The 230686-nt window shown below is 41.1% G+C and carries 205 protein-coding genes, 6 tRNA genes, 8 rRNA genes and 1 pseudogene (2 of these 220 only partly in view); 100 read left to right on the top strand and 120 right to left on the bottom strand.

Annotated elements, in window-relative coordinates; genetic code table 11:
• The 3 genes from glmS to A6B40_RS06985 form a co-directional block, all read right to left on the bottom strand.
• Window positions 1-984: the 5' portion of a glutamine--fructose-6-phosphate transaminase (isomerizing) gene (gene glmS / locus A6B40_RS06995; protein WP_112110359.1), read on the bottom strand. The gene continues 852 nt to the left of window position 1, outside the view; only the first 984 of its 1836 coding nucleotides appear in the window; the start codon lies at window positions 982-984; its stop codon lies beyond the left edge, outside the window.
• Between the two features lie 56 nt (window positions 985-1040).
• Window positions 1041-1802 carry a DeoR/GlpR family DNA-binding transcription regulator gene (locus tag A6B40_RS06990; RefSeq protein WP_176671947.1) on the bottom strand — a complete coding sequence of 254 codons (762 nt, stop codon included), beginning with the start codon at window positions 1800-1802 and terminating at the stop codon, window positions 1041-1043.
• Between the two features lie 157 nt (window positions 1803-1959).
• Window positions 1960-2160 (bottom strand): glycine zipper 2TM domain-containing protein, encoded by a 201-nt coding sequence (locus tag A6B40_RS06985; protein ID WP_025216410.1) that lies wholly within the window; start codon window positions 2158-2160, stop codon window positions 1960-1962.
• Between the two features lie 221 nt (window positions 2161-2381).
• Between A6B40_RS06985 and A6B40_RS06980 the strand changes: the two genes are divergently transcribed.
• The 3 genes from A6B40_RS06980 to fbpC all read left to right on the top strand — a co-directional run bounded on the left by A6B40_RS06980 (window position 2382) and on the right by fbpC (window position 6646).
• A complete protein-coding gene (locus tag A6B40_RS06980) occupies window positions 2382-3416 on the top strand; it encodes an ABC transporter substrate-binding protein (RefSeq protein ID WP_112110358.1) in 1035 nt (344 codons plus the stop codon).
• Between the two features lie 50 nt (window positions 3417-3466).
• Window positions 3467-5503, top strand: a complete 2037-nt coding sequence (locus A6B40_RS06975; RefSeq protein ID WP_112110357.1) for an ABC transporter permease — start codon at window positions 3467-3469, stop codon at window positions 5501-5503.
• Between the two features lie 96 nt (window positions 5504-5599).
• On the top strand, window positions 5600-6646 hold the full coding sequence (fbpC, locus tag A6B40_RS06970; RefSeq protein ID WP_176671946.1) for a ferric ABC transporter ATP-binding protein: 1047 nt from the start codon (window positions 5600-5602) through the stop codon (window positions 6644-6646).
• A gap of 74 nt (window positions 6647-6720) precedes the next feature.
• On the opposite strand, the gene glpQ is transcribed toward fbpC, so the two are convergent.
• Together glpQ and glpT are read right to left on the bottom strand one after the other, a co-directional pair.
• The gene (glpQ, locus tag A6B40_RS06965; RefSeq protein ID WP_025216406.1) at window positions 6721-7794 is read right to left on the bottom strand and encodes a glycerophosphodiester phosphodiesterase; all 1074 of its coding nucleotides are present in this window, start codon (window positions 7792-7794) and stop codon (window positions 6721-6723) included.
• A 69-nt stretch (window positions 7795-7863) separates the two neighbouring features.
• Entirely contained in the window at window positions 7864-9309 is a 1446-nt protein-coding gene (gene glpT / locus A6B40_RS06960; protein ID WP_025216405.1) for a glycerol-3-phosphate transporter, read from the bottom strand.
• A gap of 365 nt (window positions 9310-9674) precedes the next feature.
• On the opposite strand from glpT, the gene A6B40_RS06955 reads away from it, so the two are divergent.
• Window positions 9675-11273, top strand: a complete 1599-nt coding sequence (locus A6B40_RS06955) for a glycerol-3-phosphate dehydrogenase/oxidase (RefSeq protein ID WP_176671945.1) — start codon at window positions 9675-9677, stop codon at window positions 11271-11273.
• 182 nt (window positions 11274-11455) lie between these two features.
• On the opposite strand, the gene A6B40_RS06950 is transcribed toward A6B40_RS06955, so the two are convergent.
• The 6 genes from A6B40_RS06950 to A6B40_RS06925 all read right to left on the bottom strand — a co-directional run bounded on the left by A6B40_RS06950 (window position 11456) and on the right by A6B40_RS06925 (window position 16822).
• Window positions 11456-11734 (bottom strand): hypothetical protein, encoded by a 279-nt coding sequence (locus A6B40_RS06950; RefSeq protein WP_025216403.1) that lies wholly within the window; start codon window positions 11732-11734, stop codon window positions 11456-11458.
• A gap of 5 nt (window positions 11735-11739) precedes the next feature.
• On the bottom strand, window positions 11740-12147 hold the full coding sequence (locus A6B40_RS06945; RefSeq protein WP_025216402.1) for a phage holin family protein: 408 nt from the start codon (window positions 12145-12147) through the stop codon (window positions 11740-11742).
• Window positions 12148-12234: 87 nt separating this feature from the next.
• Window positions 12235-12546 carry an ElaB/YgaM/YqjD family protein gene (locus A6B40_RS06940; RefSeq protein WP_025216401.1) on the bottom strand — a complete coding sequence of 104 codons (312 nt, stop codon included), beginning with the start codon at window positions 12544-12546 and terminating at the stop codon, window positions 12235-12237.
• Between the two features lie 205 nt (window positions 12547-12751).
• Complete coding sequence (locus A6B40_RS06935; protein ID WP_176671944.1) at window positions 12752-14212, bottom strand: FGGY-family carbohydrate kinase; 1461 nt, start codon at window positions 14210-14212, stop codon at window positions 12752-12754.
• 82 nt (window positions 14213-14294) lie between these two features.
• Entirely contained in the window at window positions 14295-15323 is a 1029-nt protein-coding gene (locus A6B40_RS06930; protein WP_176671943.1) for an ABC transporter permease, read from the bottom strand.
• Between the two features lie 8 nt (window positions 15324-15331).
• Window positions 15332-16822, bottom strand: coding sequence for a sugar ABC transporter ATP-binding protein (locus A6B40_RS06925; RefSeq protein WP_025216398.1), 1491 nt, complete (start codon window positions 16820-16822; stop codon window positions 15332-15334).
• A 204-nt stretch (window positions 16823-17026) separates the two neighbouring features.
• Between A6B40_RS06925 and A6B40_RS06920 the strand changes: the two genes are divergently transcribed.
• Window positions 17027-17965 carry a sugar ABC transporter substrate-binding protein gene (locus A6B40_RS06920; RefSeq protein WP_025216397.1) on the top strand — a complete coding sequence of 313 codons (939 nt, stop codon included), beginning with the start codon at window positions 17027-17029 and terminating at the stop codon, window positions 17963-17965.
• Between the two features lie 234 nt (window positions 17966-18199).
• Here the strand turns inward: A6B40_RS06920 and A6B40_RS06915 are convergent, their stop codons facing one another.
• From A6B40_RS06915 to frdA, 25 genes are all read right to left on the bottom strand, one after another.
• Window positions 18200-19183 carry a TRAP transporter substrate-binding protein gene (locus A6B40_RS06915; protein ID WP_176671942.1) on the bottom strand — a complete coding sequence of 328 codons (984 nt, stop codon included), beginning with the start codon at window positions 19181-19183 and terminating at the stop codon, window positions 18200-18202.
• A gap of 174 nt (window positions 19184-19357) precedes the next feature.
• The gene (locus A6B40_RS06910) at window positions 19358-20344 is read right to left on the bottom strand and encodes a TRAP transporter substrate-binding protein (protein ID WP_138317731.1); all 987 of its coding nucleotides are present in this window, start codon (window positions 20342-20344) and stop codon (window positions 19358-19360) included.
• A gap of 90 nt (window positions 20345-20434) precedes the next feature.
• A complete protein-coding gene (locus A6B40_RS06905) occupies window positions 20435-21712 on the bottom strand; it encodes a TRAP transporter large permease subunit (protein ID WP_176671941.1) in 1278 nt (425 codons plus the stop codon).
• Entirely contained in the window at window positions 21709-22191 is a 483-nt protein-coding gene (locus tag A6B40_RS06900; RefSeq protein WP_025235017.1) for a TRAP transporter small permease, read from the bottom strand. Before A6B40_RS06900 ends, A6B40_RS06905 begins: the two co-directional genes overlap by 4 nt.
• A gap of 8 nt (window positions 22192-22199) precedes the next feature.
• Window positions 22200-22661: a NanQ anomerase/TabA/YiaL family protein gene (locus A6B40_RS06895; protein ID WP_176671940.1), complete on the bottom strand. Its 462-nt coding sequence runs from the start codon at window positions 22659-22661 to the stop codon at window positions 22200-22202.
• Between the two features lie 83 nt (window positions 22662-22744).
• Entirely contained in the window at window positions 22745-23743 is a 999-nt protein-coding gene (gene yiaK, locus A6B40_RS06890) for a 3-dehydro-L-gulonate 2-dehydrogenase (RefSeq protein ID WP_025247044.1), read from the bottom strand.
• A 235-nt stretch (window positions 23744-23978) separates the two neighbouring features.
• The gene (locus A6B40_RS06885) at window positions 23979-25844 is read right to left on the bottom strand and encodes an SLC13 family permease (protein ID WP_025247043.1); all 1866 of its coding nucleotides are present in this window, start codon (window positions 25842-25844) and stop codon (window positions 23979-23981) included.
• Window positions 25845-26028: 184 nt separating this feature from the next.
• The gene (locus A6B40_RS06880; RefSeq protein WP_418887709.1) at window positions 26029-26541 is read right to left on the bottom strand and encodes an MltR family transcriptional regulator; all 513 of its coding nucleotides are present in this window, start codon (window positions 26539-26541) and stop codon (window positions 26029-26031) included.
• Window positions 26542-26555: 14 nt separating this feature from the next.
• The gene (locus tag A6B40_RS06875; protein WP_176671939.1) at window positions 26556-27695 is read right to left on the bottom strand and encodes a mannitol-1-phosphate 5-dehydrogenase; all 1140 of its coding nucleotides are present in this window, start codon (window positions 27693-27695) and stop codon (window positions 26556-26558) included.
• Window positions 27696-27752: 57 nt separating this feature from the next.
• The gene (locus tag A6B40_RS06870; RefSeq protein ID WP_176671938.1) at window positions 27753-29630 is read right to left on the bottom strand and encodes a PTS mannitol transporter subunit IICBA; all 1878 of its coding nucleotides are present in this window, start codon (window positions 29628-29630) and stop codon (window positions 27753-27755) included.
• Between the two features lie 303 nt (window positions 29631-29933).
• The gene (locus A6B40_RS06865; RefSeq protein ID WP_025216386.1) at window positions 29934-30869 is read right to left on the bottom strand and encodes a KpsF/GutQ family sugar-phosphate isomerase; all 936 of its coding nucleotides are present in this window, start codon (window positions 30867-30869) and stop codon (window positions 29934-29936) included.
• Between the two features lie 115 nt (window positions 30870-30984).
• The gene (locus A6B40_RS06860) at window positions 30985-31290 is read right to left on the bottom strand and encodes a heavy-metal-associated domain-containing protein (protein WP_176671937.1); all 306 of its coding nucleotides are present in this window, start codon (window positions 31288-31290) and stop codon (window positions 30985-30987) included.
• Between the two features lies 1 nt (window position 31291).
• A complete protein-coding gene (locus tag A6B40_RS06855; RefSeq protein ID WP_025247039.1) occupies window positions 31292-31660 on the bottom strand; it encodes a mercuric transporter MerT family protein in 369 nt (122 codons plus the stop codon).
• A complete protein-coding gene (locus A6B40_RS06850) occupies window positions 31635-32741 on the bottom strand; it encodes a transglutaminase-like domain-containing protein (RefSeq protein ID WP_176671936.1) in 1107 nt (368 codons plus the stop codon). Before A6B40_RS06850 ends, A6B40_RS06855 begins: the two co-directional genes overlap by 26 nt.
• Window positions 32742-32927: 186 nt before the next feature.
• Window positions 32928-33003: transfer RNA gene (locus tag A6B40_RS06845), tRNA-Trp, on the bottom strand.
• A gap of 53 nt (window positions 33004-33056) precedes the next feature.
• Window positions 33057-33133, bottom strand: a tRNA-Asp gene (locus tag A6B40_RS06840).
• A 12-nt stretch (window positions 33134-33145) separates the two neighbouring features.
• Window positions 33146-33261, bottom strand: a 5S ribosomal RNA gene (rrf, locus tag A6B40_RS06835).
• 60 nt (window positions 33262-33321) lie between these two features.
• Window positions 33322-33437: ribosomal RNA gene (rrf, locus tag A6B40_RS06830) — 5S ribosomal RNA — on the bottom strand.
• Between the two features lie 115 nt (window positions 33438-33552).
• Window positions 33553-36453: ribosomal RNA gene (locus A6B40_RS06825) — 23S ribosomal RNA — on the bottom strand.
• Window positions 36454-36647: 194 nt separating this feature from the next.
• Window positions 36648-36723 (bottom strand) — tRNA-Glu (locus tag A6B40_RS06820).
• Window positions 36724-36906: 183 nt separating this feature from the next.
• Window positions 36907-38446: ribosomal RNA gene (locus A6B40_RS06815) — 16S ribosomal RNA — on the bottom strand.
• Together the 16S, 23S and 5S rRNA genes with 3 tRNA genes alongside form the textbook arrangement of a ribosomal RNA operon.
• A gap of 434 nt (window positions 38447-38880) precedes the next feature.
• Window positions 38881-39228 carry a fumarate reductase subunit FrdD gene (frdD, locus tag A6B40_RS06810; protein ID WP_025236929.1) on the bottom strand — a complete coding sequence of 116 codons (348 nt, stop codon included), beginning with the start codon at window positions 39226-39228 and terminating at the stop codon, window positions 38881-38883.
• A gap of 13 nt (window positions 39229-39241) precedes the next feature.
• Window positions 39242-39634: a fumarate reductase subunit FrdC gene (frdC, locus tag A6B40_RS06805; protein ID WP_025216381.1), complete on the bottom strand. Its 393-nt coding sequence runs from the start codon at window positions 39632-39634 to the stop codon at window positions 39242-39244.
• A gap of 9 nt (window positions 39635-39643) precedes the next feature.
• Window positions 39644-40375, bottom strand: coding sequence for a succinate dehydrogenase/fumarate reductase iron-sulfur subunit (locus A6B40_RS06800; protein WP_025216380.1), 732 nt, complete (start codon window positions 40373-40375; stop codon window positions 39644-39646).
• 18 nt (window positions 40376-40393) lie between these two features.
• Window positions 40394-42193, bottom strand: coding sequence for a fumarate reductase (quinol) flavoprotein subunit (gene frdA / locus A6B40_RS06795; RefSeq protein ID WP_025216379.1), 1800 nt, complete (start codon window positions 42191-42193; stop codon window positions 40394-40396).
• A gap of 332 nt (window positions 42194-42525) precedes the next feature.
• On the opposite strand from frdA, the gene epmA reads away from it, so the two are divergent.
• Window positions 42526-43509, top strand: a complete 984-nt coding sequence (epmA, locus tag A6B40_RS06790) for an elongation factor P--(R)-beta-lysine ligase (RefSeq protein WP_176671935.1) — start codon at window positions 42526-42528, stop codon at window positions 43507-43509.
• A gap of 82 nt (window positions 43510-43591) precedes the next feature.
• Entirely contained in the window at window positions 43592-44497 is a 906-nt protein-coding gene (gene rarD, locus A6B40_RS06785; RefSeq protein ID WP_176671934.1) for an EamA family transporter RarD, read from the top strand.
• Here the strand turns inward: rarD and A6B40_RS06780 are convergent.
• Entirely contained in the window at window positions 44494-45669 is a 1176-nt protein-coding gene (locus tag A6B40_RS06780; RefSeq protein WP_176671933.1) for an MFS transporter, read from the bottom strand. The genes rarD and A6B40_RS06780 overlap by 4 nt on opposite strands.
• Window positions 45670-45850: 181 nt before the next feature.
• Between A6B40_RS06780 and A6B40_RS06775 the strand changes: the two genes are divergently transcribed.
• Window positions 45851-47866, top strand: coding sequence for a BCCT family transporter (locus A6B40_RS06775; protein ID WP_176671932.1), 2016 nt, complete (start codon window positions 45851-45853; stop codon window positions 47864-47866).
• Window positions 47867-47942: 76 nt separating this feature from the next.
• Here A6B40_RS06775 and A6B40_RS06770 read toward each other — a convergent pair whose 3' ends face one another.
• Both A6B40_RS06770 and murJ read right to left on the bottom strand, forming a co-directional pair.
• Complete coding sequence (locus A6B40_RS06770; protein ID WP_176671931.1) at window positions 47943-48404, bottom strand: methyltransferase family protein; 462 nt, start codon at window positions 48402-48404, stop codon at window positions 47943-47945.
• Complete coding sequence (murJ, locus tag A6B40_RS06765) at window positions 48405-49982, bottom strand: murein biosynthesis integral membrane protein MurJ (protein WP_176671930.1); 1578 nt, start codon at window positions 49980-49982, stop codon at window positions 48405-48407. It abuts the gene before it with no gap.
• Between the two features lie 263 nt (window positions 49983-50245).
• Between murJ and rpsT the strand changes: the two genes are divergently transcribed.
• Window positions 50246-50509, top strand: a complete 264-nt coding sequence (gene rpsT, locus A6B40_RS06760; protein WP_025247032.1) for a 30S ribosomal protein S20 — start codon at window positions 50246-50248, stop codon at window positions 50507-50509.
• Window positions 50510-50618: 109 nt separating this feature from the next.
• Here rpsT and mscL read toward each other — a convergent pair whose 3' ends face one another.
• From mscL to A6B40_RS06740, 4 genes are all read right to left on the bottom strand, one after another.
• A complete protein-coding gene (gene mscL, locus A6B40_RS06755) occupies window positions 50619-51017 on the bottom strand; it encodes a large-conductance mechanosensitive channel protein MscL (protein WP_025216372.1) in 399 nt (132 codons plus the stop codon).
• Between the two features lie 121 nt (window positions 51018-51138).
• Complete coding sequence (gene hemG, locus A6B40_RS06750) at window positions 51139-51663, bottom strand: menaquinone-dependent protoporphyrinogen IX dehydrogenase (RefSeq protein WP_176671929.1); 525 nt, start codon at window positions 51661-51663, stop codon at window positions 51139-51141.
• Complete coding sequence (locus tag A6B40_RS06745; RefSeq protein ID WP_176671928.1) at window positions 51663-53141, bottom strand: TrkH family potassium uptake protein; 1479 nt, start codon at window positions 53139-53141, stop codon at window positions 51663-51665. Before A6B40_RS06745 ends, hemG begins: the two co-directional genes overlap by 1 nt.
• A gap of 3 nt (window positions 53142-53144) precedes the next feature.
• Window positions 53145-53756 (bottom strand): YigZ family protein, encoded by a 612-nt coding sequence (locus tag A6B40_RS06740; protein ID WP_176671927.1) that lies wholly within the window; start codon window positions 53754-53756, stop codon window positions 53145-53147.
• Between the two features lie 111 nt (window positions 53757-53867).
• On the opposite strand from A6B40_RS06740, the gene fmt reads away from it, so the two are divergent.
• Genes fmt through A6B40_RS06725 form a run of 3 tightly spaced genes read left to right on the top strand, consistent with a single transcriptional unit; the run spans window position 53868 to window position 56913 of the window.
• A complete protein-coding gene (gene fmt / locus A6B40_RS06735; protein ID WP_176671926.1) occupies window positions 53868-54818 on the top strand; it encodes a methionyl-tRNA formyltransferase in 951 nt (316 codons plus the stop codon).
• Window positions 54819-54836: 18 nt separating this feature from the next.
• The gene (modF, locus tag A6B40_RS06730; protein ID WP_176671925.1) at window positions 54837-56312 is read left to right on the top strand and encodes a molybdate ABC transporter ATP-binding protein ModF; all 1476 of its coding nucleotides are present in this window, start codon (window positions 54837-54839) and stop codon (window positions 56310-56312) included.
• A gap of 1 nt (window position 56313) precedes the next feature.
• Window positions 56314-56913, top strand: a complete 600-nt coding sequence (locus A6B40_RS06725) for an acyl carrier protein phosphodiesterase (protein ID WP_176671924.1) — start codon at window positions 56314-56316, stop codon at window positions 56911-56913.
• 83 nt (window positions 56914-56996) lie between these two features.
• On the opposite strand, the gene lipA is transcribed toward A6B40_RS06725, so the two are convergent.
• The 15 genes from lipA to A6B40_RS06650 form a co-directional block, all read right to left on the bottom strand.
• On the bottom strand, window positions 56997-58004 hold the full coding sequence (gene lipA / locus A6B40_RS06720; RefSeq protein ID WP_176671923.1) for a lipoyl synthase: 1008 nt from the start codon (window positions 58002-58004) through the stop codon (window positions 56997-56999).
• A 14-nt stretch (window positions 58005-58018) separates the two neighbouring features.
• Window positions 58019-58672 carry a lipoyl(octanoyl) transferase LipB gene (lipB, locus tag A6B40_RS06715; protein WP_025343188.1) on the bottom strand — a complete coding sequence of 218 codons (654 nt, stop codon included), beginning with the start codon at window positions 58670-58672 and terminating at the stop codon, window positions 58019-58021.
• A gap of 43 nt (window positions 58673-58715) precedes the next feature.
• Window positions 58716-59015: a DUF493 family protein YbeD gene (gene ybeD / locus A6B40_RS06710; protein ID WP_176671922.1), complete on the bottom strand. Its 300-nt coding sequence runs from the start codon at window positions 59013-59015 to the stop codon at window positions 58716-58718.
• 111 nt (window positions 59016-59126) lie between these two features.
• Entirely contained in the window at window positions 59127-60305 is a 1179-nt protein-coding gene (locus tag A6B40_RS06705; protein ID WP_025343189.1) for a serine hydrolase, read from the bottom strand.
• A gap of 24 nt (window positions 60306-60329) precedes the next feature.
• The gene (locus tag A6B40_RS06700; protein ID WP_025216361.1) at window positions 60330-60908 is read right to left on the bottom strand and encodes a septal ring lytic transglycosylase RlpA family protein; all 579 of its coding nucleotides are present in this window, start codon (window positions 60906-60908) and stop codon (window positions 60330-60332) included.
• A gap of 106 nt (window positions 60909-61014) precedes the next feature.
• Entirely contained in the window at window positions 61015-62142 is a 1128-nt protein-coding gene (rodA, locus tag A6B40_RS06695; RefSeq protein ID WP_025216360.1) for a rod shape-determining protein RodA, read from the bottom strand.
• A complete protein-coding gene (mrdA, locus tag A6B40_RS06690; protein WP_176671921.1) occupies window positions 62135-64084 on the bottom strand; it encodes a penicillin-binding protein 2 in 1950 nt (649 codons plus the stop codon). Before mrdA ends, rodA begins: the two co-directional genes overlap by 8 nt.
• Window positions 64085-64095: 11 nt before the next feature.
• A complete protein-coding gene (gene rlmH, locus A6B40_RS06685) occupies window positions 64096-64563 on the bottom strand; it encodes a 23S rRNA (pseudouridine(1915)-N(3))-methyltransferase RlmH (protein ID WP_176671920.1) in 468 nt (155 codons plus the stop codon).
• Window positions 64564-64655: 92 nt separating this feature from the next.
• On the bottom strand, window positions 64656-64970 hold the full coding sequence (gene rsfS, locus A6B40_RS06680; RefSeq protein WP_025247021.1) for a ribosome silencing factor: 315 nt from the start codon (window positions 64968-64970) through the stop codon (window positions 64656-64658).
• Between the two features lie 131 nt (window positions 64971-65101).
• Entirely contained in the window at window positions 65102-65986 is an 885-nt protein-coding gene (locus A6B40_RS06675) for a DMT family transporter (protein ID WP_112110330.1), read from the bottom strand.
• Window positions 65987-66046: 60 nt separating this feature from the next.
• A complete protein-coding gene (gene uxuA, locus A6B40_RS06670; protein WP_176671919.1) occupies window positions 66047-67231 on the bottom strand; it encodes a mannonate dehydratase in 1185 nt (394 codons plus the stop codon).
• An 18-nt stretch (window positions 67232-67249) separates the two neighbouring features.
• Window positions 67250-67999 carry an FCD domain-containing protein gene (locus A6B40_RS06665; RefSeq protein ID WP_112110328.1) on the bottom strand — a complete coding sequence of 250 codons (750 nt, stop codon included), beginning with the start codon at window positions 67997-67999 and terminating at the stop codon, window positions 67250-67252.
• Window positions 68000-68025: 26 nt separating this feature from the next.
• A complete protein-coding gene (locus A6B40_RS06660) occupies window positions 68026-70404 on the bottom strand; it encodes a glycoside hydrolase family 31 protein (RefSeq protein ID WP_176671918.1) in 2379 nt (792 codons plus the stop codon).
• A gap of 16 nt (window positions 70405-70420) precedes the next feature.
• Window positions 70421-71722, bottom strand: coding sequence for a TRAP transporter large permease (locus tag A6B40_RS06655; RefSeq protein ID WP_176671917.1), 1302 nt, complete (start codon window positions 71720-71722; stop codon window positions 70421-70423).
• A gap of 17 nt (window positions 71723-71739) precedes the next feature.
• Window positions 71740-72231 carry a TRAP transporter small permease gene (locus A6B40_RS06650; RefSeq protein ID WP_025216351.1) on the bottom strand — a complete coding sequence of 164 codons (492 nt, stop codon included), beginning with the start codon at window positions 72229-72231 and terminating at the stop codon, window positions 71740-71742.
• A gap of 235 nt (window positions 72232-72466) precedes the next feature.
• Here A6B40_RS06650 and A6B40_RS06645 point away from each other — a divergent pair, with 235 nt between their 5' ends.
• The 7 genes from A6B40_RS06645 (at window position 72467) to A6B40_RS06615 (ending at window position 79946) form a co-directional block, all read left to right on the top strand.
• Window positions 72467-73465 (top strand): TRAP transporter substrate-binding protein, encoded by a 999-nt coding sequence (locus tag A6B40_RS06645; protein WP_176671916.1) that lies wholly within the window; start codon window positions 72467-72469, stop codon window positions 73463-73465.
• Between the two features lie 81 nt (window positions 73466-73546).
• On the top strand, window positions 73547-74392 hold the full coding sequence (locus tag A6B40_RS06640; RefSeq protein WP_176671915.1) for an SDR family oxidoreductase: 846 nt from the start codon (window positions 73547-73549) through the stop codon (window positions 74390-74392).
• 15 nt (window positions 74393-74407) lie between these two features.
• Entirely contained in the window at window positions 74408-75811 is a 1404-nt protein-coding gene (gene uxaC / locus A6B40_RS06635; RefSeq protein ID WP_176671914.1) for a glucuronate isomerase, read from the top strand.
• Window positions 75812-75820: 9 nt separating this feature from the next.
• Window positions 75821-76768, top strand: coding sequence for a sugar kinase (locus A6B40_RS06630; protein WP_176671913.1), 948 nt, complete (start codon window positions 75821-75823; stop codon window positions 76766-76768).
• 76 nt (window positions 76769-76844) lie between these two features.
• Window positions 76845-77492 (top strand): bifunctional 4-hydroxy-2-oxoglutarate aldolase/2-dehydro-3-deoxy-phosphogluconate aldolase, encoded by a 648-nt coding sequence (locus A6B40_RS06625; protein ID WP_176671912.1) that lies wholly within the window; start codon window positions 76845-76847, stop codon window positions 77490-77492.
• 115 nt (window positions 77493-77607) lie between these two features.
• Window positions 77608-78426: a Slam-dependent surface lipoprotein gene (locus tag A6B40_RS06620; protein WP_176671911.1), complete on the top strand. Its 819-nt coding sequence runs from the start codon at window positions 77608-77610 to the stop codon at window positions 78424-78426.
• A gap of 68 nt (window positions 78427-78494) precedes the next feature.
• The gene (locus A6B40_RS06615; protein ID WP_176671910.1) at window positions 78495-79946 is read left to right on the top strand and encodes a porin family protein; all 1452 of its coding nucleotides are present in this window, start codon (window positions 78495-78497) and stop codon (window positions 79944-79946) included.
• 38 nt (window positions 79947-79984) lie between these two features.
• Here A6B40_RS06615 and mutS read toward each other — a convergent pair whose 3' ends face one another.
• Window positions 79985-82594 carry a DNA mismatch repair protein MutS gene (gene mutS / locus A6B40_RS06610; RefSeq protein ID WP_176671909.1) on the bottom strand — a complete coding sequence of 870 codons (2610 nt, stop codon included), beginning with the start codon at window positions 82592-82594 and terminating at the stop codon, window positions 79985-79987.
• Between the two features lie 149 nt (window positions 82595-82743).
• On the opposite strand from mutS, the gene A6B40_RS06605 reads away from it, so the two are divergent.
• The 6 genes from A6B40_RS06605 (at window position 82744) to A6B40_RS06580 (ending at window position 87176) form a co-directional block, all read left to right on the top strand.
• Complete coding sequence (locus A6B40_RS06605) at window positions 82744-83310, top strand: DUF5358 domain-containing protein (RefSeq protein ID WP_176671908.1); 567 nt, start codon at window positions 82744-82746, stop codon at window positions 83308-83310.
• 155 nt (window positions 83311-83465) lie between these two features.
• Window positions 83466-84065 carry a ComEA family DNA-binding protein gene (locus tag A6B40_RS06600; RefSeq protein WP_176671907.1) on the top strand — a complete coding sequence of 200 codons (600 nt, stop codon included), beginning with the start codon at window positions 83466-83468 and terminating at the stop codon, window positions 84063-84065.
• Between the two features lie 148 nt (window positions 84066-84213).
• Complete coding sequence (locus tag A6B40_RS06595; protein ID WP_176671906.1) at window positions 84214-84843, top strand: FKBP-type peptidyl-prolyl cis-trans isomerase; 630 nt, start codon at window positions 84214-84216, stop codon at window positions 84841-84843.
• Between the two features lie 66 nt (window positions 84844-84909).
• Entirely contained in the window at window positions 84910-85428 is a 519-nt protein-coding gene (locus A6B40_RS06590; protein WP_176671905.1) for a protein disulfide oxidoreductase, read from the top strand.
• A gap of 114 nt (window positions 85429-85542) precedes the next feature.
• Window positions 85543-86673, top strand: a complete 1131-nt coding sequence (locus tag A6B40_RS06585) for an ImmA/IrrE family metallo-endopeptidase (RefSeq protein WP_176671904.1) — start codon at window positions 85543-85545, stop codon at window positions 86671-86673.
• Window positions 86673-87176 carry a DUF4411 family protein gene (locus A6B40_RS06580; protein WP_176671903.1) on the top strand — a complete coding sequence of 168 codons (504 nt, stop codon included), beginning with the start codon at window positions 86673-86675 and terminating at the stop codon, window positions 87174-87176. Before A6B40_RS06585 ends, A6B40_RS06580 begins: the two co-directional genes overlap by 1 nt.
• A gap of 18 nt (window positions 87177-87194) precedes the next feature.
• On the opposite strand, the gene A6B40_RS06575 is transcribed toward A6B40_RS06580, so the two are convergent.
• Window positions 87195-88259 (bottom strand): MFS transporter, encoded by a 1065-nt coding sequence (locus tag A6B40_RS06575; RefSeq protein ID WP_176671902.1) that lies wholly within the window; start codon window positions 88257-88259, stop codon window positions 87195-87197.
• Window positions 88260-88440: 181 nt separating this feature from the next.
• On the opposite strand from A6B40_RS06575, the gene mnmE reads away from it, so the two are divergent.
• The 3 genes from mnmE to tilS all read left to right on the top strand — a co-directional run bounded on the left by mnmE (window position 88441) and on the right by tilS (window position 92585).
• Entirely contained in the window at window positions 88441-89799 is a 1359-nt protein-coding gene (gene mnmE, locus A6B40_RS06570; RefSeq protein WP_138316765.1) for a tRNA uridine-5-carboxymethylaminomethyl(34) synthesis GTPase MnmE, read from the top strand.
• Window positions 89800-89909: 110 nt separating this feature from the next.
• Window positions 89910-91322 carry a DHA2 family efflux MFS transporter permease subunit gene (locus A6B40_RS06565; RefSeq protein ID WP_038643644.1) on the top strand — a complete coding sequence of 471 codons (1413 nt, stop codon included), beginning with the start codon at window positions 89910-89912 and terminating at the stop codon, window positions 91320-91322.
• The gene (tilS, locus tag A6B40_RS06560; protein WP_176671901.1) at window positions 91323-92585 is read left to right on the top strand and encodes a tRNA lysidine(34) synthetase TilS; all 1263 of its coding nucleotides are present in this window, start codon (window positions 91323-91325) and stop codon (window positions 92583-92585) included.
• Here the strand turns inward: tilS and xerD are convergent.
• From xerD to murI, 8 genes are all read right to left on the bottom strand, one after another.
• A complete protein-coding gene (gene xerD, locus A6B40_RS06555) occupies window positions 92582-93475 on the bottom strand; it encodes a site-specific tyrosine recombinase XerD (RefSeq protein ID WP_025216335.1) in 894 nt (297 codons plus the stop codon). The genes tilS and xerD overlap by 4 nt on opposite strands.
• Before the next feature lie 109 nt (window positions 93476-93584).
• Window positions 93585-93661: transfer RNA gene (locus A6B40_RS06550), tRNA-Asp, on the bottom strand.
• Between the two features lie 12 nt (window positions 93662-93673).
• Window positions 93674-93789, bottom strand: a 5S ribosomal RNA gene (gene rrf / locus A6B40_RS06545).
• A gap of 60 nt (window positions 93790-93849) precedes the next feature.
• Window positions 93850-93965 (bottom strand): 5S ribosomal RNA (gene rrf / locus A6B40_RS06540).
• A 115-nt stretch (window positions 93966-94080) separates the two neighbouring features.
• Window positions 94081-96981 (bottom strand): 23S ribosomal RNA (locus tag A6B40_RS06535).
• A gap of 194 nt (window positions 96982-97175) precedes the next feature.
• Window positions 97176-97251: transfer RNA gene (locus A6B40_RS06530), tRNA-Glu, on the bottom strand.
• 183 nt (window positions 97252-97434) lie between these two features.
• Window positions 97435-98974 (bottom strand): 16S ribosomal RNA (locus A6B40_RS06525).
• Window positions 98975-99304: 330 nt separating this feature from the next.
• Window positions 99305-100096: a glutamate racemase gene (gene murI, locus A6B40_RS06520; protein ID WP_176671900.1), complete on the bottom strand. Its 792-nt coding sequence runs from the start codon at window positions 100094-100096 to the stop codon at window positions 99305-99307.
• Between the two features lie 127 nt (window positions 100097-100223).
• Between murI and A6B40_RS06515 the strand changes: the two genes are divergently transcribed.
• On the top strand, window positions 100224-101093 hold the full coding sequence (locus A6B40_RS06515; protein WP_176671899.1) for an NAD(P)-dependent oxidoreductase: 870 nt from the start codon (window positions 100224-100226) through the stop codon (window positions 101091-101093).
• A 38-nt stretch (window positions 101094-101131) separates the two neighbouring features.
• Here the strand turns inward: A6B40_RS06515 and A6B40_RS06510 are convergent, their stop codons facing one another.
• The 4 genes from A6B40_RS06510 to asnC all read right to left on the bottom strand — a co-directional run bounded on the left by A6B40_RS06510 (window position 101132) and on the right by asnC (window position 103564).
• Window positions 101132-101617, bottom strand: a complete 486-nt coding sequence (locus A6B40_RS06510) for a chorismate--pyruvate lyase family protein (RefSeq protein ID WP_176671898.1) — start codon at window positions 101615-101617, stop codon at window positions 101132-101134.
• A 60-nt stretch (window positions 101618-101677) separates the two neighbouring features.
• Window positions 101678-102439, bottom strand: coding sequence for a uridine phosphorylase (gene udp / locus A6B40_RS06505; protein WP_138317702.1), 762 nt, complete (start codon window positions 102437-102439; stop codon window positions 101678-101680).
• 119 nt (window positions 102440-102558) lie between these two features.
• Window positions 102559-103023: a glycosyltransferase gene (locus A6B40_RS06500; protein ID WP_176671897.1), complete on the bottom strand. Its 465-nt coding sequence runs from the start codon at window positions 103021-103023 to the stop codon at window positions 102559-102561.
• Window positions 103024-103090: 67 nt separating this feature from the next.
• Window positions 103091-103564 (bottom strand): transcriptional regulator AsnC, encoded by a 474-nt coding sequence (gene asnC, locus A6B40_RS06495; protein WP_025216330.1) that lies wholly within the window; start codon window positions 103562-103564, stop codon window positions 103091-103093.
• Window positions 103565-103729: 165 nt separating this feature from the next.
• On the opposite strand from asnC, the gene asnA reads away from it, so the two are divergent.
• Window positions 103730-104722, top strand: coding sequence for an aspartate--ammonia ligase (gene asnA / locus A6B40_RS06490; protein ID WP_176671896.1), 993 nt, complete (start codon window positions 103730-103732; stop codon window positions 104720-104722).
• A gap of 19 nt (window positions 104723-104741) precedes the next feature.
• Window positions 104742-105689, top strand: a complete 948-nt coding sequence (locus A6B40_RS06485) for a GIY-YIG nuclease family protein (RefSeq protein WP_176671895.1) — start codon at window positions 104742-104744, stop codon at window positions 105687-105689.
• A gap of 84 nt (window positions 105690-105773) precedes the next feature.
• Here the strand turns inward: A6B40_RS06485 and A6B40_RS06480 are convergent, their stop codons facing one another.
• The 11 genes from A6B40_RS06480 to mnmG all read right to left on the bottom strand — a co-directional run bounded on the left by A6B40_RS06480 (window position 105774) and on the right by mnmG (window position 115770).
• A complete protein-coding gene (locus A6B40_RS06480) occupies window positions 105774-106193 on the bottom strand; it encodes a F0F1 ATP synthase subunit epsilon (protein ID WP_025216327.1) in 420 nt (139 codons plus the stop codon).
• A gap of 27 nt (window positions 106194-106220) precedes the next feature.
• Window positions 106221-107594: a F0F1 ATP synthase subunit beta gene (atpD, locus tag A6B40_RS06475; RefSeq protein WP_025216326.1), complete on the bottom strand. Its 1374-nt coding sequence runs from the start codon at window positions 107592-107594 to the stop codon at window positions 106221-106223.
• A gap of 20 nt (window positions 107595-107614) precedes the next feature.
• Window positions 107615-108481 (bottom strand): F0F1 ATP synthase subunit gamma, encoded by an 867-nt coding sequence (atpG, locus tag A6B40_RS06470; protein ID WP_176671894.1) that lies wholly within the window; start codon window positions 108479-108481, stop codon window positions 107615-107617.
• A 25-nt stretch (window positions 108482-108506) separates the two neighbouring features.
• Complete coding sequence (gene atpA / locus A6B40_RS06465) at window positions 108507-110048, bottom strand: F0F1 ATP synthase subunit alpha (RefSeq protein WP_025246998.1); 1542 nt, start codon at window positions 110046-110048, stop codon at window positions 108507-108509.
• 12 nt (window positions 110049-110060) lie between these two features.
• The gene (gene atpH, locus A6B40_RS06460; protein ID WP_176671893.1) at window positions 110061-110594 is read right to left on the bottom strand and encodes a F0F1 ATP synthase subunit delta; all 534 of its coding nucleotides are present in this window, start codon (window positions 110592-110594) and stop codon (window positions 110061-110063) included.
• A gap of 13 nt (window positions 110595-110607) precedes the next feature.
• Window positions 110608-111078: a F0F1 ATP synthase subunit B gene (atpF, locus tag A6B40_RS06455; protein WP_025216322.1), complete on the bottom strand. Its 471-nt coding sequence runs from the start codon at window positions 111076-111078 to the stop codon at window positions 110608-110610.
• Between the two features lie 60 nt (window positions 111079-111138).
• Entirely contained in the window at window positions 111139-111393 is a 255-nt protein-coding gene (gene atpE / locus A6B40_RS06450; protein ID WP_005599073.1) for a F0F1 ATP synthase subunit C, read from the bottom strand.
• A gap of 119 nt (window positions 111394-111512) precedes the next feature.
• Window positions 111513-112301 carry a F0F1 ATP synthase subunit A gene (atpB, locus tag A6B40_RS06445; protein WP_025216321.1) on the bottom strand — a complete coding sequence of 263 codons (789 nt, stop codon included), beginning with the start codon at window positions 112299-112301 and terminating at the stop codon, window positions 111513-111515.
• A gap of 23 nt (window positions 112302-112324) precedes the next feature.
• Entirely contained in the window at window positions 112325-112708 is a 384-nt protein-coding gene (locus tag A6B40_RS06440; RefSeq protein WP_176671892.1) for an ATP synthase subunit I, read from the bottom strand.
• Between the two features lie 504 nt (window positions 112709-113212).
• On the bottom strand, window positions 113213-113827 hold the full coding sequence (rsmG, locus tag A6B40_RS06435) for a 16S rRNA (guanine(527)-N(7))-methyltransferase RsmG (protein WP_025216319.1): 615 nt from the start codon (window positions 113825-113827) through the stop codon (window positions 113213-113215).
• Between the two features lie 50 nt (window positions 113828-113877).
• Window positions 113878-115770 carry a tRNA uridine-5-carboxymethylaminomethyl(34) synthesis enzyme MnmG gene (gene mnmG / locus A6B40_RS06430; protein ID WP_025342005.1) on the bottom strand — a complete coding sequence of 631 codons (1893 nt, stop codon included), beginning with the start codon at window positions 115768-115770 and terminating at the stop codon, window positions 113878-113880.
• A 451-nt stretch (window positions 115771-116221) separates the two neighbouring features.
• Here mnmG and A6B40_RS06425 point away from each other — a divergent pair, with 451 nt between their 5' ends.
• From A6B40_RS06425 to uriH, 7 genes are all read left to right on the top strand, one after another.
• Window positions 116222-116683, top strand: a complete 462-nt coding sequence (locus A6B40_RS06425; protein WP_025342006.1) for a YchJ family protein — start codon at window positions 116222-116224, stop codon at window positions 116681-116683.
• Window positions 116684-116767: 84 nt separating this feature from the next.
• Window positions 116768-117397: a tellurite resistance TerB family protein gene (locus A6B40_RS06420; protein ID WP_176671891.1), complete on the top strand. Its 630-nt coding sequence runs from the start codon at window positions 116768-116770 to the stop codon at window positions 117395-117397.
• A gap of 220 nt (window positions 117398-117617) precedes the next feature.
• Window positions 117618-119270 (top strand): phospho-sugar mutase, encoded by a 1653-nt coding sequence (locus tag A6B40_RS06415; protein WP_176671890.1) that lies wholly within the window; start codon window positions 117618-117620, stop codon window positions 119268-119270.
• Between the two features lie 149 nt (window positions 119271-119419).
• On the top strand, window positions 119420-120523 hold the full coding sequence (locus A6B40_RS06410; RefSeq protein ID WP_176671889.1) for a carbohydrate kinase: 1104 nt from the start codon (window positions 119420-119422) through the stop codon (window positions 120521-120523).
• Window positions 120516-121427, top strand: a complete 912-nt coding sequence (locus A6B40_RS06405; protein WP_176671888.1) for a pseudouridine-5'-phosphate glycosidase — start codon at window positions 120516-120518, stop codon at window positions 121425-121427. The genes A6B40_RS06410 and A6B40_RS06405 overlap by 8 nt, the downstream gene beginning before the upstream one ends.
• A gap of 61 nt (window positions 121428-121488) precedes the next feature.
• A complete protein-coding gene (locus A6B40_RS06400) occupies window positions 121489-122754 on the top strand; it encodes a NupC/NupG family nucleoside CNT transporter (RefSeq protein WP_176671887.1) in 1266 nt (421 codons plus the stop codon).
• 31 nt (window positions 122755-122785) lie between these two features.
• The gene (gene uriH / locus A6B40_RS06395; RefSeq protein ID WP_176671886.1) at window positions 122786-123718 is read left to right on the top strand and encodes a uridine-preferring nucleoside hydrolase UriH; all 933 of its coding nucleotides are present in this window, start codon (window positions 122786-122788) and stop codon (window positions 123716-123718) included.
• A 16-nt stretch (window positions 123719-123734) separates the two neighbouring features.
• Here the strand turns inward: uriH and recG are convergent, their stop codons facing one another.
• Entirely contained in the window at window positions 123735-125828 is a 2094-nt protein-coding gene (recG, locus tag A6B40_RS06390; protein ID WP_176671885.1) for an ATP-dependent DNA helicase RecG, read from the bottom strand.
• A gap of 181 nt (window positions 125829-126009) precedes the next feature.
• On the opposite strand from recG, the gene htpG reads away from it, so the two are divergent.
• The gene (htpG, locus tag A6B40_RS06385; protein ID WP_176671884.1) at window positions 126010-127890 is read left to right on the top strand and encodes a molecular chaperone HtpG; all 1881 of its coding nucleotides are present in this window, start codon (window positions 126010-126012) and stop codon (window positions 127888-127890) included.
• Window positions 127891-127939: 49 nt separating this feature from the next.
• Here the strand turns inward: htpG and A6B40_RS06380 are convergent, their stop codons facing one another.
• Window positions 127940-128245, bottom strand: a complete 306-nt coding sequence (locus A6B40_RS06380) for a hypothetical protein (RefSeq protein ID WP_176671883.1) — start codon at window positions 128243-128245, stop codon at window positions 127940-127942.
• Window positions 128246-128368: 123 nt separating this feature from the next.
• A complete protein-coding gene (locus A6B40_RS06375; RefSeq protein ID WP_176671882.1) occupies window positions 128369-129070 on the bottom strand; it encodes a VIT1/CCC1 transporter family protein in 702 nt (233 codons plus the stop codon).
• 176 nt (window positions 129071-129246) lie between these two features.
• On the opposite strand from A6B40_RS06375, the gene proS reads away from it, so the two are divergent.
• The 5 genes from proS (at window position 129247) to araC (ending at window position 135616) form a co-directional block, all read left to right on the top strand.
• Window positions 129247-130962 (top strand): proline--tRNA ligase, encoded by a 1716-nt coding sequence (gene proS, locus A6B40_RS06370; RefSeq protein ID WP_176671881.1) that lies wholly within the window; start codon window positions 129247-129249, stop codon window positions 130960-130962.
• Between the two features lie 246 nt (window positions 130963-131208).
• Window positions 131209-132222, top strand: a complete 1014-nt coding sequence (locus tag A6B40_RS06365) for an arabinose ABC transporter substrate-binding protein (protein ID WP_176671880.1) — start codon at window positions 131209-131211, stop codon at window positions 132220-132222.
• A 34-nt stretch (window positions 132223-132256) separates the two neighbouring features.
• Window positions 132257-133747, top strand: a complete 1491-nt coding sequence (gene araG, locus A6B40_RS06360; RefSeq protein WP_025342016.1) for an L-arabinose ABC transporter ATP-binding protein AraG — start codon at window positions 132257-132259, stop codon at window positions 133745-133747.
• Window positions 133748-133773: 26 nt separating this feature from the next.
• A complete protein-coding gene (gene araH / locus A6B40_RS06355; RefSeq protein WP_025342017.1) occupies window positions 133774-134745 on the top strand; it encodes an L-arabinose ABC transporter permease AraH in 972 nt (323 codons plus the stop codon).
• A gap of 16 nt (window positions 134746-134761) precedes the next feature.
• Window positions 134762-135616, top strand: coding sequence for an arabinose operon transcriptional regulator AraC (gene araC, locus A6B40_RS06350; protein WP_176671879.1), 855 nt, complete (start codon window positions 134762-134764; stop codon window positions 135614-135616).
• A gap of 10 nt (window positions 135617-135626) precedes the next feature.
• On the opposite strand, the gene rhaS is transcribed toward araC, so the two are convergent.
• The gene (gene rhaS, locus A6B40_RS06345; protein ID WP_176671878.1) at window positions 135627-136430 is read right to left on the bottom strand and encodes an HTH-type transcriptional activator RhaS; all 804 of its coding nucleotides are present in this window, start codon (window positions 136428-136430) and stop codon (window positions 135627-135629) included.
• 233 nt (window positions 136431-136663) lie between these two features.
• Between rhaS and rhaB the strand changes: the two genes are divergently transcribed.
• From rhaB to araA, 7 genes are all read left to right on the top strand, one after another.
• Window positions 136664-138112 (top strand): rhamnulokinase, encoded by a 1449-nt coding sequence (rhaB, locus tag A6B40_RS06340; RefSeq protein WP_176671877.1) that lies wholly within the window; start codon window positions 136664-136666, stop codon window positions 138110-138112.
• A 13-nt stretch (window positions 138113-138125) separates the two neighbouring features.
• The gene (locus A6B40_RS06335) at window positions 138126-139382 is read left to right on the top strand and encodes an L-rhamnose isomerase (RefSeq protein WP_176671876.1); all 1257 of its coding nucleotides are present in this window, start codon (window positions 138126-138128) and stop codon (window positions 139380-139382) included.
• A gap of 10 nt (window positions 139383-139392) precedes the next feature.
• Window positions 139393-140214 carry a rhamnulose-1-phosphate aldolase gene (rhaD, locus tag A6B40_RS06330; RefSeq protein WP_025342020.1) on the top strand — a complete coding sequence of 274 codons (822 nt, stop codon included), beginning with the start codon at window positions 139393-139395 and terminating at the stop codon, window positions 140212-140214.
• A gap of 67 nt (window positions 140215-140281) precedes the next feature.
• Window positions 140282-141316 carry an L-rhamnose/proton symporter RhaT gene (gene rhaT / locus A6B40_RS06325; protein ID WP_176671875.1) on the top strand — a complete coding sequence of 345 codons (1035 nt, stop codon included), beginning with the start codon at window positions 140282-140284 and terminating at the stop codon, window positions 141314-141316.
• A 15-nt stretch (window positions 141317-141331) separates the two neighbouring features.
• Entirely contained in the window at window positions 141332-141646 is a 315-nt protein-coding gene (gene rhaM, locus A6B40_RS06320; protein WP_025218286.1) for an L-rhamnose mutarotase, read from the top strand.
• 213 nt (window positions 141647-141859) lie between these two features.
• Complete coding sequence (locus A6B40_RS06315) at window positions 141860-143458, top strand: xylulokinase (protein ID WP_176671874.1); 1599 nt, start codon at window positions 141860-141862, stop codon at window positions 143456-143458.
• Window positions 143459-143468: 10 nt separating this feature from the next.
• The gene (gene araA / locus A6B40_RS06310) at window positions 143469-144965 is read left to right on the top strand and encodes an L-arabinose isomerase (RefSeq protein WP_176671873.1); all 1497 of its coding nucleotides are present in this window, start codon (window positions 143469-143471) and stop codon (window positions 144963-144965) included.
• A 68-nt stretch (window positions 144966-145033) separates the two neighbouring features.
• Here araA and A6B40_RS06305 read toward each other — a convergent pair whose 3' ends face one another.
• From A6B40_RS06305 to A6B40_RS06280, 6 genes are all read right to left on the bottom strand, one after another.
• Window positions 145034-145198 carry a DUF1232 domain-containing protein gene (locus tag A6B40_RS06305; RefSeq protein WP_081732168.1) on the bottom strand — a complete coding sequence of 55 codons (165 nt, stop codon included), beginning with the start codon at window positions 145196-145198 and terminating at the stop codon, window positions 145034-145036.
• Window positions 145199-145207: 9 nt separating this feature from the next.
• Window positions 145208-145651 carry an FMN-binding protein MioC gene (mioC, locus tag A6B40_RS06300; RefSeq protein WP_176671872.1) on the bottom strand — a complete coding sequence of 148 codons (444 nt, stop codon included), beginning with the start codon at window positions 145649-145651 and terminating at the stop codon, window positions 145208-145210.
• A 138-nt stretch (window positions 145652-145789) separates the two neighbouring features.
• Window positions 145790-146668 carry an N-acetylneuraminate lyase gene (nanA, locus tag A6B40_RS06295; RefSeq protein WP_176671871.1) on the bottom strand — a complete coding sequence of 293 codons (879 nt, stop codon included), beginning with the start codon at window positions 146666-146668 and terminating at the stop codon, window positions 145790-145792.
• Window positions 146669-146692: 24 nt separating this feature from the next.
• Complete coding sequence (locus A6B40_RS06290; RefSeq protein ID WP_176671870.1) at window positions 146693-147595, bottom strand: N-acetylmannosamine kinase; 903 nt, start codon at window positions 147593-147595, stop codon at window positions 146693-146695.
• Between the two features lie 9 nt (window positions 147596-147604).
• Window positions 147605-148294, bottom strand: coding sequence for an N-acetylmannosamine-6-phosphate 2-epimerase (locus tag A6B40_RS06285; RefSeq protein WP_176671869.1), 690 nt, complete (start codon window positions 148292-148294; stop codon window positions 147605-147607).
• 206 nt (window positions 148295-148500) lie between these two features.
• Window positions 148501-148595: transfer RNA gene (locus A6B40_RS06280), tRNA-Sec, on the bottom strand.
• 66 nt (window positions 148596-148661) lie between these two features.
• Between A6B40_RS06280 and selA the strand changes: the two genes are divergently transcribed.
• The 3 genes and pseudogenes from selA to selB all read left to right on the top strand — a co-directional run bounded on the left by selA (window position 148662) and on the right by selB (window position 152621).
• Window positions 148662-150044 carry an L-seryl-tRNA(Sec) selenium transferase gene (selA, locus tag A6B40_RS06275; protein ID WP_176671868.1) on the top strand — a complete coding sequence of 461 codons (1383 nt, stop codon included), beginning with the start codon at window positions 148662-148664 and terminating at the stop codon, window positions 150042-150044.
• 4 nt (window positions 150045-150048) lie between these two features.
• Window positions 150049-150680 (top strand): annotated as a pseudogene (gene pdxH / locus A6B40_RS06270) (pyridoxamine 5'-phosphate oxidase).
• Window positions 150681-150773: 93 nt separating this feature from the next.
• Window positions 150774-152621: a selenocysteine-specific translation elongation factor gene (gene selB, locus A6B40_RS06265; protein WP_176671867.1), complete on the top strand. Its 1848-nt coding sequence runs from the start codon at window positions 150774-150776 to the stop codon at window positions 152619-152621.
• Window positions 152622-152726: 105 nt separating this feature from the next.
• Here the strand turns inward: selB and A6B40_RS06260 are convergent, their stop codons facing one another.
• Window positions 152727-155276 carry a TonB-dependent receptor plug domain-containing protein gene (locus A6B40_RS06260; protein ID WP_236966861.1) on the bottom strand — a complete coding sequence of 850 codons (2550 nt, stop codon included), beginning with the start codon at window positions 155274-155276 and terminating at the stop codon, window positions 152727-152729.
• A gap of 350 nt (window positions 155277-155626) precedes the next feature.
• Between A6B40_RS06260 and A6B40_RS06255 the strand changes: the two genes are divergently transcribed.
• The 5 genes from A6B40_RS06255 (at window position 155627) to trkA (ending at window position 162641) form a co-directional block, all read left to right on the top strand.
• Window positions 155627-156589 (top strand): TAXI family TRAP transporter solute-binding subunit, encoded by a 963-nt coding sequence (locus A6B40_RS06255; RefSeq protein ID WP_176671865.1) that lies wholly within the window; start codon window positions 155627-155629, stop codon window positions 156587-156589.
• A gap of 205 nt (window positions 156590-156794) precedes the next feature.
• A complete protein-coding gene (locus A6B40_RS06250) occupies window positions 156795-159431 on the top strand; it encodes a TRAP transporter permease (RefSeq protein WP_176671864.1) in 2637 nt (878 codons plus the stop codon).
• Window positions 159432-159468: 37 nt separating this feature from the next.
• Window positions 159469-159894: a universal stress protein gene (locus A6B40_RS06245; protein ID WP_176671863.1), complete on the top strand. Its 426-nt coding sequence runs from the start codon at window positions 159469-159471 to the stop codon at window positions 159892-159894.
• 35 nt (window positions 159895-159929) lie between these two features.
• Window positions 159930-161264, top strand: coding sequence for a 16S rRNA (cytosine(967)-C(5))-methyltransferase RsmB (gene rsmB / locus A6B40_RS06240; protein WP_418887708.1), 1335 nt, complete (start codon window positions 159930-159932; stop codon window positions 161262-161264).
• Window positions 161265-162641, top strand: a complete 1377-nt coding sequence (gene trkA, locus A6B40_RS06235) for a Trk system potassium transporter TrkA (protein ID WP_025248392.1) — start codon at window positions 161265-161267, stop codon at window positions 162639-162641.
• A gap of 77 nt (window positions 162642-162718) precedes the next feature.
• Here the strand turns inward: trkA and A6B40_RS06230 are convergent, their stop codons facing one another.
• The 9 genes from A6B40_RS06230 to A6B40_RS06190 form a co-directional block, all read right to left on the bottom strand.
• A complete protein-coding gene (locus tag A6B40_RS06230) occupies window positions 162719-163369 on the bottom strand; it encodes a YagU family protein (RefSeq protein ID WP_025248391.1) in 651 nt (216 codons plus the stop codon).
• A 236-nt stretch (window positions 163370-163605) separates the two neighbouring features.
• Complete coding sequence (gene aldA, locus A6B40_RS06225; RefSeq protein ID WP_176671861.1) at window positions 163606-165051, bottom strand: aldehyde dehydrogenase; 1446 nt, start codon at window positions 165049-165051, stop codon at window positions 163606-163608.
• Window positions 165052-165355: 304 nt separating this feature from the next.
• Window positions 165356-166507: a lactaldehyde reductase gene (fucO, locus tag A6B40_RS06220; protein WP_176671860.1), complete on the bottom strand. Its 1152-nt coding sequence runs from the start codon at window positions 166505-166507 to the stop codon at window positions 165356-165358.
• A 113-nt stretch (window positions 166508-166620) separates the two neighbouring features.
• Window positions 166621-167910: an L-fucose:H+ symporter permease gene (gene fucP, locus A6B40_RS06215; protein ID WP_176671859.1), complete on the bottom strand. Its 1290-nt coding sequence runs from the start codon at window positions 167908-167910 to the stop codon at window positions 166621-166623.
• 32 nt (window positions 167911-167942) lie between these two features.
• Window positions 167943-168593 (bottom strand): L-fuculose-phosphate aldolase, encoded by a 651-nt coding sequence (locus A6B40_RS06210; RefSeq protein ID WP_025218266.1) that lies wholly within the window; start codon window positions 168591-168593, stop codon window positions 167943-167945.
• Window positions 168594-168651: 58 nt separating this feature from the next.
• Entirely contained in the window at window positions 168652-169083 is a 432-nt protein-coding gene (fucU, locus tag A6B40_RS06205; RefSeq protein ID WP_112110272.1) for an L-fucose mutarotase, read from the bottom strand.
• A gap of 60 nt (window positions 169084-169143) precedes the next feature.
• A complete protein-coding gene (gene fucK, locus A6B40_RS06200; protein ID WP_176671858.1) occupies window positions 169144-170577 on the bottom strand; it encodes an L-fuculokinase in 1434 nt (477 codons plus the stop codon).
• A 117-nt stretch (window positions 170578-170694) separates the two neighbouring features.
• Window positions 170695-172461: an L-fucose isomerase gene (gene fucI, locus A6B40_RS06195; protein WP_176671857.1), complete on the bottom strand. Its 1767-nt coding sequence runs from the start codon at window positions 172459-172461 to the stop codon at window positions 170695-170697.
• A 206-nt stretch (window positions 172462-172667) separates the two neighbouring features.
• Window positions 172668-173414 (bottom strand): DeoR/GlpR family DNA-binding transcription regulator, encoded by a 747-nt coding sequence (locus tag A6B40_RS06190; RefSeq protein ID WP_176671856.1) that lies wholly within the window; start codon window positions 173412-173414, stop codon window positions 172668-172670.
• A 276-nt stretch (window positions 173415-173690) separates the two neighbouring features.
• Between A6B40_RS06190 and A6B40_RS06185 the strand changes: the two genes are divergently transcribed.
• The 4 genes from A6B40_RS06185 to ansB all read left to right on the top strand — a co-directional run bounded on the left by A6B40_RS06185 (window position 173691) and on the right by ansB (window position 183764).
• Window positions 173691-175727 (top strand): TonB-dependent receptor domain-containing protein, encoded by a 2037-nt coding sequence (locus A6B40_RS06185; protein ID WP_176671855.1) that lies wholly within the window; start codon window positions 173691-173693, stop codon window positions 175725-175727.
• A 201-nt stretch (window positions 175728-175928) separates the two neighbouring features.
• Window positions 175929-179825, top strand: a complete 3897-nt coding sequence (gene purL, locus A6B40_RS06180; RefSeq protein WP_176671854.1) for a phosphoribosylformylglycinamidine synthase — start codon at window positions 175929-175931, stop codon at window positions 179823-179825.
• Between the two features lie 69 nt (window positions 179826-179894).
• Window positions 179895-182378, top strand: a complete 2484-nt coding sequence (locus tag A6B40_RS06175; protein WP_176671853.1) for a DEAD/DEAH box helicase — start codon at window positions 179895-179897, stop codon at window positions 182376-182378.
• 336 nt (window positions 182379-182714) lie between these two features.
• The gene (gene ansB, locus A6B40_RS06170) at window positions 182715-183764 is read left to right on the top strand and encodes an L-asparaginase 2 (protein WP_176671852.1); all 1050 of its coding nucleotides are present in this window, start codon (window positions 182715-182717) and stop codon (window positions 183762-183764) included.
• Between the two features lie 94 nt (window positions 183765-183858).
• Here ansB and A6B40_RS06165 read toward each other — a convergent pair whose 3' ends face one another.
• The gene (locus A6B40_RS06165; RefSeq protein ID WP_176671851.1) at window positions 183859-184443 is read right to left on the bottom strand and encodes a protein-methionine-sulfoxide reductase heme-binding subunit MsrQ; all 585 of its coding nucleotides are present in this window, start codon (window positions 184441-184443) and stop codon (window positions 183859-183861) included.
• Entirely contained in the window at window positions 184443-185396 is a 954-nt protein-coding gene (gene msrP, locus A6B40_RS06160; protein WP_176671850.1) for a protein-methionine-sulfoxide reductase catalytic subunit MsrP, read from the bottom strand. Before msrP ends, A6B40_RS06165 begins: the two co-directional genes overlap by 1 nt.
• A gap of 153 nt (window positions 185397-185549) precedes the next feature.
• Here msrP and A6B40_RS06155 point away from each other — a divergent pair, with 153 nt between their 5' ends.
• The 4 genes from A6B40_RS06155 to A6B40_RS06140 all read left to right on the top strand — a co-directional run bounded on the left by A6B40_RS06155 (window position 185550) and on the right by A6B40_RS06140 (window position 187825).
• The gene (locus tag A6B40_RS06155) at window positions 185550-186071 is read left to right on the top strand and encodes a sigma-70 family RNA polymerase sigma factor (protein WP_236966884.1); all 522 of its coding nucleotides are present in this window, start codon (window positions 185550-185552) and stop codon (window positions 186069-186071) included.
• Window positions 186068-186253 carry a zf-HC2 domain-containing protein gene (locus A6B40_RS10190; RefSeq protein ID WP_176671848.1) on the top strand — a complete coding sequence of 62 codons (186 nt, stop codon included), beginning with the start codon at window positions 186068-186070 and terminating at the stop codon, window positions 186251-186253. Before A6B40_RS06155 ends, A6B40_RS10190 begins: the two co-directional genes overlap by 4 nt.
• 140 nt (window positions 186254-186393) lie before the next feature.
• The gene (locus tag A6B40_RS06145) at window positions 186394-186678 is read left to right on the top strand and encodes a hypothetical protein (protein ID WP_025342049.1); all 285 of its coding nucleotides are present in this window, start codon (window positions 186394-186396) and stop codon (window positions 186676-186678) included.
• A 103-nt stretch (window positions 186679-186781) separates the two neighbouring features.
• The gene (locus A6B40_RS06140) at window positions 186782-187825 is read left to right on the top strand and encodes a Gfo/Idh/MocA family oxidoreductase (RefSeq protein WP_176671847.1); all 1044 of its coding nucleotides are present in this window, start codon (window positions 186782-186784) and stop codon (window positions 187823-187825) included.
• A 68-nt stretch (window positions 187826-187893) separates the two neighbouring features.
• Here A6B40_RS06140 and prmA read toward each other — a convergent pair whose 3' ends face one another.
• The 8 genes from prmA to A6B40_RS06100 all read right to left on the bottom strand — a co-directional run bounded on the left by prmA (window position 187894) and on the right by A6B40_RS06100 (window position 195357).
• The gene (gene prmA / locus A6B40_RS06135; protein WP_176671846.1) at window positions 187894-188775 is read right to left on the bottom strand and encodes a 50S ribosomal protein L11 methyltransferase; all 882 of its coding nucleotides are present in this window, start codon (window positions 188773-188775) and stop codon (window positions 187894-187896) included.
• 81 nt (window positions 188776-188856) lie between these two features.
• On the bottom strand, window positions 188857-189312 hold the full coding sequence (gene tnpA / locus A6B40_RS06130; protein ID WP_176671845.1) for an IS200/IS605 family transposase: 456 nt from the start codon (window positions 189310-189312) through the stop codon (window positions 188857-188859).
• 114 nt (window positions 189313-189426) lie between these two features.
• Complete coding sequence (tldD, locus tag A6B40_RS06125; protein ID WP_176671844.1) at window positions 189427-190872, bottom strand: metalloprotease TldD; 1446 nt, start codon at window positions 190870-190872, stop codon at window positions 189427-189429.
• Between the two features lie 71 nt (window positions 190873-190943).
• Complete coding sequence (locus A6B40_RS06120) at window positions 190944-191573, bottom strand: glutathione S-transferase family protein (RefSeq protein WP_176671843.1); 630 nt, start codon at window positions 191571-191573, stop codon at window positions 190944-190946.
• Window positions 191574-191585: 12 nt separating this feature from the next.
• The gene (gene lysA / locus A6B40_RS06115) at window positions 191586-192836 is read right to left on the bottom strand and encodes a diaminopimelate decarboxylase (protein ID WP_176671842.1); all 1251 of its coding nucleotides are present in this window, start codon (window positions 192834-192836) and stop codon (window positions 191586-191588) included.
• Between the two features lie 104 nt (window positions 192837-192940).
• Entirely contained in the window at window positions 192941-193051 is a 111-nt protein-coding gene (gene lptM / locus A6B40_RS06110) for an LPS translocon maturation chaperone LptM (RefSeq protein WP_025218246.1), read from the bottom strand.
• A 118-nt stretch (window positions 193052-193169) separates the two neighbouring features.
• Window positions 193170-194564 (bottom strand): class II fumarate hydratase, encoded by a 1395-nt coding sequence (gene fumC / locus A6B40_RS06105; protein ID WP_025218245.1) that lies wholly within the window; start codon window positions 194562-194564, stop codon window positions 193170-193172.
• Window positions 194565-194703: 139 nt separating this feature from the next.
• Window positions 194704-195357 carry a TfoX/Sxy family DNA transformation protein gene (locus A6B40_RS06100; protein ID WP_025248369.1) on the bottom strand — a complete coding sequence of 218 codons (654 nt, stop codon included), beginning with the start codon at window positions 195355-195357 and terminating at the stop codon, window positions 194704-194706.
• A gap of 385 nt (window positions 195358-195742) precedes the next feature.
• Here A6B40_RS06100 and rpsJ point away from each other — a divergent pair, with 385 nt between their 5' ends.
• Genes rpsJ through rpsQ form a run of 11 tightly spaced genes read left to right on the top strand, consistent with a single transcriptional unit; the run spans window position 195743 to window position 200709 of the window.
• Window positions 195743-196054, top strand: coding sequence for a 30S ribosomal protein S10 (gene rpsJ, locus A6B40_RS06095; protein WP_001181005.1), 312 nt, complete (start codon window positions 195743-195745; stop codon window positions 196052-196054).
• A 25-nt stretch (window positions 196055-196079) separates the two neighbouring features.
• Window positions 196080-196706, top strand: a complete 627-nt coding sequence (gene rplC / locus A6B40_RS06090; protein ID WP_025218243.1) for a 50S ribosomal protein L3 — start codon at window positions 196080-196082, stop codon at window positions 196704-196706.
• 15 nt (window positions 196707-196721) lie between these two features.
• Window positions 196722-197324 carry a 50S ribosomal protein L4 gene (gene rplD, locus A6B40_RS06085; protein WP_025218242.1) on the top strand — a complete coding sequence of 201 codons (603 nt, stop codon included), beginning with the start codon at window positions 196722-196724 and terminating at the stop codon, window positions 197322-197324.
• On the top strand, window positions 197321-197626 hold the full coding sequence (gene rplW / locus A6B40_RS06080; RefSeq protein WP_025218241.1) for a 50S ribosomal protein L23: 306 nt from the start codon (window positions 197321-197323) through the stop codon (window positions 197624-197626). The genes rplD and rplW overlap by 4 nt, the downstream gene beginning before the upstream one ends.
• Before the next feature lie 18 nt (window positions 197627-197644).
• On the top strand, window positions 197645-198466 hold the full coding sequence (gene rplB / locus A6B40_RS06075; protein WP_025218240.1) for a 50S ribosomal protein L2: 822 nt from the start codon (window positions 197645-197647) through the stop codon (window positions 198464-198466).
• Between the two features lie 30 nt (window positions 198467-198496).
• A complete protein-coding gene (gene rpsS / locus A6B40_RS06070) occupies window positions 198497-198772 on the top strand; it encodes a 30S ribosomal protein S19 (RefSeq protein ID WP_005539416.1) in 276 nt (91 codons plus the stop codon).
• Between the two features lie 10 nt (window positions 198773-198782).
• On the top strand, window positions 198783-199115 hold the full coding sequence (gene rplV, locus A6B40_RS06065; RefSeq protein WP_025218239.1) for a 50S ribosomal protein L22: 333 nt from the start codon (window positions 198783-198785) through the stop codon (window positions 199113-199115).
• A gap of 18 nt (window positions 199116-199133) precedes the next feature.
• Window positions 199134-199838 (top strand): 30S ribosomal protein S3, encoded by a 705-nt coding sequence (rpsC, locus tag A6B40_RS06060; protein WP_025218238.1) that lies wholly within the window; start codon window positions 199134-199136, stop codon window positions 199836-199838.
• Between the two features lie 12 nt (window positions 199839-199850).
• Window positions 199851-200261, top strand: coding sequence for a 50S ribosomal protein L16 (rplP, locus tag A6B40_RS06055; RefSeq protein WP_025218237.1), 411 nt, complete (start codon window positions 199851-199853; stop codon window positions 200259-200261).
• Window positions 200261-200452, top strand: a complete 192-nt coding sequence (gene rpmC / locus A6B40_RS06050; RefSeq protein ID WP_005711179.1) for a 50S ribosomal protein L29 — start codon at window positions 200261-200263, stop codon at window positions 200450-200452. The genes rplP and rpmC overlap by 1 nt, the downstream gene beginning before the upstream one ends.
• Window positions 200452-200709 carry a 30S ribosomal protein S17 gene (gene rpsQ / locus A6B40_RS06045; protein WP_025218236.1) on the top strand — a complete coding sequence of 86 codons (258 nt, stop codon included), beginning with the start codon at window positions 200452-200454 and terminating at the stop codon, window positions 200707-200709. Before rpmC ends, rpsQ begins: the two co-directional genes overlap by 1 nt.
• Before the next feature lie 66 nt (window positions 200710-200775).
• Here rpsQ and A6B40_RS06040 read toward each other — a convergent pair whose 3' ends face one another.
• Both A6B40_RS06040 and A6B40_RS06035 read right to left on the bottom strand, forming a co-directional pair.
• Window positions 200776-202332 carry a diflavin oxidoreductase gene (locus A6B40_RS06040; protein WP_176671841.1) on the bottom strand — a complete coding sequence of 519 codons (1557 nt, stop codon included), beginning with the start codon at window positions 202330-202332 and terminating at the stop codon, window positions 200776-200778.
• An 80-nt stretch (window positions 202333-202412) separates the two neighbouring features.
• The gene (locus A6B40_RS06035; protein WP_025248367.1) at window positions 202413-202844 is read right to left on the bottom strand and encodes a PAS domain-containing protein; all 432 of its coding nucleotides are present in this window, start codon (window positions 202842-202844) and stop codon (window positions 202413-202415) included.
• A gap of 304 nt (window positions 202845-203148) precedes the next feature.
• On the opposite strand from A6B40_RS06035, the gene A6B40_RS06030 reads away from it, so the two are divergent.
• The 10 genes from A6B40_RS06030 to A6B40_RS05985 all read left to right on the top strand — a co-directional run bounded on the left by A6B40_RS06030 (window position 203149) and on the right by A6B40_RS05985 (window position 212692).
• Window positions 203149-204339 (top strand): ATP-grasp domain-containing protein, encoded by a 1191-nt coding sequence (locus A6B40_RS06030; protein WP_176671840.1) that lies wholly within the window; start codon window positions 203149-203151, stop codon window positions 204337-204339.
• Window positions 204340-204348: 9 nt separating this feature from the next.
• Entirely contained in the window at window positions 204349-205101 is a 753-nt protein-coding gene (locus tag A6B40_RS06025) for an esterase family protein (RefSeq protein WP_176671839.1), read from the top strand.
• Between the two features lie 84 nt (window positions 205102-205185).
• Entirely contained in the window at window positions 205186-205860 is a 675-nt protein-coding gene (locus A6B40_RS06020; protein WP_236966860.1) for a glutathione S-transferase, read from the top strand.
• 75 nt (window positions 205861-205935) lie between these two features.
• Window positions 205936-206595, top strand: a complete 660-nt coding sequence (locus A6B40_RS06015; RefSeq protein WP_176671838.1) for an amino acid ABC transporter permease — start codon at window positions 205936-205938, stop codon at window positions 206593-206595.
• Entirely contained in the window at window positions 206585-207253 is a 669-nt protein-coding gene (locus A6B40_RS06010) for an amino acid ABC transporter permease (RefSeq protein WP_025342061.1), read from the top strand. The genes A6B40_RS06015 and A6B40_RS06010 overlap by 11 nt, the downstream gene beginning before the upstream one ends.
• 1 nt (window position 207254) lies before the next feature.
• Complete coding sequence (locus A6B40_RS06005) at window positions 207255-207986, top strand: amino acid ABC transporter ATP-binding protein (protein WP_176671837.1); 732 nt, start codon at window positions 207255-207257, stop codon at window positions 207984-207986.
• 63 nt (window positions 207987-208049) lie between these two features.
• Window positions 208050-208847, top strand: coding sequence for a cysteine ABC transporter substrate-binding protein (locus tag A6B40_RS06000; protein WP_038644383.1), 798 nt, complete (start codon window positions 208050-208052; stop codon window positions 208845-208847).
• 100 nt (window positions 208848-208947) lie between these two features.
• Entirely contained in the window at window positions 208948-210042 is a 1095-nt protein-coding gene (locus A6B40_RS05995; protein WP_112110246.1) for a CdaR family transcriptional regulator, read from the top strand.
• Window positions 210043-210163: 121 nt separating this feature from the next.
• Complete coding sequence (locus A6B40_RS05990) at window positions 210164-211543, top strand: GntP family permease (RefSeq protein WP_176671836.1); 1380 nt, start codon at window positions 210164-210166, stop codon at window positions 211541-211543.
• A 9-nt stretch (window positions 211544-211552) separates the two neighbouring features.
• Window positions 211553-212692, top strand: coding sequence for a glycerate kinase (locus tag A6B40_RS05985; RefSeq protein WP_176672330.1), 1140 nt, complete (start codon window positions 211553-211555; stop codon window positions 212690-212692).
• A gap of 59 nt (window positions 212693-212751) precedes the next feature.
• On the opposite strand, the gene A6B40_RS05980 is transcribed toward A6B40_RS05985, so the two are convergent.
• The 4 genes from A6B40_RS05980 to A6B40_RS05965 form a co-directional block, all read right to left on the bottom strand.
• Window positions 212752-213432 (bottom strand): 3-keto-L-gulonate-6-phosphate decarboxylase UlaD, encoded by a 681-nt coding sequence (locus A6B40_RS05980; RefSeq protein WP_176671835.1) that lies wholly within the window; start codon window positions 213430-213432, stop codon window positions 212752-212754.
• A gap of 85 nt (window positions 213433-213517) precedes the next feature.
• Window positions 213518-213985, bottom strand: a complete 468-nt coding sequence (locus tag A6B40_RS05975; protein WP_025218222.1) for a PTS sugar transporter subunit IIA — start codon at window positions 213983-213985, stop codon at window positions 213518-213520.
• Between the two features lie 18 nt (window positions 213986-214003).
• A complete protein-coding gene (locus A6B40_RS05970; RefSeq protein ID WP_176671834.1) occupies window positions 214004-215668 on the bottom strand; it encodes a bifunctional metallophosphatase/5'-nucleotidase in 1665 nt (554 codons plus the stop codon).
• A gap of 82 nt (window positions 215669-215750) precedes the next feature.
• Window positions 215751-217547 (bottom strand): PTS ascorbate-specific subunit IIBC, encoded by a 1797-nt coding sequence (locus tag A6B40_RS05965; protein ID WP_138317253.1) that lies wholly within the window; start codon window positions 217545-217547, stop codon window positions 215751-215753.
• Between the two features lie 365 nt (window positions 217548-217912).
• On the opposite strand from A6B40_RS05965, the gene ulaG reads away from it, so the two are divergent.
• The 12 genes from ulaG (at window position 217913) to A6B40_RS05905 (ending at window position 229868) form a co-directional block, all read left to right on the top strand.
• On the top strand, window positions 217913-219004 hold the full coding sequence (gene ulaG, locus A6B40_RS05960) for an L-ascorbate 6-phosphate lactonase (RefSeq protein ID WP_025218219.1): 1092 nt from the start codon (window positions 217913-217915) through the stop codon (window positions 219002-219004).
• Window positions 219005-219093: 89 nt separating this feature from the next.
• Complete coding sequence (ulaR, locus tag A6B40_RS05955; RefSeq protein WP_025218218.1) at window positions 219094-219837, top strand: HTH-type transcriptional regulator UlaR; 744 nt, start codon at window positions 219094-219096, stop codon at window positions 219835-219837.
• Between the two features lie 49 nt (window positions 219838-219886).
• On the top strand, window positions 219887-220747 hold the full coding sequence (locus A6B40_RS05950) for an L-ribulose-5-phosphate 3-epimerase (protein WP_176671833.1): 861 nt from the start codon (window positions 219887-219889) through the stop codon (window positions 220745-220747).
• Window positions 220744-221463 (top strand): L-ribulose-5-phosphate 4-epimerase, encoded by a 720-nt coding sequence (gene araD, locus A6B40_RS05945; RefSeq protein WP_112110237.1) that lies wholly within the window; start codon window positions 220744-220746, stop codon window positions 221461-221463. The genes A6B40_RS05950 and araD overlap by 4 nt, the downstream gene beginning before the upstream one ends.
• Before the next feature lie 247 nt (window positions 221464-221710).
• Window positions 221711-223528: a heme anaerobic degradation radical SAM methyltransferase ChuW/HutW gene (gene hutW, locus A6B40_RS05940; protein ID WP_176672329.1), complete on the top strand. Its 1818-nt coding sequence runs from the start codon at window positions 221711-221713 to the stop codon at window positions 223526-223528.
• Window positions 223528-224145 carry an NAD(P)-binding oxidoreductase gene (locus A6B40_RS05935; RefSeq protein WP_176671832.1) on the top strand — a complete coding sequence of 206 codons (618 nt, stop codon included), beginning with the start codon at window positions 223528-223530 and terminating at the stop codon, window positions 224143-224145. The genes hutW and A6B40_RS05935 overlap by 1 nt, the downstream gene beginning before the upstream one ends.
• A gap of 174 nt (window positions 224146-224319) precedes the next feature.
• Window positions 224320-225228: a glycine--tRNA ligase subunit alpha gene (gene glyQ, locus A6B40_RS05930; RefSeq protein ID WP_025218213.1), complete on the top strand. Its 909-nt coding sequence runs from the start codon at window positions 224320-224322 to the stop codon at window positions 225226-225228.
• 60 nt (window positions 225229-225288) lie between these two features.
• Window positions 225289-225549, top strand: a complete 261-nt coding sequence (locus tag A6B40_RS05925; RefSeq protein WP_176671831.1) for a hypothetical protein — start codon at window positions 225289-225291, stop codon at window positions 225547-225549.
• Between the two features lie 32 nt (window positions 225550-225581).
• Window positions 225582-225941 (top strand): endonuclease domain-containing protein, encoded by a 360-nt coding sequence (locus A6B40_RS05920; protein ID WP_176671830.1) that lies wholly within the window; start codon window positions 225582-225584, stop codon window positions 225939-225941.
• 449 nt (window positions 225942-226390) lie between these two features.
• Window positions 226391-227239 (top strand): coiled-coil domain-containing protein, encoded by an 849-nt coding sequence (locus A6B40_RS05915; RefSeq protein WP_025248349.1) that lies wholly within the window; start codon window positions 226391-226393, stop codon window positions 227237-227239.
• A 17-nt stretch (window positions 227240-227256) separates the two neighbouring features.
• Window positions 227257-229323, top strand: coding sequence for a glycine--tRNA ligase subunit beta (gene glyS, locus A6B40_RS05910; protein WP_176671829.1), 2067 nt, complete (start codon window positions 227257-227259; stop codon window positions 229321-229323).
• A 62-nt stretch (window positions 229324-229385) separates the two neighbouring features.
• Window positions 229386-229868 (top strand): hypothetical protein, encoded by a 483-nt coding sequence (locus A6B40_RS05905; protein WP_025248347.1) that lies wholly within the window; start codon window positions 229386-229388, stop codon window positions 229866-229868.
• 55 nt (window positions 229869-229923) lie between these two features.
• On the opposite strand, the gene A6B40_RS05900 is transcribed toward A6B40_RS05905, so the two are convergent.
• A protein-coding gene (locus A6B40_RS05900; RefSeq protein WP_025248346.1) for an L-cysteine desulfidase family protein crosses the window boundary here: on the bottom strand, window positions 229924-230686 show its 3' portion. Its footprint extends 539 nt past the window's final position; 763 of the gene's 1302 nt are visible here — the last part of the coding sequence; its start codon lies beyond the right edge, outside the window — the gene reads right to left on this strand; it ends in the stop codon at window positions 229924-229926.

Here is a 230686-nt window from a genome sequence, read left to right as displayed (position 1 = left end):
GATTTCCACATCGCAGCTTACGCCTGCAAGTGATTCAAACCAGTAACGAGCCACCATACCTGCGTTGTAAGAAGTACCACAAGCCACAATTTGAACGTGCTCTACTTTAGATAAAATGTCCGCCGCATTTGGAGAAATCGCTGAAACATCCACTTTACCGTCTTTGATACGGCCATCTAAGGTGTTCATAATCGCAACCGGCTGCTCGAAAATCTCTTTTTGCATATAGTGGCGATATTGCCCTTTATCCGCCGCATCCGCTTCAAAGTTACCTTCGTGGATTTCACGCTCTACTTTATTGCCTTGACGATCATAGATTTCTACCGTACGGCGAGTAATTTCCGCTACATCACCTTCTTCTAAGTAAGCAAAACGGCGAGTTACGCTTAATAGAGCAAGAGGGTCTGATGCTAAGAAGTTTTCTCCCACACCGTAACCAATCACTAATGGGCTACCTGAACGAGCCACAATTAAATGTTCCGGTTCTTCTTCGTTCAACACCACCGTACCGTACGCACCACGCAGTTGAACCACAGTTTTTTGCACAGCTTCTAATAATGACGAAGCTGAACGCAATTCCCATTCCACTAAGTGAGCAATAACTTCAGTATCGGTTTGCGATTGGAAAACGTAGCCACGCTCTTGTAAAACGACTTTTAACTCTTCGTAGTTTTCGATAATGCCGTTATGCACTACCGCAATTTTGCCACTACGATGTGGGTGAGCGTTGGTTTCTGACGGCTCACCGTGTGTTGCCCAACGAGTGTGTGCAATACCTGTACCGCCAATTAATGGTTTAACTTCTAATGCTTCATCTAACGCTTTCACTTTACCCACACGGCGAACGATCTGCATTTTTTTCTCGTCAGCATTTAACACAGCTACACCAGCTGAATCGTAGCCACGATATTCTAAGCGGTGTAAACCATCAACTAAGATTTCAGCCACATCACGTTGTGCTACTGCACCTACAATTCCACACATAAATTTGCTTCCTATTTTTTTAAGTTAAAAATTCGATTATTTCGCTTTTGTTACTGCTATTTTGCAATAAGGACTTCGACACCCATTTTCTCAATTTGTTCTTTCGTTTCAAAACTTAATTGATTATCGGTAATAATTTTGGTGATTTTTCCCCACTCCAGTTCAATATTTGGCATTTTTCGCCCAATTTTTTGTGATTCAATCAACACTATCACTTCTCGGCTCACTTCCGCCATTACTTGACTTAAACCAACTAATTCATTGAAAGTCGTTGTGCCACGAGCCAAATCTAAACCGTCTGCACCAATAAATAGCTGGTCAAAATCATAAGATCTTAACACTTGCTCAGCCACTTTTCCTTGAAAAGACTCCGAACGGCTATCCCAAGTGCCACCTGTCATCAATACGGTTGGTTCACACTCAAGAGAGGTTAATTCAGCCGCTAAATTCAGCGAGTTGGTCATCACCACTAAACCCGTTTGGTTTAATACCTTAACCAACGCTCCAGTCGTACTGCCGCTATCAATAATGATACGGTTATGATCTCGAATACAATCTCGAGCGGCTTGAGCAATCATTTTCTTTTGAATCGAAAATTGCTCAATAAATTCTTCCTCCATCATTTCTGATGGGATTTTCACTGCACCGCCATATTTTCGCAATAAAAAACCACTTTCTTCTAAAGCGGTTAAGTCTTTACGAATCGTTACCTCTGAGGTTTCAAATAGTGTAGCGAGCTCATCTACACTCACTTCCTGTTGCGATTGCACCATCTGTACAATTAAATGACGGCGTTGTTGAGTGTTACGTTTTGACATTACAACCTCAAAATAAATTTCGTTTCAAAACTTTCTGCATTATAAAGAAAGAAAATAATAAAGAAAAGCAAGAAATGTATAATTTACACAAATTATACAAAACAAAACCGCCTGCAATCTTGATTACAAGCGGTTCCTTTTATTCAATTTTTTGTAATTACTTAATTTGGCTACCAATTACACCACCAAGTGCCGCGCCACCTAAGGTTGCACCGGTTGAATTACCAATTGCGTGTCCTGCAACGCCACCAACAGCTGCACCAATCGCCGTATTACGTTGCGATTTGGTCATATTGTTACAGCCTGATACTGCAACCGCTAAAACTGCTACACCAACAACTTTTAAAATAGATTTCATATTAATCCCTCATTATTAATCAGTTTCAAATCGGTCAATCTCCTTGACCTAATCTATAAGATTTCTTCTTTTTGAAAAGGTTCAATAAGAAGATTGTAATTGCAAAATTTTAAGCAAATTCGACCGCTTGTTTAGCTGAACTGTGAAGCAGCTCACAGAATTATGCCCTGTTTTTTGCTATATTTCGCCTAATATTCTCCCTAACTATTAAGGAAATCACAATGAAATTAAAAAAATTGGCTTTGACAGCATCTACTTTATTGCTCGGTTCATTATTTACTCAATCAGTATTGGCGGAAGGTCGTTTAACGGTTTATTGTAGTGCTACTAACGAGCTTTGCGAGCAAGAAATTCAAGCGTTCGGTAAGAAATATGATGTAAAAGTTTCGTTTGTGCGTAATGGTTCGGGCAGCACATTAGCGAAAATTGAAGCGGAAAAAAATAACCCTCAGGCGGATGTTTGGTACGGCGGTACGCTTGATCCGCATTCACAAGCGGCAGAAATGGGCTTGTTAGAACCTTATCAATCGCCAAACCTTACCCAAATTATCGAAAAATTCCGTGATCCTGCAAAATTAAAAGGCAACTATTCTTCTGCGGTGTATATGGGGATTTTAGGCTACGGGGTGAACTTAGATCGCTTGAAAAAACTCGGTATCGAGAAAGTGCCGACCACTTGGGAAGAGTTACTTGACCCACGCTTAGCAGGCGAAATTCAAATTGCAGACCCGCAAAGCTCAGGTACTGCTTATACGGCGATTGCGACTTTCGTGCAACTTTGGGGTGAAGAAAAAGCCTTTGAATACTTCCGTAAATTACACAAAAATATCTCACAATACACCAAGTCAGGCATTACGCCGGCTCGTAACACCGCTCGAGGCGAAACTACTATCGGTATCGGCTTCTTACACGACTATGCTATTGAGAAGAAAAACGGAGCAAATATTGAGATGACTGCTCCCACTGATGGTACAGGCTATGAGCTTGGTGGTGTGAGTATCTTAAAAGGGGCGAGAAATCTTGAAAATGCGAAATTGTTCGTGGATTGGTCGCTTTCTAAAGAAGCTCAAGAACTCTCTTGGCAAAAAGGGAATGCGTTCCAAGTTTTAACGAATACGACAGCAGAAGCCTCGCCTTATGCTCTTAATCCAAAAGATTTAAACTTAATTGACTACAATTTTAAGAAATATGGTTCAAGCGAAGAGCGTAAACGCTTGATTGACAAATGGGTTAATGAAGTTAAATTAGCGAAATAATCCTATCTTTTAGAGGGGGCTTTCCCCCTCTTTTCTATCTGTGAGGTATTATGCAGAGTTTTTCTTTTTCCCGACCGCTTGTATGGGTGGTTATCGGTTTACTCGGTTTTCTCTTATTGCCCGCTAAAGCATTAGATTATGGCTTGTTTGATTCAACAAAAGACGAGCTTTTTAATGCGATGGGTTGGTCAAATTTAAATATCACTTGGGCATGGTTCTTATCGCTTTTTGCATTTTTATTGCCAAATCCGACCGCTTGTAAACGCAGAGCTAAGCTAGAATTAGTCGGCTTAGGTTTATTATTTGCTTTTATTTTCTTATCGGCAATTGTACTCAAAATCAGCTTAGGCTATGCGGTATTGCCTCTGATTATTGCCATTACAGGGCTAGCCACCAATAATCTTGCCATTCTTAAAGTAATGCAGGGCGATCGCTTTATTATCGGCTCATTGATTAGCATTATTTTGCTGATTTTCTTCTTTATTGTTTACCCAACCATTGCGATTTTCGTTTCAATGTTCTACAACGGCGACGAGTTTGTGCCAAGCCAAGTGCTAACCATTTTACAACAGCCTTATGTGGCACGAGTGGTGGGGAACTCGTTATCGGTTGCGGGAACGGTGGGCGTACTTTCCACCCTGTTTGGTTTGGCTTTTGCACTTTATACCACTCGTATTGCTAAACGCTCTGCGTTCATCGGGCGAATTTTCTCGATTTTACCCATTGTTACCCCTCCCTTTGTGGTGGGTTTAGGCGTAACGCTAATGCTTGGGCGTTCGGGCTATGTAACCGAATTTTTAGTGGAACACTTTGGTTTTGCCAGTAACTGGCTCTATGGTTATACCGGGATTGTGATTGCTCACACCCTCGCACTTACACCAATGTCTTTTATGATTTTGGAAGGAGCGTTGAAATCCATTCATCCGTCTGTGGAAGAAGCCGCTTACACCTTGCGTTCTAATCGCTATCAAGCCTTCTTTAACATTATTTTCCCGTTACTCAAACCTGCTCTGGCGAACTCATTCTTAGTGGTGGCAATTCAATCCCTTGCCGATTTCAGTACCCCATTAGTTTTAGGTGGCAGTTTTGATGTGATCGCTACTCAAATCTACTTCTATATTGCCGGCTCGCAACTTGATTATGCCTCAGCAAGTACACTTGGGGCAATCTTGCTCGTATTCTCGCTTGCGATTTTCGTGATCCAATATCTCTGGATCGGCAATCGCTCTTATGTAACGGTATCAGGAAAATCTTATCGTGGCGATGTGCAAGATTTACCAAGCGGTATGAAATGGCTCATTATTTGCACATTGTTGTTCTGGGGAACGTTCAACTTGGTGCTTTACGGCAGCATTTTCTACGGCAGTTTTACTGTGAACTGGGGCGTGGATTACACCTTAACGCTTGATAACTACATCAAGCTGTTCGGGCAAGGCTTTAGCGATGGCGGTTTCCCATCACTCATTCAAACCGTGATTTTTGCCGCTGCTGCCGCTCCAATTACGGCTCTGTTTGGTTTGTTGATTGCTTATGTTACGGTTCGCCGTGATTTCAAAGGCAAAAAAACGTTGGAATTTTTAACTTTACTTTGCTTTGCCGTGCCGGGAACGGTAGCCGGGGTGTCTTACATTCTCGCCTTCAACGATTCACCGATTTATTTAACGGGTACAGGTATGATTATTATCCTCTCAATGGTAATGCGAAATATGCCTGTGGGTATGCGTGCCGCCATTGCCGGTTTAGGGCAATTGGACAAATCGTTAGATGAAGCCTCTCTTTCACTAAAAGCCGGCTCATTTAAAACAATGTTGTTTGTGGTGTTACCACTCCTCAAGCCAGCCTTGCTTTCCGCTTTAGTAACTAGCTTCGTGCGGGCAATGACTACCGTGAGTGCAATTGTATTCTTAGTTACTGCTGATACGCGTGTTGCAACCTCTTATATTCTCAACCGAGTAGAGGATGGCGAATACGGTATTGCGATTGCTTACGGCTCCATTTTGATTGTCGTGATGATGGCGATTATTCTAATTTTCGATTGGATCGTCGGCGATACACGTATTGCTCGCTCTAAGGCAAAGAAAATGTAAAAAGACATCTACTCTCCCCTTTATGGGGGAGAGACAGAAAAATACTTCGTTCAGAAGTATTTTTCAGAGAGAGGGATATAATTAAAAGGACAAAATATGAATAACGATTTCTTAGTATTAAAAAATGTAACTAAATCTTTCGGCAAAGCAACTGTTATCAATAATCTCAACCTCAGTATTCCAAAAGGCAAAATGATTACCCTGCTTGGACCTTCAGGCTGTGGAAAAACCACCGTTTTGCGGTTAGTCGCAGGTTTAGAAAGCCCGACTTCTGGGCAGATTTTTATTGATGGCGAAGATGTTACCCAAAGCTCAATCCAAAACCGTGATATCTGTATTGTATTCCAATCCTATGCACTCTTTCCGCATATGTCGATTGGCGATAATGTCGGCTATGGCTTAAAAATGCAAGGGGTGCCGAAGGAAGAACGCCTACAACGTGTGAAAGAAGCATTAGAATTAGTGGATTTAGCAGGCTTTGAAGACCGATTTGTCGATCAAATTTCAGGCGGACAACAGCAACGGGTCGCTCTAGCTCGTGCCTTAATTCTTAAACCAAAGGTTCTGCTATTTGATGAACCATTAAGTAACTTAGATGCTAACCTTCGCCGTTCAATGCGAGAAAAAATCCGTGAATTACAGCAACGCCTGAATATTACTTCACTTTATGTTACTCACGACCAATCGGAAGCCTTTGCGGTGTCTGACCAAGTAATTGTGATGGATAAAGGCATTATCAAACAGCAAGATACGGCAAAAAATCTCTATTTACAGCCAAACTCGCTATTCCTTGCCAACTTTATGGGCGAATCGACAATTCTGCCGGCGAAGAAATTGGATGACCAAATCCAAATTGGCAATTTCAGTTTTATTCTTGCTAATTCAGCTCGCTTCAATGTACCGAACGGCGACTGCTTGGTTGGCATCCGCCCAGAAGCAATCCGCTTGCAGGCTGATGGTGAAGAAAATCAACGTTGCCAAATCAAACACGCGGTTTATATGGGTGCTCATTGGGAAATTGCAGTGGAGTGGCAAGGCAAAGAGCTGATGGTAAACCTCAACCCTGATCAATATAATGAAAACCAAGAGGAATATTATATTCACTTAAGCCAAAATGGTATCTTTTTGCTTAATAATGAGTAGCCAATAAAAATACAAGCGGTCTGATTTGCAAAAAAATTTACCAATCAGACCGCTTGCTATTCAAACAGCGTTAATTATTTCTGTTTTTTCAAGAACTCAACGGCAGTATCAGGGAAGTCGGTAAATACGCCCGTTGCTCCTGCTTTATTCAATAGTGCATCATACATCTGATCTACGTTTTCAAAAAATGGAGCTAGCGCATCTTTACGCACAGTGTAAGGGTGAACTTCTAACTTATGTTTAGCTAACTCTTTTACAAGCGGAGTATATTTAATATCTCCTACTTTTGAGTTTTTATCGTCAACTAACATATACCAGCCCGGACCTACGCCATCTGCATATTTCGCAACTTCCGCCATTGCACCATCTTTGAACATCCAATCGTAGTCGTAATTAACCCACTTACCGTCTTTATCTTTCTCTTCGGTTTCGTGCCAGTCGGTGTAAGCAACTAACTGCACTAATTTCACATCCATACCAAGCTGAGGAAGTAATTCAGTTTTAATGCGTTTTAACTCATTGAAATCAAAAGTTTGTAGATAAACTGGCGATGATTTTTTATCGTAGCCATATTTTTTCAGCACTTTTAAGGTTTCTAATGCAATGTCTTTACCTTCTTTATGGTGTAACCAAGGGGCTTTAATTTCTGGATAAATGCCGATTTTTTTACCTGTTGATTTTTCTAAGCCTTGAATAAACTCAATTTCTTCTTCAAACGTATGAATTTTAAAGTTAGACTGCCAGAGAGGGAAACGTTTTGGGTAAACTTGAACCTGTTTGCCATCTTCCATTTTGAAGTTTTCAGTCATTTCAAGTGTGCGAATTTCTTCTAAGGTGAAATCTGCTACATAGTAACGTCCATCTTCACGCTTACGTTCCGGGAATTTTTTCGCTACATCGGTTAAGCCATCTAAGAAGTGGTCGTGGATCACAATAATGTGGTTATCTTTCGTCATTGCAAGATCTTGCTCTAAATAGTCTGCTTGTTGCCCGAATGCAAGTGCCTTAGACTCTAAAGTATGCTCAGGTAAATAACCACTTGCACCACGATGAGCAATAACTAACTTATCCGATTGTTGTGCATAAGCACTCAATGTCGCTGCTGATAATGCTAACGCTGCAATTAATGTTTTTAATTTAAATTTCATAGAATTACCTCATTGTTGTAAAAATAAAGGAAGAACAATATGCTCTTCCTTTTGTGAATGAATTAACGATTATTTACCATAGTGATCGCCTAATTTAGCTTTATGTTTACCTTCTTCAATCATCACGATAAACATCAGTAACACAGCTAACACGCCACCTGCGATCATCACATAGAAGCCACCGTCCCAGCCAAATTCATGAGCTGCCCAACCAACTACCGCAGACGCAGACACTGTACCACCTAAGTAACCGAATAAACCGGTAAAACCTGCTGATGTACCAGCTGCTTTTTTCGGTGCTAATTCAAGGGCATGTAAACCGATGAGCATTACCGGTCCGTAAATTAAGAAACCGATAGTAGTCATTAAGATGAAGTCCATTAACTGATATGGATTTTCATACCACGCTTTACCAGCATATTGAGCTAGCTCTGCCTCAGGTGTGGCTGGGTTCAACCATAATGCAACAACCGCAGCTGTCGTTAAAATCATAAACACGAAACCGGTTAAGCCACGTTTACCTTTGAAGATTTTGTCGGATACCCAACCACAGAGTAATGTTCCTGGGATTGCCGCCAGTTCATAGATAATATACGCAGACGCTGTACCTTTGATGTTGAAGTGTTTCACTTCCCCCAAATACACCGGTGACCATTTCAATACACCATAACGGATTAAGTAAACGAATACGTTAGCAATTGCGATGTACCACAATAGTTTATTTTTCAACACATAAGTGAACAAAATTTCTTTGGTAGTTAACTCAGTTTCAGATTTTTTCTCATCGTAATCATCTGGGTAGTCATTACGCCATTTTTCAACCGGTGGTAAACCGCAAGATTGTGGGGTATCTTTCATCATAAAATAGATTGGAATCGCCGCAATCATTGCTGCAATACCCGGATAGTATAAGGCTTGTTGCCAAATATCTTTCGCTGTTGCTTCCACGCCGTAGGTATTGTAGAAAATTGCACCGGCAAGAATTACCATCAAGCCCGGTACCATACCACCTACGTTGTGAGCACAGTTCCAAATAGACACGATAGTACCGCGTTCAGATTTAGACCACCAGTGCACCATTGTACGTCCACACGGTGGCCAACCCATACCTTGGAACCAACCGTTTAAGAAGATCATCACGAACATCACCGCAATGCCTGAAGTTGCCCACGGCATTAAGCCCATCATAGTCATACATAAACCGGAAAGTAATAAACCAAATGGTAAGAATACTTTCGGATTTGAACGGTCAGACATCCACGCCATCACAAATTTTGATAAACCGTACGCTAAGCCTGCACCGGTACCGATAATACCAAGTTCCGCTTTGTTATAAAGACCAGCTTCAATCAAGCCTTTTTGTGCCAAGTCGAAGTTTGCACGCACAAAATAGTACGCCGCATAACCAAAGAAGATCCCTGCAAACACTTGCCAACGCAAGAATTTGTATCTTGCATCAACTTTGTCCGCCGGCAATTCCGCAATATGCGGAGCGGGTTTAAATGGACCAAACATTTTTATTCTCCAATATAATTATTAAGTAATACCTATTCTTAGGTCGGTCAATAATATCTGAAAATAACAAATGACAAAGTTATTTTTTGCAAAAGTGTGATTTATTTCACAAAATTTTCACTTTAAATCATTTTAAATTTTCGAAAATACGCATTTTATTCTTGTGTATCTAATCTAACTACTTATAAAAAAGCTGTTTTACACGACTAAAAAAGCAGTAAACTACGATTTAAATTCAATAATTTTGTGATATAGATCTGATTTTTAAACAAATCTATTTGAACTCATTTTATTTTCGTTTATGCTAATAAAGTTTAAATTAAGTTCAAATTCGAGCAATCAGCATCGAACAAAAGGAGCAAAAAATGCAAAGAAATCAACAACTCGCTCAAGTGCAACAAACACAAAAATGGGATTTTATCATTATTGGTGGTGGTGCTAGTGGTTTAGGGATTGCAATAGATACTGCCTCTCGTGGTTATAAAACCTTATTACTAGAAAGCCACGACTTCGCTAAAGGGACATCAAGCCGCAGTACTAAATTAGTGCATGGTGGTGTTCGCTATTTAGCAAACGGTGATGTGGCATTAGTGAGAGAAGCATTGCGTGAACGTGGTCGCTTAGCTAAAAATGCGGCTCACCTCTTTAAAAACCAAAGTTTCATTATTCCAAACTACACCCTTAAAGATTGTTTAATGTACCGCGTTGGTTTAGGAATGTACGATATGCTCTCAGGCAATCTCAGTTTAGGTAAAACCCAAAATATTGATAAAGCTGAAGCCAAAAGACGCTTACCAACGTTAAACGATTTAGGCTTACGTGCCGGTACTGTTTATCAAGATGGACAATTTGATGATGCTCGTTTAGCCGTAAATATGGCACAAACAGTAGTAGAACAAGGCGGTACAGTGCTGAACTACGCTAAAGTAACGTCATTACACAAAACGCCACAGGGGAAAATTGATGGTGTCACGTTCTACGATGAGCTAAATCAGCAAGAACATACGGTATTCGGTACAGCAGTAATTAATGCAACCGGCGTATTTATGAATGATATTTTAAGCATGGATCACGGTAGCCCGAAAAAATTCGTTGTGCCAAGTCAAGGGATTCACTTAGTGCTAGATAAATCATTCTTACCAAGTAATGATGCTTTGATGATCCCTAAAACCTCAGACGGACGTGTTCTATTTGCTGTGCCTTGGCACGAAGTTTTAGTAGTAGGCACAACAGATACGCTAATCGAACATCCATCTTATGAACCAATTCCATTAGAACAAGAGGTAAACTTTATTTTAACTACTGCGGGGCAGTATCTGACAAGAAAACCAACTCGTGATAATGTAAAAGCAGTATTTGCAGGACAACGCCCACTTGCTGCACCTGAAAAAGAAGGTCAAAGCACGAAAGAGGTTTCTCGTAGCCATAAAGTCTTAACCGACCCAACCAGCGGCTTAGTTACTATCACAGGTGGCAAATGGACAACCTATCGCCAAATGGCAGAAGATACGGTTGAAGAGGCATTAAAAGTTCACCCACAATTAGGTAATAAACCTTGCCGAACAGTAGATTTATCTATTCACGGAAACATTCCAGCAGAGCTAGTAAATCTGCAAGACCATCTCTATGTTTACGGTTCAGACATTCCAGAATTGCGTGGATTAATGACTGCTTACCCTGAATATGCAGAAAAAATCCACCCAAGATTGGATTACACCGTAGCTGAAGTAATTTGGGCAGTTCGTAACGAGATGGCACAAACAGTGGAAGATGTGTTAGCTCGCCGTGTTCGCTTACTCTTTACCGATGCGAGAGCAGCTATTGACAGTGCTGCCAAAGTAGCTGCTATTATGGCGAAAGAAATGGGTAAAGATGAAATGTGGCAACAACAGCAAGTAGCTCAATTCCTTGATGTTGCTAAACATTATTTATTGGTTGATTACCAACCACAATTAATTGCTTAATCTTTGGGTATAAATTAAAAGCCACCTTTAAAAGGTGGCTTTTTAATATATATAAGCGGTCAAAAATGATAAAAATCTTACAAAAACATTTTCGTTTAAATATTGATTTAACAATGATATGAAATGCAAACATCAATTAGTAAATTTTTCAATAATTTCGACCGCTTATTGCTGGAGGATGATTATCTTCTATTTTGCTTCTGCTTTAATAAAAATAATGCAACTAATCCTAACGCCGAATAACCAACCCCTTTGGTTTTCAGAAATTTTTTCAACATAAACTCTAATACCGCTGTAGTCGCAACTGGCGATGAAATAAGCGATAAACCTGTATTTCTTGCTTGTTTAAACGGCTGAACAATATCATTTTTAGTTTTCTTAGTTTCCGCTTTAAAACGCATTCTCAGAGCATTGCCTTTCATTATTAACAATTCTTTCTCGGTTAGTTTTAAATCTTCCATTTTAATTACTCCCCATTATTATCCTTAAAATTATCTTTAAAAGTTAAGGCACTTTTAAATGCGGCGATATCTAGTTTTAGCTCATCTAACGTACTTTGCATAAAACTGGTTTGCTTTTTCAATGAGGCTATAATTCCCCAAACAAAGAGCAATACCAATACTAAACTTATGCCTGAAATAGTAAAAAACGCCACTACTTTATATTCAGGTAACAAATAATTGTCTAAAGCAAATAATAAACTAACAAATGAAAATAATAAAAATATAAAAACTAATAGCGCCAAAACCAAAACAGAAACTAATTGATTTTTTTGCTCATTAATTTCTAACCTTGCCATTTCACCACGAACTTGAATTATCTCTAATAAAGTAACAAGGCTATTCCTAAATCCAGATTTAATATTATCTAACATATTACATTCCTTGTATTAAACAATAAGCCACACCAAATAGGCGTGGCTTAATTATTTAATTAAAATATTTTAATTAAAGAAAAATTATTATCTTCTAGCAACTAAAACACCTAATAACAACCCAACCACACCAGCTACGGTAATTGCTTTATATGGATTATCATGTACTAAGGTATCTGTTTGTTTTGCAACATTTTTAGCGCTATCAATAGTATCATCTTTTAATGTAGCGAAACGATATTTAACATCATCAAACTGTTCAGATAATTTATGTTTTAATTTTTTATATTCTTCTGTAGATGAATCTGATGTTTCATTAAATAATTCTTCTGCATTTTTTAAGATTTCACGAATTTCATTCGTTAATTCTTCACGTTTTGCATCTAAACTCTTAGCCATAATTACTCTCCTTATCTTAGTTAATATGACATTTAAAACATAATTCATTTATGTTTCACTATTTAAAATACAGACCCTATACACTAATGTCAATCTTTATTTTTCAACTTTATTTAATTTAATTTTGAAATTAAATAAACAACAAGCGGTTATAATTTGCAAATTTTTTACCAAATATGGCCGCTTGTAAAAATACTTAATGCTTTTAAAGCATTGCTTTGAGGGCTTCTGTCAACTTTTGATAACGCTGATATTTTGCCTGATAAGCGGCATAATTTTCTGCATTCGGCTCAAACACCTGCATTTCAGCATTTAGAGCGTGTACTTGGCTGATCTCTAAACCCACACCTTGCATCGCCATCATTGCTGCTCCCAAACAGCCGGTTTCTTCCACTTGTGGCACTTCTAATCGCATTCCGGTTAAATCCGCCAACATTTGCATCCACACTTTTGACTTCACCGGGCCGCCGGTCACACGCAACACATTGGTTTTCGGGAAGCGGATAAACATACGATTTAGGTGCGTCATCAAGCTAAACAATACACCCTCGTAAATCGCTTGCAGCAAGTGCATTTGCGTGTGGTAAGACTGCATTCCGTAGAAGCTCGCTTGCATTCCTAAGCCTGCGTTTGAGCCGTAAAGGAACGGCACAAACAGCACCGAACTTTGAGCCGACGGCAATGCAGCGATACCTTCGTTGATCTCTTGATAGCTCAAATTGCTCCACTGTTTTACGAACCATTCCAAGTTGCCTGCCGAAGTCGGGCTGGCTTCGTGCACAATAAATTTCCCCGCTTCCGCATAACGTCCGTAAACAAACGGCAGCTCTTGGTTTGGGTCAAGATAATCAGTAATACCGCTCACCACCGACCAAGTTCCTAGCACCACGTTGAGCTTGCTTTCATCGTCTAGGTTCACACAGCGAGCGGTAGAAACCACATCAAACAAACCGCCAACCACTGGTGTGCCCACCGCCAAGCCTGACAGCTTCGCCGCCTCTTCCGTGACAAAACCAGCCACTTTATTCGGCTCAATTACCGGCGGTAATTTTTCCAACACATCAGGCATTCCAAGCAAATCGGCTAATTGCTGATCGTATTCGCCAGTCGCCATATTGTAGAGATTGCTCTCGGAAATATTGCTCTCTTCGCAATGCAGCTCGCCGGTTAAGCAAAAACGCAGATAGTCGTGCGACATCAGCACCGAGCCGATTTGTTCATAACGCTGCGGTTCATTTTGCTGTACCCATTTCAGAATGGAAACCGGATGCCCAGTCCAAAGCGTTTGGCGGGTAATCGGGTAGAGTTTTTGCGGAATGCCGTCTGCCTGCCACTGCTTAACAATCTCCAATGAACGCTGGTCGGAAGATAAAATCGCCCTCCCCAACGGCTGATTGTTTTTATCTAATAAAAACGCCCCCTTACCTTGGGCGGAAATGCCTACGCCCTTGATATCTGACGGGCTCACTCCACTTTTCTCAATGGTCGCACGCACCACTGCCGCGCACACCTGCCAGAGCTGCTGCATATCACGCTCCGCATAGCCTGCGGTTTCACTGATAACCGATACGTTTTCACGATGAAGTGCTTGAATATTGCCTTGTTGGTCAAAAAGAGCGGCTTTAATAAAGGTGCCGCCGCAGTCAATACCGAGGGTGTAGTTCATTTAATTCCTCCTTACTCTAAATTTAATCAGCGATATATTTACTCTAAACAACAGCTTACATCAATAATTACATTTTTTTGAATTATTCTTTAAAGAAAATACGTTTTAATCGCCCTATAGATACTTTACCTCGTCTAACTTGATCTAAAAATACAGCTAGAATAATAACAACACCAATAATTAAGCGCTGTAGATAAGAGGTTACATCTAATAAGGTCAAACCATTTTGCAATACCCCCATAATTAAGGCTCCTACTGAAGTTCCTATAACTGAACCAAAGCCACCAATTAAACTAGTACCTCCAATAACAGTCGCTGCAATAGCATCCAATTCGTAACCTGTACCTGCAATAGGCTGCGCTGCATTCAGGCGACCAACTAAAATAACTGCACCTACTGCAGCCAATGAACCATTAATTACGTATGTTTTAACTTCTAATTTATCAACATTTACACCAGATAAACGAACAGCCTCCCGATTTCCCCCTAAAGCATAAATTTGGCGACCAAAAATCGTCTGAGTTAACACATAAAAACTTACTAACACAACCAAAATAGCAATAATTACGGGAACAGGTATAGAAAATGAATCTGAAACTAGTATTCTTCCATTACCCAAAAAACGTAAAGCATCCGGAAAATTATAAATTGTTTTTCCATCTGATAAAGTTAATGCTAATCCTCTAGCAATCCCCATCATTCCAAGTGTTGCAATAAATGAAGTAACTTTACCATATACAATAATAATCCCATTTACATATCCACATAATGCACCGACTAAAACACAGCCTAATATAGAAAGTAAAACTACAACTAAGACAGCAAAATCTGAAGCATCCTCACCTAACCATCTAATACCAGCATGAGTAAATAGGCCTAGGCATACAGCACTTAGTGCAACTATAGAACCTACCGAAAGATCTATCCCCCCAGTCAAAATAACATAAGTCATACCGACAGCAATGATACATATAACAGATACCTGTAAGAGAATATTTATAATATTATTAGCTGATAAAAACGCATCTGAAGCAAATGACATTCCAATAATCATTACGATTAATGCAATACCAATGCCTAATTTTGAAAGAATTAATTTTAAGTTATCCATTTTATACCTCACACACCAATCATTGCTTTCATTAAGTTCTCCTCGGTAATTTTAGAACGTTCTTTAACTTCTTCTACAATTTCACCATTTCTCATCACAATAATCCTATCTGACATTGTAATTAATTCAGGTAAGTCCGATGAAACCATAACAATCGTCCCACCATTATCTGTAAACTCCCTCATCAGATCATAAATTTCAGATTTTGCTCCAACATCTATTCCCCTTGTAGGCTCATCGAAAAATAAAATATCTACTCCACTTTCCAGCCAACGAGCAATTACAACTTTTTGTTGATTTCCTCCAGAGAGAGTTCGCGTATATTGTTCACTATTACTAGAGACAATCTTTAAACGCTCACGTTGATATTCTGCTACACTTTTTTCTTTTCCTTGATCTAATCTAAATCCTGTCCAAAAAAGATTTAATATTGGTAATGTAATATTTTTCCGAATACTTTGATCTAACACTAGCCCTTGTAATTTACGATCCTCTGTAATAAATCCAATTTTGTGTTTTACCGCTTGCTCTGGAGAGCTAATACTAACTTCTTCTCCATCTATAAAAATATTTCCGCTAGAATCATCTGCTCCATAGATTGCTCTTAAAAGCTCTGTTCTACCTGCACCAACTAAACCTGCAAACCCCAATATTTCTCCTTTATAAACCTTAAATGAAGAAGCCTTAATCTTTTTATTAGTAATATTTTCAACTCGTAATTTTTCCTGTGTAAATTCTATATTTCTCTGATAATGGCCTAAATTAATTTCACGGCCAACCATCAACCTTACAATTTCTTCTATTGAAGTTTCTTTGTACGACATAGTTCCAGTAATATTTCCGTCTCTTAATACCGTAACTTTATCCGAAATATATTGGAATTCTTCTAAGCGATGAGAGATATAAATCATTGCTACGCCTTTCTCTTTCAATTGATGAATAATTTTAAAAAGCGTTTCTGTATTTTTACGAGATATAGATGATGTAGGCTCATCAAAAATTAATACTTTATATTCGCTAAAAATAGCTTTTGCAATTTCAACCATTTGTTGTTGTGCAATAGAAAGATCGGAAACCAAATCATCAGGCTTTATATCCAACTCTAATTCACTAATAATTTTTAGTGTTTTCTCTCTCATTATTTTCCAATCCATACGATTACCTAATCTCGCATGTTCTTTTCCTAGGAAAATATTTTCTAACACAGTCAGTTGAGGTACTAACATTAATTCTTGGTGAATAAAACCAATCCCATATTTCTGACCATCTTTAACATTACGGGGAGAGTAAATTTTACCATGAAAAAACATTTGACCATTATCTGGGTCATAAATACCAGCAATAATCTTACATAAAGTAGATTTTCCTGCTCCATTTTCTCCAATTAAACAATGTACCTCGCCTGGATATATATCAAGATCAATTTTGTCTAAAACTGTTACTCCATAGAAACTTTTACTAATGTTTCTAAGAGATAGAACAGGTAAAATATCTGACATAATAATTATCTCCTCTTATCAAAGATCGTATTGAGAATAATATAAAAATCATAACAAAACTGTGATCAATATCACATAACTCCAATAGAGATAAAAAAGCCATTTATAGACTTTCAAATTTTGAGAACTAAATCACAGTTTTTAAATAAATTTTATTTTAGGATTACATATGATTTCTAACTATAAACTTGCTGGAGATTAATTATGAAATCTAAACTATTCAAAGCAACACTTCTAACAAGTGCATTAGCTCTTTCTACTTCTCTTTTTGCAGCAGAAAAACCTCAAATTGCATTATTGATGAAAACATTGAGTAATGAATACTTCATCTCTATGCAACAAGGTGCTGAAGAAGCAGCTAAAAAAATGAATGTAGATTTAACAATCCAAGTAGCAGAAAAAGAAGATTCAACAGAGCAACTTGTTGGATTAGTTGAAAATATGATTGCTAAAAAAGTAGATGCAATTATCGTCACACCAAATGATTCTATTGCCTTTATACCTGCTTTCCAAAAGGCAGAAAAAGCAGGAATCCCAATTATTGATTTAGATGTAAGACTTGATGCTGAAGCTGCCAAAAAAGCTGGCTTAAAATTTAACTATGTTGGTGTAGATAATTTTAACGGCGGTTATTTAGAAGCTAAAAACTTAGCAGAAGCTATGGGAAAAAAAGGAAATGTTGCTATACTTGAAGGTATTCCTGGCGTAGATAATGGCGAGCAGCGTAAAGCCGGTGCATTAAAAGCATTCTCTGAATATCCAGATATAAAAATTGTTGCTTCACAATCCGCCAACTGGGAGACAGAACAGGCTTTAAATGTAACAACTAATATATTAACTGCCAACCCTAGTATTCAAGGTATTTTTGCAGCAAATGATAATATGGCAATTGGTGCAGTTACTGCTATTGAAAATGCAGGATTAGCAGGTAAAGTACTCATAACAGGTTATGATGGTATTCCTCTTGCTATCGAATATGTTAAACAGGGAAAAATGCAGAATACAATTGATCAATTACCTAAAAAACAAGTCGCAGTTGCAATTGAACATGCAATTAAACAAATTAATAAACAAGATATTCCTGAAGTTTATTACATTGACCCAGTAGTCATTGATCAAGCTGAAGCGAAGAAAAATTATTAATTCATCAGTATTATACGATATAGTTGTTTAATAACTAGCCGTATCAACCGATAGGCTAGTTATTATAATAAAAATGGATCTCACACCCTAATTATTTGATAGTTAAACGATAAACGCTATTCTAGCAAGTAAATAGTGTTTGTTCATCATTACCAACTCTACAATTTAAGGGATAAATTCTGCTATAACTACACTGTAGGAACGAGTCCTCAATTCATAGAAGAAAACATTTTATTACTTCGCTAATTCATCAATCGCTTTAACAAGGCCGTCGCCGTTTTTCTCGATAAATGCTTTTCTGGTTTCAGCAGAAACGGCATTTTTGAACGGTGTGGTGTCGAGGTTATCAACAAATTCAATGCCGGCTTTTTTCAGAGAATCAATGATTTTTTGCTCATTCTCTAAGTTAAGCTGACGTTGGTATTGTCCTGCTTCTTGGGCAGTTTCGATCAACACTTTTTGTTGTTCAGGCGATAACGCATCAAATTTCGCTTTGTTCATTACCACAATTAACGGGGTGTAGCCGTGGTTGGTAAAGCTGAAATATTTCTGCACTTCGTAAAGTTTTGCCGACCAAAAAATGCCGATTGGGTGTTCCTGTGCATCAACCGCTTTGGTTTCAAGGGCGGTATAAAGCTCAGATAACGGCATTGGCACCGGGTTTGCCCCTAAGATTGAGAAGGCTTGAATGTACATTGGGTTTTGGTTAGTACGGATTTTTAAGCCTTTGATATCATCAGGTTTGGTGATCGGATGTTTGGAGTTCGAAAATGCTCGGAAACCCACTTCCCAGAACGCTAAGCCTTTTAAACCTTGGGCTTCAAGGGATTTCAGCAAGCCTTGACCGATTTCGCCGTCTAAGGCTTTGTAGGCGTGCTCACGATCTTTAAAAATGAACGGAATATCGATTACATTCAGCTTTGGTTCTAAACCGGTAAAGTTAGAAGAGCTAGACATTGCAATATCAATGGTGCCGCCACGCACACCGCTGATCGCCGTTTGGGCGTTGCCGAGTGTGCTGTCTGGAAACAGGCTTAATTTAATGGATTTATTCGATTTTTCTTGTAATAAATCATTAAATTTTTTCGCCGCAATATGTTGGGTGTCGGAACGAGGAGCTTCATAAGCAAAGCGGAACCTTTGGTCAGCTTGAACATAACTACTGAACAAAGTCATCGAAGTGACAACTGCTAAAAGAGGTTTTAGGGTCAATTTCATAGCATTCTCCTATAAGAGACAAGCGGTGTGATTTTGTAAATTTTTTGCAAAACTTGACCGCTTGTACCTCACACGAGCCGTGTGAGGTTACTTTATCCGAGCCACGCTGTGGCTCTACTAGCCCCAAAGGGGCTGGGATAGTTAAACCTAGCACGACTCGTGCTAGGCTGACTTTTATTTCGCTAACGCATCAACTTGTTTTAATAGTTCATCGCCGTGTTTTTCGATGAATGATTTACGCACGTCAGCTTCGATTGCGGCTTTGAACGGCGCATTGTCCACTTGTTCGATCACTTCTACGCCTGCTTTGCGTAATTTCTCGATGATCTCTTTTTCGTTTTTCACGTTAAGATCACGTTGGAATTGACCAGCTTCTTTCGCTGCTTCTAATAATGCAGTTTGAAGCTCTGGGCTTAGGCTGTCGAATTTCGCTTTGTTCATTACCACGATTAATGGCGTGTAGCCGTGGTTGGTTAAGCTTAGGTGTTTTTGTACTTCAAACAATTTTGCCGACCAGAAAATGCCGATTGGGTGTTCTTGGGCATCAACTGCACGGGTTTCTAACGCGGTGTAAAGCTCAGATAATGGCATTGGCACCGGGTTGCCGCCTAATAAGTTGAAGGCTTGAATATACATTGGGTTTTGGTTGGTACGTACTTTTAAGCCTTTGATGTCTTCCGGCTTGTTCACGGCGTGTTTTGAGTTAGAGAACGCACGGAAACCAACGTCCCAGAATGCTAAGCCTTTTAAGCCTTGAGCTTCTAAATCTTTTAATAAGCCTTGACCGATTTCACCGTCTAACACTTTATAAACGTGCTCACGATCTTTGAAGATGAACGGAATGTCAATCACGTTTAATTTTGGCTCTAAACCAGTGAAGTTTGGTGAACCTGACATTTCGATATCAATCGTACCGCCACGCACGCCGCTGATCATCGTTTGTGCGTTACCTAAGGTGCTGTCCGGGAAAAGTTTTAATTTGATTTCGCCTTTGGTTTTTTCTTTAAGGAGATCATCAAATTTTTTCGCCGCGATGTGTTGGCTGTCTGAGCGTGGTGCTTCGTAACCAAAACGTAATGAGACTTCCGCCATTGCTGATGAGCTCATTACCGCAACACCTGCTACTAACGCTGCCAAAGTTTTTAAGTTGAAAAGTTTCATAGAGTTCTCCTGTGATAAAAAAATTGTGGTTTACAAGCTGTGACATTTTGCAAATTTTTTACCAAATCCCACCGCTTGTGGGTTAAATTTTTACTGCATCCAGCTCAAGGGCACAAGTACCAATGATGGGAAGAAAACAAAGAGTAACAACAATGCGATCATCATCATTAAGTAAGGGAAAACACCTTTTGCTGCTTGGTCAAATGGTAATTTTGACACACCGGTAATCACGTTTAACACGTTGCCCACCGGTGGGGTAATTAAGCCGATTGAGGTGTTTAAGATGAATAACACACCAAAGTACACCGGGTCGATACCTGCTTCTTCCACTAACGGCATCAATACCGGGGTTAGAATTAATACGGTTGGGGTTAAATCCATCACCATACCGATAATAAATACCGCAAGCATAATCACCAATAATAGGGTTGTTGGGTTTTCAATTAACGGCTCTAGTAATTCGGTGAGCATTGTCGGTAACTCTGCCACCGTGATTAACCAGCCGGTTACGTTTGCCGCTGCTACCAAGAACATTACCACTGCGGTTGTTTTTGCTGCCGCTAATACCACTTTGTATAAGTCTTTGAGTTTCATTTCACGGTAAACGAACAGTGAAACAATCAACGCATAGAACGTCGCAACCGCACCTGCCTCAGTTGGGGTGAACATCCCTGAGCGGAAACCGCCGATGATGATAACAGGTAACAATAACGCCCAAATACTGTTTTTAAACGAGATACATAACTCTTCTTTGGTTGCTTTTGAGAAGGTCATTAAATCCAAACGTTTTGCTTGCCACCACCAGAGAGCCGCCAAGCAGATACCCATCATAATGCCCGGGAAGATACCGGCTAAGAACAATTTGGTAATCGACACACCACTCGCTACACCAAACACGATAAACGGAATGCTTGGCGGAATAATCGGGGCGATAATCCCTGCCGTGCCGATTAAGCCCGCAGATTTATCAATCGGATAACCGGTGGTTTTCATCATCGGTAACAACATTGCCGCCACCGCTGCCGTGTCCGCCACCGCAGAACCCGAGAGGCTTGCCATAATCATTGCGGCTAAAATTGCCACGAAGCCCAATCCACCCCGTTTGTGGCCGACTAACTTCATCGGTAAGTCGATAATGCGTTTAGACAAACCACCTTCGTTCATAATTTCACCGGCAAGGATGAAGAACGGGATCGCCATTAGTGAGAAGCTGTCTGCACCACTGACGATTTGTTGAGCAAGGATTTGAGCATCAAACAGATCTAAGTGCAGCATTAAAGCCACGCCGCAGACTAAAAGTGCAAATGCAACCGGAATGCCTAATAAAATCGAGCCAAGTAATACGGAAAGAAAAATTACAACAGTCATTTACTTTCTCCTTTCGCAATTACGCCAATGGTTGCAACAATGCGTACAACAATTAAGATACCGATTAATACACCTGCAACCGTGCTTGCAAGGAAAGTAATTCCTTGCGGTAAGCCCGAAATTGGGGCAAAGTTATTCAAGTTAAGATTAAATTGAATCCAACTACCATCTACAATTAAGTAGCAGCAGAACAACATCGCTAAATCAGTAAACACACTTAAAATATTTCTACCAACCGGCGATAATTTGTCTGTCAGCATTGTTACTCTAACGTGCTGGTTTTCACTAAACGCCAATACTGCACCTAAGAAAGCAAGCCATACAAACATATAACGTGAAACTTCTTCTGTAACGTTAATACTGCTATTAAAGCCGTAACGTAATACGACATTGAGGAAAACCAAGATAGACATAGCGGATAAAATAATTACCACCAATGCCTCTAATGCTTTTCCAACTAATTGAGCAAAGGCTTTCATAAACTACCTCAAATTTCACTCATTTTAATTTTTACCACCACTTTGCGGATTTTTGCTTCTCCTGCAAAAATAGCTGTTCGGTGTGTATCCTCAGGGAAGAACACTGCAAAATTACCTGCCTCACAGCGGAATTCATTTTCATTTTGCACCGATGAATAAAATTGAATATCACGCACAGGGTTATATTCCGCTGCAACTGGATTGTTGCCAGAATCAATAGCTGCCGCCATTAACTCTACCCCTTTATGCAAATACTGCACGTCTAAATAATTTTGGTGCACTTCCGGCTGATAAGCAGATTTCTCTTTAGTGTCTAAATCCAACACCTGAACATAAATATCACGTCCTTTAAGTTCATAAACGCCGGCTTCCATCGCATCAAAATCGGTATTTTTTAAATAATCCAAGGCGAACTGAATCGCTTTTGGGTACTGCTTCGGGTTGTAATTTGAAATATGACCGAAAAACATTTATTGCTCCGTTTTGCAAAAAACCAGAAAATATCACCGCTTGTAGGGGCGAAACATTTTTCGCCCCTACGAAATGACAGAAATTATAACGCCTGCAATTTCGCCCAAACTGTGTCATCCACCGGAATACCATTGGCTTTGTTATCTGCCAGAATTTGGGTAAATTCGTGTCCCGGTAAGCGAACAGCTACATCCGGGTCAGCACGCTCTGCGGTTTTCACATATTCCATAATGCGGTTGAGTTTTTCGTCTTTGGTTTTTCCGTCAATTAAGCGATCCACTTCAATAGCGATATAGACTTGTGAAACGCAGTATTCGTCATCTTTATCTTCTGTTACTGCAGCGGTTGATTCACCGTTCGATAATAATGTGGCGATCATATCTAACACGATAGATAAGCCTGAACCTTTCCAGAAGCCCATTGGCATTAAGCGGCGGTTTTTCTCAACGGTTGCCGGATCACGAGTTGGGTTGCCTTCATCGTCAAAACCTGCATCTACGAAAGTTTGGCGACCTGCTAAGCGGTGAACTTCTAACATTCCGTAAGAGTACATTGAGCAAGACATATCCACCATTGTGATTGGATTTGTCGGCACTGCGATGATTAACGGGTTCGTTCCGATACGGCACTCTTTTGCACCCCAAGGTGGCATTACCGCTAAGGCGTTCGTCCAGCAGATACCGATGTAACCTTTTTCTGCCGCTTGCCAGCCGTAAGAACCGCCACGCATCCAGTGGTTTGCGTTACGAAGAGCCACCACGCCGATACCGTTTTCAGAGGCAAGCTCCATGGCTCTGTCCATCATTTTTTTCGCGGTTAAGTTACCGATGGCTTGATGAGCGTCCCACTGCTCGATTGCACCTAATGACAATACTTTGGTCGGCACAGCTTCTGGCACGATGTCTCCGTTTTCTAATTGTTGAATAAAACGTGGGAAGCGGTTTACACCATGTGAATACGCACCGGCTTGGGTGGTGTCTGCGAAAACAGTTGCACACTCTTCGGCAATTTCTTCACGCACATTGCGAGAAAGTAAAACACGTTTGAATTGAGCTTTTAAATCGTCATAAGACACTCGAATAGTCATTTTGGATACCTCTAAAAGTTAGAATTTCAAATAGTAAAATTACGTTTCATAAGGTACTCTTAAGGAAGTTTAAAGTCAATCAAAGCAAAAATATAAAAATCATTTAAAATCAATTGGTTATAAATATTTTTGTAAATTTGAGAGGTAGATCACACTTTTAAGAAGGTAAACAAGCGGTCATTTTTTTGTAAATTTTTACTAAAAAATAACCGCTTGTAATTAAAAGAAATTAGAGAGGGAAAAGCAGAGGAATCACAAATACCGAAACCAGCATCACCAGCACCGTAAACGGTACACCGACTTTGACGAAATCCACAAATTTATAACCAGCCGGGGCAAGCACCATTGTGTTTACCGGTGAGGAAACCGGTGTCATAAAGGCAGCAGAAGCGGAAACCGCTACAATCATTGCAAACGGAGCAGCTGAGTAGCCTAATTGGTTAGCGATAGCAATCGCAATCGGCATCACCAAAATTGCCGTTGCGGTGTTGGAAATAAAGGCACTTAGAATTGCCGTAAAAACAAATAATACGATCAAGACAAAATGCACGTCTAAACCCTGCATCACATCAAGTAAAAGGCGGACGGTTAAATCTACCCCACCTGTTTTTTGTAAGGCGATAGAAAACGGCATCATACCCACAATTAAAATAATGCTTGGCATATGAATGGAATCATAGGCACTTTTTACATCAACACAGCGGAATTTACCTAGCATCAAACAAGCAATTAGTGCCGCCATCACATTCGGTACAATGCCTGTAATCATCAGTACCACCATTGTGAATACAGAAAAAAGAGCGTGCGGTGCTTGGCTTAGAGCCGGCGGTGCATTTTTGCTTTCTGTTGGGGCTCTTAGCAAGAAGAAATCACGGTGATCACCATCCATTCGGTGAATTTGCTGCCAAACCCCCATTACTAATAACAAATCCCCAAATCTCAACGGCGTATCAAGCAATTCATCTTGTATGATTTCACCACCCCGTTTTAAACCGACAATACTTAAATGATATCTTGAGCGAAACTTTAACTCTCGAATGGTTTTGCCGATACATTCAGCCTCAGGCATTACTGAAATTTCCGCCATACCTACCGAGCGATAATGGGTTGAGAAAAACTCGCCTTTTAGTTCAATCGGGCGAAGCTTAAGCTCCTCGCAGCGTTGTTGATAGGTTTCATCGTCTAAGGCGGTATCGAGTAACAAAATATCTTTGGGCTGAAACACTTCATTTACAGAAGCATTTATCGTGATGGTTCTGAAATGTTTATTACGTTGAATGGCGACAATGTTCAAGCCGTGCACAATGCGTAAATCTAGTTGCCCAATGGTTTTGCCGACACAGATAGAATCAGGCTCAACTAATAGCATTTTGGCTCTGCCACGTAGTTGGTATTCTTCAATTAAGTGAGACATCGAAAAATGTTTAGCTGAGTTTAGCTCCTCACGCTGTTCACCATTATCTAACCAACGGCGGGCAACCAGCATATAGCCGATGCCTAGCACTAAAATGATTAAGCCAATCGGCGTAAAGCTAAAGAAACTAAAGCCTTCAAAGCCCGATTTTACTAATTCGGAATGAGCAACAAGATTGGGAGGCGTGGCAATTAGGGTCATCATACCGCTGATCAAACCTGCAACACTCAACGGCATCATTAAACGACGGGGGGAAATTCCCATTCCGGCACAAATTGCTAATACCACAGGAATAAAAATCGCCACAATGCCGGTAGAACTCATAAAAGATCCAAGCCCTGCGATGGAAAGCATTAATAGCACCAATACCTTTGTTTCACTTGCTCCCGAAACACGCATCAGCCAATCACTTACTTGGTTTGCCACCCCTGTTCGTACTAAACCTTCTCCCACAATAAAAAGGAGAGCAATCAGCACCACGTTTGGATCACTTAACCCTGCCAGTACCTCTTTTACCGATAAAATGCCCGTTAGGCTAAAAAAGAGCATTACGATTAAGGCGACAACATCCATCCGTAATTTGTTTTGGATAAATTGCCAAATGGCAAATACCAGTAACGCCATTACCCAAAAGAGCGGTTGCTGTAAAAAATCAGGCACGAAAGCAAGAAGCGATTGCATAGTCATATCCTCCAAAATAGTTAGAGATAGATTACACCGCTTTAGGGAAATAAAAAAGTCGAGAAGATCAAAAAGAGAGGGAATTTAAATAGAAATACATTGGGTGTATCTATTATTTATATTTGTAAAATTTTAGCAAAATCTAACCGCTTGTAAATGGACACATACCATACGCCCTTACCGATTATAACGGGCTTTCCACATTTAGCTGTTCATCAATTTCGGTAACCGCCAAAATCAAACTGGAACGCACAATCTTTTCTAACCGCATTTGCTGCATTTGGAACAGCATTGAATCTTTATTGCCTTTTGTTGCTTTTACATTCAGCAATTCGTTAATCGGCAAAAAATCGACGTGGTTTAAATCTTTGGCAAATTGCATCACCGCAGGGTGGGAGAAAGGGAAATCTTCTTCCTCTTCGCTTAAATGGGACTTCACTTCAAGAAAAAGTGAAATATCTTCAAACACTTTGGGAGAAATCACACCTAATCCAAGTAAAACTTTTAAGCGAACAGAAAGATCAGCCAGCGGACCTTGATGTTCAAACAAGGAATCCACTACTGATTTTAATGCAAAATCCGTTTTGCGAAATACACGCTCAATCAACTGTTCCACCGCTTTGGAAAACAGTTGATTTGAGGTGGCGAGAAAGCCTCTTAACGTGGCTTCCTCACTCAGTTTATCTATATAGTCCACGGTGTTTACCAGGCTTACTGATATAACTCAACAACTTTCGCAATCACCGCTTGGTCGGTTAAACCTGTGTATTTCTCAACTGCTGCGGCTACACCGTGATTTGCAATAAATTGGCTTAATTCGACCGCTTGTGGGTCTTCTTCATTACGATATTGCAACGCCATTACCACGCCATTCACTAAATTGCTGTGTGGTAAACCATATTCTAATGTGCCTGAAAGTGGCTTAATTAAACGATCATTCGGGCTGAGCTTACGGATTGGCTCACGACCTACACGGTTCACATCATCGTTTAAGTATGGGTTGGCGAAACGTTTGAGGATTTTTTCAATGTAGGCTGCGTGGGCTGCCTCATCAAAACCATAACGTTTAATTAATACCGCACCGCTCTCTTCCATTGTGGCTTTAACTTGGGCTTTGATTTCATCAATTGCGATTGCTTCTTTGATCCATTGCACACCAGATTGTTTGCCTAAATAAGCACAAATTAAATGCCCTGTGTTAAGCGTAAATAATTTACGCTCCACAAATGCCATTAGGTTATCGGTTAATTCCATTCCTTTAATATCTGGAATTGAGCCTTTAAATTGAGTTTTATCCACAATCCATTCACTAAATTCTTCAACCGTTACTTCAAGCGGATCGTTTTCGTTTAGCTCTGCCGGTGGCACAATTCTATCTACCGCAGAATCCACAAAACCGACTGATTTTTCCACTTCTGCTTGTTGCTCAGCAGTTAAGTTTTCAAAAATTTTGCCTTTAAAGAACGTTGTACCACGCACCATATTTTCACAGGCAATAATGTTTAATGGTTGAGTATTACCGCTTTCTACACGAGCGACTAATGCTTTTGCAAAAAGTGGAGCAATAAAGCCTAATACGTTTGGACCAACGGCAGTGGTAATTAAATCAACTGTTTTAACTTGTTCGATAACTGCCGCTTCATCTTTAGAATTGATCGCCGCAATATTTTTAACCATTTCAACACGGCTGGCATCGCCTACAATTTTCACGCCATATTGTTTGTTTTGGTTGATTTGGTCAATTTGAGTTTGGTTAATATCAGCAAAAGTAACGAACACGCCGCTATCTGCTAATAATTTACCGATAAAGCCACGTCCGATATTGCCTGCACCGAAATGGAGTGCGTTCATAATTTGTTCTCCGAAAAATTAATATAAAGACAAAGGGGCGAAAGTCGCCCCATAATATTATTTAGCCAATAACGCTAATACTTCATCTACATTTTGAGTTTGCGTTAAAGTTTGCATTGCTTGTTCATCATCTAAAGCGTTGGTAATCGCACTTAAAATCTGAATGTGGTCGTTGCCTTTCGCTGCAATACCTATTACTAATTTTGCAACACCGTCTTCTTCATCGGTGAAACGAACACCGTTCGGGTATTGGCAAACCACGATACCGGTTTTGAGTACGCTATCTTTCGCATCCGCTGTACCGTGTGGAACGGCTAAACCTTCACCTAAGTAAGTTGAAACCAGTTGTTCACGAGCGAACATTGCATCAACATAACTTGGTTGCACAAAGCCTGCTTTCATTAATTGTTCACCAGCAAAGCGGATAGCTTCTTCTTTGCTGTTTGCCGTTAAACCTAAGAACACTTGCGATGCTTGAAGTTTTAAGCCTTCTTCTTGTGCTCCTTCAACCACAACCGGATTTGCAAAATTTTGTGAATTTTGAACCACTTGCGGAGCAACTTCATCGCCTAATTTCGCTACTAAGCTGTCATAGAACGCACTGTCTAAGAAATTGGTTAAAGATAAGTGTTGAGCTGAAGCCACTCGTTTTTGTGCACGAGCAGTTAAGTCTTTATGGGTAATAACTAATTGTGCATCTTGCGGTAAGTCATTAATCGCTAAGTTTTGCACTTCGATGTTTAAGCCTGCCGCCTGTACTTTTTTACGCAGCATACTTGCACCCATAGCACTTGAGCCCATACCAGCATCACACGCTACATAGATTTTACGGATATTGCCGTTTACCACAGCTACCGCAACACCTTTGCTCTCCGCTTTCATTGATTGCATTTGAGATTGAGCATCTTCTAATGACACTTCACCTTTTTGAGTTTTAAGTAATACTGAAGCAATCGCAAAAGTTACCGCACAAGAAACCACAACAGAAGCAATTACCGCAAAATGTGCACCCGGTGCAGTCATCGCAAGGATTGCGAAAATAGAACCTGGAGAAGCCGGTGCGATTAAGCCGCCGCCTAATAATGAGTTAGTTAAAACGCCTGTTGCACCACCTGCGATCACAGCTAAGATTAAACGTGGGCTCATTAACACATACGGGAAGTAAATTTCGTGGATACCACCTAAGAAGTGAATAATTGACGCACTACCGGCAGTTTGTTTTGCTGTACCACGACCAAAGAACATATAAGCAAGTAAGACACCAAAACCCGGACCCGGATTCGCTTCGATTAAGAACAGGATAGATTTCCCCACTTCTTGTGCTTGTGCTGTACCAAGTGGGGTGAATACACCGTGGTTGATCGCATTGTTTAAGAATAGGATTTTTGCCGGTTCAACAATGATTGAGGTTAATGGTAATAAACCTGCTTCAACCAATGCACCTACGCCTGCACCTAACGCAGCCGAGATTTGAGTTACCACTCCACCGATGAACGCAAATGAAAGCATCGCTAAAATCATACCGATAATACCAACCGAGAAGTTGTTTACCAACATCTCAAAACCGCTTTTCACTTTGCCATCAATAGCTTTATCGAAAGTTTTGATTGCCCAGCCGCCTAATGGACCAACAATCATTGCACCTAAGAACATTGGAATATCAGTACCGACGATGATACCCATTGTAGTAATTGCCCCCACAACTGCACCACGCTCGCCGCCGACTAATTTACCGCCACTATAGCCGATTAACAGTGGCAGCAAATATTGAATCATCGGACCAACGAGTTTCGCAAAAGTCTCGTTTGGCAACCAACCGGTTGGAATAAATAACGCCGTGATGAAACCCCAAGCAATAAATGCACCGATGTTTGGCATCACCATATTAGAGAGAAAGCGTCCAAAGCCTTGAACTTTCACTTTTAAATTAGACATAAGAACCTCGAAAAGGAGAGAAAATCAGGATTGAATAAATCGTGTGCAAAATAGCACTATTTTAAAAAGTTACAAAAATATTTCTCTCAAAAATGTGAACTAGATCACATTATTTCTTTTAGGTATAATTTTAAAATGTGATCTTGATCACATTTTTAATTTTGACACAAAAAAACCAAACAAAATTTGTTTGGTTTTAATCATAAGTACACACTACCTACATCTAATAATATATTTCTTTCGTAAAATTTTTATAAAAAATAACCGCTTGTAAATAGGCTTACACAGTACATCCCTACAAAATTAGCTCGAGAACTCTATCAAGCCGGTAACCTTACCGTTGTCATCAACTGCAATAAGCGAGTGAATTCTAAGCTCCTTCATTAAATCTTCCGCTTTAACTAAGAATACGGAATCATTAATAGTTTTTGGATTGCGGGTCATAATTTCTCCTGCGGTTTTGCTTAGGCTTTCCGCACCGTATTTAGCTAAAGTTCGGCGGATATCGCCATCGGTAATAATCCCTTCCAATTTTCCCTCGAGCATGATGACTGCAACGCCCATTCTGCCTTCATTCATCACAGATAAGCATTCCGTAAATGGGGTATCAAGATGAGCAATCGGCAGGTTTCGCACCATCACATCTCGCACTCGATTGAGTAAGCGGCGACCAAGGCTACCGCCTGGATGGAAGCGGGCAAAATCCTCAGGGCGGAAATCACGGGCTTTCATCAATGCAATCGCCAACGCATCACCTAATGCCATTGTAACCAACGTCGAACTGGTTGGAGCAAGATTGTTCAAGCAAGCTTCACGCTCTACGCCGATATTTAAAATTACATCCGCATTTCGCCCAAGCGTGGAATAGGGGTTACCCGTCATCGCAATAATTTTGTTACCAAAATTTTTCAGACTTGGAATCAGCTTATTCACATCATCTGTTTCACCGCTATTGGAAATTAAAATGACCATATCAATCGGCTTGAGCATTCCTAAATCGCCATGGAAAGCTTCGGTCGGATGCAAGAAAAAGCTTGGCGTACCGGTTGAGGCGAAAGTTGCCACCATCTTTTTCCCCACCAATCCTGATTTTCCTATACCTCCTACAACTACTCGCCCTTGACAAGCCAGCATCATTTCCACTACTTCATTAAATTCTTCAGAGAGGCGATGATTTAGCGTGATAATTTGCTGAGCATAAAGGTTTAACGTCTCTTTTGCACTGTCTAAATGATTCATTTTTTCCTCACAAGCGGTCGAAATCCGCTGATTTTTTGCAATTAGGCGAATTTTAGCAATTTCTCAAAATTTAAGCTAATCTGAAAAACAAAAAGTCGGGAACCCCGACTTTCAATTACATCACTTTTGCAGAATATTTAAGATTTCCAACCGCTTGTATCAGCTTTTGGTTATCCACATCGGCTTTTGCCACCACGGTGGCTTTGCGTTCTTTCATTGAAGCTTTGGTGGAAATCACGCCCTCCACCGCTCGCAGTTCTTTATTTACCAAGTAAACGCAAAGTTGGCAGTGCATTTCAGGAATGTGGAGTACAACCGTTTTTTCTGCTTGCTGCGTGTCCGGTTGGGCAGTTTTTTCTTGTGCGTAAGTTGGATTCATCAACCCAAAAGCCAACAACAGGCTAGCGATATATTTTTTCATTTTATTCTCCGCCCCACATTTCCAAAATGTACGGCAAAACGTAGGGGTAAGTTAAAAAGAACATTACTACCACAAACACAATCCAATACAAAATCACCAAGGTTTTGCGGGAAAAATATTTGGTACAGATAATTTTTTTAGAAAAATTCAACAACCAAAAACCGTAACCGAACGCCGCAAGCGATAGGATTAGCATCGGAATTTGCAAAAATTCGAGTTGGCTTAATTCCATCAGCCAAGGCGAGGAAACGCCGAACAGCAAATAAACCAATGGTGCGATGCAACACAAGGTTGAACTGACCGCAGTTACCACTGCGGTCACACACATCGTGATGAATTTGTTGTTATAGTTCTTTAGAGATGAGCTCATAACCAAATTCTTTCGCATCAAAGGAGTTTAGCGGATCGCCGCCCACTTCTGCATACGGATAGCCGAAGTTGTTGAGCGGAGTAAGTTCCGGTTGTGGATATAAATCGAAATCACGACCGTGGTTGAAGCCTACCCAGTTCATTTCCCAGTTGCCGAATAAGTATTTCGACACCGCTTGAACGTCTGGATCTGCCACCTCTTTTTTCTCCGCTAAACGCATTTTGGCGACATCGGCAGAATCTACCGGTACCCAACCGAAACCGGCTAAATAGAATTCCGCACGGCAGTGTTGTCCGCTGTTTTCGTTAGCGATGCCGTCTTTTGAGCTACCAAATGCGGTTTGGGAATATTGGCTCATTTTATCCGCCTTACCTAAGCGAATGCCGAATACTTCACGAGCCGGAATATCAGAGGCTCGAGCCAGAGCCACAAAGACCGAGTTGATGTCAGTACATTTACCTTTGAGCACTTTGGTGGTGAGGATTTTCTCCACATCGCCATCGCCGCAACCGAGTACCGAGTTATCACGCTCCATATTCTCCACTATCCAGTTGTGGATAAGTTCCGCTTTTTTCAGTGGATTTTTCTCGTTACCCACAATTTTGTCGGCGTACTCTTTCACAATGCCGTCTGTTTTAATGTGAGCGGTTGGTTTTAAGTATTCCAACACATCAACAGAATAGATGATTTTTTCCGGCATTTGGTAATCTTTTAATGCCCCTCGAGCCATCGGCTCACGATCTCGGGTTTCGATCACCAATTTCACTTTCATATCTCGTTTTGGAGCGTCTTTATCCCAAGTCGCAAACAGAGTTTTCGCTCCATAAGCGTTGTTCTCGGTGATGTAGGCGGTTTTGTAACTTCCCTCAAATTCAATGGATTTCACCGTTTGATAAGGCGTATCAGACGGCAACGGAATCCATAAATTTGTTGTTCCGCTTGAGCCTTGCGGCACCACTAAATCATAAGATTGGGTAAATTCGTAATTGTGAGTGTTGGTGTGGAAATTGTTGTGTTGAACAGGGGCAGCAAAAGCGGTCGCACAGCTTGACGCCACCAAAGAGGCAATAAGTTTATTCATTGAAATGATCCTTATTAGAGTGAAAAAACAGTTAAAACTTAACATATTAAGTATTCTAACTACGGATTAAGGTTGCATATTAGCTAAATAGGTAAAGAAAAGCAATGGAAGATTAAATACTATGGATGAGAATTCTGATTATATAAGGAAAAAAAGCCGATTAATTCTAATCGGCTTTCTAAATGATGGCAGGGGCGGAGAGGCTCGAACTCCCAACACCCGGTTTTGGAGACCGGTGCTCTACCAATTGAACTACGCCCCTATTGATAATGTATTACTTACGAAAACAGCGAGTATAAACTCGCTCTAAATAATTGGCGGAACGGACGGGACTCGAACCCGCGACCCCCTGCGTGACAGGCAGGTATTCTAACCAGCTGAACTACCGCTCCGCTAAATTCTTAGATTGATAATGCCCTACTCTCACATGGCGAATCACCACACTACCATCGGCGTTACTGCGTTTTACTTCTGAGTTCGGTATGGAGTCAGGTAGAACCACAGCACTATGGTTATCAATCAAATTCGGTTATTTCCTTAATTCTCTTTATCTCTTCATTAAGAAAACTAAGGAAATAAAACCCGATGATGCTCTACTCTCACATGGCGAATCACCACACTACCATCGACGTTACTGCGTTTTACTTCTGAGTTCGGTATGGAATCAGGTAGAACCACAGCACTATGGTCATCGGGATAATTGGGTCAAAATTCAAAAACAAGCTGATTATTCTGAGTGTATTTTTTTCTTTATGCGTTTAGTTTCTCCACTTGTGTTTTCTTCTTTCTCATAAAAACACTTGAGCGTTGTATAGTTAAGCCTCTCGGGCAATTAGTACGTGTTAGCTCAACGTCTCGCAACGCTTACACACCACGCCTATCTACGTCGTAGTCTCCAACAACCCTTACAGTCTTATAGACTGGGAGAACTCATCTCTTGGCAAGTTTCGTGCTTAGATGCTTTCAGCACTTATCTCTTCCGCACATAGCTACTCGGCAATGCGTCTGGCGACACAACCGAAACACCAGCGGTGCGTCCACTCCGGTCCTCTCGTACTAGGAGCAGCCCCAACCAATTCTCCAACGCCCACGGCAGATAGGGACCGAACTGTCTCACGACGTTCTAAACCCAGCTCGCGTACCACTTTAAATGGCGAACAGCCATACCCTTGGGACCTACTTCAGCCCCAGGATGTGATGAGCCGACATCGAGGTGCCAAACACCGCCGTCGATATGAACTCTTGGGCGGTATCAGCCTGTTATCCCCGGAGTACCTTTTATCCGTTGAGCGATGGCCCTTCCATTCAGAACCACCGGATCACTATGACCTGCTTTCGCACCTGCTCGACTTGTCTGTCTCGCAGTTAAGCTTGCTTCTACCATTGCACTAACCTGACGATGTCCGACCGTCATTAGCAAACCTTCGTGCTCCTCCGTTACTCTTTGGGAGGAGACCGCCCCAGTCAAACTACCCACCAGACACTGTCCGAGTACTCGTTCCGAGTACTTCGTTAGAACATCAAACGTTAAAGGGTGGTATTTCAAGGACGCCTCCAACAACACTGGCGTGTCATCTTCAAAGGCTCCCACCTATCCTACACATCAAAATTCAATGTTCAGTGTCAAGCTATAGTAAAGGTTCACGGGGTCTTTCCGTCTAGCCGCGGGTACACCGCATCTTCACGGCGATTTCAATTTCACTGAGTCTCGGGTGGAGACAGCCTGGCCATCATTATGCCATTCGTGCAGGTCGGAACTTACCCGACAAGGAATTTCGCTACCTTAGGACCGTTATAGTTACGGCCGCCGTTTACTGGGGCTTCGATCAGGAGCTTCTCTTGCGATAACACCATCAATTAACCTTCCAGCACCGGGCAGGCATCACACCCTATACGTCCACTTTCGTGTTTGCAGAGTGCTGTGTTTTTAATAAACAGTTGCAGCCAGCTGGTATCTTCGACCGGTTCAACCTTCGTGAGCAAGTCACTACAATCTACGCCGGCGCACCTTCTCCCGAAGTTACGGTGCTATTTTGCCTAGTTCCTTCACCCGAGTTCTCTCAAGCGCCTGAGTATTCTCTACCTGACCACCTGTGTCGGTTTATAGTACGGTTTAGTGTAATCTGAAGCTTAGTGGCTTTTCCTGGAAGCGTGGTATCGGTTACTTCAGCTCCGTAGAGCCTCGTCATCATCTCTCGGTGTTAATAAGTGTCCGGATTTGCCTAAACACTCCACCTACCAACTTAAACAGGGATATCCAACACCCTGATAACCTAACCTTCTCCGTCCCCACATCGCAATTACACCAAGTACGGGAATATTAACCCGTTTCCCATCGACTACGCTTTTCAGCCTCGCCTTAGGGGCCGACTCACCCTGCCCCGATTAACGTTGGACAGGAACCCTTGGTCTTCCGGCGAACGAGTTTTTCACTCGTTTTATCGTTACTTATGTCAGCATTCGCACTTCTGATACGTCCAGCAAGCCTCTCGACTCACCTTCATCCGCTTACAGAACGCTCCCCTACCCAACAGTGTTACCACTGATGCCGCAGCTTCGGTGACTAGTTTTAGCCCCGTTACATCTTCCGCGCAGGCCGACTCGACTAGTGAGCTATTACGCTTTCTTTAAATGATGGCTGCTTCTAAGCCAACATCCTAGCTGTCTAAGCCTTCCCACTTCGTTTCCCACTTAACTAGTACTTTGGGACCTTAGCTGGCGGTCTGGGTTGTTTCCCTCTCCACGATGGACGTTAGCACCCACCGTGTGTCTCCTATGCATTACTCTTCGGTATTCGCAGTTTGCATCGGGTTGGTAATCCGGGATGGACCCCTAGCCGAAACAGTGCTCTACCCCCGAAGGTATTCACATAAGGCTCTACCTAAATAGATTTCGGGGAGAACCAGCTATCTCCCGGTTTGATTGGCCTTTCACCCCCAGCCACAAGTCATCCGCTAATTTTTCAACATTAGTCGGTTCGGTCCTCCAATTAGTGTTACCCAATCTTCAACCTGCCCATGGCTAGATCACCGGGTTTCGGGTCTATACCTTGCAACTACACGCCCAGTTAAGACTCGGTTTCCCTACGGCTCCCCTATTCGGTTAACCTTGCTACAAAATATAAGTCGCTGACCCATTATACAAAAGGTACGCAGTCACAGAATAAATCTGCTCCCACTGCTTGTACGCACAAGGTTTCAGGTTCTATTTCACTCCCCTCGCCGGGGTTCTTTTCGCCTTTCCTTCACAGTACTGGTTCACTATCGGTCAATCAGGAGTATTTAGCCTTGGAGGATGGTCCCCCCATCTTCAAACAGGATATCACGTGTCCCGCCCTACTTGTTGTTAGCCTAGTACCACGGAAATATTTTCGAGTACGGGATTATCACCCTCTACGATTGAGCTTCCCAGCTCATTCCTCTAATAAATCCGCTATCACTAACTGGCTCTTTCGCGTTCGCTCGCCGCTACTAACGAAATCTCGGTTGATTTCTTTTCCTCGGGGTACTTAGATGTTTCAGTTCTCCCGGTTTGCCTCATTTACCTATGGATTCAGTAAATGATAGTAGGTTCTTCACCTACTGGGTTTCCCCATTCGGACATCTTGGATTAAACGCCTCTTATCGACTCATCCAAGCTTTTCGCAGATTAGCACGTCCTTCATCGCCTCTGATTGCCAAGGCATCCACCTTGTGCGCTTAGTCACTTAACTATACAACCTCAAATATTTTCATTTAAACAAGTCAAACGAATTGATTTGAAGCGATATTATTCAACTAAACACTTAGCTGCCTTTGTTCAGCTAAGATTTTTTAACTACTCAGACTTTCTTTCGAAAATCTCTCAGTTTTTCAGCTTGTTTCCAAATTTTTAAAGAACATTAAGACAATAAAAATCATCTTTAAATGGCGTCCCCACGGGGATTCGAACCCCGGTTACCGCCGTGAAAGGGCGATGTCCTAGGCCTCTAGACGATGGGGACAACATTTAAAGATGCTTTCCGCTTTGCCATTTTAGGTCGAATATTCTAACGATTTTTGCAAAACCTTTCAAGATTCTAACCGTTTGAATGCCTAAATCTCATTCATCTCTTGTCCTACTGCTTTATCAAACAATCTGTGTGAACACTTGCTGTCATTTCAAGCTCTCGCTTCTTGATTTTTGGTAAGGAGGTGATCCAACCGCAGGTTCCCCTACGGTTACCTTGTTACGACTTCACCCCAGTCATGAATCATACCGTGGTAAACGCCCCCCCGAAGGTTAAGCTATCTACTTCTGGTACAACCCACTCCCATGGTGTGACGGGCGGTGTGTACAAGGCCCGGGAACGTATTCACCGCAACATTCTGATTTGCGATTACTAGCGATTCCGACTTCATGGAGTCGAGTTGCAGACTCCAATCCGGACTTAGACGTACTTTGTGAGATTCGCTCACCATCGCTGGGTCGCTGCCCTCTGTATACGCCATTGTAGCACGTGTGTAGCCCTACTCGTAAGGGCCATGATGACTTGACGTCATCCCCACCTTCCTCCGGTTTATCACCGGCAGTCTCCTTTGAGTTCCCGACCTAATCGCTGGCAACAAAGGATAAGGGTTGCGCTCGTTGCGGGACTTAACCCAACATTTCACAACACGAGCTGACGACAGCCATGCAGCACCTGTCTCAGAGTTCCCGAAGGCACTCTCGTATCTCTACAAGATTCTCTGGATGTCAAGAGTAGGTAAGGTTCTTCGCGTTGCATCGAATTAAACCACATGCTCCACCGCTTGTGCGGGCCCCCGTCAATTCATTTGAGTTTTAACCTTGCGGCCGTACTCCCCAGGCGGTCGATTTATCACGTTAGCTACGGGCACCAAGCTTAAAGCCCAATCCCCAAATCGACAGCGTTTACGGCGTGGACTACCAGGGTATCTAATCCTGTTTGCTCCCCACGCTTTCGCACATGAGCGTCAGTACATTCCCAAGGGGCTGCCTTCGCCTTCGGTATTCCTCCACATCTCTACGCATTTCACCGCTACACGTGGAATTCTACCCCTCCCTAAAGTACTCTAGACTCCCAGTCTGAAATGCAATTCCCAGGTTAAGCCCGGGGCTTTCACATCTCACTTAAAAGTCCGCCTGCGTGCCCTTTACGCCCAGTTATTCCGATTAACGCTTGCACCCCCCGTATTACCGCGGCTGCTGGCACGGAGTTAGCCGGTGCTTCTTCTGTAGTTAACGTCAATCAAACTTGCTATTAACAAGTCTGCCTTCCTCGCTACCGAAAGAACTTTACAACCCGAAGGCCTTCTTCATTCACGCGGCATGGCTGCATCAGGGTTCCCCCCATTGTGCAATATTCCCCACTGCTGCCTCCCGTAGGAGTCTGGACCGTGTCTCAGTTCCAGTGTGGCTGGTCATCCTCTCAGACCAGCTAGAGATCGTCGCCTTGGTGAGCCTTTACCTCACCAACTAGCTAATCCCACTTGGGCTCATCTTATGGCAGGTGGCCCGAAAGTCCCACCCTTTAGTCCAAAGACATTACGCGGTATTAGCTACCGTTTCCAGTAGTTATCCCCCTCCATAAGCCAGATTCCCAAGCATTACTCACCCGTCCGCCACTCGTCAGCAAAGAAGCAAGCTTCTCCCTGTTACCGTTCGACTTGCATGTGTTAAGCCTGCCGCCAGCGTTCAATCTGAGCCATGATCAAACTCTTCAATTCAAAAAGTTTAATCGCTCAATACTGCTGACATAAAATCACACTTTAATAAGAAAACTTAAAAAAGTTAAATGAATTTCTAGTTAGCACCTATTAAGACTTCAAGTTTTAAAATATATTTTTAAAATCAAGTCAATCAACAAGTGCCCACACAGATTGTCTGATAAATTGTTAAAGAGCAAAATAAAACGACGCACCGGAATCAAACTTAATCTCTTCACAACAATGCGTCGTTGTGTGCCGTGCATTATAGAGAAAAATAAAATCCTTGCAAGTGCTTTTTGCAAAAAATTTTAAAAAAGATCTTTTTTGAAGATATTTAATACAAAGCGATCATTTTATCAGCAGAATTCATAATGTTTGCAAATTTCTTTGTAAATTCGACCGCTTGTAAAAAGATAAAAAAGACCATCTTTATGTAAGATGGTCTTTCAAAATTAGATCTGCACTACAGCGATGATCACTAGGATTGTATATAAGATAGATAATCCATAGAAAATCACATTACCCGCTGGTGTGTGTACTTTTAGATCGTGCAAGCCGTGATGGATACGGTGCATACCTGCCCACATTGGGAAAATGGCTAATGCCATAATAGTTAGTTTTCCGATGCAAGTATGGGCAAAAGCAATGATATTATCAGGTGAAACTAATCCAAATGGTAGTAGTAAGCCGATAATAAAAATGACTACAGGGAAAAATAATGCACTAATCATACCGCCAGCACTAAAGAGTAACCAGACAGGTGGTTCATTTGAACGTTTTGGGTTTTGATCAAGACTCATTTTATTCCCCTTCTTAAATATAAACTAAGATTAATGCAATTAAGCTGATTACAGCTGTTACAGCCCAAAGGATATTTCTTCCGACAGAAACTGGCAAATGTTTGCCTTTTACCATTACTGACATCACTTCAGGTGTCATTACATAAAGTGTTGCTGCGTGATAAAACATTGCTGCAAGTGAAATGATATTTAGTACCACTACAAACGGATTTTGCAAGAAACCCACAAAGTCGGTAGCAAATGTACCTTTGCTTAATGCAACTGCACCATAAAATAGTACGATACAGAACCACACGGTTGGAAGACAGGTAGCTTCACGCACCATATACATTTTGTAGAAATCGAGTTTTTTCCACCAGCTCGCTTTCATTCCTCGAACATAAGGTCTACGTTTTGTCGCTGACATTTCTTCCTCCTATCTCGGTTTGATCATTGAGATAACATAATCTTTTGCACTTTCTAGCTTGCCTTGGTTCACGGCTGAAGCTGGACCAACATGTTTCGGACAAACTTCTGAGCAGTAGCCTACAAAAGTACAACTCCACACCCCATTTTTACTACTGAGCAATTTCATTCGCTCTTCACGTCCATTATCACGGTTATCCAGGTTATAGCGATGAGCTAATGTAATTGCCGCAGGACCGATAAACTCAGGGTTTAAACCAAATTGCGGACAAGCTGCATAACATAAACCACAGTTAATACACATTGAGAATTGACGATACTTCTCTAACTGTGCCGGTGTTTGTTTAGTGCGCTGACCTTCCGGTGCTTTGTTATCAATCACATAAGGTTTAATTGCCTCAATGCTATCAATAAAGTGGCTTAAATCCACTACTAAATCACGCTCAATCGGGAAGTTAGCAAGCGGTTCAATTCGCATAAAACCACTGTAATCACGTAAGAAAGTTTTACACGCCAGCTTTGGTTTACCGTTTACCATCATCCCACAAGATCCGCAGATCGCCATACGGCAAGACCAGCGATATGAAAGCTCAGGCTCAAGCTCGTCTTTAATGTAACCCAGTGCATCTAATAGTGAAGTTTGGCTATCATAAGGCACTTCATATCTATCTAAATGTGGCTCGCTATCTGATTCCGGATTGTAGCGTAGCACTTCGATGGTCATTTTATCTAAATTTGCCATTTTCTCGCTCCTTCTCTATTATTGTGCTTGAGCTTCTGCTGCTTTTTTCGCTTTTTCTTGTGCTTCCGCTTCTGCACCGTACACACGTTTAGCTGGTTGTGATTTAGTAATCTTCACATCGCTATATTTAATGGTTGGTGTACCATCTGCGTTATAGAAAGCCTGAGTATGTTTCAAGTAGTTTACATCATCACGTTCAACATAGTCTAAACGTTGGTGTGCACCACGAGATTCTTTACGTTCCACCGCAGAGCAAGCAATAGATTGAGCAACATCTAAGATAAATCCTAACTCAATTTTGTAGAGTAGATCGGTGTTGAACACGCTTGATTTATCTTTCACACTGATGTTTTTATAACGCTCTTTTAACTCTTGGATTTTATTCACTGCTCCTTCCATACTTTCTTGTGTACGGTAGATACCACAGCCTTCTTCCATTGCATCACCCATTTGGTTACGAATATCAGACCAAGATTCATTACCTTCTTGGTTTGCTAAAGCGTGTAAGCGAGCCACTACATCTTGAGCTTGTGCATTAATTTGTGGTTGATTGCGAGAAGTAACCTCTAACGCACGACGAGCAGCATTTTCACCCGCTACTTTACCAAATACCACTAACTCTGCGAGGGAGTTAGACCCTAAACGATTTGCACCGTGTAAGCCTGATGATGCACATTCGCCCACTGCAAATAAGCCTTTAATTGACGTTTCTGCATTCATATCCACTTCAATACCACCCATTGTGTAGTGAACAACAGGGCGAACCGGAATTGGAGCTTTAGCAGGATCTACACCTTCGTATGCTTTTGCTAATTCGCAAATAAACGGTAAACGTTCAAGCAAGTATTTTTCACCCAAATGACGTAAATCTAAGTGAACTACATCAACACCTTTTGCGGTTTTTAAAGTATTGCCTTTACGCCACTCTTGCCAGAACGCTTGAGAAACTTTATCACGCGGACCTAATTCCATATATTTGTTTTCTGGTTTGCCAATTGGCGTTTCAGGTCCTAAGCCATAGTCTTGTAAGTAACGGTAGCCATCTTTATTAACTAAGATACCACCTTCGCCACGACAGCCCTCTGTCATTAAGATACCTGTATTCGGTAAGCCTGTTGGGTGATATTGAACGAATTCCATATCACGCAGAGCCACACCATGACGATATGCCATAGATAAACCGTCGCCGGTTACAATACCGCCGTTCGTGTTAAAACGATAAGTACGGCAGCCGCCACCTGTTGCAATGACCACTGCATTTGCATTGATTTGAACCAGTGTACCTTCCATCATATTCATCGCCACACAACCACGAGCTTCGCCGTTGTCGGTTAAGATATCTAACACGAAATGTTCATCAAAGCGGACAATGTTTGGATATTTAATCGAAGTTTGGAATAAAGTGTGTAAGATATGGAAGCCTGTTTTATCGGCTGCAAACCAAGTACGCTCAATTTTCATACCACCGAAACGACGAACGTTTACTTCGCCATCTTCACGACGGCTCCAAGGGCAGCCCCAACGCTCTAACTGTGTCATTTCAATTGGAGAATGCTCAACAAAATATTCCACAATATCTTGTTCACATAACCAGTCGCCACCACCCACAGTGTCATTAAAGTGATTGTCATAGGAATCAGTATCTTTAATTACCGCAGCCGATCCACCTTCTGCCGCCACCGTATGGCTACGCATTGGATAAACTTTTGAAATTAAAGCAATTTTCAGATTTGGATTTGCTTCAGCAGCCGCGATAGCAGCACGCAAGCCACCACCGCCAGCACCGATAATCGCCACATCAAAATTAACACTTTGCATAATGCACTCCGAAAGTTAAATAAACTTATTCATTAAAAGTGGCTCTATTGTGCCACTATTTAATCAATCAGATAAGCCGTTTTTACAATTTATTAACATAAAAAGTGTGATTTTGTGATCTACCTCAAAAAAGGTAACTAAGCATAATAAAGGTATTGAGAATGGCTCTTAATTATAGGGAATAAAAAAGAAAAATTTTTAATGCTTAAAATGAGAATTTTTAATTTGTTAAATAAAAGTTAAATTCCCCACTTTATTTTTCTTATTCAGAAACTAGGGCAATATCTTTTTTTACGCTAAAATAAGCACCTATTTTCAAGCGGTCATTTTTTATGAATAATTTACAACTCGACAATATTGATTGGCAGCCTACTGCTACTATTCCTCACCTTATCCAACGTGCAAAAATTGTTGCTGAATTGCGTAAGTTCTTTACCGAACGTGGCATTTTAGAAGTAGAAACCCCTATTCTAAGTGAGTTTTCAGTAACTGATGTACATCTTTCTACATTCAGTACACAATTTTTATCGCCATTTAGCAGTGAGGCAAAAACGCTACATTTGATGACAAGCCCTGAATACCATATGAAACGTTTACTTGCTGCAGGTAGTGGGCCGATTTTCCAAATTTGCAAAGTGTTCCGTAATGAAGAAGCAGGCAAACGCCATAACCCTGAATTTACAATGCTTGAATGGTATCGCCCGCATTTTGATATGTACCGTTTAATAAATGAAGTCGATGATTTACTACAACAGATTTTAGATTGCGAACCTGCGGAATCTTTTAGTTATCAGTTTGTATTCCAAACTCACGTTGGGTTAGATCCGCTTTCTGCCACCAAAGCACAATTAATCGAAAAAGCGAGAAAGCACGGTTTGCAATGTGAAGATGATGAAAATCGTGAAACCTTACTACAATTTTTATTCAGTGAGGTGGTAGAACCGAATATCGGGCAAAATTGCCCAACAGCGGTTTATCACTTCCCTTCTGCCCAAGCTGCATTAGCACAAATCAGTTCGGAAGATCATCGTGTTGCTGAGCGTTTTGAGTTTTACTACAAAGGCTTGGAACTTTGCAACGGTTTCCACGAGTTAGACGATGCAAACGAGCAAATCCATCGCTTTGAGCAAGATAATTTACAGCGAGAAAAAATGGGACTTGAACCACAACAGCTTGATGTACGTTTTCTGGCCGCACTCAAAGCAGGTTTTCCGAACTGTTCGGGTGTCGCACTTGGAGTGGATAGACTGTTAATGCTTGCGATGAATGCAGAGAAAATTGAAGAGGTCATTTCGTTCAGCATCGAAAAAGCTTAATTTTTGTGGCATTTTGTTATTTGCAATTTGCAAAAAAATCAACAAATATGACCGCTTGTACACTCTCTTTTAGGAAAGCAAAATGAAAATTTCAGGCAAATTACAAGGTTGGCACTATGCTCTGCTGTGTTATTTAACGTGGGGGACGTTTCCAATCTATTGGTATCCGATTAATCAATCGGGAATGCCTGCCGAGCAAATTTTAGCTCAACGGGTAGTATGGTCTGCCGTGTTTGCCATTATTCTATTGCTGATTTTCCAACAGGGGCGAGCAGTAATCAATGCCTTCAAACAGCCCAAAGTGTTGGGAATCTTCTTCCTTTCTTCTTTTATGATTGGCTTGAACTGGCTGGCTTATTTGTGGGCGATTACTAACGAGCATATTTTAGATGCCAGTCTCGGCTATTTCATTAATCCAATCTTGAATGTATTTGTTGGCTATTTGGTTCTAAAAGAACAATTAAATAAGGCTCAATTACTTTCTGTTGGTTTTGCGATTGCTGGCATTTTATGGTTAGCGATTCCTGCTGGGCAAGTGCCTTGGGTGGCACTTATTTTAGCTTCCAGTTTCTGTATTTATGGGCTGATCCGCAAACTCGCTCCAATGGAGCCATTATCTGGCTTAGCTCTTGAGACCTTGCTAATGACGCCTTTTGCTATCGCTTACCTTTGCTTTTGTTATAACCAAAACAGCTTAGTATTCAGCGAGCTCAATAGTTTACAAATGACGATACTACTCTGCTCAGGGGCAGCAACTACCATTCCATTACTCTGGTTTGCAATGGGGGCAAGACGCATTTCGATGTCTTTACTCGGTATGTTACAGTACATCTCACCTTCATTACAATTTTTATGCGGCGTGCTGATCTTTAATGAAAAACTCTCTGCCGAACGTTCGGTCGGCTACATTTTGGTGTGGATTGGCGTCATTATTTTCTTATTGAGTATGAAAAAAGCCAGAACAAAAGCCAACACTAAAAAGCATTAAATATTTCGTTTCGGCAAGCCTAATGCAGCAAAGCCGAGCAATGGTAAATAGGCACAGACGTTAAAAATAGTATCTAAGCCGTATTCGTCAGCAAAAAAGCCTAATACGGCAGCACTTAAGCCGCCAATACCAAACATTAAGCCAAACATTGTACCTGAAATCAGCCCAACTCTACCCGGCACCGCCTCTTGAGCGTAAACCACCATTGCCGAAAACGCTGATGACATAATAAAGCCGGCAAAAATTGCACATACAATCGTCCAAAACAGATCGGCGTTAGGCATTAATAACGCAAAAGGAGCCATTCCTAAGAAAGAGAACCCAATCACCGCATTTCGCCCGATTTTATCGCCAATCGGTCCGCCAGCAAAAGTGCCTACTGCAACCGCCCCTAAAAATGCAAACAAATAGAGCTGCGCAGTTGCCATATTCAACTGAAATTTTTCCATTAAATAGAAGGTAAAATAGTTGCTGAGGCTGGCGATATAAATAAATTTCGCCAACATTAATAAAGCGATAATTAATAATGCTCTGGCTAATAATTTGCCGTGCAAACGTTGCTGAATATGGTTTGATGAGACAAATAATGGTTTGGCTTCATACTTCACCCAACGGCTCACTTTATATAAAATCCATAAAGCTAATAATACAAATACAACAACCCAAATCACCGCATTTTGCCCTTGAGGCACAATAAATAACGCAACTAAGAGCGGCCCTAACGCCGAACCGCTATTTCCTCCTACTTGAAAAAGCGACTGAGCTGTACCAAATTTGCCGCCTGATGCCATTCTAGCCACTCGAGAGGCTTCAGGATGGAAAGTAGCTGAACCAATTCCCATCAAAGCTGCCGCTATTAGCAATACCCCAAAGTTAGGGGCAAAGGCAAGTAAAATCACGGAGAAAAGTGTAATCAGCATACCAATGGGTAATAGATTTGGTTTTGGATATTTATCGGTATAAAGCCCAATACCCGGCTGAATAATGGATGCAGTAATTTGGTAAATTAACGAAATCATACCGATTTGAGCAAAACTCAGTTGGTAATTTTGTTTAAGCATTGGGTAAATTGAGACCATTACCGCCTGAATTAAATCATTCAGCAAATGAGAAAGGGAGATCAACAGTAAAATGGGTAAAACCATTTTTTGAGCGTTATGTTGTGTGTGCATTGTCTTCTTGTTTTTATAAATAGAAAATATTCTACTGACAAATAATGAATGTGCAAGCGGTCGTTTTTGATGAATTTTTTGCAAAAGTTGTGCTTTATTACAAATCCTACCTAATTTGTCATTTTTATAACTTTTTGCTATATTCACTCTTCTGAATAATAAATAATAGAGGTAAATACCATTGGATTTCATCAAAAAATTACAAGCAGGGAGTACCTTTAGAGCACCAATCTTTATCCCAAGTTTACTTTTTGTAAGCTTTGTTGCAGTGTTCTGTATTACCTTCCCACAAAAAGCACAAACATCACTTGATGCCATCAAAAATATTCTCTTTGAAAACTTTAGCTGGTTCTACATTTTTGCTGGTTCTATCTTTTTTCTATTCCTCATTTTTCTTTCATTCAGCCGTTTGGGCGATATTAAATTAGGCGCAGATACCGATGAGCCTGAATTTGGTTTCGGTTCTTGGATTGCCATGCTATTTGCGGCAGGGATGGGTATTGGTTTGATGTACTTTGGCGTTGCCGAACCTGTATTACATTATCTACAGCCTCTCCAAGAAAACATGACTGAATCAGAGCGAATGAAAGAAGCAATGATGACCACCTTCTACCATTGGGGGATTCACGCTTGGGCTATCTATGGTGTTATCGCTTTAGCACTTGCCTACTTCGGTTTTAGATATAAATTATCTCTCACTGTTCGCTCTGGTTTTTACCCTTTACTAAAACATCGTATTTCAGGCTTTTGGGGACACACTATTGATGTTATTGCCCTCTGTAGTACGATTTTTGGTTTAACCACAACCCTTGGCTTTGGGGTAATGCAAGTTAGTGCTGGTTTTAATAGCCTAGGTTTAATTGAAGACACAGGATTTGTAGTGCTTACCATTATGGTGATTGTTGCAATGTCATTAGCAATATTTTCCGCTATTACTGGTGTAGGTAAGGGAGTTAAAATCTTAAGTGAAATTAACCTGACACTTGCAGGTTTACTACTGATTTTTGTTATTGTAAGTGGTCCGACACTATTGCTTTTCTCAGGGCTTACTGAGAATGTAGGTTATTACTTTAGCTCACTACTTGAAATCAGTTTCCGAACATTTGCCTACGAACCAGAACATCAAGGTTGGCTAAGTGGCTGGACAGTTCTATATTGGGCTTGGTGGGCTTCTTGGGCGCCATTTGTGGGTTTATTTATTGCGAAAATTTCAAAAGGAAGAACAATCCGTGAATTTATTTTAGGGGTGTTATTCGTACCATCACTATTTAACATTTTATGGATGACGAGCTTTGGTGGCTCGGCAATTTGGTTAGACCAACAAACTGCTGGTGCATTAGCTGAAGTGAGCGGTAACACCGAGCAGTTACTATTTACCTTCTTCGACCACTTACCATTTGGTACTATTGCCTCCTTTGTTGCGGTTGTTGTTATCTCTATATTCTTTATTACCTCGGCAGATTCAGGTATCTTTGTACTTAACAGTATCGCCTCACAAGGTGAGGAAAAAGCACCAAAATGGCAAACCATACTTTGGGGAGTCGTATTAGCGGTATTGGCGCTCTCATTGCTATACTCAGGCGGATTATCGTCATTACAAACAATGACATTAATTATCGCATTACCATTTACATTCATTATGGTTATTCTTTGTTTTGGCTTATGGAAAGGTTTAATGGTAGATCACCAATACTTCAACAAGAAATTCTCACAAGGTAGCCAAAACTGGGCAGGCAAAGATTGGAAATTGCGTTTGGAAAAAATTGTTAATCCAACCAATAAACAAGATGTTCGTCACTTCTTTATTAAAGTAGCAAGACCAGCTTTCCTTGAGTTAATTGATGAATTTGAAAGCTACGGCTTAACCGCAAAAATGAATTTTACCAACGAAACCAACCCTAAATTAGAGTTTGAGGTGGTAAAAGAGAATTTACGCAATTTCATCTACGGTATTGAAAGCGTGCCACGCCAATTATCTGATTTAGTGGTCGGCGATGACAACTTACCAAATATTGAAGAAAATATGGTTTACGAGCCGATCACCTACTTCCTAGATGGGCGAGAGGGCTATGATGTGCAGTATATGACAAAAGAAGAATTAATTGCCGACGTGCTGCAACAGTATGAACGCTTTATTAATTTAGCGATGGATAACTCACACAACTTAATGACGGCTGATGTGAATAATTTAGACTAAGTCTTAAACGATTAAACAAGCGGTTAGATTTTCGGAAAATTTTGCAAATTTCCATAAAAATCTAACCGCTTGTATTTTAAAGCCAACGTCTGACTTGGTTTATATAATCTAAATAGTGCTGTCCAAATTTCTGGGTCAAAATTTGCTCTTCCAGTTTAATTTGAAAATGGGTAATTAGCCAAATAAAGAGTAGCGGAACGCACCACGCAAATATCGAGCCAAGCCACAATGCCCACGCAATTAAAACAAACAGCAATGAAAGATACATTGGGTTTCGACTTTTGCGATAAACTCCCCACGTCACAATTTGCGCCGTCTGTTGCGGCTGAAAAGGGTTTGAGGTTGTTTTCGCTCTCCTCATTGTAATGGTAGCCGATATCGCAATCATAAATCCTGCTACTGCAACTAACATTCCTAATATAAATATCATGGGGTGTTGATAATCAGGTAAATGCGCAAATGAAACTCGCCTAATCCACCACATCAACACCGCACAAAACAAGCACCAAAGCGGTGGCGGTATTTTTAATTTCAACATTTATTCAGCAGCTCTAAAATCTTTTTTGCGAATGCCAAGGGCAATAATGGCCGCAAAATAACTACCACCAGCCAATATCATCAGCCACACCAACCAATAGATTTTTTGCAACATCGTCATTGACACCCAAGCTTCAATTGCCGGTGTGAAATAAGCCAATAATGCCCCCATAACACAAGCGGCAATCAACAGTTTTAACACAAAAATAATGGTGGTTCGGCTCACTTTATAATAACCACTTTTTGACAAGTGGAAGTAAAGCAAACTCACATTTACTAATGCCGAACAAGCCGATGCCAATGCCAAGCCGATATAGCCCAAAAACGGTGCAAATGCCAAGCCGAAAAAGATATTGCTGATGGCGGCGATAATCCCTACTTTCACCGGCATTTTCGTGTTTTGGTTAGCGTAAAAACCGTTTGCCAGTACACTGATCAGCATATAGCTGTTTAACCCCAAGCACATTACATAAAGCGGATAAGAGGTCGCCAGTACATCTTCAAAGCCAAATTTGCCTCGCATAAACATTGTCATAATAATCGGCTGAGCAAGCACCGCCATTCCGATCATTGCTGGAATACCGAGCAATAATACCATTCTCACGCCCCAATCCATTGTGTTTTGAAAGTTTTCGCCACGCTGTAATTCAGTCAGATCTTTATTTTTGGCAATACGGGAAAGGCTTGGCAGCACGACTGTTGAAATCGCAATACCGAATAAACCAAGCGGAAACTCGATAAGGCGGTCGGCGTAGTACATCCAGCTAATCGAGCCGGTAATTAAAAATGAGGCGATTACTTGGTTGAGCAACAAGTTTAGTTGAGTAACTGATACGCCGAATAAAGCTGGAATCATTAATTTACGGACTTTAGTTACACCCTCATCTTTCCAAGCCCATTTTGGTTTAACTAGCAATCCTTCCTTTTTCATAAACGGAATTTGGAATAAGAATTGCAGCAATCCGCCTAAAAATACCCCCCACGCAAGGGCAACATCGGGCGAATCAAAATAATCTTTGCCGAGTAACGCCACACCAATAATAGCGACATTCAGTAACACTGGCGAAAACGCCATTACCCCGAACTTCCCGATAGTATTAAGCACCGCTCCAGACAATGCCACAAAGGTAATAAACCACAAATAAGGGAAGGTAATTTTCAGTAAAAAGGAGGCTTGAGTGAATTTTTCTGCATTCGGGCCATCATAAAGCCAATCTAAAAACCAGCCTGTACCAAATAAAGCCGCCACTACAGGCGAGGCAATCATTGCCACCAAGGTAACAATCGTCACCAAACCGCCCAATGTGCCTGACACCTTGGCGATAAATTCTCGGGTTTTGTGCGGATCGTTATCCGCATTATATTCCGCCAGCACCGGCACAAAGGCTTTAGAAAACGCCCCTTCGGCGAACAATCGGCGGAGGAAATTGGGAATGCGGTTGGCGAATAAGAAAATATCGGCACTCACGCCGGTTCCCAAAATAGTGGCGACCACAATGTCACGAATTAAGCCTAATATGCGTGAAATTAAGGTCATAAAGCTTACGATCATTCCTGATCTTAAAAGTTTTTTGCTCATAATAAAGAGTATGATTCTGGTAAAATTATTGAAAAATCCGACCGCTTGCAGCCCGATCCTAAAAATCGATCATAATTTTAGCAGTTTGTTATAGGAAAATCAGAAAAAAACTGTTAAAATCTCGCCCTATCGTTTTCTATCAGAAAAACGGTGTTATTTTCAAGCACGTGTCTCGTTGAAAATGAATTAAAAACTATCGATAGGCAATATAAACCCAAACGGTTTATATCTAATTTTTACACAGATATTTTAGGAGTTTGACCTTGGCTAATATCAAGTCAGCAAAAAAACGTGCGGTTCAATCTGAAAAACGCCGCCAACACAACGCAAGCCAACGCTCAATGATGCGTACTTTCATCAAAAAAGTATATGCAGCAGTAGCAACTGGCGATAAAGCAGCAGCAACAGCCGCTTTCGTTGAAATGCAAAAAGTTGTAGACCGTATGGCGTCTAAAAACTTAATCCACGCTAACAAAGCAGCTAATCACAAATCTAAATTAGCAGCACAAATCAAAAAATTAGCGTAATATCGAATAGATATGAAAAACCGACTAGTAATAGTCGGTTTTTTCGTTTTATAAAGCTAAAGGCTATTTTAGTTCTCTCTAAAATAGCCTTTTAAATTTTGATCAGGTATTATTTTTTCAATAAATCACGGATTTCGGTTAATAATTTTTCTTCTGTTGTTGGCTCAGCCGGCACTTCTGGCTCTTCAACAGGGGCTTTTTTCAATGAGTTAATCACTTTCACCATGCCGAATACGGCAAGTGCGATAATTAAGAAATCAAATACGTTTTGGATAAATGCACCGTATTTTAACATTACGGCTTCTGCACCTTCTTTAGCCGGGGCAATTTCAATAGCTAGATCTTTGAAATCTACACCGCCGATTAACCAACCGATTGGTGGCATTACAACATCGCTCACTAATGACGATACGATTTTACCGAATGCACCGCCGATGATCACACCAACAGCCATATCAACAACGTTACCTTTTACCGCAAATTCACGGAACTCTTTTAAAATACTCATAAGGGCTTTCCTTTACTAAAATGATTAAAAAACGATCTCATTTAAGATCTTCGGCGGCGATTATACGCAAATTTCTAAAAAGATACAGATAATTTACGCTTTTTATTGAGATAGGCTTTGCTTATGAATTATTCAATAATTTACCGAACTGCGCTACACGTTGCCAGTCGGTATATTCATACTCTTTGCTAGTGTCGGTTTCGCCTTTGGTGATCTTCATAATAAAGCGAATCATCACACGGTCGAATAAATTGTAGCGTGGATAGAACAATGCCCCGGCGAACACTTCCACCAACGTGGGTTGCCATTTGATTTTGGCGAGGAACTTGCGAATGTAGGTGTTGGTTTCCGGTGTGTTGCGGTTCGCTTTGCGAGCGGTCAGATTTACACCATAAAATGCCGTTTTCTTGCGGTTTAGGGTGGCGTGATACTGCTCCACAAATTGATACACCAGCGGATTAAAATGCCCGTAGCGAATGGAGGCTCCAATGACAATTTGATCGGCATTTGCAATTTTTTCAGCAAAATCGACTGCTTTATCTTTCAGAGAAATCAGCTCAACTTCGTGTGTGATGGAATCTACCAATCGTTTGGCAATCTTTTTTGTTTGACCATCGGTCGTAAAATAGAGAATTAAGGTTTTCATTAGTCTTTCCAAAATACGGGGCTTAAAATAACCAATAAGGTAAATACTTCCAAACGCCCACATACCATCGCAAAAGTAAGTACCAATTTTGCACTATCCGGCACTTGGGTAAAGTTGCTACTCACATTACCTAATGCGGGTCCTAAATTGTTGAGTGTGGCAATAACAGCATTTAAAGCATCAAAAGTTTCCATTCCGCAGGCAATCGAACCAAGCCAGCAAATCACAAATACAAAGAAATAGGCGGAGAAAAATGCCCAGATGCCATCAACAACTCGTTCTGATAACGCGTATTTACCTAATTTGATCGGTTGAATCACGTTCGGGTGAATGTAGCGGTGGATTTCTCGCTTACTTTGTAAATAGAGCAGTAACACACGGATTACTTTCAAACCACCACCTGTTGAACCAGCACAACCGCCAATAAACGAGGCAAGCACCAATAAAGTTGGTAAAAAAGAAGACCATTGGCTGAAATCATTGGTGGTAAAGCCTGCGGTAGTCGAAATTGAAACCGATTGGAACAACGCTTGGCTAATAGTTACCGAAGTATTATCGAAATAGCTGTACGCCATTAGCACTATCGTACAAACCAAAAACAGTCCAAATTGCACTATTAAGAAAAAGCGAAATTCATAATCACCCCAGTAAAGACGACCTAAAATATCCCCTCTTTTTCTGGATTGCTTATCACGTAAGCGGTCAATTACGGCAAAATGCAAAGCAAAATTACAAGCAGAAAGCAGTAAGAAAAAGACTGTAATATAGTTAATCATCGGGCTATTGAAATAACCAATACTGGCATCGTGAGTGGAAAATCCGCCAATCGAAACAGTAGAAAAGCTATGTGAAATCGCATCAAAAGCACTCATTCCTGCTAGCCAAAAGGCAAAAGCGCATAATAAGGTTAAACTTAAATAAATTAACCATAATGCTTTGGCTGTTTCGGCAATACGAGGTCGCATTTTTTGCTCTTTGAGCGGACCAGGCATTTCGGCACGGTAAAGTTGCATTCCACCAATACCAAGTAACGGGATAATTGCTACCGCTAATACGATGATCCCCATTCCACCAAGCCATTGTAAGAATTGGCGGTAGAATAAAATCGCTTTCGGCAGACTATCTAACCCTGTAATCACCGTTGCCCCAGTGGTAGTTAAGCCGGAAAAAGATTCAAAAATCGATTCCGCCACATTGAGATCGGGGTTTTCTAAAATAATAAAAGGCACCGCTCCCAGTAGCCCTAGTACCACCCAGAACAGAACCACAATTAAAAAACCTTCTCGGGAGCGTAGCTCATTTTTATTATGGCGACACAACCACCAAAGCAATGTGCCGACTAAAAAATTCAAGGCAAAGGCTTCTAAAAAGGCTCGCCCATCGCCATAAATCAGGGCAACTGTTGCCGGCACAAGCATTGTGAACGAAAAGCACATCACTAAAATGCCGACAATACGAATAATGGAAAAAAATTGCATAAATTAGATATCTTCTTTAATTAAAGTCAGTTTGCCCGAAAAACGCTGAGTAAGCTCATCAGAAAATGGCTCAAAGTCTATCGGGTTAAAAGCAAGCAATAAATCCACTTTCTCCCCAAAATGCTGCTCTATAATATCAATATCTCGCCCACTAATCAGATGTGAAATAGTATTAAACTGCTCATATTCACACTGCAAGCGGTAGTTTTTTCGCAAAACTTTACGAATTCGTTCCAGCTGCAATAATGCCTGCTGAACACCGTTGCCGTAGGCTTTCACCAATCCGCCCGTACCCAGCTGAATGCCGCCGTAATATCGCACCACAACGGCAGTAATTTCGCCCAAGCCTGATCCCAATAAATAATTGAGCATAGGCTTACCTGCCGTGCCTGAAGGTTCGCCATCATCAGAAAAGCCGTATTGTTGGGAATCATTCGGCGTGCCGGCAACCGTTGCCCAACACCAATGGCGAGCGTGTGGATGCTGCATTTTCAGCTCTTGCCAAAATGCCTTTGCCTGCTCCATTCCTTCTGTATGGCAGAGATAGGTAATAAAACGGCTTTTTTTGATCTCTTCTTCAAAAATTGTATCCGCTTTGGGGATAAAAAATTCCATTGTTTGCATCTCTTAATTTTAACCTTGTAATAATACCACATTAAAGCCACTTTTTATTTGTGCTGTTTAGTGGTTTAATAACCCTTTCATTGATAACTGAACAAATACACTATGTCAAAACTCAATATTATCTTTGCCGGCACGCCTGATTTTGCCGCTCAACATTTACAAGTTTTATTAAATTCCGAACATAACGTGATTGCCGTTTACACCCAACCGGATAAACCGGCTGGACGAGGCAAAAAATTACAAGCAAGCCCGGTAAAACAGCTTGCTGAAGCTCATAACATTCCTGTTTTTCAACCGAAATCGCTCCGCAATGAGGACGCTCAAGCAGAACTTAAAACCTTAAATGCGGATGTAATGGTGGTAGTGGCTTACGGTTTAATATTGCCTGAAGTGGTATTAAATGCCCCTAAATATGGTTGCTTAAATGTTCACGGCTCACTCTTGCCACGTTGGCGTGGAGCAGCTCCAATTCAGCGTTCTATCTGGGCGGGGGATACTGAAACAGGTGTAACCATTATGCAAATGGACATTGGCTTAGACACTGGCGATATGCTACATAAAGTAACAACACCGATTGAGCCTAATGAAACCTCCGCCTCGCTTTACGCCAAACTTGCCGAGCTTGCTCCTCCTGCGTTACTTGAGGTATTAAATGGCTTAGAAAATCAGACATTCAAAGCGGAAAAGCAAGACGAAAGCCAATCTAACTATGCGGAGAAACTTTCTAAAGAAGAAGCAAAATTGGATTGGAATTTATCTGCTATACAGCTAGAGCGTAATATCCGAGCCTTCAACCCGTGGCCTATTAGTTTTTTAACGTTAGAGGTGGAAGGAATTGAACAAAGCATTAAAGTTTACCAAGCAACTGTCTTACCTCATCAAAACAAGCCTACTGGCACAATCTTAAGTGTAGATAAAACAGGCATTCAAATTGCAACTCAAGAGGGTGTGTTGAATATCACTCAACTTCAACCCGCAGGCAAAAAACCGATGTTGGTGCAAGATTTCCTCAATGGTAGAGCGGATTGGTTTAAAGTAGGCGAACAACTTTAATTTCAGAGAAAAATAAATATGCACTCACAACATTTAACCATTAAAGATGCTCAATTTTCGCTTGCTAAACATCAAAAGCTAACCATTGATGAACTCACTATTCAACCAAATACCTTTTGGGTAATTGTAGGTGGCAACGGCTCGGGCAAAACGGCTTTTTCTCTTGCATTGCAAGGCAAACTCTCGCTCTATTCGGGCGACTATGAAAACCGCTTTCAGAATATTCAGCTACTCTCTTTCGAGCAGCAGCAAAAAATCATCGAGCAAATATTCAATGATCGCAATAACGACAACGTTTCGCCCGATGATTTCGGCTTAACCGCCCGCCAAGTGATTTTAAACGGCAGCAGCAAAACCGCATTGTGCGAGGAATATGCGGAAAAATTGCACATTTCCCACCTGCTTGAACGCCCTTTTATCCAACTTTCCACCGGTGAAAGCCGCAAAGTGCTATTCTGCCAAATGCTGGTAAGCGAACCGGATTTACTGATTTTAGACGAACCGTTCGAGGGGTTAGATCAGCAGTCGGTGCAATATTGGATGCTGTTAGTTTCAGAGCTTCAACAAAAAATGGCGTTGGTGCTGATCGTCAATCGCTTCAACGATATGCCTGACGCCGCCGATCATATCGCTTTGTTGGATAATTTATCGCTGATTTTGCAGGGAAACCGTGCGGAGATCGAGCAACAAGCGGTCTATTCTCAACTAAAATTTGCAGAAGAGAACGTGAATGTGCCGCTGCCAACCAGTGCGGCTCCGCTGACCGTTTTGCCGGAAAATACCAATCCGTTTGAGTTGGAAAATGTGAATATTCAGTATGGCGAGAAGAAGATTTTGGACAATCTCACTTGGACGGTTGAGCCTCACCAACATTGGTGGATTAAAGGGCCGAATGGGGCAGGAAAATCGACCCTGCTTTCGATTATCACCGGCGATCACCCGCAAGCCTACGCCAACAAAGTCCGCCTGTTCGGTCGTCAACGTGGCACAGGCGAAACCATTTGGGAAATTAAGAAAAACATCGGCTACGTCAGCAGTCAGTTGCATATGGATTATCGAGTAAACTGCTCCGCCCTTGAGGTGATTTTATCCGGCTTTTTCGACAGCATCGGCGTGTATCAACAAGTGCCGAACGCCTTGCAGCTCAAGGCGATGGAATGGCTCGAACGCCTCAACCTTGCTCAATTCGCCAAAAAACCATTCCGTTCGCTCTCGTGGGGGCAACAACGCCTACTGTTGATCACCCGAGCGATGGTGAAACACCCACCAATTCTGATTTTGGACGAACCACTACAAGGCTTAGACGGCATTAACCGCAAGTTGGTGAAGCAATTTATCGAACAACTCGTCACCAACAGCCAAACCCAGCTTTTGTTTGTCTCCCACCAAGACAGCGATGCTCCGAACTGTATTACACATTTGTTTGAGTTTGTGCCGAAAGGGGAAACAAATGAATTTGGGTATGAATATAAACAAACTGAGCTAGGGTCATAAAATGAATTTCCTTGCTCACTCATTGATTTCACTCGAAATCGATGCAAAAACTAACCAACAAACCTTATATGGCAATTTTGCCGGTGATTTTTATAAAGGTTCAATTTATAACCTTGACTTAGCTGATGATTTAAAAGGTGGTGTCGTATTGCACCGCCTAATTGATAATATTTGTGACAGACCGGAGAGTTTAACCGCTGAGTTACTAAGAGATAACTTCCGTCTATATAAAGGCATTGTGTCAGATATTATGATTGATCACTTCTTGGCTAAAAATTTTCAATCATTATTTGGTAAAGATTTGGATATAGTTCAAAGCAAAATCTTTCAGCAAATCAATCAATATAGAGCCATTTTTCCTGAAAACTTTATTCCAATGCTGAATTGGTTGGAGGCTCATAATGCGTTAAAAAACTATGCTGATTTGGATTTCTTGGGAAGGGTATTCCTAGGAATGTCATCACGAGTTAAGAAAGGCGAAATTTTGAGAAATGCCGCAGGCGAAATTCGGCAAAATTATACTCGTTTAGAAGAAAGGGCAATTCAGGAGTTTTTTACGGTAAAAGAAAAGGCTTCTCGAGAGTTTTGTGAAGCAAGTTAATTCGCTCTTCAAGCGGTAATATTTTCCTAAGAATTTGCAAATTGCAAAAAACAAAGGGCGAATAATATTCGCCCTTATCGATTTTATTTCACCAATTCGCCTTTTGCTTGTAAGTCTGCGTGGTAGGAAGAACGGACGAATGGGCCACAGGCTGCGTGTTCAAAGCCCATTTTTTCGGCTTCCTCACGGAACATATCGAACTCTGCCGGTGGGACGTAGCGTTCCACTTTTAAGTGGTGGCGGCTCGGTTGTAAGTATTGCCCGATGGTGAGCATCGTCACGCCGTGGTCACGCAGGTCTTGCATCACTTCCAAAATCTCTTCGTTGGTTTCACCTAAACCAACCATTAAGCCAGATTTGGTTGGAATATCCGGGAACTCTTGTTTGAAGATTTTCAGCAGCTCCAGCGACCATTTGTAATCCGCCCCCGGACGAACCTCACGGTATAAACGTGGCACGTTCTCTAAGTTGTGGTTAAACACATCAGGTGGATTTTGTTTGAGAATTTCGACCGCTTGTTCCACACGACCACGGAAATCCGGCACTAAAATTTCCACTTTGCAATGTGGGTTTAACACTTTGATTTCACGCACGGTAGCGGAGAAGTGAGCCGCACCACGATCTGGTAAGTCATCACGATCCACCGAGGTAATCACCACATATTTGAGTTTCATATCTTGTACGGTTTCCGCCACTTTGCGTGGTTCGTCTGGGTCGAGCGGTAGCGGTTTGCCGTGTGCCACATCGCAGAATGGGCAACGTCGGGTGCAGATTGCCCCCATAATCATAAAGGTTGCCGTGCCGTGGTTGAAACATTCGTGTAAGTTCGGGCAAGAGGCCTCTTCGCACACCGAATGTAAGCCGTGGCGACGCATTCCGTTTTTGATGCTATCAATTTTTGCCGAGTTTGCCGGCAGTTTGATTTTCATCCACTCCGGCTTTTTGAGTAATTCTTGGTCAGGGTCGATATTTCGCACCTGAATCACAGAAGTTTTGGCGGCATCACGATATTTCACCCCTTTTTCCATTTTGAAAGGGCTCATTTTTTTCACTGTCGCCGTTGCCGTGGTTTGATCTGTCGTGCTAGACATTTCTGTTTTGTATCCTAATTGTTAATAATTTGATCGCTATTATAGCCTAAAATCTGGGTGAAATGAGCCACTAATTTTGGCGACACCTCTTCGCAACGGAGATCATTGCGATGGATTAACTCGCTTAACTGGCACATTTCAAGCCCTGCATAACCGCACGGATTGATATAGCTGAATGGCGTTAAGTCCATATTAATATTTAACGCTAAACCGTGGAATGAACAGCCTTTTCGAATCCGCAAACCGAGGGAGCAGATTTTTCGCCCTTCCACATACACCCCTGGGGCATCCGCTTTTGGGTAGCCCTCAATGCCGTAATCCGCCAAAGTGTTCACCACGCATTGCTCCAAGGCGGTGACCAATTCACGCACCGACACTTCTTTGCCTTGAGCTTTGAGGCGTTTGATGTCGAGCAACACATACATAATCTGCTGCCCCTCGCCGTGGTAGGTAATTTGCCCGCCACGGTCGCTTTGCACCACAGGGATATGATTCGGATTGAGCAGATGCTCAGGTTTGCCGGCAGAGCCTTGCGTAAACACAGACGGATGTTGCACCAGCCAAATTTCATCGGAGGTATTTTCATCACGGCGGTCGGTGAAATCTTGCATTTTGTGCCAAATTTCTTCGTAAGGTTGCGTGCCGAGTTGGCGGATAATCAGCTGCATTTTGATTTTTCCAAAACAAAGGGCGATGATTCGCCCCACATTATTACAGTACCATTCTTACACCGTTAATTTTGGCGAGTTCCGTATAGAGGGTTTCCACCTGTTCGATATTTTCCGCCAGAATGTCGATTGAAACGGAATTATAAGTGCCTTTTGAGCTTTTTTGTTCACGAGGGTTGTAGTCGCCTTTGGCGTATTTTTGCGTCATGACCACCACATCATCGACTAAATCCGCACGATTTGCCCCCACTACTTTGAAAGTGAAGCTGCACGGAAATTCGAGTAAATCTTTGAGTTTTGCTTGTGGTAAGTCTTGTAAGTTAATTGCTTTTGATTGAGACATTTTTGATCCTTATTTTTAAACGGTAAGCGGTGAAATTTCGCAAATTTTTTGCAAAATCACACCGCTTGATCTGCTTCACCTTAAATGGGGATAAAATACTAAATTACAAGATTAGTCAAAAAGGCTCTTCACTGTTAAAGCAATCCAATCCCACGCTTTACCGAAAATACCGGCTTCCGGTACATCTTGTAGTGCTTGTAAGTTAGTGCTCGCAACATCCTTACCATCTAATTGGTAAATCATTTTACCTACTACCTGCCCTTTTACTAAAGGGGCTTCGAGGTTTTTCTTCTCTAACTCATAACGAGCTTTTAAGTCTGCCGCTCTACCTTTTGGAATGGTTACAAAGCTATCTTGCACCGAACCTAACTGTACTTTGTTCACTTCACCATAATAAACCGCTTGCTCTGCCACAGATTGTGCCGCTGGAAGTGATTTGATGGTTTCAAAGTTCGCAAAACCCCATTGGAGTAATTTCTTACTTTCAACTTCACGCCCTTTGTAAGTTGGTACGCCCATTACAACCGAAATCAAACGAGTATTTGGATTAACCGCTGAAGCCACTAAGTTATAACCGGCTTTATCAGTATGACCTGTTTTCAAACCATCAACTTGAATGGTTTTATCCCACAATAAGCCGTTGCGGTTTGGTTGTGGTTTTTTGATGTTATATTGGAATTCTTTTTCTGCGTGAATTTTATATTCTTCAGGGTGGTCGCGAATAATATGAGCTCCGATAATTGCCATATCACGAGCTGAAGAATATTGCTCTGGGTGGTCTAAACCGTGCACCGTCGTAAAATGTGTGTTTTTTAACCCAAATTGCTGCACATATTTATTCATTTCATTAATGAAGGCTGCCTCAGAGCCAGAAACGTGTTCTGCAAGAGCTACAGACGCATCGTTACCTGACACGATAATCAAGCCTTTCATCAAATCTGCAACAGAAACTTTAGTATTCAAATCTAAGAACATTAATGAAGAACCCGGAAACTTTTGTGCCCAAGAGTTTTCCGTTACTGTAACCATATCACTATTGCTAATTTTTCCTTCTTTTAATGCTTCGCCCACTACATAGCTCGTCATCATTTTCGTTAATGATGCAGGATATTGGCGTTGATCAGGGTTTAAGCTCACTAATACCTCTCCGGAGTTATAATCCATCAAAATATAAGTTTGTGCATTAATCTGTGGGGCTTGTAGATTAAAGTTGGTATTTAAATCAGCGTAGGCAATGCTTGATACCGCAAGGCCGATAACACTGACGGTTTTCACTAATGTTTTTTTCATAAATTTGTCTAAATTCCTCTTAAATTAATGCAGAGCATAAAGATCTTTTGTTAAATTCACACTTTTATTTACTACTGCAATTTTTACCTTGGCTGTACCTGAATGATGCATGCCAATGTGCTTAGCCGCCGCTGATGATAAATCAAGCACTCTAGCGTGAGCATAAGGCCCTCTATCATTTACTCGCACAATCACAGAACGTCCATTGCGTATATTAGTTACTTCAATCAAAGTGCCAAAAGGCAAAGTTCTATGTGCCGCTGTCAATTTTGAGTTGCTAAAGGTTTCACCATTTGCCGTGCGGCGACCATTAAATTTATTCGCATAATAGCTCGCTACACCTGTTTGAAAATGTTTGCGAATAACCTGTTTATGTAGATGCTTTGGCGACTTTTTGTTAATCACTGTTGTCTCTTTTTTCACAGCTTTAGCTGTTACTTTTTTAACAAAATTTGCCTTCTTTTTTGTTGCTTTAGAAGCTGTTTGCTTCTTTGTTGAGATACTCGACTTAGCTTTTATATTCTTTGTCGCAGCCAAAGAATTTAATGAACTAAATGTCAGAAATCCAGCTAACAACAGGGTTACAATTTTACCTAATCTCATATAAGTTTTTTCCTCTATGTGGATGTCGCTATTGTTTGTAACGATGATAGTTTCACTGCTTTTTGATACCACAAAAAAGCAAAAGTTCAGGGCATTTATACCCTATTTATTTCAGCTTGTCGTAAGGATTATTACTCCCTGTACGTTTACGATGCACATAAGTAGACATCATTAAGCCAAATGCAGCCATAAGAGTAACATAAGATGTTCCTCCATAGCTAAAGAGCGGTAATGGTACACCGACTACGGGTAAAATACCACTTACCATCCCAATATTTACAAAAACGTAAACAAAGAATAATAGAGCTGTACCACCCGATAATATACGCCCAAAGGCGGAATCTGATTTAGTGCCAATCATTAAGCCTCTGGCAATAATAAATAAATAGATAGCCAGCAAAATCAAGATTCCTATCATACCATGTTCTTCACTTAAAACGGCAAAAATAAAATCAGTGTGCGGTTCAGGTAAAAATTCCAGTTGTGATTGCGTGCCCTCCATCCAGCCTTTACCATTAATGCCACCAGAGCCTATCGCAATTTTAGATTGGATAATATGGTAGCCCGCACCCAATGGGTCTTTATCTGGATCGATTAAGGTCATTACCCGCGTTTTTTGATAATCGTGCATCAAGAAAAACCACATTATGGGAATAAAGCCTGCCAGAAACACTACACCTGCACTAATCAATTTCCAGCTTAGTCCAGCTAAAAACAGCACAAAAAGCCCTGCCGAACAGACTAAAATAGATGTGCCCAAATCGGGCTGAATCGCTACCAATAACGTAGGTACAATAATAATTGCCAGTGCGATAAACGTATCTCTAAAACTGGGTGGAAGCGGCCGCTTACCTAAATAAGTTGCTACCATCAACGGCACGGCGAGTTTGGCAATTTCAGAAGGTTGAAAGCGAACAAACCCTAAATTTAACCAGCGTTGTGCTCCTTTACTCGTTTCTCCCACTAAGTCCACCAAGATCAGTAATATCAAGCAAAAAACATACAAATAAGGTGATACTTTTTGGTAAAAACGAGGAGGAAACATTGCCATTACTAGCATCAAACCTAAGCCGAGCGAAACTTGTATCACTCGGTTTGTAAACATTCTCTCACTTCCGCCACTAGCACTGTAAAGCACTAATAAGCCGTAGCCGGTAATCGCTAACAAACCGATTAACAAAAGGAGATCAAGCGAAAATAGCTTCCAGAAAAGTTTTTTAAATCCACTATTCATCATTGTCCTCTGTTACAAGCGGTTGATTTTTCTCAGAGTTTTGCAAATTAGGTTGCTCACTAACGCCTTTTCTTAATACATAATCCATAATTTGGCGAGCCACTGGTGCTGCAGCACTACTGCCTCCGCCCGCATTTTCTAGAATCAACGCAACAACCATTGTCGGGTTTTCATAAGGAGCATAACCAATATACCACGCGTGATCGTGTAGCTCTTTTTTAATAGCATTCTTATCGTAATTTTTACCGTTCAAGTTAAACACCTGGGCTGTTCCCGTTTTACCCGCTGAATGATAAAACGCACTCGCAAATACTTTACGAGCTGTACCATTTGAGGCATGGTTTACGTTATACATTCCAAGTTTTGCTAAATTCCAATAAGAATCCGGCACGCCTTTAATATCTTCATAAAGTAACGGATCTTGATACGGCATGACTGAATTACTGCTTTGTACTTCAAGCATTAAATGCGGTGTATTCACTCGCCCGTTATTAATCAATACCGCTGTTGCTTTTGCAAGCTGTAGTGGGGTTGAAATCCAGTAACCTTGACCGATTCCAACAGGAATGGTATCACCTTGTACCCACGGTTTTTTATAGCGTTTTTGTTTCCATTCTCGAGTTGGCATTACGCCTGCCGACTCTTCAAAAATATCGATCCCTGTTTTTACCCCAAAGCCGAATTTCTTCATCCATTCCGACATTTTATCAATTCCCATTTTGTAGGCTAACTGATAGAAAAAGGTATCAGACGATTCAGTAATCGCTTTATTCACATTGGTTGCACCGTGCCCACTGCGTTTCCAGTCTCGATAACGTTGCGTTGTGCCGGGTAAAATCCAATAGCCAGGATCAGAAATTGTAGTATTTGGAGTAATCATCCCCTCCTCTAGTCCTGCTACCGCCATAAATGGCTTAATAGTAGAAGCTGGAGGATAAGTCCCTTGAGTTACACGGCTATAGAGCGGTCTATTTGGATCATCAAGCAACGCTTTATAATCCTTACCTGAAATTCCGCCTACAAATAAATTATTATCATAACTTGGGTTAGATACCATTGCCAAAATGCTACTATCACGAGGATCAAGCACCACAACCGCACCTTTATAATTAGCAATCAGCGACATCACATATTGCTGCAATTCCACATCAATACTTAAACGAATGCTACTGCCGGCAACCCCGGGTTGATCACGCAGCTTACGGATAACCTTGCCACGGTTATTAATTTCTACTTCCTCAAAACCTGTTATACCGTGTAATTGATCTTCGTAGAATTTCTCGATACCCAGTTTTCCCATATCGTGCGAACCAGCATAATTACCGAATTTCCCTTCTTCTTGCAGCTTTTTCTTATCGCTTTCGTTAATTTTCGCTACATAACCGATAATATGGGTTAATAACTCCCCGTAAGGATAATTACGCTTGTAATATGCCTGCACATCTAAACTTGGAAAGCGGTACTGATTGACTGCAAAACGTGCCATCTGCGTTTCATTCAAATTGCCTTTCAGCATAATCGGCGTATAACGAGAGGTGCGTTTTTTCTCTTTATTGTAGTTCTCGATATCTTCGTCTGTCAGCCCAACCACTTCTCTGAGTTCTTCTAAGGTCTGCTCAATATTCTCCGTTTTTTCCGGCACAATAAACAGCCCGAAATAGGTCAAGTTTTCCGCTAATACTTTTCCATTACGGTCATAAATTAGCCCACGGGCAGGTGGCACTGGCAATAATTTAATACGGTTACCATTTGAACGTGTTTGGTAGTCATCATAATTAACCACTTGTAAATGGTACAGATTAGCTAACAACACGCCAGTTAAGGCAAGTACTCCCAAAAACGCAACTAAGGCACGGCGGGCATACAGATTACTTTCTGCCTGCCCGTCTCGTACCTTTTCTCGCTGATTTGATGAAGTGAATTTTGCTAATTTACCAAACATATATCTAACAACTATTCTCGATGATAAGGGTGATTAATGGTTACCGACCACGCCCGATACAAACTTTCTGCCACCACCACACGCACAAGCGGGTGTGGCAATGTTAAAGGCGATAACGACCAACTCTGCTCAGCCGCTGCTTTACATTCAGGAGATAATCCTTCTGGACCACCAATTAACAAAGCAACATCTCGCCCATCATTTTTCCAGCCTTCTAGTTGAGTGGCTAACTGCTCGGTTGTCCAGGGCTTACCCGGAATATCTAACGTAACAATTTTTGCCTTTCCTGCTGCTGCCAACATCGCCTTGCCTTCAAGCTCTAAAATGCGTTTGGTATCGGCATTCTTGCCCCTTTTCCCGGCAGGAATTTCAATTAGCTCGAACGGCGTATCTTTCGGGAAGCGGCGTTGATACTCTTCAAACCCCGTTGTTACCCAGGCTGGCATTTTTGTGCCTACTGCAATTAATTGAATTTTCATTTCTTCTGATACTCACAAGCGGTTAAATTTTTCGAGAAATTTGCAAAAAACTAGCCTAAAATAACCGCTTGCAATGTGATTTAAAATAAGAATTACGCCCAAAGTTTCTCTAATTGATACATCTCACGACTTTCTTCTTGCAACAAGTGAACGATCGCTTGCCCGAAATCCACTACAATCCAATCTGCCACTGCTTTACCTTCATCGCCAAACACTTCAAAGCCAGCTTGTTTCGCTTCACTAATTAAACGATCTGCCGTTGAAGCCACGTGACGGCTCGATGTTCCTGTTGCTAAAATCATTGTATCGGTAATGCTTGATTTACCTTTCACATCAATGGCTAAAATGTCTTTTGCCTTTAAATCATCTAAGGTTTTCGTTAAAAATTCGACTAAATTTTGTTCCACTTTATTTCTCTCTCATATCATAAAAACGAAGAATTTTAACATAGATTGGGGAGATGTAAGATAACAAGCGGTCATTTTTGCAAGATTTTTTGCAAAAACAACCGCTTGTATATTTTATTAAAGAGAGAGGTTCATCTAGTAAACGATTTTCTTCTTGTCCAAATAGCAGGTAAGCGATAAATAATCAACGCCCCTAAAATTAAGCTACAACCTAGCCATTTTATCGCACTCAGTTGTTCACCTAAAATCACAATACTGAGTAACAATGTCCATACAGGCTCAAGTAACATAATGAGCGATGAGGTAGCAATCTGGCAATGTTTTTGCCCGATGGTTTGTAATAAAAAACGCAAATTGGTTGAAATAAGCACACTGGCAAAAAACCATATCCAGACACTATTTGGAATAGGGAAAGTCCAAGTTTCCATTATCAAAGAATAAATGCTGCAAATAATACCTACCATTGCCAGTTGAATAGTCGTTAAAGGTAATAATTTAACTTGTTTAGCATATTGGTTATTCAAAACAAAATATAACGCACCTGATAATGAAGAAAGCAGAAAAATAGAACTACCTAACGAAAAATGGAAAATCCCTTTGTCCATAGAAAGGCAATAAAGCCCGCTCAAAGCAATCGGTAATGCAATCCAAAATATCTTTGCCGGTTGGTGTTTAAAAATAAGCCAAGATAAGAGCGGTGAAATTAGCATTGCAAGACTAACTAAAAATGCCCCTTCACCAAAAACAGTGCTAAATGCCAGCCCTAATACCCAACAAATAATATAAATGCCATAAGTTCCTCCGGTAATCGCAGAAGACTTAAATTGCGTTTTATCTATTGTTTTAAGTTGCTGATAAGAAAACGGAAGCATAATCGCAGCCGCTAAAAGGAAACGAACTCCCATAAAGCCAATAGGAGGGAAACCGGATAGCGCATTTTTAGAGAAAAACCAACCTGAAGCAGCAATGAACGTAACAACAAAAAGAATGATTTCTCCAAAGTGTTTTTTAAACATATTTGTCTACAAGTAAAAAACGGTTCTCTTATTACAAGAGAACCGTTAGCTTAAAACAGCTTAGTCATTGAAATAAACTCTCTTCAATGCTAATTCTAACCCACGAATTTCCGCCAAACCTCTCAAGCGACCAATCGCCGAGTAACCAGGATTCGTCTTTTTCTTGAGGTCATCTAACATTTGATGCCCGTGGTCAGGACGCATTGGAATTAAGCGATGATCGCCATTGGCTTTACGGCGATGTTCTTCTGCTAAAATTGCTTTAACAACCCCGAACATATCCACATCACCAGCTAAGTGATCCGCTTCGTGAAAACTTTGTGGATTGTCTTCACGCTGTGTGGCACGCAAATGAGCAAAATAAATGCGATCAGCAAATGTCTCTGCCATTTTAACTAAATCATTCTCTGCCAAAACACCATAAGAGCCAGTACAGAAAGTGAAACCGTTGGCTGCAAGCGGTTGAGTTTCCACAAACCATTGCATATCTTCAATGGTTGAAACAATTCGTGGTAAACCTAAAATCGGGCGAGGTGGATCGTCCGGATGAATTGCCATGCGAATACCCACTTCCTGAGCCACAGGCACAATTTCATTTAAGAAATAAGCTAAGTGAGTACGGAATTTCTCGGCTGAAATGCCTTTGTAGCGATCAAGCTGAGCTTGAAACTCTTCTAGAGTATAACCTTCTTCCGACCCTGGCAAACCGGCAATGATATTTTTAGTGAGTTTCGCAATATCCGCTTCACTCATTTTATTAAAATAGGCTTTCGCTTCTTCTCGTTCTGCCGCTGAATAAGTTTCTTCTGCCCCCGGACGTTTTAAAATATAGAGTTCAAATGCAGCAAAGGCGACTTGGTCGAAACGTAATGCTTTAGAACCATCCGGCATTTCATATTCAAGATCGGTTCGAGTCCAATCTAAAACAGGCATAAAGTTATAACAAACTGTGTCAATTCCACATTCTGCTAAATTACGTAATGTTTGCTTGTAGTTATCAATCCATTGTTGGAAATTGCCTGTTTGGGTTTTGATTTCTTCGTGAACCGGCACACTCTCAACAACAGACCAAACCAGCCCTTTTTCTTCTAATTGAGCTTTACGTTTATTAATTTCCTCAATAGACCACACCTGTCCATTTGGAATATGGTGCAATGCAGTCACAATTCCTGTTGCCCCTGCCTGTCTTATATCATCTAAAGATACTGGATCATTTGGTCCATACCAACGCCACGCTTGTTGCATAGTAAACTCCTGGTTATATTAAAAATTAACAGCTAATGGGCTAACGTTAAACAAGTATCCATCAAAGTTTGGATCATCTAAATCCGATAACTCAAATAGTTTTTGTTTTACATTTTCTAAATGTTGCCACATCATCTTCCTTGCCATAACAGGATCTTTTCTCTGTATGGCTGCAATAATGTTTTCGTGATCTTTCAACCATAAATGGCGGTAACTTTGATCAGGAATATGTGCATGTAATCCTTTCCACATTGGGCTATTCGTTCTATATTCCCAAAGATCTTTCTGCATACGGATAATCACCTCATTTTGCGTAATTTCTGCAATCATTTTGTGAAAATCTTCATCTGCAACGTAGTCTTCATCGCCGTGCTCTAGATTTTTACGTTCACGTTCTAAAATGTCTTTGAGTTGTAAAACATCTGCTCTAGTCGCTTGAATTGCTGCAAATTCAGCAATACTGCTTTCCAATAATTGTCTTGCTTGTAACAATTCAAACGGTCCAACATCGGGTAAATCATCCGTTTCTTCAACATTTACCTTGGGTAAATTAATCACATAAACACCCGAACCTTTACGAACTTCCACTAAATTTTCAAGCTCAAGCATAATAAGCGCCTCACGAATCACTGTGCGACTTACATTAAAGTAGTTTGATAAATCACGTTCCGCCGGTAACTTGTCTCCTACTTTATAAGCTCCGCTTAATAATTCTGCTTTTAACTCTTGGCCAATTTTCTTATAAGAACGTAAATCTTCAGGTGCCATAATGTTTCTTCTAATAATGCCTCTAATTAAATTTCTGAAATAGATAACTTATAGCCATTTTCAACAGGTTTGCCATTAACAATCAATTGGCGTGTTTCCATATGAGGTAAAGTAAAGACAAGTTCTTTATATTGCGGCTCATACTGACCTGTTTTAGTTAAATTGACTTTAATTGCTGTATTTGAACAATCTAACTCAATGTCTAAAGTTAGGTGTTTACCGTTGAGATAGTCAAAACTTGCTCCATCATCATCAAAAATAGAGGAGGTTGCTTTACCTTGATCAATAAACGGCATAATTAACAATTCACGGTAATCATCTGTTAATGTATTAGAGCGTCCTTTTGAGCCAAGAGGAATAATCGAACCTGCTCTTAGGAATAACGGGATACGCTCTAAAGGTGCATCAACCGTGATAGTCTCACCGCCATAATACCATTGATGTGTATAAAAATCATACCAACCTACATAGTTACGAGGTAAGTAAACCTCTCGTTGACGCTGTCCTTCTTCTACCACAGATGCTACTAATAAGTCCCTGCCGAATAAGTAATCATCATTTTCGGCAAAGGTATTTACATCCTGTTCGTGATCTAAGAATGTCGGGCGTAACATTGGTTCTGATTGTGTATGTGCTTGCCATAATAAATTATAGATGTATGGCATTAAACGATAACGAAGCTGAATGGTGTCACGAATAATATTGGTGACTTCAGGATACATCCAAGGCTCATTAACTGTTTTATCATCATTCCAAGAATGTATGGTAAAACGTGGGTGCATTACGCCATTTTGAACCCAACGCACAAACAATTCTGGTTCAGGTTTATTTCCAGAGAAACCACCAACATCATGCCCTACATTATAGAGACCAGACAGGCTCATTCCTAAACCCATTTTGATGTTATATTTCAATGTATGCCAGCTAGTACGATTATCGCCCGACCACGTTTGCACATAACGGTTCATACCAGCTGAACCGGAACGAGAAATCAGATAAGGTCGAATATTTGGGGTAAACTCTTTTTGAGCCTCAAAGGACGATTTCATCATTAATAATGGCTGTAATGGACGAAGTAATTTAATTGGCAAACCTTTTCCAAAGAAATGACATTTCGCATAATCATCCCAAACTTCATACTCATTATTATCGTTCCAAGTTGAACCAATGCCCATTTCCATTAATTGGGTTTTCACATTAGATTTCCACCAATCTACCGTTGCGGGATTAGTGAAATCTAAGTGAGAACCTTCGTCGTCCCAAAACATTGAACGTTCTGGATTATCAGATTCTGAGTCCTTAATAAATAACCCTTTTTCAGCCACTTCATCATAGCGTGGGTGATCTTGCAATAAACAAGGCTTAATATTCGCTGCCAAATTCATTCCAGCATCTAAGAAGTATTTACTCATTAATTTAGGTTGAGGAACTTTGTCATAATTCCAGTTAAATACATAACGTTTACCATTAATAGAAGTATAGCCTGATGATAATTGGAATGAATCACACGGGATATTATGCTCACGGCATAAATCTACAAACTTTTTCAGTTGTTCTTGAGCATCTGGGGCATCAGTATAGCTCATCGTTGAACCGCTATAGCCTAAACTCCAACGTGGTCCGAAAATCGTACCGCCTGTCAATTTGGTATATTTTTTGGTTACATCAACAATTTTCGGGCCCAAGATCATATAGTAATCAAGATCACCATCTTCGGCTTTGTAATTGCGATAATAAGCATGGTAGTTATCGATTTCGCTACCTAATACAAACCAACAAGGAGCTAAGTTGTCGTAATAAATACCGTAGCTTGCTTCTTCAGCATGAGTAATATAAAACGGAATATGTTTATAAAGTGGATCCATATGCTCCGCGTTATAGCCCATAGCATCAATATTACGCATCTCAAAACGACGACCGTGTCGGTTTAAATTCCCTGTTTTTTCTCCCAAACCATAATATTGCTCATTCACGCTACGATTTAGATAGTGGGTAACATTAGTATTAGAAATACCAAATAAGTAAGCACCGGTTTTACGATCTGATGCAAAGGTTTCCCATTCCCCATCAACTTTACGCAGCCATTCCAAATAAAGTGGCTGATGTACAATGACTTTTAAACAAGCGGTCGAAATTTCTAAAGAATTTGCAGATTCATTCACCTCATAATCAGGTAATGAAAAACCTTCTACAGACCACTTATCTCTACCTTTCCATTCCACATCATCTGCATTAGGGCTAATAGCCCAAGTTGCAGGCACTTTAAATTTATTGTTTTTTGTAAAAGCAATACGAAAAATATCTTGCTCTAATACAAAAATATGTAATCCAATACCACGCTCACATTCAATATCAATGCGATTATTTTCGTGCTTGCTAAACCGCCAAGTTTTTAATGTTTTCATATTTAATATTCCTCGATTAATAACCTAGCAATAATTGTGGTAATGCTAAACTTATTGATGGTACATAAGTAACAAGTAATAACGCTAAAATTAACGCAGCATAGAACGGTAATAGTAGCTTAATAACTTGATTAATTTTTACACCACCAACAGAACAACCAATAAATAAGGCACTACCAACTGGTGGTGTACAAATACCAATTGATAAGTTAAATGCCATTAAGATACCGAAATGAACAGGATCCATACCTAAATCGGTAACAATAGGGAAAAAAATTGGAGTAAAGATAAGTAATGCTGGAGTCATATCCATAAACACACCAACAATTAATAAAATAATATTGATGATTAATAGAATCACAATAGGATTATCTGATACAGCAAGTAAACCATCACTAATCATATAAGGAATATCAGCATTCGCCATTACCCAAGACATTCCCATTGACGTTCCAATTAAGAGAAGAACAATTGCAGTAGTTACTACAGATTCTAAAATCACTTTCGGTAATTCCTTAATTGATACCTCACGATAAATCAATACAGCAAGAATAAGGGTATAAACAACTGCAAAAGCTGATGCTTCAGTTGCTGTGAAAATACCACCTATAATTCCGCCCATAATAACAACAATTAAACCAAGACTTGGTAAAGCGTCTAATGTTTTTTTAATGACTTCAGATTTAGTTGGTTTAGGTGAAACAGGATAATTTCGTTTTTTAGCAATATAGCCGATAATTAACATAATAGATAAACCCATTATGATTCCCGGAATATAACCAGCTAAAAATAGTGCGCCAATTGATGTACCACCTGTGATAAGTGAATAAACGATGAAAGTATTACTTGGTGGGATAAGTAGCCCTGTTGGACAAGAGGCGATATTAACGGCTGCAGAAAATGCTGGATCATATCCCTCTTTTCTTTGCAATGGAGACATAATTCCCCCCATTGCAGCTCCAGAAGCAACTGCGGAACCAGAGATTGAACCGAACATCATATTTGCCAGTACGTTTACGTGAGCTAGAGAACCAGGTAAGCGACCACCAATGACTTTCGCAAATTCAATTAAACGTAAGGCTATACCACCTCTATTCATAATATTACCTGCAAGGATAAAAAATGGGATTGCAAGCAATGAAAAACTATCTAAACCAGAAGCCATTTTCTGTGTAATTACAGTAATTGCCGCATCAAAAGGTACAGACATCATTACAGTAATTAGAGATGCTAAGCCGATAGAGAATGAAATTGGTACACCAATAAAAAGGAAGAGAAAGAATGTAGAACAAAGTACAAGAACAACTGACCATTCCATAATATGTTCTCCTTATATTAATTTAATGAGGATACTGGTTTAGCTAACGTAAATAAATCACGAATCACATAAACCAACATAAAGAAACCACTTAATGGAATGGCACTATAAACCAACCCCATTTCTATACCTAATACAGGGGAAATTTGCCCCGCATTTATTGTAGAGCCCACTAATTTAATGCCTCCATAACACATAACTAGCACTATGAAACACAAGCTAATTAAGTTCACCACAAAATTTAGGCGTCTTAATTTATCTGGCGAAGATTCTAATCTTGTTGCTAATAAATCAATAGCTAAATGTTTTTTCTGACCAAACGCATAAGCAGCTCCAATTAAACCAACCCAGATAAATGAAAAACGAGCCAGCTCATCGGTATAAACACTCGGATCCTGCAATACAAATCGTGAGAATACTTGCCAGACAACACAAATAACAAGAAGAATACTGATGATGACACATAAGGCAGATAATGCTTTATCAATCTTAGATACAAAGTTATCCATACAACCCTCTTTAAAAAAAGTAATGACCCAACGAATAAATTGGTGAACCAATTCTGCTTAATTTGATTATTTTTTGCAATAAAAAATTATTATTTTTGTGATCTGGATCACCAATTTAAAAATTTTGGTTTGATATGTAAAAAATAGCTTTGTATGATAGATTAACAATTCAACAAATGGATACATTAACGAATTGTAGATTTTGAAATTTTAACTTTATCTAGGAGAACTCAATATGTTCACTAAAAAAACACTTCTTTCAACTTCATTAGCAACCGTTTTATCATTAGGTTTAGCATTTTCTGCGTCAGCAAAAACAACATTAAAACTAAATCACAATAATGATAAAACTCACCCGGTTCATATTTCTATGCAAAAAATGGCAGATGAAGTCAAAGAATTAACGAATGGAGAAGTTGTAATTCGTGTCTATCCAAATAGCCAGCTAGGAACACAACGTGAGTCTATCGAATTACTGCAAGCAGGCTCACTAGATATGGCTAAATCAAATGCAAGTGAAATGGAATCCTTTGAGCCATCTTACGGTGCATTTAATATTCCTTACTTATTTCATAACGTAGATCACTACTACACTGCATTAAAAGATTCTGAAGTAGGTCAAAAAATCTTAGAAGCTTCTCAAGGTAAAGGATTTTTAGGGCTAACTTACTATGATGGTGGTGCTCGTAGCTTCTATGCAAATAAAGAAATCAGAACACCGGCTGATTTAAAAGGCTTAAAAGTTCGTGTTCAACCAAGTCCAAGTGCTGTAAAAATGATGGAACTTCTTGGAGGCTCAGCAACGCCTTTAGCATACGGTGAACTTTATACAGCCTTACAACAAAAAGTGGTTGATGCAGCGGAAAATAACGAAACTGCATTAACCTTAGCTCGTCACGGTGAAGTATCAAAAATCTTCAGCCAAGATGAACATACAATGATCCCAGATGTGCTATTAATCAGCGAAAAAACGTGGGCTAAATTAACGCCTGAACAACAAAAAGCAATCAAAACAGCTGCTAATAACTCAATGATGTCGCATAAAGATTTATGGGCGAAAATGATTGAAGAAGAGAAGAAAAAAGCACAAGAACAAATGGGAGTTAAATTCATCACAGTTGAAAAACAACCATTTATTGATGCGACTAAACCAATGAAAGACGAAGCAAAAGCAAATCCGGCAATTGGTAGCTTAGTAGAAAAAATTGATGCTTTAGCACCAACAGCTAAATAATTTAAAACACACATAAATCTATTGCTACCCAAGGTAGCGATAGATTTTTATAAGAATATAATAAATAGAGAGGATAAATTAATGAATATTGCACAAAATCACAATTTAAAAGATAAAGTCATTGTTGTTACAGGTGCCGGTGGTGTTTTATGTGCCTTCTTAGCCAAAGAGTTAGCTAAAACTAAAGCAAAAATCGCTTTGCTTGATTTAAATTTAGAAGCCGCACAAAAAATAGCAGATGAAATCAATACTGAAGGTGGTATAGCAAAAGCTTATCAAACAAACGTTCTAGAATTAGAGAATATTAAAGCAGTACGTGACCAAGTTACTACTGACTTAGGAACTTGCGATATTTTAATTAACGGTGCTGGCGGTAATAATCCTAGAGCAACTACCGATAACGAATTCCATACTTTTGACTTAAATGAAAGCACTAAAACCTTTTTTGACCTAGATAAATCAGGTGTTGAATTTGTATTCAATTTAAATTACTTAGGTACATTGTTACCAACTCAAGTATTTGCCAAAGATATGATTGGTAAAGAGGGAGCAAATATCGTCAATATTTCCAGTATGAATGCTTTCACTCCATTAACCAAAATTCCTGCTTATTCAGGAGCAAAAGCAGCAATTAGCAACTTTACCCAATGGCTGGCAGTTTATTTCTCTAAAGTGGGAATCCGTTGCAATGCAATTGCACCGGGCTTCTTAGTCAGTAATCAAAATCGAGGATTACTTTTTGATAGTGAAGGTAACCCAACTGCACGAGCCAATAAAATTCTAACCAACACCCCAATGGGACGTTTTGGTGAACCAGAAGAGTTATTAGGAGCATTACTATTTTTAGTTGATAGCCAATACTCAAGTTTCGTCAATGGCGTCATTGTCCCTGTAGATGGTGGCTTCTCAGCTTATAGTGGTGTATAACCAAGAGAGGTTTCTATGAAACAATTTTTGTGTGAAGATTTTTTACTTTCAACTTCAACAGCCCAAAAACTCTATCACGATTACGCAAAAGATCAGCCAATTTTTGACTATCATTGCCACCTAAATCCACAAGAGATCGCAGAAAATCGTCAATTCAATGATTTAGCTGAAATTTGGTTAGAAGGTGATCACTATAAATGGCGGGCAATGCGTTCAGCAGGCGTTGAAGAGCGTTTAATCACTGGTGATGCAGATAAATACAGTAAATACTTAGCATTTTCGGAAACTGTACCAAAATGTATTGGTAACCCAATTTACCATTGGACACATTTAGAATTACGCCGTCCATTTGGCATTACGAACACGCTTTTTTCGCCTGAAACAGCAGAAAAAATTTGGCATCAAGGCAAAGAATTACTGCAACTGCCTGAATTTTCAGCTCGTGGCATTATGCAGCAGATGAATGTGAAATTAGTAGGTACAACTGATGATCCTATTGATTCACTAGAACATCACAAAGCGATTGCCCAAGACAACACGTTTGATATTGAAGTCGTGCCAAGTTTCCGACCAGACCGAGCATTCAAAATCGAACTGCCATTATTCAATGATTATCTTGAACAGCTAGGTAAAGTGGCTGATATTGAGATCAATACCTTTGATAAATTAAAACAAGCCTTACTAAAACGCATTGAGCATTTTGATCAACAGGGTTGTAAATCAGCTGATCACGGTATTGAAATCGTCCGTTTTGCACCTATTCCTGATGAAAAAACACTCGATCAAATTTTGCAAAAAAGATTACAAAATCAACCGCTTGCAGAAGGGGAAATTGCTCAATTTAGTACCACTTTATTAGTTTGGTTAGGTACAGAATATCATAAACGAAATTGGGTAATGCAAATGCACATTGGGGCAATCCGTAACAATAATACAAGAATGTTCAAATTATTGGGTGCAGATTCAGGCTTTGATTCGATTGGCGATCGTCCATTTGCTGAAGCACTTTCTTGCTTATTGGACAATATGGATCAAACCGACCAACTACCAAAAACCATTTTGTACTGCTTAAACCCTCGTGATAACGAAATGTTAGGCAGTATGATCGGCAATTTCCAAACAGGTGGCATTGCAGGCAAAATCCAATTCGGTTCAGGCTGGTGGTTTAATGACCAAAAAGATGGAATGGAACGCCAATTACAGCAGCTTTCACAATTAGGTTTACTCAGCCAATTTGTTGGAATGCTAACCGATTCCCGCAGCTTCCTATCCTATACTCGCCACGAGTATTTCCGCCGCATTCTTTGCGAGCTGATCGGTAGCTGGGTGGAGAAAGGCGAAGCTCCGAACGATCTGAATCAACTTGGCAATATGGTAAAAGATATTTGCTATGGTAATGCTAAGCGTTATTTCAAATAGGAGATAACAATGAAAAAACTCTCCATCATCGGCGAATGTATGATTGAGTTAAATGGCGAGCCGTTTGGGAATATGTATCAAACTTATGGCGGTGATTCGCTGAATACCGCCACTTATCTGGCTCGAGTTACATCGCCCGAGCAGATTGAAGTTCGTTATATCTCCGCTCTTGGCACAGATAAACTCAGTCAAGGTATGTTGGAAGCGTGGCAAGCAGATAATATCAATACGGAGTTTGTGTTGCGTAATGAGTACCGCCAGCCGGGGCTTTATCTCATTCAGTTGGATAAACAGGGCGAGCGGACATTCCTTTATTGGCGAAATCAGTCTGCTGCTCGTTATCTGTTGCAACACGCTGATTATCCAAAATCTCTAAATGCAATGGCTGAAACGGATATGGTTTACTTCAGCGGTATTTCACTGGCGATTCTATCTGAAAACGACCGTGTTCAACTTATTGAACAACTTCGTGAGCTGAAAAAGCAAGGCGTGAAAATCGCTTTTGACAGCAACTATCGCCCAAAACTGTGGGAAAGCACCGAAACGGCTCAACAACATTATGCTAACTTACTCGCCTTAGTCGATTTAGCTCTAGTTACCTTTGATGATGAACATCTGCTTTGGGGTGATGAGAACGAACAAGCAACTCTTGCCCGTCTTGCTCAATATGGCATTGAAACCATAGTGGTTAAACAAGGCTCTCAAGGGGCAACGGTTCAACATAACGGTGAGCAGATTTTTGTACCAACCGTTCCTGTTGAAAATGTGGTTGATACCACCTCCGCAGGGGATTCTTTCAATGCGGGTTTCCTCAACGGTTATCTGTTAGGCAAAGATTTAACCACCTGCTGCCAACAAGGCAACACCGTTGCAGGCATTGTGATTCAACATAAAGGGGCAATTATTAATAAATCTGCTACCGCTCATTTGAAATCACAGTTTGAACAATCAATGTAAATAATAGGAAAGCGGTTAAATTTGCAAAATTTTTTACAAAAATGACCGCTTGCAACACAACATAGTGAGGTTAGAAATGCGTTATACCACCGAACAAATCGTAGAGAAATTAACAGAACTTAAAGTTGTCCCCGTCATCGCACTCGACAACGCAGCAAATATTTTACCACTGGCAAAAACCTTATCCGAAAACGGCTTACCTGTGGTGGAAATTACTTTCCGCTCGGCAGCAGCTGAGGAAGCAATTAAATTAGTAAAGGCGAACTATCCAGAAGTATTAATTGCCGCAGGAACAGTCCTCACCAAAGAGCAAGTTTTAACTGCTAAAAATGCAGGAGCAGATTGTATTGTTACGCCAGGCTTTAACCCAAACATCGTGCAGTATTGCCAAGAGTTAGGTTTACCAATTACCCCCGGCGTGAATAACCCAATGGCGATTGAGGCAGCCCTTGAGCTTGGCATACAAGCGGTCAAATTTTTCCCTGCCGAAGCAAGTGGTGGTGTGAAAATGATTAAAGCATTGCTTGGCCCTTACGGTAACTTACAGATTATGCCAACGGGTGGCATTAGCCCTACGAATATCAAAGATTACCTCACTATTCCAAATGTAGTGGCTTGCGGCGGTTCTTGGTTTGTGGAAAAATCGTTGATTAAAGAGCAGAAATGGGAAGAAATTGGAGAAATGGTGAGGGAAGTCGTGGAACTAGTTAAGTCAGAAAAATAACCTCAATAGAGGAAATTTTATCTGTTTACAATAGAAAGCAAATTCGGCATACTCCATTTGATGGCTTTTGCCATCATAATAGTTTTTATTTCTTAACATAAAAAGGAACATAGCTATGAACAAAATCGTAAAATTTAGTTTAACACTTCTTGCCGCTGGTGTAATTTCTGCTTGTGGTAGTTCAGGTGGTGGAGATAATAACTCTAGTCCATCAGCAACAAATAATACACCTAATACGTCATCTCCATCGACTAATCAAAAACCTAATAACAATACCTCAAATCAAAATAATAGTGGAAACAATTCTGCAAACAAACCAGCCACTCCTCCACCAAATAAAGCAAACTCTTCAGATGATATGGGAACAGCTTTCCGCACCAAAGATAGTAAAGAATTCGATATCAAAAAAGCTGATACTCATAGAGAAATTTTAGAAGTTGATGGTAAAAAACTACCTGTTGCATTTCCTGGCATTTACAGTGGTAGCTTTACAGACCTCAAAGCAGCTACAATTAATGGGATTTCTTATAAAGGCTTTACTGTAAGTGGTTCCAGATACTCTAATGTGAGATTCGGGCATGTTGATGGCTATGTATTTGCACAAGGTAACGTTACACCAGAATCATCAATACCTAAATCAGGCGTAGCAACTTATAATGTTGATGCTGTCTTTGTACAAAATGGTCAGGCTTCAATTTCTGAAAACCACAAATTAAATGTTGATTTCGCAAACAAAACTGTAAACGGCGATGTTGCACCAAATGTAAAAGTAACAAACGCTAAAATTGATGGTAATGAATTTGATGGAAAAGCAGTCCATAACGGAAAATCAGCCGAGCTAGAAGGTCGCTTCTATGGTTCAAATGCGAGCGAAATTGGTGGCGCTTATAGTTCATCAAGCTTCTCTGGTGCGTTTGGTGGTAAAAAACAATAATTTTTTCATTGATTTTTTTGAAAGGCTATTGAAGAATAGCCTTTTCTATTTCTTTTATAATACTTTCTATGAAAAAAATTATTCCTATCGCCTTTAGTTTAGCTGCACATTTTGCATTATCTGATACTACCCCTGCTTCAATTCAAGAGAAAATGGATAATCAGCGAATGCAACAAAACCAATCGTTTGAACAACCAGAACATAAAGTTGCTCAAGTTCAACCCAAAGTGCAAAATAGCAATCAAACTATTTCAATTTCAAGCCAAGAACTCATTCAGCAGCCTGAGTTATTAAATTCAGCAATGCTGACTGCATTGGTAACAGGTCATACCGAAAATGTCCTCTTTTTATTGCCGATGTACCAAAAACTCCCTACCTCTCAACAAAATCGTGAAATTGTTACGTGGGCAAAGGCAATAGAGGCAAAATCAAAGCAAGATTATACCCAATCTATTAAGCTCTACCGAGAGTTGCTGGCAAGTTATCCGGAAAATCAGCCAATCCGAATGCAGCTTGCTGTGGCGCTTTTTGAAAATCGTGAAAATGAAGCGGCAGAAGCACAATTTCATAAATTACAAGCAGATAAATTACCTGTAAGAATTACAAATATTATTAACCATTATTTAGAAGCAATCAGTAAACAAGACAAATGGGTATTTCAAGGTGGCTTAACTTATTTAAATGATCCAAATATTAATAATGCCCCAAAAGCCGGTACAATCTATAATGGCTGGACAGCTCCGAAAAAAGAATCCGCTCAAGGAATTGGGCTAAGTTTTGACGCTGCGAAAAAATGGTCTTGGAGAAATGGTTTCTTCCATGAGTTTCGCCTAAACGGTAATGGCAAATATTATTGGAATAATAAAAAATATAATGAATATTCGCTTAGAGAAAGTTTCGGATTAGGCTATCAAAATGCAAAACAAAAAATCACGGTTTTACCTTTCTTAGAGCAAACTTGGTATGCGGGCGGTTCTACTCAAAGTCAAAGCACTAAGCGTTATTCAAATGCAGGTGGTGTTAATACTCGTTGGCAATACTGGATTACGCCACAATGGCAATCCTCAATAACGTATGAATATGCCGAGCAACGTTATACCCGCCGCCAGCACTTAGATGGGAATTATCATTTTGTTTCTCCGAGTATTTACTACCACCCAAGCAGCCAGCAATATTGGTTTGTTGGAGCGAACTTTAACCGCAATAGCACCAGAGATTTAGATGACAGCTTTATTCGTCGAGGTGTTTCACTAGGTTGGGGGCAAGAGTGGAAGAATGGGCTTTCGAGTCAATTAAGCGTGAGCTATGGTCGCAAGCAATATAGAGCACCAATGCCTATTTTCCAAATTACCCAGCGTAATAAAGAATACGGCGTACAAGCGAGTATCTGGCACAGAGCCGTGCATTTTAAAGGCATTACTCCTCGTTTAACCTGGCAATATAACAAAGTAAAAAGTAATCACACTTTTTATAGTTATGACAAAAACCGTGTGTATATTGAGTTTTCACATACATTCTAAATAACATCGCCCCTGTATTAAGGGGCGATTTTTTTGACTTAACAATTTAACAGCTTCTTCAACCGATAAAGCTCTTCTAACGCTTGTTTTGGCGTGAGTTCATCGGGTTGGATTGCTTTGAGGGCTTTTTCTAGCTCACTTTCTTCTGTAGCAAGCGGTTGAATTACTTCATTTTTTTGCAAATCATCGGTGAAGTCTGGGGCAAAAAGCAAATCCGCTTGTGGGTGTTCGTTGGCTTGTTTGGTTTGGTGAGAAATTTCCTCCAAATGAGCCAAGCGTTGTTTGGCAAGCTGAATAACCTGTTTCGGCACACCAGCCAAAGCTGCCACCGCCAAGCCGTAGCTTTTGCTCGCCGCCCCTTCTTGCACCGTGTGCATAAAGGCGATGGTGTCGTTGTGTTCTCTCGCATCTAAATGCACGTTCGCCACACCTTTGAGCTGATTTGGCAGCCCGGTGAGCTCGAAATAGTGGGTCGCAAATAGGGTAAGCGATTGCGTTTTTTTCGCCAACCATTCCGCACACGCCCACGCCAGCGATAACCCATCATAGGTGGAAGTACCACGCCCGATTTCATCAATCAGCACAAGGCTGTTTTCGGTAGCTTGGTGCAGAATATTCGCCATTTCCGTCATCTCCACCATAAAGGTTGAGCGACCAGAAGCGAGATCATCACTCGCTCCAATGCGAGTAAAAATGCGATCAATCGGGCCGATCTCTGCACTCTCCGCCGGTACAAAACTGCCGATGTACGCCATCAGCGTAATCAAGGCGATTTGTCGCATATAGGTACTTTTACCGCCCATATTCGGGCCGGTGACGATCAGCAAATGGCGTTGAGCATTAAGGAAAACAGGGTTAGCGATAAACGGCTCCTTCAGCACCTGCTCCACCACTGGGTGGCGTCCGCCTTTAATATTCACGCCCCGAGTCGGGCTGAACGTTGGGCAGACGTAATTGAGGCGGTCAGCCCGTTCGGCAAGGTTGGTGAGCACATCAAGTTCAGACAGCACCATCGCCGCCAGTTGTAGCTCGCCCAAACGTGGCATCATCACATCAAACAGCTCGTCATAAAGCTGTTTCTCCAACGCTAGCGAAGCCCCTTTCGCTTTCAGTACCTTGTCTTCGTAGGTCTTCAGTTCAGGAATGATGTAACGCTCGGCATTTTTCAGGGTTTGGCGGCGGACGTAGTGAATCGGGGCTTTGTGAGCCTGCCCCTGCGAAATCTGAATGTAGTAACCGTGCACCGCATTAAAGCCGATTTTAAGCGTATCAATGCCGGTGCTTTCACGCTCACGAATTTCCAAATTTTCCAGATATTGCGTTGCCCCGGCAGACAGCTCTCGCCATTCGTCCAGCTCCGCATTGTAGCCCTCGGCGATCACGCCGCCATCACGAATAAGCTGCGGTGGAGTGTCGATAATCGCTCGTTCAAGTAAATCGTGCAGCTCGCTGAAATCGGCAAGTTGAGATAACAATTTATCTAAACTAGCGGTCAGATTTTGGGCATCTTTTGTAATTTCAGGCAGTTGTGCCAGGGCTGTCCGCAGTCGGGTAAGATCTCGAGGACGGGCCGAACGCAACGCTACCCGAGCCAAAATTCGCTCCATATCGCCTACTTGTTGCAGCAGCGGCTGAATGTCAGCGATGCGGTCATTTTGCATTAGGGCGGCAATCGTCTGCTGGCGAGCCTGCAACTTCACGCAATCTCGAATCGGCTGGTGAATCCAACGTTTCAACAAGAGGCTACCCATTGGGGTCACGCATTTATCCAACACGTCCGCCAGCGTATTTTCCGTACCACCAGCGAGGTTTTGGGTCAGCTCCAAATTGCGGCGAGTAGCGGCGTCTAACAACACGGTGTCGCTATGTTGCGAAAGGTGAATCGCATTGATGTGCGGCAAAGCGGTGCGTTGGGTTTCTTGTGCGTAATGCAGCACGCAACCAGCGGCACAAAGGGCGATCACCGCTTTTTCCACCCCAAAACCGGCTAAACTTTGCGTACCAAATTGGCGGTTGAGCAGCTGAATGGCAGTCACTAACTCAAATTCCCAAACCGGGCGGCGGCGTAAGCCTTTGTAATTGTTCAAAATGGTGGCTGCCGAGAAATTTTCCGGATAGAGAATTTCCGCCGGCTGCAGTCGTTGCAACTCTGCCGCCAACGCCTCTTTATTCGGCAACTCGCTGATTAAAAACCGCCCCGAAGTCATATCGAGCGTGGCAATCGCAAAAGTGCCTTTTTCCTCATAAATCGCCGCCACCAAGTTGTCTTGGCGTTCAGGCAGTAGAGCCTCATCGCTCACCGTGCCCGGGGTCACAATTCGCACCACTTTACGCTCCACCGGCCCTTTTGAAGTGGCTGGGTCACCAATCTGCTCGCAAATCGCCACACTTTCGCCCAACGCCACCAGCTTCGCCAAATAGCCCTCAACGGCGTGATACGGCACACCCGCCATCGGGATTGGCTCACCTGCCGACTGCCCACGCTTGGTCAGCGAAATATCCAACAACGCCGCCGCCCGTTTTGCATCATCATAAAACAGCTCGTAAAAATCCCCCATTCGGTAAAAAAGCAGAATGTCAGGGTTTTGGGCTTTTAGTTGCAAATATTGTTGCATCATCGGCGTATGGGTTGTGAGGTTTTGCGTCATTGCATTTTCGGTTGGTTAGAAATCATTGCGGTTAGTTTAACAGATTAGGGGATCGGAAAAAACAAGCGGTGGTTTTTCTATAAAATTTTGCAATGGTCAGTCGTGATTTTTTTGCTAGAATACGCAAAATTTTTAATGGAAAACGCATTATGTTTAAAAAAATCATATTACTTTCAGCAGGCTTTTTGGCTGTTGCTTGCGCATCAAATGAAACGGCAAAACAAGAGGCCTTCCCGGGCGAATTTGCGAATGCTGATTATGTATTATCTGAAGCGGACGCTCAAAAATGGGTGGAGGCAAGCAATCAGGCGAAGCAGTGTATTTACCCGAACCTCACCCGCATTCAGCAGGAGCATTTTTCTAAGGAAGATTCCTACATTTTCTCGCAATATGTGTTCTTCTATCCACTTGAAGAGATTATCGGCGAGCAGTATGTCAAAATCATTCAAAGCGATGAAAAATCAATGGGTTACGCTCAGTATTTGTTCAAGAAATTTAAAAATAACGACGCGGTAGAAGAGCTGCCAACAAAGCAGTGTGCCACCTTGCGTGCCAATGCGAAAAACGATTTGGCAGTGGTGAAAGGGCAATATCAAAGCGGAATGATTGAGGAAGAAAAATCTCAAGAAGGTAAAACATCTGGTCAAAAAGTCGCGACTGATGATAACAAATTCTTCTTCGACATCATCAAATGGGGCAGTTTGTTACTGCTCTAACCTTTGCAAGCGGTGGTTTTTAGTAAAAAAACGGCAAAAAATCACCGCTTGTTTTCGCTCAAATCAACTTTTATGAACTTTCTGCGAAACTTCCAGTCTTAAAGTACAGTTTTTTTCACAATTTTCACCCCTCTTTTTTATTTTAAGGATTTTAAATGAAACCACTAAAAACATTATTAGCATTAGGCGTTGCGATGGCTGTTTCAGCAACATCACTTGCCGAAACCAATACACAGAAAGTCAGTGCAAAAGCGGCAACAACCGAACAAATCAATGCAATTAAAGCCTCTACAGTACAAACCGCCACTGAAGTTAAAGAAAGTACAAAAGTAAAAGCGAAAGAAGTAAAAGAGAGTGTTGCAGAGAAAACGGAAGCTGTGAAAGCTAAAGTTGGTTCTACAACAGAAAATGCAAAAGGGAAAGTAGAAGCCGCTAAAGTAGCGACTACCGAAAAAGCAGCCACTGCAAGAGAAACACTAAATTCAGCTAAATCCGCTACAACAGAAAAAGTAGCAGCAGTAAAAGCAACCGTAGCTGAAAAAACGACTACAGTGAAAAAATCACAAAAAGTCAATATTAACAAAGCAAGCGAAGAAGAGCTTCAATCTTTAGCAGGAATTGGCGAAGCGAAAGCAAAAGCGATTGTGGAATATCGCAAAAAAGCGGGCAAAATCAAAAGTGCAGCGGAATTATCTAACATTCCAGGCATTGGCGAGGTGACCGTAGAAAAAGTTGCTCCATACTTAACCTTCTAATTTCCCTCACAAGCGGTTGAAATTTGCAAAAAAATTGCACTTTTCAACCGCTTGATCATTTCAAGGCTTGTATTCTTAAAAACAGCCCCCATAACTGGGTGCGTATTCATTTTTAATACGCAATTTCAAACATAAAAAGGAACAAAAAATGGCATTAGATTTCAATTCAGTAGCTTTAGATTCAGTGGAAGCAAAAGGCGGTTATGGCATCGGTTTACAAATCGGTCAGCAACTTTTAGGCAGCGGAATGGACGTGAATGCCGAAGCGGTGGCTCGTGGTATTTACGATGTATTAAACCAAAACGAACCGGCTATCGACTTAAACGAAGTGACCGCAGCGTTACAAGAGTTAGGTCAGCGTGCAGAAGCGGCTCAAGCGGAAGCGTTCAAAGCGATTGATGCCGAAAACAAAGCGTTCTTAGAAGAGAACAAAAAAGCGAAAGGCGTGGTGGTAACCGAAAGCAGCTTACAATACGAAATTTTAACCGAAGGCACCGGCGAAAAACCAACGGCAACTTCAACCGTGCGTGTTCACTACACCGGCTCATTAATTGACGGCACCGTGTTCGACAGCTCAGTAAAACGTGGTCAGCCGGCAGAATTCCCGGTAAACGGCGTAATCCGTGGCTGGACAGAAGCGTTACAATTAATGCCTGTTGGCTCAAAATGGCGTTTAACCATTCCACAAGAGTTAGCCTACGGTGAGCGTGGTGCAGGTGCGTCAATCCCTCCATTCGCCACCTTAATTTTTGAAGTGGAATTATTAGATATTCTGTAATCTTCGCAAAACAAAAACCTGTGGATAGCCTTCACAGGTTTTTTGCATTATTGAAAGCATAAAACAATGAATAACAAGAAATCACTCCTCATTCGCTGGCTGAAAAATCTGTTTGTGTACGGTGGTTTGTTTATTGTGATTAGCCTTGTGGTGGATTGGTACCGAAGCCCTACCGCTCCGGCTCAATTTGAACAAAAGGTCTATTACGATATTCAGCATCAGCCAAAAATTATCACCCAGTTAAGCAGCGAAAAACCAATGCTGCTCTACTTTTGGGGCAGTTGGTGCCATTACTGCAAAGTGGTGTCGCCGAATATTCAACAGCTTGCTGAAAACGGCACGGAAGTGTTGGGTGTAGCCCTAAAATCAGGTGAGGGCAGCGAAGTACAACGCTACCTCAACGAAAACGGCTATAATTTTGCCACCCTTAACGATCCAAGCGGTGAATTTTCACAAGGCTGGAACATTCAAGCCACACCGACTATTTTAATTATTCAAGACGGTAAAATTCTTCACCATACTACGGGCTACACCAGTTATTGGGGATTAAAGTTGAGATTATGGATAGCAAGAATATTGCATTGAGACATATAGATTATGAATTATTATTTTTCTCACAAATCCCATAGGCAAAGAATCTAAATTTACTTATAATCTAAATTGATTATTTCTTAGCTAAAAATAGGCAAAAGAGCGGATATGGAATTACAAATTTCTCCAAACATTATTCACTGGATTGCAGCGTTAGAGCATATAGAACCTCAAACGTTGGCGGATGAACTCGCCCCAAATAAGGCTGAAAAATTCTTAACCGGTTTAATTTCTAAAACAACTGCTCTTGCATTAGCAAAACGAGCAAACATTCCTTTTGGTTATTTATTTTTAAACAAACCACCTAAAATCGAGCAACCACATATTCCTGATTTACGTCAAGTCATAGGTTCTGAACCGCTAAGTAAAGATTTTTTTGATGTATTAAAAGATATTGAGAATAAACAAGATTGGTTCAAAGATTATTTAATTGAACAAGGTAATGAAGAAGAATTACCATTTGTCGGTAAATTCCAGTTAACAATAAATCTAGAACCTAAAACAGTAGCAAAAGATATTGAGAAAACACTAGGTATTAATCTTATCCAAGAACTAAAATATTTAACTAAAGATACTTATTTCAAGTATCTTACTGAAAAATTTGAACATATAGGTATTTTGGTATTTAAAAATGGTATCGTAAAAAATAATACACGAAAAACATTAAACACTAGTGAGTTTCGTGGATTTGCTCTTGTTGATAAAATTGTTCCTGTTGTGTTTATTAATGGTTCTGATGTAGCTGAAGCTCAAACATTTACTTTATTGCATGAAGTAGCACACATTTGGATTGGAGTAGAAGGGGTATCTTCTTGGAATCAAGATCAAACTGTAGAAGCATTTTGTAATAGAGTAGCAGCTGAATTTTTAATGCCTACAGAATTATTTATCCAGCTTTGGCAAGATAAACTTACTAAAAACGAAAATATAGAAAAATTAGCAAGTTATTTTAAAGTGAGTAAATTTGCAGTTATTGTAAAAGCAGTTACATTGTCTTTATTAGAAAATAATGAAATACATAAAGAAAGAGAACGTTTAAAAACCATACTAAAACAAAAAAGCAATGGTGGAGATTTTCACAATATACTAAAAGTACGCCAGAGCCCTCGTTTTTGTAGTGTCGTTATTAATCAAGCAATTAGCCAAAATTTGCCTCTGCGTGAAGCTAGTAGACTACTCAATATTAAAAAAGTAGACACTCTAATATCCCATTATCGCAGAAGTCAAGGAGTGAGATAATGAGACAAGAACGCTTCCTAATTGATGCAAATATCTTTATTACTGCTAAAAATACGTATTATCAATTTGGCTTTGCTCAATCTTTTTGGGATTTATTAATTGAATTACATAAAAAAGGAATTGTATATAGCATTAGAGCAGTTAAAGATGAAATTGCTATACAAAATGATGAGCTAAAAGTTTGGGTTGATAATCTACCCGAAGACTTTTTTGAAGATCATTATTCATCCCTTACTAGTTATGGAACATTAATGAATTATGCTCAAACTTTAGATGTAAAACAAATAGCAAAAGATGAATTTGCTGAAATTAATAATGCAGATGCCTGGATTATTGCTCACGCGATGGAGCATAGCTTTTCAATCATTACACAAGAAAAATTTAATCCTGATGTTAAAAAACGTATAATGATCCCTAATGTTGCTCAAGCTCATAATATAAAAACAATGACCTTATTTGAGTTTTTAGAGCAATATGCTGGAAATAATTTTTCAGTTAAATAAGGTTAACATTCCCTATACTCATATCAAAAAGATAAGCGGCACTAAATTCATGGTAATCATTGTGGTAATCGACAAAATCAGTCGGGACGAGCCAAAAATAAAGCCACGGTTTTTACCGTTATCAAATTTCACTAATAAATTCGCCATTGCGGTTAAAGCAAATACTTCCACCACGGTAAAAATCACGGTGTACATATAGGCTGCGGTTAAAGTTGCGGCTTTCACCGCAATAAACCAAGGCAGAATAATGGCGAGAGCGAGCAAAGGCGAAATCCAAATTAATTGTTTTTTCGTCAAATTAATCTTGCGAGAAAACGAAGATTGCAGGCTCACGGTTAAAATCCCATTGATAAACAAGGCGATGGGTGAATGCTCAGGGGCATTCAGTACTTTATCAAACAGATAAGGGAAAATAATAAAATAGGACGATGCCACACTCAGCGGCACGAACAACATTAAATGGGCAAACAAGAACTCTTTGCTGATGATTTCTTTGATTTGCGAGAAGTGGAATTTTACTTTGCCTTGAATATTCTCCACTGCAGAAAACGGCTTGACCATAAAAGCAAACAATGCTGCTTCCAACAAAAAACAGATCCAAATCAGTGTCTCAATCATCTCAAATTTAATAAACGGAATGATGATAAGCGGAGCAAGCATTGACGACATACTCGTCACTTTTAAATATTTACCCTGTAATCGGGTTTTAGCGGCATATTCATTGCCAGCAATGGCTAACAAGCAGGCTCTGGCATTAGTCCCAAATAAACAACTTCCCAAGCCGAAACAGGTGGTTGCCATCAGTAAAACAACATAGTTATCCGCTGCAAGAAACAGCATATAGGCAAGCACATCCAACAAACAGCCCAACAGCATCATTTTCGCCAAGCCATAACGATCGCCCCAAATGCCGGCAAAAATCGCCAACGCTTGGTTGCAAAACAGCAATAAGGAGAGCGAAAAGGCGATTTGTGCGTTGTCTAGCCCTTTATCTTTGAGATAAAAGAAGAACACGCTTTGCATTGAGAAAAAGGCGGTGGTGGAGATAAATCGGCGAACGAGTAGCAGTTTTTCTAAAGACATTAATGGTATGAAATTGTTTAAATAAAGAGCGATATTCTACTCTTTCGGCGGAATACGAGCAATCGGCTTTTATTTTACCTTTTCGGTTGGTTTCGGTATCATAGCAGCCACTACAAGCGGGCTGTTTTAGGTAAAAATTTGCAAAAATCCAACCGCTTGCAACCGAATTTGAGGATAAAGAATGAAAGAAACGATTGTGGCTCAAGCCACCCCGATTGGACGTGGCGGTGTAGGTATTTTGCGGGTTTCCGGCCCTTTGGCGGAAACCGTTGCCGAAGCCGTGGTGGGGAAAAAATTACAGCCTCGCTTAGCGAATTATTTGCCGTTTAAAGATGAAGACGGCACGGTGTTAGATCAAGGTATCGCCCTGTTTTTCAAAGCCCCGAACTCCTTTACCGGCGAAGATGTGTTGGAATTGCAAGGCCACGGCGGACAGGTAATTTTAGATTTATTGCTAAAACGCATTTTGCAGGTCAAAGGGGTACGAATTGCCCGAGCTGGGGAATTTTCCGAGCAGGCATTTTTAAACGATAAACTCGATTTAGCCCAAGCCGAAGCCATCGCTGACTTAATTGATGCCACCAGCGAGCAAGCCGCTCGTTCGGCGTTAAAATCCTTACAGGGTGAATTTTCCAATAAAATCAATGCGTTGGTGGATGATGTTATCTACCTACGCACCTATGTGGAAGCGGCTATCGACTTCCCTGATGAAGAGATCGACTTCTTGGCAGACGGCAAAATTGAGGCGAAATTGAACGATATTATCGCTCAATTAGATGGCGTTCGCCGTGAAGCAAAACAAGGTTCAATTCTGCGTGAAGGAATGAAAGTGGTGATTGCCGGTCGCCCTAATGCAGGCAAATCAAGCCTACTCAATGCCTTAGCCGGGCGGGAAGCAGCAATCGTAACCAACATTGCCGGTACAACCCGAGATGTTCTACGTGAACACATTCACATTGATGGAATGCCTCTGCATATTATCGACACCGCCGGCTTGCGTGATGCAAGCGATGAGGTGGAACGTATCGGGATTGCCCGTGCGTGGGACGAAATTGCCCAAGCCGACCACGTGTTATTGATGATCGACAGCACAGAACAAACTGCCGACCAGTTCCGTAACGAATGGGCAGATTTCTTAGCGAAATTGCCAGCGAATATGCCGGTGACGGTAATTCGCAACAAAGTGGATTTATCGGGCGAACCAGAGGGCTTAATTCAGGTGGAAGATTTCACGATGATTCGCCTTTCTGCTCAAACCAAAGTAGGCGTAGATTTACTGCGTGAACATCTGAAAAAATCCATGGGCTATCAAAGCTCAACCGAGGGCGGATTCTTAGCTCGCCGCCGTCATTTGCAGGCGTTAGAAACCGCTGCCGATCATTTGGAACGTGGGCATATTCAGCTTACCCAATTCTTCGCCGGCGAATTGTTGGCGGAAGAGTTGCGAATGGTGCAAAATGCGTTAAGCGAAATCACCGGGCAATTTACCTCAGATGACCTGCTCGGCAACATTTTCAGCTCGTTTTGTATCGGTAAGTAACCATAACAAGCGGTAATATTTTTTATTCACTTTGCAGATCTTGATTGTCCGCAAAATTTCATCAAAATATGACCGCTTGTTCCTTTAAATCGTCATAAAAAAGGTAGCTTATGGCTATACCAACCGAAAATGTCTCCTATAAAGGCTTAGCGTGGATTGCCGCTTCTGCCTTGTTTATGCAAACCTTAGACAGCACAATTTTAAACACTGCTCTGCCTGCTATTTCTGCGGATATGCACGAATCGCCACTTGAAATGCAAATGGCGGTAATTAGTTATGCCTTAACCGTTGCCGCCCTGATTCCATTAAGTGGCTGGTTGGCAGATAAATTCGGTACGCTAAAAATCTTTCGCTTGGCTGTTGTTTTGTTTGTGTTAGGCTCGATCGGCTGTGCAATGTCGCAAACCTTAGAGATGTTAGTGCTTACCCGCATATTTCAAGGTGTGGGTGGTGCGTTAATGATGCCTGTAGCGCGGCTTGCGATTATTCGGATAGTGCCTAAATCGGAGTTAGTGGCAACGTGGAACACTATGGCAATGGCAGGGTTAATCGGGCCTGTACTTGGGCCTATTGTAGGCGGTTGGCTAGTCACTTTCGCAAGTTGGCATTGGATTTTCTTGATTAATATCCCAATGGGCATATTAGGAATTTATATTTCGGGCAAATATATGCCAAATCTCACACAAAAAACAGAAAAATTCGACTTTATCGGTTTTCTCTTATTTGCCTTCAGCTTGGTGAGTTTTACCTTTGGCTTAGAACTCATCGGCGAAGACTTAAATAACAGTTCCCGAGCATTACTTATCATTACTGCAGGCTTGCTATTAATGGCAATTTACATCTTTTATGCTAAACGAGTGATTAATCCTATTTTATCGTTAAATCTATTCAAAACTCGCACATTCTCCATTGGAATGATCGCAAATCTGATTAACCGTTTATGTAATTCTGGCGTACCATTTTTAGTGCCATTAATGCTACAAGTAAGCTTTGGCTATCGTGCTGATTTAGCAGGTTGGTTACTCGCTCCCATTGCAGTAGGAGCAATTTTAGCTAAATCTATTGTTGGCAAAATATTGATGCGATTAGGTTATAAATACACCCTCATTTTAGGGTCACTTGCAATGAGTGTAATTATTTTCACACTTGGTTTTGTAGATAAAAACACGCCTATGTGGCTTCTTGCACTCATCTTATTCATTAACGGTGTGTGTAACTCTATCATTTTTACTAGCATCAATACGCTAACTATTGCTGATTTAAACGATAAAGAAGCAAGTGCCGGTTCAACTTTTTTAAGTGCCGTACAACAAGTTGGAATTGGTTTTGGTATTGCTGTTGCTTCCGTTATTTTAGCCTTATACCGAAAAAGCTACGGTGAACAAGGCGAACAATTACAACAGGCTTTTAGTTCAACATTCTTTACTGTAACTATTTTCGGGCTATTGTTAGTGCTTTTCTTACTCTTCTTAAACAAAACAGATGGTGATAATCTCCGCAGCCAGAAAAAGAGAGGGAAATAAATGCCATTATTTCAACACTTTCAACAACAATGCGAACAAAGGTTACCAAACACGCAAGATTTTCTAGTTGGACTTAGCGGTGGGGTCGATTCAGTAGTGTTGCTACACCTTTTTTCTCGCACCAACTTCAACATTAGAGCTATCTATATTCATCACGGATTAAGCCCGAATGCGGATAGCTGGGCGGCACTCTGCGAGCAGTATTGCAAGCGGTTAAATATTCCCTTTATTTTGCAAAAAGTCACTGTCGATGCAATCAACGGCGTGGAAAGTGGAGCGAGAGAAGCGCGCTATCACACCATCCAACAACAGCTCAAATCACACGAAATCTTAGCCACCGCCCACCATTTAGATGACCAAGCGGAAACATTTTTCCTCGCCTTAAAACGAGGCAGCGGCATTAAAGGTTTATCGGCAATGCAAGCGGTTACTTTCTTGCAAAATTTTACCGTTTTTCGACCGCTATTATCCTTTAGCAAAGCGGAAATTTTAGCTTACGCGACCCAACACCAGCTTGTGTGGATTGAAGATGAAAGCAATGCCGATAACCGTTTTGATCGCAATTTTTTCCGCAATGAAGTGTTGCCTTTACTGAACCAACGCTGGCAACAATTTAGTGAAATGGTCGCCCGCTCCGCCCAACATTGTGCAGAGCAACAAGAGCTGATTAAAGAACTTCTCAACGATGAATTAGTAAAAAGAATTGGGGAAAGAAATCAATTTTCAGTGGCTAATTTTGAGGATTTTTCATCACTCAAACAGCAACAATTAGTCCGCTTATGGTTGGAAAAATGTGGCGTAATGATGCCAAGCCAAGCTCAATTACAAGCGGTTATTTCTGAGCTGATTTTTGCAAATGCGGACAAAAATCCACACGTTAAAATCGGGGAAAAAGTGATTAGACGTTATCAACAAGCAATCTATATGACTGATGAAATCCCTGAAACTCCTGCTTTTGAAATCAAATTAGGCACTGAAACTGAGCTGGATCTCCCTTATCAACTTGGAACAATTACACGCAATCAGCAAGAGATCATTTGCAAAAAAAATGAAAAAACGCACCGCTTGTTACTGCCGAAAGAGCTGGCCCAAGAGCTGATTTCACTTAAAATCGGGCAGCAAGGCAAAGTGAAATGTTACGGCAAACGGCATCGGGAAGAGATGAAAAAAATCTGGCAACAGCAAAATGTGCCGGTATGGGAAAGAAGCCACACATTGCTCGTTTTTTGGCAAGATGAATGGGTGGCTTGTCTCAAGAGTTAACCTCTTGGGTGGAATTTTTGATGTAGCGATTTCAAGCGAGCTTTCGCCACTTGAGTGTAAATTTGCGTAGTGGATAAATCGCTATGCCCGAGCAACATTTGCACCACTCTCAAATCCGCTCCGTGATTCACTAAATGGGTAGCAAAGGCGTGGCGGAGAACGTGTGGCGAGAGTTTGTCGGCATCAATGCCGGCAAGAACGGCGTAATGTTTAATGCGATGCCAAAAGGCCTGTCTTGTCATCTGCTGCCCACGGCGGCTCGGAAACACCACATCAGATTGCTGATTATTCAACAAAATCGGACGACCATATTGGAAAAACTCCTGAATCCAATAATTTGCCTCTTCACCCAGCGGCACAAGTCGTTCTTTATCTCCTTTACCGATAATTCTTACCACACCCTGTTTCAAGCTCAGATTATCTATAGAAAGCGAAACCAGTTCCGTCACCCGCAAGCCCGTGGCGTAAAGCAGCTCTAACATCGCTTTGTCACGCAACTCAAGCGGATCTAGTGTATTCGGGCAATCCAACAGGTCCATCACCTGCTCCTCGCTTAACGATTTAGGCAAATGCGAGCCTCGTTTTGGCGAAGTGAGGGTAAGGGTAGGATCATCTTGCCGATAATTTTCAAGACACAAAAAGCGGAAAAATTTACGCAGACAGCTTAACATTCGGGCGGAACTTGTCGCTTTATAGCCCTGTTCCAAACGTTCGCCTAAAAAGCCTTGTAAATCAATATGATCGACTGATAAAAAAGTCTTGGGTTGTGTAAAATAATCGGAAAAACGCTCTAGATCAAAGCGATAAGAAGAGATTGTATTCTCAGACAAGCCGTGCTCTTGCCAAAGGGTATCGAGGAATTGTTCAATAATGGGGTCAAGTTCAGCCATACAAGCGGTTATTTTTATGAAAAATTTTGCAAATTTTAGCAGACTTAAGGTGAATGGGATAGAAAAGAAAAAATCCGATTAACTTTCGCTAATCGGACATCAAAATAATTGGCGGAACGGACGGGACTCGAACCCGCGACCCCCTGCGTGACAGGCAGGTATTCTAACCAGCTGAACTACCGCTCCGCTAAATTCTTAGATTGATAATGCCCTACTCTCACATGGCGAATCACCACACTACCATCGGCGTTACTGCGTTTTACTTCTGAGTTCGGTATGGAGTCAGGTAGAACCACAGCACTATGGTTATCAATCAAATTCGGTTATTTCCTTAATTCTCTTTATCTCTTCATTAAGAAAACTAAGGAAATAAAACCCGATGATGCTCTACTCTCACATGGCGAATCACCACACTACCATCGACGTTACTGCGTTTTACTTCTGAGTTCGGTATGGAATCAGGTAGAACCACAGCACTATGGTCATCGGGATAATTGGGTCAAAATTCAAAAACAAGCTGATTATTCTGAGTGTATTTTTTTCTTTATGCGTTTAGTTTCTCCACTTGTGTTTTCTTCTTTCTCATAAAAACACTTGAGCGTTGTATAGTTAAGCCTCTCGGGCAATTAGTACGTGTTAGCTCAACGTCTCGCAACGCTTACACACCACGCCTATCTACGTCGTAGTCTCCAACAACCCTTACAGTCTTATAGACTGGGAGAACTCATCTCTTGGCAAGTTTCGTGCTTAGATGCTTTCAGCACTTATCTCTTCCGCACATAGCTACTCGGCAATGCGTCTGGCGACACAACCGAAACACCAGCGGTGCGTCCACTCCGGTCCTCTCGTACTAGGAGCAGCCCCAACCAATTCTCCAACGCCCACGGCAGATAGGGACCGAACTGTCTCACGACGTTCTAAACCCAGCTCGCGTACCACTTTAAATGGCGAACAGCCATACCCTTGGGACCTACTTCAGCCCCAGGATGTGATGAGCCGACATCGAGGTGCCAAACACCGCCGTCGATATGAACTCTTGGGCGGTATCAGCCTGTTATCCCCGGAGTACCTTTTATCCGTTGAGCGATGGCCCTTCCATTCAGAACCACCGGATCACTATGACCTGCTTTCGCACCTGCTCGACTTGTCTGTCTCGCAGTTAAGCTTGCTTCTACCATTGCACTAACCTGACGATGTCCGACCGTCATTAGCAAACCTTCGTGCTCCTCCGTTACTCTTTGGGAGGAGACCGCCCCAGTCAAACTACCCACCAGACACTGTCCGAGTACTCGTTCCGAGTACTTCGTTAGAACATCAAACGTTAAAGGGTGGTATTTCAAGGACGCCTCCAACAACACTGGCGTGTCATCTTCAAAGGCTCCCACCTATCCTACACATCAAAATTCAATGTTCAGTGTCAAGCTATAGTAAAGGTTCACGGGGTCTTTCCGTCTAGCCGCGGGTACACCGCATCTTCACGGCGATTTCAATTTCACTGAGTCTCGGGTGGAGACAGCCTGGCCATCATTATGCCATTCGTGCAGGTCGGAACTTACCCGACAAGGAATTTCGCTACCTTAGGACCGTTATAGTTACGGCCGCCGTTTACTGGGGCTTCGATCAGGAGCTTCTCTTGCGATAACACCATCAATTAACCTTCCAGCACCGGGCAGGCATCACACCCTATACGTCCACTTTCGTGTTTGCAGAGTGCTGTGTTTTTAATAAACAGTTGCAGCCAGCTGGTATCTTCGACCGGTTCAACCTTCGTGAGCAAGTCACTACAATCTACGCCGGCGCACCTTCTCCCGAAGTTACGGTGCTATTTTGCCTAGTTCCTTCACCCGAGTTCTCTCAAGCGCCTGAGTATTCTCTACCTGACCACCTGTGTCGGTTTATAGTACGGTTTAGTGTAATCTGAAGCTTAGTGGCTTTTCCTGGAAGCGTGGTATCGGTTACTTCAGCTCCGTAGAGCCTCGTCATCATCTCTCGGTGTTAATAAGTGTCCGGATTTGCCTAAACACTCCACCTACCAACTTAAACAGGGATATCCAACACCCTGATAACCTAACCTTCTCCGTCCCCACATCGCAATTACACCAAGTACGGGAATATTAACCCGTTTCCCATCGACTACGCTTTTCAGCCTCGCCTTAGGGGCCGACTCACCCTGCCCCGATTAACGTTGGACAGGAACCCTTGGTCTTCCGGCGAACGAGTTTTTCACTCGTTTTATCGTTACTTATGTCAGCATTCGCACTTCTGATACGTCCAGCAAGCCTCTCGACTCACCTTCATCCGCTTACAGAACGCTCCCCTACCCAACAGTGTTACCACTGATGCCGCAGCTTCGGTGACTAGTTTTAGCCCCGTTACATCTTCCGCGCAGGCCGACTCGACTAGTGAGCTATTACGCTTTCTTTAAATGATGGCTGCTTCTAAGCCAACATCCTAGCTGTCTAAGCCTTCCCACTTCGTTTCCCACTTAACTAGTACTTTGGGACCTTAGCTGGCGGTCTGGGTTGTTTCCCTCTCCACGATGGACGTTAGCACCCACCGTGTGTCTCCTATGCATTACTCTTCGGTATTCGCAGTTTGCATCGGGTTGGTAATCCGGGATGGACCCCTAGCCGAAACAGTGCTCTACCCCCGAAGGTATTCACATAAGGCTCTACCTAAATAGATTTCGGGGAGAACCAGCTATCTCCCGGTTTGATTGGCCTTTCACCCCCAGCCACAAGTCATCCGCTAATTTTTCAACATTAGTCGGTTCGGTCCTCCAATTAGTGTTACCCAATCTTCAACCTGCCCATGGCTAGATCACCGGGTTTCGGGTCTATACCTTGCAACTACACGCCCAGTTAAGACTCGGTTTCCCTACGGCTCCCCTATTCGGTTAACCTTGCTACAAAATATAAGTCGCTGACCCATTATACAAAAGGTACGCAGTCACAGAATAAATCTGCTCCCACTGCTTGTACGCACAAGGTTTCAGGTTCTATTTCACTCCCCTCGCCGGGGTTCTTTTCGCCTTTCCTTCACAGTACTGGTTCACTATCGGTCAATCAGGAGTATTTAGCCTTGGAGGATGGTCCCCCCATCTTCAAACAGGATATCACGTGTCCCGCCCTACTTGTTGTTAGCCTAGTACCACGGAAATATTTTCGAGTACGGGATTATCACCCTCTACGATTGAGCTTCCCAGCTCATTCCTCTAATAAATCCGCTATCACTAACTGGCTCTTTCGCGTTCGCTCGCCGCTACTAACGAAATCTCGGTTGATTTCTTTTCCTCGGGGTACTTAGATGTTTCAGTTCTCCCGGTTTGCCTCATTTACCTATGGATTCAGTAAATGATAGTAGGTTCTTCACCTACTGGGTTTCCCCATTCGGACATCTTGGATTAAACGCCTCTTATCGACTCATCCAAGCTTTTCGCAGATTAGCACGTCCTTCATCGCCTCTGATTGCCAAGGCATCCACCTTGTGCGCTTAGTCACTTAACTATACAACCTCAAATATTTTCATTTAAACAAGTCAAACGAATTGATTTGAAGCGATATTATTCAACTAAACACTTAGCTGCCTTTGTTCAGCTAAGATTTTTTAACTACTCAGACTTTCTTTCGAAAATCTCTCAGTTTTTCAGCTTGTTTCCAAATTTTTAAAGAACATTAAGACAATAAAAATCATCTTTAAATGGCGTCCCCACGGGGATTCGAACCCCGGTTACCGCCGTGAAAGGGCGATGTCCTAGGCCTCTAGACGATGGGGACAACATTTAAAGATGCTTTCCGCTTTGCCATTTTAGGTCGAATATTCTAACGATTTTTGCAAAACCTTTCAAGATTCTAACCGTTTGAATGCCTAAATCTCATTCATCTCTTGTCCTACTGCTTTATCAAACAATCTGTGTGAACACTTGCTGTCATTTCAAGCTCTCGCTTCTTGATTTTTGGTAAGGAGGTGATCCAACCGCAGGTTCCCCTACGGTTACCTTGTTACGACTTCACCCCAGTCATGAATCATACCGTGGTAAACGCCCCCCCGAAGGTTAAGCTATCTACTTCTGGTACAACCCACTCCCATGGTGTGACGGGCGGTGTGTACAAGGCCCGGGAACGTATTCACCGCAACATTCTGATTTGCGATTACTAGCGATTCCGACTTCATGGAGTCGAGTTGCAGACTCCAATCCGGACTTAGACGTACTTTGTGAGATTCGCTCACCATCGCTGGGTCGCTGCCCTCTGTATACGCCATTGTAGCACGTGTGTAGCCCTACTCGTAAGGGCCATGATGACTTGACGTCATCCCCACCTTCCTCCGGTTTATCACCGGCAGTCTCCTTTGAGTTCCCGACCTAATCGCTGGCAACAAAGGATAAGGGTTGCGCTCGTTGCGGGACTTAACCCAACATTTCACAACACGAGCTGACGACAGCCATGCAGCACCTGTCTCAGAGTTCCCGAAGGCACTCTCGTATCTCTACAAGATTCTCTGGATGTCAAGAGTAGGTAAGGTTCTTCGCGTTGCATCGAATTAAACCACATGCTCCACCGCTTGTGCGGGCCCCCGTCAATTCATTTGAGTTTTAACCTTGCGGCCGTACTCCCCAGGCGGTCGATTTATCACGTTAGCTACGGGCACCAAGCTTAAAGCCCAATCCCCAAATCGACAGCGTTTACGGCGTGGACTACCAGGGTATCTAATCCTGTTTGCTCCCCACGCTTTCGCACATGAGCGTCAGTACATTCCCAAGGGGCTGCCTTCGCCTTCGGTATTCCTCCACATCTCTACGCATTTCACCGCTACACGTGGAATTCTACCCCTCCCTAAAGTACTCTAGACTCCCAGTCTGAAATGCAATTCCCAGGTTAAGCCCGGGGCTTTCACATCTCACTTAAAAGTCCGCCTGCGTGCCCTTTACGCCCAGTTATTCCGATTAACGCTTGCACCCCCCGTATTACCGCGGCTGCTGGCACGGAGTTAGCCGGTGCTTCTTCTGTAGTTAACGTCAATCAAACTTGCTATTAACAAGTCTGCCTTCCTCGCTACCGAAAGAACTTTACAACCCGAAGGCCTTCTTCATTCACGCGGCATGGCTGCATCAGGGTTCCCCCCATTGTGCAATATTCCCCACTGCTGCCTCCCGTAGGAGTCTGGACCGTGTCTCAGTTCCAGTGTGGCTGGTCATCCTCTCAGACCAGCTAGAGATCGTCGCCTTGGTGAGCCTTTACCTCACCAACTAGCTAATCCCACTTGGGCTCATCTTATGGCAGGTGGCCCGAAAGTCCCACCCTTTAGTCCAAAGACATTACGCGGTATTAGCTACCGTTTCCAGTAGTTATCCCCCTCCATAAGCCAGATTCCCAAGCATTACTCACCCGTCCGCCACTCGTCAGCAAAGAAGCAAGCTTCTCCCTGTTACCGTTCGACTTGCATGTGTTAAGCCTGCCGCCAGCGTTCAATCTGAGCCATGATCAAACTCTTCAATTCAAAAAGTTTAATCGCTCAATACTGCTGACATAAAATCACACTTTAATAAGAAAACTTAAAAAAGTTAAATGAATTTCTAGTTAGCACCTATTAAGACTTCAAGTTTTAAAATATATTTTTAAAATCAAGTCAATCAACAAGTGCCCACACAGATTGTCTGATAAATTGTTAAAGAGCAAAATAAAACGACGCACCGGAATCAAACTTAATCTCTTCACAACAGTGCGTCGTTGTGTGGGGTGCATTATAGAGATTTTTAAAACTGTTGCAAGCCCTTTTTTAAAGTTTTTTATCAACTGGATTATTTTTCATCAAAAACCTTAATATCGCTTAAACATCAATCACAGATAGTTGATTAAACCCCCAATCCTGCATAATTTGTCGTTTAATCTCGAATGAGGAAGTTTCTGAGGTACAAAATGCTTCATTAACTAAATCATTCTTTTGATTAAATTTCCCTTCTCCTAATAAACTTAAAACCCGTTTAGCAATCCCTATTCCCGGTTCAACAAAGAATTTCACTTTCGGTAATACTTGTTGTAATTCATTTTTTACCAATGGAAAATGCGTGCAACCAAGAATAACTGTATCTAATGTGGGATGTTCCTGCCAATTCTCAACAACTTTTTGTAAACGAACCATATCCACTCTGCCCGTTCTTTGTTTTTCTTCTACAATTTCAACCAAATCCGTTGTACCTATCTTTTCCACAATACAATTTTGGGTGTATTTAGCAATCAGTTCATCAACATAAGGGCGAGAAACAGTGCCTTTTGTGGCTAATAAACCAATCGTTTTACTTTCAGAAATTGCGGCTGCTGGTTTAATAGCCGGTACTGTGCCTACAATGGGAAATTGAAAATGCTCACGCAATGCAGGAAGCACAACAGTGCTTGCGGTATTGCACGCTACAACCACCATATCAAGCGGTCGTTTTTCTGCAATTTTTTGCACAATTTTCACTGCTCGTTCAATCAAAACCGTTTCTGATTTCTCGGAATAAGGGAAAAAAGCATTATCAAAGCAATACAGATAGTGAGCGTGAGGTAGCACTTTACGGATTTCATCATAAATCGTTAAGCCGCCTATTCCGGAGTCATATAAAAGAATTGTTGGTTTCATTGTTATTTACTGATTAATTAAGTGCAGAAATGCTACTCCTTTCCATCGTTATATTCAAGTTCTCTCTATTTGACTTAACTATCGAAAATCGCAATAATCCTTCTATTATTTAACCAAGGAGAACATTATGCAAAAATTTAACACACAAGAAATTGGTTGGATTGGTTTAGGTCAAATGGGCGAACCAATGGCTAAACATTTACTTAATAGTGGAGTAAAAGTAGGTGTTTATAACCGCAGCCCGGAAAAAGCAGAGAAAGTAGTGGCAGCAGGCGGTAAATTATACTCCTCTGTTGTTGAGTTAGTGAAAGCTCACGATATTATTTTCTTAATGATTGCAGACTATGCTTCTATTCAGCAAGTATTAAGTGCTGAGGTATTAGCACAGTTAAAAGGCAAATTAGTAGTGAATATGAGCACCATTTCTCCAAGCCAAAACCAAGCGGTTGAAGCACTACTTGCAGAACACGGTGCAGAATTTGTGGAAGCACCTGTTTCTGGCTCAAGCAAAGTAGCAGAAGCAGGAAAATTATTAGTGCTTTCCGCAGGTAAAGAAGAAATTGTTGAGCAAATCAAGCCGCTTTTCGCTGCATTTAGTACGACAACTTTCTATTATGGCTCTGTAGGCAAAGCCGGTGGTATTAAATTAATGATTAACTCACTATTAGGCATTTTCGTTCAAGCTTACGGTGAGGCATTAAATTTTGCTGATCAGTACGGCATTCCGAAAGAGCAAGTGATTGAGATGATTTCAGGTTCGTTTATGAACAGCCCGATTTTCCAAGCAAAAGTGCCGATGTACTTAGCAAATGAATTCCAACCTGCGTTTATGATGAAACATATGACGAAAGATTTTAACTTAGCGAGTGAAGAAATTGCGAAGTTAGGTAAATCTTATCCATTAATTGAACAAGCAACCAAAACCTACAATCAGGCAAATGATTCAGGCTTGAGCGAAGTGGATATGGCTGCGATTTATCAATATCTAGCAAAATAAAATCAAAAATCGGTTGGTGTAATGCCAACCGATTATTTTTATAAATAAGGAAAACTTTCTAAAAACAACTCTTTGACTTCAAGGAAATAGCCATTGATTTGATACACGCCTCGGCGAGCAAATAAACCGTTTTCTGCTTGAGCCCACTCTAATTTTTTCCTGATCGGATTTTGAGAAAACAACCATAAACCAATCGGCTCGTTACCAAGTGTCGGTATATTTGGGGCGATATTTTCAATCGTTGAGCTCGGCACAAGCGTTTGAGCAAAAATCCAATTGGTATCACCATCTTTTAATAGCACTTCTCTCAACCAAAAGTCTTCATTGCAAGCGGTCAGATTTTGCGAATTTTTTGCAATCCATTTTTCTTGCACCACTTCCACGTTGAAATCGGTTGCCACATCAAGTAACTTTTGAGTAAGCGACCCATCGTGCAGAAGCCAGTCTTGTTGAGTAAAAGAAAGCGGCTCCGGCACTGAATGCCATTCCGCCGCTAACAGAATTTTACGATATTTTGTAAACATAAAGAAAAAAGGTAAATTATCACGCCGACAATTTACCTTTTTTGCCTTTAAATTTAAAGATTAACCTTTAATTAATTTTCTTACGCCTTCTACCACAACAGAAATTGCTTTGTGTTCGGTTTCGTGGATTGTGGCTTCGTTTGGAATTTCTTGTTGAGTGCGGTTTACAATCACGCCGGACACCATACCTGCTCGTAAACCTAATGCAGAACACATTGTAAAGAGCGTGGCAGATTCCATTTCAAAATTCATTACATTGAGATCTTGCCACTGTTTTAATGAACCTTGAAAATGGCGATAAATTTTGCCTGTGAAGGTGTCGTAACGCTCTTGTCCCGGATAGAACGTATCAGAAGAAGCAGTAATACCAACGTAAGGTTTAACCCCTGCATCAACCGCAGCAGCGTAAAGTGCGTTAGTACACTCAAAGTTTGCTACAGCCGGATATTCCATTGGTGCAAAGTGTTTGCTTGCACCGTCTAAACGAACTGCTCCTGTGGTAATTAAAATATCTCCCACATTAATGTGTTCTTGAATCGCCCCTGTTGTACCAATACGTAAGAAAGTACGAATACCTAATTGAGCCAACTCTTCCACACAAATCGATACAGATGGACCACCTATTCCTGTGGAACAAACAACCACAGCTTCACCATTTAAATACCCTAACCAAGAGGTAAATTCACGGGTGGAAACTAAAAACTCAGGGTTATCCATTTTCTTCGCGATACGTTCACTTCTAGCAGGATCGCCTGGCACAATCGCAATTTTTGCCCCTTTTAACATCGCTTTAGTTAAACCTAAATGAAATACTTCAGACATAATTATCTCCTTTTCTTTTTAGTGATGAAGTTATTCTACCGAGCAAGCGGTAGATTTTCGATGTTTTTTTACAATCAATGTTTGATTTTGTGAAGTAGATCAAAGGCAAACGGTTTCGTTTACTGAACGCTTTTTAGTTGCGTTTCAATATAAGTTGGGGCGAAAACATTATCATCAGGCAAATAGAATACAAAATCCTCTTTAACCAATATTGATATCAGCTCGTTAATATTATGAATGTCTATAAGCGAATAAATCACGGTTAAATTATCAAATTTTTGAATAATTTCTGATGTAGAGCGGTAATATTGCTCACCATTTACAAAAATATAGTGTTTGCAAGGGTAAGTTTGCTTTTTCACACTTTCAATTGCTTTGCTTAGCGTTGGGTTCGTCATAGTTAGGCTAATCACTGCAACTGTTGGTTGGTTGGTTGGTTGGTTGGTTGGTTGGTTGGTTGGTTGGTTGGTTGGTTGGTTGGTTGGTTGGTTGGTTGGTTGGTTGGTTGGTTGGTTGGTTGGTTGGTTGGTTGGTTGGTTGGTTGGTTGGTTGGTTGGTTGGTTGGTTGGTTGGTTGGCATTCATTCTATTTCCTTTTATTTATATTACTATTATTATTTGCAAAAATTAATGCTTTTTTAACCACTTGTACTTAAGGGAGAATATCCCGCAAAATCGGATTTTGTAGTGAAATTAAGGTTTCTGTTGATTGAATTTCATCAATAGACTGAATTTTACCCGCTAATACCGAATGCAATTCTTCAATAGTATGAGTCATCACTTTAATAAAAATAGAGTAATTGCCAGTCGTATAATATGCTTCAACTACCTCATCAAATTCATTAAGTTTAGCTATCACTTTATCGTAATCTTTTGCGGATTTTAAAATAATACCAATAAAGCAACACACATCATAGCCTAGTCTTCGTTCATCTACTACAATTTTTGTGGATTGAATAACCCCTGCTTGTCGCATTTTTTCAACCCGAACATGGATAGTTGCTGCACTTACACCAAAATCTTTCGCCATTTCTGCATAAGGTATACGGGCATCTTTAATTAAATAGCGTAAAATTTGCTGATCGAGTTTATCTATTTCTAATTTTACTTTGCTTTTGTTGTGCATTTTTCCTCCTTAAAATCAATTTATTTAAATTTCATTTAAAATAATCAGGTTTATTTTAAACTAAATTTAATACATTTGCTTTTTTATTTGATAAATATTGCATTTTTAACAGAATTCTTTAAATTACCAATTGTTCATGTTTCATATTCACCAGGAAAGCAAAAAATGAAAAAATCATTCATCTTACAACAACAAGAAATCAGTTTTGTTAAAAACACCTTTACGCAATATTTAATCGACAAATTAGGCATTGTGGAAGTGCAAGGCCCGATCTTAAGCGAAGTGGGCAACGGTATGCAGGACAACCTTTCCGGTATCGAAAAAGCGGTAAAAGTGAACGTAAAATGTATTCCAAACGCTACTTATGAAGTGGTTCACTCACTCGCAAAATGGAAACGCCACACGCTTGCTCGCTTCGGTTTCAAAGAAGGCGAAGGTTTATTTGTGCATATGAAAGCGTTGCGTCCGGACGAAGATTCATTAGACCGCACACACTCGGTGTATGTGGATCAGTGGGACTGGGAAAAAGTGATTCCTGAAGGTCGCCGCAACTTTGATTTTTTAAAAGAAACAGTGAATGAAATCTATAAAGCAATCCGCTTAACCGAGCTTGCGGTTGAGGCACGTTTTGATATTCCATCTGTGTTACCAAAACAGATTACTTTTGTGCATAGTGAAGATTTGGTGCAACGTTACCCAAATATGACCGGCAAAGAGCGTGAAAACGCCATCTGTAAAGAGTGCGGTGCGGTATTCTTAATTGGTATCGGCGGCAAATTATCAGACGGCAAACCACACGATGGTCGTGCCCCAGACTACGATGACTGGACAACAGAATCAGAGCAGGGCTACAAAGGCTTAAACGGCGATATTTTAGTGTGGAACAAAGAGTTAGGCACGGCGTTCGAGCTTTCTTCAATGGGGATCCGTGTGGACGAAAAAGCATTACGTTTACAAGTGGCAATTACCGGCGATGAAGACCGTTTAGAAATGGATTGGCACAAAGATTTATTGGCTGGCAAATTACCGCTTTCTATCGGCGGCGGTATCGGTCAATCACGTTTAACGATGTTCTTGTTACATAAAAAACACATCGGCGAAGTGCAATCTAGCGTATGGCCAAAAGCGGTGTTTGAAGAGTTTGAAAATATTCTTTAAAGTGACAAAGGCGAACAAAATGTTCGCCTTTATTTTATACAAACTAAAAATAATTATAGATATGAAATTTACACCTGATATTTGTCAAGAATTAGAATTCTATGTTTACGCACTAGCGTCTCCTATAGATAATTCTATCTTTTATATTGGAAAAGGGTTTGCTAATCGAGTATTTGAACACGAAATATCCGCGTTAAATGACCCCAAAGAAACAGATAAAAATTTAGAAATAAAAAAAATCCAATCTCAAAATAAGCAGGTAGTAAAATACATTATCACCTATGGCTTAACAGAAAAAGAGGCTTTTATTGTAGAAAATACATTAATTAGTTTCTGCCAATTATTTGATAAGCGATCATTAAAATTAAGTACGCTAAAAAACATTGTATCTGGTCATAGAACCTCAAAACAAAAAAATAAATTAATTACTGCTGGTACAGTTGCTGAAATTCAATCTTTACTATCCCCCAAATCAGTTCATTTATCTGAATTGAATTTAAGGGAAAATGAAGAAATCATGTTTGTAAAAATTAAGCCAACTCCTGATATGCTTGGTAAAGAAGAACGAAATTTAACGCCTCAACAATTATTAAATCCAACCGATTCAGCTCTGCGTATAAGAACTTTAGGTGATTGGGGTATGAAGAAAAATAAAGCAGATAACATCACTTATATTTTAGGAGTTTATCCTAGAAGTGGAATGATTGTTAGTGCTTATAAAGTCGGTGTAGATAAAAGTAAAAAGCGTTATTCTTCGTATGATGAAAAAAAGAATAAAAATAAAGTCACACGATATAACTTTAATGATAATGCTGTTCCTATAAATAAAATTGGAAATGTCGAATTATTTTCTAAACAAGAGGATGGAACTACCCAACATATAAAAATTACTGGGACAAAATATGTTGATGACAACGGAAAATTATTAAATATTCAATCTGAGTTAATTTATAGTTCTGATAAATAATAAACAGGATTATAATTTGCAAGAAATTTGCAATTTTAGACCGCTTGTAAAAACAAAACCCCACTTTCGTGGGGTTTTTGGTAATTAACGTTTGTTCGCTAATTTGGTTTTTGTAAGTTCGTAAACTCGTAATTTGGCGATTTCTCTTGCTAACTTCGCTGTCATATCAGCATCGTTGGTTTTACTGAGAGTATCTTCCACTTTACGTTTTGCGGCAAGGATACGTTGCTCATCGAGTTCATCACCACGAATTGCAGTATCTGCCAGCACAGTAACCACGGTTGGTTGTACTTCAAGGAAACCACCTGATACATAGATAAATTCTTCTTTGCCATCAGCTAAAATGAATTTAACCATTCCAGGTTTAATAGCAGTTAATAGCGGTGCATGTCCTGCATACACCCCTAATTCGCCGTCAGTTCCTGAAACACGCACACTGGTAACTGTACCTTCAAAGATTTTACGTTCCGCACTCACCACAGTGAGTTCAAATTGAGATGCCATGTTGTTCTCCTTTAGTTTAGAACAAAATTACATCTGTTTTGCTCTTTCAACCACTTCATCAATTGAGCCTGCCATATAGAATGCCTGTTCTGGAATATGGTCGTATTCGCCTTCTAAAATGCCTTTAAAGCCACGAATGGTTTCTTTTAATGGTACGTATTTACCTGGTACGCTGTTGAATACTTCTGCCACGAAGAATGGTTGTGATAAGAAGCGTTCAATTTTACGTGCACGACCAACTAAACGTTTATCTTCTTCAGATAATTCATCCATACCTAAGATCGCAATGATATCTTTTAACTCTTTGTAGCGTTGTAATGTACCTTGTACACCACGAGCTACGTTGTAGTGCTCCTCACCAACAACGAGTGGGTCTAACTGACGTGAGGTTGAGTCTAGTGGATCAACCGCAGGGTAAATACCAAGTGAAGCGATATTACGGCTTAATACGACTGTTGAGTCTAAGTGAGCAAAGGTTGTTGCCGGAGATGGGTCAGTTAAGTCATCCGCAGGAACATAAACCGCTTGCACCGAGGTGATAGAACCGGTTTTGGTTGAAGTGATACGCTCTTGTAATACACCCATCTCTTCCGCCAATGTCGGCTGGTAACCTACTGCAGATGGCATACGACCTAATAACGCTGACACTTCCGTACCTGCAAGGGTATAACGGTAGATATTATCTACGAAGAATAATACATCACGACCTTCATCACGGAATTTCTCCGCCATTGTTAAGCCGGTTAATGCTACACGCAGACGGTTGCCTGGTGGCTCATTCATCTGACCGTAAACCAGTGATACTTTATCTAATACGTTAGAGTCTTTCATTTCGTGGTAGAAGTCGTTACCCTCACGAGTACGCTCACCTACACCCGCAAATACAGAGTAACCGCTGTGCTCAATCGCAATGTTACGGATTAACTCCATCATATTTACGGTTTTACCTACACCCGCACCACCGAACAAACCAACTTTACCACCTTTCGCAAACGGAGCGACTAAGTCGATAACTTTGATACCGGTTTCTAAAAGCTCAGTGCTGTTAGATTGTTCTTCGTAGCTTGGTGCTGCACGGTGAATTGTCCAGCGTTCTTCTTCACCGATTGGGCCTGCTTCATCAATTGGCTCACCTAATACGTTCATAATACGACCAAGGGTTTTAGTACCAACAGGCACTTCAATCGCTTTATTCGTATTTTCAACTTTTAAGCCACGTTTTAAACCATCAGATGAACCAAGTGCGATACAACGAACCACACCGCCACCTAATTGTTGTTGAACTTCAAGCGTTAAGCCTGTTTCAACTTTTAATGCATCATAAACTTTTGGTACTGCATCTTGCGGAAACTCAACATCGATTACCGCACCGATGATCTGTACAATTTTTCCCGTTGCCATTACCGTTCCTCTATTCTGTGTTAAATTGCTGCGGCACCCGCGACAATTTCATTTAATTCATTCGTAATACTTGCTTGACGAGCTTTGTTATACACCAATTGTAACTCATTAATGAGATTACCTGCATTATCTGTTGCTGCTTTCATTGCAACCATTCGAGCTGCTTGTTCAGATGCCAGATTATCAACTACCGCTTGATATACCTGAGATTCTAAATAACGAACAAGCAAGCTATCTAATAACGCTTGTGGACTTGGTTCATAGATATAATCCCAAGATCCTGTTTGCTCTAATGAATCATTTTCAAGTGCTGGCAATGGAAGTAATTTTTGTACTGTTGGTTTTTGCGACATTGTATTTACGAAACGGTTATATACCACATAAACTTCATCAATATCACCGTTACGGAAGGCTTTAACCATACCGTTTACAATACCAACTAAATTTTCCATTGCAGGTGTATCACCCAATCCATTAAGATGACCTTTAATCTCTAATCCCATTGGGTTGAAAAAAGCAATACTTTTATTCCCAATCAAACTTAATTCAGATTTAATACCTTGGTCATCTTTTTCTTTTAACTCATTTAAAACGGTTTTAAATAAGTTAATATTCAAACCTCCACACAAACCGCGATCAGTTGAAACCACTAAATAGCCAACTTTTTTCACTGGACGAGAGAAGAGGAATGGGTGTTTATACTCAATGTTACCTTTGGCAATATGGCTAATTACCTTACGAATCGTTTCTGCATAAGGGCGAGAAGCCGACATACGCTCTTGGGTTTTACGCATTTTTGATGCAGCAACCATTTCCATCGCTTTGGTAATTTTTTGTGTATTACGAACACTTGCAATTTTGGTTCTTATCTCTTTAGCACCTGCCATATTTATTCTCCGCTAAAAAGTTAGATTACCAAGCACTGTTCTTTTTGAAACTAGATAAAATCTCGTTCAATTTATCTTTAATTTCATCGTTGAAATTGCCTGATTTTGACAGTTCTTGCATAAACTCACCGTAGTTACTTTGAGCATAAGTTAATAAATTAGACTCAAATGAACCTACACGTTCAACAGGTACATCATCAAGATAACCATATTCTGCTGCAGCTAGAGATAAACCTAACTGTGCTACAGACATTGGCTCGAATTGTTTTTGTTTCAACAATTCAGTTACTTTTTGACCGTGTGAAAGCTGCTTACGTGTTGCTTCATCTAAGTCTGAAGCGAACTGCGCAAACGCTGCTAATTCACGGTATTGAGCAAGAGCAGTACGGATACCACCAGCTAATTTTTTCACTAATTTAGTTTGTGCAGAACCACCTACACGAGAAACCGAGATACCTGGGTTTACCGCAGGACGAATACCAGCATTGAATAATCCTGATTCCAAGAAAATCTGACCATCAGTAATAGAAATTACGTTGGTTGGAACGAACGCTGAAACGTCACCTGCTTGGGTTTCGATGATCGGTAATGCGGTTAAAGAACCAGTTTTACCTTTTACTGCACCGTTAGTGAAACGCTCAACGTAGTCTGCATTTACACGAGATGCACGCTCAAGTAAGCGTGAGTGTAGGTAAAATACGTCACCTGGGAATGCTTCACGACCTGGTGGACGGCGTAATAATAATGAAATTTGACGGTAAGCAACTGCTTGCTTAGATAAATCATCGTAAACGATTAACGCATCTTCACCACGGTCACGGAAGTATTCACCCATCGCACAACCAGAGTATGGTGCAAGGTATTGTAATGCTGCAGACTCAGACGCTGATGCGACAACCACGATAGTGTTTTCTAATGCACCGTGCTCTTCTAATTTACGCACTACGTTTGCGATAGTTGATGCTTTTTGACCGATAGCAACGTAGATACATTTAATACCTGAATCACGTTGGTTGATGATAGCATCGATTGCTAATGCAGTTTTACCGGTTTGACGGTCACCGATGATAAGCTCACGCTGACCACGACCGATTGGAACCATTGAGTCAACCGCTTTATAACCGGTTTGAACTGGTTGATCTACTGATTGACGGTCGATAACGCCTGGAGCGATCACTTCGATTGGTGAGAAACCATCGTTTTCAATTTCGCCTTTACCATCAATTGGCTGACCTAAGGTATTTACCACACGACCTAATAAGCCTCGACCAACTGGTACTTCTAAAATACGGCCTGTGCATTGTACTTCCATACCTTCTGCTAAATCTGCATAAGGTCCCATTACAACCGCACCGACAGAATCTCTTTCTAAGTTTAATGCAATCGCATAACGATTGCCTGGTAATGCAATCATTTCACCTTGCATTACATCAGATAAGCCGTGGATACGAATAACCCCGTCACTTACTGAAACGATTGTCCCTGTGCTTTGAGCTTCGCTCACCACATTGAATTGGGCAATACGCTTTTTAATCAATTCACTAATTTCTGTTGAATTTAGTTGCATTTTTTATTCCTCTTACAAGCTCAACTCTTGACTCAAGCGGTTTAGCTGTCCACGACTACTACCGTCAATAACCACATCATCATAACGAATGATTACACCCGCAATTAACGAACTATCTACCGATGAAGTAATACGCACTTTTGTTCCGAGTCGCTTTTCCATCGCATTGGCAATTTTGGCTTCTTGTGCATCAGTTAATTTCTCTGCAGAAACGATTTGAACGTCTTTGATAGACTCGTGATCCGCTCTTAATTCCAAAAATGCAGCAAAAACAGCAGGTAATACTGCTAAACGCTTATTATCAGCCATTACACGAATGAAATTTTGCCCATATTGATCTAATTGTTCGCCACAAATATTGATAAACGTATCAGAAATTTGACCGCTTGCGAGTGATGAAGTAATAAAATCCGCCACTTGCTCATCTTGGGCGACTAACGCAGAAAATTGTAACATTTCCTGCCATTTGTCCAACTGACCTTGTTCTAAAGCAAAATCGAAAGCCGCTTTAGCATAGGGGCGAGCTACTGTGCTTAATTCTGACATCTGCCCCACCTTCTTATAGTTCTGCAACTAGCTTATCAATAATATCGTTGTTCGCCGCAGCATCCACTGAACGACCAACAATTTTCTCCGCACCAGCAACAGCCAATGCAGCCACTTTTTGACGAAGCTCTTCTTGAACACGTTTACGTTCGCTTTCAACTTCTGCGTAGCCTTGCTCAATAATGCGTCGACGTTCAATTTCAGCTTCTGCTTGCACAGATTCTAAAATTTCATTACGACGTTTCGTTGCCAAATCAATAATATTTTGTGCTTCTTCTCTCGCTTTAAGGATTTCTTGATCCGCAGCAGCTTTAGAATCAGCTTGCTCTTGTTTCGCTTTTTCAGCCGATGCCAAAGCGTTTGCAATATTAGCTTGACGCTCTTCAATCACTCTGATCAGCGGTGGCCACACATATTTCATACAGAACGCAACAAAAAGTGCGAATGCAATCAGTTGACCAATTAGTGTTGCATTTAAATTCACAACGCCCTCCTAAAAGCCGGTTAAGTTATTCGAATGAATAACGGTTAATCAAATCCCGACTTATTTCAATAAATCAATGAACGGGTTTGCGAAAATGAATAGTAAAGAAATACCTACAGCGATCATTGCGATAGCATCTAAAAGACCAGCAACGATAAACATTTTGGTTTGTAAGCTTGATGCTAATTCAGGCTGACGAGCTGATGATTCTAAGAATTTACCACCTAAGATTGCAAAACCGATAGCGGTACCAAGAGCAGCAAAAGCTAATAAGATTGAAGCACCAATAATTGTTGCTGTGATTACTGATTCCATAATGTTCTCCATTAAGTTGAGGAATTAGCCCGAAGGCAGAGGTTATTGATAAAAATAAAAATTCAAGCGGTCAGATTTTGGTAAAAATTTACTAAAACCCTACCGCTTGCAAGGCTAGTTTAATGATCCGCTTTGTTATAAGCGATACTCAAATAAACAATCGTTAGCATCATAAAAATAAAGGCTTGGAGCGTAATAACTAAAATATGGAAAATTGCCCAAACCAAGTGTAATGGGATACCCAGCGCCTGTAACGCAAAGTTATCTGCCATATACATTACTGCAATAAGGATAAAAATTAACTCACCTGCATACATATTACCGAATAAACGGAACGCCAACGAAATCGGCTTAGCAAGTAAAGTTACAGTTTCAAGTACGAAGTTTACAGGAATAAATGCCCAGTGATTAAATGGGTGAAGAGTATATTCTTTCACTAATCCGCCGAAACCTTTTGATTTCACAGTGTAGAATAAAATTAATGCAAATACACAGATAGACATACCTAATGTCGCACTAATATCTGCTGTCGGCACGGCACGTAAATAGTGAATACCTAAAAGGTTTGCAAATTGAGGCAAGAAATCAACCGGCACTAAGTCGATGGCGTTCATAATAAACACCCAGCAGAAAATCGTTAATGCCAGAGGTGCTATCACATTACGAGGTCCGTGGAAGTTATCTTTCACCAAACCATCCACCCACTCAATCACAATTTCAATAAAACATTGTAATTTTCCTGGCACTCCAGTGGTTGCTTTTTTGGCTACGTTTGAAAATACCAATAAAAAGATAACACCCGCTACGAAAGAGAAGAATAGGGTATCTAAATGTACTGCCCAAAAGCCATCACCAGTGGTTAAAAAACTTAAGTGGTGACTAATATATTCTGCTGTAGTTCCAGCCATAACATATCCTTTTAAAAATGAAATTAGTGGGTACGCTTGCTTAAAACAAACGGAATGAGATTATTTAACAATAATGCGATAAAGTAACCCACAAAAAATAAAACAAAATTAAGATTTGGAATCCACTTAAAACAAGCAACTATCCACAAAATGGTGACCAACCACTTTATCCCTTCGCCGCGATAGAAAGCGGTCATTTTTGTTCGATCTTTTGCAGAATTTCTAAAGAAAACCCAATACACAAAAACGCAGTGAGCAATAAAACTTGCAAAACTTCCTACAAGAAACGAAAAACCAGCATAGCCAAAGCCTAAAAAAAAACCTAAGGTAATAAAAACCAAAATGCCTGCTTCCAACATCAATGCTTTGCGATATTGTGATTTTACTTTATTGATTACAGTAGACACTTTTTATCCTTTTTGAAGAAAAAACTAACAATCAGGCTAATTATTAGCCACTGTTAAATCAATGAAAAATTCGCCGAAAATTATACCTAACAAATCAAGAGTTGCAACCCAAAACTTCAGAAAATGAGCTATTATTCACATTTTTGAAACAAAACTCCTATTTATTGGAATAATCTCGGTAACATATTAAAAAAAACAAACAAATTATCTATATTCCCACTAAATATTCACTCATCACTCTTTATGCTTTTTAACCGTAAAAATAATTATATAGAAATGTTAAAATTTTGATAAAAATGAATAATTTAGCAATATTATCTAATCAATCAAAACCAAAAATTTAATGCAACATAACAAAAGATAGCTTCCCAAACTTAACCAAAGATAAGCCAATTTACCGTTTTTATGATACAAATAACGTAAAACTACCTAAATTCACCAAAATGTGAAATAAAACGAAGCGGTCAAAATTTGCAATTTTTTTGCAGATTCTGACCGCTTGTATTATGCTTTTTGCAATATAACTAAATGCCGCTCACCCACTAATTCTGGCACTTGCAGTTCTATCACCTCTAGCAGCGAAACCGGCTTTTTAATGGCTTGCACTTCCGCTTTATCATATACGCCTTTTAACGCATAAAATTTGCCGTTTTCGTTTGGCAGATGATAGCACCAGTTCACCATATCATCGAGCGAGGCAAAGGCTCGACTTAATACTCCGTCAAATTGGCTTTCGGTATATTCTTCCACACGACTAAGCACCGGCGTGACGTTATTGATACCCAACTCACGCAGGGCGTTTTTGATAAAGGTAATGCGTTTACCAAGGCTATCGAGTAGCACAAACTGTTTATCTGGATTGATAATCGCAAGCGGAATCCCCGGCAGACCCGGCCCGGTTCCCACATCAATAAAAAGCTCACCCTGCAAGTATTTGCTCACCACAAGGCTGTCCATAATATGCTTCACCAACATTTCATCAGGATTACGAACAGAGGTAAGGTTATAGGCTTTGTTCCATTTATCCAACAAACGGATAAACCCAACCAACTGCTCTTTTTGCTGATCGGGTAGGTTAATTTCAGCTTGGGCTAACAAGCGGTTAATTTTTTCTAACATTTTGCAAATTCCTAAAATAAAACCTCGGATAAACCGAGGTTTAATCTAAATTATAGCTCGCCTCGTTTCAACATTCCTTGCTTTTTCAAATTCACAAGTAGAATCGAAATTGCCGCGGGTGTGATGCCTGAAATGCGGCTAGCTTGTCCGATAGAAACCGGGCGGTGTTGCATCAGTTTTGCTCGCACCTCATTCGATAAACTATCCACTTTATCGTAATCAAACTCTGGCGGAATTTGAGTGTTTTCGTGGCGTTTGTGGCGTTCAATTTCGTTATATTGATGCTCGATATAGCCTTGATATTTAATCGAAATTTCTACTTGCTCTGCCGCTTGTTTGTCTTCAATTGCTGGAGCAAACGGAGCGATTTGAGTCAGTTTTTCGTAGCTCATTTCAGGGCGGCGGATTAAGTCTTCACCGCTTGCTTCACGGGCAAGTGGCGTGCTTAACAACGCATTTAATTCGCTTAAATTTGGCATTTGTAAGTGAGCCCAAGTCTGCTTCAAGCGGTTGCGTTCTTGCTCAATGGCTTCCATTTTTTGGTTGAAACGCCCCCAGCGGGCTTCATCAATCAATCCTAATTCGTGAGCGATCGGGGTTAAACGGATATCCGCATTGTCTTCACGCAGTAACAAGCGATATTCCGCACGAGAGGTAAACACACGGTACGGCTCTTTGGTGCCAAGCGTGCAAAGATCATCCACTAACACACCAGTGTAAGCGAGATCACGAGTTGGGAACCACGCTTCTTTGCCCTGAACTTGCAAACCGGCATTGATACCAGCTAACAAGCCTTGTGCCGCCGCCTCTTCATAGCCGGTCGTGCCGTTGATTTGCCCAGCGAAGAACAAGCCGTCAATCGCTTTAGTTTCAAGGGTTGGTTTTAAATCACGCGGGTCGAAATAATCATATTCAATCGCATAGCCCGGTTTGATAATACGGGTGTTTTCCAAGCCTTTCATTGAGTTTACGATGCCCATCTGCACATCAAATGGTAGGCTGGTGGAAATGCCGTTTGGGTAAACCTCAATCGTATTTAAGCCTTCCGGTTCAAGGTAAATTTGGTGTGAATTACGATCAGCAAAGCGCATTACTTTATCTTCAATCGATGGGCAGTAGCGTGGACCAATTCCCTCGATAATGCCCGTGTACATTGGGCTGCGATCTAAGTTAGAACGGATCACATCGTGAGTTTGTTCATTCGTGTGCGTAATATAGCAAGGGATCTGACGAGGGTGTTGATCTACCGATCCCATAAATGACATCACCGGCAATACGTCATCGCCGTGCTGTTTTGCTAGCACATCAAAGTTAATAGTGCGGGCATCCAAACGAGGTGGCGTACCTGTTTTTAGCCGATCAACACGCAAATTGAGATCACGCAGACGATCAGCTAACATTGTCGCTGCTGGATCACCTGCTCGACCGCCAGCGTAATTATCCAAGCCAATATGGATCTTACCCGCCAAGAATGTTCCTGCAGTTAATACAACAGAACGAGCCTTAAACACTAAGCCCATTTTGGTTACTGCACCTACTGCACGGTTATTTTCCACTAAAATATCTACCACTTCTTGTTGGAAAATATCTAAATTAGGCTGATTTTCTAATGCGGTACGCACTGCATTACGGTAAAGCACACGGTCAGCTTGTGCACGGGTCGCTCGCACCGCTGGGCCTTTTGAGCTGTTTAAGGTACGAAATTGGATCCCTGCCAGGTCGGTTGCGGTTGCCATTAAACCGCCCATTGCATCGATCTCTTTCACCAAATGGCCTTTACCAATACCGCCGATTGCCGGGTTACAAGACATCTGCCCTAATGTATCTACATTATGTGTTAAAAGTAAGGTTTTTAACCCCATTCGGGCAGGGGCTAGTGCCGCCTCTGTCCCTGCGTGACCGCCACCAACAACAATCACATCGTAAACTTGGTTATAAATCATATATTGCCTTTTCTCTAAAAATACTTTTCTAAAATAAACGCGTATTTTAGCTTAAAAAAGGATCATCAGGGAAATAGATTTTTAATGAAAAAGGATCATAACTAAGTGATTAAAGATAATATAGATCTATATAAAGATCTTTTATTTTTATTCGTATTAGATCCTACATTTTATGTGAATAAAAGATCTTTTGTAGGTAAAACAAGGCCTTAAATAAAAAAATAGTCGTGAATAGATCTTATTTTAGTAAGATCTAAGCTGTGGATAAAATTTAAAGTTATCCACAAAGTGTAAAATAAATTGGATTTTAACAGTATAATTCCCAACTAATTAAATCTTTTTTCATAAGTTATCCACATGGGGTGTGTCACGCTTTTTAGATAAAATTCCTTTTTTCTTATTTCTACAGTAAAATTTTATGCCATTTTGATATGTAAAAAAGAGAGAAAAAATGACCGCTTGTAACTGCCAATCAGGCAAAAATTATAAGGAATGTTGTGAGCCTTTTCATTTGGAAGCCAAAATACCAGAAACTGCAGAGCAACTTATGCGTTCTCGTTACTCTGCTTATACATTGGTTAATATTCCCTATATTGTTAAAACTACTGTACCAAACCAACAGAAATATCTTGACCAAGTAGCAATGAAAGCGTGGGGAGAAACAACGAAATGGGCAGGATTAGACATAATTAAACACTTACCTAACCTTTCAAAAATACATAGTCAGGTCGAATTCAAAGCATTTTTTGATACAGAAGAAGGCAAACAAGCACACCACGAGTTATCCCTTTTCGTTAAAATTGATTATAAATGGTTCTTTGTTGATCCTACTGTGCCATTACCTAGCCAAAAGCAGCATTGTGTATGCGGATCAGGTAAAAAATTTAAGCATTGTTGTGGCAATTATCTTTAATTTTGTTGAACTCTTTTTCAATCAAAAAGACTAAGTAAATGAATTCTATTCATTGACTACTTAACTTACCACAGGGGAACAAAAATGGATTTCAATAAAATTTTAAACCAAGTTTTAAATACGGCAAAAGATGCTGCAACTAATGGATTAATCAAAGGTAATACAAAAAATGACCAAATTGCTAAAGTTGGCGGTGGTGCAGCAGCTCTTGGTCTAATTTCAATGTTATTTGGACGCAAAGGCGGTTCAGGTTTAGCAAAATTGGGTTCTTTAGCTGCATTAGGTAGCCTTGCTTATCAAGCATATCAAAGATACCAAGAACAAAATGCGTCAGCATCTCAGTTAAGCCAAAATAATTTTGAAGAAGTTAATGCGAATGAAGCAAGTAAAGTGATTTTACAAGCAATGATCGCAGCAGCGGCAGCAGATGGTACAATTACTGAAGACGAAAAAGCAGCAATTGTTGCACAAGTATCACAAGATCCAGAAGTTTTAGCGTGGATAAGCCAAGAAATGAATAATCCTGCAAGTGTAGAAGAAATTGCTCACCAAGTAGGTAATGATCAAGCTCTTGCAACCCAAGTTTATCTTGCAGCTCGTGCAGTATGCACAAACTTAGAGCGTAAAGAAATTATCTTCTTGTCAAACTTAGCGAATGCACTCGGTTTACCAGATGCACTAGTTGAGCAATTAGAAAAAGACGCAGGTTTCTAATTTATTCTAGTTTAGTTACAAGCGGTTATATTTTGAGAGTTTTTTGCAAAAAACTTGTGAAATATTACCGCTTGTTCTTTTTATTATTCACTTGGAAGACAAGTAAACGTTTGCTTGATTTTTATTTGATAACTCGATCACAAAAAAGCAAATAAGTCCTTTAAAATAAAGGTTCTTTGCGTTAGTCTAACTCAAAGTTTAAATTACAAAGGAGTAAAAAATGACTATTTTTCAAGTCGCTCAAAATTGGTTAGTACAAGACCCTGATGCTGAAACTCGTGCGGAATTAGAACAGCTCATTCAAGCGGCACAAACGGATGAAAAAGCGAAAGCAGAGTTGGAAGCTCGTTTTAATGGACGTTTACAATTCGGTACGGCAGGTTTGCGTGGCAGATTACAAGCAGGCTCTCAAGGTATGAACCGTGTATTGGTTGCACAAGCTGCCGGTGGATTAGCAGAATTTGTGAAAGGTTATGATAAATCCCCTTCTATTGTGATTGGTTACGATGGTCGTAAAAATTCTGATGTGTTTGCTCGTGATACTGCCGAAATTATGGCTGCGGCAGGCATTAAAACCTATTTACTTCCTCGCAAATTACCTACACCTGTGCTTGCCTTTGCCATTCAATATTTTGACACTACAGCCGGTGTAATGGTTACTGCGAGCCACAATCCACCTGAAGATAACGGTTACAAGGTTTACTTAGGTAAAGCCAACGGTGGTGGACAAATTGTTTCCCCAGCGGATAAAGAGATCGCAGCGTTAATCGACAAAGTCGCAAGCGGTAGTATTTCTGATTTACCTCGCAGCCAAGATTTCATTGTGCTAGATGATGAAGTTGTAAATAAATATATCGAAAAAACAGCCTCACTGGCGAAACAACCAAAAGCGGAGATCAACTACGTTTACACCGCAATGCACGGTGTAGGGTATGAGGTATTAAGCAAAACCTTAGCCAAAGCAGGATTACCGCAACCACATTTAGTAGAAGCACAAATTCAGCCGGACGGCTCATTCCCAACAGTAAACTTCCCAAACCCGGAAGAGAAAGGGGCATTGGACTTAGCCATTGAATTAGCGAAAGCGAAAAATGCAGAATTCATTATTGCAAATGACCCCGATGCTGACCGTTTAGCGGTTGCTGTGCCAGATAGTGAGGGCAATTGGAAACCTCTTCACGGCAACGTGATCGGTTGTTTCTTAGGTTGGTATTTAGCAAAACAGTACCATTCACAGGGTAAAAAAGGCGTACTGGCTTGTTCGCTTGTATCTTCTCCTGCATTAGCAGAAATTGCGAAAAAATATGGTTTAGCATCAGAAGAAACACTCACCGGCTTTAAATATATCGGCAAAGTTGAAAACCTCTTATTTGGCTTTGAAGAAGCGTTAGGCTATTTGGTTGATCCGGACAAAGTGCGTGATAAAGACGGTATTTCAGCGGCAATTATGTTCTTAGATTTAGTGTGTAGCTTAAAACAAGAAGGTAAAACGCTTGCAGATTATACTGCTGAATTTGTGAAAGAATTTGGGGCTTATGTAAGCGGTCAAATTTCTATCAGAGTTTGCGATTTAGCAGAAATCGGCAAATTAATGACCGCTTTACGCAATAATCCGCCGGCAGACATCGGTGGATTTAAGGTAGTTGAATTTATCGATCATACAAAAACGCCACGTCAAAATGATATTTTAGTATTCATTTTAGAAAATGGCAGCCGTTTAATTGCCCGCCCTTCAGGTACTGAACCAAAAATTAAGTTCTACTTAGATGCTCGTGGTACTGATGCGAAAAATGCGGAAGAAGTATTAAGCCAATTTGATGAAAGCGTGCGTGAATTGTTACGTCAAGAACAGTACGGAAAACAAGATTGTTAATTATCAAAAATGGGCGAATTTTATTCGCCCATTTATTTTGTGATCTCTCTCACAGTTCTAAAAATAATCAGTTGCAATCGTTCATTTTTTAGATAAAAATCCAAACAAAAGTTTAAATATATAAACTTATGTTTGTTAGAGGTGATTTTATGACAGATAATGAACGTATTATTTTTGAACTTATTCGTAAAAATCCATTTATTTCTCAACAAGATATTGCTGATCAAGTGGGGCTTTCCCGTTCTGCTGTAGCAAATATTATCTCAAGTCTCGTCAAAAAAGAATATTTACTTGGTAAAGCTTATGTCTTTAATGAGCGAAATTCTGTTGTCTGTATTGGTGCTGCAAATCTTGATAAAAAAATAAAAACAGATCATGAATTACAAGGGTATACCTCAAATCCTATCACTTCACAAGTATCCATCGGTGGTGTTGTTCGTAATATAGCTGAAAATTTAGGGCGGTTAGAGCAAGACGTTGTTTTAATTTCTACAGTAGGCAATGATCCTGAATGGTCTAGAATTAAAACATTATCCTCTCCTTTTATGAATACAGAATCAGTGATTGTTATTGAAGGACAATCAACAGGATGCTACACCGCATTATTAGATATTGATGGTGAAATGTATTTAGGTTTAGCTGATATGTCTATTTATGATTATTTCAAGCCTGAATTATTAATTAAACAACAGAATTATCTACGCAATGCAAAATGTTTGGTTGTAGATTTAAATTGTCCAAAAGAAACAGTTGAATTTTTGCGTGCTTATGCTCAAAAACAGCAAATTAAGTTGGCGATTATTGCTGTGTCTGAACCAAAAATGAAACATTTACCTAAACAACTTAGTGGTGTTGATTGTTTATTTATTAATAAAGGTGAGCTTGGGGCTTTTGTTGGACGAGTATTGGATTCAGAAGAAAAACTAAAAGAAGCCGTAAATGAAGTTTTAGATTATGGTGTAGAACATATCATTCTTACTTCGGGCTCAAAAGGAATTTTATCAGCAAGTAAAAATGCTTACCAGTGGTATCAAGTAAAACAATTAGAACCGTCTAAAATTGTTGATGTAACAGGTGCTGGAGATTCTTTTAGTGCTGCATTTATTGATGCTTGGCTACAAGATAAGAATGAACAGCAATGTATTTTAGCTGGTATGACTAATGCTTATTACACAATTCAGTCGGAATTTACTGTTCGACCAAATTTAAGTAAAACTCAACTACAAACAGAAATGGAGAATTTTTATGAATAAATATTTAGCTTTATCACAAGAAGTTAAGGATGGTATTGCAAAGGGTTTGCCAATTGTTGCATTAGAATCAACAATTATTTCTCACGGTATGCCTTATCCTCAAAATGTAAAAATGGCTCGAGAAGTTGAACAAATTATACGAGAAAATGGTGCTGTACCTGCAACAATTGCAATTGTTGATGGAAAAATCAAAATTGGTTTATCTGATGATGAACTAGAAATGTTTGGTAGCAGCAAGGGTATTGCGAAAGTTTCACGCCGAGATTTAGCTGAAATTGTTGCATCAAAACGTTTAGGAGCAACAACAGTTGCGACAACAATGATTGCAGCAGAACTTGCAGGAATTAAATTCTTCGTTACTGGTGGATTAGGTGGTGTTCATCGAGGTTGGGAACATAATTTAGATATATCAGCAGATTTAGATGAATTTGCTCAAACCAATGTAACGGTAGTTTGTGCAGGGGCTAAGTCAATTTTAGATCTTCCAGCAACATTAGAATACTTAGAAACAAAAGGTGTTCCTGTTATTGGTTATAAAACAAAAAATTTACCTGCTTTCTTCTGCCGTGATAGTGGATTACCTCTACCTATTTCTTCTGATGACTTGCAACATATTGCTAAAACAATTAAAACTAAGTGGGAGTTAGGTTTAAAAGGCGGTGTGGTTGTCGCAAACCCAATTCCTGAGGAGTATGCTTTAGATCCTGAATATATTGATAATATTATTGCAAGTGCTGTTCAGGAAGCGGAAGAAAAAGGAGTAGTAGGAAAAAATATTACCCCATTCTTATTAGGTAAAATTGTAGAAATGACAGGAGGTAAAAGTCTTGAGGCAAATATCCATTTGGTTAAAAATAACGCGAAAGTTGGAGCACAACTTGCGGTCAGTTATTTTAACTCATAACGTTATTATAGCCGTTTAGCCTTTTTCTAACGGCTTTCCTTTATTGGAATTGGAGAATCCTATGGACATTTTAAACAGTTTATTAGGTATCTGTATTTTGTTATTGATAGCCTTTTTATTATCAAATAACAAAAAGGCTATTAATTATCGTACAGTTATAGGTGCTCTTGCTATTCAAATGGGAATAGGAGCATTAATTTTATATGTGCCTATTGGTCGTAATGTGCTTATGGCTATATCTGATGGTGTAGCGAAAATTATTAGTTTTGGTGCTGATGGAATGAATTTTCTGTTTGGAGGTTTAGTCAGCGATAAAATGTTTGAGCTTTTTGATGGTGGCGGTTTTGTTTTTGCATTTCGTGTTCTTCCTCCTATTATCTTCTTTGCAGCATTAATTTCTACTCTTTACTATTTGGGTATTATGCAGTTTATCATTAAAATTATTGGTGGAGGATTACAAAAATTATTAGGCACTTCAAAAGCTGAATCTACATCTGCAGCAGCCAATATCTTTGTTGGACAGACAGAAGCCCCGCTTTTGGTAAAACCATTTGTCCAAAAAATGACACAATCTGAGTTGTTTGCTGTTATGGTTGGGGGATTAGCATCTATTGCAGGAGCTTCATTAGCAGGTTATGCAGGAATGGGGATTCCTCTGCCTTACCTTATTGCAGCATCATTTATGGCTGCTCCGGGAGGTTTACTATTCGCCAAATTGTTATATCCACAAACAGAAAAAACTAATGATGATATTACATTGGTAGATGAAGAGGAAAAACCAGCAAATATTATTGAAGCTGCTGCTTCAGGTGCTGCATCGGGTGTTCAATTAGCTATTAATATTGGTGGTATGTTGATTGCCTTTATAGCTTTAATTTCAATGCTTAACTGGATTATTTCAGCTCTTGCAGGATTAGTGGGACAAGAAGGCGTTACTATGCAATCAATACTTGGTTATCTATTCCAACCATTAGCTTGGGCAATAGGTGTTCCTTGGGAAGAAGCTCAAGTATCCGGTGCATTAATTGGTGAAAAACTCATTCTTAATGAGTTCGTTGCTTATGTTGATTTTCTTAAATATTTAAGTCCTGAATCAGCAGTTCATCTCAGTCCTAAAACAGTGGCTATTATCACTTTTACTCTTTGTGGTTTTGCTAACCTGGGATCTATTGCAATTTTAGTAGGTGGTTTAGGTAGTATGGCTCCAAACCGCCGCAGTGATATTGCTAAATTAGGTATTAGAGCGGTAATTGCAGGATCGCTTTCAAACTTAATGAGTGGAGCTATAGCAGGCTTATTTATTGGAATTGGTGGCTCAGTAATGTAGTTATTTTATGTTTTATAAAGGAAATATAATTATGGTTCAAAAAATTATTTTAGATTGCGACCCGGGGCACGATGATGCAATTGCGATGATGTTAGCTTGGGGAAATCCGAATATTGATTTACTCGCTGTTACTACAGTTGTAGGCAATCAAACATTAGAGAAAGTGTCTCGTAATGCGTTAGCGGTGGCGGAAATTGCCAATATCCGTAATATTCCTTTTGCGAAAGGTTGCCCTCGTCCACTTGTGCGTGAGGTGGAAAATGCCCCTGATATTCACGGTGATTCAGGAATGGATGGTCCTAAACTACCTGAACCTACTCAGCAATTTTCCGAAAAACACGCCGCTCAATTAATTATTGATTTAGTGATGTCGCACCCTGCAAAAACCATCACCTTAGTGCCAACCGGCGGTTTAACCAATATTGCGTTAGCTGCTCGATTAGAGCCTCGCATTATTGAGCGAGTGAAAGAAGTGGTGCTGATGGGCGGTGGTTATCACACAGGTAACTGGAGTGCAGTGGCGGAGTTTAATATCAAGATTGACCCGGAAGCCGCTCACATAGTATTTAATGCGGGCTGGAAAGTAACGATGGTTGGCTTAGATTTAACTCACCAAGCCCTTGCAACCCCTGATGTAGTAGAATGTTTCAAAGCCTTAAATAGCAAACCGGGACAGTTTGTAGTTGAGCTTTTAGCATTCTTCTCCAAAAAGTATAAACAAGTGCAAAACTTTGATGCCCCACCGGTGCACGATGCTTGTGCGGTAGCTTATGTGATTGACCCAACCTTGATTGAAGTGGAACAAGTACCGGTCAATATTGAATTAACCGGCACGCACACACTGGGAATGACGGTCGCAGACTTCCGTTACCCACCGAAACCGTGCGCTACTTGGGTAGCGAAAAAATTAGATAAAGAGCGTTTTTGGAATTTGGTAATCGATTCTATCAAAAATCTCGGCTAATCTAATCATCAACTTGTTAAGCGTTGGTGTACTCCGCTTTATCATCTAACCAACGCTTAATTAATGCCTGTGCAAGCGGTGGATTTTCCACAATAATTTGCTTGGCGTAATGTTGCACAAGCGGAATCATTTTGCGGTCTCGCATTAAATCCGCCACCTTAAATTCAGCCATTCCGGTCTGTTTTGTACCGAGAATTTCCCCTGTGCCTCGAATTTCCAAATCTTTTTCTGCAATGAAAAAACCGTCTTGGCTATCTCGCATTACTTGTAAACGCTTGCTGGAAATTTTGCCGAGTGGCGGTTTATACATTAACACACAATGTGAAGCGGTTGCCCCTCGCCCAACTCGTCCACGTAATTGGTGAAGCTGAGCCAAGCCCAAACGCTCTGAGTTTTCAATAATCATCAGGCTGGCATTTGGCACGTCCACGCCCACTTCAATCACGGTGGTTGCCACGAGTAAATCCAACTCTGCTGCTTTGAATGATGCCATAATCGCTTGTTTTTCCTGCGGTTTCATTCGACCGTGTACCAAACCGATACGCAAATCTGGTAAGGCTCGTTGCAAATCTTCAGCAATCGCAGCAGCAGCTTGAGCCTCTAACACTTCCGATTCATCAATTAAGGTACACACCCAATAGGCTTGGCGGTTTTCGTTTTTACAGGCTTGATAAACCCGTTGCACAATTTCTGCTCGCCTGTCTTCCGAAATGACTACGGTGGTAATGGGAGTTCGCCCCGGTGGGAGTTCGTCAATAATGGAGGTGTCTAAATCGGCATAGACCGTCATTGCCAGCGTTCTTGGAATTGGTGTGGCAGTCATAATCAGTTGGTGCGGATAAATTTCCTGCCCGTTAGCATTTTTAGCCCCTTTCTCACGTAGTGTTAAGCGTTGATGCACGCCGAAACGGTGTTGTTCATCAATAATCACTACGGCTAAATGATGGAATTCTACCGCTTCTTGGAACAGTGCGTGTGTGCCGATGATCATCTGCACCTCGCCGTTTTTAATAGCTTCAAGTTGAGCGATTCTTGCTTTACCTTTAACTTTACCGGCAAGCCAGCCTACTTCTATCCCAAACGGTTTAAGCCAGTTGGCAAAATTATTAGCGTGCTGTTCAGCGAGAATTTCAGTTGGTGCCATCAGAGCAACTTGCTTGCCATTATCAATCGCTAACAAGGCAGCGAGGGCAGCAACAAGGGTTTTGCCCGAGCCCACATCCCCTTGCACCAAACGCATCATCGGCGTTGGGTTCGCCAAATCTCGCTCAATATCTGCCGTCACTCGGCTTTGGGCGTTAGTTGGTTGGAATGGTAGGCTTGCTAAAAAACGATTTTTTAAATCTGTTTTATAGGTTAGTGGCTCGGCGAACTGCTGTTTGACCCCTAAACGAAGTTGCTGCATCGCTAAATTATGGGCAAGCAATTCCTCAAAAATCAATCGTTTTTGGGCGGGGTGTTCGCCTTTTTCTAAAATTTCTGCCGAAATAGTTGGTGGCGGACGGTGCAACAACTGCAACGCCTCTTTTAGGCTATATTTATGCGGATTGTACTCATCAGGCAGCAACTCGGCGACTTTCACTTTCTCCAACAATGCAAGAGCTTGCTCGGTCAGTTTGCGAAGCGAGGCTTGTTTTAGCCCTTCGGTGGTGGAATAAATCGGCGTGAGTGTTTCCGCCAGCTCAAGCGGTTGATTATTGCGGATAATTTGATATTCAGGGTGATGAATTTCCGCCATAAAACGCCCGCGTTTCACCTCGCCAAAGGCTTTTACCCGAACGCCTGTAGCAAGGCTGTTTTTCATTCCTGCATTGAAATTAAAGAACTTGAGCATAATTTTGCTGGTGCTGTCAGACAGTGTCACCGACAAAATCGGACGTTTACCAAACTGCACTTCGGTGAGCTGCACATAGCCCTCAATGGTGCAGTAACTTTCAGGGCGAACATCGACAATCGGCGTAATGCGAGTACGATCTTCGTATCTCATCGGCAGATGAAACAGTAAATCTTGCACGTTATTAATGCCGATACGGCTCAGTTTTTCCGAAATCGCCGCCCCCACGCCCGAAAGAGCGGTTAAAGGCACGCCATCTAGTAGTTGTTCGCTCATAGTGTTATTCAAATCATCATTATTGGAAACAAGTATAAGGGGAAAATAACGTTTTCTCTATTTTTTAATCATTTTTCTTACAGACAAGCGGTATTTTTTCTCTCATTTTTTGCAAAAAATCTTGAAAATTTGACCGCTTGCCCCATCTAGTTTCTGTTTTTAGATGAAAAAGGAATACACAATGGCAAATCAAGAAACTCGTGGCTTCCAGTCGGAAGTAAAACAGCTTTTACAGCTGATGATCCATTCACTTTACTCTAACAAAGAAATTTTCCTGCGTGAGCTGATCTCAAATGCGAGTGATGCGGCGGATAAACTCCGTTTCAAAGCCCTTTCCGAGCCGGCTCTATATGAAGGCGATGGTGAGTTGCGTGTGCGTGTATCGATTGATGAAACGCTCGGCACAATTACCATTGCCGATAACGGTATCGGTATGACTCGTGAGCAAGTGATCGACCATTTAGGCACGATTGCAAAATCAGGCACCAAAGAGTTTTTAGCCTCACTCGGCACAGAACAAGCCAAAGATAGTCAGCTTATCGGTCAATTCGGCGTGGGCTTCTATTCTTCATTTATTGTAGCGGATAAAGTTACCGTTAAAACCCGTGCTGCTGGCGTGCCAGCCGAACAAGGTGTGATTTGGGAATCGGCAGGCGAAGGGGAATATACCATTGCTGATTTTGAGAAAGCTGATCGTGGCACGGAAATCATTCTGCACTTGCGTGAAGAAGAAAAGGCATTTTTAAATGAATGGCGTTTGCGTGAGATTATCGGTAAATACTCCGACCACATCGGCTTAGCGGTGGAAATTCAGACCAACGAATACGATGACGAAGGTAAAATAAGCGGTCAAAAATGGGAAAAAATTAACAAAGCTCAAGCCCTTTGGACGAGATCGAAAAATGAGATTTCAGACGAAGAATATAAAGAGTTCTACAAGCACATCAGCCACGATTTTGCCGATCCGTTGCTCTGGTCGCATAACAAAGTTGAAGGTAAACAAGAGTACACCAGCTTGCTCTATGTGCCGAGCAAAGCCCCGTGGGATCTGTTCCAACGTGAGCAGAAACACGGTTTGAAACTCTACGTTCAGCGTGTATTTATTATGGATGATGCAGAAGTGTTTATGCCGAACTATCTACGTTTTATGCGTGGTTTGTTGGATACCAACGATCTACCGCTCAATGTTAGCCGTGAAATTCTGCAAGAAAACCGAGTAACTCAATCGCTCCGTTCAGCTCTAACTAAGCGTGCATTGCAATTACTGGAAAAACTAGCGAAAGACGATGCGGAAAAATATGCTCAATTCTGGAAAGAGTTTGGCTTAGTGCTGAAAGAAGGCGTGGGCGAAGATTTTGCTAATAAACAACAGGTGGCGGGCTTGCTCCGTTTTGCTTCAACTCATTCAGACAGTAGCGAACAAGCGGTCAGTTTTGCCGATTATATTGCAAGAATGAAAGAGGGGCAGAAAGCGATCTACTTCTTAACTGCTGACAGCTATCAAGCTGCGAAAAATAGCCCTCATTTAGAGCTATTTAACAAAAAAGGCATTGAAGTATTACTGCTTTCCGACCGCATTGATGAATGGTTAATTAGCCATCTTACCGAATTTGACGGTAAACCGTTGCAAAGCATTACCAAGTCGGATTTAGACTTAGGCGACCTTGCCGACAAAGCGGAAGAAGAAACCCAAAAAGCCCAAGAGGCAGAATTTGGTTCATTCTTAGAGCGAGCAAAAAGTTACTTTGGAGAGCGCGTGAAAAATGTGGTGCTCACTCATCGTTTAACCGATACACCGGCAGTAGTTTCCACCGATAGCGATGAAATGACCACCCAAATGGCAAAACTCTTTGCCGCAATGGGACAACAAGCTCCAGAAGTAAAATATACTTTCGAGCTAAACCCGGACCACACTATGGTGAAAAGAGTTGCGGATATTGCCAGTGATGATGAGTTTAATGAATGGATTGAACTACTGTTTGAACAGGCATTACTTGCTGAACGAGGCACGTTGGAAAACCCAACGGCATTTATTAAACGAATGAATAAGTTATTGGGCTAATATATTAAAAATCCACCTTTTAAGGTGGATTTTTTATGGATAATTATATTTAATTTGTTTTCGGTTGCTCAGCAGGCTGCTCTTGATGTCCTTCTAAAGATTGTTCTTCAGGTAAGGCCTGCTGCTGTTCGGGAGTAGGCTCTGGCTGGGAGGTTTTAGGTTGATCTACTGCTTCCTCTTTAGTTGTTGGTGGAAGAGGCGCTGTTGTTGCTTCTACATGACTTGGGGTTGCCGTTTGTGATGTTGATTCAGTTTGGACTGCATTTTCCGTTGCTTTATCACTCTTATTGGTAAGGTAAGAAGCTCCCATGAAAACAGCTAAACCTACCACAATTAATAAAATAATTCTAATCATTGTTTATCTCCTTTTTGAATGACTTGTTCTATCCTAACATTTTTTAAAGTCAAAACACAACAAGAGGTCGGTTTTAGCTAAAAATTTGCAAAATTTCCTGAAAATTTAACCGCTTTTCTAATGTTAAGCATTCACACCGAAGAAACTTCCTACAAATGCACTCACGCCCATTGCAATGGTTCCCCAAAATACTATTCGGATAACAGCTTTCTTAATATTCGCTCCACCGGCTTTAGCGGCTAACCCACCGGATAATCCTAGAAATAGGACGGAGGCAATATATAACGCCACTTCTAAGTGGGAGAACGGAATCAGTAGCACGACCAGTAGCGGTAATACTCCACCCACTAAAAAGGAAATAGCGGATGCCATTGCTGCCTGTAGCGGATTGGCGGCACTGGTTTCGGTAATGCCAAGTTCATCACGAGTATGTGCGGCTAAAGCGTTATGAGCAGTGAGCTCTTCCGCGACTTTTTGGGCGGTTTCTGGCGTTAATCCTCGGTTTTCGTAAATTTTTGCCAGCATTCGCAGTTCGGTTTCGGGATCTTCCTCTAGTTCTTTACGTTCCCTTTCAATATCCGCCTGCTCAATATCTGTTTGTGAGCTAACGGAAACAAATTCGCCTGCCGCCATGGATAATGCTCCCGCTACAATACCAGCAATGGTGGCGACAATCACCGGGCTTACGGTTGAACTGGCAACCGTTACGCCAATCGCCAAGCTGGAGGTTGAAATAATTCCGTCATTAACGCCTAATACGGCGGCTCTTAGCCGGTTGCTGCGGTGAATATAATGTTTGCCGATGTAATCTTCTAATTCACTCATTGGGTTTCCTTTTTTATAAGTGGTTTGGATTATAGCACTTAGACATTAAATTCACGGATCAAGCGGTGGGATTTTCCTCTTTTTTTGCAAATTGCAAAAAATCTCGGAAATTTAACCGCTTTTGTTTTAAAATAGGCGGATTTTTCAGGCTTTAGAATTTAAAAATAGGAATAGCAATGCGTACAAGTCAGTATTTATTTTCAACCCTTAAAGAAACCCCGAATGATGCACAGGTAGTGAGCCATCAATTAATGTTGCGTGCTGGAATGATCCGCCCTATGGCATCAGGTTTATACAACTGGTTGCCAACCGGGATTAAAGTGTTGAAAAAAGTGGAAAATATCATTCGTGAAGAGATGAACAAAGGCGGGGCAATCGAAGTATTAATGCCGGTGGTTCAGCCTGCGGAATTGTGGGTGGAATCTGGTCGTTGGAATGATTATGGCCCTGAACTTTTACGTTTTAAAGATCGTGGCGAGCGTGATTTTGTGCTTGGCCCGACCCACGAAGAAGTGATTACCGATTTAGTTCGCCGTGAGGTTTCTTCATACAAACAACTTCCGCTGAATCTTTACCAAATCCAAACCAAATTCCGTGATGAAGTTCGTCCACGTTTCGGTGTAATGCGTTCTCGTGAGTTTGTGATGAAAGATGCTTACTCTTTCCACACAGACAAAGAGAGCCTGCAAGAAACCTATGATGTGATGTACCAAGTTTACAGCAATATCTTTACTCGTCTTGGTTTAGATTTCCGTGCGGTGCAAGCGGATACCGGCTCTATTGGCGGTTCGGCTTCGCACGAGTTCCAAGTGTTAGCTTCAAGCGGTGAAGATGATGTTGTGTTCTCAACCGAGTCAGATTTTGCGGCAAATATTGAATTGGCGGAAGCGGTTGCGGTGGGTGAACGCCAAGCACCAACGGCGGCAATGGAATTAGTGGATACGCCAAATGCAAAAACAATCAATGAGTTAGTGGAAAATCACGGTTTAGCGATTGAAAAAACGGTGAAAACCTTGATCGTAAAAGGCTCAACCGAAGAACAACCGCTTATCGCATTAGTGATTCGTGGCGATCACGATTTAAATGAAATTAAAGCTCAAAAACATCCTTTAGTGGCAGACCCACTTGAATTTGCGGATGAAGCGGATATTAAAGCCAAAATCGGGGCAAGTGTCGGTTCATTAGGCGTAATTAACTTGCCAATCCCAGCGATTATCGACCGCTCAGTAGCGTTGATGTCAGATTTCGGTTGTGGAGCAAACATTGATGGTAAACATTATTTCAATGTGAACTGGGAACGTGATGTCGCAATGCCGGAAACGTTTGACTTGCGAAATGTAGTGGAAGGCGACCCAAGCCCGGACGGTAAAGGCACACTTCAAATTAAACGTGGTATTGAAGTTGGGCATATATTCCAATTAGGGAAAAAATATTCCGAAGCAATGAAAGCCACCGTGCAAGGCGAAGACGGTAAACCGCTTGTAATGACAATGGGTTGTTACGGTATCGGTGTAACCCGTGTGGTGGCGGCTGCGATTGAACAGCACCACGATGAGCGTGGCATTATCTGGTCAAGTGATGAAATTGCTCCGTTCACGGTAGCAATTGTGCCGATGAATATGCACAAATCGGAAAGCGTTCAAGCCTTTGCGGAAGAGTTATATGCTACCTTAAAAGCTCAGGGCGTGGATGTGATTTTTGATGATCGTAAAGAACGCCCGGGTGTGATGTTTGCCGATATGGAATTAATCGGCGTGCCACATATGGTGGTAATTGGCGAGAAAAACCTAGAAAACGGCGAAATTGAATACAAAAACCGCCGCAACGGTGAGAAACAGATGATTGCAAAAGATGAGCTACTTTCGTTCTTAAAAGCGAATGTGAAGGCGTAATTTGTAATATTTTTCATAAATTTAACCGCTTGTAAATTTAGATTTACAAGCGGTTTTTTCTTGCCTGTAAAAACATTCTCTTTTATAAGGACTTAATTGTCGAATATATGGATTTTTTTGCTATAAATTTATAATGTGAAATAGATCACATATCTTGTAGCAATATATGGGTAATATAAAACTGCTTAAGTTGTAAGCCTCTCATTGTTTGAGTCAATATTAAAGTTTCACTTTAAGGAGTTTCCTATGAAAACGAGCAAAAGACGTTTTTTAAAATCAATTTTAGCTGTCTCTGTTCTTGCTGTAACTGGATTATATTCAAATGTTACTTATGCAAAAGATGCTGACACGATCAAACTAGGCTTCTTAGTTAAACAGCCTGAAGAGCCTTGGTTCCAAACAGAATGGCGTTTTGCGGATAAGGCTGCTCAAGATTTAGGTGGAGTAGAAATTATCAAAATTGCGGTTCCAGATGGTGAAAAAACGTTAAATGCTATAGATAATTTAGCTGCTAATGGATCAAAAGGATTTGTTATTTGTACGCCCGATCCAAAACTTGGTCCTGCGATTATGGCGAAAGCAAGATCTTATGGTTTAAAAGTGGTTACAGTTGATGATCAGTTCTTAAATGCAGCTGGTGAGCCGATGACAAATGTGCCGTTAATTATGATGGCAGCCACCGAAATTGGTGAACGTCAAGGTCAGGAACTTTACAAAGAGATGCAAAAACGTAACTGGGATGTGAAAGATACTGCGGTGCTTGCAATTACTGCGGATGAGTTAGATACCGCTCGCCGTCGTACTGAGGGTTCTATTGATGCGTTAATTAAATCCGGTTTCCCTGTTGAGAAAATCTATAAATCACCAACAAAAAGTAATGATATTCCGGGAGCTTTAGATGCTGCAAACTCAATGCTTGTTCAACATCCTGAAGTGAAAAACTGGTTAATTGTCGGTATGAACGATAACACTGTATTAGGTGGTGTTCGTGCAACCGAAGGTCAAGGTTTTAAAGCTGAAAATGTGATTGGCATTGGTATTAATGGGACTGATGCGGTAAATGAGCTTTCTAAACCAAATCCAACAGGTTTTGTGGGTTCATTATTACCAAGCCCAGATGTTCACGGCTATCGTAGTACAGAGATGCTATATAAATGGGTTAAAGAAGGCATTGAACCACCAAAATTCACACCAGTCGGTGATCCAGTTCTGTTAAACCGTGAAAATTTCAGAGCCGAGCTAGATAAAAAAGGTCTTTAATTTTATCTAAAAGTAGTTTCAGTAAGGAGGATATATGGTCGCATATTTAGAGTTTGACAATATTCATAAAGAATTTCCCGGTGTTAAGGCTTTACAAGGCGTTTCATTTAAATGCTATGAGGGTAAGGTTCACGCATTAATGGGAGAAAATGGAGCAGGTAAATCCACCTTACTGAAAATTTTAAGTGGCAATTATTCTGCAACTCAAGGGAAATTACATATTGGCGGTAGAACGGTTAATTTCCGTAATACGAAAGATGCCTTGCTTGCAGGTGTTGCCATTATTTATCAGGAATTAAATATCGTTCCTGAAATGACGGTGGCTGAAAATTTATGCTTAGGTCAATTTCCACATTCTTTTGGTGTTGTTAATCAAAAGAAATTGGAAGAAACAGCACAATTTTATTTAGATAAATTGGAGTTAAATATTTCACCTTCTACTCAACTTAAAGATTTATCTATCGGGCAATGGCAGATGATTGAAATTGCAAAAGCATTAAGCCGTGGGGCAAAAATCATAGCTTTTGACGAACCGACCAGTAGCTTATCTGCCCCTGAAATCGAAAAGTTATTTTCTGTGATTAATGAGTTAAAAGCGGAAGGGAAAGTAATTTTATATATTTCTCATCGTATGGAAGAAATTTTTAGAATTAGCGATGAAATTACCGTATTAAAAGACGGACAATTTGTACAAACTTTCTCTGATTTATCTCAAATTACCAATGATGACCTTGTGCGTAGTATGGTTGGACGTAATTTAGGCGATATTTATAACTACCGCCCAAGAGAACTTGGTGAAGAACGTTTAAGAATTTCTAATTTATCAGGAACCGCACTTAAAGGTGATTTCAATTTAAGTGTGAAAGCTGGTGAAGTATTAGGTTTGTTCGGTTTGGTGGGGGCTGGGCGTTCTGAATTACTCAAAGTGATTTTCGGAGCAGATAAAATTACGCAAGGCAACATTGAATTAGATGGGGAGAAGCTCTCTATTAACTCACCTAAAGATGCGATTGCGAACGGTATTGTACTTTGCCCTGAAGATCGTAAAAAAGAGGGCATTATTCCAACAGCTACAGTTGGAGAAAATATCAATATTAGTGCCAGACGGTTACATAATTTTATGAGCTTTATCATTAATGATAAATGGGAAAAAGAAAATGCGGAGTTCCAACGCAAGCAAATGAATGTGAAAACACCTTCTATTGAGCAATTAATTGTGAATTTATCAGGTGGTAATCAGCAAAAAGCCATTCTTGGCAGATGGTTATCTGAAAATGTAAAAGTATTACTTTTAGATGAACCAACACGAGGAATTGATGTTGGGGCTAAATCAGAAATTTACGATTTAATTTTTAAACTAGCAGATGAAAAATTAGCCATTATTGTAGTTTCGAGTGATTTACCAGAAGTAATTGGTTTATCAGACAGAATAATAGTAATGAAAGGACAGAAAATTACAGGTGAAGTTAGTCGAGATGACGCAACAGAAGCTGGAATTTTAAAACTTGCTATGGTTAATCACTAGAATTTTTACAGACAGAGGGATTTATTATGTCAGATGTAATCACAAAAAATGTAAAATCAGCTACTCCAATTAACCGAATTTGGGCAGCCTATGGAATGTTACTGATTTTCTTCGCTATTTTTATTGTCGCTTGTATTTTTGTGCCTAATTTTGCTACAGCGATTAATATGAAAGGGCTAGGTTTAGCCATTTCAATGAGCGGAATGGTAGCATGCGGAATGTTATTCTGCTTAGCGGCTGGCGAAATTGATTTATCTGTTGCTTCAGTCATTGCTTGTGCTGGAGTAGTAACTGCAGTCGTAATTAACCTAACCCAAAATGTATGGTTTGGCGTGTTAGCCGGTGTTGGGTTAGGTATTGCAGTTGGTTTATTAAACGGTTTTATTATTGCAAAACTGAAAATTAACTCACTTATCACTACACTTGCCAGTATGCAGATTGCTCGTGGTTTAGGTTACATCATTTCTGATGGTAAAGCGGTAGGTATTACTAAAGAAGAATTTTTTGAAATCGGCTACCAAGATTTCTTAGGTGTACCACTTCCAATTTGGTTTACTGTCGTGTGCTTTATTGTATTTGGCTTCCTATTGAGTAAAACTACTTATGGTCGCAACACGTTAGCCATTGGTGGTAACCAAGAAGCTGCAAGATTAGCCGGGATTAACGTAGATCGCACAAAATTAATGATTTTTGTAGTATCTGGTTTTATTTCTGCAGTTGCTGGTGTAATTTTAGCTGCTCGTATGACAAGTGGTCAGCCAATGACATCGGTCGGTTTTGAATTAACTGCAATTTCTGCTTGTGTATTAGGTGGTGTTTCATTAACCGGTGGTGTGGGGAGAATTTCATTTGTGATTGCCGGTGTGCTTATTTTAGGTACCATCGAAAATGTAATGAACTTACTGAATATCTCACCATTTGCTCAGTATGTTGTTCGTGGTTTAATCTTGATGGCAGCGGTAATTTTTGATAAATATAAACAAAAAATATTTAGATAAAATTATCGAGGGTAAAATGCCTCAACATCAACAAAACTCTCAAAACAATCCTTTACTTCCTGGGTACGACTTTAATGCTTATTTAGTGGCAGGTTGTACCCAAATTGAAAAGTCAAATGAACTTGATTTTCCTATCTATCGTCCAAACGGAATGAATGGTTATATTCTCAATTTAACCATAAAAGGAAAAGGATCTGTTTTTCAAAATGATCGCCAATTTGATTGTAACGTTGGCGATCTTCTTTTATTCCCACCAAATGCCATTCACGATTACCAACGTGCTATAGACTCCGTTTCTTGGCATCATCAATGGATTTATTTTAGAGCCAGAACCTTATGGAAAGATTGGCTAAAATGGAACGATACTATTGAAAATGTAGGCAGATTAACAATTCCAGATCAGGAAACATATCAAAATATTTTGGCTTTATTTCAACAAATTGAAAAAGAGTACAATTCTAACCGCTTGTTTTCTGAAGCAATGTCTATGTGCTTGCTAGAACAATTAATTATTACCTGCATTGAACTAGAACCTTCTAATCAAAAAAGGAAAATAGAACCAAGAATATTAGATGTGTGTAATTTGATTTCACAAGATATTCATATCAATCATAAAATTGAGGAATTAGCTGAATATATCCATATTTCACCATCTCGTTTAACCCATTTATTTGTTGAGCAAGTCGGTACCAGTATTATTAAATGGCGAGAAGAACAACGAATGATAAGAGCAAGACATTTATTACATACTTCCAATGCTCCGATTTATCATATTGCTCGCCAATTAGGCTATGATGATCAGCTTTATTTCACTCGTTTATTCAAACGTTATACAGGATTAAGTCCGTCAGTGTTTAGGGATTCGAGATAAAATTTCGATTTTACATATCTCTTACATGTCTAGGACAACATTTAAATTCATTTTTAAAACAGGTAGAAAAATAGCAACTATCGTTAAAACCGCTTTCGTACGCAATATTTATAATAGATTTATCAGTGTAACGTAATTGATAATAAGCGTGAGCTAGCCTCAATTTGGTCAAAAATACTTGGGGAGTACAACCGGTTTGTAATTTGAAATAACGGTGTAATGTTCTTAATGATAAATCAAATCGTTCAGCAAGCAATTCCCAATCAATTTCTTCCGCAAAATGATGTTTTAGCCAAATTAATAATTGGTTAATTTGGCTATCTATGCCCCCACTTCCTATTTCATCAAAAGCATTTAATTGTAATAATCGAAGCAGTTGGAGGAAATCAGCCTCTAATGGCATACCATCTGAAGATAGTGAGCAATTCTCGATGAGTTTTATTGATGCCGATAAGGTTTTATTATCCACTAATTTACAATGCCCTTGGGCTGGTTTGAAGGCTTTTAGCATTGATTCAATATTGTGAATAAATTTGAAGTTATTATAGGATTGCACCAAAATATTGGTTAAATGCAGTCCTTCTACATTTTCATATAAATGCCGATCTTTAGATTCAATATATAGCACCATTCCTTGATGCAGTTCGCAAGGATAGTCATTTAAAATATGTCGCCCGTGCCCCTTATTAATAATGATTAATTCATTAAAATTATGCGTATGCTCAGGGAAGCTATCTTGTGGAGCTCTTGGTTCAATAGCTAAGGGCTGAGTGCTTGAATGAAAAAACTCACTTGCAGATAATTTTAATACCATATCTATTTCCTCGCTCCAAAATAAGTGAGCAAAATATAGCCCATTCAGATCAATCAAAACAAGATACCCGATTGATAAAATCCGCAGTAAAACAGACTTTTTTCTCGATTTGTGAGTCAGATCACTTTAACTTTTAAAATTTTGCCAAGTTAGTTTAAATATTGGCATTTATTTAAAAGATAAATTTCCTTTTCGTTCTTACACTGCCTTCATCTTAATAAGAGGAACAGTGTATGACTATTCTAAATATTGCAGCGGTGGATTTAGGGGCTTCCAGCGGACGTGTAATGCTGGCTTCTTTTGATACGCAATCACATCACCTTTCATTGAGCGAAGCTCATCGTTTCAAAAATCAGTTCATTGAGCAAAACGGTCATTTTTGCTGGGATTTAACCTACCTAGAACAAGAAATTATTGCTGGGTTAAGAAAAATTCTTGCTGATGGTAATTCACTTCATAGTATCGGAATTGATACTTGGGGCGTGGATTATGTTTTATTGGATAAACAAGGTGAAATCGTTGGGCAAACGTATTCATATCGTGATCATCGTACCAATGGTGTGATGCAAGCGGTTCAAGATGAACTTACCAAAGCACAAATTTACCGTAAAACAGGGATTCAATTTCTGCCATTCAATACGCTTTATCAGTTAAAAGCGATGATGAATGAAAATCCGGAATGGTTATCACAAGTCTCTGATTTTATTATGATTCCTGACTATTTAAACTTCCGTTTAACCGGTGTTATCAATCGTGAATACACCAATGCAACCACCACTCAATTAGTCAATGTAAATACTGATAGCTGGGATACGGCATTGTTGGATTATTTAGGGTTGCCGGCAAGTTGGTTTGGACGAATCCGCCACCCTGGTCATCAAATTGGATTATGGGAAAACAATGTGCCTGTAATGTCAGTTGCCAGTCACGATACCGCCAGTGCGGTTATTGCCTCCCCTCTTTCTGATGAACATTCTGCTTATCTGTGCTCCGGTACTTGGTCATTAATGGGGCTAGATAAAACCTCACCTTGCACTTCCGAAAAAGCAATGAATAGCAATATTACCAATGAGGGTGGCATTGATGGGCATTATCGAATCTTAAAAAACATTATGGGACTTTGGCTGTTCAATCGCCTTTGTGCTGAACGAGATGTGACGGATATCGCCGATTTGGTAAAAAAAGCGGAAAAAGAGACCGCTTGTAGAAGTCTGATCAACCCAAATGCAGAGTGTTTTCTTAATCCACCATCAATGGTTGAAGCTATTCAACAATATTGCCGAGAAAACAATCAACCTATTCCTGAAACAACACCCGAGTTGGCTCGCTGCATTTTTGACAGCCTTGCAATGCTATATCGCCAAGTTGCGGAACAATTGGCTGAATTACAAGAGCACTCCATTTCCGTTTTGCATGTTGTGGGTGGTGGTAGCCAAAACGAATTTTTAAATCAAATTTGTGCAGATATGTGCGGCATTGAAGTGGTTGCCGGCCCTATTGAGGCTTCGGTGCTTGGCAACGTGGGATGTCAATTAATGGCATTAGATCAAATTCAAAATGCCCAACAATTCCGTGAATTAGTTTGTAAAAACTTCCCTTTAAAACATTTCAAACCAAATTCAGAGTTCATTCACTCTTCAGTTTTTCAAGAGAAATGGCGTGAATTTAATCAATTATCTTAACAGAAGGAACTTAATGATGAGTACAGTAAATCAAGCATACGAACTCGCCAAACAGCAATTTGCGGATCTTGGCGTAGATACTGAAAAAGCAATGTCATTATTATCCACATTACCTATCTCAATGCATTGTTGGCAAGGTGATGATGTGTCAGGGTTTGAGCATCAAGAGGGCGGATTAACAGGCGGTATTCAAGCAACCGGCAACTACCCGGGTAAGGCTCGTTCACCGCAAGAATTACGTTCCGATCTTGAAGTTGCTTTCTCACTCATTCCCGGAGCGAAACGTTTGAATCTTCACGCTTCTTATTTAGAAGCAGACGGAAAGGTCGAGCGTAATGAAATCAAACCACAACATTTTTCACATTGGGTGGAGTGGGCGAAAACCAATAAATTGGGGTTAGATTTTAATCCGACCTACTTTTCTCATCCATTAAGTGCCGAAGCGACTTTAACGCACCAAAATAAAGAGATTCGTGATTTTTGGATTGAGCACGGTAAAGCGTGCCGCAAAATTTCAGAATATTTTGGTAAAGAACTCGGCACGGCTTCAGTAATGAATATTTGGTTGCCTGATGGAAGCAAAGATTTAGTTGTCGATAAATTTGCCCCTCGCCAACGTTTGGTTGAGTCGCTAGATGAGATTATTAGCGAAAAAATTGAGCCGAAATATCATTTAGATGCGGTTGAAAGCAAATTATTTGGTATCGGCGTGGAGTCTTACACCGCCGGTTCAAATGAATTTTATGTTGCCTATGCTGCTACCAGAAAAACTGCTTTGTGCTTTGATGCAGGGCATTTCCACCCGACAGAATCTATTGCCGATAAAATTTCTGCCGTAATGCCGTTTATCCAGCATTTATTACTACACGTTAGCCGCCCTGTACGTTGGGATAGCGACCACGTTGTTTTACTTGATGATGAAACACAAGCCATCGCCAATGAAATCGTTCGCCAAAAACTCTTTGAGCGTGTGCATATCGGCTTAGACTTCTTTGATGCTTCCATTAATCGTATTGCAGCTTGGGTGATCGGTACCCGTAATATGCAAAAAGCCTTGCTTAAAGCCTTACTCGAGCCAACAGCACAACTTAAAGAGCTTGAAAATCGCCGTGATTTTACCGCTCGTTTAGCCTTGCTCGAAGAACAAAAATCCCTGCCTTGGCAAGCGGTCTGGGCAATGTATTGTGAGCGTAATGGCGTACCGGCAGGAAGCCAGTGGCTAGAAGATGTGCGTGATTATGAACGTAAAGTGTTAAATCTGCGTGGGTAAGGGGGAAATTATGCAACAAATTATGAATTCTTGGTTCGTGCAAGGGATGGTAAAAGCAACCTATGATATGTGGCTTAAAGGTTGGGATGAACGCAACGGTGGAAATGTCAGCCTACGTTTACTTGATGATGATATTGCCTCTTACAAAAGTGATTTTTACCAAAATCCACAACACATTACGCTAACGCAAGATGTTACGGCTCTTGCTAAACAATATTTTATTGTGACCGGCTCGGGCAAATTTTTCCGTAATGTCATTTTAGACCCTGCTGACACACTAGCTGTGATTCGTATTGACGAAGAGGGGAAAGGTTACTATTTGATGTGGGGGTTGGTAAATGGTGGTGTTCCAACTTCCGAACTGGCTTCACATCTGCAATCCCATATTGTTCGGATGAAGGTAACGGGTAGTAAAGACAGAGTCATAATGCATTGCCACGCAACCAATTTACTCGCTTTAACCTATGTAATGGATCTCGATTATAAAACCATTACCAAAGAGCTTTGGGAAATGAGTACCGAATGCTTGGTGGTATTCCCTGACGGTGTTGGGGTGCTGCCTTGGATGGTGCCAGGCAAAGATGAAATTGGCTATGCAACATCAAAAGAGATGCAAAAGCATTCATTAGTATTGTGGGCTTTCCACGGCGTGTTTGGATCAGGCCCATCACTTGATGAAACCTTTGGGTTGATCGATGTTGCGGAAAAATCAGCAGAAGTCGCAGTAAAAGTACGTTCAATGGGAGGTAAAAAACAGACGATTACTACCGAAAACTTTAAATTACTTGCAGAACGCTTTGGTGTAACACCTATTGCAGGCATTTTGGAATAATCAATATCAAGTTTGGTCAGCTTGATATTGATGAGCTGACCAATTACTTAACAGAAGGAACATTCTTATGGGTAGCTCAATTTTATTAGGTATTTTCTGGCACTTTGTCGGTGCTGCATCTGCCGCCTGCTTCTATGCACCAATGAAAAAAGTCACCAACTGGTCTTGGGAAACAATGTGGGCGGTTGCAGGTTTATTCTCTTGGATTTTACTGCCTTGGTCGATAAGTTATTGGTTATTGCCTGATTTCGGGGCGTACTATTCCTCTTTCAGTAGTAGTGTTTTACTTCCTGTATTTCTCTTCGGTGCAATGTGGGGAATTGGGAATATCGGTTATGGTTTAACAATGCGTTATCTTGGTATGTCTATGGGTATCGGGATTGCTATTGGGATTACCTTAATCGTAGGTACATTAATGACTCCGATTTTGCAAGGTCGATTTGGTGAGTTACTGTCAAGCTCAGGCGGACAAATGACCCTGCTTGGCGTAGCCGTTGCGGTGGTAGGGGTAGCAATTGTCTCCTACGCAGGATTATTGAAAGAAAAAGCCATCGGTATTACTGCTGAAGAATTTAACCTCAAAAAAGGGTTAGCCCTTGCGGTAATGTGCGGTATTTTCTCAGCAGGTATGTCTTTTGCAATGAGTGCGGCAACACCGATGCACGAAGCTGCAAGCAATTTAGGCGTTGATCCACTTTATGTAGCCCTACCAAGTTATGTTGTGATTATGGGCGGTGGTGCAATTATTAACTTAGGTTACTGCATTATTCGCTTAATGATTCGCCCGGAACTTTCGTTCAAATCAGATATGGGCGTAGTAAAAGGCTTACTCATCAGTAATATTTTCTTTGCTGCCCTTGGTGGAATTATGTGGTATCTCCAATTCTTCTTCTACGCTTGGGGGCACGCTAATATTCCTAATGAATATGGATTTATCAGTTGGATGTTACATATGAGCTTCTATGTTTTATGTGGTGGAATTGTCGGCTTAGTGTTAAAAGAGTGGAAAGGAACTGGGGTAAAACCAACCCGAGTATTATGTATCGGTTGTTTAGTTATCGTACTTGCCGCCAATATTGTTGGCTTAGGTATGGCAAATTAATAAGAGGATTACATTATGATTAGAAAAGCTTTTGTTATGCAGGTTAATCCCGATGCACACGCTGAATATAAAAAACGCCACGATGAAATTTTCCCTGAATTAGTTACGGAACTCAAAAATCACGGAAGTCATCACTACTCCATTTTTCTTGATAAAGAACGTAATCTGCTTTTCGGCTATGTTGAAATTGAAGATGAAGCTCGCTGGAATGCGATTGCCAAAACGGAGGCTTGTCAAAAATGGTGGGCGTTTATGAAAGATATTATGCCGTCTAACCCAGATAACAGCCCGATTTCACAAGAATTGGAACAGGTGTTTTATTTAGACTAGCTAAGATCCCTTTATTACAAGCGGTTATTTTCCCTGAAAAATTTGCAAATTTTTTTAGGAAAATGACCGCTTGTTATTTATAAATTGTGATCTCAATCTCATTTAAAATAATGTAGCTGTTTTATCCATATAAATAGCTATTTATCCCCTAACTTTATTTATTTTTGAGTGCTAGTCTAACACTCACTTAAATATGGTTTAGGGGATTTTTTTATGTCAGAAGCACAACAAGCCATTATTGACGGCAATATTTCACTTGGGATTGAATTTGGTTCAACCCGTATCAAAGCCGTGTTAATTGATACTAAAGGAAATATTCTTTCTGTTGGTGGATTTAACTGGGAAAATCATTTTGTCGATGGTGTTTGGACTTATCCTTTAGAGGATGTTTGGACAGGTGTTCAAGCCGCATTTAAGGAATTAGCAGATGATGTATATAAACAATATGGACAACCATTACAAAAAATAGCCAATATTGGTATTAGTGCAATGATGCACGGTTATTTAGCCTTTAATCAACAAAATGAATTGCTTGTGCCATTCCGTACTTGGCGAAATAACTTTACCGGTGAAGCCTCACATCAATTAACTCAACTCTTTAACTATAACATTCCACAACGTTGGAGTATCGCTCATCTCTATCAAGCCATTCTGAACAATGAATCTCATTTGCCCGAAGTTGATTTCATCACTACTTTAGCAGGTTATGTGCATTGGCAATTAACAGGCGAAAAAGTATTAGGTATTGGTGATGCTTCAGGTATGTTCCCGATAGATTTAGCTACGCAAAACTACAATACTCAAATGCTTTCTCAATTTGATGATCTGGTCAAAGATAAACAATTTGGTTGGTCTTTATTAGATATCTTGCCGAAAGTTTTAGTAGCAGGAGAAAAAGCAGGTGTTTTAACTGAGCAAGGAGCTTTATTACTTGATCCAACAGGTTCATTAAAAGCGGGTTCTATACTTTGTCCACCAGAAGGCGATGCTGGTACAGGAATGGTGGCAACGAATAGTATTTCAGAGAAAACAGGGAATATTTCCGCTGGAACTTCTGCTTTTGCGATGATCGTACTACAAAAAGAACTCTCAAAAGTGTATGAAGAGTTGGATATGGTAACAACACCAACAGGTAAGTTGGTTGCAATGGCACATTCCAATAATTGTTCTTCAGATATTAATGCGTGGGTTGGATTATTTAAAGAAACCTTGTCTGCTCTCAATTTATCTTGTGATACCGATACCTTATATCAAACGCTCTTTTCAAAAGCCTTAGAGGGCGATGCCGATTGCGGTAATTTGCTCTCTTATGGTTTTTATTCGGGCGAACATATTGTGGGATTATCAGAAGGTTGTCCTACCTTTATGCACCCAGCCAATGCAAATTTCAATTTAGCGAATTTTATGCGAGTTCATCTCTATACCGCTTTTGCAGCAATGAAAATCGGAATGGATATTTTAATGCAGCAAGAAAAAGTAGAAATTAGCCAAATTCTAGGGCACGGCGGTATTTTTAAAACTCAAAATGTCGCTCAAAAATTCTTAGCTTCTGCCCTAAATGTACCTATTGCCACAATGCAAACTGCAAGCGAAGGCGGTGCTTGGGGAATTGCGTTATTAGCTAATTATCTCAATGAACATCAAAAAGGGATTTCGTTAGACGATTATCTCAATCATCAAATTTTTAATACTACGTCTGTTTCTGTTGCAGAGCCTGATGCTGAAATATCAGCAGGTTTTGATACTTTTATGCAACGTTATAAAAAAGGACTAGGAGTAGTGAAAGAAGCCGTTTTAGCATTTAAAGAATAGGAGTTTTCTGATGGAATTTATTAAATCACTAGAGGCTTGGTTTATTGTTGGTAGCCAACATTTATATGGGGCTGAAGCGTTAAAACAGGTGGAAAAAGATGCAAAGGAAATTGTAGATTATCTTAATCAACAAAATCCGTTTGTTAAGATCAAACTAAAACCTGTTGCAACAACACCTGAAGAAGTATTCGCTGTATGTAAGGAAGCAAACAACCAAGAAAATTGTATCGGTGCAATTGCGTGGATGCATACTTTTTCTCCTGCAAAAATGTGGATTGCAGGACTACAAACATTCTCTAAACCGTTAGTTCAATTCCATACTCAATTTAATCGCCATATTCCGTGGGATAAAATTGATATGGATTATATGAATTTGCATCAAACTGCTCACGGCGACCGTGAATTTGGTTTCCTTGTCTCTCGCCTGCGTTTACCAAGAACGATTGTAGTAGGGCATTGGCAAGATGAAAGCGTATTAGATAAATTTAATCGCTGGATGCGTGTAGCCGTTGCAATTTACGATCATAAACAACTTAAAATTGCTCGCTTTGGCGATAATATGCGAGAAGTGGCAGTAACAGAAGGCGATAAAGTAGAAGCTCAAAAAGTCTTTGGTTATAGCGTGAACGGATACGGTGTTTATGAGCTAGCAGACGCGATTGATACTGTCTCTGATGAAGATGTTCGCAAATTATTAGCAGAATATGACCGCTTGTATAATGTTGAAGAGAGCTTGAAAGAAAAGGGTTCAGCAAGAGAATCCTTAGAATATTCAGCTCGTATTGAAATTGGTTTAAAAACATTCTTAGATAACGGAGGTTTTCAAGCCTTTACCGATAATTTCCAAAACTTAAACGGCATAAAACAATTACCCGGCTTAGCTGTACAACGCTTAATGGAGCAAGGCTATGGTTTTGGTGGCGAGGGTGACTGGAAAACCGCAGCCCTTGTGCGAGCCGTTAAAGTAATGGGATATGGCTTACCAAATGGTTCTTCTTTTATGGAAGATTACACCTACGATTTAGATGAGAAAAATCAAGTCGTGCTAGGGGCTCATATGCTTGAAGTTTGCCCATCAATTGCAAAAGAAAAATCGAAGTTAGCGATTAGACCACTCGGCATTGGCGGTAAAGCAGATCCTGTGCGTTTAATTTTCAGTGGAAAAGCAGGTAAAGCTGTTAATGCAACAGTGGTTGATATGGGAGAGCGTTTTAGAATGGTTGTAGCGGATTTAGATGCTATCGACCCACCAAATCAAATGCCAAATTTACCTGTTGGACACGCATTCTGGAAACTTCAACCAAACTTTGATGTTGGCACGCAAGCATGGATTTTAGCAGGCGGGGCACATCACAGTGCTTATAGTTTAGATATTGATGCTGAAATGCTCCGAACCTTCGCAGAATATTTCGGTATTGAATTTATTCACATTAATGAAAAAACAGAACTACCACAACTTAAAAATGAATTACGTTGGAATGATTTAGCGTATAAATTTGCTAAGTAAGTTGTGAACATTTAAAACGACCGCTTGTAAAATCAAATTACAAGCGGTCATTTTCTTTTAAAATTTTACTACTTTGCCAAAATCGTCTTAATCAACAGCATTAATGCCGCGGCATCATCAACCAATCCAAGAGGGCCTAAAATGGCTTCAGGCAGAATATCGACAGGGCTGAGTAGATAGATCAAGATAACCGCAATTTTAATCCATTTGGCTTTGTTTTTCGGCAAATTCATTGCATTTCCCTACAAGTTTTCAACAAAAGCCGGCAGCCATTCTTCGGCACTGCTGTCGTGGTCAAAATTGTTCACCACATCAATGCGTAGCGATTCACACACTTGAGTTGCCCCTTTGGCTTTTAAGGCATCTTCCACCAAATTAACGGCATTGCAGAAGGTGTCGTAATCAGAGCTGCCTAAACCGATGACCCCAAATTTCATTGAGCTAAAATCAGCTGAGCTTTCCGCTAGATCGGCAAACAGTGGCTGAATATTTTCCGGTAGCTCGCCTGCTCCGTGGGTGGAGGTTACTACAATTAAGTGCGATTTCCCTTCAATATCCGAAAGTTGAGCTTGATTGAACAGTTCCACCTCAAAACCTTGATCGGTTAATACTTCATTAATATGATCGGCGACATATTCTGCACCGCCTAAGGTGCTGCCGGTGATAATGCAAATAGACGTCATCATTGATTTCCTCTTAAAAAGTTTGGCTATTCTAACTAAGATGACTTTGTTTGCAAATTATTCTTTATTTATTGAAAAAAACACCCCAAACAGTTAGTGTGCTTGAGGTGTAAATTGCTAAGGAAGTATCGTTATTATAAGTTATAGGAATTTCGCTTTTAACTCTTTCGCACGAGCTAATTGTTGCTCGGTCGCTTTCGCAGTCATTGGTTCACGGCAGTAGCCTGCGTCCACGCCTTCTAGTTTTAATAACTCTTTAATCGTTAAGTATAAGCCGTTCGCTAAAATGCCTTCGATTAAATCATTTGTAACGTGTTGGATTTCTAAGGCTTCTTTCACTTTGCCTTGTTGAGCTAATTCAAAGATTTGGCGAGCACGCACACCGTTTACGTTGAAGGTTGAGCCGATTGCACCGTCCACGCCGAGTGAGGCTGCAGGTAACATCATTTCATCGAAACCAGCCCAGATTAAGTGGTTCGGGTAGGCTTTTTTCAAGCGTTCTAAGAGGTAGAAATCGCCAGCGGTGAATTTCACGCCTAATACTTTCGGATTTTTGTAAAGTTCGCCGAATTGCTCAATGCCCATATTCACGCCGGTTAAGAACGGAATAGAGTACACGATCATATTATTGCCGGTTTCTGCAATGATGGTGTCGTAGTAGTGTTTGATTTCCGGGAAGCTGAATTTGTAGTAGAACGGCGTAACCGCAGAAAGGCTGTCGTAGCCTAATTCGGTTGCATATTTACCAAGCTCTACCGCTTCTTTTAAGTTTACGCTACCCACTTGAGCGATTAACGCAATCTCATCTTTTGCTTCGTCTTTTGCGATGCGGAAGATCTCTTTTTTCTCTTCCGTTGAAAGCATAAAGTTTTCACCGCTTGAGCCGCCAACGTATAAGCCGTCCACTTTCATTTTGTCGATGTTGTGGCGGATAATTTGGCGTAAGCCTTTTTCGTTGATTGAACCGTCTTCGTTGAAAGAAACGAGTAACGCACTAAAAATACCTTTTAAATTTTTCATTTGAATCTCCGGAATGGGAATTTGTTAGAGAGTAAATCCTTGCTTGAGGCAGTTTTCTGCCCACCAAGCTGCACCAATTAAGCCGGCATCTTGTCCAGATTGTGCATTTTCCAACGCACATTGATACACCGTCGGCATTTCAGATAAGTAACGTTGAACCAGCGGCAAATACCCTTCCGCCAAGCCAACACTACCGCCTAATACCACTTTTTGAATGTCTAAGCTGATTTTGAGATCCGCAATCAGGTTGGCAATCGCTTTTGCAGATTTTTCCACTAATTCGACCGCTTGTGGGTTGCCTTGTCGGAAGCGTTCAAACACTTCTTTTGGCGAACAAGGGGAATCCCATTTGCTTGCCACCGCTTCAATCGCACGCCCCGCGGCAACCGCTTCCACACAACCTACTCGACCGCAACCGCACACTGGGCCATTCGGATCGGCTAATGTATGCCCAATATGCCCTGCAATGCCGTTCGGGCCAGTTTGCAGTTCACCGTTTAAAATAATGCCGCCACCGACACCGGTTGAAACGGTAATAAATACAAAGTTTTTGACCGCTTGTTGGTTTTCCACCAAGTATTCTGCACACACCGCCGCTTGCACATCGTTTAATAACCCAATTGGTTTATCGGTGTGGCGAGCAATGCTTGCTTTCAGCGGAAATTCCGCCAATCCACCCAAGTTTTTCGGGTTGAGAGCGGTGAGCACACCTTGGTTAATAATGCCGGTTGAAGCCACCGAAACAAAATCAAATTGCCCTTGGTAGCTCTGCATAATTTCTTTGATCACTTGGTGCAAACTCGCCGCTTGATCGGCTTGAGGTCTATCCGTTGGCGTTTGCACTTGGCGGCGTTGCTCAACCTGACTATGCTGAACAATCGCCGTGGCTATTTTTGTACCGCCAATATCAATGGCTAAACAACGCATAATGAACCTCTATTTTTGAGCCGATTTAATGGAATCCGCAAACCAGCTGACAATATGCTCCAAACGGGTTAATGCTGAACCGACAGTAACGTAATCCGCCCCGATTTCAATCGCCACTTTGGCAAGTTCAGGCGTGTTATAACGCCCTTCCGCCATGACATTACAACCAGCGGCTTTTAAATCTTTTACTAATTGATAATCCGGTTCGTCCGGCACTTTGCCTCCGGTATAGCCCGACATTGTGCTGCCGACAATATCAAAACCGAGCTGCTGGCAGTGCAAACCTTCTTCGATGTTTGAGCAATCCGCCATCGCTAAACAGCCTTTTTCGTGAATGCGTTTTACCGCATCTTCAATGCTAACAGGGCGTGTGCGGAACGTGCCGTCTACAGCAATAATATCCGCTCCAGCTTCGGCTAAAGCGTCAATATCTTCCAAGAAAGGGGTAATACGAACTGGAGAATCCGGTAAGTCACGCTTCACAATGCCGATAATCGGCACTTGAACGGCTGCACGAGCGGCTTTTAAGTTTTCTACACCTTCAATGCGAATCCCTTTCGCACCGCCAATGACAGACGCCGCCGCCATTGCAGCGACAATTTCAGGTTTGTCCATCGGGCCATCATCGACAGGTTGGCAAGAGGCAATTAAGCCGTTTTGGATTTGATCTAAAATAGAATCATGAGATAGTTTTGACATAATGCTTCCTTTTTTGATTTTAAAAGGTAATCAAAAGACTAGATTTATGAAGAAATACTCCAAATAATTATAAACCTATAAATTTTTACTACAAATAGAAAAATAGGAAAATGTGAGCTAGATCTCATTTTTTAGAAAAACTTTTGGGAGGGAAATAGAAAAGTAGAAATAAAAAAAGCTATTGAATTTTCAACAGCCTTAGAATTTGGCGGAAGTGAATGGGAGTCGAACCCACCCGAGAACGCTGGCGTCCTCAACAGGATTTGAAATCCTGCCACCTCACCGGAGATGACGCACTTCCGAATGTGTGGCAATATTCTACTTTATTTATTAGAATTGTTCAAAACTTTCGCCAAAGAAAATGATTATGCAACAACTATTCCGCCAACTTCCCTCAATTGATGCCTTACTGAAACAGCCACAAGCGGTCGAATTATGCCAAAAATTTACACTTTCTTCCGTTGTGGAACAAGCCCGAATTTTGCTTGAACAAGCTCGTAAACAGATTATTGAACATCAAGCCTTGCCTGACTTTATCGCTGATGAAAACGCTTTTTTTGCGATGTTGGGAGAAAAACTCCAAGCGTTGAGTGAGGTGAAAATCCGCACCGTGTTTAACCTTACCGGCACGGTGTTGCACACCAATTTGGGGCGTGGATTGTGGTCGGAAAAGGCGATTTCCGCCGCCACCAACGCAATGCGACATAATGTGGCGTTGGAGTTTGATATTGATGAGGGCAAACGCTCGCACCGAGATAATTACATTTCCGAACTCATCCAGCAATTAACCGGAGCGGAAGCGGCTTGCGTGGTGAATAACAATGCGGCAGCGGTGTTGTTGATGTTGGCGACTTTCGCTCAAGGTAAAGAGGTGATTGTTTCTCGTGGCGAGTTGGTGGAAATTGGCGGGGCGTTCCGCATTCCCGATATTATGGCTCAGGCGGGCTGTAAGTTGGTGGAAGTCGGCACCACCAACCGCACGCATTTGAAAGATTATCGCAATGCGATCACCGAAAATACCGCCTTTTTGATGAAAGTTCACACCAGCAATTACCACATTCAAGGCTTCACCAGCTCGGTGTCGGAAGAGGAATTGGTCGCTCTAGGAAAAGAGTATAATTTGCCGGTGGTTACCGATTTAGGCAGCGGCTCGCTCACTGATATGAAAGCCCTAAACCTACCTGCCGAGCCGATGGTGCAACAAAAAGTTGCTACAGGTGTGGATTTGGTCTCTTTCTCTGGCGACAAACTATTGGGCGGCCCGCAGGCCGGTATTATTGTGGGGAGCAAAGCGATGATAGAGCAGCTGCAACAGCACCCTTTGAAGCGTGTGCTACGTTGTGACAAAGTGATTTTATCCGCCCTTGAGGCCACGCTCCGTCACTATTTATTCCCAGAAAAATTAACGGACGAGCTGCCAACATTCCATTTACTCACCCAATCGCTCGACAGCTTACAACACAAGGCGGAACGCTTGAAAAACGCCCTAAGCAAGCGGTTAGATTCTTGCTATATTTTGCAAATTGAGCCAAGCCTTGCCCAAATCGGCAGCGGAGCGTTACCCTCTGAAACCTTGCCCTCGCTGGCAGTGACGATTTCCGCTGAAAAACAGAGCGATCTGCTCGCTCTCGAAAAACAGTTCAAAACCTACCCAAGCCCGATTATCGGACGCTTCGCTCAGCAAAAATTCTGGCTGGATTTAAGATCGGTGGCGGAGTTTGAAAAATTAATTGAAATGTTGAGGAGGTAATCAAATGGATCTTCACCACATTAGAGAAGATTACACAAAAAAGCACTTTCTATTAAAGATTGTCACTTAAGTCCAATTACACAATTTGAGCAATGGTTGAGTGAGGCAATCAACGCTAGAGTGAATGAACCGACCGCAATGAATATTGCTACTATTGCAAAGAATGGTCGCCCGAGTAGCCGAATGGTATTACTAAAAGAAGTTAATTCGCAGGGATTTGTATTTTTTACTAATTATCAGAGCCGAAAAGGTCTGGAGATTGCTGAAAATCCGTTTGGTAGTCTTACTTTCTTTTGGTCGGAACTACAACGACAAGTACGAGTGGAAGGGCGAATTGAGAAAATTCCAGAAGTTGAGTCCGATATCTATTTTGCTTCTCGTCCCTACACTAGCCGTTTAGGAGCTTGGGCAAGCGAGCAGAGCCAACCGATTGATAACTACAAAGTTTTATTATTGAAATCAGCTAAGTTTGCGTTGAAATTTCCGCTGGAAGTACCTCGCCCACCACATTGGGGTGGTTATATTTTAATGCCAGATTGCATTGAATTTTGGCAAGGAAGAAGTAGTCGCCTGCATGACCGCATTCAATATCGATTGATATCAGGGGAATGGGAAAAGGTGAGGCTATCACCATAATTATTGCAAAAGTATAGAGGCAAATACTATTTGCCTCTGTTCGTTTTTTATTAGATACCATCAAACAATGATTTATGATTAGAAGGGTTATTTATGATTATCTGCACCGCCGGTCATGTCGATCACGGCAAAACCTCGCTTTTACACGCCTTAACCGGCACGGATACCACTCATTTGCCCGAAGAGCAAAAACGAGGGCTGACCATTGATTTGGGCTATGCTTATTTACCGATTGAGAACGATATTTTAGGCTTTATTGATGTGCCGGGGCATCAGCGGTTTTTATCGAATATGTTGGCCGGCTTGGGCGGCATTAAACACGCTTTGTTGGTGATTTCTGCCGAAGAGGGCATTAAACCGCAAACCGAAGAGCATCTGGATATTCTCCGCTTGCTGAATTTTCAGCACATTATGGTGGTGATTACCAAAGCCGACCGTGTTGAAGCCGAGCAAATTTCTGCATTAATCGAAAAGGTGAAAACCACTTATCCGTTCTTGGCGGAGGCAAAAACCTTTGTGACCTCTGCTAAAACCTCGCAAGGTATTGAGGAGCTGAAAGCCCACTTAATTCAACTCAATCAGCAAAATCCGCAAATCAATAAACCGTTCCGTTATGCGATTGACCGTGTATTTAATGTAAAAGGGGCTGGCTTGGTGGTTACGGGAACAACGGTTTCAGGCAAGGTAGCGGTGGGCTCGGAGCTGTTTTTATCCAACGGCAAAAAAGTGCGAGTGAAAGCGATTCACGCTCAAAATTCGCCGTCTGAAATCGGTGTGGCAGGTCAGCGTTTGGCGTTGAATATTGCGAATGTGGAAAAAGAGGAGATTCAGCGTGGCGATTGGATCACCGAGCTTGAGCCGAAATTCGCCACCGACCGCATTACCGTTGCCCTCACTGCCAACCAAACCTTTAAAGAAAACTGCGTGGTGCATTTTTACCACTTCGCTTCGCACATTACCGGCAAACTCAATTTGCTTGAGGCAAAACAAGCGGTCAAAAATCAGCAATTTTTTGCAGAAGTGATTTTAGACGAGCCGCTGCACATTGCGGTGGGCGACAAAATCATTTTACGCAGCGGCGATGACAGCCAAACTTTAGCCGGGGCGGAAGTGTTGGAAATCCACTCGCCGAAACGTCATAAACGCACTGACGAGCGTTTGGCGTTGGTAAAAAATCTGGCAAAAACGACCGCTTGCAACGATTTTGCCGCTCGGGTCAAATGCGTTTTAGAGAATAAAGCGGCGGCGTTGGATTTCCTCTTATGGGCGGAACAATGTTTTGCCAACGATGTGGCGGCGTTGGATTTCGACACTTCTTCAAAATGGGTATTTAATGCGAGTTTTAAAACCGAAGCTCAGCAGCGTGTGATGGCGAAAATCGCCGAATATCATCAGCAACATCAAGACCAAATTGGGGTGACGAAAGCCCGCCTGTATCGCATTACGTTGTTAGATTTGCCGGAGCTGTTGGCGTATCAATTTATTGATGATTTGGTTGAGCAAAAACAGTTAACCAACAGCCGTGGCTGGCTACATTTACCCGAGCATCGCATTGAATTTACGGTGAGCGAATTGCAACTTTGGCAACAAATTCGACCGCTTTTCGAGGCAACTAACCAAGCCCTTTGGGTGCGTGATGTGGCAAGTTCGCTCTCGGTTGATGAAACCGAAATGCGGAATTTGCTCTACAAGGCTGGCAAGCTCGGCTATTTGATTCCGATTGTGAAAGACCGATTCTTGTTGAGTGAACAGATCGCTGAATTTGCGGTGTTGATTAAAGAATTTGTGGCGGAACACGGTAGTATTTCGGTGAACCAGCTGCGAGATCAACTCAATTATGGACGAAAACTCACGGTGCAGTTGATTGAATATTTCGACCGTTCGGGCTTTTTAAGACGCAAAGGCGATGTGCATTTACTGAGGGATAGGGAGACGTTTTAAATCCTTTCTTCGCTGTATTAGATGATAATGGTGGGCATATCTGCCCACCACTTCTTTCTATATAGATTTTATTAATAAGGCTTATAACCTTACTTCGTCAGCAATTTAGAATTTATAACTTGTGCTAAATACTACAGTTCTCCCTCTTGCATAATTATTGAGCGTATAAATAGGTTCATCACTGATATCAGAATTGTAAACCCTCTGACTTGCTGCATCATTATTGGCATCAAGAGGATCAATGTACTTTTTGTCAAAGGCATTTTGTAGTTCTAGCTTTAATATAAGCGACTTGATTGGTTCATAGCTCACGTAAAAATCAACAATCATAGGTTGTTTATTTACAGTTTCTTCGAGTCGGTGAGTTTCTTTTACAATGTATGTTCCAGGATAATAAGTGTAGTTAAACTCATCTATCGCAATACGTTTGCTTTTTCCGTAATATTTTACCATTCCACCAATTTGTAGTTTTTGATCAAGCCATCTTGTACCTAACTCCAATGAGCCATAGTCTCTTGGTAACGCTGAAATTTTGCTGGAACCAAAACCTTGAGTTTTAAAACCATAAGCAGAAGAGGCATCTACCCTTGAACTCGCATCTGTAAAGGATACGGGTTGATTCGTATTTTGACGGGCATAAGCTAAATTGGCATAGAAAGAACCTATATCATAACTAAATTCTAATTCTATCCCTTTGGTATTTACTGGTTTTTCATAGTTTTTGTGGAAAATGAATAAACCTGGGGCACTACCAACAGCGGTATGTTGTATATTATAAATATAGTTTTTTAAGTGAGTGTTATAAAATAGCACTTTAAATCCTAACTTATCTTTTTCACTGAATACCCCTTCTTTGAGTCCATTAATACCAAACTGAGTTGTTTTGGCCTGCTCCGGTTGTAGTGCGGTATTTACACCATAGTCACCTAAGTTAGAGAAGAATATCTCTTTAATATTAGGAGCTCGATGTGTTTGAGAATAACTAATAAAGGGTGTAAATAAATCGTGAATGTAAGCAGACAAGGTTGCTGAGTAATTAATTCGTTTATGTTTTCCTGTTGCTGTATGAGGAATATTGACATCAGGACAGTTAAACTCTCCCCATTCAGGATCATTAGGAAAATCCTCATCTGGAATATATGTACAATGTTTTTTTCGCAAGTTGTCTAATTGAGATTGTAAGGACTTTAAATGTTCAAACTGCCTGTTTCTATTTGCCTCCCTAATATTTGATTCCAATTCTTCAATCGTAAAAGGGAAATATTTAAAACGTTGACCAATAAACCGGGCGGTATTAATATTTGCGTTTATATCCAATCCCCATATACCATAGTTAAAGTGATTATCGAGATAAAAAGTATCGAACTTCTGTTCGCCATCGGGCTGAAAAGTTGAAGTATAAAGCGATTTACGAACGGCTGTCATTCCCACAGAATCATTGTTTTCATTAGTTTCGCCATTCTCTAAGTTATAGTTTAATTCTGCAGGATGCCTATTTTTACTATAGCGGTTCTTTAAACGATTAAAACCTAATGTAGCTTCCCATTCTCCATCTTTAAACGGAGACATTTTAAAGGTATTATTTAAATCTAAGGTTGTCGCTTTGTTGTTAATTGCCAAACCTTGAATTAAATATTTATTATTAACTCGGCTCCCTTTATTGTAGTTTTGTTTGCCTTGGTTTTCCGCATAGGCCACTTGAACATCTAACCAAGGTGATTCGGGCAAGTGAAAACGATAATTTAACTGGTTGTTTCGGTTTTTTAAATGCCTACCAGCTACCTGACTTTGGTAATCACGATAAGAAAGTGTGATGGTTTGGTATTTATCGCCATATTCCAATTTAGCCAGGCGGCTAATTGGTTTTTGTTTTAAATGAGCTGCATTAAATGGTGAGGTGGTAGAACTTTCTTTATCTAGATCATTAATTTTACTAAGGTCAATTGAACTATCCGTAACTTTTCGTCCTCCCCCTACTTTATAATCTTGAGAGATTTTGCGCCAACTATGCCCAAATAATGCTCCTATCCAAGCAGAGTCATTGAATTGGTATTTGCTAGCAAGCATACCCATATAATTTGGGCCTATTGCATTATTACCAAAAGTCATTTTAGACATAGCACCTACGGAATTTCCTTGTGTAACTAGATCATTGACACCGATGGTTTTAAAGTTTGCTGCTCCAAGTAATGCATTGGCACCACTACTACCACTGAAGGTTCCTCTCTCCACATTAACAGACATTAAAAAAGCAGGATCAATAAAAGCTCCAAATTGAGATGTGCCTCCTGATCGCCCTCCATCATCTGTCGAACTACCATAGAAAGTTTGGCTAATTCCATCAATAACAGTATTAGCTCGCCCAAACCCGGAACCTCCTCGAATATTAACAGAAACCACACCTTGAGATTTATCCATTTGTGTAAATGCACCAGGCATAGAGCGAACGATAGCCTCTAAGCTTTGGTTTGATTCCAATATTTTATCTCGGGTGCTTATTGCCCCTGTTTTAATGAAAACTTCATCTGTTTTTTTTATTGCTTGGGCTTTGACCTCAACCGTATCTAACATATAACCTTCCTCTGCTAATACTTTAGGTAAGGGGCAGAGTAGGGTTGTACAGGTCAGATGGAATACATATTTTTTGATTTTCATTTTTTCTTAATTTTCCTATAAAAAATGTAATTAAATTTGAATCGCCACTCTAAAAACACTAAAAAAAGTGTGCCTTTATGGCGCGGGCTGAGTATAGCAAAAAAAGGAAAAAAATGATAATTACTTGCATAATTGAATAAGATCTTGTGTTAGAAGAATGGCCAAATAGAAATATGCTCTAATCTAAATAGGAATATTATAAAAAATAATTTTACTAATTAAAAAATCTATGCTAAAAACTTGGAATTAAGAGGCAAATGCAATTCAAAGAAGTTTTGTATCTCTTGTTATGTTTGGGCAATGTTCATAAATACATTCCTTTTCTAATCCTGATAATGTAGGAGTTAAAAATGAAAAAATTAGTCAAACTTTCTTTCCTTGCAAGCCTTGTGATGGGAACAGCTTCAGTTCAAGCTGCTGAAACATTTGTAACTATCGGTACAGGTGGTCAAACCGGGGTTTATTATGTTGTGGGTCAATCAATCTGCCAATTAGTAAACCGTGATTCAGCGAAAACAGGTTTAAAATGTAATGCACCTTCAACCGGAGCTTCGGTTGCAAACCTAAACTCAATTGCAGCGAAAGAAATGGATATGGGTATTGCACAATCAGATTGGCAATATCACGCATATAATGGCTCAAGCTCATTTGAAGGTAAGAAAAACGATAAGATCCGTGCTATTTTCTCACTTCACCCTGAACCATTCACCGTAATGGCTCGTACTGATGCGAATATCAAATCTTTCGATGATTTAAAAGCAAAACGTGTAAACGTGGGTGATCCGGGTTCCGGCACTCGTGCAACAATGAATGTTATCTTAGCTGCAAAAGGTTGGACGGATAAAGATTTCAAAGTGGCTTCTGAGTTAAAACCGGCTGAAATGGCATCGGTAATGTGTGATAACAACTTAGATGCAATCACTTATAACGTAGGTCATCCGAACGGTGCGTTAAAAGAAGCAGCAGCATCTTGTGATGCAAAATTAGTACCGGTAACTGGTCCTGAAATAGATAAATTAGTGGCAGATCACTCATACTATGCAAAAGCAACTATTCCGGGCGGTTTATATAAAGGTTCTGATGAGCCAACAGAAACCTTCGGTGTGTATGCAACCTTAGTAACTTCTGCCGATGTTGATGCAGATAAAGTGTATAACGTAACTAAAGCGGTATTTGATAACTTCGACCGTTTCAAACGTTTACACCCTGCGTTTGAACATTTAAAACAAGAAGAGATGATCAAAAATGCACTTTCAGCACCATTACATGAAGGTGCAGCTCGTTACTATAAAGAGAAGGGTTGGATTAAATAATCTGATTTTATCTTAGGCTTCTACGTAATCAGCACGTTTTCTAGCGTGCTGGTTTTTTGCGTTTATAAGGCTGTTGATAATTTATCGATTTTTCCTTTTGATCTATAAGTTATCCATAGTATTTTGTTTAGCAAGCGGTGTTTTTTTCGAGAAAATTTGCAAATTTTTTATCAAATATGACCGCTTGTCTTTTTGAGGAATTATTATGTCGGTTGAATCTAAAGCTGATTATGATGACCTACAAGATATGGTCGCTTCAAACGATACAGGTGGTCGAACTCCGTCCGGTTTGGCGAAAAAAGCCATTGTGTATGTCGCTATTCTTTGGTCTATCTTCCAAATTTACTACGCTTCTCCATTGCCATTTGTTTTCCAAGAATGGCTTACCCAAGCAGGTATTAACTTGAATGTGGTGGTAGATGACACCAAAGCTCGTTCTATCCACTTAGCCTTTGCGATGTTCTTGGCTTTCCTGTCTTATCCTGCCTTTGCAACTTCGCCAAAACATCGTATTCCAAAGATTGATTGGGTGTTTGCGATAGTCGGAGCTTGCTTGGCGTTGTACTATATTTTCTTCTATGAAGGCTTGGTAAAACGCTTTGGTGCACCTAATACACAAGATATTATCGCAGGTTGCTTAGGGATTTTATTAGTGCTTGAAGCTACTCGTCGTAGCTTAGGCTTGCCGCTTGTTATTATTGCTATTGTGTTCCTGATTTATAACTTCTTCGGGCAATATTTTCCGGCTGATTGGATTGTAAGCCATCGCTCAGGTTCACTTTCCCAAATTATTAACCAACAATGGATTACCACCGAAGGTGTGTTTGGTGTTGCACTCGGTGTTTCAACGAAATATGTGTTCTTGTTTGTGTTGTTTGGTGCATTGTTAGACAAAGCTGGTGCAGGTAACTATTTCATTAAGACCGCTTTTGCTTATTTAGGGCATTTGCGTGGTGGTCCTGCAAAAGCGGCGGTAGTCTCTTCTGCATTAACAGGTTTAATTTCCGGTTCATCAATTGCGAATGTGGTAACTACAGGTACGTTCACTATTCCAATGATGAAACGTGTTGGTTTTACTAAAGAAAAAGCGGGTGCGGTGGAAGTGGCATCTTCCGTGAACGGACAGATTATGCCACCGGTAATGGGAGCAGCGGCATTTTTGATGATTGAATATGTGAATATGCCATATAGTCAATTGATTACGCACGCCTTCTTACCGGCATTGATTTCTTATATCGCATTGGTTTATATCGTGCATTTAGAAGCCTGTAAGATGAATTTACAAGGCTTACCAAGAGCTGAAGAACCAAGCCCGATTTTAGTTTTCTTGTTAAGAACTGTTGCTTCAATTTTAGTGATTGTTGGTCTGGCTATCGGGGTTTACTACGGTTTAGGTTGGATTCGTAATGTTGCTGAAAATTATGCCTTCATTATCGTTTGCGTATTCTTAGGCTTGTGGTATTTATTAGCTATTCGCCGTGTAGCAAACTACCCTGACTTAGAAGCGGACGATCCAAATTCAGAGATTGTCTCTCTACCAAAAAGAAAACCAACCGTAAATGCAGGCTTACATTACCTCATTCCTGTTGTTGTGTTGCTTTGGTGCTTAATGGTGGAAATGCTTTCGCCGGGTTTATCTGCGTTCTGGGGAACAATTACCTTAATTTTCATTCAATTAACCCAACGCCCGTTACTCAATTTCTTCCGTAAGGAGACGGTAACTAAAGAGATTATCAAGCAAGGTATTCGAGATGTGGTAGATAGCCTTGAGGCTGGCGGTCGTAATATGACGGGTATTGCCCTTGCAACTGCAACCGCAGGTATTATTGTGGGGGTTGTTGCATTAACAGGTTTCGGTGTGCAGCTCTCAAGTGTGATTGAGTTACTATCAATGGGCAACATTGTACTAATGTTGATTTTAGTTGCCATCTTCAGCTTGATTTTAGGTATGGGGCTGCCAACTACTGCAAACTACATTGTCGTATCATCATTAATGGCAACGGTTATTGTGGAAGTCGGTCGCCAAAACGGTTTAATTGTGCCATTGATTGCGGTGCATTTATTTGTGTTCTACTTCGGGATTATGGCAGACGTAACTCCACCTGTTGGCTTAGCTTCTTTCGCTGCAGCAGCAATTTCAGGTGGTAGCCCAATTAATACGGGTATGGTTGCGTTTAAATATAGCTTAAGAACAGCAATTTTACCGTTCTTATTTATCTTTAATACTGACTTATTGTTAATTGATTTACGTTATCCAGGACACGGTTGGGTAGTATTTATTACCGCAACTGTCGGGGTGCTCGCCTTTACCTCTGCAACAATGCAATATATTGTTACCAAAAACAAATGGTGGGAGACTTTATTGCTTGTAGTAGCTGCATTTGCATTGTTCCGTCCAGGTTTCTTTATGGATAGAATTTATCCGTCTGAACGTCATATTGAACCAGTGCATTTTGCAGAACAGTTACTTGAAAGCAAGGTTGGTCAGAATGTTACTTTAAAAGTAGAAGGCTTGAACCCGTACGGTAAAGAAATTGAGTTCTACGCTCAATTACCAGTACCAGAAGGTTCAACCGGCGAAGAGCGTTTGAAAAACTTAGGTTTAACGCTTATTCAAACTGATGAAAAAATCGAAGTTGATGGCGTAGAAACACCAAAAGTGGTGATTGATATGGTGGAGATTGATTCCCCAGCGGCTAAAGCAGGCTTAAACTGGGATCAAACTATTCACTATGTTGCAGTTCCACAAGATGCACCATCGAAAGATTGGATTTTCATTCCAGCCTTGTTAGTGGTGTTTGGCGTGGTGGCAAACCAACGTCGTCGTGTGAAAAAATCATAAGTAAATGGGAGGGCATTCCCTCCCTATAGGAATTATTATGTATAACAAAATACTTATTGCCATTGATTTAACTGATCTTAAAAGTGCGAAATATGTGGTAGATACTGCGTTAAAAATGACTGCAAATAATCCAAATGCAGTTTATCGTGTGGCTTCTATTATTGAACCTGTGGATAACAGTCTCATTTCAGCGTTTTTACCAAAAAACTTTGATAAAGAAGTTGTAGCAGAAGCTAATCAAAAACTGCACGAATTCACTAAGGCACATTTTCCTGAAGGTTCAAAAGTGCAACACATTGTTGCGTATGGCACAATTTACGAAGAAATTTGCCGTATTGCTGATGAGAAAGCGGTTGATTTAATCCTAATGCTTGCAAGTAGTAAGCCGGAAGCAAAAGGATTAAGCTCTAATACGGTAAAAGTTGCTCGTAATACAAACAAGCCAATTTTAGTTTTAAGATAATCTCGCATTCAGTTACAATAGTGCCATTCTGTCGAATGGCATTTTTATTTATGAAAAAACAATCTACAAAAGCACTTTCTTCTCGAGCAGTAAGTGCAACTATTATTTTACAAGTGTTAGATCAAGGGAAATCGCTCTCAACCCTTATTCCTGAAGCTCAAAAACAGCTTGACCCAAAAGATTTACCTTTGGTACAAGAAATCACTTTTGGGGTGTGCCGAGTGTTGCCTCGCCTTGAATCGATCATCAAATTATTGGTAGAAAAACCGCTTAAAGGCAAAACCCGTTTAGTACATTGCTTATTGCTGGTGGGTTTATATCAATTGCTTTATATGCGAGTACCTGCCCACGCAGCGGTTGATGAAGTAGTTAATGCAACCAAATCGCTAAAATTAGATAGTTTCCGAGCTTTAACCAATGGTGTACTTCGCCGTTTCTTGCGAGAGCAGGACGAAATTTTGGCAAAGGTGGATAAACATTGGCAAACGTTACACCCTGAATGGCTGGTGAACAAACTTAAAAAAGTCTATCCAAATTGGCGAGAAATTGTGGAGGCAAACAACCAACGTCCACCAATGTGGATTAGGGTCAATCAGCAACATATCAAAGCAAAAGACTATGCCGTATTACTTGGCGATGTAGTTGCAAAAAATTCAGCAAATCTGACCGCTTGTTCCCCTCATTGTGCCTTGCTATTAGATAAGCCGGTTAGCGTAAATCAACTACACAATTTCGAGCAAGGTTGGGCAACGGTGCAAGACGCTCACGCACAATGGTCGGCAGAATTGCTGGGAGCAGAAAATGGTGAAACTATTTTAGATGCCTGTGCTGCTCCGGGCGGAAAAACCACTCATATTTTAGAAAAAGCACCGAATGCAAAAGTTATCGCATTAGATATTGAAGAAAGCCGTTTAAACCGAGTGCGAGAAAATTTAGTCAGACTTCAGCAAAGTGCAACTGTGATTTGTGGTGATGCTTCAAAGCCTCAAGAATGGTTAGACGGTGATGTAATGTTCGACCGTATTTTATTAGATGCCCCTTGTTCCGCAACAGGGGTTATTCGTCGCCACCCTGATATTAAATGGTTACGCCAAGAAAATGATATTGCTGAATTGGCAGAACTTCAGGGCAAGATTCTCAATTCGTTGTGGAATAGGCTCAAACCTAATGGCATTTTGCTGTATTCAACTTGTTCCGTGCTACCTGAGGAAAATAGCGAACAAATTCAACGCTTTGTGCAAACAATGCCAAATGCAAAATTAGTGGAAATGGATTTTAATGGCGAAAAGATATTGGAAAAACAGTTTTTCCCTCAACACAATGGTGGCGATGGCTTCTTCTATGCAAAATTACAAAAAGTGGCAAGTTAGATGAAAATTATCATTTTAGGGGCGGGGCAAGCAGGTTCTACGCTCGCAGAAAATCTGGTGAGCGATGACAACGATATTGTTTTGGTCGATAACGATCCTGCTCGTTTAGATAAGCTAAAAGACAAGCACGATTTACAGGTAATTCGTGGCGAATTTGCCTCTCCGCAAACACTTCGAGATGCTGGGGCAAATGATGCAGATTTATTAGTCGCGGTAACGAGCAGCGATGAAGTGAATATGATTGCTTGCCAAATTGCCTACACGCTCTTTAACGTGCCAACTAAAATTGCTCGAATCCGAAATGCCGATTATGTGAGAGAAAAAGAGCGACTATTTAACGATGATGTACTACCTATCGACCATATTATCGCCCCTGAAATTTTGGTAAAAGAAGATATTTTACGCCTAATTCACTATCCAGGTGCATTGCAAATCACGCAGTTTGCTAATGAATTAGTGAGTATTGTAAACGTAAAAGCCTATTATGGCGGACCTTTGGTCGGCTATCCAATTTCAGCTTTGAAGGATCATCTTCCCCATATTGAAGTTCGCATTGTTGCCATTTTTCGCCAAGACAAAGCAATAGTCCCACAAGGCACAACTATTATTGAAGCGGGTGATGAGGTCTTTTTCATCTGTGCGACTCAACATATCCGAGCGGTAATGGGGGAATTACAACGCCTAGATAAACCGCATAAACGCATTATGATTGTAGGTGGGGGTAGTATCGGATCATCTTTAGCACGAGATTTGGAAAATCAATATCGAGTTAAAGTGATTGAACGTAATCCAAAATTAGCCGAAAAATTAGCCGAAAAACTCTCAAATACACTCGTTTTAACTGGTGATGCTTCTGATGAAGAATTATTGTTTGAAGAGCATATCGAAAATATCGACTTATTCCTTGCAGTAACGAGCGATGACGAAGCCAATATTATGTCAGCATTATTGGCAAAACGGCTCGGGGCAAAAAAAGTAATTATTTTAGTGCAGCGTCCTGCTTATTTGCATCTCATTCAAGGTGGAACCATTGATATTGCTATTTCCCCTCAACAAGCGACTATTTCAGCTCTTGCAAGCTATGTTAGAAAAGGCGATTTTTTGCAAGTATCCTCACTGAAGCTTGGTATTGCAGGGGCTGTTGAAATTATTGCCCATGGTGATGAAAGCTCCTCAAAAGTGGTGGGTAGACATATCCGTGAATTAAAACTCCCACAAGGAGCAATTGTCGGAGCTGTGGTGCGGGGTGAAGAGGTTATTATTGCTCACAAGTCCACGATCATTCAGGAAAATGACCGAGTGATTATTTTTGTGAATGATAAAAAGCAGATTGATGAAATTGAAAAACTATTCCAACTTAGTGTATTTTTCTTATAGAGAGAAAGAGCATTGTGGTGATACAATGCTCTTTTTGTTTGGTAAATTTTTAGTGAAATTTAACCGCTTGCAATAGATTAACGGAATGGTTGATCTAATGGTACTTCTGCATCCGGCTCACGGGTAATGCGGTTACGCAGATCACGGCGGATAACCTCAATTGTCCAGAACCAGAAAATATGGCCTACTAATTCTGAAATATGTTCGTATAATGGCCACTCAGCTACTGGTGGGGTTAAGCCTAATGCTGGGAAAGTGATGTAGTGTACGCAGATATTTGCGATTAAACCTGCACCGATACCTTGCCAGAATTTAATTTTCGGGAAAATTTCCGCCACGATGCAGTAGCCGATAGCAAACACTAACGAGAAAATCATATGGGTCACACCGATTGAGTTGAATGGGTGATCTGCAAAGGTAAAGGCAACTGTGTTATAAGGGTCGATGCCGACATAATCACGCAAGAACACTGCTGGTGGGTTTAAAAATGCACGTGAACATTCTTGTAATGCAATCGCTTTTGCAGCGGCTTGATCTGCAGCAGCATTCATTGCATCTAATACAGGTTGTGGGCAAGCTGAGGTGAATAAATCAATCGGGCTGCGTGGTGGGAATGGGTGTTCTGCACCCCATTTTACGAATGCAGAGATGATCCCTGCAATAATGCCGATAAAAGCCGCTAAACCATAACGGCGGCGATTTGGGTTTGTTTGTTGGAAAATACTCATAATGAAATCCTAATTTGAAAGAATTGTTGTGTTGCTCTATTTTATGAAACATCATTTCATAATAGCAAAGGTATTTTGAACCTAATTAATTCAAATAGCAAATTAAATAACATAAAAGAGTTAATTCTAAATAATAGATTAACATTTATGTAACGATTTATTATCTTTCTTCTCAATTTACTTACAAAAAAACCTCCTTCTGAGGAGCGAATGAGGTTTTGCACTTATCTTAATGTTTAAATGTTATCATCAAATTGCAGGTAAACTACCTGAGTTTGGAGGTATTCTTCTAAGCCGTGTTTGCCGTCTGCACCGCCGATACCTGATTTGCGCCAGCCAGCGTGGTAGCCTTGCATTGCCTCGAAGTTTTCACGGTTCACATAGGTTTCGCCGAATTTTAGACGAGAAGTAACTTTCATTGCTTTATTGATATTTTGGGTGTAAACCGATGAGGTTAAGCCGTATTCGCAGTCGTTCGCTAAACTGATCGCTTCATCAATGGTTTCAAAAGTTGCAACAGGAATTACCGGCCCAAAAATTTCGTGACGCATAATGTCCATTGTGTTGTCTACGTTTTCGATAATTGTCGGCTCGAAATAGTAACCCGTGCCTTCAATAGCTTTACCGCCAAGCACTAATTTACCGCCTTGGTGGATAGCGTGGCTCACCATTTCTTGCACTTTGTGTAAGCCTTTTTCGTTGACCATCGGCCCCATATCAATATCATCACGCTCTAACGGGTTGCCGTATTTCACCGCTTTCATACGCTCAACGAGTTTTTGTACGAATTGATCTTTGATGGAGCTATGCACGTAAATACGCTCCGCACAGTTACATACTTGCCCTGAGTTAATGACACGAGAGTTCACTACCGCCGTCGCTGCAAGGTCTAAGTCTGCATCGTCTAAGACGATAGCCGGTGCTTTACCACCTAACTCTAGGTTCACTTTAATGATGTTTTTGCTTGCCGCTTCCATCACTTTTTGACCGGCAAATTGGCTACCAGTGAACGACACCATACCCACTTTTTCATTGCCTGAAAGTTCCGGACCAACTTCGTTACCGTAACCGGTCACTACGTTAAATACGCCTTTCGGTAAGCCGATTTTGTGCACGATTTCAGAGAATAAAATCGCATTGTTTGGTGCATCTTCACTCGGTTTGATAACAATGGTGTTACCTGTTACCAATGCCGGAGCCGCTTTACGAGCGATTAAGAAGAATGGGAAGTTCCAAGGTAAGATACCGGTGGTAACACCGATGGCTTTTTTGTAGAGGAAAATATGCTCGTTCGGGCGGTCGCTTTGGATAATTTCGCCTTCGTAACGGCGTGCCCACTCCGCCATATAGTCCAAATAGTCGGCAGTAAAATGCACTTCAACGGTAGCAAGTGATAAGGTTTTGCCCATCTCTTCAGAAATAGTGCGAGCGATTTCATCTGCACGCTCACGAATGCCCACCGCAATTTTGCGTAAATATTTACCACGCTCAACCGCCGGCAAACGCTCCCACGCCTCTTGAGCCGCTTCTGCTGCATCAATCGCAATTTTAGCATCCGCTTCGCCACCACGAGGTACTTCAGAAACAGCCTGCTCAGTGGCCGGGTTGTAAACCGCTAATGTGCGGCCATCTAACGCCGGGACAAATTCACCGTTAATATACATTTGATACTGTTTTACCATAGGTTTCTCCTTGTTATTATCCACTGTGGAAAATTCATTATTATCATTGGCTAAGCAGTTAAAATTTGCAAACAAATTGTTGTTTTCTTGTTAATGTTGATACATAAATGTGAATAAGATCACATTCCTCACGTTGAAAATCATAAAGAAAATGCCCGATTTTTCCGTAAATATGGAAAAATCGGGCATTTTCTCGGTAATATCTGATATGTGATGTTGGTGATAAGCCCCAAAAAAACAAGCGGTCGGTTTCTTGCAAATTTTTGCAAAAAGATGACCGCTTGAGGTTCAAGGAGAATTGAAATTAGAATGCGGTTTTATATACTTCTAATAACTCTTCCGGTGTGCAATCACGAGGGTTGCCGCCGGTGCAGACGTCGTTAAACGCATCCACAGACAATGCAACCAAATCTTCTTCTTTCACGCCGATTTGGTGGAGTTTCGGCGGAATGCCGACATCTTGTGAGAGCTGTTGCACCGCTTGGATTGCCGCATTGCGGTACTCTTCTTGAGTCATCTCATCAACGCCTTTCACACCCATTGCACGGGCAATTTCACGGTATTTTTCGCCGGTGTAGTTTTTGTTGAACTCCATCACATACGGCAGCAGCACGGCGTTGGCAATACCGTGTGGGGTGTCGTAGTAAGCAGAAAGTGGGTGAGCCATACTATGCACCACGCCTAGGCCCACATTCGAGAAGCCCATTCCCGCAACATATTGACCGAGTGCCATTCCTTCAATATCTTTTGGATTTTTCTCTACCGCACCACGTAGTGAGCGACTGATTAATTCAATCGCTTTGAGGTGTAGGGCGTCGGTTAATTCCCAAGCGGCTTTGGTGATATAGCCTTCAATAGCGTGGGTTAATGCGTCCATGCCGGTTGCGGCAGCAAGGCTTTTCGGCATTGACTCCATCATATCAGGGTCAACCACGGCAACGGCTGGCACATCGTGGACGTCCACGCAAACGAATTTACGTTTTTTCTCTTCGTCTGTGATAACGTAGTTGATGGTCACTTCCGCCGCCGTACCTGCAGTGGTTGGCACGGCGATAATTGGCACGCATTTTTGGTGGGTTGGGGCAACACCTTCGAGCGATAATACATCACTAAATTCCGGGTTGTTGATGATGATCCCAATCGCTTTGGCACTATCAATCGGCGAGCCGCCACCGATAGCGATTAAATAATCTGCTCCTGAGGCTTTAAATTTTTCTACCCCTGCTTTAATGACATCAACCGCAGGGTTAGCTTTTACTTCATCAAAAATCTCATAAGGTAAGCCTTCTGCATCAAGTAGCGAGGTGACTTTTTGTGCCACGTTGAATTTGATGAGATCTTTGTCGGTTACCACAAGGGCTTTGTTGAAACTGCGACTTTTCACTTCGTGAACAATGTGTTGAATTGCTCCTTTACCGTGATAGCTGGTTTCATTGAGAATAAGACGATTAGCCATAGTTATTTTCCTCTTAATTTAAAAAAATGAATTTAGTTCTATCAACCTTGCAAGCGGTCATTTTTCATAATTTTTTTGCAAAAAAGCGGGCTATTTTGCCCGCTTATGTTTGTTTATTTTAATAATACTTTCCAGCAACGATAGCCGTAGATTGCAATTGCTACAAAGCAGATAAGTGGAAGAATGAATGAGAAATTAACCGCTGGCATTCCAGCTACTGTACCTTGGTCGATAATCCAACCTTGTAGAGGTGGCATTAATGCACCGCCAACAATCGCCATGACTAAACCTGCTGCACCTAATGTAGATTCTCCGCCTTGACCGTCTAATGCAATACCGTAAATAGTTGGGAACATGAGAGACATAAAGCCAGAGGTTAATACTAAGCAGTATAATCCGCCCATACCATCAATGAAGATTACGCCAAGAATGCTGAAGAAACCACCTACTGCGAAAAGGAATAGCATTAATTCAGCTTTTAAGTATTTCATTAATGCGGTACTAATAAAGCGACTACTGATGAATAATGCCATTGCCGCAATGTTCCAGTTTTGTGCTTCCGATTTAGTTAGACCAATACGTTCTGCATATTGAATGATGAACGTCCAGCACATAATTTGTACACCCACGTAGAATACTTGTGCAATAACACCTTCACGATAACGAGCATTGGCAATTAAGCGATTGAAAGATTCTTTAGCAGAAATACGGTTTGCTGATTCTACTTTTGTTGCTGGCATTTTGTATAACGCAATGATGATAAATACTGCAACAACCACTAAACCAATTACAACGTACGGGTTACGAATCATTGTTAAATCGTGTGTTTTAACAATAGCTTTCTCTGCAGCAGATAAAGAGTTGAATAGTAAGTTACCTGCGGCATCACGTTTTTCGGATTCTAAGTTTGTTAATACGATTTGTGATGCAACAAACATACCTGTGATAGAGCCTAGCGGATTAAAGGATTGAGCTAAGTTTAAGCGGCGTGTTGCAGTAGCTGGATCTCCCATTGAAAGAATGTATGGGTTTGCTGTCGTTTCTAAGAATGCTAAACCAAAAGTTAAAATGTAAAGCGACCAAAGAAAAAACGAGAACTGCTCATACATTGCGGCAGGAATAAATAAGAACGCCCCGATAGCATAGAGTGCTAAGCCTAATAACACTCCTGCTTTATAATTATAACGGCTGGCAAAAAGTGCTGCAGGAATTGCCATTGTGCCGTAACCCCCATAGAAAGCGAACTGAACGAGAGCTGCCTCAGAGGCGGGAATTTCCATCACAGTTTGGAACACCGCTACCATAGGGTTGGTAATATCATTTGCAAAACCCCAAAGAGCAAATAATGTGGTAATTAAAATAAATGGCACTACAAATTTTTTCTCAAGAACTTTAGCTGTCATAGGACATTCCTTCTATTGATGTGATTTAGTTATTATTTTTCTTCCACCCAAGAACCGTAGGATTTAAACTTCTCTAATACAACATCCATCTGTTCTTTATTTAATGTTGGAATTGGTTTACCCGTCGCAAGGAGTTTTAAGTACCACTCTGCAATCACTTCTACCTCATGCGCTATACCTAATGCTTTATCTAGGCTTTTATCTGCGGTAATTAACCCATGGTGGGCAAGTAAAATTGCTTTACTGCCTTTAATCCCTTCACGTACATATTCAGAAAGTTGGTGAGTCCCAAATGGCGCATAAGGTACGCACGGAATATGATCTGTGCCGGTACATGCAATCATATAGTGGATAGCAGGAATCGCCTCCCCTAGAATTGACACTGCTGCACAGTTTTTTGCGTGGTTGTGAACTACTGCATTTAATTCAGGACGGGCCTCATATACAGCTAAATGGAACTGCCACTCACTTGACGGCAGTTTGCCCTCTTCGTGTTTACCATTACTATCTACGAATACGATGGAATCTTCCGTCATCTCCTCATAAGGTGTGCCGGTTGGGGTAATAAGCATACCGTCTTTATAACGCACACTTACATTACCTGCTGTGCCTTGGTTTAAACCGAGACGGGTCATTTCTAAACAAGTATCAATAATTTGTCTTGCAAGAGCCTGTCTTTCCATTTTTGAACTCCTTTTAATATTGTATTTGTAAAAATTCTGATTTCTTAACCGCTTGTACTTAAACAGGCGTAACCCCTTTTTTAATGATAATGTTGCCGTATTTTGCTAATTCGCCAGTAATGACGACCGCATAAGCGGTTTTCGCTCTATCGTAGAAAGCAAAGCGTTCTACACGCTCTACTTTCGGAACAGTACCGTTGACTTTAGCAATGGCGGCAAGATAGCGTTCTTCTACACTTGGATCTAAGCTGTCACCCAGTACGGCTTGCATCATTGCTAGTGGAGCTTCAACATATTGGTCAAATTCAAATAGGGCAGAAATGCCTTCTAATAAGGTGGCAACGCTTAAGCCATCTGCACGGATTACTTTTTGATGAATAGAGTGTGCAGGAAAATGAGCATCTGAAAGCACTAATTCGTCTCCATGCCCCATTTCGGCTAAGGTTTTTAATAATTCCGGTGAAATTGCCGGATGGATACCTTTTAACATTTTTAACTCCTCTTTATATTTCCTCTCCCTTAGAGGGAGTTAGAGGGAGAAGAAAAAGCTTTATTTATAAAACTCACTATTGGCGGATGGATCAACCCGTTTCACATTTGGCTTCATCGCCTGTTGTGCTGCATTCGGGCTGTCAAACACGCCAGCTCCGGCAAAGGTAAACATGGCTGCACCTAGCACGGTACTTTCTGGGAAATCCACCACATCAATCGGGCGGTTTAAAACATCTGCTCGGATTTGGTTCCATAACGCATTTTTGGAGCCACCACCCACGCAAATTAAACTTTCCGCATTAAAGTTGCCGACTTTTTGTAATACGTTCAGTCCGTCTTTTAGGCGGTGAGCCATGTATTCCAAACCTGCTCGGTAAATTTCGCCACGCGAGGTATGCATGGATAAGCCAACAATAGAACCTGTTTGGTTGGTTGTGCCGTCAAAATTACCGACTAATTTCACACCATTTGCACCTGCAGGAACCTCTACGGCTTCTTTGATCATCGTTAAGTAGTAGTTATCTGTTGTTGCGACATCAGAGAAGAATAGTTTGCCGAACCATTCCATTACCCCTGAAGCCACCCATTGCACGCCTGGGTTGAAGTAACCCGCTTGGCTGTCAAATTCAATGGTTAAGCCGTTTTGCACGAATTGCCATTCCGGTTTCGCTTGTGGTGTACGCACCATTAAGATTTCCCAAGTACCGGAGCTTAAGACTGGTTGGTTATAACCAGCACCTGATCCGAAAATCGCAAATTGGGTGTCGTGTCCGCAAGAAATTACCGGAATTTGACCGCTTAAACCGAGCTCGTGGGAAATGTCTCCTTTTAATGTTCCCACAACCTCCCCGGCACTTTTCATTGGTGGGAAATGGTTTTCAGTTAAGCCAAGTAGGTCTAACACTTCTTTATCCCAAGAGTCATTTTCAATATTTGTCATCATTGAGGTACCTGCCATTGTGCGGTCGGTGCTTTGCATGCCGGTTAAACGGTAGGTCAAAATGGACGAAATAAATAAGAAGCTCTCAGCTTGTTGGTAAATTTCAGGTTTGTTCTCTTTTAACCATAATAGTTTGAACAGCGTATTGAAGCTGTAATGCCCCACGCCGTTGCGGCGATATAAGGCTTCCACATCAATATGGTTGGCGAGATTTTCCATAATTGGCAAGGTTCTCGGGCATTTCCACGAGATAATCGGGTAAAGCTGCTTGCCGTTTTTGTCAAACAATGCACCGTCCACGCCAAAGGTGGTGACCGAAATCCCAACAATCTCTTGTCGTTGTTGTGCTGAAAGCTGGGAAAGCGTCTGCTTGGCACAGGTCATTAGTTTTGACCAAATTTCTTCAATATCCCAAATGTGAAATTCAGGATTTTCCGCATCAGGTTGCGTGTTATTCGGTAAGTGATGTGCCGCCACAATTTGACCTGTTTGGTTGATTGCAATAGTACGAAGGTTTGTAGCACCACAGTCAAAAATAAGGGCAATAGACATAGGTTTTCCCCTTGTTATTTCCTTGTAGGGACGCACTGCGTGCGTCCGTATCGTTTTAGGTTTGATCAAGCGGTCTTATTTGCAAATTTTTTTACAAATTTAACCGCTTGTAAGTGCTTATTTATAAAGCGGTCCAAAGTTTGCACACGCACGGTAGTCTTGACCTTCTTTGTCTTGACCGAAACCGTTCCACGCACTTGGACGGAATACATCTTTATCTTCCACGTTGTGCATACAAACCGGAATGCGTAACATTGATGCAAGGGTGATTAAGTCTGCACCGACGTGTCCGAAAGTGGCTACACAGTGGTTTGCTCCCCAGTTTGCCATCACGCTATACACATCTGCGAATGCACCTTTACCGGTTAAGCGAGGCACGAACCAAGTGGTTGGCCAAGTTTCATTGGTACGTTTGTTTAAGGTGTCGTGAACGTGTTCCGGTAAGTCGATTGACCAACCTTCCGCAATTTGTAATACAGGACCAATGCCTTTGATGAGGTTGATTCGGTGCATCGTAAACGGCATTCCGCCTTTGGTTAAGAATTGAGAAGATAAACCGCCGCCACGGAAGTATTCGTGAACTGCCGGACACCAGCGAGTATTCTCTAAGCAACGTTTGCCATCTTCTTCGGTGACTTCCCAAACCGGTTTGATAACAGGTTTGCCGTCTTTGTCGGTATGCTGACCTGTGCCGTCTAATGCTGCTGAACCTGAGTTGATTAAGTGGATAAAGCCACTTTCCGGACGCCAGCCGGTAACACGTTCAACAGAATCTTCGCTCCAGTAAGTACGCACATCCGCAAACACTTGGGCTTGACCGGTTAATAAGTTACCGAACAACATATTCACGCCATTTAAGCTGTCATTTTCAGTTGCCATAATGTATGGTGCTCGCACACCGTTCCAGTCATAGGTGGAGTTCAGTGTTGCCTCTAAGAAATCGCCGTTTGGTAAATGGTCTGTCCATTGGCGTTGCCCTTGGAAACCGGCAGCAATCGCATTATGACCTAACGCTTCTTCGCCATAACCTAATTCTGCTAAACGTGGGTTGCCGACCATTAAATCACGGGCGATGATGGTCATTTTCACCACATCTTCCCAAAGTTTGGCACGTTCTTCTGGGCTACGTTGGTTTTCCGGTGCATTCACATCAACACCTTCTTTGCAATAGGTTTTTACCCATTCCATCGCTAATTTAAATTCTGCGTCATCGTAGATGTTGCGATCTAAACGGCGTTTAATTTCAGTCATATCTACGTATTCATTACGCATACCTAAATATTCTTGGAAGAATTGTTGGTTTACGATAGAACCTGCGATACCCATTGAAACTGAACCGATAGATAAATAAGATTTGCCACGAAGGGTTGCCACCGCTAAGCCTGCACGAGCAAAACGCAATAATTTTTCACGAACATCAGCCGGAATGGATTGGTCGCCTGCCTCTTGCACTTCAGTGCCATAAATGGAGAATGCTGGTAAACCTAATTGGCTATGACCTGCTAAAGCAGCGGCTAAATACACTGCACCCGGGCGTTCTGTACCGTTAAAGCCCCAAATTGCTTTTGGCATATGCGGATCCATATCAATGGTTTCAGAACCGTAGCACCAACAAGGGGTTACAGTAATTACAGCACCGACATTTTCACGTTTGAATTTTTCGGCACAAGCCGCAGCTTCGGCAACGCCACCGATGGTGGAGTCTGCAATCACGCATTCGACAAAATCCCCATTTGGGTGGCGGATTTCAGATTGAATTAATTGTGCAACGGCTTTCGCCATATTCATTGTTTGATCTTCAAGTGATTCACGCACTCCTAAACGGCGACCGTCAATAGTTGGGCGGATACCAATTTTTACGGGAGTTGATTTGAGGGTTGTCATAATAAATTCTCCTTATTGGTTAAAAAATTTGATTGATGAATTTATTATGCACAGGCAATAGGTGTGATGAAGAAAAATTCCAAAATCATTTAAATTTTGTGAGTGGGATCACAAAATTTGTGCCTTTTTGGAGAGAAAATCGAAAAAAAGTATGCCCGATTTTGCTTTTTTTCGGGCAAAATCGGGCATATTAAACTGAAAAAAGACTAAATAATAATTTGGATTTGGTTCTCTAAACAGTAATTTTTTAATGGCTCAGATGGCATTTGATCAACAAATAATTTATCAATGCAAGAAAGAATTTCCATTTGGATTAAATCTTTACGGTCAAATTTGCTGTGGTCTGCCAACAAAAAAATCTCTTTACTATTTGATAATAATTTACGCTTAAATGAGATATTTATTTCATTAGATTCCCAAATTGCACCATCTGCAATACCCGTACAAGAGATAATAGCAATATCAATTTTCAAACGGGATAAGAGCTGTTCCGAAAGAGGACCATAAAAGGCATCATATTTCTCTGAATAAACTCCACCAGTCGCAATGGTTTTTATGTGTGGTTTATGGGAAAGACTACGAATAATCCGCATTGAACTACTCACGATAGTACAAGGAATATTTGGAATTCGTTGTGCGACATTCCAAGAGGTAGAGCTGGCATCAAGAGCAATAACCGATTCTGGTGATAAATGAGAAAGTACATTTTCTGCAATATTGCGTTTGGCTTCACTGTTAGCCCTTAAACGAGTGCTGAATGAACGTCCGATATCTCGCTTTTTATGACTTACTGCACCTCCGTGTGTACGATGTAATAGCCCATTTTTATCTAGTTTGTTTAAGTCTCGACGAATGGTTTCAATTGAAACGGCACAATACTCCGCGAGTTCCTGCACTCTCGCTTCATCAAACTTTTCTAAATAGGTAATAATTTGATTGTGTCTTCTTTGCATAAACTATCCTTAGTAAATTTCTAACTAAATTTAACCGCTTGTTATCTTTCTGTCGAGAAGACAAGTCTGATTTTTAGAACGTGATCACATTTTGTTTTACAGGCGGTCAAATTTCGGGAACTTTTTGCAAAATTTGTAATATGTTTTGTGGAATTTCATTTCAGACTAATTGACAATCATTTTTATCTCTGTAAAATCGCCGTGTTTGGTGTTGAGAATTATTTTTAATACCAAATTTGGTAATCCTCTTAAATAACTTACCTAAGGAATAAATAAATGAAAAACTTTAAATTACTTCCAGTTTCAGCTGCGGTATTAAGCATACTTGCGGCAAATGCCCTTGCTGAAACAGCTTCAACAGAAAATATGGCGGTGTTAGATACTGTAACAGTAACAGATAACCAAGGTTTGAAAGTGCAAAGTAATGTGGTAACCACCGCGAAAAAAGACGAAAGCACACAAACTGATTTACGTGGTTTATTAAAAGATGAGCCGGCAATCAGCTTAGGTGGTGGTAATGGTACATCACAATATCTCTATATTCGTGGTATGGGACAAAACTCCATTGATGTAAAAGTGGATAATGCTTACTCAGACAGCCAAATTCACTACCACCAAGGCCGCCATATGTTAGATCCTGCACTGGTGAAAATTGTTTCTGTACAAAAAGGTGCGGGTAGTGCATCTGCAGGTATCGGTCAAACTAACGGTGCAATCGTAGCAAAAACCTTAGATGCGTTAGATTTATTGAAAGATAGTGATAAAAACTTTGGCGCAAGACTAGGTACAGGAATCAGTACTAACCACGCTCATAACTTCAATGCTGCAGTATATGGCAAAGGAGAAATCTTTGATGTTTTAGTGTCAGGAAATCAAGTAAAAGAGAGCGACTATAAAGGTGGTAAAAATTATTTTGATGTTGCTAATAAGAATAGCCGTGTAGCAAATAGTGCATTGAATAAAGTTAGCTATTTAGCAAAATTAGGTGCTACTTTGGGTAATCATCGTTTAGTGTTGAGCCACTTAAATGAGCAACATGAAGGTGTGCGTAATGTTCGTGAGGAATTTCAAACCTTTAGCAGTCAATCGCCATCTGATCGCAAAATGTCGGTCACTAATACTAATTTAGAGTACATTGGTAAAAATCTAGGTTTTGCTCAAGAAATTACAGCTAATTTATATCGTTTGGAGCATAGCCGTTGGTCTGCAGATGATAAAGGCAATAACTATGCTGGTGGCGACCGCAATCAAAGCCCAACTAAAACGAGAGTCTTAACTCATGGTGCAAACCTGAACCTTGATTCAGCGGTGAATGATAGTATTTTATTGAAATATGGTGTGAACTATCGTCACCAAGAAATTAAACCTCATGCGAAATTTGATCCAAAATCAATTAATCAGGAGAAAACAGATACTGGTATTTATGTTGAAGCAATTACTGCTCCTGTAGATAAAGTGACTTTAACAACGGGTGTTCGTTATGATCATTTCAACTTTAAAGCGATGGATGGTAAAACGCGCAGTGATGGCACATTTAATCCTAGTGTAGGATTGATTTATGAACCAATCCAGTACTTAAGTTTGAGTGCAAGCCATAACTATGCAAGCCGTAGCCCTCGTATGCAAGATGCATTAATGTCTCACGGTGGTCGAGCGTATACTATAGGTGATAATACTAAAGCAGAAAAAGCTCGCAATACTGAAATTGGCTTCAACTATAATAATGGAACATTTAGTGTTGATGGTAGCTACTTCTGGCAAGATATTAAAGATGCATTAGGTACTAACACAGGTCGTAATCAACATGGTCCAGCTCAAGTTATTATCAATGCAGGTAAAATTAAAAACCATGGTTATGAGTTAAATGCGGGTTACCATAATAGTGGCTTTACAGCTCGTGTTGGTGTTGCTCATAGCAAACCTAAATTCTACGGAGACAATCTAAGTAACAACCCTGAATATGCTACAGTAATTGGTCGTACTTGGACGGCTTCTTTAAGCTACCGTTTCGAACAGCCAAATGTGGAAATTGGCGTACACCACCGTATTGTGGAAAAAGTCAAAGCTGAAGATAACTTCCTTGTAAGAAATGACAATGGTACACCGAAAATTGGTCGCTTTGAAGGCACACAAAAAGATGGTTATAACGTGACCGATATTACAGTGAACTGGAAGCCATTTAATAATGACAATTTGAATGTAAACTTCTCAGTTGATAATGTAGCCAATAAACTCTACAAATCTCACGCACAACGTAGTCAGTTGCCGGCTCGTGGTCGTGAATTCCGTGCAGGTTTCAACTACACGTTCTAATTTCTTAAATAAGGCCAAAACGCCCGATTGAATTAATATTCAATCGGGCGTTTTTTATGTTACAAGCGGTCAAATTTCCTAATTTTTTTACAATTTCTTCTTTAGCTTTATCAATAAAGTGATTTATGGCAATCGTTTGCGTTATTCGATATAATAAGCCCCAATTCTTATCCATTTCTTAAAAATACGGAATCAAATCAAATGACTATGCAAATCTTTCGTGGCTCGCCAGCCCTTTCTGAATTTCGTTTAAACCAACTTCAACAAAAATTCGCCGCAGCGAATCTGCCGGTGAAATCTGTCTATGCGGAATATGTGCATTTTGCTAATTTAACCTCCGCACTTTCTGCCGAACAAGAAGATAAATTAGTCCAATTATTACATTACGGCCCGACCCTTGCGGAGCACGAGCCCGTGGGCGAAACTTTCATCGTGATTCCTCGTTTGGGCACGATTTCCTCTTGGTCTTCAAAAGCGACCGACATCGCCCACAACTGCGGTTTGGAAAATGTGGCTCGTGTAGAGCGTGGTTTAGCCTACTATTTTGAATTTGAGCGTGACTTAACTGCTGAAGAAGAAAGCAAACTTGCTGCTTTATTACACGACCGTATGATGGAATCGGTGATTCGTAATGCTGATGAAGCAGCAGTTCTGTTCGCCCAACAAGAGCCAAAACCTTTCACTAGCGTAGATATTTTAGGCGGAGGTCGCAAGGCTCTCGAAGAGGCAAACGTGAATTTAGGCTTGGCGTTAGCGGAAGATGAAATTGATTATTTGGTGGAAAACTTCACTGCCCTTGGTCGCAACCCGAACGACATTGAGCTATATATGTTTGCTCAAGCGAACTCAGAACACTGCCGCCACAAAATTTTTAATGCCGACTGGACGATTGATGGTGTGAAACAGGAAAAATCCCTGTTCAAGATGATTAAAAACACCTTCGAGAAAACCCCAGACTATGTGCTTTCTGCTTACAAAGACAATGCGGCAGTAATGGAAGGTTCAACCGTTGGTAGATGGTTCCCGGATCAAGACGGTCAATATCGTGCTCACCAAGAAGATGCTCACATCTTAATGAAAGTGGAAACCCACAACCACCCAACCGCTATTTCGCCATTCCCGGGGGCGGCGACCGGTTCGGGCGGTGAAATTCGTGATGAAGGGGCGACAGGTCGTGGGGCAAAACCGAAAGCCGGTTTAACGGGTTTCTCTGTATCTAACTTAGTCATTCCAAACTTTGAACAGCCTTGGGAAAATCCACTGTCTAAACCGAGCCGTATTGCGTCAGCACTCGATATTATGATCGAAGGTCCACTTGGTGGTGCTGCGTTTAACAATGAATTTGGTCGTCCTGCTTTATTAGGTTACTTCCGTACTTACGAGGAAAAAGTGAATAGCTTTGCAGGCGAAGAAGTGCGTGGCTATCACAAACCGATTATGCTTGCAGGCGGTATCGGTAACATTCGTGCCGAACACGTTCAGAAAGGCGAAATCCCTGTGGGGGCGAAGTTGATCGTACTTGGCGGTCCGGCGATGAATATCGGCTTGGGAGGCGGTGCGGCATCGTCAATGGCATCGGGCAAATCGAAAGAAGATTTAGACTTCGCTTCTGTACAGCGTGAAAACCCGGAAATGGAACGCCGTTGCCAAGAAGTGATCGACCGCTGTTGGCAAATGGGCGATGAGAACCCGATTTTATTTATTCACGATGTGGGTGCGGGCGGTTTATCTAACGCAATGCCGGAGTTGGTACACGATGGCGAGCGTGGCGGTAAGTTCGATTTACGCAAAATCCTGTGCGATGAAAAAGGGATGTCGCCGCTTGAAATTTGGTGTAATGAATCGCAAGAGCGTTATGTGTTAGCGGTTGCCCCTGAAAAACTCGAACTTTTCACCGCACTTTGTGAGCGTGAGCGTGCCCCGTTTGCGGTGATTGGTGAGGCGACCGAAGAGAAACATTTAACCCTACACGATGAACATTTCGGCAATGATCCGATTGATTTACCGATGAACGTGTTGCTCGGCAAAACCCCAAAAATGCACCGTGAGGTTTCGCAAAAAACCGTTGAAAATGCACCGCTTGCAACGGACGGTATCGACCTGAAAGAAGCATTACACCGTGTATTACGTTTGCCAGTGGTTGCAGAAAAAACCTTCTTAATTACGATTGGCGACCGCTCGGTAACGGGTATGGTAGCACGGGATCAAATGGTCGGTCCGTGGCAAATTCCGGTAGCGGATTGTGCGGTAACAACAGCCTCACTCGACAGCTACCACGGCGAAGCGATGTCAATGGGCGAACGTGCGCCGGTTGCATTATTAGATTTTGGCGCGTCTGCTCGCCTTGCTGTGGCGGAAAGCATTACCAACATTGCGGCGACCAATATCGGCGACATCAAACGCATTAAACTCTCGGCGAACTGGATGTCGGCAGCGGGACACGAGGGCGAAGACGCAGGTCTTTACGAAGCGGTGAAAGCTGTGGGTGAAGAGCTCTGCCCAACGCTCGGCATTACCATTCCGGTGGGCAAAGACTCAATGTCGATGAAAACCACTTGGGAGGAAAATGGCGAGAAGAAAACCGTGACTGCTCCGCTTTCACTTGTGATTTCCGCATTTGCTCGTGTGGAAGATGTGCGTAAAACTGTTACGCCACAACTTCGCACCGATAAAGGGGCAAGCCGCTTATTGTTAATTGATTTAGGCGAAGGCAGCAACCGCTTAGGGGCAACCGCATTAGCACAGGTTTATAAACAGCTTGGCGACAAACCTGCGGATGTCGTAAACGTTCAAACCTTAAAAGATTTCTTCAACGCAATGCAAGCCTTAGTGGCAGAAGATAAATTATTAGCCTACCACGACCGTTCAGACGGTGGTTTAATCACCACCTTAGCGGAAATGGCATTTGCGGGTAACTGCGGTGTGGATGTTGATATTTCAGCCCTTGGCGACAATGATTTAGCGGTGCTATTCAATGAAGAGTTAGGTGCGGTAATCCAAGTCGCTGACAGCGAACTTAATGCAGTGCGTGAGGTGTTAAAAGCTCACAACTTGATTCACGTAACCAAAGAATTAGGTGCGGTGAATGCGGATAACCGCTTTGAAATTAGCCGTGGTTCTCGCAAACTGTTAAGCGAAAAACGCTCTGAATTGCGTGGTATCTGGGCGGAATTAACCCACCAAATGCAACGTTTGCGTGATAACCCAGAATGTGCTGACCAAGAGTTCGCAGCGAAAAAAGATGAGAATAACAAAGGCTTATCGGCATTCTTAACTTTTGACGTGAACGAAGACATCGTCGCACCGTTTATCAACAAAGGGGCAAAACCAAGCATTGCGATCTTGCGTGAGCAAGGCGTAAACAGCCACTACGAAATGGCGGCAGCCTTCGACCATGCAGGCTTTAAAGCGATTGACGTGCATATGTCCGATTTAATCGCAGGCAGACGCAACTTAAACGACTTCAACGCAATGGTAGCTTGTGGTGGTTTCTCTTACGGTGACGTACTGGGTGCAGGCGGCGGCTGGGCGAAATCAATCCTATTCAACCCAATGTTGCGTGACCAATTCAGCCAATTCTTCGCTAACCCGAACACCTTAGCACTCGGTGTATGTAACGGTTGCCAAATGGTATCGAACTTGGCGGAAATCATTCCGGGTACAGAAAACTGGCCTCGCTTTGTTCGCAACAAGTCCGAACGTTTTGAAGCCCGTGCAGCGATGGTCAAAATCAACGACACCAACTCACTCTGGTTCAACGGAATGGCAGGTAGCCATATGCCGATTGCGGTTTCACACGGTGAAGGACAAGTTGAGTTCAAAAATCCACAGCAATTAGCTAACTTGCAACAGCAAAATCTCGTGATCGCACAATATGTGGATAGTCATCTCAACCCAACCGAACAATACCCAGCCAACCCGAACGGCTCAGCGTTTGGTATCACGGCAATCGGTAACACAGACGGCAGAGTAGCAATTATGATGCCACACCCAGAACGTGTATTCCGTGCGGTCAGCAACTCTTGGTGTCCGGAGGATTGGACGGAAGAAGGGGCATGGATGAGATTGTTTAGAAGTGCGAGAGTGGCGTTGAAATAATTTTAAACGAATCATAGTACGCATTTTTGAATGCGGTGCGTACTTTATCTGATAAAATACGGTGAATTTATGATAAATTTCAATTCGTTGAGAAGTAATATACCTCTTCAAATAGAACCTCAAAAGTTATTTACTACCTTAACTGGACGAGTGGAAAAATTTAAGCGTCCTCATGATGAACAGGGAGATATACTAAAAGATTGGTTTTCTAAAAGAGACCAAAAAGACTTAGTAATAAAAATGAACACAGGCGGAGGAAAGACCGTGGTGGGATTATTGTGTTTACAAAGTTCTTTAAATGAAAAAGTATTCCCAGCGGTATATATAACTCCCGATATTAATTTATCTCAACAGGTTATTCAAGAAGCCAACGATTTAGGAATAAAGGTTACAGATGATGAGCAAGATGTCAATTTTATATTAGGGAAGTCAATATTAGTAACCAATATTTCTAAACTCTTTAATGGAAAAAGTGTTTTTGGAGTAGACAATAAAAAGATTGAAATAGGGGCTATAGTTATTGATGACGCTCATTCTTGTTTAAGTATAGTGGAGAACCAATTTTCTATTTCATCAAATAATGATTCTCAATTATATAAGCAACTTTTTAACTTATTTGAGGAACCCTTATCTCAACAATCTAGATCTACATTATTAGATATTAAAGCTTCCGATCCTTTATCATATCTAACTGTACCTTATTGGGCATGGCAAGAAAAATATTCTGAGGTATTAAGAATATTGCACTCTATAAAGGATATGGATGAATTACAATGGTCTTACCCTCTTTTAAAAGACCATATAAATCTATGTTCATGTATTTTCTCTGGTACTGCTATTGAAATCAAACCACCGATTTTACCGGTTCATAAACTCCCTTCTTTTTTTTATGCTAAACGCCGTATATATATGACAGCTACATTAGCTGATGATAGTTTATTGGTTACTAATTTTGGAGCAGACATAGAGTCAATAAAAGAGCCTATTCGTCCCAGTGGTGGTGGTGATATGGGAAATAGAATGATTTTAGCTCCGCAAGAAATTAATCCTTTATTATCAGATGATGAATTAAAAAGTATGATTGAGGGGATATCTAAAAATCATAATGTAACTATTATTGTGCCCTCGAAGTATAGAGCTGGTTATTGGAGTAATATTGCTGAACAAGTGCTTGATAGGAATAATATTTTTGAAGGTATTTCAAAATTGAAATCAGGTGAAATATCTAATGGTATTACAGTATTAATCAATAGATATGATGGTATTGATCTACCCGGAGATGCATGTCGGCTATTAGTTATTGATGGTTTACCTGAGGTGTATAATCTTCATGAAAGAGAAGAAATAACTTTATTAGATGGTACTTATTCTCAGATAGCAAAACAAATACATAGAATAGAGCAGGGAATAGGAAGAGGAATTCGTTCTAGTGATGATAATTGTGCAGTTATATTATTAGGTGCTAAATTGATTCATAAAATACACTCACCACAAGCTAGAAACATATTTTCTCCTGCAACTCTTGCTCAATTAGAATTGGGAAATGAGATATCTGGACAAATTAAAGATGCATCTATAGAGATGATTCAGGAAACGTTAAATTATTCATTGAATCAGGATAGTACGTGGATCCAGACTTGTAAGGAGAGAACCCTTGAAGCAATTATAAGGGAGCCATATTTAGATAAATTTAGATTATCATTAAAGAAAGCCTATGATAATATAAATATTAATCAGATTGATTTGGCAATATCTGAGCTACAAGAAATAGCTAATTCAAATTGTGAAAATAGATTGAAAGGTTTTATAAAACAGAAATTGGCAGAAATAGTAAGTTTAAAAGATCCTGCTCAGGCTCAAGAGTTACAGCTGTCTGCATTAAAATTAAATATGAATTTACTAAAGCCAATAAATGGTATCACTTATTCTAAACTAGCTAGAATGGCTTCAACACAATCTATGCAAGCTAAAGATTATTTAGTTAAAGAGAATTTTGTTAATAAAAATGATTTTCTGATAGAAATTAACAAGGTTTTATCCGATTTAGTTTTTAATGAGAATAGTGCGAATAGTTTTGAAAAGGCTATTTCTGATTTAGGACGAATATTAGGTTTTTTATCTCAAAGACCAGAAAGTGATTTTGGAAGAGGACCTGATAACCTTTGGTCTACTGGAAACTCTAAATATTGGGTTATAGAATGTAAAAGTGGTGCTGTACGTGCACAAAATATATCCAAACATGATATTAACCAACTGAGTGGTTCTGCTCATTGGTTTAATGACGAGTATGATGCTAGTTGTCAAGGAATTCCTATAATGATCCACCCTTTAGATAATTATGAAAAGGAATCTACCCCTCATCCTCAAATGAAGGTAATTAATCGCAATTGTTTAGATACTTTAAAATTAAATGTAGAAAAATATGCTAAAAATTTACGCTTGGATATGTCAGTAGCAGAAATCCAGAAGTTATTAGAAGACTACAACTTAACTAATGATAAATTATTAGAAACTATCACGGTATCTCCTAAATTAAAGACTACCTCATCATAATATCTTTCCCCCGATGGCACTCATTTCTGACGAGTGCCTTCTTCTTCCATCTTAACAGTAACTTTTCTTTCCTTAAATTACAGTTCTTGTTGGAGGGGAGCACTATTCTCTCTGTTGAAAAATGAGGATTTTCCACATATCTGCCAGAAAATTTTATGTAAATTCTACTTATTTTCTTTTATTAGAAGGCATTCTGTGAGTGGATAACTCAAATGAAAATGGCGATATAACTTATTCCTACCCAGCAATTAATTCCCTCTTTTATGTACCAGATCAAATTATTTACACTGATTTATCGGTATGATCTCTTTAGTTTTTTTAATTAAGGAGCCTTATATGAAATTCAAAAAATTAGCATTAGCAGCAATGTTAGGTGGTTTATTTGTAACAGCCAATGCGGCAGAATTACCTAATATCACTATTTTAGCGACAGGCGGAACTATTGCCGGTAGTCAGCAGAATGCGAATAGCAGTGCATATCAAGCGGGGCAATTGAATATTGAAACCTTAATTGAAGCTGTGCCAGAAATGAAAGCATTGGCGAATATCAAAGGTGAGCAGATTGTGAAAATTGGTTCACAGGATATGTCGGATAGTGTGTGGTTAAAATTGGCTAAAGCGATTAATCAACAGTGTGCAACAACAGATGGCTTTGTGATTACACACGGTACTGACACAATGGAAGAGACGGCTTACTTTCTTGATCTGGCAGTGAAATGTGAGAAACCTGTGGTATTAGTAGGAGCTATGCGTCCGGCAACAGAAAAAAGTGCCGATGGTCCATTGAATTTGTATAACTCAATTGTGGTGGCAAAAGATCCAAAATCTGCTGGACGTGGTGTGTTAGTGGCAATGAACGATGCGGTACTGGGTGCAAGAGATGTTACCAAAACCAGCACGACTGCGGTGCAAACATTTAGTTCGCCGAATTTTGGTTCTTTAGGTTACGTCCATAATAGTAAAGTAGACTATGAACGCTCTCTGGAAAGCAAACATACCGTTAATACCCCATTTAATGTGAATGAATTAAATGAATTACCTAAAGTCGGTATTATTTATGCTTATGCGAATATGCCGACAGAGCCGCTTAAAGCCTTGTTAGATGCGGGTTATCAAGGCATTGTAGTGGCAGGTGTTGGTAATGGTAATATGAATGCGGAAAATCTTGCATTATTAGAGGAAGCAGCGAAAAAAGGCGTTGCGGTTGTGCGTTCTTCTCGTGTACCAACTGGCTATACTACTCGTGATGCAGAGGTTGATGACAGTAAATATGGCTTTGCTGCTTCCGGCACGTTAAATCCGCAAAAGGCTCGTGTGTTATTGCAATTAGCTTTAACCCAAACGAAAGATATCAAAACTATTCAGCAATATTTTGAAGATTTTTAATAAAGGTTGAAGCATATAAAAAATGGCATAAGTAAGTAAACTTATGCCATTATTTTTTGTATGTGGTTTGACTACTGCAAGCGGTGTAATTTTGCTATTTTTTTGCAAATTTAGCCTGTATTTTATGAGCAACGATAAACAGCACTAAGACTCCAATGATAATTGGGTCGAATGTTACGCTTTTTACCGACCAATAATAATGCACCATAGCCAATACTAATGCAGGATAAGCCCACTGGTGAATCGTCCCCCAGCGTTTTCCTAATTTTCGTTTTAGCATTGGCAGCGAAGTTATAGCCATTATGCTTAGAATGAAAAAAGCAGCAGCTCCTAAAATCAAATATGGGCGACCGGCAAGCTCGCTAAAAAATAATTTTACATCAAGGCTTAATTCTAACAATAGATAGCTTGAAATATGTAGAGCTGCCCATGCAAACGCCCATAATCCCAATGGACGGCGTAAAATTTGATACTGATTTTTCTTTAAGTATTGTAGGGCAATACCAAGTAGAAACATTATACAAAAAATGACGATCGCACCATAACCGAGAAAATGCTCCAGCTCTTTAATCGGATCGGCACCTAATACCGTTTCATTACCTGTATATAATAGCTGAGCCACCCAAACTAGCGGTAATAAGCAGCCGAGATGAATGAGTATGCGTAATCCGGTTAGCATTAGTAGTTCACCTTTAAATCTAAGCCACGGTATAAATTTGCCACTTCATTTTCGTAGCCATTAAACATTAGTGTTGGTTGGCGTTTGACGGATAATAACCCGCCTGCACCAATTACTCGTTCAGATGCTTGCGACCAACGTGGATGATCAACATTCGGGTTTACGTTAGCATAAAAACCGTATTCGTTTGGAGCAAGACTTTCCCAAGTAGTGAGTGGGCGTTTTTCGGCAAAGGTGATTTTCACAATCGACTTAATGCTTTTGAAGCCATATTTCCAAGGCACGACTAAGCGAATAGGTGCACCGTTTTGCGGTGGCAAGGTTTTACCATATAAACCGACAGACAGTAGTGTTAGTGAATTTAAGGCTTCATCTAAGCGTAAAGCTTCTACATAAGGATAATCAATCCCACCGCCTAGCAAGCGATTTTTTTGCCCCGGCATTTGTGCAGGATCATATAAAGTGTGAAAGACCACATATTTGGCTTTACCGGTTGGTTTTGCCATCTCAATTAAGCGAGCTAACTCAAAGCCGATCCACGGCACAACCATTGACCAAGCCTCCACACAGCGGAAGCGGTAAATGCGTTCTTCCAATGGAAATGTATTAAGCAATTGTTGATGATTTAAACTAAACGGATTTTCAACTTCACCGCTAATTTCTAATGTCCAAGGATCAGTTTTAAAGTTTGCCGCATTTTTGGCCGGTGCACTTTTATCAACACCAAATTCATAGAAATTGTTATAGCCGATTATTTTGTTTTCCAGAGTGAGTTCAAGCCCTTTATTTGGATCCGGTTTAAACTGTAATGATTGCAAGTGTCTTTTTGTTTCTGCCATACTTACTTTAGGCAATGCAGAAGCTGCAATACCTAAACCTAACGCGGTAATAATTTTACGGCGTTGGTAGAAAATAGTTTCGGGTGTAACATCTTGAATTGTTAATTTTTTCATCGAACTATCCTTTTTTTATGAATTGTTGTTATTATTTTGGACTCAGCTGATCTAGAATTCTTACAAAATAAGTGTAATTTTTTATTGGGTATTCCCTAAAGGAGATATATGAAAAGTCTATCTTCTACACAGATAGAAGAGATTAGAAAGCAAATGGTTAAATTTGCCACCCTACAACTAGCCGATAAAGATTTAGCCGAGGATGTTGTACAAGATGCCTTAACCAATGCCTATAAGCATTCAGCCTCTTTTCGGCGAGAAGCTGCACTTAAAACTTGGATTTTTGCTATTTTAAAGAACAAAATTTTAGATTTACTCAGAACACGAAAACGACATATTCCGGTCAGTTCTCTATGTGAGGAAGAAGAATCACCAAGTGCTTTTTTCGATCGCCAAGATCATTGGTTGGAGCATCAAGAAGTGACCGAATGGAGGGGAATAGCTCAATCGACTTACCAGAAAGAATTTTGGGCAATTTTTGATATTTGTTTAAATAAGTTATCCGCTCAGCAAGCACGAGTATTTATGATGCGCGAACATTTGGAGATGAGTAGTGCGGAAATTTGCCATGAATGCGAAATTTCTCTCTCTAACTTAAATGTGTTACTTTATCGTGCTCGTTTACGTTTACAAGACTGTTTATCTCGCAATTGGTTTAGAGAGGAATCAAAATGAAATGCAGGCAAGCAACAGAACTTATTTCACAGTCCTGTGATGAGAAACTTCGTTTGCAACAACACATGCGTTTGCAGTTGCATCTTTTAATATGCCCTAAATGTCGCAATTTTAATAAAAATACCAAGAAATTAGGCAAGATATTAAGAGCCTACTGTAACGATAAAGATGCTCCGTTCTGATTTATTGTTGGTTGAATAAAGTTCAGAACCTTAAAGGTATAACCACTTAAAATTTTTCGAACATCACTTAATATGTATAGTTAAACCTAGGATGCCTACAATAGATCGTTTTTTTATACATTTCATTAAAGGAGAAAAATATGCGTTATTGGTTAATAAGTTTAAGTATGCTATTAAGTAGCTGTGTCGTGCCGGTTACTCCTACAGGGCAAGCCGGTATCCCTATGCCGATTATCATTGGCGTATCAGATCCACTTGATTCTAAAGAGGTTCACATTTGTACTCTAAAGCCATTTACACAGGAATATCGTAGTGAACATAGTAGCCGAGGCAGAGCCAAATTAAATGTACAAAAGCAATGCCTTGCAAACCACAGTGAAATGTTTTGTGAAGAAAAAGATATTGTTTGCAAAACCTATGATTAGTTAAACAAGCGGTCGTATTTTATCTGTTTTTTGCAAAATTTTCCTAAAATTTGACCGCTTGTTTATTTAAGCAGATAACATCAAAATTTTATGAGGATTTTCTATGCAACCCATCAATATTGCCATCGCCGGTGCTGGCTTTTCCAGCCGAGTTTTTCATATCCCGTTTTTGAAACAAGATGCTCGTTTTAATATTGTAAAGGTGTGTGAACGTACTTCTAACAATGCGGCAGAATGGTTGCCGAATGCAGAAACAGTGCGGGATTTCAACGCTCTTTTAACGCCAGAAGTGGATTTAGTGCTAATTACCACACCGAATCAAACTCATTATGCAATGGTAAAAGAGTCATTGCTTGCAGGCAAACACGTTTTAGTTGAGAAACCGTTAGTGGCAACAGTGGCTGAGGCGGAAGAGTTGGCGGAACTTGCAAAGCGACAAGGAAAGGTACTTTATGTGTACCAAAACCGCCGCTGGGACAGTCATATTGCGACGGCAAAATCGCTAATGGAGCAAAATTTACTGGGAGAGTTGGTAGATTGCGAAATTCGTTTTGACCGTTATGCGAAAGAGAAAAATGCTAAAGTATGGAAAGAATCAGGTGAGCTTGGTACAGGTTTAGTGTATGACTTAGGCGTACATTTAATCGACCAAGCCTTGTATCTGTTTGGGAAGCCGGAGGCGGTGTATGCTGATGTGCGTTATCAACACGAAGGGGCGTTGGTTGATGATAACTTTGATATTCAGCTCTATTATGCTAACGGTTTTAAAGTGGTGCTGAAAGCCAGCCGATATGCTCGTGAACCCAGTCCGACATTTGTATTACACGGAAAATTAGGTTCTTATCTGAAACAAACGTCAGATAATCAAGAAGATTTGCTGAAAAATGGCGTACAACCTATTGGCAAAGATTGGAATATGGAGGAAAAAGAGAACTGGGGAATTTTACATACTGAAATGGAAAGCAATGTGGTCCGCCAGCCTTACCCAAATGCAGAAGCCAGCTATCAAAATCTATTTGATGATTTATATCAAGTGATTGCCCACAATGCTGAGCCGATTATCAAGCTAGAGGAAGTTATTTTTGTGCTAAAAGTAATTGAATGTGTATTTGAAAGTGCAAAATCGGGGCAAAAGATAAGACTTTAATCCTGAAAATAATAGTTCTATTCTAAAAAGAGGAAAGCCCTATCTTACAAAATAGGGCTTTATTTATATTAAATTTTTCGGCCTGTAATTCTACACCATTCCTCTTTTTCCACCACCGGATCAAGGTTGAAATCACCGGCATAAGCCTCGCAAACGGATTCGGCTTGTGTGGCGAGAATACCTGATAATCCTAAATCGCCTTGTGGTTTAACAAGTGTAATGATATTTGGAGCTAACTCTTTGAGAGGACCTGCCAAAATATTGGCGACCACGACATCTGCTACTAAATCTTTCGGCTGATCTTTAGCTAAAAATAGCTGCAAGCGGTCAGAAACCCCATTCGCTTCTGCATTATTTTGGCTGGCAAGAATCGCTTGAGGGTCGATGTCAATACCGATAGCTTGTTTCGCCCCAAGTTTGAGGGCAGCAATCGCTAAAATGCCAGAGCCGCAACCGAAGTCGATCACGGTTTTACCTTCTAAATCCAAGCCATCTAACCATTGCAAGCAAAGTGAGGTTGTTGGGTGTGTGCCTGTGCCGAAGGCTAAACCGGGGTCAAGCATGACATTCACTGCATTTGGATCTGGCACTTCACGCCAGCTTGGGCAAATCCATAGACGTTTGCCGAATTGCATTGGGTGGAAATTATCCATCCATTCACGTTCCCAATCTTTATCTTCGATCTGCTCAATTTTGTGGCTGAAATCGGGCGTCACTAAAGTGCTGATAATCAACGCCTCTACCACTGCTTTCATATCGGTTTCCGCATCAAATAGCCCCACCACATCGGTATTGCCCCATAAACGAGTTTCACCTGGCAGTGGCTCAAAAATCGGTGTGTCTTGGCTGTCCATAAAAGTAACGGAAACCGCCCCAATCTCTGTTAAAAAATCGCTGATTTCCTCAGCGTGTTTGTCTGTACTGTTTAAACGAATTTGTACCCAAGCCATTGTTTTTCCTTTTTTTTTGATTGCCCAGCACGGCAAGCCGTACCGGGTTAAGCATAATTCAGTCCCTCTGGGACTGGTAAATTAAAGATCTTTTTCAAAAAACTGCTCATTGATTTTAATGCCGTTTTCGGTCATTAACTGTTTGATTTCATTTAAAAAATCGTGATTTTTGTGATGTGTTTTTTGATTTTTAATGTAATTTAAAATCTGTTGTTTATCTCGCCCACTATACGTCAATGCACAATAGCCAGCAGACCACGAGGTAAAAAACGGAAATTCCGTTTTATGCCGTTCTAATAAAAGATGTGTTGCATTTTTTAGCTGCTGTACAAAATCAGCGATGGCAATTTTAGGGTGGAGATCAACTAATAGATGAATATGATCAGGCATTCCATTTATACGATATAGCACCGATTTTCGCTTTTTCACAAATTGCCAAATAAACGTATAGAGTATTGTTTCGTGTTCTTCGCTAATCGCTGGCACACCTGATTTTGTACGAAAAATAATATGATAAATTGCTCGTGTATAACTCATTACTCCCCCTTATCTATCAGTCCCAGAGGGACTGACTTATGCTTAACCTTGTACGCTGCAGCGTGCAAGGTATCAAGCAGAGATGTTTGATTTTTCGAGCAATATCACAAAATTTTACCCTCTTCCCCCTACCGTAATCTTATCTAATTTCACGGTAGGTTGTCCGACTCCCACCGGCACGGATTGCCCTTCTTTGCCGCAGGTGCCGATGCCGGGGTCGAGTTCCATTTTTTTGCCGACCATTGATACCTGTTGCATCGCTTCAATGCCGCTGCCGATCAGGGTAGCACCTGTCACCGGTTTGGTGATTTTGCCTTTTTCGATTAAGTAGGCTTCGGCGGTGGAGAACACGAATTTGCCCGAAGTGATGTCCACTTGTCCGCCACTGAAATGTGGGGCGTATAAGCCGTATTCGACCGATTCGATCATCTCTTCAAATTCGTGGTTGCCTTCGGTGAGGTAAGTGTTGGTCATTCGAGGCATTGGTAAATGGGCGTAGGACTCTCGTCTACCGTTGCCGGTTGGAACAACGCCCATTAAGCGAGCATTGAGTTTATCCTGCATATAGCCTTTCAGAATACCGTTTTCAATCAATATGTTGCGTTGGCTCGGCACGCCCTCGTCATCAACGGTGATGGAGCCACGCATATCAGGTACCGTGCCGTCATCGACAATCGTACAAAGCTCGGAGGTCACCATTTGCCCGATTCTGCCGGTAAAGAGAGAGGACTCCTTACGGTTGAAATCGCCCTCTAAGCCGTGTCCGACAGCCTCGTGCAGTAGAATGCCCGGCCAGCCAGCACCGAGTACAATCGGCATTGTGCCTGCCGGTGCAGGAATTGCGGTTAAATTCACCAACGCTTGGCGAACTGCTTCTTTAGCGAGAGCCTCTGCACGCACCAAACCGTTTTCGTTCGGAGCTAAGAACCACGTTAAGCCGAAGCGTCCGCCAGCTCCAGCCGAGCCACGCTCACGCTTGCCGTTTTGTTCCACCAACACGGAAATGGATAACCGCACTAACGGGCGAATATCTGCCGCCAAAGTGCCATCGGTGGCTGCCACTAACATTTCTTCGTAAACCGCTGATAAATTGGCGTTCACCTGAATCACTCGAGGATCTTCTTTTCGGGCGATATTATCCACCAAATGCAGCAACTCAACTTTTTGCTCACGGCTAATGGTATCCAGCGGATTGATTGCCAGATAGCGTGGGCAAGCGGTCGTTTTTTTGAAATTTTTTACCGATAATTGACCGTTTGTCGGGCTGATGGAGCGAGCGGCTAAGGCACACTGCTCAAGCTGTTTGAGGGTGATTTGGTCGGCATAGGCAAAGCCGGTTTTTTCGCCCGACACCGCACGTACGCCGAAGCCACGGTCGATATAAAATCCGCCCTCTTTGATAATGCTGTCTTCCAAGCTCCAGCTTTCATCTTGGCTGAGTTGAAAATAGAGATCGGCGTAATCAATATCACGCCCTGAGAAGTGGTCTAAGACGTTGCTTAAATGAGAGAGTTCCAGTCCGCTTGGGGCAAGCAGGCTGTTTGACACGTTGTTTAACATTGTGATTCCTAAAAATAAAAGACGGTAGATTTTAACACAAAATCTACCGTCTAACCTATTTGCGATGAAGATTAACCCTTTAAGCCCTCTTGGCTTCTCACATTATCTACGCCTTTATCTGCTTCCACTCGTTGCATAAAGGCAGAAAGTTGGGACAGATGAGAGAAGTCCAAACCTAAGCGGCGGCACCAGTTAAGCATAATGTAGAGATACACGTCTGCCACGGAAATCGTTTCACCAAAGAAAATGTGATTTTCGAGGTGATCGTTCGCAACCGTAAGCAGCTCTAATACTTGCTCGGCAGCTTGTTGGCGAATCATTTTCGTCAGTTCTTCATTATCTGCCGCATAGCTCGATAAACGGAAAAGCGGTGTGAAGGCCTTATGTACGTCCGAGTTGAAAAAGGCTAACCAGCGAGCAGCTTTAGCTTTATCACGAGCGGTTTTGCTGCCGAACAGTTTGACTTCGGGATAAAGTTCGTCCAAATAGTGCAAAATGGCTTGGTTTTGCGAAAGTGCTAAATCGCCATCAACCAATAGCGGCACGGCACCACGAGGGTTAAGGGCTAAAAATTCAGGTGATTTGATAAATTCACGGCTAACCGCTTGAAATTCGTAATCTTGATTCGCGTGCAGTTTTACCCACTCTAACGCCACGTGTGGCACAAATGAACACGCACCCACTAAACCGTATAATTTCATTTTGATGTCCTCTTAAGGTAATAATTTTTCCAAACGCCATAAATCGGCAAAGGTTGCTCGGGCTTTGATTAAGTGAGCTTGGTTACCGTCCACCATAATTTCCGCTGCTTGTGGGCGAGAGTTGTAGGTGGAAGACATTGCCGCACCGTAAGCCCCTGCCGAACGCATTGCGATTAAATCTCCCTCGGCGACAGCGAGTTCACGCTGTTTGCCTAAGAAATCGGAAGTTTCGCAGATCGGACCGACCACATCGTAAACCGCTTTTTCACGGCTTAAGGTTTTGTCCACTTCAGTAATTTGCATATAGGCTTCATAAAGTGCCGGGCGAATCATATCGTTCATTCCGGTATCGACAATCGCAAAATTGCGGTCTTCACTCTGTTTTAAATATTCCACTTTAGTCACCAAAATACCGGCGTTTGCGGTAATTGCACGCCCCGGTTCGATGATGATTTCAAGGTTTTTGTAGCCTTTGAGTTTTTCCAGCAACGCTTTAGCGTATTCGGTTGGGTGAGGCGGTTCTTCGCCGTTGTAAGGCACACCTAAGCCGCCGCCTAAATCAAGGTGGTGTAGCTCAATGCCATCTTCACGCAGCTGTTCCATTAGCACAATCAAACGGTCGGTCGCATCTAAGAAAGGCTGCAATTCGGTTAATTGCGAGCCGATGTGGCAGTCCATTCCGGTAATTTTCACGTTTGGTAAGGTTTTCGCTAAACGGTACACTTCACGAGCTTGGGTCACGCTCACGCCGAATTTGTTCTCTTTTAGTCCTGTTGAGATGTATGGGTGAGTGTGGGCGTCCACATCTGGGTTTACACGCAGGGAAATTGGGGCGATTTTGCCTAATTTGCCGGCGACTTCGTTGATGCGGTGAAGCTCGGAAATGGATTCGATATTAAAGCAACGAATCCCCACTTCTAACGCACGTTGAATTTCGGTGTGCGATTTCGCCACGCCAGAGAAAACCACTTTGGCAGGATCGCCCCCAGCGGCAAGCACACGCTCCAATTCGCCTTGCGACACAATATCAAAGCCTGAACCGAGGCGAGCCATCACGTTCAATAAGGCGATATTTGAGTTTGATTTCACCGCAAAGCAGACTAAATGTGGGTGTGAGCCAAAAGCGTTGTCAAAAGCATGCCAGTGGCGTTCGAGGGTGGCTCGAGAGTAGATGTAAGCCGGCGTGCCGTGTTCAGCGATGATGTCGGCAATCGCCACATCTTCCGCAAAAAGTTGGTTGTTTTTATATTCAAAATGGTTCATTGAAAGCCTGTTGTGTTTGAGGATTCTTAAAGAAAGAGGTTAAAAGCGGTCATTTTTCTGAGATTTTTTGCAAAATTTAAGTAAAAAGTAACCGCTTGCAACTATTATTTTTGTTCGTGTTTAGGTGCTGACTCAGGGAAGTAAAGTGGGCCTTTTACGCCGCACGCACTTAAGCCTAGGGTTGCTATTAAGGTGATTAAGAGTAGTTTTTTCATTGGTTTTTCCATTTAAAAAAGATGTTTCATTCTAAAACAAAATAACTGCCCTATCTATAAAAAATTACACCCCAATCTGAATAGATTGAGGTGTAAATCACGTCACAGTATTTTCAGTTTATTTTAAACTGCCAACCATATCTTCCGGGCGAACCCATTCATCGAATTGTTCAGCGGTAACTAAACCTAAGTTAATCGCTTCCTCTTTTAAGGTTGTGCCGTTTTTGTGAGCTGTTTTCGCAATTTTCGCTGCATTTTCATAGCCGATATGGGTATTTAATGCAGTAACTAACATCAGTGATTGATCGAGCTGTTGCTTAATGCGTGGGTAGTTTGGCTCGATGCCGACCGCACAATGTTCGTCGAACGACACGCACGCATCGCCCAGCAGCTGTGCCGATTGCAGGAAGTTGAACGCCATTACTGGTTTATACACATTAAGCTGGAAATGACCTTGTGTGCCTGCAAATGAGATAGTTACATCGTTACCTAATACTTGAGCACAAACCATCGTCATTGCTTCGCATTGGGTTGGATTGACTTTGCCTGGCATAATCGATGAACCCGGCTCGTTTTCCGGAATTAAGATTTCGCCGATACCGGAGCGAGGACCTGAAGCCAGTAAGCGAACATCGTTAGCGATTTTGTAGAGTGAAACTGCAAGTTGTTTTAATGCACCGTGGGTTTCCACAATCGCATCGTGGGTGGCTAAGGCTTCAAATTTGTTTTGTGCCGTGACGAATGGTAAACCGGTGAATTTAGCGATATATTCTGCCACTTTCACATCATAGCCTTTTGGTGTATTTAAGCCTGTACCTACCGCAGTGCCACCTAGTGCCAGTTCACGCAAGTGAGGTAGAGTATTTTCTAACGCTTTAATGCCAAATGCTAATTGAGCTGCATAAGCAGAGAACTCTTGACCAAGTGTGAGCGGGGTCGCATCCATTAAGTGAGTGCGCCCGATTTTCACCACATCTTTGAACGCTTCAGCTTTGTCCGCCAAGGTTTTTTGTAAGCGTTTTACACAAGGAAGGGTGTGTTCAACCACCTTTTTATATGCCGCAATATGCATTGCTGTTGGGTAGGTATCATTAGAAGATTGGGATTTGTTTACATCGTCGTTCGGGTGAATAATCGATTTTTCGCCTAGCTTGCCACCGTTAATAACGTGAGCACGGTTTGCCACGACTTCATTCACGTTCATATTCGACTGCGTGCCGGAACCGGTTTGCCAAATCACCAGCGGGAATTGGTCATCGAGCTGGTTCGCCAAAATCTCATCGCACGCTTTTGCAATTAAATCGCGTTTTTCGACCGCTAGTACGCCGAGATCGTGGTTTGCATAGGCTGCCGCTTTTTTCAGATAACCAAAGGCTTCAATAATTTCAGCCGGCATTGAGGCTTCAGGTCCGATTTTGAAATTATTGCGTGAGCGTTCTGTTTGTGCTGCCCAATATTTATCAGCAGGAACTTGCACTTCGCCCATTGTGTCTTTTTCGATACGGAATGTCATATTTACTCCTAATTTTTAAAAAGTTAAATCAATAAGCCCTAATTATTTAGAGGTATGATAAATACTAGCATAGAAAGGAAAAAGAAAGGAACCAACAAAAGCAATTCCTCATTGGTTTTTTACTATTTTATGATGTGGATCACATTATTAAATGATTGGTATTAAATCTTTTTCTTAAACCAGAGGCATATAAAGCATCATTTGCTTCTTGCATTAATCCCAATTTTTGTTGATAGGTAAAAGTATAAATATATTGATGATTTAATGCACCATTTAGTTTGAATAGGAGATCTTCTGTTGGTTCAAATCCGTGAAGAGTAAGCCTGATAAATGTAGATATGTAACCGATCTGAATAAAATCTTGTATTGAATTTATGCCAACTTTCTTTAGCATCCTTTCCAATTTTAAGTTCATATTAGGAAGATTGCGAATTTGCGTCGAGCGCTTTTTATTTGTTTTTTGCTTTTCCGACTCTAGTTCGTTTATTGTCGATCGTATTAATGAACTGAACTTTCTGGTATCAGATAAAATAGAACTAGGGATAAAATGAAATTTTCTACTTTGTAACCCAATTTTATCATCTGATAAGTTATAGGTATTGGGGTGTTGAGATATATCAGCGATATCATACTGAGAAATACGTAAAAATGTGGCTTTGTTTTGATAAAGTGCGATCATGAAGTTATTCTTAAATATTGCGTAATAAGAAAAATAAGTTTTTATACGAATTTCTCCAATAATAGGTTCAAATAAAGGGATGATTTCTTTTCTGATTTCATTAATTGTTTGCATAGAAGCTCCTTCTTAAATAAGGCAATACAAGTAGTAAAGAGCATAGGTGTCATGAACAATAAATACCGTTATGAGTTAAATTTCAACAGGGATTTTCTAGATTTGTGAAGTCGCTCGAAAAGTTTTAGCAAAAAAAGGAAAAATCACTTGCTAGAAATGAGCAGATAGAGTATTATGGCTAAGCTATAAAATTAAATAGGTCTTTTTGCTATTTAATTTGCGCCATTTGATGTAATCATTTATCAAATGACATTACAGATATTGTAATGTAAAAATGTTCCTAATTTTGGAACTATATAGGTTTAACTGAGCTCCCTTAATATTTTTATTAAGTGGTAGTTTGGTTTTTTTATTAGCTAAATTTTTTAATTGGAGCTCTGGTCTAATGCAGAACCAAAGAATCCGTATCCGCTTAAAAGCTTTTGATCATCGCTTGATCGATCAATCTACTGCGGAGATCGTAGAAACAGCTAAACGTACTGGTGCACAAGTTCGTGGTCCAATTCCTTTACCAACTCGTAAAGAACGTTTCACTGTATTGATTTCTCCACACGTGAACAAAGATGCACGTGACCAATATGAAATCCGTACTCACAAACGTTTAGTTGATATTGTTGAACCAACAGAAAAAACTGTTGATGCATTAATGCGTTTAGATCTAGCTGCTGGCGTTGACGTTCAGATTAGTCTAGGTTAATTGGGAATTTTAAGAGGTTATTACAATGATTGGTTTAATCGGTCGTAAAGTTGGTATGACCCGCGTTTTCACTGAAGACGGCGTGTCTATTCCAGTTACCGTTATCGAAATCGAAGCCAACCGTGTTACTCAAGTTAAAACCCTTGAAAACGATGGCTATTCTGCAATTCAAGTTACTACTGGCTCTAAAAAAGCTAGCCGTGTAACTAAACCAGAAGCAGGTCATTTCGTGAAAGCAGGTGTTGAAGCTGGTCGCGGTTTATGGGAATTTCGTACTGAAGGTGAAGAATTCACTTTAGGTCAAGAAATCAATGTTGACATCTTCACAGATGTTAAGAAAGTTGACGTTACTGGTACATCAAAAGGTAAAGGTTTTCAAGGCGGTGTTAAACGCTGGAACTTCCGTACTCAAGATGCTACACACGGTAACTCTTTATCACATCGTGTACTTGGTTCTATTGGTCAAAACCAAACTCCAGGTCGTGTGTTTAAAGGTAAAAAAATGGCAGGACACTTAGGTGCTGAGCGTGTAACCGTTCAATCACTTGAAGTTGTTCGTGTAGATGTTGAGCGTAAATTACTATTAGTTAAAGGTGCCGTTCCAGGTGCAACTAATGGTGATGTTATCGTGAAACCGGCAGTTAAAGCATAAGTCTAGGAGATAGAGATGGAATTACAAGTTGTAGGTGCAAACGCACTAACTGTTTCTGAAACTACCTTCGGACGTGAGTTTAATGAAGCGTTAATCCACCAAGTAGTTGTTGCGTATGCAGCAGGTGCTCGTCAAGGTTCACGTGCTCAAAAAACTCGTGCTGAAGTGTCTGGTTCAGGTAAAAAGCCTTGGCGTCAAAAAGGTACAGGTCGTGCACGTTCTGGTGATATCAAATCACCAATCTGGCGTTCAGGTGGTATCACTTTTGCTGCGAAACCACAAGATCACAGCCAAAAAGTGAACAAAAAAATGTACCGTGGTGCAATCAAAAGCATTCTTTCTGAATTAGTTCGTCAAGACCGTTTAGTGGTTGTTGAGAAATTCGAAATTGACGCACCAAAAACTAAAGTATTAGCACAAAAATTAAAAGATATGGCGTTAACTGACGCTCTTATCATCACTGCAAATGTAGATGAAAATCTATTCTTAGCAGCACGCAACTTATACAAAGTTGATGTACGTGATGTTCAAGGTATCGACCCAGTAAGCTTAATCGCTTTCGATAAAGTGGTTGTTACTGTAGATGCAGTAAAACAAATTGAGGAGATGTTAGCATGATTCAACAAGAACGTTTGCTAAATGTGTTAAAAGCACCACATATCTCTGAAAAAGCGACAAACAACGCAGAAAAAGGCAATACTATCGTATTCAAAGTTGCATTAGATGCAAACAAAGTTGAAATTGCAAACGCAGTTGAACAACTTTTCGAAGTAAAAGTAGATTCTGTACGCACTGTAGTAGTTAAAGGTAAAACTAAACGCCGTGGTGCTAAAGTTGGTCGTCGTAGTGACTGGAAAAAAGCTTATGTAACCCTTGCCGAAGGTCAATCACTTGACTTCGTTGAAGGTGCAGCAGAGTAATCAGAGGAGATAAAATAAATGGCTATCGTTAAATGTAAGCCGACCTCCGCTGGTCGTCGTCACGTAGTTAAAGTTGTTAACACTGAGCTACACAAAGGTAAACCTTTTGCAGCACTTTTAGATTCTAAATCTAAAACTGGTGGTCGTAACAACTTAGGTCGTATCACGACTCGTCACATCGGTGGCGGTCACAAACAACACTACCGTTTAATTGACTTCAAACGTAACAAATTAGACATCCCAGCTGTTGTTGAGCGTTTAGAATACGATCCAAACCGTTCTGCAAACATTGCATTAGTTCTTTATAAAGATGGTGAACGCCGTTATATCTTAGCACCAAAAGGTTTATCTGCTGGTGATACGATTCAAGCAGGTGCTTCAGCTCCGATTAAAGTAGGTAATGCGTTACCAATGCGTAATATCCCAGTTGGTTCTACAGTTCACAACGTTGAATTAAAACCAGGCAAAGGCGGTCAAATCGCTCGTTCTGCAGGTGCTTACGTACAAATTATCGCACGTGAAGGTAACTATGTAACTTTACGTCTTCGCTCAGGCGAAATGCGTAAAGTATTAGCTGAGTGTACAGCGACCATCGGTGAAGTTGGTAACTCAGAGCATATGCTTCGCGTACTTGGTAAAGCAGGTGCAAACCGTTGGAGAGGTATTCGTCCAACCGTTCGTGGTACTGCGATGAACCCGGTAGACCACCCACACGGTGGTGGTGAAGGCCGTAACTTCGGTAAACACCCAGTTACACCTTGGGGCGTTCAAACCAAAGGTAAGAAAACTCGTCACAACAAACGTACTGATAAATTCATCGTACGTCGTCGTGGCAAATAATTTTATTCATTAACTAAAAGGTAAACACCAATGCCACGTTCCCTCAAGAAAGGTCCTTTCCTTGACCTACACTTGTTGAAGAAGGTAGAGAAGGCGGTGGAAAGCGGGGATAAAAAACCAATCAAAACTTGGTCCCGTCGTTCAATGATCATTCCATCAATGATTGGATTGACCATCGCAGTCCATAATGGTCGTCAGCACGTTCCTGTTTATGTTTCCGATGAAATGATCGGTCATAAATTAGGTGAATTTGCCCCGACTCGTACATACCGCGGTCACGCCGCAGATAAGAAAGCTAAGAAATAAGAGGTAAAAGATGGAAACTATTGCTAAACATCGTTACGCTCGTACTTCTGCACAAAAAGCTCGCTTAGTTGCTGACTTAATCCGTGGTAAAAAAGTTGCGCAAGCATTAGAAATCTTAACTTTCACTAACAAGAAAGCAGCAGATCTTGTTAAGAAAGTATTAGAGTCAGCTATTGCGAACGCAGAGCACAATGACGGTGCAGATGTAGACGATCTTAAAGTTGCTAAAATCTTCGTTGACGAAGGTCCAAGCATGAAACGTGTAATGCCACGTGCTAAAGGTCGTGCAGATCGTATTTTAAAACGTACAAGCCACATCACTGTGGTTGTGTCAGATCGTTAATTAAGTGGAGAATAACAAATGGGTCAGAAAGTACATCCTAATGGTATTCGCCTAGGTATTGTTAAACCTTGGAACTCTACTTGGTTCGCGAATACACAAGATTTCGCTGATAATTTAGATGGCGATTTCAAAGTACGTAAATTTTTAAACAAAGAGTTAGCGAACGCTTCTGTGTCACGCATCACTATTGAGCGTCCTGCAAAAAGTATTCGTGTAACTATTCACACAGCTCGTCCGGGTATCGTTATCGGTAAAAAAGGCGAAGATGTTGAAAAATTACGCAATGCAGTTGCTAAAATTGCGGGTGTTCCAGCTCAAATCAACATTGCTGAAGTGAAAAAACCAGAGCTAGATGCTAAATTAGTAGCAGATAGCATCGCTTCTCAACTTGAACGTCGTGTAATGTTCCGCCGTGCTATGAAAAAAGCGGTTCAAAACGCAATGAAATTAGGTGCTAAAGGTATCAAAGTTGAAGTTAGCGGTCGTTTAGGTGGTGCAGAAATTGCTCGCTCAGAATGGTATCGTGAAGGTCGTGTACCTCTACATACACTTCGTGCAGACATCGATTATAGCACAGCTGAAGCTCACACAACTTACGGCGTAATCGGCGTTAAAGTGTGGATCTTCAAAGGTGAAATTCTTGGTGGAATGGCTGCAGTGATTGAATCTGAAAAAGAACCAGCGGCACAGCCTAAAAAGCCAGCTCGCAAAGGTCGTAAATAAGGAGATCACTGAATGTTACAACCAAAACGCACAAAATTCCGTAAAGTACACAAAGGCCGTAACCGTGGTATCGCGGGTGGTACAGAAGTGAGCTTCGGTTCATTCGGTTTAAAAGCGGTTGGCCGTGGTCGTTTAACTGCGCGTCAAATTGAAGCAGCTCGTCGTGCGATGAGCCGTGCGGTTAAACGTCAAGGTAAAATCTGGATTCGTGTTTTCCCAGACAAACCAATCACTGAAAAACCATTAGAAGTCCGTATGGGTAAAGGTAAAGGTAACGTTGAGTACTGGGTAGCCTTAATCCAACCGGGTAAAGTATTATATGAAATGGATGGTGTTTCTGAAGAAGTTGCACGCAATGCGTTTGCTTTAGCAGCAGCTAAACTTCCGTTCAAAACCACATTTGTAACTAAAACGGTGATGTAATGAAAGCTCAAGAACTACGTAACAAAAGTGTTGAAGAGCTGAATGGCGAATTAGTAAACCTTTTAGGTGAGCAATTCAAACTGCGTATGCAGGCAGCCACCGGTCAGCTTCAACAAACCCACCAGTTAAAACAAGTGCGTCGCAGTATTGCACAAGTTAAAACTGTATTAACCGAAAAGGCGGGTGAATAATGACTGATAAAATTCGTACAGTACAAGGTAAAGTGGTTAGCGACAAAATGGACAAATCATTTGTAGTTGCTATCGAACGTACAGTTAAACATCCTTTATATGGTAAGTTTATCCGTCGTACTACTAAACTTCACGTACACGATGAAAACAATGAAGCTAAATTAGGTGATGTTGTTGAAATTAAGGAATGTCGTCCTGTTTCAAAAACTAAATCTTGGACTTTAGTTCGTGTAGTTGAAAAAGCAATTATTGCTTAATTAACTATTTAAATAGTAAAAAACCCAGCGTATATGCTGGGTTTTTTTATTTAATAAAATTTAGAACTAATACACATCTCTCATTAGCCTACCTTCTGCAACTAGCCTTGCGATAACATTATTGAAATCATCAATATAAGCTTCACCACCAATTTGATCTGCAATCTTGATAAGTTCGGCATCAACAGCCTTACTCATTGCTTTGCTGCCACAAATATAGAAGTAAGCTCCTTTCTTAATTAATGTCCAGATTAGTTCTGCCTGCTCAGCTAGAGAATCTTGTACATAAAACTTCTCTGCTTGATCACGAGAGAATGCGGTAAATAGCTGGGTTAATATCCCATTAGCAAGATAACGTTCTAACTCATTTTGATATAAAAAATCTTTCTCTCGATAACGTTCACCGAAAAATAAATAGCTCTCAATATTTGAGTATTGGCTTCCCAATGCTTGCAGGAATGCGATATGAGGCGCGATACCTGTACCCGAACCAATCATCACAACTGGAGCAGTTAAATCTTCAGGTAAACGGAAATTTGGATTTGCTTTTGCAAAAATTGAAACAAAATCACCCGCTTGTAATTTAGCTAAATAGTTGCTTGCAGTGCCTTGATAATCTCTACCATCTAGCTGGTAATAGACGTGGCGAATACATAAATCAACATAATCTGGGTGTGTTTTTCCGCAAGAGCTGATGGAGTAAGCACGAGCGGATAGGTTTGGCAGAATAGTGTCTAGATCTGCTAGTGTAACGGTTTTATTCGGATCAAAATCACGTAATACATCAAGCAAGTCGTGTCCATATAAGTATTGTTCTAGAGCCTTTTTATTAGAGATTTTAGTTAGATCTTTTAACTCCGCACTACCACAAATTTTCTGTACATCACGTAATATGTTTTTGCTTAATAGACGTAGTTCTTTGTGACGCAATTGTTCAATAGCGTTGGTATCATTAAACCAATTTGCATATTCGCTCAATAGAGAATCAGGTTGTGTTACTTTTACATAAATTAAATCCCCTGCTTGGTAGAAAATGCTACTCTCTTTAAGGGATAAGCGAAGGTGATAAACGGCAGGCTCTGATTGAGCGAGATGCTTAATTTCTATTACTTCTGCTTGGTAGGTGGATTCTTCCCCATACGCTTGAACAGAAAGTTGATGCGGTATCGGAAATTCATTAGGTTGAGCTAATGCTTGTTCAACAAGTGGCAGCCATTGTTTAAAAATTTCTTGGTAATTTAAGTCCGCATCAACCCTTTCAATAATTGCTTGAGCTTGTTTTGCCAACAATAGGCAGTCTAATTGTTTGCTATAGCCGCAGAATTTATCGTAAGTAATATCACCCAGTCCAAAAATGGCATATTTCACATTACAAGCGGTCAAATTTTCCAATTTTTCTGCAAATTCATCGGCATTTTCAGGTGGTTCGCCATCGCCAAATGAGCTGGTTAAAATCAGCAATAGGGTATTTGGGTTGAAAGCGGTTAAATCCGTTTCATTAAGGGTGGAAAGGCTCGTTGAGTAGTGATTTAAAAACGGTTGTTGGGCTAACTGTTGGGCAAGTTTTTCTGCGTTGCCAGACTCCGAACCATAGGCGATATGAATATGGGTAATGAGAGACATAAAAACTCCTCGAAAACAAAAAGGAATAAAAAATTGCGTGTAAAAGAGGGGTTCCTTTACACGCAATCATAGATTTTTAATTATTCGCCGTAGAAGTCATCAAAGATTTCTTTTGCTGATTCTACTGCTTCAAAGTTCGTCATTAAATCATTAATCACACGACGAATACTGATATAACCTGTGATATTGCCAGCAGCATCAAACATAGGCTGAACGGTCGTATCAACAACATAAACTACACCACCTTTACCGCAGTTTGGCACGATACCTGTCCAGATTTTACCTGCTTGAATAGTATCCCACATATCTTTATAAACTGCTTTAGGCACAGCAGGGTGGCGAACGATATTGTGGGGTTGTCCGATTAATTCTTCGCGAGAAAAGCCTGTTAAGCGACAGAAAAGATCATTAGCGTAAGTAATTACACCTTGTAAATCGGTGGTTGAAATTACTAAGGTATCTTGTACTGCTTTTAATATAGCTTCATTTGAAGGAACAATTTGTTCAGCCATTTTAAATCTCCCATTAGATAGATTAATGTTGTAATTTACCAGTATAAGTACTGATGAATGTAATTAGCATAATAGATAGCTACGGTGATGTAAATTAGAAATAGTGCGAATTTGTGAAAAATAACCTACTAAATTAATTAGGTTATTTAATTGTTAAATATTGGTTTTATTTCGTTTGTTTATATGTTGGTTGGGTTTGTTTTTTGTTAAAAATATGTGCATTTGAATATATTTTGCAATTTAATTAATTTAGCCTACAATCACTTTATTGAATATATAATATGCAAACTCGAAAGGAAAACCTATGTCTAGACCACTTAATTTTGTGATGATTTCACCTCATTTCCCAATGAACTTTGAAACTTTCGCTGTTCGTTTGCGTGAAACGGGTTTTAATACGCTTGGGATCGCTGATACCCCTTACGAGCAATTAAGCGAAAATCTACGCAACAATTTAACTGAATATTATCGTGTCGATAATATGGAAGATTACGAGCAAGTTTACCGTGCAGTGGCGTATTTTGCCCACAAATATGGGCGAATTGATCGCATTGAATCGCACAACGAATACTGGCTGGAATTAGATGCAAAATTGCGTACCGATTTCAACGTTTTTGGTTATAAATCTGATGATATGTTGGCGATCAAAACCAAAGCTCAAATGAAGGAAGTGTTCCGCAAAGCCGGTCTAAAAGTGGCTCAAGGGCGTGTCTTTAAAGATGCCGAAGATGCTCGCAAATTAGCTAAACAGCTAAAATTCCCGGTGATCATCAAGCCAAATTCAGGGGTGGGGGCAAGCGATACTTACAAAATCAAAACTGCTGAGGAATTAGAAGCCTTCTTTGGCTACAAAAATCCGAATGTGGAATACATTATGGAAGAGTTTATCGCCGGCGACATCATCACCTTTGACGGTTTAACCGACCGTGACGGCAACATCGTGTTCTACTCCAGCCTCGAATATTCCGAAGCGGTGTTAGATACGGTTTCGAAAGATGGCGATATGTTCTATTATGTGCCTCGTGAAATTTCCGAAAAATTGGTGGAAATGGGCAAAGTGTGCGTGAAAGCTTTCAATGTGAGAGAGCGTTTCTTCCACTTTGAATTTTTCCGTGTGAAAGGCGAGAAGGGAAAAAAAGAGGAAATCTTACCGCTTGAAATCAACTGCCGTCCACCGGGTGGCTTAACCATTGATATGTGGAACTATGCCAACGATTTCGATGTGTTCCGTGAGTTCGCCAATATCGTCAAAGAGAACAAATTTTACTCGGATATCCAACACCCTTGGAACGTGGTGTATATCTCACGCAAAGCAAACCAAAACTATGTGAACTCCATTGAAGCGGTTTGCGAAAAATTTGCAGGTAACATCATCAGCGTACAAACCGTACCGGGCGTTTTCGCTAAAATTATGGGTGAACACGGCATTTTAGCTCGCACTGAAACAATGGAGCAGATGCGTGAAATCGCTCAATTCGCTCAAGCTAAGCAATAAGGGGGCATTATGCATTTTGAAAGAAGAAGCCACTGGAGTGGTGAGTTAGGCAGAGAAATGTCGTTCAACGTGTACGGACACGCCGGCAAGCCGGTGATCGTGTTCCCGTCATCGGGCGGCAATCAAAATGAATACGGCAATTTCGGAATGATCGAAGCCTGCCGCTCGTTTATCGAAAGAGGCTTAATCAAATTCTACACGCCGGACTCTTACGATGCAGAATCGTGGCTCTCCAAACACAAATCCGGCCACGATCGAGCTTTAGCTCACAACGCTTACGACCGCTACATCATTCACGAACTGGTGCCGTTAATCCGCCACGAATCGCAATGGAACGGCACAATGATCGCAACAGGCTGCAGTATGGGGGCATTCCACACCGTGAACTTTGCCCTCCGCCACCCAGATTTATTCGACATCGCCATCGCCTTAAGTGGTGTGTATGATGCCCGTTTCTTCACCGGCGAATTTTATGGCGACAAAGCGGTGTACTTCAACTCGCCGATTGATTACGTCTGGGGAATGAACGATGATTGGTTCTTAGATCGCTACCGCCAAAACCACTACATCATCTCCGTAGGGCAAGGAGCTTGGGAAGAACAGCACGTGGAAGATACCCACCGCCTAGAAGAAGCCTTCAACGCCAAAGGCATTGATGCCTGGTTCGATTACTGGGGCTTCGATATCGATCATGACTGGCCAACCTGGCGTAAACAGATGCCATATTTCCTCGGCCAACTGGAAGAACAAGGCATTATTTAATTTCTGATCACAAGCGGTTATTTTTGGTAAATTTTTTGCAAAAAATAACCGCTTGATCGTTATTGATTTATTGGAGGAATCAAAATGATAAAGCTCTACGCCCTTAAACAGTCCAGGGCCTACCGTATCGCTTGGTTGCTGGAGTTGCTTGCGTTAGATTATGAATTGGAAATTATCGAACGGGATAAGGAAACCTTCCTTGCTCCTGCAATTCTTAAGAAAATTCATCCACTTGGTAAATCGCCTGTATTACAAGACGGTAGCTTAACATTGGCGGAAAGTGGGGCGATTGTGGAATATCTACTTGCTCGCCATAATCCAACACAGCAATTTAAGCCTACTCCAGAAAGCGATGATTACCCTAATTATCTCTACTGGTTTCACTATGCGGAAGGCTCACTGATGCCTCTTTTGGTGATGTCTTTGGTGTTTAACCGCATTGAGCAACGCAAAGTCCCATTTTTTGTAAAACCGATTGTGCAAAAAATTGTTGATAGCGTAAAAGGAAGTTATCTAACTCCGCAACTTAAATTGCATTTAGACCATATTGAGCAACAACTTAGTGGTAAACAATGGTTTCTAGGCGAGACACTTAGCGGTGCGGGTATTATGATGGGCTTTCCTTTACAAGCACTGGTGAAAAAAGGTTGGAAGGTTATCCAAATATTCAGGCGTATGTCGCTCGCATTGAGAAAAATCCCGCTTATGTGCGTGCAGAGCAAAAAATCGGCAAGTTTGTTATATAACCAAATCAACTAAAAAATAACCGCTTATTCTTTTTCAATTTACTCAAAACGACTTAAAGTAATCCCAACTTCATTTCAGGAAACAAAAATGAATTGGGATTATTTTTTTGCGGCAATTCCTCGTTTTATTGATGCGGCAGTGATTACGTTGCAGCTTTCCGCTTGGGGCATTGTGTTAGCGTTTTTAGTCGGGCTAGTGGTGGCGGTGGTGCTGACTTACCAAATTCGTCCGCTGATGTTATTGGCTCGAGGCTATGTAGAACTTTCTCGCAACACGCCGCTGTTGATTCAGCTCTTTTTTCTCTACTACGGCTTGCCGAAAATCGGCATTAAATGGGACGGTTTTACTTGTGGTGTGATTGCCCTCGCATTTTTAGGCGGAAGCTATATGGCAGAAGCGTTGCGAGCCGGGCTTCAAGCTGTGCCTAAAGGGCAGAGCGAAGCCGCAAAGGCGATAGGGCTTTCAGCGTGGCAACAATTTTATGCGGTGATTTTGCCCCAAGCGTGGGCGATTTCCTTGCCGGCATTAGTGGCGAATGTACTGTTTTTAATTAAAGAGTCTTCGGTTATCAGTGCGGTGGCGGTGGCAGAGCTGATGTTCGTCACCAAAGATATTATCGGAATGGACTACAAAACCAACGAGGCATTATTGCTACTGTTGTTGAGCTATTTAGTGATTTTATTGCCGATTTCTTTATTGGCTCGCTGGGCGGAAAAACGAGTGCGGAGTGCGAAATATGGGGTTTGAATGGCTGTTTGAAGGGCAAAATGCCGCCCGTTTAATGCAAGGCTTGTGGCTCACGGTGCAAATTTCGTTTCTCTCGGTTGGGATTTCGCTATTTAGCGGCACGCTGTTTGGATTGCTGATGCGGTCAAAATTTCCAATCGTGCGTGGATTATGCCAAATCTTGCTAGAAACTGTCCGCATTGTGCCGATTTTAGTTTGGCTGTTTATGCTCTATTTTGGGCTTTCAACTTGGTTTCAGTGGCACATTAGTGGCTTTTGGGTTTGCGTTTGGGTGTTTGTGCTGTGGGGAACAGCAGAAATGGGCGATTTAGTGCGTGGGGCGTTAGGCTCTATTGAAAAACACCAAATTGAATCGGCAAAAGCGTTAGGGCTCACCAACGCCCAAATTTTCTGGCAGATTGAGCTGCCGCAAGGCACTCGCCGCATTTTACCAAGCCTGATTAACCTGTTTACCCGAATGGTAAAAACCAGCTCGTTGGCAGCATTAATTGGCGTGATCGAGGTGGTAAAAATCGGGCAACAAATTATCGAAAACTCGCTGCTGACCAGCCCGAATGCCTCGTTTTTTGTGTATGGGCTGATCTTTATTCTCTATTTCTTAATTTGCTATCCGCTCTCGTGGCTGGCGATTAGGCTGGAAAAACGTTGGGAAAGTTAAAATGGCACTGCTTGAAATCCAAAATTTACATAAAACTTACGGCGAAAATGTGGCAATCGACAACCTCAATCTTCAGCTTGCAAGAGGCGAAGTGGTGGTGATTCTCGGGCCGTCCGGCTGTGGAAAAAGCACCCTACTGCGTTGCGTGAATGGTTTAGAAGAGAAGCAAGGCGGCACAATCCGAATGGAAAAGGTGGGCGAATTTGGGAAGGATATTAGCTGGGAGCAGGCTCGCCAAAAAGTCGGGATGGTGTTCCAAAGTTACGAACTGTTCGCCCATTTGAATGTGATTGACAATATTTTGCTCGGGCCGCTTAAAGCCCAAAAACGCAGCCGTACCGAAGTAGAAAAACAGGCAGATGTTTTGCTGGCTCGAGTTGGGCTGTTAGATCGCAAAACCGCTTTTCCCCGAGAGCTTTCCGGCGGACAAAAACAGCGAATTGCGATTGTGCGAGCCTTATGTATGAACCCGGAAATTCTGCTGTTAGATGAAATTACCGCCGCCCTTGACCCCGAAATGGTGCGAGAAGTGCTAGATGTGGTGCTGGAGCTGGCTCAAGAGGGAATGTCGATGCTGATCGTCACTCACGAAATGGGCTTTGCGGAAAAGGTGGCGGACAGAATCGTGTTTATGGACAAAGGGGAAATTATCGAACAAAGCTCGCCGGAGCAGTTTTTCCGCAGTCCACAAACCGAACGAGCCAAACAGTTCTTGCACGGAATGGATTACTAACCGACAAGCGGTCAAAAAAATCAAATTTTTTACACATTTACAAACACAACGAAGGAGATTTCTATGAAACTTAACACTATTATTACTGCGGCCATTGTGGCTCTAGGCTTAACCGCCAGCTTACAAGCGAAAGATTTGGCACAAATCAAGCAAGACGGCGTGATTCGTGTTGCTGTGTTTGGCGATAAGCCGCCATTCGGATACGTTGATGCCAACGGCAAAAACCAAGGCTTTGATGTGGAAATTGCCAAAGATATCGCCCAAGATTTACTCGGCAGCCCGGAAAAAGTGGAATTTGTGCTGACAGAAGCGGCAAACCGTGTGGAATATCTGCGTTCTGACAAAGTGGATTTGGTGTTAGCCAACTTCACCCAAACTCCACAACGAGCGGAAGTAGTGGATTTCGCCAGCCCTTATATGAACGTAGCACTGGGCGTGATCTCCCCGAAAGGTTCGCCGATTACCGACATTGCTCAACTGAAAGGCAAAACCTTGTTGGTGAATAAAGGCACGACTGCTGATGCATATTTCAGCAAAAATCACCCTGAAATCACGCTGTTGAAATTTGACCAAAACACCGAAACCTTTGATGCCTTGAAAGATGGTCGTGGAGTGGCATTAGCCCACGACAACGCTCTACTTTGGGCGTGGGCAAAAGAGAACCCGAATTTTGATGTCGCCATCGGCAGCGTAGGCCCGCAAGAGTTCATTGCCCCGGCGGTGCAAAAAGGCAATCAAACGCTGTTAGAGGCGGTGAATAAATCGGTTGCTGATTTCAAAGCAAACGGCAAATTAAAAGCCGCTTACCAAAAAACGCTGGTGCCGGTGTATGGTGAGAAAGAAGAGTTATTAGCAAAATAAAATGATACAATCTGCCCTACCATTTTGAGGGCAAATTTATCCCTACGATGATTTATCCCTCTTAATAGAGGGATTTTTTGTTTTAAACATTGGAAACGCTATGAAAATCAACAGAGCGATTGCCGACTGTATTGTAAAACGCACGATGCAGATTATTCCCAACTCCGTCAATGTGATGGATAGTGAAGGCGTGATTATTGCTTCCGGCGATGCTAGTCGTATTGGGCAACGGCATACGGGGGCGGTATTGGCATTGCGCCAAGATCAAGCGGTCGAAATTGATGAAAATCTTGCAAAACAGTGGCACTACGAGGCAAAAGCAGGCATTAACCTACCGCTACATTATCTCGGTTCTACTGTGGGCGTGATCGGTATTTCAGGACAACCGCAAGAAATTCGCCAATATGCTCAGTTAGTGAAAATGGCGGCAGAGCTGATTATGCAACAAGCCTTTGAGCTGGAACAAGAACGTTGGCAACGGCGTTATCGTGAAGAATTTGTGCGAGCTTTGCTCAAAGGTACACTCAGCACGGCAGAAATTCACGAACAAGCGGTCTTTTTTGAGCAAAATGTTGCAAAACCACTGTCGGTGATACTGATTAAAGTTAATACGCCAACCGCTGAGAAATTGCAACATTTGATCGATTTCTTTGAGCATCATTTCCCGACATTGCTCACTGCGGTGATTAGTTTAGATACCATCGCTTTATTGAATAATTTATCCAATGATAAATCACTAATTCGTAATACCTTAACTAAACTGGCGGAACCTGATATTTCCTTTAAAACGGTGGTCGGTTTGTCAGTTGAAAATCTATCACAAACCAATATTTCATACCAAACCGCTCGCCATACGCTTAACTATGCTGAGCAGATCCAAAGCCGTAAGCGGATTATTTATTTTGAAGATTTCAAATTACCGGCTTTGTTACATAGTTTTAGCCAATCTTGGGAAGCAAAAACGTTACTTGTCCCTTTCCAAGCCTTGCTGAATTCAGATAAAAAACAGGTACTACTGAAAAGCCTTCGCCACTATTTTTTTGCAAATTGTGATCTTGATCACGCTGCACAAAAATTGTTTATCCACCCAAATACCCTACGCTATAGGTTAGAGAAGATCGAGCAGATTACCGGCTTATCTTTAAATAACATAGAACAAAAATTTGTGCTTTATCTTGGTGCAGTTTTATCGTAAAAATTGTAGAAAAATACAAAACAAGTAGTTGTTTTTAAAATTTTTTTGAAATTTCATATAAAGATTTTTACCGGCAGATCTCCAATAATGGGTTGATTATTCTACAACGAGGAGACTGATTATGTCCGGTATTGCACTTATTCTCACCTTTGTGGTGGCAATCATCATTATGATCTATATGATTGCCAAACTGAAAGTTCACCCTTTCTTGGCATTAATGTCGATTTCATTGGCATTGGCTCTATTAGCCGGTTTACCGTTGGCGAAAATTCCGTCTATTGTCGGCGAAGGGTTTAGTAACACTTTTAAAAGTATCGGGATTGTCATCATCTTTGGGGCAATTATCGGAACGATTTTAGAAAAAACAGGAGCAGCCCTGAAACTTGCCGATATGGTAGTTAAAGTGGTTGGGCAAAAACGCCCTGAGCTTGCAATGCTCATTATGGGCTGGGTGGTCGGCATTCCTGTCTTCTGCGATAGCGGTTTTGTGGTGTTAAACCCAATCCGTGAAGCGATTCGTAAAAAAATCTTGGCAAATCCGGTTGGAATGGCAGTTGCACTGAGTGCCGGTTTATATGCTGCTCACGTTTTCATTCCACCAACACCGGGCCCAATTGCGGCAGCAGGTGCAGTGGGCTTAAGCCATAACTTATTATTAGTAATCGGAATGGGCGTTGTGGTATCAATTCCTGTGCTAATTGCCAGCTACTTCTTTGCAAAATATATCGGTAAACAAGTCTCGGTTAGCGAAGAAGCGGAAGCGGATAAAATCATCAGCCAAAGTTATGAAGACTTACTGAAACACTATGGAAAATTACCGAGTGGCTTTTTAAGCCTTGCCCCGATTTTTGTACCGATTATCTTAATGGCGTTAGGCTCTATTGCTAAAATCGCAGGTGTAAGTGGTAATTTCGGTACATTCTTACAGTTTGTCGGCAACCCGATTATCGCTCTTGCAGTTGGTGTCGTCTTTGCGATTTTCTTACTGGCTTCGAGCGGTAAAATGGCAGAGTTTGACAGCTTAACCAACGATACCTTGAAATTAGTCGGACCAATCCTATTCATTACCGCAGCAGGTGGCGTGTTAGGTAATGTGATTACTCAAGCAGGTTTTGTGGATTACATCAAACAAAACGCTCACATTATCAGCACCGCAGGCATTTTCTTCCCATTCTTGATTTCAGCTATTTTGAAAACCGCACAAGGCAGCTCAACGGTGGCGATTATTACAACTGCTTCTATTATGGGAATGTTCAACGCCCAGGATTCACTAATGAACGCCTTAGGTTTAACCAGCGAAATGGCAGCGGCTCTAACTGTGATGGCAATTGCGGCAGGCTCAATGTGTGTCTCACACGCCAACGATAGCTATTACTGGGTGGTTACTAACTTTACCAAACTCACGCCGCAACAGGGTTATCGCACACAAACCACGCTGACCTTTATTATGGGCGTAGTCGGTATTTTGACTGTGTATCTTCTCTCATTAGTGTTGTTGTAAGGAATTATGATGAAGATTGTAATTGCTCCCGATTCATTTAAAGAGAGCCTGACTGCCTTAGAGGTGGCTCAGGCAATTCAAACGGGCTTCTCTCGGATTTTCCCAAATGCCGAGTATGAACTTGTACCGATGGCAGACGGTGGCGAAGGATCGGTGCAATCGCTGATTGATGCCACTCAAGGTAATTTGCAAAAAATCAGCGTAAAAGCACCGCTTGCAAACCAAGTGGAAGCCTTTTTCGGATTGTCGGGCGATAAAAAAAACGCCTTTATTGAAATGGCGGCAGCAAGCGGCTTACATCTTGTGCCACACAACGAGCGAAATCCGCTAATTACCACCAGTTATGGCACTGGCGAGTTGATTAAAGCTGCTCTCGATTGTGGCGTGAAAAAAATCATTCTCGGCATTGGCGGCAGTGCCACTAACGATGGCGGAGTGGGAATGTTGCAATCCTTAGGGGCAACATTCCGCAATGCGGAAAAGCAAGAAATCGGCTTTGGCGGCGAAGCGTTAAATCAAATTCAACAGATTGATTTAAGTGGTTTAGACCCACGTTTATCTCAAGTCGCCTTTGAAGTCGCTTGTGATGTGGATAATCCGTTATGTGGCGAGCGTGGGGCTTCCTCCATTTTCGGCCCGCAAAAAGGAGCAACACCTGAGATGGTCAAAACCTTAGATAATGCTCTCCGCCATTTTGCTGAGCAAGCTCAGAAACAGCTTGGTGTGAATATTGCCGATACCGCAGGGGCTGGAGCGGCAGGCGGAATGGGGGGCGGATTATTACTGCTACCAAATGTAACGCTTCGTTCTGGAGTAAAAATTATTATTGAAGCAACCCATCTTGCCGAAAAAGTAGCAAATGCGGATTTGGTGATTACAGGCGAGGGCAGAATGGATGCTCAATCCATCGCAGGTAAGACCCCGATTGGCGTTGCCAAAACGGCTAAGCAGTTTGACAAGTCTGTAATTGCGATTGTCGGTTGTTTACGAGAAGACTACCCTGTGGTTTATCAACACGGCATTGATGCTGTGTTTCCGATTATTCGCCAGCTTAATAGCCTTGAAGATACTCTAAAACTTGGTAAAGAAAATTTGATTTCGACTGCGGAGAATATAGCGAGATTGTGGAAAATAACGGGTGGGAAGTAAGATAATAAAAAATTGAGTTCTAGCGATAGTTAGAACTCAATTTCCTTTATAGAGACAGATTAATTCCAGTATTTCTCAATTTCTGCACGAATCGCTTCGGCAGTTTGTTTACCTTTTTCGCCCACTAACGCACGGCCTGCAATGAATGCTTTAGCGTTTTTGATCTCTTTGAATAAGTGAATATCTTCCAGAACGATACCGCCGGTAATAGAGAGTTCTAAACCTAAGTTAGAAAGCTGTTTCATTAATTCCACATCTTCTGCTGTCCAACCTTTGCCTGCCAGTTCTGCATCACGAGAGCGGTGGTAAATCGCTTGGGTTACGCCTAATTCCACCCACTCTTTCGCATCTTTTTCAACTGTCCAGTTGCCGTAGATTTCAATTTGAATCTCTTTTTTCACTTTGAGTTCTGGGTGAGCTGCATTGAACTCATCAGCCACTTTTTTGCAAGCAGCTTTGGTTGCCGGGTGAGCTGCCGCGGAAACAGTGAGCCAGTCTGCCCCGGCTTCAAACGCCATTTTTGCTAAAATCGCTCCACCATCGGTGGTTTTTAAATCACACACGATGATGTGATTTGGGTGTAAGGCACGCAAGGTTGAAACCGCTTTCATCCCTTCCGCACAAGCAAGAATTGTGCCGCACTCAATAATTTCCACCAGGCTTTCTGCTTGTTTGGCATCTGCCACCGCTTTTTCTAAACTTAATGAATCTAATGCAATTTGCAGTAATGGTTTTGACATAGTCTGTTCCTTATCAATATTGAGATTTGTAAAATTTTAATAAAATTGAACCGCTTGTGGGCGGATAAATACGCCCGAATAAGGATTAGCTTAATGCTTGATCGATGACAGCATAGACCTCATCGGCGGTTTTGCAGCGAAGGATTTTAGCTAAATCCACGCCGGTTTCGCTGTCTGGATCATCAAGCACTTGGGTGATCTCCATTAAGCCTTGCATATGTTGGTCAGAGTCACTACCAGCAAGCGTGAGCAATACAGAGACTGGCTCATCTTCGCCATCAAAATAAACAGGTTCAGCGAGTGTCACTAACGCAAACGACGTTTTGATTACTCCTTCTTCCGGACGCGCGTGTGGCATTGCCAAGCCCGGTGCGAGAATGATATAAGGCCCCATCTCTTTGATTTTACTGATAATATTGTCGTAATAGCGAGGCTCAATAGTACCTGCTTTCACTAATAAGTCAGTTCCGATTTTAATCGCCTCTTCCCAACTAGCCGCTGATTGATTTAACAAAATAGAATTATTTTCGATAAGCGATTGTTTTAAATTCATAGTGTTATCCTTGATAATTTAATTTAAGCCGATGATTTCCCAACGATTATGCGATTTACCTTCAATCTTACCGCCTTTGACGTTGGTGATGTAGTCAATCAACATATTTTGGATTGTGCCTTTTTCAGACCCCATTGCCACTTTCGACTCCCACAGTGTCGGGATTTTTTGACCTTCCCAGATACCACCTTTTTTGGTCAATTGACCGAAACGATATGAGTTCATCCCCACTTTGTATTTGCCGTCTTCGGTAACAGCCTTGCCGTTTGCCAGTTTCAGATCGACAATTTTGCTACCGCTTGGGTTGCGTAGGTCGATTTTATAGCTTACGCCACCGAATAGGTCGAAGGTGACATATTTCGATTTGCCACGCACTTCGTTGTAGCGGTAGGCTTTGTCGCCCGGTTGAATGGTGTCGAAGTAGTCCGCCGACCATTCCATATACTGTTTGAGCTGTTTGCCGGTCAGTTCATACACGCTCACATCGCCACCTGCGTAGCGGTAGTTGTAGATGATGTCTTTTTTCTTGATGTCGCCTTTGTCTAAACGCACGGTTTCGTAGTCAAACGCAAAACTCACCACGTCCGCACCGCTGTAATGTTGTTGCACATCGTGGATCAGTGAAGACATACCGGTATCTTTGGCGAATGCAGTGGAAACGCCGTGGATTTTCACTTGCGGGATCATATCCTGTGCGGTTTCACCGATTTTGACGTTGTTCAGACGGCGTAATTCATCGTGATACGGTTGGTAAATTTTCTCGATTTCCGGATCGCTGGCGAGTTTTTTCACCGGCACGGTTTTTGCCGCTTTGGAGAGCAATTTCACTTCGCCTTTTTCATTCACATCAAACGCTAAATCCACTTCAGACACCACCGTGCCGTAGCGGTGGGGTTCGGTGATCAGGGTGTTTTTAATCGTTTCGCTCGGCACATCTTTGTGCATGTGGCCGGCGATGATCACATCTATGTCATCCACCGCATTCACCAAATCCGCCACGCCGGTGTCAGGAATGTTGTTTTCGTTCTCAATCCCCATATGTGCCAGAACAATAATCGCATCTACGCCCTGTTTTTTCAGCTCAGCGATTTGGGCTTTGGTCTCTTCGATTGGCGAAGTGAATTTCATTGTGTCGAGGTGGCCGGTGTCTTTCTCGAAAATCGCCGACATTGGGGTGGTGATACCGATAATACCGAGCTTCACGCCTTCACGCTCAATAATCGTGGTTGGCTCAACGTAGCGTCTACCGCTGTCTTTATAGTAGAAGTTAGCGGTTAAGGTTTTCGCTTTGATGTCTTCCACAATCGCATCAAGCTTGTCCATACCGAAGTTAAATTCGTGGTTACCGAGAATGAAAATGTCGTAGTTCATCGCATTCAGCACTTTCGGCACTGGGTTATCTTTGGCGTAGTCGATGGTTTTAGCAAACACTTCGACTTGGTTATCTTGAATCGCATCGCCAATATCAAACAGCAACACGTTTTTGTGGTTCGCCCGCACCTCTTTCACATAAGTTGCGATTTGGGCATAAGAACCGGATTTGTCTTCCACATCCGCCCCGTAGCTCCACGGCACAATACGGCCGTGAACATCAGACGTACCCAGTAGTTTGATGTTCACCTCTTTCGCCACAGCAACGCTGACAGCAGAGAGAGCAAAAAGAGTGGTGAGTAATTTTTTCATAAAATCATTCCTTAGTTGATGAGATTTAGTTTAAACATAATGTGTTGGAAACTAAGGGGCAAATATCTGCCCCTAACATGACCTATTTTGCATTATGTTTGTTGATTAACTCAACTAATTCATCACCGAATGAGTTAGGATTCAGCATATTTTGTACACCTAATACCGCTTTGCCTTCCGGCACTTCGATTTCACCGGCTAGGTGTTTACTTGATACAATAATATCTACTTCACTTAATTTGCCTTTGTAATCAGTAACCGCACAGGAATCCATCACATTTGGAATACCACGTTTGTCTAGGTAGCCTTTGATCTTCATTTTCATCATCATGGATGAACCTTGACCTGAGCCACATACTGCAAGAATACGGATCGGATTTGCAGAATTTCCACTATTTTCGACCGCTTGTTGTACTACTGCTTCCGCTTTTGGCTCTGTTTTCACTTCGTCTAAACCGTAGCCATCAAGTTGTTCAAGGGTTAAACCTTTCGCGGCAGCTTCCGCTTCTTCTGCACGAAGTTGTTTAGATGCGAAGAACATATATACAAGGGCAGCTGCCACAATCACGAAGAAGAAGCCTGGAACGCTGATGATACCTTGCAGGATTGGTGGGAAGAATAATGCCCAGTCAGCCATACCCATCCAGCCGTTGAAGGTTGTGCCTTGACTTGCAAGCATTTGGATGACCCATGCAGAGCCTAGCACTTCGATGATACCCATTACAAAACAGATTTTCATTACTGCTTTCCAGCCGCCGAATTGGTTTGCGAACACACCGATTGTCGCATTAGAGAAGAACATTGGGATAAAGCCCGGGATGATTAATACCGGTGAGCCAACCGCTAATAAACCTGCTACTGCTACGAATTGACCGATCGCCCCCCACATAAAGCCGAATACCATTGCATTTGGAGAGAAAGCGTAGATTGCCGCACAGTCAATCGCAAGTACAGAGTTTGGAATTAAACGCTCTGCGATACCTTTGAAGGCTTCTGACAATTCTGCTACGAACATACGCACGCCAGTAACGATGATTTGAATCGCCACCGCAAATTTCAAGCCCATTTCAAGAATGTACATAAACCAGTTGGTTTTGCCGGCAAGCTCTTTTAAATTATCTAAGCCAAAAGAGAGTAAGATAATGCCGAAGAAGACGGTCATTACTAAGGCTGTGGCAGAGATACTATCGTGGAAAATATTTAACCAGTTCGGTAATTTCATTTTATCCACAGTATCGTTTTTATCGCCAAGTTTTGGAGCAAGTTTTACTGCAATCCAAGAAGCAATTTGTTGTTGGTGACCGATAGAGAAACCTGCACCACCTGTTACCGCTTGGGTTGGTTTATACATAATGTTGGAAGAAATACCCCAGTAGAGAGCCATTAACACAGAGGTGTAGATGATGGTTTCCCACATTGAGGCACCGATGATCATATAGAACACTGCAACCAAGCCCGCTTGTTGGAACATAATATGCCCTGTAAGCATAATCGTGCGGATACCGGTTAAACGACGAAACACCACCAGTAAGATATTTAAGAATAATGCACCAATGACCGCATAACCTACCCAAGAATAGTTTTCACCCATTGTTTGAATGGTGGATTGCATACTGGTGTAAGGGTCGATTACTGCACCGGCAAGTTGGTGGTATTTTGCTAAGCCATCAATCACTGGCTTAAAGTTTGTTACCAGGAAGCCAGAACCTGCTTGCACAATCATAAAACCGACGATGGTTTTGATCGTACCTTTTAGAATAGTCGATGTGTCTTTTTTAAGTAGGATATAGCCTAAACAAGCCACAATACCTAGTAAAAATGGTGCTTTATTTAGCACCTGATCCTTTAAGAAAAGGAGAATTTCAGTTAAAAAGTCCATAATTTAGCCTCTTTTTGAGAGATTTGAATTTGAGAGAAATATAGCCTATTACGGCATCAATTAAATGATAAATGCTCTTATTAGATTGCAAAAGATTATTTTTTATTATTTGTGAGCAAGATCACATTTTATTTTTATATACTATGATTATTTAGTTTTACTATTTGTAAATAGTAAATAAATATTATTTTATATTTAAAATATAAATAAAGAATAAATATTTAAAATAAATTCTTACAAAAATGAATACTAAAATTAGACTTAGATCACATTTTTCTAAAAAAGTAGTTGGCTATTTTATTGTGATTATATATGATTTGTTTTGATTAAATTATTCTTTTAAATGAACAAAACAGGAGTTCACAATGAGCAAAATTCAAGAAATTACCCGTGAAAGCTGGATTCTTTCAACTTTTCCTGAATGGGGTACTTGGTTAAACGAAGAAATTGAAGAAGAAGTTGTACCTGAAGGCAATTTCGCAATGTGGTGGTTAGGTTGTGTGGGTGTTTGGATTAAAACTCCTGCCGGTGCAAATATTTGTATGGATTTATGGTGTAGTCGTGGTAAATCAACCAAGAAAGTAAAAGATATGGTACGCGGGCACCAAATGGCAAATATGGCAGGAGTACGTAAATTACAACCAAACTTACGAGCTCAACCAATGGTGTTAGATCCTTTTGCGATCAATGAAGTCGATTTCATTCTTGCCTCTCACTACCATTCAGATCATATTGATGTGAATGTTGCGGCAGCCATTTGCAATAATCCTAAACTTGATCATGTTAAATTTGTTGGCCCTTGGCATTGTGCGGAATTATGGAAAAAATGGGGCGTGCCGGAAGAGCGTATTATTGTCGTGAAACCGGGCGATGTAGTAAAATTAAAAGACGTAGAAATTCACGCATTAGACTCTTTCGACCGCACCTGTCTAGTAACTCTGCCTGTTGAAGGTGCTGAGGAACGTGGTGGCGAATTAGCTGGTCTGTGCCCATCAGATGAAGAAATGGGACGTAAGGCGGTAAACTATGTGTTCAAAACGCCAGGTGGTAATATTTATCACGGTGCGGATTCTCACTACTCCATCCAATTTGCTAAACATGGAAAACAATTTGATATTGACGTTGCCTTAAATAATTATGGTGAAAACCCGGTGGGTATCGCCGATAAAATGACTTCAATTGATTTACTTCGTATGGCAGAATGTTTACGTTGTAAAGTAATCATTCCTGTTCATCACGATATCTGGACAAACTTTATGGCAAGCACGCAAGAAATTATTGATTTATGGCGTATGCGTAAAGACCGCCTGCAATACCAATTCCACCCATTCATTTGGGAAGTGGGTGGAAAATATGTTTACCCTCGTGATAAAGATTTAATTGAATATCATCACCCTCGCGGCTTTGATGACTGCTTCGAACAAGAGCCAAACATTCAATTTAAATCAATGCTGTAATGGCAACTTAGAGGCGAATTTAATTCGCCTCTATCTTTAAGGTTCATTACGACTTAGATTAGAATAGCAATGCACACAAGGACGGAATAATGAACGAAACCTACAGACATAAAGAACTATTATCGTTGCTAGGAGAGAGAAAGGTTCTTTCTACCGCTGATATTATGCAACTGCTTAATATCTCACCTGCAACTGCACGGCGAGACATCAGTAAATTAGATGAGCAAGGTAAATTAAAGAAAGTAAGAAATGGTGCAGAAGCGATTTTTTCTAGCCCACTTAAGGAGCCTAAAAAAACCAATAATGCTGAAGAAAAACAACGTATTGCCGAAGCTGCTGGGCGTTTATGTAAAGATGGAGAAAGTTTAATTCTAACCTGCGGCTCCACAATGCAAATGTTGGGCAATGTGTTGTGTGGACGGAAATTGCAAATTATCACCAATTATCTACCGCTTGCAAATCAGCTAATTGAAGGATCACACGATGATGTGGTGATTATGGGCGGACAATACAATAAAAATAAAAAAGTGATGCTCTCGCTCAATACCCAAAATGAGATGAGTTATGCCGCCACCACAATGTTTACTAGTGGCAAAGGGCTGACCACGGAAGGGTTATTCAAAACTGATATGATCATCGCCAACGCCGAACAGCAAATGGCAATGCACGCTGAGCGGTATGTTGTCTTATTAGATAGCACTAAACTGGGTAAAAAAGTCGGTATGTTATTTAAAGAATTCAATAAAATTGATTTATTGATTACAGGTAAAGAAGCTGATCCAACCATTATTCAGGAATTGAAAGCGAAAGGATTAGAGATTATTCTAGCCTGATACAACAAGCGGTCATTTTTCACCAAAACTTTACAAAACAGGATCTTCTATGAGAAAACACAAACTCGGTATTTACGAAAAAGCCTTGCCGAAGAACATTTCGTGGCAAGACCGACTCTCCATCGCCAAAGTCTGCGGTTTCGACTTTGTCGAAATGTCGATTGACGAAACAGACGAACGTCTCGCCCGCCTTGATTGGAGCAAAAAAGAGCGTGCCAAATTAGTCAAAGCCATCATCAACACCGGCGTGACGATTCCGTCAATGTGCCTTTCCGGACACCGCCGCTTCCCGTTCGGCTCTCGTGATGAAGCCACTCGCCAAAAAGCCTATGAAATTATGGAAAAAGCCATTCAGTTGGCGGTCGATCTTGGTATTCGCACTATTCAACTTGCTGGCTACGATGTCTATTACGAAGAGCAAGACGAAGGCACGATCCAACGCTTCCAAGAAGGTTTGGAATGGGCAGTTGAGCTTGCGGCAAGCAATCAAGTGACGATTGCGGTGGAAATTATGGACACGAAATTTATGAGTTCGATTTCCCTCTGGAAAAAATGGGACGAGATCATCAAATCGCCGTGGTTCACTGTTTATCCGGATTTAGGCAACTTGTCTGCGTGGAACGACAACGTGGCGGAAGAGCTGAAACTTGGTATCGACAAAATCTCAGCAATTCACTTAAAAGATACCTACAAAGTCACCGAAACCTGCAAAGGACAGTTCCGTGACGTGCCATTCGGCGATGGCTGCGTGGATTTCCCAGCCTGCTTTAAAACCTTGGCAGAATTAAACTACCGTGGGGCATTCTTAATTGAAATGTGGACGGAAAAATCAGAAGAACCGATTACCGAAATTATCAACGCTCGCCGTTGGATTGAACAAAAAATGAAAGAGGGAGGCTTTACACTATGACCCAATTAACCGAATTAACCCCAGCATTACAAGCACTCAGGAAGCGTGTATTAAAGGCGAATTTAGAGCTGCCGAAATACGGTTTAGTGACTTTTACTTGGGGCAACGTGAGCGAAATCGACCGTGAAACCGGTTTGGTGGCGATCAAGCCATCTGGTGTGGAGTACGATGTAATGACCGTGGAAGATATTGTGTTGCTTGATTTACAAGGCAACCGTGTTTACGGTACAAAAAAGCCTTCGTCAGACACCCCGACCCACTTAGAACTCTACCGCCAATTCCCGGAAATCGGCGGTGTGGTACATACCCACTCACGCCACGCTGTGGGCTGGGCACAAGCCGGTGAAGATATTTTGGCACTGGGCACCACTCAAGGCGACTATTTCTACGGCTCAGTGCCTTGCACACGCCGAATGACCCCAGAAGAGATCGGTGGCGAATATGAACTCGAAACTGGCAAAGTGATCGTGGAAACTTTCCGCAAACGCAACATTGATCCAACGATGGTACCGGGCGTGCTAGTGCATTCTCACGGCCCATTCACGTGGGGTAAAAACGGACACGATGCGGTGCATAATTCGGTCGTGTTGGAAGAAGTAGCGTATATGAACTTCGTCAGCCACCAAATCCGCCCACAAATCGGCCCAATGCAGCAGGAACTGTTAGACAAACATTATCTGCGTAAGCACGGCAAAAATGCGTATTACGGACAGTAATTTTTAACACTTCATAAAAAATCAGCACTTTTACCAGTGCTGATTTTTTTATTTGTAATGGCTAACTTTTCCCTCGGATCTGAAAAGCAATATGTTGATTTCCTCCTTAGAATGTTGGGGGAAGATTTACATATTATAGATAAATCATTAATAGAAATGATTATTGTTTGATTTTTATCAAGTCATAAGAGGTTTAATTTTGTTATAAGTGATGTTTACTTATAACTTTATTTTTAACTAACTTATGATGATAAGAGATATTAATTGGGCGGCTAATCAAGCCTCTCCAAATGCTTTCCCCGAACGTCAGGCACTTATGCCTATTTGGGGTGGGGAAAATGTAGATCGTAGTGAATGGCAAGCATTATGGCAAAAGCAAGTGCCTTTTGCTTTGCAAGAAGACGGTTTAGCCTATTTCCATATTCCATTTTGTGCCAGTCACTGTATTTTCTGTGGTTTTTATCGCAATGCTTGGAAAGATGAGCATAGTAAAACTTATACGGATCGTGTGATTGCCGAACTTGCCTATGAAGCAAGCCTACGTCAAGACAAAGGTAAAATCCGAGCGGTATATTTTGGTGGTGGAACCCCAACAGCCTTACATACAGAAGATTTGGTGCGCCTTATTCGGGCATGTTATCAATATTTACCGCTTGCCGATGATTGTGAATTTACCATTGAAGGGCGCATCAGCCATTTTGATATTGAAAAAGCCAAAGCTTGTATTGAAGCAGGGGTTAATCGTATTTCAATCGGTATCCAAACCTTTAATTCTGCAATTCGCAAACGTTTAGGGCGAAAACATAGTGGTGAAGAGGCTCAAATTTACCTAAAAGCCTTATCGGGGCTCAATGCGGTTATTGTTGCCGATCTTATTTTCGGATTACCAAATCAAACCGATGAAGTCTGGCAGAAGGATATTGAGATTGCTTTCTCATTACCGATTGCAGGGTTGGATATTTATGCTTTCAATAACTATCCGTTTTTACCGATTAATCGCTTGATTGAACACGGCACTTTACCTTCCCCCGCTGGTTTTGACACTCAAAGTTTACACTATGCTTATGCGGTCGATAAATTAACTGCAGCAGGTTGGCAACAGGTGAGTAATAACCACTTTGCTTTCCCTGATCGTGGTGAACGTAATTGTTATAATACTTTGGTAAAATCCAATATGCCATGCTTAGCGTTTGGCTCAGGAGCTGGGGGTAATTTCGGTGGATTGAGTTATCAAGTGCAATCTGACTTAAAAACTTATCTTAATTCACCTGTTGAGCAAAAAAGTCTCTCTTATTTAAGCAAGCACGGTGAGCATAAAAGGCTACTTGGCACGATTCAGCATAGTATTGAACTGGGTTATTTAGACACCACACCTTTTGCTGGTAATCCCAAAGCGGAAAAATTATTACAGCAATGGGAATCCTTAGATTTACTTAAGTGTGACGGTAAGATGGCGAAACTGAATATCAGTGGTCGTTATTGGTCACCAACCTTAATTCGTAAGCTTATGCTTACTCTCCCTCAGACCAATAAGGAAAAAACAATGACAGCAATACTTACTACAGAATTAGAAAGCAAATTACGTGACAATTTAAAAGAAAATCCGGGACAAATTTTAGAAATGGTCGCAGGAATGAATCAATGTAGTTTAGAAAGTGTGATCAACTGTTTGCCGAGTGAAATGGTGATGAAAACGGATGGTGATCGTTTTGTGGAAATTATGCAAGAAATTGCTAATTGGAATGAAGCTGTTACTTTTATTATTCATACCCCAGATGCGATCGCTGAGGTGACGGGGAAATTACCACAAGGCAAAATTGGACGTGGTTTTTATAATTTTGAATCCGGTGAAGAAGGTGGGGTGCATGGGCATTTACGCTATGAAAATTGTGCCGCAATCTATTTATTAGACCGTCCATTTATGGGCAAACGCACGGTTGCACTGACATTCATTAATCAAAATGGCGAAGCAATGTTCAAAATTTTTGCTGGACGTGATGAAAAAGGGCAATTACGTGAACATCAAATTATTGCAATGCAAAAATTAATGCAGGGGAATTCATAATGATTTTAATATGTGGAGCAAATGGTTTGCTCGGGCGAGCCATCTGTGAAAAATTACCGGCAGAACAAACTATAGCTGTATTGCGTCAGATACCTACCGATTCATTTTTTAGTGAGCAGAATATAGCGGTCGAAACGGCTGATTTACTAGATATTGAATCTTGTCATCTTTTACTACAAAAAACACAACCAAAGCTGTTAATCACGGTGGTTGGCGGCAAAAACGAACAAGGCGTTCGTAGCGATAAAATCGCCAATATCAACTTGATACAAGCGGTCGAAAATCACTCGCCAAATACGAAAGTCATTTTAGTAACCAGTGTTGGTTGTGGCGAACAATGGGAGCAAATCAGCCCAATGGCTCAACAAGCTTTAGGTGAAGCCCTAGCAGCGAAAACCGAAGCAGAAAACTATTTGCGACAGACTGAACTAAACTGGCTGATTATCCGACCAGGTGGCTTAAATAATGAAGAAGAACAAAATAATTTCCGCATTGTTAAAGTGCTTCCCAAAGAACGGAAAATGTATGTTAGTCGTAAATCTGTTGCGACAGCTATCGTGAATTTAATCAATGAGGGTAAAAACCACAATATATATTCTGTTATTAGCCAAGAGTAGTGATTAGAATAGAATGGCAAGCGGTTATATTTCCTTTTTATTTTGCAAAAGAGAGTATGACCGCTTTATTTTTACCGAAATTTTTGCAAAAAAATCCCAAAAAAAGACCGCTTACAGGCTATAATAACCGACATTTTTCGACAATTTTTCAAATAATTCGTAGAGATAAACAGAATGACAGCAAAATTCAACGTAAAAACATTCCAAGGCATGATCCTTGCATTACAAGATTACTGGGCAAGCAAAGGCTGCACCGTGGTGCAACCGTTCGATATGGAAGTGGGGGCTGGTACTTCACATCCGATGACCTGTTTGCGTGCGTTAGGTCCTGAGCCGATGGCGTTTGCTTATGTACAACCATCACGCCGTCCGACAGACGGTCGTTATGGCGAAAACCCGAACCGTTTACAACACTACTACCAATTCCAAGTGGTGATTAAACCATCGCCGGACAACATTCAAGAACTCTACCTTGAAAGTCTGAAAATGCTCGGCTTCGACCCAACCCAAAACGACATCCGCTTCGTGGAAGACAACTGGGAAAACCCAACACTTGGGGCGTGGGGCTTAGGTTGGGAAGTGTGGCTGAACGGGATGGAAGTGACCCAATTTACCTACTTCCAACAAGTTGGCGGCTTAGAATGTAAGCCGGTAACAGGCGAAATCACCTACGGCTTAGAGCGTTTGGCAATGTATATTCAAGGCGTGGATTCGGTGTACGACCTTGTTTGGTCTGACGGCGAACTGGGCAAAACCACCTACGGCGATGTGTTCCACCAAAACGAAGTGGAGCAATCTACCTACAACTTTGAATACGCCGATGTGGATTTCCTGTTCCAATGTTTCGAACAGTATGAAAAAGAAGCCCAATACCTGTTAGGCTTAGAAAAACCGTTGCCACTGCCGGCTTACGAACGCATTTTAAAAGCGGCTCACAGCTTTAACTTACTTGACGCTCGTAAAGCGATCTCCGTCACCGAACGCCAACGCTACATCTTGCGCATCCGTGCCTTAACCAAAGGTGTTGCCGAAGCGTACTATGCAAGCCGTGAGGCATTAGGATTCCCGGGTTGTAAGAAATAAAATTGCCTAATGAAATGTAGGGGCGAATTGCAATTCGCCCTTACGGTAAGGATAACGACAATGAAACCGATTTTATACTTCGCCCACTGGTGCCCTGACACCGCCCCATTTTTGGCTGAATTAGAACGTCTGGGTGTAGCGTTTGACGAGTGCGACATCACAAAGGGCGGTTCAACCCTAAAACCGTTTTTACGCCTGCGTGACCAACATCCTGCTTTTGATGACGCCAAAGCCAACGGCTATATCGGCATTCCGGCATTGCTGTTGGAAGGGGACAAAGTGGTGTTGGATTTCGCCGAGCTAGAAGGGATTTTTGGCTAACAAGCGGTAAAATTTAGCGGAAATTTTGCAAAATGAAACCCTATGCGAAGTCGCTTAAACCCAATTCGCAAACGTTACGAAGTACACAGACCGAAGCTGAAAAACGGTTATGGTATCGGGTGCGAAATGATCAACTTGGCTTTCGTTTTTATCGGCAAAAACCGCTGTTAAGTTATATTGTCGATTTCTACTGTCCGAAAGCGAAATTAGTGATTGAACTCGACGGCAGCCAACATTATGAGCCTGAAAATCAGGCAAATGACAAAATCCGAGATGCGGAATTGGCATCGTTAGGATTGACAGTTTTGCGGTTTGATAATTACCGAATGATGACGGAGATTGACAGTGTGATTGAAGAGATTTGGTTGTATCTTCAATCGGTGGGCGAATAGAGTATTTTCTCCGTGAATTTAGTCTGCCAAATCTCCCCCTCCCCTCTTTGCTAAAGAGGGGTGATCCATCGAAGAAAATTTAACATTCATCTGGCTATTTAAGATATTTATGATGAAGAAATACGATGAAGTCAGATAAACTACAAATTTACAGCGATCTAATCCCCCTCTTTAGCAAAGAGGGGTTAGGGGAGATTTGGCAGAAGTGAAAACGGAGTGAGAGAGTGTTAAATCCTCCTGCATTTAGCTGTGGAAAGGACGCAAGAGCAGTTTCTTATTCCTTAGTTTTAATTTTATATGAGCTCTACTATGGGGATAACTGTTGAGCTATATCGTGGCTATTGAAAAGTCTAGATAGAAACAGGATACATATAATTCTGTGAAAAATCAGATTGCGGAATAACTACATAAAATGAAATCAAATTCTACAATTATATAGGGAGTATTTTATGGAAGATAAAAGAACTGAAATATCAATATTAGATGAATCCATTAGATTTATTAAAATAGCAATTTATCCGTTAAGTTTATTCATTATTGTTATAGTTTTATCAATCAAATTATATCAGTTAGATTTATCTGTATTGATAGGCAATCTACAATTTAGTGATTTATTGTCCATATTGTTAGCTTTTTTCTCCATTGGTATTTCAATTGCTTTCTATTTTAAAGCTAATGATACATCTAATAAATTTTATGATAATACATATAAATTTACTCAAAATACATCAGAGATCTTAGGAAGAATAGAGTCAGGGTTCGGGGAGAGATTAAGATCTATTAATGAATCATATGACAAGTTAGATAATAATATTAGATCATATTATGGTTCTAAGGAGAAAGCAAAGAAAGAAGAAATTGAGAAAAGTATTAAGAATGAAGAAGATGAAAAAGAAAGAATAATTTCTAAACTGATAGACAATTCAAAACTTGGAACCGATGAATTAGAGGAACTAAGAAAGAAACTAGATGAATCTAATCAAAAGTTAGAAGAAGCTAGAAATGAAATTATAATTTTACGCAGGAATTCTAGAAGAAATAATTCTGATATAGAGGAGAGGGTGGAGAGGTATTACAGAGCCTTTATAAGAAGAGTAGCTAGAAGGAATAATTATGATATTAGTGTAGATGAAATAAATCAGATCCTAAAAGAGGATATTGAACATAAAAATATACCTTATGCATTTATTAGAGATATGGAAAGGGTTAGACTTTTAGATAACGAAAATAATTTGACATTGAGAGGATATAGGTTGACTAGAAACATTCTAGATAGCTTATCAAACTCAGATAATTGATTGAGAGTAAATAAAAAATGACAACACAAAACTTCCTCGCCGAAATCGGCACAGAAGAGCTGCCACCGAAGGCACTCAAAAAATTAGCGACCGCATTTGCGGAGAATGTTGAACAAGAGCTCAACCTTGCGGGGCTTGCTTTCGAGAAAGTCGAATGGTTTGCAGCGCCACGCCGTTTGGCGGTGAAAGTGCTGGGTTTGGCAGACGCTCAACCGAGCAAAGAAATCGAGAAACGTGGCCCGGCGGTATCGGCGGCGTTTGATGCCGAAGGCAAGCCGACTAAGGCGGCAGAGGGCTGGGCGAAAGGCTGTGGGATTACCGTGGAGCAAGCCGAGCGTATTGCGACCGACAAGGGCGAATGGCTGGTGCATCGTGCGGTGATTGAAGGTCAGCCGACTAAAAATCTATTGGTCGATATTATCGCTAAATCGCTGGCGAACCTGCCAATTCCAAAAACAATGCGTTGGGGCGATAAAACTGAGCAATTCGTCCGTCCTGTGCATACCGTAACCCTTCTATTCGGTGCGGAGTTGATTGAAGGCGAGATTTTAGGCGTGGCGAGCGGCCGTACCATTCGTGGTCACCGTTTCTTGGGCGAACGTGAGTTCCAAATCGACAATGCAGATCAATACCCACAACTGCTAAAAGATCGTGGTTCTGTAGTAGCGGATTTCAACGAGCGTAAAGCGTTGATCCTTGCAAAATCCCAAGAAAAAGCGACCGCTTTGGGCGGCGTGGCGGATATTGAAGAAGACTTGCTTGATGAAGTGACTTCACTTGTTGAATATCCAAACGTACTTACCGCCAAATTTGAAGAGCGTTTCCTTGCCGTGCCGGCGGAAGCCTTAGTTTACACAATGAAAGGCGACCAAAAATACTTCCCGATTTACGACAAAGACGGCAAATTGTTACCGCACTTTATCTTCGTGTCGAACATCAATCCGGACGATCCGAGCAAGATCATCGAAGGTAACGAAAAAGTGGTTCGCCCACGTTTGACTGATGCGGAATTCTTCTTCAAAACCGACTTAAAACAGAAATTGGAAGACCAATTACCACGCCTTGAAACCGTATTGTTCCAGCAACAGCTCGGTACACTGCGTGATAAAACGGCTCGCATTGAAGCCTTGGCTGGCGAAATTGCTGCTCAAATTGGGGCAGACCAAACCAAAGCGAAACGTGCCGGCTTGCTCTCAAAATGCGACTTAATGACCAATATGGTGTTTGAATTTACCGACACCCAAGGCGTAATGGGGATGCACTATGCTCGTCACGACGGCGAAGATGAAGAAGTGGCAGTCGCACTCAACGAGCAATATATGCCACGCTTTGCAGGCGATGAGTTGCCGAAATCGTTGGTGGCTTGCTCCGTGGCGTTGGCGGATAAATTCGACACGCTCACCGGGATTTTCGGTATCGGTCAAGCACCGAAAGGCAGTGCCGACCCGTTCGCTTTACGCCGTGCGGCATTAGGTTCTCTGCGTATTATTGTCGAGAAAAACCTGCCGTTAGATTTAGCGGAAATCGTAGCAAAATCGACCGCACTTTTCGGCGATAAGCTCACCAATAAAAACGTGGTGGATGAAGTGGTGGACTTTATGCTCGGCCGTTTCCGTGCATGGTATGAAAGCGAAGGCATTGCGGTAGATGTAATCCAATCTGTGCTTGCCCGCCGCCCAACCAAACCGGCAGACTTCGATGCTCGTGTGCGTGCGGTGTCTCACTTCCGCACCTTAGACAGTGCTGAAGCCTTGGCTGCCGCAAACAAACGTGTAAGCAACATTTTAGCGAAAGCGGATATTGCGATTGGCGAAATTGATGTTTCAGTTTGTGTAGAACCGGCAGAAAAAGCGTTGGCAGAAGCGGTTATTGCACTCAAAGGCGAAGTACAACCGTTAATCGCACAGGGCGACTACACGGCGGTTCTTGATAAACTTGCGAACTTACGCCAACCGGTAGATGCGTTCTTTGACGGTGTGATGGTGAATGCTGAAGATCAAAAACTGCGTCAAAACCGCTTAGCGATTTTAAGCACGTTGCAAGGCTTGTTCCTGCAAGTGGCGGATATTTCCCTGTTGCAATAATTTGCAAAATTTTTACTGAATTAGACCGCTGACAAGCGGTCTTTTTTACAAGGAAATTTACTATGAAACGTTATTTTATCTCGCTAGCCTTACTTGGCTTAAGTGCCTTTGCTTCAGCAAATAAAGGTAATCTGGTGTTGTGGGAATGTATTACGAACAAGCAACAGAAATTGAGCTTGGTGGTGCAGAAAAACGCTGATAAGGATTTTACGCTCTTTTTCGGACGCGATACGGGAAATGGAATGGCACTTGAGTATAAGCAGGATTTAGACAATAGCTACCTTTATCAGTATGCTAACGGTACACAGCTTGTGGTGCCAAATAATGGCAAGTGGTATCTGTTTGAAGAAACTGAAGCAACTACTGGCTTTACCCACGTTGAGCTGGTAGTTCGTAATGAAAAAACCGGCGAAGTGTTGGAATATCAAGAGTGTGAAAGTGATGTAGTTTCTCACATCGCCGAACTTTCAACCAATAACGTAAAGCCGCTTCCCGATGATTTGGCAGAATGGTTATTTGAGGTGTCGAATAAGTATTTACCCTAATAACAATAAAAAGCCCGCTTGCAAGCGGGCTTTTTTATCCGAAATGTTACTAGTTTTATTTGAGCTTCGGCTTGTTCACCATAATCTCAATCACTTGGCGGTCTGTGTATTGCATACTGCGAGAAGCAATACTGCAGAGATTGTTGATAGAGCGGTCGATGTCGTGTTCGACAATCCCTTCGTTGCCGGTGACTTGGCTGTTGTCCATTGCCATGAGAATGGATTTGTAGCTGGAGGTCACACTGGTGGAAACTTTCATCGCACAGCTATTGGACGCTCCATCGCAGATAATGCCGCTGATGTCGCCAATCATACTACTGATTGCCATACTGATATTTTCAAATTTGCCGGTCAGCAGCCATGCCAGCCCGGCACAGCTGCCCATTGCAGCGGTGGTGACGGCACATAAAGCGGAGAGTTTCGGCAATTTGCTGTGAATGTAAATTGCCATTAGGTGAGATAAAAACAGGGCTCGAATCCGTTTTTCTTCGCTCACGTTTAAGTGGCGAGCCATCACTACTACCGGCATTGTGGCGGTGATGCCTTGGTTACCCGAGCCGGAATTACTCATCGCCGGCAGACTTGCTCCGCCCATTCTGGCATCAGAAGCTGCGGTGGTTTCAATGATAATGCGGTTGAGTAAGTCATCGCTGATTAAACCTTGCCCGATTTGCTTTTGTAGGGTTCGCCCAATATGCAAGCCGTAATCTGCCCGCAAGCCTTCTTGTGAAAGGGCGGAGTTGAGTTTTGCCGCTTGGTCTATAAAGCGGATTTTTTCCAAATCCACAGCCATTGAGAAATCGAAAATCTCTTTTGCT

It is taken from the genome of Mannheimia varigena (assembly GCF_013377235.1).
Classification (GTDB): Bacteria; Pseudomonadota; Gammaproteobacteria; order Enterobacterales; family Pasteurellaceae; genus Mannheimia; species Mannheimia varigena.
This window is presented reverse-complemented; position numbering and strand designations above follow the sequence as displayed.

Coding starts and splice junctions, on each gene's coding strand:
- A6B40_RS06875 (WP_176671939.1), bottom strand. CDS start 27,695: ATGAACGCACTCCATTTCGGTGCAGGCAATATCGGACGTGGCTTTATC.
- A6B40_RS06510 (WP_176671898.1), bottom strand. CDS start 101,617: ATGTTTACAAAATATCGTAAAATTCTGTTAGCGGCGGAATGGCATTCA.
- A6B40_RS06980 (WP_112110358.1), top strand. CDS start 2,382: ATGAAATTAAAAAAATTGGCTTTGACAGCATCTACTTTATTGCTCGGT.
- A6B40_RS06985 (WP_025216410.1), bottom strand. CDS start 2,160: ATGAAATCTATTTTAAAAGTTGTTGGTGTAGCAGTTTTAGCGGTTGCA.
- mioC (WP_176671872.1), bottom strand. CDS start 145,651: ATGATGACGTCTATTTGCATTATCACCGGCAGCACCTTAGGCGGTGCA.
- A6B40_RS06865 (WP_025216386.1), bottom strand. CDS start 30,869: ATGAATCATTTAGACAGTGCAAAAGAGACGTTAAACCTTTATGCTCAG.
- araC (WP_176671879.1), top strand. CDS start 134,762: ATGCCTCAACATCAACAAAACTCTCAAAACAATCCTTTACTTCCTGGG.
- A6B40_RS06725 (WP_176671924.1), top strand. CDS start 56,314: ATGAATTTCCTTGCTCACTCATTGATTTCACTCGAAATCGATGCAAAA.
- mnmE (WP_138316765.1), top strand. CDS start 88,441: ATGAAAGAAACGATTGTGGCTCAAGCCACCCCGATTGGACGTGGCGGT.
- tnpA (WP_176671845.1), bottom strand. CDS start 189,312: ATGAGTTATACACGAGCAATTTATCATATTATTTTTCGTACAAAATCA.
- A6B40_RS06040 (WP_176671841.1), bottom strand. CDS start 202,332: ATGTCTCTCATTACCCATATTCATATCGCCTATGGTTCGGAGTCTGGC.
- rhaT (WP_176671875.1), top strand. CDS start 140,282: ATGGGTAGCTCAATTTTATTAGGTATTTTCTGGCACTTTGTCGGTGCT.
- A6B40_RS06365 (WP_176671880.1), top strand. CDS start 131,209: ATGAAAACGAGCAAAAGACGTTTTTTAAAATCAATTTTAGCTGTCTCT.
- A6B40_RS06425 (WP_025342006.1), top strand. CDS start 116,222: ATGACCGCTTGTAACTGCCAATCAGGCAAAAATTATAAGGAATGTTGT.
- ulaG (WP_025218219.1), top strand. CDS start 217,913: ATGAGCAAAATTCAAGAAATTACCCGTGAAAGCTGGATTCTTTCAACT.
- A6B40_RS06400 (WP_176671887.1), top strand. CDS start 121,489: ATGGACATTTTAAACAGTTTATTAGGTATCTGTATTTTGTTATTGATA.
- araG (WP_025342016.1), top strand. CDS start 132,257: ATGGTCGCATATTTAGAGTTTGACAATATTCATAAAGAATTTCCCGGT.
- araA (WP_176671873.1), top strand. CDS start 143,469: ATGGAATTTATTAAATCACTAGAGGCTTGGTTTATTGTTGGTAGCCAA.
- fumC (WP_025218245.1), bottom strand. CDS start 194,564: ATGACATTCCGTATCGAAAAAGACACAATGGGCGAAGTGCAAGTTCCT.
- A6B40_RS06925 (WP_025216398.1), bottom strand. CDS start 16,822: ATGTCAGATATTTTACCTGTTCTATCTCTTAGAAACATTAGTAAAAGT.
- A6B40_RS06665 (WP_112110328.1), bottom strand. CDS start 67,999: ATGGCACCTGAAGATTTACGTTCTTATAAGAAAATTGGCCAAGAGTTA.
- A6B40_RS06605 (WP_176671908.1), top strand. CDS start 82,744: ATGTTTAAAAAAATCATATTACTTTCAGCAGGCTTTTTGGCTGTTGCT.
- A6B40_RS05920 (WP_176671830.1), top strand. CDS start 225,582: ATGAAACCCTATGCGAAGTCGCTTAAACCCAATTCGCAAACGTTACGA.
- rarD (WP_176671934.1), top strand. CDS start 43,592: ATGAAAATTTCAGGCAAATTACAAGGTTGGCACTATGCTCTGCTGTGT.
- A6B40_RS05980 (WP_176671835.1), bottom strand. CDS start 213,432: ATGTCAAAACCATTACTGCAAATTGCATTAGATTCATTAAGTTTAGAA.
- A6B40_RS05970 (WP_176671834.1), bottom strand. CDS start 215,668: ATGAAAAAATTACTCACCACTCTTTTTGCTCTCTCTGCTGTCAGCGTT.
- A6B40_RS05905 (WP_025248347.1), top strand. CDS start 229,386: ATGAAACGTTATTTTATCTCGCTAGCCTTACTTGGCTTAAGTGCCTTT.
- aldA (WP_176671861.1), bottom strand. CDS start 165,051: ATGGTAAAACAGTATCAAATGTATATTAACGGTGAATTTGTCCCGGCG.
- A6B40_RS06375 (WP_176671882.1), bottom strand. CDS start 129,070: ATGAGTGAATTAGAAGATTACATCGGCAAACATTATATTCACCGCAGC.
- mutS (WP_176671909.1), bottom strand. CDS start 82,594: ATGACGCAAAACCTCACAACCCATACGCCGATGATGCAACAATATTTG.
- fbpC (WP_176671946.1), top strand. CDS start 5,600: ATGAATAACGATTTCTTAGTATTAAAAAATGTAACTAAATCTTTCGGC.
- A6B40_RS06935 (WP_176671944.1), bottom strand. CDS start 14,212: ATGAACTACACCCTCGGTATTGACTGCGGCGGCACCTTTATTAAAGCC.
- ybeD (WP_176671922.1), bottom strand. CDS start 59,015: ATGTCTCAATCAAAAGCAATTAACTTACAAGACTTACCACAAGCAAAA.
- A6B40_RS05965 (WP_138317253.1), bottom strand. CDS start 217,547: ATGGACTTTTTAACTGAAATTCTCCTTTTCTTAAAGGATCAGGTGCTA.
- A6B40_RS06870 (WP_176671938.1), bottom strand. CDS start 29,630: ATGTCTAATTTAAAAGTGAAAGTTCAAGGCTTTGGACGCTTTCTCTCT.
- A6B40_RS06255 (WP_176671865.1), top strand. CDS start 155,627: ATGAAAAAATTAGTCAAACTTTCTTTCCTTGCAAGCCTTGTGATGGGA.
- rhaM (WP_025218286.1), top strand. CDS start 141,332: ATGATTAGAAAAGCTTTTGTTATGCAGGTTAATCCCGATGCACACGCT.
- rodA (WP_025216360.1), bottom strand. CDS start 62,142: ATGAATAGTGGATTTAAAAAACTTTTCTGGAAGCTATTTTCGCTTGAT.
- htpG (WP_176671884.1), top strand. CDS start 126,010: ATGGCAAATCAAGAAACTCGTGGCTTCCAGTCGGAAGTAAAACAGCTT.
- nanA (WP_176671871.1), bottom strand. CDS start 146,668: ATGAAAAATTTAAAAGGTATTTTTAGTGCGTTACTCGTTTCTTTCAAC.
- A6B40_RS06190 (WP_176671856.1), bottom strand. CDS start 173,414: ATGCAAAGAAGACACAATCAAATTATTACCTATTTAGAAAAGTTTGAT.
- A6B40_RS06595 (WP_176671906.1), top strand. CDS start 84,214: ATGGCATTAGATTTCAATTCAGTAGCTTTAGATTCAGTGGAAGCAAAA.
- A6B40_RS05915 (WP_025248349.1), top strand. CDS start 226,391: ATGGAAGATAAAAGAACTGAAATATCAATATTAGATGAATCCATTAGA.
- A6B40_RS06655 (WP_176671917.1), bottom strand. CDS start 71,722: ATGGAATGGTCAGTTGTTCTTGTACTTTGTTCTACATTCTTTCTCTTC.
- asnC (WP_025216330.1), bottom strand. CDS start 103,564: ATGCACAACAAAAGCAAAGTAAAATTAGAAATAGATAAACTCGATCAG.
- A6B40_RS06575 (WP_176671902.1), bottom strand. CDS start 88,259: ATGTCTTTAGAAAAACTGCTACTCGTTCGCCGATTTATCTCCACCACC.
- A6B40_RS06185 (WP_176671855.1), top strand. CDS start 173,691: ATGAAAAACTTTAAATTACTTCCAGTTTCAGCTGCGGTATTAAGCATA.
- A6B40_RS06975 (WP_112110357.1), top strand. CDS start 3,467: ATGCAGAGTTTTTCTTTTTCCCGACCGCTTGTATGGGTGGTTATCGGT.
- glyQ (WP_025218213.1), top strand. CDS start 224,320: ATGACAGCAAAATTCAACGTAAAAACATTCCAAGGCATGATCCTTGCA.
- A6B40_RS05975 (WP_025218222.1), bottom strand. CDS start 213,985: ATGAATTTAAAACAATCGCTTATCGAAAATAATTCTATTTTGTTAAAT.
- A6B40_RS06485 (WP_176671895.1), top strand. CDS start 104,742: ATGTTCGCCTTTATTTTATACAAACTAAAAATAATTATAGATATGAAA.
- modF (WP_176671925.1), top strand. CDS start 54,837: ATGCACTCACAACATTTAACCATTAAAGATGCTCAATTTTCGCTTGCT.
- ansB (WP_176671852.1), top strand. CDS start 182,715: ATGAAATTCAAAAAATTAGCATTAGCAGCAATGTTAGGTGGTTTATTT.
- A6B40_RS06590 (WP_176671905.1), top strand. CDS start 84,910: ATGAATAACAAGAAATCACTCCTCATTCGCTGGCTGAAAAATCTGTTT.
- A6B40_RS10190 (WP_176671848.1), top strand. CDS start 186,068: ATGAAATGCAGGCAAGCAACAGAACTTATTTCACAGTCCTGTGATGAG.
- A6B40_RS05990 (WP_176671836.1), top strand. CDS start 210,164: ATGTCCGGTATTGCACTTATTCTCACCTTTGTGGTGGCAATCATCATT.
- fmt (WP_176671926.1), top strand. CDS start 53,868: ATGTCAAAACTCAATATTATCTTTGCCGGCACGCCTGATTTTGCCGCT.
- A6B40_RS06030 (WP_176671840.1), top strand. CDS start 203,149: ATGTCTAGACCACTTAATTTTGTGATGATTTCACCTCATTTCCCAATG.
- rplD (WP_025218242.1), top strand. CDS start 196,722: ATGGAATTACAAGTTGTAGGTGCAAACGCACTAACTGTTTCTGAAACT.
- A6B40_RS06950 (WP_025216403.1), bottom strand. CDS start 11,734: ATGGAAGATTTAAAACTAACCGAGAAAGAATTGTTAATAATGAAAGGC.
- lipA (WP_176671923.1), bottom strand. CDS start 58,004: ATGTCTAGCACGACAGATCAAACCACGGCAACGGCGACAGTGAAAAAA.
- udp (WP_138317702.1), bottom strand. CDS start 102,439: ATGTCTGAAGTATTTCATTTAGGTTTAACTAAAGCGATGTTAAAAGGG.
- A6B40_RS06915 (WP_176671942.1), bottom strand. CDS start 19,183: ATGAAATTGACCCTAAAACCTCTTTTAGCAGTTGTCACTTCGATGACT.
- A6B40_RS06910 (WP_138317731.1), bottom strand. CDS start 20,344: ATGAAACTTTTCAACTTAAAAACTTTGGCAGCGTTAGTAGCAGGTGTT.
- rpsS (WP_005539416.1), top strand. CDS start 198,497: ATGCCACGTTCCCTCAAGAAAGGTCCTTTCCTTGACCTACACTTGTTG.
- A6B40_RS06140 (WP_176671847.1), top strand. CDS start 186,782: ATGCAACCCATCAATATTGCCATCGCCGGTGCTGGCTTTTCCAGCCGA.
- A6B40_RS05935 (WP_176671832.1), top strand. CDS start 223,528: ATGATTTTAATATGTGGAGCAAATGGTTTGCTCGGGCGAGCCATCTGT.
- lysA (WP_176671842.1), bottom strand. CDS start 192,836: ATGAACCATTTTGAATATAAAAACAACCAACTTTTTGCGGAAGATGTG.
- A6B40_RS06860 (WP_176671937.1), bottom strand. CDS start 31,290: ATGAAAAAATATATCGCTAGCCTGTTGTTGGCTTTTGGGTTGATGAAT.
- A6B40_RS06920 (WP_025216397.1), top strand. CDS start 17,027: ATGAAATCTAAACTATTCAAAGCAACACTTCTAACAAGTGCATTAGCT.
- A6B40_RS06250 (WP_176671864.1), top strand. CDS start 156,795: ATGTCGGTTGAATCTAAAGCTGATTATGATGACCTACAAGATATGGTC.
- hemG (WP_176671929.1), bottom strand. CDS start 51,663: ATGAAAACCTTAATTCTCTATTTTACGACCGATGGTCAAACAAAAAAG.
- A6B40_RS06230 (WP_025248391.1), bottom strand. CDS start 163,369: ATGAGTATTTTCCAACAAACAAACCCAAATCGCCGCCGTTATGGTTTA.
- hutW (WP_176672329.1), top strand. CDS start 221,711: ATGATAAGAGATATTAATTGGGCGGCTAATCAAGCCTCTCCAAATGCT.
- rpsQ (WP_025218236.1), top strand. CDS start 200,452: ATGACTGATAAAATTCGTACAGTACAAGGTAAAGTGGTTAGCGACAAA.
- A6B40_RS06740 (WP_176671927.1), bottom strand. CDS start 53,756: ATGGAATTTTTTATCCCCAAAGCGGATACAATTTTTGAAGAAGAGATC.
- ulaR (WP_025218218.1), top strand. CDS start 219,094: ATGAACGAAACCTACAGACATAAAGAACTATTATCGTTGCTAGGAGAG.
- A6B40_RS06780 (WP_176671933.1), bottom strand. CDS start 45,669: ATGCACACACAACATAACGCTCAAAAAATGGTTTTACCCATTTTACTG.
- proS (WP_176671881.1), top strand. CDS start 129,247: ATGCGTACAAGTCAGTATTTATTTTCAACCCTTAAAGAAACCCCGAAT.
- frdC (WP_025216381.1), bottom strand. CDS start 39,634: ATGTCAGCGACAAAACGTAGACCTTATGTTCGAGGAATGAAAGCGAGC.
- A6B40_RS06620 (WP_176671911.1), top strand. CDS start 77,608: ATGAACAAAATCGTAAAATTTAGTTTAACACTTCTTGCCGCTGGTGTA.
- A6B40_RS06895 (WP_176671940.1), bottom strand. CDS start 22,661: ATGTTTTTCGGTCATATTTCAAATTACAACCCGAAGCAGTACCCAAAA.
- A6B40_RS05995 (WP_112110246.1), top strand. CDS start 208,948: ATGAAAATCAACAGAGCGATTGCCGACTGTATTGTAAAACGCACGATG.
- atpG (WP_176671894.1), bottom strand. CDS start 108,481: ATGGCAGGTGCTAAAGAGATAAGAACCAAAATTGCAAGTGTTCGTAAT.
- A6B40_RS06380 (WP_176671883.1), bottom strand. CDS start 128,245: ATGATTAGAATTATTTTATTAATTGTGGTAGGTTTAGCTGTTTTCATG.
- A6B40_RS06210 (WP_025218266.1), bottom strand. CDS start 168,593: ATGGAAAGACAGGCTCTTGCAAGACAAATTATTGATACTTGTTTAGAA.
- A6B40_RS06940 (WP_025216401.1), bottom strand. CDS start 12,546: ATGGCTAAGAGTTTAGATGCAAAACGTGAAGAATTAACGAATGAAATT.
- lptM (WP_025218246.1), bottom strand. CDS start 193,051: ATGAAAAAACTACTCTTAATCACCTTAATAGCAACCCTAGGCTTAAGT.
- A6B40_RS06630 (WP_176671913.1), top strand. CDS start 75,821: ATGAAAAAACTCTCCATCATCGGCGAATGTATGATTGAGTTAAATGGC.
- A6B40_RS06500 (WP_176671897.1), bottom strand. CDS start 103,023: ATGAATGCCAACCAACCAACCAACCAACCAACCAACCAACCAACCAAC.
- A6B40_RS06175 (WP_176671853.1), top strand. CDS start 179,895: ATGATAAATTTCAATTCGTTGAGAAGTAATATACCTCTTCAAATAGAA.
- A6B40_RS06290 (WP_176671870.1), bottom strand. CDS start 147,595: ATGCGTTGTTTAGCCATTGATATTGGCGGTACAAAAATAGCCACGGCG.
- rplP (WP_025218237.1), top strand. CDS start 199,851: ATGTTACAACCAAAACGCACAAAATTCCGTAAAGTACACAAAGGCCGT.
- A6B40_RS06515 (WP_176671899.1), top strand. CDS start 100,224: ATGCAAAAATTTAACACACAAGAAATTGGTTGGATTGGTTTAGGTCAA.
- msrP (WP_176671850.1), bottom strand. CDS start 185,396: ATGAAAAAATTAACAATTCAAGATGTTACACCCGAAACTATTTTCTAC.
- tilS (WP_176671901.1), top strand. CDS start 91,323: ATGCCATTATTTCAACACTTTCAACAACAATGCGAACAAAGGTTACCA.
- fucI (WP_176671857.1), bottom strand. CDS start 172,461: ATGACAACCCTCAAATCAACTCCCGTAAAAATTGGTATCCGCCCAACT.
- frdA (WP_025216379.1), bottom strand. CDS start 42,193: ATGCAAAGTGTTAATTTTGATGTGGCGATTATCGGTGCTGGCGGTGGT.
- A6B40_RS06480 (WP_025216327.1), bottom strand. CDS start 106,193: ATGGCATCTCAATTTGAACTCACTGTGGTGAGTGCGGAACGTAAAATC.
- A6B40_RS06990 (WP_176671947.1), bottom strand. CDS start 1,802: ATGTCAAAACGTAACACTCAACAACGCCGTCATTTAATTGTACAGATG.
- A6B40_RS06600 (WP_176671907.1), top strand. CDS start 83,466: ATGAAACCACTAAAAACATTATTAGCATTAGGCGTTGCGATGGCTGTT.
- A6B40_RS06800 (WP_025216380.1), bottom strand. CDS start 40,375: ATGGCAAATTTAGATAAAATGACCATCGAAGTGCTACGCTACAATCCG.
- A6B40_RS06020 (WP_236966860.1), top strand. CDS start 205,186: ATGATAAAGCTCTACGCCCTTAAACAGTCCAGGGCCTACCGTATCGCT.
- A6B40_RS06850 (WP_176671936.1), bottom strand. CDS start 32,741: ATGAATAAACTTATTGCCTCTTTGGTGGCGTCAAGCTGTGCGACCGCT.
- A6B40_RS06335 (WP_176671876.1), top strand. CDS start 138,126: ATGATGAGTACAGTAAATCAAGCATACGAACTCGCCAAACAGCAATTT.
- rsmB (WP_418887708.1), top strand. CDS start 159,930: ATGGCATTTTTATTTATGAAAAAACAATCTACAAAAGCACTTTCTTCT.
- rhaS (WP_176671878.1), bottom strand. CDS start 136,430: ATGGTATTAAAATTATCTGCAAGTGAGTTTTTTCATTCAAGCACTCAG.
- A6B40_RS06565 (WP_038643644.1), top strand. CDS start 89,910: ATGGCTATACCAACCGAAAATGTCTCCTATAAAGGCTTAGCGTGGATT.
- rhaD (WP_025342020.1), top strand. CDS start 139,393: ATGCAACAAATTATGAATTCTTGGTTCGTGCAAGGGATGGTAAAAGCA.
- A6B40_RS06410 (WP_176671889.1), top strand. CDS start 119,420: ATGACAGATAATGAACGTATTATTTTTGAACTTATTCGTAAAAATCCA.
- atpE (WP_005599073.1), bottom strand. CDS start 111,393: ATGGAATCAGTAATCACAGCAACAATTATTGGTGCTTCAATCTTATTA.
- A6B40_RS06885 (WP_025247043.1), bottom strand. CDS start 25,844: ATGCAATCGCTTCTTGCTTTCGTGCCTGATTTTTTACAGCAACCGCTC.
- A6B40_RS06675 (WP_112110330.1), bottom strand. CDS start 65,986: ATGTTTAAAAAACACTTTGGAGAAATCATTCTTTTTGTTGTTACGTTC.
- A6B40_RS06900 (WP_025235017.1), bottom strand. CDS start 22,191: ATGAAAGCCTTTGCTCAATTAGTTGGAAAAGCATTAGAGGCATTGGTG.
- rhaB (WP_176671877.1), top strand. CDS start 136,664: ATGACTATTCTAAATATTGCAGCGGTGGATTTAGGGGCTTCCAGCGGA.
- A6B40_RS06000 (WP_038644383.1), top strand. CDS start 208,050: ATGAAACTTAACACTATTATTACTGCGGCCATTGTGGCTCTAGGCTTA.
- A6B40_RS06005 (WP_176671837.1), top strand. CDS start 207,255: ATGGCACTGCTTGAAATCCAAAATTTACATAAAACTTACGGCGAAAAT.
- glpQ (WP_025216406.1), bottom strand. CDS start 7,794: ATGAAATTTAAATTAAAAACATTAATTGCAGCGTTAGCATTATCAGCA.
- epmA (WP_176671935.1), top strand. CDS start 42,526: ATGAATAATTTACAACTCGACAATATTGATTGGCAGCCTACTGCTACT.
- A6B40_RS05925 (WP_176671831.1), top strand. CDS start 225,289: ATGAAACCGATTTTATACTTCGCCCACTGGTGCCCTGACACCGCCCCA.
- A6B40_RS06100 (WP_025248369.1), bottom strand. CDS start 195,357: ATGCAAACAATTAATGAAATCAGAAAAGAAATCATCCCTTTATTTGAA.
- purL (WP_176671854.1), top strand. CDS start 175,929: ATGACTATGCAAATCTTTCGTGGCTCGCCAGCCCTTTCTGAATTTCGT.
- A6B40_RS06015 (WP_176671838.1), top strand. CDS start 205,936: ATGAATTGGGATTATTTTTTTGCGGCAATTCCTCGTTTTATTGATGCG.
- fucP (WP_176671859.1), bottom strand. CDS start 167,910: ATGACAGCTAAAGTTCTTGAGAAAAAATTTGTAGTGCCATTTATTTTA.
- selA (WP_176671868.1), top strand. CDS start 148,662: ATGCAACAACTATTCCGCCAACTTCCCTCAATTGATGCCTTACTGAAA.
- tldD (WP_176671844.1), bottom strand. CDS start 190,872: ATGTTAAACAACGTGTCAAACAGCCTGCTTGCCCCAAGCGGACTGGAA.
- A6B40_RS06640 (WP_176671915.1), top strand. CDS start 73,547: ATGAATATTGCACAAAATCACAATTTAAAAGATAAAGTCATTGTTGTT.
- A6B40_RS06580 (WP_176671903.1), top strand. CDS start 86,673: ATGAGACAAGAACGCTTCCTAATTGATGCAAATATCTTTATTACTGCT.
- A6B40_RS06155 (WP_236966884.1), top strand. CDS start 185,550: ATGGTTAAATTTGCCACCCTACAACTAGCCGATAAAGATTTAGCCGAG.
- trkA (WP_025248392.1), top strand. CDS start 161,265: ATGAAAATTATCATTTTAGGGGCGGGGCAAGCAGGTTCTACGCTCGCA.
- araD (WP_112110237.1), top strand. CDS start 220,744: ATGACCCAATTAACCGAATTAACCCCAGCATTACAAGCACTCAGGAAG.
- A6B40_RS06585 (WP_176671904.1), top strand. CDS start 85,543: ATGGAATTACAAATTTCTCCAAACATTATTCACTGGATTGCAGCGTTA.
- A6B40_RS06420 (WP_176671891.1), top strand. CDS start 116,768: ATGGATTTCAATAAAATTTTAAACCAAGTTTTAAATACGGCAAAAGAT.
- A6B40_RS06700 (WP_025216361.1), bottom strand. CDS start 60,908: ATGAGATTAGGTAAAATTGTAACCCTGTTGTTAGCTGGATTTCTGACA.
- A6B40_RS06405 (WP_176671888.1), top strand. CDS start 120,516: ATGAATAAATATTTAGCTTTATCACAAGAAGTTAAGGATGGTATTGCA.
- rpsC (WP_025218238.1), top strand. CDS start 199,134: ATGGGTCAGAAAGTACATCCTAATGGTATTCGCCTAGGTATTGTTAAA.
- A6B40_RS06905 (WP_176671941.1), bottom strand. CDS start 21,712: ATGACTGTTGTAATTTTTCTTTCCGTATTACTTGGCTCGATTTTATTA.
- frdD (WP_025236929.1), bottom strand. CDS start 39,228: ATGAGTCTTGATCAAAACCCAAAACGTTCAAATGAACCACCTGTCTGG.
- A6B40_RS06305 (WP_081732168.1), bottom strand. CDS start 145,198: ATGAATTTGCCGAAAAACAAAGCCAAATGGATTAAAATTGCGGTTATC.
- rplV (WP_025218239.1), top strand. CDS start 198,783: ATGGAAACTATTGCTAAACATCGTTACGCTCGTACTTCTGCACAAAAA.
- atpA (WP_025246998.1), bottom strand. CDS start 110,048: ATGCAACTAAATTCAACAGAAATTAGTGAATTGATTAAAAAGCGTATT.
- A6B40_RS06855 (WP_025247039.1), bottom strand. CDS start 31,660: ATGAGCTCATCTCTAAAGAACTATAACAACAAATTCATCACGATGTGT.
- A6B40_RS06745 (WP_176671928.1), bottom strand. CDS start 53,141: ATGCAATTTTTTTCCATTATTCGTATTGTCGGCATTTTAGTGATGTGC.
- A6B40_RS06145 (WP_025342049.1), top strand. CDS start 186,394: ATGCGTTATTGGTTAATAAGTTTAAGTATGCTATTAAGTAGCTGTGTC.
- A6B40_RS06120 (WP_176671843.1), bottom strand. CDS start 191,573: ATGAAATTATACGGTTTAGTGGGTGCGTGTTCATTTGTGCCACACGTG.
- rplB (WP_025218240.1), top strand. CDS start 197,645: ATGGCTATCGTTAAATGTAAGCCGACCTCCGCTGGTCGTCGTCACGTA.
- asnA (WP_176671896.1), top strand. CDS start 103,730: ATGAAAAAATCATTCATCTTACAACAACAAGAAATCAGTTTTGTTAAA.
- prmA (WP_176671846.1), bottom strand. CDS start 188,775: ATGGCTTGGGTACAAATTCGTTTAAACAGTACAGACAAACACGCTGAG.
- mnmG (WP_025342005.1), bottom strand. CDS start 115,770: ATGATTTATAACCAAGTTTACGATGTGATTGTTGTTGGTGGCGGTCAC.
- A6B40_RS05985 (WP_176672330.1), top strand. CDS start 211,553: ATGAAGATTGTAATTGCTCCCGATTCATTTAAAGAGAGCCTGACTGCC.
- A6B40_RS06650 (WP_025216351.1), bottom strand. CDS start 72,231: ATGGATAACTTTGTATCTAAGATTGATAAAGCATTATCTGCCTTATGT.
- rplW (WP_025218241.1), top strand. CDS start 197,321: ATGATTCAACAAGAACGTTTGCTAAATGTGTTAAAAGCACCACATATC.
- A6B40_RS06955 (WP_176671945.1), top strand. CDS start 9,675: ATGCAAAGAAATCAACAACTCGCTCAAGTGCAACAAACACAAAAATGG.
- A6B40_RS06010 (WP_025342061.1), top strand. CDS start 206,585: ATGGGGTTTGAATGGCTGTTTGAAGGGCAAAATGCCGCCCGTTTAATG.
- atpH (WP_176671893.1), bottom strand. CDS start 110,594: ATGTCAGAATTAAGCACAGTAGCTCGCCCCTATGCTAAAGCGGCTTTC.
- lipB (WP_025343188.1), bottom strand. CDS start 58,672: ATGCAGCTGATTATCCGCCAACTCGGCACGCAACCTTACGAAGAAATT.
- rplC (WP_025218243.1), top strand. CDS start 196,080: ATGATTGGTTTAATCGGTCGTAAAGTTGGTATGACCCGCGTTTTCACT.
- fucK (WP_176671858.1), bottom strand. CDS start 170,577: ATGTCTATTGCCCTTATTTTTGACTGTGGTGCTACAAACCTTCGTACT.
- fucO (WP_176671860.1), bottom strand. CDS start 166,507: ATGGCTAATCGTCTTATTCTCAATGAAACCAGCTATCACGGTAAAGGA.
- A6B40_RS06035 (WP_025248367.1), bottom strand. CDS start 202,844: ATGGCTGAACAAATTGTTCCTTCAAATGAAGCTATATTAAAAGCAGTA.
- uxaC (WP_176671914.1), top strand. CDS start 74,408: ATGAAACAATTTTTGTGTGAAGATTTTTTACTTTCAACTTCAACAGCC.
- A6B40_RS06025 (WP_176671839.1), top strand. CDS start 204,349: ATGCATTTTGAAAGAAGAAGCCACTGGAGTGGTGAGTTAGGCAGAGAA.
- mrdA (WP_176671921.1), bottom strand. CDS start 64,084: ATGTTTGGTAAATTAGCAAAATTCACTTCATCAAATCAGCGAGAAAAG.
- rpsJ (WP_001181005.1), top strand. CDS start 195,743: ATGCAGAACCAAAGAATCCGTATCCGCTTAAAAGCTTTTGATCATCGC.
- A6B40_RS05950 (WP_176671833.1), top strand. CDS start 219,887: ATGAGAAAACACAAACTCGGTATTTACGAAAAAGCCTTGCCGAAGAAC.
- rlmH (WP_176671920.1), bottom strand. CDS start 64,563: ATGAAAATTCAATTAATTGCAGTAGGCACAAAAATGCCAGCCTGGGTA.
- recG (WP_176671885.1), bottom strand. CDS start 125,828: ATGAGCGAACAACTACTAGATGGCGTGCCTTTAACCGCTCTTTCGGGC.
- A6B40_RS06660 (WP_176671918.1), bottom strand. CDS start 70,404: ATGAAAACATTAAAAACTTGGCGGTTTAGCAAGCACGAAAATAATCGC.
- araH (WP_025342017.1), top strand. CDS start 133,774: ATGTCAGATGTAATCACAAAAAATGTAAAATCAGCTACTCCAATTAAC.
- mscL (WP_025216372.1), bottom strand. CDS start 51,017: ATGAGTATTTTAAAAGAGTTCCGTGAATTTGCGGTAAAAGGTAACGTT.
- rpmC (WP_005711179.1), top strand. CDS start 200,261: ATGAAAGCTCAAGAACTACGTAACAAAAGTGTTGAAGAGCTGAATGGC.
- xerD (WP_025216335.1), bottom strand. CDS start 93,475: ATGGCTGAACTTGACCCCATTATTGAACAATTCCTCGATACCCTTTGG.
- A6B40_RS06615 (WP_176671910.1), top strand. CDS start 78,495: ATGAAAAAAATTATTCCTATCGCCTTTAGTTTAGCTGCACATTTTGCA.
- glyS (WP_176671829.1), top strand. CDS start 227,257: ATGACAACACAAAACTTCCTCGCCGAAATCGGCACAGAAGAGCTGCCA.
- A6B40_RS06770 (WP_176671931.1), bottom strand. CDS start 48,404: ATGTTGAAATTAAAAATACCGCCACCGCTTTGGTGCTTGTTTTGTGCG.
- A6B40_RS06415 (WP_176671890.1), top strand. CDS start 117,618: ATGACTATTTTTCAAGTCGCTCAAAATTGGTTAGTACAAGACCCTGAT.
- uxuA (WP_176671919.1), bottom strand. CDS start 67,231: ATGCAACAAGCGTGGCGTTGGTATGGACCAAATGATCCAGTATCTTTA.
- A6B40_RS06945 (WP_025216402.1), bottom strand. CDS start 12,147: ATGTTAGATAATATTAAATCTGGATTTAGGAATAGCCTTGTTACTTTA.
- glpT (WP_025216405.1), bottom strand. CDS start 9,309: ATGTTTGGTCCATTTAAACCCGCTCCGCATATTGCGGAATTGCCGGCG.
- selB (WP_176671867.1), top strand. CDS start 150,774: ATGATTATCTGCACCGCCGGTCATGTCGATCACGGCAAAACCTCGCTT.
- A6B40_RS06645 (WP_176671916.1), top strand. CDS start 72,467: ATGTTCACTAAAAAAACACTTCTTTCAACTTCATTAGCAACCGTTTTA.
- A6B40_RS06260 (WP_236966861.1), bottom strand. CDS start 155,276: ATGAAAATCAAAAAATATGTATTCCATCTGACCTGTACAACCCTACTC.
- A6B40_RS06625 (WP_176671912.1), top strand. CDS start 76,845: ATGCGTTATACCACCGAACAAATCGTAGAGAAATTAACAGAACTTAAA.
- A6B40_RS06245 (WP_176671863.1), top strand. CDS start 159,469: ATGTATAACAAAATACTTATTGCCATTGATTTAACTGATCTTAAAAGT.
- murI (WP_176671900.1), bottom strand. CDS start 100,096: ATGAAACCAACAATTCTTTTATATGACTCCGGAATAGGCGGCTTAACG.
- A6B40_RS06165 (WP_176671851.1), bottom strand. CDS start 184,443: ATGCTAACCGGATTACGCATACTCATTCATCTCGGCTGCTTATTACCG.
- A6B40_RS06705 (WP_025343189.1), bottom strand. CDS start 60,305: ATGAAAAAAACATTAGTGAAAACCGTCAGTGTTATCGGCCTTGCGGTA.
- A6B40_RS06930 (WP_176671943.1), bottom strand. CDS start 15,323: ATGGATAACTTAAAATTAATTCTTTCAAAATTAGGCATTGGTATTGCA.
- fucU (WP_112110272.1), bottom strand. CDS start 169,083: ATGTTAAAAGGTATCCATCCGGCAATTTCACCGGAATTATTAAAAACC.
- uriH (WP_176671886.1), top strand. CDS start 122,786: ATGGTTCAAAAAATTATTTTAGATTGCGACCCGGGGCACGATGATGCA.
- murJ (WP_176671930.1), bottom strand. CDS start 49,982: ATGAGCAAAAAACTTTTAAGATCAGGAATGATCGTAAGCTTTATGACC.
- atpD (WP_025216326.1), bottom strand. CDS start 107,594: ATGGCAACGGGAAAAATTGTACAGATCATCGGTGCGGTAATCGATGTT.
- A6B40_RS06285 (WP_176671869.1), bottom strand. CDS start 148,294: ATGTCAAAACTATCTCATGATTCTATTTTAGATCAAATCCAAAACGGC.
- A6B40_RS06315 (WP_176671874.1), top strand. CDS start 141,860: ATGTCAGAAGCACAACAAGCCATTATTGACGGCAATATTTCACTTGGG.
- atpB (WP_025216321.1), bottom strand. CDS start 112,301: ATGGCTGGAACTACAGCAGAATATATTAGTCACCACTTAAGTTTTTTA.
- rsmG (WP_025216319.1), bottom strand. CDS start 113,827: ATGTTAGAAAAAATTAACCGCTTGTTAGCCCAAGCTGAAATTAACCTA.